The organism is Streptomyces sp. R33 (assembly GCF_041200175.1).
Classification (GTDB): Bacteria; Actinomycetota; Actinomycetes; order Streptomycetales; family Streptomycetaceae; genus Streptomyces; species Streptomyces katrae_B.
This window is the reverse complement of record NZ_CP165727.1, coordinates 5,742,368-5,961,079: the sequence shown is the minus strand read 5'-3', so window position 1 is coordinate 5,961,079 and position 218,712 is coordinate 5,742,368. Positions and strand designations below refer to the sequence as shown.

Sequence of the window (218,712 nt, the reverse complement as noted above, 5' to 3'; positions counted from 1 at the left end):
GCCAGGGCGGTCGAGGTCGTCAGGCCCACGATGCCGCCCTTGGCCGCCGCGTAGTTCGGCTGGCCGGCCGAGCCGCCGAGGAAGGCCTCGGAGGAGGTGTTGACGATCCGGCCGTAGACCGGTCCGCCCGCCGCCTTCGAGCGTTCGCGCCAGTGCACGGAGGCGAAGTGGGTGGTGTTGAAGTGGCCCTTGAGGTGGACGCGGATGACCGAGTCCCACTCCTCCTCCGACATGGAGAAGACCATCCGGTCGCGCAGGATGCCCGCGTTGTTGACCAGGACGTCGAGCTTCCCGAAGCTGCTGACCGCCAGCTCGACCAGCTCGCGCGCCTGCTCGAAGTCGGCCACGTCGCCGAGGTGCGCCACCGCCTGCCCGCCCGCGGCGCGGATCTCGGCGGCCACCTCCTCCGCCGGGGCGGCCGAGGCCTCTCCTGAGCCGTCCCGCCCGCTCTGGCCGAAGTCGTTGACGACCACGGCCGCCCCGAGCCGCGCGAGCTCGATCGCCTCGGCCCGGCCGAGCCCGCGGCCGGCGCCGGTGACGATCGCGGACAGTCCCTCAAGTGGGAGTGACATCTACCGGATTCCTCTCAGAGTTCGATGCAGGTGCGCAGGGCGACACCCGTACGCATCTGGTCGAGGGCGTCGTTGATCTCGGCGAGGTGCACCCGGTGGGTGATCAGGCCCGCCAGGTCCACCCGGCCGGCCCGCCACAGCGCGATGGTGCGCTCGTACGAGCGGAGCACGTCCCCGCCCCCGTACATCGACGGCAGGATCTTCTTCTCGTCGAAGAACAGCGAGAACATGTTGATCGAGTAGTTGTCGTCGAGCGCGCCCGCGCCGACCACGACGACGGAGCCGCCGCGCCGGGTCATCTCGTACGCGGTCTGCGTGGTCGCGGACTTGCCGACGACCTCGAAGACGTAGTCGAAGCCCTCGCCGCCCGTGATCCGGTTCTTGGCGTCGGCGAAGGCCTCCGGCGCGACCCCCTCGGTCGCACCGAAGCGCAGCGCCGCCTCGCGCCGCGAGGCCACCGGGTCCACGGCGATGATCTGCGCCGCGCCCTGCACCTTGGCGCCCTGGATGACGGAGATGCCGACGCCGCCGCAGCCGATGACGGCGACCGAGGACCCGGCCTCCACCTTGGCCGTGTTGATGGCCGCGCCGAGGCCGGTGGTCACGCCGCAGCCGATCAGCGCGGCGATGTCGTACGGCAGGTCGTCGGGGATCGGTACGGCGCACGCGGCGGGCACCACCATCTCCTCGGCGAAGGTGCCGGTGCCGGCGAAGCCGAAGATGTCCCCGCCGCCCGTGCGGCGGAAGTTGGGCGTGGCCACGTTCGCGAAGGACTCCAGGCACAGGTGCCCCTGGCCGCGCTTGCAGGCGGGGCAGTGCCCGCACGGCGGCAGCCAGCAGACGAGGACCCGGTCGCCGATGGCGTGGGTGGTGACCCCGTCGCCGACGTCGACGATCTCGCCCGAGCCCTCGTGGCCGGGTATGAAGGGGGCGGGCTGCGGCAGCACGCCGCTCATCGCGGAGAGGTCCGAGTGGCACAGGCCGGTGGCCTTGATGCGGACCTTGACCTTGCCGGGGCCGAAGCCCGCGGTCTCCATGTCGTCGACGACCTCGAGCTTGTCCTGGCCTATCTCGCTCTGCAGTGCTGCGCGCACGGTGCGGCTCCTTCGTGGTCGGGCGTCGGGCGTCGGGCGTTACGCGTGTTCGACGACGGTGTCGGCGAGGACCGGCGCGTCGTCCCGTTCGACGGCGGTCACCGAGACCCGGACCCGGCCCGGCTCCTCCCACATCCGGATCCGCAGGGTCTCGCCCGGGAAGACGATCCCGGCGAAGCGCGTGCGGTAGGCGCGGACCCGCGAGACGTCCCCGCCCAGCGCCGTGTCGACGACGGCCTTGAGGGTCATCCCGTACGAGCACAGGCCGTGCAGGATGGGCCGGTCGAAGCCGGCCAGCTTGGCGAACTCCGGGTCGGCGTGCAGGGGGTTCCAGTCGCCGGAGAGCCGGTACAGGAGCGCCTGCTCCTCGCGGATGTGCCGCTCCTCGACCCGGTCGGGCACCCGCTCGGGCATGTCGGACTTGACGGAGGGCCCGCGGTCGCCGCCGAACCCGCCCTCTCCCCGTACGAAGATCTGCGCGTCGCTCGTCCACAGCGGCCCGTCGGCGTCCGCGACTTCGGTGCGCAGCACGATCACGGCGGCCTTGCCCTTGTCGTAGAGGGCGGCGACCTTGGCGGAGGAGGTGGCGCTGCCCTTGACGGGGATGGGCCGGTGCAGCTCGATGGACTGGCCGCCGTGCAGGACGTTGGCGAGGTTGACCTCGATCCCGGGGGCGGCGAGGCCGCCCATCATCGCCATGCCGGCGCCGGCGACGGTCGCGAAGCTGGGGAGTACGTGGAGTCTGGACTCCAGCGTGTAGCGCAGCTCGTCCGGGTCGGTGGCAGGGATGCCTGCGCCGAGGCCGAGGTGGTAGAGCTGGATGTCCTTGTGGTCCCAGGTGAGGTTCCCCTGGCGGGGATCTGCGGCGAGGGCCCTGGCGGCATCGATCGGCATTGAGGATGCTGCTCCTTGTTTCGGTTCCCGTTTGCTTCTGCTTGGAAGACCTCGGTGCGGTCGTCCGCACCGTCGGCCGCACCGAGGTCGTTTGCGGGACCGGCCGTCTTCTAGAACGCGTTCTAGGTCGGACCGGTGAAGGAATGTATAACGCACGCCCCAGCAGTTGGGAAGACTCCTGACTCCACGTCAGGATGACGTTCGGCGGGGCGTGTTGCCGGGCACCCGGAGGTCGGGGCCCTAGGGTGGCGGGGTGGACGAGATGCCCCGGAATTTCCGTACGGCGAGGTCGTTGCGGGTCCTGCTGGCGGAGGGTCCGGGCACGTCGGCCGGCGCGCTGGCGGTCCTGCTCGAGCTGGAGCCGGACCTCGACGTGGTCGCCCGGGTCGCGCCCGGTGCGGACGTGGGCGCGGCGGCGCTGACGGCCTGTCCGGCCGTGGCGCTGGTGGACGCGGACCGGCCGGAGGTGCTCGCGGAGGTGGCGGCGGTGTGCCGCGAGGCCCCGGAGTGCCGGGTGCTGCTGCTGGCCGGGTCGGCCCGGCCGGGCCTGGTCGAAGGGGCGCTCGCCGCGGGAGCGACGGGGGTGGTGCTGCGGGACGACCCTGCCGGGGCGCTGGCCGACGCCGTCCGCCGCGCCGTGACGGGCGAGGCGGTCACGGACCCGACGCTGGAACCGTAGGGCGGCGGGCAGGACGGCCGTTCCCGGCCGCTGGGCGCTGGCCGCTGGCCGCTGGCCGCTACGAGCGGTCGCCGGCCCGCGCGTGCGCGAGGGCGGCGAGGAGGTCGCTCTCGCCCGGGGCGGTGAACAGCCGCTTCGGCAGCACCACCAGACACGTCCGGCGGCGCGAGCGGCCCACGAACACGTGCAGCCGGGGCGTCTCGTGGTACCAGCGCACCTCGTCCCACCCGATCCGCTGCGACTCCCCGCCGCGGAACACCTCGATGCCCGTACCGTCCACCACGGCCCGCTTCTGCTCGGCGGCCCGGCCGGAGCGGAAGCCCAGGGCGACCGCCAGCCGCGGCAGGACGAGCAGCACGACGAGGCCGTACGCCACCGCCATGCCGAGGGAGACGGGGTGCACGGTCAGGCCGTCCGGGGACGGCGACACGCTCGCCGCGCCCAGGAAGACCGTGCCGAGAGCGGCCACCGCCCGCCCCCTGCGCAGCAGGCCGGCGGCCCTGGCCGCCTCGGTGTACTCGTCCCGGGTCACCTTGCCGGTGACGCTGAAGGAGGTCTCGCGCATGTCGCTCACGGGGGCGGAGCCTATCCCCGTGCCCCCGGAGCCGCGGAACGGGTCAGCCCCGCCGCAGGAGCGTCACGACGGCCGCGCCGCCGAGGCCGATGTTGTGGGCCAGGCCGGTGCGGGCTCCCGGGACCTGCCGGGGGCCGGCTTCGGCACGGAGCTGCCAGACCAGTTCCGCCGCCTGCGCGAGCCCGGTGGCGCCCAGGGGGTGGCCCTTCGAGATCAGCCCGCCCGAGGGGTTCACCACCCACCGCCCGCCGTACGTCGTCGCGCCCGACTCCACCAGCTTCCCCGCGGCGCCCTCCTCGCACATGCCCAGCGCCTCGTACGTCAGCAGCTCGTTGATCGAGAAGCAGTCGTGCAGCTCGATCACGTCCACGTCCTCGATGCCGAGCCCGGAGGACGAGAAGACCGCCCGCCCGGCCGCCGCCGTCATCGGCTTGCCCACCACGTCGATGCACGAGCCGGAGGCGAACGACTCCTCCGTGTCCGTCGTCATCGCCTGCGCGACGATCTCCACCGCCTTGTCGTGCAGGCCGTGCCGGACGACGAACCGCTCCGAGACGACCACCGCGGCCGCCGCCCCGTCCGAGGTCGGCGAGCACTGCAGTTTCGTCAGCGGCTCGTGGATCGGCTTCGCGGCGAGGATCTCCTCGACCGTGTACACGTCCTGGAACTGCGCGTTCGGGTTGTTCGCCGAGTGCCGGTGGTTCTTCGCCCCCACCGCCGCCAGCTGCGCGGCCGTGGTCCCGTACCGCTCCATGTGCTCGCGCGCCGCGTTCCCGAAGATCTGCGCGGTCGGCGGCGACATCTCGAAGCCGTGCGCGGCGGCCATGATCCCGTAGTGCCGGGCCACCGGCGAGGTCTTGAAGTCGGAGCCCGCGTCTGCGCCGCCGCCCAGCGCCCCGCGCTTCATCTTCTCGAAGCCGAGCGCCAGCACGCAGTCGCTGATCCCGCCCTCCACGAACTGCCGCGCCATCATCAGCGCCGTCGAGCCCGTCGCGCAGTTGTTGTTCAGGTTGTAGACCGGGACCCCGCTCAGCCCCAGCTCGTAGGCGGCCCGCTGCCCGGCCGTGGAGGCCTGGAAGCAGTACCCCACCGGCACCTGCTCGACCTCCTCGTACGGGATCCCGGCGTCCGCCAGCGCCGCGGTCCCGGCCTCCTTCGCCATGTCCCAGTACTGCCAGTCCCTCGACTCCGGCTTCTCGAACTTCGTCATGCCGACGCCCACGATGTACGACTTCATCACTGCTGCCCTTCAGTCCCTGGGAAGGCCGAGGATGCGCTCGGCGACGACGTTGAGCTGGACCTGCGTGGTGCCCCCGGCGATGGTCAGGCAGCGGGACATGAGCATCCCGTGCACCGCCCGCTCCCCCGCCCCTTCCCGTACCGCGCCCGCCGGGCCCAGCAGTTCGAGCGCGAGCTCGGCGGTCCGCTGCTGGTGCGGGGTCTGGACGAGCTTGCGTACGGACGCACCCGCGCCCGGCTCCAGCCCCGACACCTGCTGGAGCGTGGTGCGCAGCCCGATGCAGGCCAGGGCGTGCGCCTCGGCGGTGAGCGCCCCGATCCGCGCCCGGTACGCGCCGTCGAGTTCCGCCGAGCGGGCGATCAGCGCCTCGAGCCCGGTTTCGAAGGTCATCTGGTCGGCCATGTGGACCCGCTCGTTGCCGAGCGTGTTGCGGGCGACCTTCCAGCCGTCGCCGGGGGCTCCGACGAGGGCGTCCGCGGGCAGCAGGACCTCGTCGAACCAGACCTCGTTGAAGAGGGCCTCGCCGGTGATCTCCTTGAGCGGGCGCACGTCGATCCCCGGGGTGTTCTTCATGTCGACCACGAAGTAGCCGAGCCCCTTGTGCTTGGGGGCGGCCGGGTCGGTCCGGGCCAGCAGGATCCCGAAGTCGGCGCTGTGCGCGGAACTCGTCCACACCTTCTGCCCGTTGACCTTCCAGGAGCCGTCCTGCGTCCGCTCCGCCCTGGTCCGCAGCGAGGCCAGGTCCGAGCCCGCCCCCGGTTCGGAGAACAGCTGGCACCAGGTGACGTCCCCGCGCAGGGTCGCCGGCAGGTACCGCTCCCGCTGCGCGTCGGTCCCGTAGGCGAGCAGTGACGGCACGACCCAGGTGGCGATGCCGAGGTCGGCGAGCCTGACCCCGGCCGCGCGCAGTTCCTGCTGGACGACGAGCTGCTCGACGGGCCCGGCGCCGAGCCCGTGGGGCGGCGGCAGGTACGGGGCCGCGTACCCGGTGGGAGCCAGGACCCGCCGGGCAGCCGCCGGGTCGAGCCCGCGCGCGTCCTCGATGGCGCTACGGGCCTTCGCGCGGTGGGTCTCCGCCTCCGCGGGCAGTTCCAGGCGCAGCTCGCGCCGGGCTCCGGCCGCCGCGAGGCGGACGGCCCGCAGGCGGTGCCCGTCGCCGGGCCCGAGGAGCTGGCGGGCGACGACGGCCCGGCGCAGGTACACGTGCGCGTCGTGCTCCCAGGTGAAGCCGATCCCGCCGAGGACCTGGATGCAGTCCTTGGCGCAGGAGTAGGCGGCGTCGAGCGCGGTCCCGGCGGCCAGCGCGGCCACGAGCGAGCGCACCGGGGCCGGCGCGTCCATCACCTGGGCGGCGTCCCAGGCCAGGGCGCGGGCCTGTTCGAGGCGCACCAGCATGTCGGCGCACAGGTGCTTGACGCCCTGGAACTGCCCGATGGGCCGGCCGAACTGCTCGCGCACCTTGGCGTACTCGGCGGCGGTGTGCAGCGCCCAGGCGGCGGTGCCGCAGGCGTCGGCGGCGAACAGGGCGCAGGCCAGGTCCCGGACCAGGGCCGCGTCCAGGTCGAGCAGGCGCCCGGGCGGCACGCTTGCGGCGCGGGCCCGCACCTCGGCGGTGGGCCGGGTCGGGTCGGCGCTGTCGTGCGTACGGACGTCCAGTGCGGCGGCGTCCACGGCGAACCAGCACGTGCCGTGCGCGGCCTCGGCGGCGAGCAGCACGAGGTCGGCCTCCCCGGCGCCGAGCACCGGGGGTGCGTCGCCGTCGAGCAGGTACCCGCCGCCCGGGGCGGCGACGGCGGTCAGGGTCCCCGGGCCGAGGGCGACCGCGCCGACCCGCCCGTCGAGGGGTTCGGCCCCGGCCCGGTCGAGCAGTACGGACGCCAGCGCGCTCGGCAGGAACGCCCCGGGCAGCGCCGCCCGGGCGGCCTCCTCGACGACGACGGCCAGGTCGAGCAGGGTGCCGCCCTCCAGGTGCGGCTCGAGCAGTCCCTGCGCGGCCATCGCGTCCCAGTAGGCGGGCCGCGCCCCGGTCTGCGGCGGGGTGTCGAGCAGTTTGCGCACCTCCTCGGGCGGCACGGCCCGCGCCACCCAGCCGCGTACGGCCCCGGCCAACTCCCGCTGTTCCCCAGTGATTCCGATGCCCATGCGCGGCAGGCTAGAACACGTTCCATTCTGACGGAAGGTCAGAACGAGAACGTGTTCTCCCTCGACGGAACCGTCCGGCTCAGCGCGGGACGGCCGCCAGCGCAGCCCGGGCGATCTCCTTCGCCTCGCTCTCGCAGGTCGCGGCGGGATGCTGCGGACCTCCGAGGGCCACCCGCACCAGGAGGTTGCCGTCACTCACGCCCAGCGCACAGGTCTGCGCGGTCCCCGGAGCCGCCCAGGAGGCCCCGTCCCCCACCCCGAGACCGGTCTCGGGCCGCCCGCTGCCCAGGTTGAACCGCGTGCGCTCCGTCCCGCTGCCCGCGACGCGGCCGCTGCGCTCCACGGACCAGCTGACGGACGCGTGCGGCTTCGGCTCCTCCTCGCCGCCGACCGCGTCGAAGGCCGCCCGCCAGCTACAGCCCACGTACGACTTCACGGGCGACTCGTTGTCGCCGGCCGGCCGCATCTCCTGCAGCGGCAGCGGCAGCTTCCCGGCCGCCTCCGAGCAGAGCGGCACGCTCAGGTACCGGTCGGCCTCGGCCGGCGGCGGCTCCTCCAGCGCGCGCAACCCGTACGTCACCCCGGCCCCCGCCGCCACGAGGACGCCCGCGGCCAGCAGCAGGTTCCGCGGGCGCGGGCGCAGCCGCCGGCCGCGCGGCGCGTGGGCCCGCTCCGGGCGGACCGCCGCCGCGGTCGCGGTCGCCGCGTCCGGGTCCACGTCCGGGCCCCCGAGCGCGCGAGCTGCGCCGTCCGGGTCCCGGAGCAGGGCGTCGACCTCCTCCTGCTGGGCGGCGGCCATCCGCTCGACCGCGGGCGGCCACTGCGCGGCGCCGGCCGCGCCGGTCAGGGCCAGGATCTCGGCCGGGGACGGCCGGGCCGCCGGGTCCTTGGCCAGGCACCGGGTGACGAGCTCGCGCAGACCCGGAGGGAGGCCGAGGAGGTCGGGTTCGGCGTGCACGACGTTGTACAGGGTCAGCACCACCGTCGCCGCCGCGAAGGGGCTGCGGCCCGTCGCGGCCAGCGCCAGGACGGACCCGAGGGAGAACACGTCGCTCGCCGGGGTCAGTTCACCGCCCTCGGCCTGCTCGGGCGACATGAACGCGGGCGAGCCGATCACCGTCCCGGCCTGGGTCAGCTCGGTGACCTCGCCGGGCCGGGCCACCCGCGCGATCCCGAAGTCGATCACCCGCACCCCGTCCCGGGCGAGCAGTACGTTGTCGGGCTTGAGGTCCCGGTGCACCAGCCCCGCCCGGTGGATCTCGGCGAGGGCCGTCGCCAGCCCGGCGGCGAGCCTCCGTACGGTCTCCTCGGGCAGCGCCCCGGCGCTCTCCACCGCGGCCCCCAGTGAGGGACCGGTCACGAACACCGAGGCCAGCCACGGCGCCTCCGCGTCGGCGTCGGCATCCAGGACCGCGGCCGTGAAGGCGCCGGACACCCTCCGCGAGGCGGCGACCTCCCGCCGGAATCGGACCCGGAAACCGTCGTCGTCGGCGAGCCGGGCGTGCACCTGCTTGACGGCGACGAGCCGCCCGTCCGGTGCCGCGCCGAGCAGCACGCGGCCCATGCCGCCCCGGCCGAGCTCGGCGAGCAGCCGGTACGGTCCCGCCGTGGCCGGATCGGACTCCTTGAGCGGTCTCATCACTTCCCCACCCGTTCCACGATCGAGGCGGCGAGCTCCCGCGTGACGGCCTCACATCTGCCGGCCGGGTAGCGGGGGCCCGTCACCGAGACGTGGAGCACCATGTTGACGTCCCGTACGTACAGACGGCAGTTCGGAAACCTGTCGTCCTTGGGCGGCGGCTGCCACAGACCCTCGTCGGCGAACCCGAGGCCGATGTCACGCCGGGTCTTGCCGGGCTCGTAGAAGATCTCGAGGCGCTTCTTCGCCCGCTCGGCCCCGGTGCCCGCACCCTTCTCGGTCGAGAAGAACGTCCACTCCGCTTCGATCTCGTCACCGGTCCGGTTGGTCCAGGTGCAGCGGGCATAGCCCGAGCCGGCCTCCTCGACCGGCCCGAACCCGTCCGGTTGGTCGAAACCGGACGGCACGCGCAACTCGCCCCGGACCTGTTCACAGGACGGGGGCCTCGCCGGGTACTTGTCCTTCTTCTGCGCCAGCCCTGCCGACCGGATGTCCGATATGAAGCCGCGGTACGTCTCCCCGAGGTACGACCGCCCCACGGTCAGCCCGGCCACGGCCACGACGCCCGCCAGGGCAACCGCCACGATCAGCGGCCGGGGCCAGCGGCGGCGCCACAAGGGGACCGCTTCGGGAGCCGTTCCGGGACCCGTTTCGGGACCCGTGGCCTGGCGCAGCAGCGCGCCCATCACGACCAGCTGGTCGTGGATCAGCGTGTTCACCGCCTCCGGCCACGGCCGCGCCGACGGCGTCAGCCCGCCGACTCTGCTCAGCAGCTCGCGCGGGGTCGGCCGGTCGGCCGGGTCCTTGGCCAGGCACCACGCGATGACCTCGCGCAGGCGGGGCGGCACCTCGCTCAGGTCCGGTTCGGCGTGCACGACCTCGTGCAGGATCCGCGGCACCGAGATCCCGGCGAACGGCGCCCTGCCCGTACAGGCCATGACGAGGGTCGCTCCGAGTGAGAACACGTCGCTGGCCGGGGTGAGTTCCTGCCCCAGGACCTGCTCCGGTGACATGTACGCGGGCGAGCCGATGAGCGCGCCCGCGTGCGTGATCCGGGTCTGGTCCCCCACCGCCCGCACGATGCCGAAGTCGATGACCCGTACGCCGTCCTCCGCGAGCAGCACGTTGGACGGCTTGAGGTCCCGGTGGATCAGCCCCGCCCGGTGTACGTCGGCCAGGGCGTGCGCGAGCCCGGCGGCCAGCCGGCGCACCGCCTCCTCGGGCAGCGGCCCGGCGGTCTCCACGGCCTGGCTCAGCGAGGGCCCCGGCACGAACTGCGAGGCCAGCCACGGCATCTCGGCATCGGGGTCGGCGTCGATCACGGCCGCGGTGTAGCCGCCGGCCACCCGCCGCGAGGCGTCCACCTCACGGCGGAACCGTGCCCGGAACCCCTCGTCCCCGGCCAGCTCGGCATGCACCTGCTTGACCGCGACGTACCGCCCGTCCGGCCCCACCCCCAGCACCACCCGGCCCATCCCGCCCTGGCCGAGCACGGCGACCGTCCGGAACGGCCCTATGTACTCCACTCCTAGAGGGCGCCGACGAACGCAGCGAAGGCGGCAGGACTCACGGTGAAGGCGGGGCCGTCGGGGTTCTTGGAGTCCCGGACGGCGATGTGGGCGGGCTGGGTGGCCACTTCGACGCACTCGCCGCCGGTGTCACCGCTGTAGGAGGCCTTGCGCCAGGCGGCGGTGCCGAGGGGGGCGCACTCGACGCAATCGCCGCCTGTGGTTCCACTGAAGGATGACTTACGCCATTGCATGCTCGTCTGGTCCAGGCCGTTCCCCATAACGTTCCTCCATTACGCGAGCGATCAGCGCGACCGAGCGCTCCGGCGAGAGTGCTTCGGCTTGCAGCCGAGCGTAGCCGACCGAACGTTCCTTGATCAGTGCTGGGTTGGCGGTCATGTGCCCCTGCGCATAGCCCTCCTCGTAGAACAAGTCCGGGTCGTCGTCAAAGCGGAGGACGTTGAACGACCCGAGCATTCCTGTGTGTTGTCCGGCCGAAAAGGGCAGCACTTGGACCTGCACCCACGGCCGTTCCAGGAAGGTCAACAGGTGGGCGAGTTGGTTTCGCATGACCGCATGCCCGCCGACCTCCTGATGCAACGCCGCCTCGGCAAGCACCACCCACAGGGCGGGCGGGTGCTCGCGTTCCAGGATGCGCTGCCTCTCCATGCGGGCTGCCAACAGCTCGTCGACCTGGTCAGGGCGGTCGACGCCGAGCAAGGCCCGCGCATAGGCCTCCGTCTGGAGCAGCCCATAGACCAGCTGCGACTGGTACGTGGAGATGTACGCCGCCTTCGCTTCCATCTCCGCGTACGCCTGGAACCAGGTCGGCAGCTGGCTCCGCAACACCAGCCCCACCAGCCGGGAGAACACCCCGCCCGTCTCGAGCGCCGCGTCCACGCGTTCCGAGAAATCCCGGGTCGGGACCTTCCTCGCCGTTTCGATCTGGCCGATCAGCGAGGCCGTGCAGAAGACTTTGTCCCCGAGCTGCCCTTGTTTCAGCCGGGCGGCTTCCCTCAGCCGCCGAAGCTCCGCCCCGTAGTAGTCCAGCGGGGACGCGCTGGGATCGAGATCGCGGATGTTGACCATGAGGCGGTCACCCCCAAGCACACGCCTTGCGGCGTTCGTTTCGGTCCGTAGCCGAGCGTAACCACACCACCGCACTCTGGTGACGTGAATCACGTAACTGAGCATTCAGCAACCGGACTTGGCGAGAGCTACCGCATGGGTTTCACCGTGAGTGAGCACTCGGCCCGGCACATGCGGCGCATCCTGCGGATCTACCTGGCCAGCTGGGGCCTGACCGGACTGACCCACACCGCCGAGCTGGCGCTGACCGAGCTCGTCTCCAATGTCGTCCGGCACGTCCCCGGCCGGGCCTGCTCGGTGCTCATCCTGTGCGGGCCCGACGGGCTGCGGGTCGAGGTGACGGACGACTGCCCGAGCCCGGTGCGCATGGCGCGCTGCGACGGCGGGGGGCTCGCCGACGGCGGGCGGGGGCTGCGTCTGGTCGAGGCCGTGACCGACCGCTGGGGTGCGGAGCCGACGGCCACCGGGAAAACGGTGTGGTTCGAATGCGACGGACCGCGTACCGAACCGGCACGGGCCGAATTCGGCCAAGTTCGAGAATCGCTCTAGCTCCCCCCAGTACCAAATGATCCAATCTGGGGCGTTAACGCCGACCCCATTTCACTCAGGAAGGAAATCCTCTGTGAATTGCGTGACGTACGTGGACCTGCACCGTCAGGTCTCGTTGGACATCGAGACGGAATTGGCGACCGCCCTCTTACGTCTCGCCCCGGACTCGGGTACGGGCGCCGCCAAGAGCGCGGTGAGCAGGCTCCTGCGGCATCAAAAACTGAAGCATCCCCTGTCGGTGCTCCCGATGATGGTGCACGCCATCGAGACGGGGGACCCCGGGCCGGCCGTCCCGCTGGCCGCGGTGCACGTCCTGTGGTGGACCTCGGCCTGCTACCTCGACGACCTGGCCGACGGGCACGGCACGGCCGCTTCCGACAGCCTGGGCCAGAACGAGGCGCTGCTGGCCTCGGTGCTCAGCGGGGCGGTGCTCCCGATCCAGATCATCCGGTCCCTCCCGGTGCCGGCGGCGGTCCAGGGGGCACTGACGGAGGAGATCGCGACCGGCTGGGTGGTGGGCACCGAGGGGCAGCTGAGGGACATCGGCGGAGATGCCGACCGTGCCACCCCGAACTCGGTGATCGAGGCCTACCGCGGGAAATCCGGCGGACCGTTCTCGATGATCACGGCGATGGCGGCGTTATTGTCGGGCGCGAGTGACGAAAGAGTGGAACTGTGGCGGGAGTTCGGCTACATATTCGGCATCTTGTGGCAGTTGTTCAACGATCAGGAAGACATCCTGTCGGGCCGCAATGAGGACCTCCTCAACGGGACGGTCACTTATCTGCTCACCTGCGTCCTCGACGACGCCGCCACGCCCCGGGCCCGCAAGGAAGTCCTCGCCCGGTGCGCCGCCGCACGGAATTCCGAGGAGGCGCGCGCCGAGCTGACCCGCCTCCTCCTGGCGCCGGCCGCACTCGACCGGTACACCGCCGACCTCGACGGGTTCCGCGCCGAGGCGCACGCGCTGCTCACTGCCCTCGGCGGCGACGAGCGGCACCTGCCGACGATGCGCCACCTGGTGGAGAGTGCGTCCGAGATGCTGCTGCGCCCGGCCCCCGCCACCCCGGTGGCAGCCTCCGTGTAGAGCCCATCGCCCTGGGGGACACCATCCGGCCCCGCCGGCGTTCGAGGCGCGGGGGCCCGGGGGCAGAGCCCCCGGCAGCGGCACCACCCCGGAGGGCCCCGGCATGGTGCGCTACCAGCCGGTAAGGCACCATGGGCCGCCCAGCCCACCCGAGGCACACCCCCACCCCACCCCGGAGGAACACATGGCCACCCCCAAGCCGGAGACCCTCGCCGCCTTCGAGGCCGCCAAGGGGTTCATGCCCGTACGCGAGGGCCTGGCCCTGTACGAGGCCGCCGCCGCAGCGGCGGCTCTGGGGCTGCCCCTCCTGGAGGTCGGCACGTACTGCGGCCGCTCCACCATCCTGCTGGCCGACGCCGCCCGCGAGGCCGGGGTGGCCGCCATCACGGTCGACCACCACCGCGGCAGCGAGGAGCAGCAGCCCGGCTGGGAGTACCACGACCCGACCGTGGTCGACCCGGAGGTCGGGCTGATGGACACCCTCCCGACCTTCCGCCGCACCCTCCACCGGGCAGGCCTCGAGGACCACGTCATCGCCGTCGTGGGCCGCTCCCCGCAGGTCGCCGCGGCCTGGGGCGGCAAGCTCGGCCTCGTCTTCATCGACGGCGGCCACACCGACGAGCACGCCACGGGCGACTACGAGGGCTGGGCCCCGCACGTCGCCGAGGGCGGCACGCTCGTCATCCACGACGTGTTCCCGGACCCGGCCGACGGCGGCCAGGCCCCGTACCGGATCTACCTGCGCGCCCTGGCCTCCGGCGCCTTCGAGGAGGTCTCGGTGACCGACTCCCTCCGCGTCCTGCGCCGCATCGCCCCGGGCATCTGAGGCCCGCCGGCACCCGGGGCCAGGTGGCCGATCCAGGTATATAACGGGATAACCGCACCACGCCCCCGGATGGCCCACGCTCCGCGCCGCCGGCCGGTGGCCGGTCTAGCATCGCGACGTGCCCTACGACGACAGTCCCCCATCCCCCGAGTCCGCCTCGTCGGTCAGCACGGAGCGGCGGTGGTTCGCACGCCGCTCCGGCCTCGCCGTCGGTGCCGCCGTGCTCGCCCCCACCGCCCTGGCGGGGTGGGTCCTCGTACAGGTGACGACCGGGGCGGGGGCGGACGACGCCCGCCCGCCCCGGATCGTGATGCCGGCCGCCTCCCCCACGGACGCCGCGGCCGCGACCCCGAGCTCCGCCCCCGCCGAGGGCCCCGCCAAGAGCCCGGCCGCAGCCCCCGCCAAGGGCCCGCTCGCCGGCAAGACCGTGGTCATCGACCCCGGCCACAACACCGGCAACTTCAAGCACACCTCAGAGATCGACAAGAAGGTCGACATCGGCACCAACCGCAAGGAGTGCGACACCACCGGCACCACCACCAACTCCGGCTACATGGAGGCGGAGTTCACCCTCGACGTGTCCCGCAGGCTGCGGACCGTCCTGGAGGCCAAGGGCCTGAAGGTGGTCCTCACCCACCAGGCCGACCGCCCCTTCGGCCCCTGCATCGACGAGCGCGCCCGCATCGGCAACGAGGCCGCCGCCGACGCCGTGGTCTCGGTCCACGCGGACGGGGTCTCCGAGGGCAACCGCGGTTACCACATCATCCTCCCGGCCAAGGTCAAGGGCGGTGCGGCGGACACCGCCAAGATCGTCGGCCCCTCGCGGGACCTCGGCGAGCGGATCGCCTCGAACTTCGCCCGGACCACCGGCTCCGCCCCCGCCAACTACCTCGGCAGCGGCACCGGTTTGGTCGTCCGCGACGACCTCGGCGGACTCAATCTCTCGACGCAGCCCAAGGTGTTCATCGAATGCGGCAACATGCGTGACGCCAAGGACGCGGCGCTGCTGACGAGTCCGGAGTGGCGGCAGAAGGCGGCCCAGGGCATCGCGGACGGCATCGTCGGCTTCTTGGGCGGGTAGTCCCACCGGGACAGCCTGCCGCCCCGATCCTCTCGGCCGCGGGGAACCTCCGTACCATGGTCCCGCCCGCCCCGCTCCTGCACGTGCGACCGCGGCACCACGAGACGACCGAGACCGAGAAGGACACCTAAGACGTGAACATCCGCTCCCTCACTCGAGGCGACGGCGTGGTGATCGGAGCAGCGGTGCTGCTGTTCATCGCCTCGTTCCTCGATTTCTACTCCGCGACCGGCCTCGACCTGCCGAGCGTGTGGGACACCGACGTCTACCGTCTGGCGCTCCCCACCATCTTCCTGCTCGGCTTCATCGCGGCCGGCCTGATCATCGCGGCCCGCTTCCAGCCGGAGACCCGGAAGCTCGCGGGCCTGCCCCTGGCCGCGTGGGGGACGGTACTCGCGGTCGCGGCCGCCTGGTCCTCCCTCTGGTCCCTGATCACCAGCCCGAGCGGCGCCGACCTCGGCGCGGGCTGCATCATCGCCTTCCTGGCCACCCTCGCGCTGGCCGGTGTGGCCGTCGCGGGCGCCAAGATCCCGGCGCTCGCCGGCCCGCTCGTGCCGGAGGCCAAGCCCGTCGCCCCCGCGCCGTACGGGGCGCAGCCCCAGCCCGGCACCGGGTACGGCTACCCGGGCGGCCAGCAGCCGCAGCCGTACGGCTCCACCCCGCAGCCGGTCCCGCCGTACGGCGGCACGCCGACCCCGGCTCCGGCGCCGCAGGACCAGGCGCCCGCCCCGGCGGGGGACTTCACCCCGTTCTGGTTCGCGGTCCCGGTGGCCCGCCCCCTCTTCCCCGAGGACGGCTCCCCCGCCCCGATCGCCGAACTCGCACCGGGCACCTGGTACCTGGCGGTGGACCAGCGCGGCCCCGCCACGCTGATCGCCCAGACCCAGGACGGCCGCCGCGGCGTCCTGAACGACACCTCGGGCATCCAGCGCGGCTGACCCCGCGCCGGCGGCCGGTGCAGCGCCCTTACGGCCCCCCGCCCTTCCGGGCGGGGGGCCGTTGCCCTACAGTCACCTGACGCATCGTCAGATATGGCTGTGGCGCGGCACGCACGGCGCCACCACGGCATCGCGGAGGGGACGCACATGCGCCTCGGACTCGCACTCGGCTACTGGGGCCGCGGCCCCGACCCGTCCCACCTCGACCTCGCCACCGAGGCCGAGAACCTCGGCTACGACTCGGTGTGGACCGCCGAGGCCTGGGGCTCGGACGCCTTCACCCCGCTCACCTGGATCGCCGCGCACACCTCGCGGATCCGCCTCGGCACCGCCATCGCGCAGATGGCCGCCCGCTCCCCCACCGCCACCGCCATGCACGCCCTGACCCTGGACCACCTCTCCGGCGGCCGGATGATGCTGGGCCTGGGCCTCTCCGGCCCCCAGGTGGTCGAGGGCTGGTACGGGCGCCCGTTCCCCTCGAGCCCGCTCACCGCGACCCGCGAGTACGTCGACGTCGTCCGCCAGGTGCTGCGCCGCGAGGCCCCCGTCGCCCTCGACGGCCGCTTCCACCAGCACCCGTACCGCGGGCAGGACGGCACCGGCATCGGCAAACCGCTGAAGCCCATCACCCACCCGCTGCGCGCGGACCTGCCGCTCCTGCTGGGCGCGGAGGGCCCGAAGAACATCGCCCAGACGACCCGGATCGCGGACGGCTGGCTGCCCCTGTACTGGTCGCCGACCCGCACCGACGTGTACCAGGCCTCGCTCGCCGACCTGCCCGAAGGGTTCATGATCGCCCCGATGGCCCGGGCCAAGGTCTGCGACGACGTCGCCGAGGGGCTGCTCCCGGTCAAGGCGATGCTCGGCTTCTACATCGGCGGGATGGGCCACGCGGCCCGCAACTTCCACGCCGACCTGATGGCGCGGATGGGCTACGAGGAGGAGGCCCGCCGCATCCAGGAACTGTTCCTCGCCGGGCGCCGGGAGGAGGCGGTCCTCGCCGTGCCGGACGCGTTCGCGGACGAGATCTCCCTGATCGGACCGCGCGAGCGGATCGCCGAACGCCTCGACCTGTGGCGCAAGGGGCCGGTCACCGACCTGCTCCTGACGGCCCCGGACCCGCACACCCTGCGCGTCCTGGCGGAACTCAACAACTAGGGGCTCCGATGTGACGATCGGAGATGACAGCGACTGGCCGGAAGTGGATGATGATCCATGCCGCTACGGGTTTCGCGTGCGCCCGACTGCCGCCGGGGGGAACTGGCCACACACAGGTCGCGAAGCGCCGCACCCGTGGCGAACCACCTCGTCATCTGCTCGAAGGAACCCTCCTGGTGCGTGCCACTCGCGCGACCGTCCTGCTGACCGCGGGTCTCGTCGCTGTTCTCGGGATGCCGGCCGCCGCCGCGGCCGACACCCCTTCCACGCTCTACGTGGACAACTCCTCCCTCCTCCGCTGTTCCGATAGCGGACCCGGTTCCGAGGGCACTCCGTTCTGCACGATCTCGGCGGCCACCAAGGTCGTGCAGCCCGGCCAGACCGTGCGGGTCCTCGCGTCCAAGCCGTACGACGAAGAGGTCACCGTCGACCGCTCCGGGGAGCCGGGCAAGCCGATCTCCATCGTCGCCGGACCGAACACCGGCAGCCTCGCCCGGGTCAAGGGCCTCAAGGTCCAAGGCGCCTCCCATGTGGTGGTGCGCGGGCTGAGTTCCCCCGGAGGGGTCCAGGTCAGCCGTTCCTCCGACGTCGAGCTGGACCGGATCACCAGCTCCTCGACGACCGACCCCGCCTCCGTCGTCATCGGATGGGACAGTGCCGACGTGCGCGTGAGCAGGAGCTACCTGCTTTCCCCCGTCCGGATCGAGGGCGGCTCCCGGGGCACCGTGCTGAGCCGCAATCAGATCCGCGGCGGCATCACGGCGGCGGTCGACGCGGTCTGGGGCCCGGGCACCATCGTCACGAACAACACCCTCTACCTCAGCTGTGATGCGGCCGTCTCCTTCCGCAGCGCTTCCACCGGTTCCGGGGCGTTCAACAACCTGATCCACACCAGCACCCCCAGGTCGTGCATCAACCCCGGTCCCCGCAGCGGCATCCTGGTGGGGAAGGACTCCGCGACCGGCACCCGCGTCGACTACAACCTGCTGGCCGGCTTTCCGGCGGACGGGGTGGTCCCCTACAAGTGGGCCGAGGTCGTCCACACCACCTCGGCGGCGTTCCAGGCCGCGACCGGCCAGGGCGCGCACGACATCCTGACCCCGACGGGCTCGGACGTCGGCCCGTGGGAGCGCTCCCCCACCGTCGACTCCGGCGACCCGACGGCGCCGGGCGTCCTGCCCACCGACTACAACGGGTACCCCACGACGGATGACCCGCGGGTGGCCAACACGGGCAAGGACGGCGGGTTCATCGACCGCGGCGCCCACGAGTCCCAGGACGAAGTACGCGGCGTCCAGCTGGAGATCGCCCAGGACTGGGCCCCGGTCGGCACCACCGTCCAGGTGAAGGCCGTGGCGGACAACAACTGGCCCGGAACGCTCACCTACCGCTACGACTTCGGTGACGGGACGGCTCCGGTCGTCACCAAGGCGGCCACCGCCGAGCACGTCTACCAGACTCCCTGCGCGTGCACAGTCCAGGTGAAGGCGATCACCGCCGCAGGGAAGGAGGCCTTCCGCCAGCAGTCGATCAAGGTGACCCCGACCTCGCCGCTGGCCACGGCCTTCACCGCGCAGCCGTACCTGCCGAGCGCGAGCGACCCGAACGCGCTCGTGACGCCGCTGTCCGTCGAGGTCGACCCGCAGAGCACCACCGCCCCGTGGCCGATCGCGCGGATGGACGTGGACTACGGCGACGGCGCGAAGGACACCGGCATCACGCCGGACCCGGTCCGGCACGCCTACAAGCAGCCCGGCACGTACAAGGTGACCGTGACCCTCACGGACATCAAGGGCGCCACCTCCACCGCCGAGCGGACGGTGCAGGTCGCCTACACCCCGGCCGGCTACGTCGCGGTCCTCCCGGCCCGCGTCCTGGACACCCGTACGACCGGCGCCCCCGTCCAGGGCGGTACCGCCACCCCGATCGACGTTCCCGTCCACTACTACAGCTCGGGCCCGCACCACACGGCCGGAGCGTCCGCCGTGGTCCTGAACGTGACCGTCACCGGTGCCACCGAGGACACCCACCTCAGCGTCTGGCCCTCGGGCCAGCCCCGCCCGGTCACCTCGAACGTCAACGTCAAGGCGGGCGGCACCTCCGCCAACACCGTCACCGTGCCCGTCGGCGCCGACGGCAAGATCTCCGCGCAGCTCAACTCCGGCAAGGCCGCGCTCATCGTGGACTACGTCGGCCACTACCAGCCGAACACCGGGCAGCGGTTCACCCCGATCGACCCGACCCGCGTCGTCGACACCCGCACCGCGGGCGGCGCCCTGGCCGGCGGACAGGCCCGTACGGTGAAGGTCGCGGGCGTGGGCGGGATCCCCGTCGACGCCACGGCCGTCGCCCTCAACCTCACCGGCACCGGCGCGACCGAGAACGCCCACGTCATCGCCTACATGGACCCGACCAGGCGCCCGGCCACCTCGAACCTCAACCTCGAACCCGGCAAGGACAAGTCCAACCAGGCCATCGTCCCCGTCGGCCCGAACGGCACCATCACCCTCTACACCAACACCGGCTCCACCCACCTGGTGCTGGACGCGGTCGGCTACTACGCCCAGGACGGCAAGGCCCTCTTCACCCCCGTCGTCCCGCAGCGCCTCGCCGACACCCGCAGCACCGGGAAGCTGGCCCCCGGCGCGGCGACCACCGTCGCCGGGATCCCGGCGAACGCGATCGGTGCGGCCCTGAACGTCACCGCCACCGACACCACCGGCCCCGGCTTCCTCACCGTGTACGGACACGGCAGCACGCGCCCCGAGGCCAGCAGCCTCAACACCCGTCCCGGTGAGACCGTGCCCAACCACGTCACCACCCCGGTGGCCGACGGCCGCGTCACCGTCTGGAACAGCTACGGCGGCGGCAACCACGTGATCACCGACCTGTTCGGCTACTTCACCCAGGGCTGACCTCGCCCGCAGCACGCCGGAGCCCCGGCCACCGCGCACACCGCGGTGACCGGGGCTCCGGCGTGTCAGGAGGACGGAGTGTCAGGGGGACGGAGTGTCGTCGTCCGGGGCGGCCTGCGGCACGGCTTCCAGGAGTTCGCGCAGGTCCAGCGGCATGACGGCGATCTCGATGCTCCCGGCGCGCTCGCCGGTCCCGTACGTGCAGGTCACGATCCGCGATCCGGGGTTGATGGACATGCCCTCCTTCACGGACGGCGCCCGCACCCCGGTGGCCCGGCCGGCGGGCAGCGGTACGGGCTCACCGCGCCGGGGCACCCAACGGGCCCCGCCGGGACCGGGGAACACCCGGCCCATCCGCCAGCGGCCCGCGCCGGCCGGGTGCCGGGCCATGCACGGGATCCCCTCCGGGCTCCCGGCGGCGACCCGCTGCCGGTGCCTGCGCCGGACGAGCCACCCGACGCCGGCGGCGGCCGCAAGGGCCAGGAACTCGATCATCCGCCCATTGAAGCAGGCGGGCAGGCAGGCGGGCGGGCGGCCCGGACGGGCAGAGCGGCGGGCCGGACGGGCGACGCTGCCCGTCCGTCCCGCCGCCGGGATCCGGAGGTCTATCCGCCGCTGAGCTGGGAGGCGCTCGGGACCTGGTCGGTCACCGGGGCGCCCGCGCTCTTGCCGGCGTCCTTGACGCCGTTGATGACGCCCTCGAAGGAGCTGATGTCCGCATCGCCCGCATCGCCCTTGCGCAGCTTGGAGCCCAGGCCCTTGAGGGATTCGATGCCGGCCGTCAGCGGGGCCAACGCCTTCGACAGCAGCGGGTCGCCCTTGGCGTTGTTCGCCGCAGCCTTCAGCCGGTTGTACGCGAAGGCGCCTGCGAGGCCCGCCTTGATGAGCGCGAACGTACGGCCCTTGGCGCCCTTCTTGAACTTGCCCGCGCGGTACGGCTTGATGATCCACTGGTACGTCGCCCCGGCCGCGAGCCCCGCGTTGGCGACGAAGCGCGTCTTGGCGAACTTCTGCTTCTCCGCAGTGGTGCTGGGCGTGGGCTCGGCGGCGAGCGCCTCGTCGGTGCCCTGCGCCGCAACCGCCTCTGCGGCGAGCACCTGCGCGGCGAGCGCCTCGTCGGCAACCGCCTGCTGCGCGGCCATGGACACGGGCACCGTCTCGCGCTGGCCCCTGCTGCCGCCGGCGCCGCTGCCGCTGCACGCGGTTCCTCCTGCGACCAGCGCCGTGGACACGAGCAGCGCCGTGACGGCGCGGCGGAGTCGGCAGGTCCTGGGCGGGGACACGCTGCGTATGGAGCCGCTGGTTATCGACACGCTGGGTTCGGACACGTTGGCCTCCGGGGAGTGAGGTGTCTCCCGCAGAGTCACCCGGGCCCCGGTGATCCGCCACTTGGGGGACCCGTTCGGGTTTGCTTCGCGCGGCCGGGGCAAGACGCGCAGCATGCGCACACACACCCGAGTACACGCCCGCGGAGGCGTTCAGGCCGGCCGGGTCGTCGCCGCGGTGGCGGACGTGCTGGCCTTCGTGATCGCCTTGTGGATCCTGCTGTATTTCCTCGACGCCAACCGGGGCAACGGCCTCGTGGAGTTCGTCCACGACGCCGCCAGCTGGCTGGCCGGCTGGTCCTACGACCTGTTCACCTTCGACCGGGAATGGGTCCAAGTGGTGGTGGGCTACGGCGTGGCGGCCGTGGCGTACCTCGTCATCGGCCACCTCATCGCGGGCCGGCTCTACCGCCAGTGACCGCGCGTTCCCGTACGGGCAGGCCCCCGTCCGCGGTGGCCTGCCCCCTTCTTGCCCGCAGCGCTCGGCGTCCAGCGCCCAGCGCGGCCTACCGGCAGCAGTCCGGCTCGAGTCCGGACGGCAGCTCCAGCCCCCCGAACACCGCCCCGGTGGCCTCGTCGCCGCCCAGCGCGGCCACGGCCAGCAGCAGCGACCCGGCCGTCCAGGTCGTCTGCTCGACCGGCCACACCGCCTTGTCCTCGAAGACGTAGCCCGTCCAGTACATGCCGTTGTCGGCGCGCAGGTGCGTGATGGAGCGCAGGATGTCCAGCGCCCGGTCCGACTCGCCCGTCGCCCACAGGGCCAGGGCGAGCTCGCAGGACTCCCCGCCCGTCACCCACGGGTTCGGCAGGACGCAGCGCACCCCGAGGTCCGGGACGACGAACTCGTCCCAGCGCTCCTCGATCCGCGCCTTGGCGTCGGCGCCGGTGAGGGCGCCGCCCAGCACCGGGTAGTACCAGTCCATCGAGTAGCGGGACTTGTCCAGGAACCGCTCCGGGTGCCGCCGGATCGCGTGCCCGAGGGCCCCGGCCGCCAGTTCCCAGTCGGGCTGCGGCTCCTCGCGGTGCTCGGCGATCGCCAGTGCGCACCGCAGCGCCTGGTGGATCGAGGAGGAGCCGGTGAGCAGCGCGTCCTTGACGGCCGTGCCGTCGGCCTCCCGCTTCCAGCCGATCTCGCCGCCCGGCTGCTGGAGCCCGAGCACGAACTCGGTCGCCGCGTAGACGACGGGCCACATGCGGTCCAGGAACGGGTCGTCGCCGGTGGCCAGGTAGTGGTGCCAGACCCCGACGGCTATGTACGCGACGAAGTTGCTCTCCAGGCTCGCGTCCTGCGGCTCGGCGGTGTCGACCCCGTCCGGCCGGTCGGCGTACGCCGCGTACCAGGAGCCGTCGGCGTTCTGGTGCCGGGCCAGCCAGTCGTAGGCCCGCTCCGCCGCCTCGTGCTCGCCCGCCGCGTCCAGCGCCATCGCGGCCTCGGTGTGGTCCCACGGGTCGAGGTGGTGTCCGCGGAACCACGGGATGGCCCCGTCGGAGCGCTGCGCGGCGAGGATGCCGGCCACCGTCGCGGCGGCCTCCTCGGCAGTCAGCACCCCGTCCAGGACGAGGCGTTCGGTGCGCCCGGGCGAGCTCACTTCGCCGCGCCGACGGGCAGGTGGGGCTTCGTCGCGTACGCCACGAAGCTCTTGCCGATGAGCGGGTTCAGCGCCTGCTCCGCGAGCCGTGTGGCCAGCGGCTTCTTCATGATGTCCCAGACCAGCAGCTTGTGGTACGCCTTCACCGGCAGCGCCTGGTCGTTGTCGACGCCGAACGCGCACTTGAGCCACCAGTACGGGGAGTGCAGCCCGTGGGCGTGGTGCGTGCCGTACGGCTTGAGGCCGGCGGCCTTCATCTTGCCGAGCAGCTCGTCGGCCTTGTAGATGCGGATGTGGCCGCCCTCGACCTCGTGGTACGCGTCGGAGAGCGCCCAGCAGATCTTCTCCGGGCCGTAGCGCGGCACGGTGATGGCGATGCGGCCGCCCGGCTTGAGGACGCGGACCATCTCGGCGAGCACGCCCTTGTCGTCGGGGATGTGCTCCATCACCTCGGAGATGATGACGACGTCGAAGGACTCGTCGGGGAAGGGCAGGGCCAGCGCGTCGCCCTCCATGGCGGTGGCGGTGGCGCCGGCCGGGGCCTCGCCGGCCTCCTTCATGGCGGCGAACCACTTGGCGACCTCGCGGATCTCCTCGCCGTTGCGGTCGACTGCGACCACCTGGGCGCCGCGCCGGTAGCACTCGAAGGCGTGCCGGCCGGCGCCGCAGCCCAGATCGAGCACACGGTCGCCTGCGGCGAGCGGGAACCGGGAGAAATCGACGGTCAGCACGGGGTCCTGCCTTCGCGGTCGCGGGGGTGATCGGGGGTGGTGTGGAAAAGGCGGAAGGTCACCGCGCGCGGCGGGCGCGGCCGGCTGCCTGCTCGATGGCGGCGCGGTAGTGCGCGGCGGTGCCCTCGGCGGCTCTGGCCCAGGTGAACCGGGCCAGCACCCGCTCGCGTCCGGCGGCGCCGAGGCGGGCCCGCAGCGGCGCATCGCCCAGCAGCCGGCCCAGCGCCGCGGCCAGCGCGCCCGCGTCGCCCGGCGGCACCGCGAGGCAGGTTTCGCCGTCGGGGCCCGCGACCTCGGGGATCGCGCCGCCGGTGGTGGCGACCAGCGGGGTGCCGGTGGCCATGGCTTCGGCGGCGGGCAGCGAGAAGCCCTCGTACAGCGACGGCACGCAGGCGACCTGTGCACTGCGCACCAGGTCGACGAGCTCGGCGTCGGTGATGCCCTTGACGAAGCGGACCGCGTCCTGGAGCCCGTACGAGTCGATCGCGCGGGCGACCGGACCCTGCTCGGCGCGCTTGCCGACGACGACGAGGTGGGCGTCGGGCTGTTCGGTGCGCAGCTTCGCGAGCGCCTCGACGAGGTGGACGAGGCCCTTGAGCGGGACGTCGGCGCTGGACGTGGTGACGATGCGCCCCGGCACCTCGGCGACGGACGCGTCGGGTGACCACAGGTCGGTGTCGGCGCCGATGTGGACGACGTGGATGCGCTCGTCGCGGACGCCCAGGTGCTCGGCGATCTCCTGCTTGGAGGATCCGGAGACGGTCAGCACGGAGGGCAGCCGGCGGGCGACGCGCCCCTGCATCCGCGTGAAGCCGTACCAGCGGCGGACGGAGAGCCGCTTCTTGCGGTCCTTGGCGGCATCGAGGTCGAGCTGCCGGTCCACGGTGATGGGGTGGTGGATGGTGGTGACCAGCGGCGCGCCGAGGCCGGCCAGCAGACCGTAGCCGAGCGTCTGGTTGTCGTGGATGACGTCGAACTCGCCCGCGCGGGCGGCGAGGTGGCGCCGGGCCCGCAGCGAGAAGGTCAGCGGCTCGGGGAATCCGCCGGTCCACATGGTGGCGACCTCGAGCGCGTCGATCCAGTCGCGGTACTCGTCGCGCTTCGGGGTGCGGAACGGGTCGGGGTGGCGGTACAGGTCGAGGCTCGGCAGCTCGGTGAGCGTGGCGCCGGTGTCGAGGACCGGGTACGGCTGCGCGCCGATGACCTCGACGGAGTGCCCCAGCCTCACGAGCTCCCGCGAGAGGTGCCGGACGTAGACGCCCTGGCCGCCGCAGAACGGGTTCCCCTTATAGGTGAGGAGTGCGATGCGCAACGGGCGGTCGCCGCCGGTGGCGGAACCCGCGAAAGGGCTCGTCACCATGGCCTCAGCGGTCACTCTCGGCCCCCTTCTCCCTGCACTTTCGCCGGAGCGTAACCGCTCGCATAATGTAGAACAAGTTTCAGACTTGATCCGTCGAAGACCATTGAATCTACCGGCCGGAAACCACACCGTAAGAGGCGGAGCAGGTGATTCGCGCCACGGCTTCGGCGCCTGAGATGCTGGCTGCCGATCACCTGCCGATCACGTGCAGAACGCGACGTGAACAGCCCGGAAATCAGCACCGCAACGACACGGAACGCCATGGAACGGGACAGATGACAGCGGATGCGAAAGCCGTCGCCACGACGGCGTCCCCTCCCCTGACGGAGCGCCAGGAGGCGCGCCGCCGCCGGATCCTGCACGCCAGCGCCCAGCTGGCCAGCCGGGGCGGTTTCGACGCCGTCCAGATGCGGGAGGTCGCGGAGGCGGCCGGGGTCGCGCTGGGCACCCTGTACCGGTACTTCCCTTCCAAGGTGCACCTGCTCGTCGCGACGATGCAGGACCAGCTCCAGCACATGCACACGACGCTCCGCAAACGCCCCCCGGCGGGCGAGGACCCGGCGGCCCGGGTCGCGGAGACGCTGATGCGGGCCTTCCGCGCGCTGCAGCGGGAGCCGCAGCTCGCCGATGCGATGGTCCGCGCCCTGACGTTCGCGGACCGGAGCGTCAGCCCCGAGGTGGACACGGTGTCCCGGCTGACCACGGCGATCATCCTGGACGCGATGGGCCTGGACGCCCCGCCGACGGCGGAGCAGCTCTCCGCGGTCCGGGTGATCGAGCACACCTGGCACTCGGCACTGATCACCTGGCTCTCGGGCCGCGCCTCGATCGCCCAGGTCAAGATCGACATCGAGACCGTCTGCCGCCTGATCGACATGACGGCCCCGCCGGCGGCCGGCGGGGCTGCCGGGACCTCCGGGACCTCCGGGACCGCCCGAAAGGCCTGATCCCGCCGTACGCATGCCTGCACGCACGCAGCGGCCCGGCGGCGGCCGGTCTCCGCCGCCTCCGGGGCCGCCGTCCGGCGCTCCCGCGGTCATTCCTCCGGGGGGAACACCGCCTCGCCGGTGGCTGCCAGGGTGATCATGATGGCCTCCACCGGGCAGCCCTCCGCCGCCGCCAGGACCGGCTCGTTCGCGTCCGTCTCCGGGTCCCGGGGATGCGACTGGCGCGCCGAGTCCAGGGCGAAGCCCTCCGGCGCGTGGTTCACGCACATCCCCGAGCCGATGCAGACGCCCCGGTCCACCTCCACCACCCAGCGGTCACCCATGGCGCTCACGCACCCGCCGCGTAGCCCGCCGGCAGGTGGATCATCTTGTGCTCCAGGTATTCGCTGAGCCCCTCGGGCCCGAACTCCCGCCCCACACCGCTGTTCTTGTAGCCGCCGAACGGCCCCAGCATGTCCAGGCTGAAGGTGTTCACGTTGAACGTGCCCGTCCGCACCTGCCGCGCGAAGTCGATGCCGTGCTCGACGTCCCCCGTCCAGACGCTGCCGCTCAGCCCGAACTCCGAATCGTTGGCGACCCGTACCGCTTCCGCCTCGTCCCCGTACGGGATCAGGCAGACGACCGGCCCGAAGATCTCCTCGCGGGCGATCCTCATCGAGTTGTCCACGTCCCCGAACAGCGTCGGCTCCACGTACCAGCCCTGCTCCAGCCCGGCAGGCCGGCCGCCGCCCGCGAGGACCTTCGCACCCTCCTCATGGCCGATCCGGATGTAGTCCAGCGACCGCTGCTGCTGCCGCCTGGCCACCAGCGGCCCGAGCTGCGTCGCCGGGTCCAGCGGGTCGCCGACCACCAGCGCGCCCGCCGCGGCCGCGAGGGCCTCGGCGACCTCCTCGTAGCGGCTGCGCGGCGCGAGCACCCGGGTCTGGGCCACGCAGGCCTGCCCGTTGTTCATCCAGGCCGCCGGGACGATCCCCGCGATGGTGGACTCCAGGTCGGCGTCCGGCAGGATCACGGCGGCGGACTTGCCGCCGAGTTCGAGCGTGACCCGGGTCAGGTTGCGGGCGGCGACCTCCATCACGCGCCGGCCGGCGGCGACCGAGCCGGTGAACGCCACCTTGTCGACACCGGGGTGGCCGACCAGGTACTCGCTGACCTCACGGTCGGCGGGCAGGATCGACAGCACACCCTCCGGCAGCCCGGCCTCCCGCGCGATGTCGGCGAGGATGTACGAGTCCAGCGGCGACTCGGGGGACGGCTTCAGGATCACCGTCGAGCCCGTCAGCAGCGCCGGCGCGAGTTTGGCGGCGGCCACGAACTGCGGCACGTTCCACGGTATGACGGCCGCCACCACGCCCACCGGCTCCCGGCGCACCAGGATCGGCCCGAGCACGCCCTGGCGGTGCTCCTCGTACGGGTAGGCGCGCGCGACCTGGATCGCGGCGTCGTAGACCATCATCGGGCCGAGCGCCTGCGCGAGGACGCTCCAGGAGTACGGGGAACCGTTCTGGGAGCTGATCGACCGGGCGATCTCCTCGTGCCGGACGGCGATCGCGTCCTTGATCCGGGTGACGACGGCGATCCGCTCGTCCAGGGACATCCGGGGCCAGGGGCCCTCGTCGAAGGCCCGGCGGGCGACGGCGACGGCACGGTCCACGTCCGCGCGGGAGGCGTGCGGGACGCTGCCGATGACCTGCTCCGTGTGGGGGGAGACGATCTCGATCGTGTCGGTGCCCAGCGGATCCGTCCACTCCCCGCCGATGAACAGGTGTCCGTGTTCCACGAGCTCGGTCATGGCTGCTGCCTCCTGCGGCTTGGCGTTCCCGAACTGATACCAGTTCTAGTTCTAGGAGTCCACGGCCAGGACGGAACGGCCCGGAAGATCCAACGAAGGGTTGCGACTAGTCAGAACGGGCCGCAGATGGTCGACTTGGGCTACTACTGCAACACGTTCTCGCGAGAGTGAGCCGGGCGGCGCAGACGCAGCCGGGCGCAGACAGGGAGCCCCCATGCCGCAGGACACGCCGCCGCAGGCCGCACCGCTGACCGGACCCGGGGCCACGCCCCCCGTCACCCCGCACGTCACCGACCACGGCGGCGGCGTCCACGGCATCAAGGTGCCCATCCCCGACAACCCGCTCGGCCACACCCTCGTCCACGTCCTCGACACCGACCGCGGCCCCGTCCTCGTCGACACCGGCTGGGACGACCCCGAGTCCTGGGACGCCCTCGTCGCCGGCCTCGGCGCCCTCGGCATCGCGATCGCCGCCGTCCACGGCGTGGTCATCACCCACCACCACCCCGACCACCACGGCCTGTCCGGCCGGGTCCGCGAGGCCTCCGGCGCCTGGATCGCCATGCACGCCGCCGACACCGAGGTCGTCGTACGGACCCGCTCCGCCGAGCCCGGCGTCTGGTTCGACTACATGAGCGAGAAGCTGGCCACCGCCGGAGCCCCCGAGGAGCACATCGCCCCCCTGCGGGCCGCCCGCGCGAGCGGCCGCCTGCGCACCCTGCCCGGGCTGCGGGCCGCCGTCCCCGACCGGGAGATCGTCCCCGGCGAACTGCTCCCCCTCGCCGGGCGGCGGCTGCGCGCCATCTGGACCCCGGGCCATACCCCCGGCCACGTCTGCCTGCACCTGGAGGAACAGCATCCGGCGAACCTCCCCGGCAACGGCCGCCTCTTCTCCGGGGACCACCTGCTGCCCGGGATCTCCCCGCACATCGGCCTCTACGAGGCCCCGGAGGACACCCGGGTCACCGACCCCCTCGGCGACTACCTCGACTCCCTCGAGCGGATCGGCCGACTCGGCCCCGCCGAGGTGCTCCCGGCCCACCAGCACGCCTTCACCGACGCCCCGGCCCGGGTCCGCGAACTGCTGCGCCACCACGAGGAGCGGCTGACCGGGCTGTGGGAACTGCTGGCCGAGCCGCTGACCCCGTGGGGGCTGGCGGAGCGCATGGAGTGGAACCGGCCCTGGGAGCAGATCCCGTACGGCTCCCGCAACATCGCCGTCTCGGAGGCGGAGGCCCATCTGCGGCGGCTGGTGAAGCAGGGCAGGGCCGAGGCGGTCCCGGGCAGCGACCCTGTCACGTACCGCGCCATGTGACGTCGGTCCCGCCGGTCCCGCCTGTCCCGCCTGTCCGCCGGTAAGGGGCGCTGCGCCCCGGCGCCACCTTCCGGACTGCTACGGGCCGGTAGAGTAAGCCCGTCGTCCACCCTTCCGTACGGGAAGAAGCCGGTGTGATTCCGGCGCTGACCCGCAACCGTGACCCGCCCAGGCCCCGCCGGGCGGGAAGCCGGACCGCCCGTACGCGAGGTGCGCGGCTCGAGCCGCCGGAGCCCCCGGCGGCCGGCACCGTCGAGGTAAACGGAGCCGGAGCCCGGTGCCTTGTGCGCGCCTGCCTCCTGCTCCCCAGCACGAGAGGCACCCGCCCCATGAACGTCCGCCGCAGCGCCGCCGCGCTCGCCGCCTCCGCCGTGCTCTGCGTGGGCGCCGCCCCCGCAGCCCTCGCCGCGCCCTCCCCCTCCGCCCCGCCGGCCCCGGTGATCCCGTCCGGGCTGTACGGCAAGAACGACCCGACGTACGACGGCGTGTGGCGGCAGTCCTTCGCGCTGCTGGCCCAGCAGACGGTCGGCGTCAAGCCGGCCAAGGAGGCCGTTGCCTGGCTCGTCGGCCAGCAGTGCGCGAACGGCGGCTTCGCCTCCTTCCGCGCGGACGCGGGCGCCGCCTGCGACGACAAGACGATGTTCGACACCAACGCCACCGCGATGGCCGTGCAGGCGCTGAAGGCGCTGGGCGGCCAGGACGCGGCGGTGAAGAAGGGCACGGACTGGCTGAAGTCCGTCCAGAACGAGGACGGCGGCTGGGCCTTCGTCCCCGGCACCCCGAGCGAGGGCAACTCCACCTCCCTCGTCATCAGCGCGCTGGCCGTGGCGGGCGAGACGCCGGCCGAGGTGAAGTCGAAGGCGGGCAAGTCCGCGTACGAGGGCCTGCTCGCCTTCCAGCTGGGCTGCACCACCGAGCCGGCCGCCGACCGGGGCGCCTTCGGGTACCAGCCGGCCGACGGCAAGCTCCCGGCCAACGCCGACGCCACCGCCGCCGCGGTCCTGGCCGGCCTCGGCCAGGGGTCGGTCGTGCCCCCTGCCCCGACGGACACCCCCGCAGCCGCACTGGCCTGCCCGGCCGGCGCCACCGACCCGGCAACCGCCGCCCAGGGCGCGGCCGGCTACCTGGCCGAGACGCTGAAGAAGGACGGCCACCTCACGGCCGTCACCCCCGGCGCCGACCAGCCGACCGCGGACACCGGCAACACCGCCGACGCGGTGATCGCCCTGGCCGCGGCCGGGCACACGCAGTCGGCTGCGGCCGCGCTGGAGTGGCTGAAGGCCAACTCGGCGGACTGGGCCAAGGGCAGCCCCGCGGCGCTGGGCACCCTGGTGCTGGCCGCGCACGCCACGGGCACGGACCCGAAGTCCTTCGGCGGCACGGACCTGGTGACGGCCCTGAACGCAACGGGCCCGGCCCCGCAGACCGGCGAGTCGCCGGCGCCGAAGCCCAAGGAAGAGTCGAAGTCCTCCGACCAGAACGTGTGGTGGATCGTGGGCGCGGGCCTGGCGGCCGGCATGGGCATCGGCGTCCTCCTCAGCGGCCGCCGGAAGAAGAACCAGCTCTGATGCGCCGCCGCAGCCTGACCGCCCCGCTCGCCCTCGCGTTCGGCATCCTCCTCACGCTCCTGGCGGCCTCCCCCGCGACGGCGGCGGGCTACCGCTACTGGTCGTTCTGGGAGGGCACGGGAGGCCAGTGGCAGTACGCCACGCAGGGCCCCTCGACGGCCCGCCCGGCGGACGGATCGGCCCTGGGCTTCCGCTTCGCGGTGAGTCAGGACGCGGCGGCCGAGGCGGCGAAACCGCGCGCGGCGGCCGATTTCGCGTCGGTCTGCGCAGCCACTGCGGCCGTGGAGGGCCGCAAGCGGATCGCCGTGGTCGTCGACTTCGGTGTCCCGGCGGACGCCCCCGCGGGCGACGCCCCGCCGCAGGACACCCCGCGCACCGCCTGCGCCCAGGTCGCCCCGGACGCCACGGCGGCCGAGGCCCTGGCGGAGGTCTCCAAGCCGCTCCGCTACAACAGCGCGGCGCTGCTGTGCGCGGTGTCGGGCTACCCGAAGCAGGGCTGCGGCGAACAGATCGCCGACGCAGCACCCGAGCCGACGCACGCAGCGCCCAAGGACGCAGGCCCGTCGACGGGCCTCCTGGCCGGTCTGGCGGCGGTGGCCGCCCTTGCGGCAGCCGCAGTCTGGCAATCCCGCCGCCGCAACCGATGACCCCCACCCCTGCGGAGCTCCCCCACCCGGCACAGCCGCGACCCACCCCGGCCGCCACCCCGCGCCGCGCGGGGGCCGGCGCCGGGGGTGCCCGCACGCGCGGTCCGCTCCGCTCGGGCGGTGCGGGGCGGACCCGCCGGCCCGCAGACGACGACCTGATCCCGGCCGGGCCCGGACCCGCCGGGGCGGGCGACGCCGGGTCGTGGCCGACGTACGAGAAGAGCCGGGTCCGCCGCTTGGCTGCGCCGCAGGCACGTCGGGGGAACGCCCTGCATGCGGGGGCGTGGTGGCTCTGGGCGCTCGGCCTCGCCACGGCCGCCTCCCGCACCACCAATCCCCTTCTCCTGGGCCTGATCGTCGGCGTGGCCGGCTACGTCGTGGCCGCGCGCCGGACCTCCGCCCCCTGGGCCCGTTCGTACACCGCCTTCCTCAAGCTCGGCCTCTTCGTCATAGGGCTCCGCCTCCTGTTCTCCGTGCTGCTCGGCTCCCCGATCCCCGGCGCGCACGTCCTGCTCACCCTCCCCGAGGTGCCGCTGCCCGCCTGGGCGGCCCAGGGCATCCGCATCGGCGGCCGCGTCACCGCCGAGCAGCTCGTCTTCGCCTTCTACGACGGCGCCAAGCTGGCCGCCCTCCTGGTCTGCGTCGGCGCCGCGAACGCCCTCGCCAACCCGGCCCGGCTGCTGAAATCCCTCCCGGCCGCCCTCTACGAGGCCGGCGTCGCCGTCGTCGTCGCCATGACCTTCGCGCCGAACATGGTCGCCGACGTCGCCCGTCTGCGGACCGCCCGCCGCCTGCGCGGCCGCCCCACCGGCGGCGTCAAGGCGGTCCTTCAGATCGGCCTGCCCGTCCTGGAGGGCGCCCTCGAACGCTCCGTCGCCGTCGCCGCCTCGATGGACGCCCGCGGCTACGGCCGTACCGCACAGGTCCCGCCCGCCGTCCGGCACACCACCAACGTCCTCACCCTCGGCGGCCTGCTCGGCATGTGCGCGGGCACGTACGGGCTGCTGGCCGCCCAGGGCGCCGGGTACGGGCTGCCGGTCCTGCTCATCGGTCTCGCCCTGGCCCTCGCGGGGCTGCGCCTCGGCGGCCGGCGCAGCATCCGGACCCGCTACCGGCCCGACCGCTGGGGGTGGCGCGCGTGGCTGGTCGCCGGGTCGGGCGCGGCCGTCGCGGCCGTCCTGATCCGCGCCGCGGCCGTCGACCCGGACGCCCTCCTCCCCGGCGTGGTCCCCTTGGTCACCCCCACGCTCCCGCTGTGGCCGGCAGCCGCGATCCTGATCGGCCTGCTCCCCGCCTTCGTGGCGCCCGTACCTCCGAAGGAGGCATCGCAGTGATCCGCTTCGAGCAGGTGTCGGTCACCTACGACGGCGCCGCGCAGCCCACCCTCCGCGATGCCGACCTGGTGATCCCGGAGGGCGAGCTCACGCTCCTGGTCGGCCCGTCGGGCGTCGGCAAGTCGACCCTCCTCGGTGCGGTCTCCGGCCTGGTCCCGCATTTCACCGGGGGCACGCTGCGGGGGCGCGTCACCGTTGCCGGCCGTGACACCCGCACCCACAAGCCGCGCGAGCTCGCCGACGTCGTGGGCACGGTCGGCCAGGACCCGCTCGCGCACTTCGTGACGGACGTGGTCGAGGACGAGCTCGCCTACGGCATGGAGTCCCTGGGCCTGGCCCCGGCCGTCATGCGCCGACGGGTCGAGGAGACCCTGGACCTGCTGGGCCTGAACGAGCTGCGCGACCGCCCCATCGCCACCCTCTCCGGCGGCCAGCAGCAGCGGGTCGCGATCGGCTCGGTCCTGACCCCGCACCCGAAGGTCCTGGTCCTGGACGAGCCCACGTCGGCGCTGGACCCGGCGGCCGCCGAGGAGGTCCTGGCGGTCCTCCAGCGCCTGGTCCACGACCTGGGCACGACGGTCCTGATGGCGGAGCACCGCCTGGAGCGGGTGGTCCAGTACGCGGACCGGGTCCTCCTCCTCCCGGCCCCGGGCGCGGCGCCGGTCCTGGGCAGCCCGTCCGAGATCATGGCCGTCTCCCCGGTCCACCCCCCGGTGGTGGCCCTGGGCCGCCTGGCGAACTGGGCCCCCCTCCCCCTCTCGATCCGCGACGCCCGCCGCCGGTCCCCCTCTCTCCTGTCCCGCCTGGCCCCGGCAACCTCCGCGACCGCCCAGGCCTCCGCCCCTCAATCCCCGCCGGGACCGGCTCACCCGTCCCCGGCCCCGACCCGCCCGGCGTCCCCCACCCCTCGGCCCGCCCCGGCCCAGCCGCCCTCCCCTCGGCCTCCCGTGTCCCAGCCGGGATCCCCGACCCCGCCGGGCACCCCGGCTCCGCTGCCCTCCGCGCCCCGCCCGGCATCGCCGACCCCCCACCCCTCCGCGCCCCAGCCGGGATCCCCGGTCCCGCCGGGCACCCCGGCTCCGCCGCGCCATCCAGCCCCGCCGGCGTTTGAGGCGCGGGGGTCCGGGGGCGGAGCCCCCGCCCCACGCCCCGGGCTCCTGGCGCGCCTGCTCCGCCGGAGCGAGCCCGCCCGCAGCCCCGCGACCGGGACCGGCCCCGCCACCGGAGCCGGCACAGGCACAGGCTCGCGAAGCGGCAGCGGCAGCGGCAGCGGCAGCGGCAGCGGCAGCGGCGCCACCCCGGCAGAGCCGGTGGCCAAGGCAACCGCCCTCTCCCTGCGCCGCGGCCGCGCCGAAGTGCTCCACGGCATCGACCTCTGCGTGGCCCCCGGCGAGACCATCGCCCTCATGGGCCGCAACGGCGCCGGCAAGTCCACCCTCCTCGCCACCCTCATCGGCACGCTCGCCCCCACCACCGGCACCGTGACCGTCGCCGGCCGCACCCCCCACCGCACCGCCCCGCAGGAGATGGTCCGCCGCGTCGGGCTCGTCCCGCAGGAACCCCGCGACCTCCTCTACGCCGACACCGTGGCCGCCGAGTGCTCCGCCGCCGACGCCGACGCCGGCGCGGCCCCCGGTACCTGCCGGGACCTCGTCTGCGACCTGCTCCCGGACGTCCCCGACGACACCCATCCCCGGGACCTCTCCGAGGGCCAGCGCCTGGCCCTCGCCCTGGCCCTCGTACTCACCGGCCGCCCCGCGCTGCTCCTGCTGGACGAGCCCACCCGCGGTCTGGACTACGCCGCCAAGGCCCGCCTGATCGAGATCCTCCGCGGCCTCGCCGCCGACGGGCACGCCATCGTCCTGGCCACCCACGACGTGGAGCTCGCCGCCGAGCTGGCCCACCGGGTGGTGATCGTGGCCGGCGGCGAGATCGTCGCGGACGGCCCGACCGCCGAGGTCGTCGTGTCGTCCCCGGCCTTCGCCCCCCAGGTGGCCAAGGTCCTGGCCCCGGGCCACTGGCTCACGGTGACCCAGGTCGCGAAAGCCCTGGCCGCAGCCGAGGCAGAGACAGCAGCCGAGGCAGAGACAACGGCAGCGAGAGAGGCACAGGCAGCGACAGAGGCACAGGCAGAGGCAGAGGCAGAGGCAGAGGCAGAGGTCACCCCATGACCCACCCCGCCCGCCCCCTCCGCATCGGCCCCCGCGCCGCCGCCGTCCTGCTCCTCGTCACCCTCATCGGCATCGCGGCCTTCGCCTGGCCCCTCCTCGCCGACCGCCAGTCCGGCCTCGCCCACTCCCAGGACGCCCCCTGGCTCTTCGCGGCGCTGCTCCCCCTCCTCGTCGCCGTAGTCGTCGCGACCATCGCCGACCAGGGCATGGACGCCAAGGCGGTGGCCATGCTCGGCGTGCTCGCCGCGGTCGGGGCCGCCCTGCGGCCGCTGGGCGCCGGCACGGCCGGCCTCGAGCCGATGTTCTTCCTGATGGTGCTCAGCGGCCGCGTCCTCGGCCCCGGCTTCGGCTTCGTCCTCGGCTCGGTCACGATGTTCGCCTCCGCCCTGCTCACGGGCGGGGTCGGGCCGTGGATGCCGTTCCAGATGCTGGCGATGGGCTGGTTCTCGCTGGGCGCCGGCCTGCTGCCCGGCGGCATGGGGGTCCCCCCTGCTCGAGCGAAGCCGAGAGCTTGGGGGAGGAGGCTCCGGGGCCGGGCGGAGCTGCTGATGCTGGCGGCGTACGGCTTCGTGGGCTCGTTCGCGTACGGCACGATCATGAACCTGCAGGGCTGGGTGCTCCTGCAGGGCATGGGCCAGGGCATCTCGTTCCACCCGGGGGATCCGGTCGCCGCCAACCTGACCCGCTTCCTCGCGTACTGCGCCGCGACCTCGCTCGGCTGGGACCTGGGCCGGGCCGCGCTGACCGTCGTACTGACCCTCGCGATCGGCGGCACGCTGCTGAAGGCGCTGCGGCGGGCGGTGCGGAAAGCGGCGTTCGAGGCACCCGTTTCCTTCGGTTCGGGTTGAAAGTGGCCCCGCGCACACCCCATTTCGTGTAGCGAATGGACACATAAGGTGACATTCGGGCCGTATCCCGGTGACTCACCCCATAGGACCCACGTCACATACGACCCGCAGTAGTAGACCCTGCAGGCTCCTCCCGCCACCCGGAAACCGGCCCCCCACCTGCACGAACACGGGCGAGAGCGCCCCACGGCCCGAGGCCCCCGGCTGCGAGGACGGCTAGTAATCGGGGTCGTTGCCAGAGCCTCCGGGACCTGGCTAACTGGTGTTGTCGCTACGGCGGCGGGGTCTTCGCCCCCCGCCCGACGAACCCCTCTCCTCCGCGTGAGTGGCTCACGCATGTCCTCGGCATGCCCGCGACCGCCCTTGTCCCCTTCGGAAGGTTCATCCGTGTCCAACGCTGTCATCCGTCGCATCGCCGCTTCCAAGAAGACCCTCGCCGGCTCCATCGTCGCCCTGGGCGTCGCCGGCTCCATGCTCGCCACGGTTCCCGCTCAGGCGGCCCCGACGAGCGCCAAGGCGATCGCGCACCAGATGATCAAGGACCCGGCCCAGTTCGCCGCCTTCGACAAGATCATTTCCCACGAGAGCGGCTGGGACCACACCGCCACGAACGCCTCCTCGGGCGCCTACGGCCTGGCCCAGGCCCTGCCGGGCTCGAAGATGGCCTCCGCGGGTGCGGACTGGAAGACCAACCCGGCCACCCAGATCAAGTGGGGCCTGGACTACATGAACTCCCGCTACGGCAGCCCGGTCGGCGCCTGGAACTTCTGGCAGGCCAACCACTGGTACTAAGCCACCAGTGAGCGCTCGGCCGCACGAGCAGTGCGAAGGCCCCGGTGGCCGGACCTCCCCAGGTCCGGCCACCGGGGCCTTCTGTTTCCCATCCCACAGGGTTCAGTGGACGCCGCGCCCGCTCACAGCCGCTGGATGATCGTCCCGGTCGCCAGCGCGCCGCCCGCGCACATGGTGATCAGCGCGAATTCCTTGTCGCGGCGCTCGAGCTCGTGCAGCGCGGTGGTGATCAGCCGGGCCCCGGTCGCGCCGACGGGGTGGCCGAGCGCGATGCCGCCGCCGTTGACGTTGACCTTCTCCAGGTCCTGTTCGAAGACCTGGGCCCAGCTGAGGACGACGGAGGCGAAGGCCTCGTTGATCTCGACCAGGTCGATGTCCCTGAGCGACATCCCCGCCTTGCCGAGCACGGCCCGCGTCGCGTCGATCGGCCCGTCGAGGTGGTAGTGCGGATCGGCGCCGACCAGGGTCTGGGCGACGATCCGGGCACGCGGCTTGAGCTTGAGCGCGCGGGCCATCTTCCGTGAGGCCCACATCACGGCGGCGGCCCCGTCGGATATCTGCGAGGAGTTCCCGGCGGTGTGCACGGCGGTCGGCATGACCGGCTTGAGCCGGGCCAGCGCCTCCATGCTGGTGTCGCGCAGCCCCTCGTCGCGGTCGACCAGCCGCCACATGCCCTGCCCGGCGCGCTGCTCCTCCTCCGTCGTCGGGACCTGGACGGCGAAGGTCTCCCGCTTGAACCGCTCCTCGGCCCATGCGGTGGCGGCCCGCTCCTGGGAGAGCAGCCCGAGCCGGTCGACGTCCTCGCGGCTCAGGCCCCGGTGGCGGGCGATGCGCTCGGCGGCCTCGAACTGGTTCGGGAGGTCGACGTTCCACTCGTCCGGGAAGGGCTTGCCGGGGCCGTGCTTGGAGCCGGAGCCCAGCGGCACGCGGCTCATCGCCTCGACGCCGCAGGCGATGCCGATGTCCATGACACCGCCGGAGATCATGTTGGCGACCATGTGGTTGGCCTGCTGGGAGCTGCCGCACTGGCAGTCCACGGTGGTCGCGGCGGTCTCGTACGGCAGGCCCATGGCGAGCCAGGCGTTGCGCGCCGGATTCATGGACTGCTCGCCGGCGTGGGTCACGGTTCCGCCGACGATCTGCTCGACGCAGTCGGGCTGGATTCCGGTCCGGGCGAGGAGTTCGCGGTACGTCTCGCCGAGCAGGTAGGCGGGGTGGAGGTTGGCGAGCGCGCCCCCGCGCTTGCCGATGGGGGTGCGTACGGCTTCGACGATGACGGGTTCCGCGGCCATGAGCTCGTCCTCTCCTGCACTGTGCCGACGCGGCGGGCCGTCCCGGCGCCCCGCCCGAACTAGTACGCGTTCTAGTTCTCCTCGCAGTCTTATGACCCGGAGGCCCGGCACGCAAGGGTCTTGCACGCGGCTTACACGGATTCCACACGCAGCAGTTGGCGCGAGGACCCTTGTCACTTCTGGAACTCGTTACTACCTTCAAGCCAACTTCTGATGGGCCGTCAGACTTTGGAGTCGCCCGATGCCCTGTCCCGCGCTGCCCGAAGGCTTCGACGCCACCGACCCCGACCTCCTCCAGGACCGGGTCCCCTTCCCCGAGTTCGCACAGCTGCGGCAGACGGCACCCGTGTGGTGGTGCCCCCAGCAGCGCGGCATCACCGGCTTCGACGACGAGGGCTACTGGGCCGTGACCCGGCACGCGGACGTCAAGTACGTATCCACGCACCCGGAGTTGTTCTCCTCCACCACCAATACGGCGATCATCCGCTTCAACGAGCACATCCAGCGCGAGCAGATAGATGCCCAGCGCCTGATCATGCTGAACATGGACCCGCCGGAACACACCCGCGTACGCCAGATCGTGCAGCGCGGTTTCACCCCGCGGGCCATCCGCGGCCTGGAGGAGGCCCTGCGCGACCGGGCCCGGAAGATCGTCGCGCAGGCGCTGGAGGCCTCGGCGGACGGCAGCTTCGACTTCGTCACGCAGGTCGCGTGCGAGCTCCCGCTGCAGGCGATCGCCGAACTGATCGGCGTACCGCAGGAGGACCGCCTGCGCATCTTCGACTGGTCGAACAAGATGATCGCGTACGACGACCCCGAGTACGCGATCACCGAGGAGGTCGGCTCCAACGCGGCGATGGAGCTCATCGGCTACGCCATGAACCTCTCCGCCGCCCGCAAGGAGTGCCCGGCCAAGGACATCGTCACGCAGCTGGTGGCGGCCGAGGGCCAGGGCAACCTCGGCTCCGACGAGTTCGGCTTCTTCGTACTGCTCCTGGCGGTCGCCGGCAACGAGACCACGCGCAACGCCATCAGCCACGGCATGCACGCCTTCCTGACCCACCCCGACCAGTGGGAGCTGTACAAGGCGACCCGGCCGGCGACGGCCGCCGAGGAGATCGTCCGCTGGGCCACCCCGGTGGTGTCCTTCCAGCGCACCGCCACCCAGGACACCGAACTGGGCGGCCAGAAGATCAAGGCGGGCGACCGGGTGGGGCTGTTCTACTCCTCCGCCAACCACGACCCCGAGGTCTTCACCGACCCCGACCGCTTCGACATCACCCGCGACCCGAACCCGCACCTCGGCTTCGGCGGCGGCGGCCCGCACTTCTGCCTCGGCAAGTCCCTGGCCATCATGGAGATCGACCTGATCTTCAACGCGCTCGCCGACACCCTGCCCGACCTGCGGCTGACCGGCGAGGAACCGCGCCGGCTGCGCGCCGCCTGGCTCAACGGCATCAAGGAGCTCCGGGTCAGCCACGGTTGAGCGCGTGTCCGTGGCCGTACCGGTTCCACGGCGGCAGGGGCCGCTCCTCCCACGCCCCGGCCCCTGCCGTCCGCTGGAATGCCGCCGGGGAGCACACGCCGGGGAACGCATGTCGCGGAACGCGCGCCGGGGGGCGCTCCCGGCGTGGGAATGGGGCGCATCGGGGGCGCACGTATGCCGGATTGTTGACTTCCGGACCATTGTCCTGAGACCGGCGGAGCGTCACACTGCGCGGATGAACCTTCACGCTGCCGATACAGACACCGCTCACCGGGTGGATGCCCGCTGGCAGCGGCTGCCCACGACGTGGCGGCTGATCCAGGAGCGCGGCGGGCCCGAGACGCTCTGCCGCGGTGTCATCGAGCTCATCGAGGCCGCCGCCGCGCAGCCACAGCTGCGCCGGCTGTACCCGTTCACCCGCCAGTGGACCCTGTGGTTCAGCTCCCGCACCCGCCACCCCTTCGAGGTGGAGGCACCCGCCGTCGAGCCCACGCCCGACGGCCGCTTCCGGGTGCGCAGCCCCAGCCTGAACACCGTCATCGCCGAGGCCGACAGCGCCGAGGCCGCCATCGCGCTCGTCGTGGAGGGGCTCTGCGCGGGTGGGGCGGCGGCCCGCTGATCGCCCCGGGTGGCGCAGGGGCCGCCTACGGCGGATCCTGACAGGACGCGGCGATCCACCGAAGGGGTGTCGGAGCGGGCACACGGCCTGCCCCGACACCCCTTCGCGTTGCGGATTCCGCCCGTCAGGCCCGGTCGCTCAGGCCCGGCTGCTCAGGCCCGGCCCGCTCAGGCCCGGCTGCGCGTGGCGGCGCCCACGCGCTCCGGCTCGCGCGGCCGCGGCACGCTCAGCCCGGCCGGCAAGGCGGCGCCGCGCGGCCCCGACAGTACGTACACGAGCCCGAACCCGGCGCCGATGACGACCGCGCCGCCGACCGCGTCGAGCACCCAGTGGTTGGCGGTGGCGACGATCGCGCACACCGTGATCACCGGGTGCAGCGCACCGAGCAGCTTCTGCCAGCCCTTCGGCGCGAGCGTGATGATCACGACCCCGCACCACAGCGACCAGCCGAAGTGCAGCGAGGGCATCGCCGCGTACTGGTTGGAGATCGCGGTCATCGCCCCGTACTGCGGATGGGCCAGGTCCTGCGGCCCGTGCACGGTGTCGATGAAGCCGAGCGCGGGCATCAGCCGCGGCGGCGCCAGCGGGTACAGCCAGAAGCCGACGAGCGCGAGGACGGTGGCCAGGCCCAGGGAGGCGCGGGCCCAGCGGTAGTCGCCCGGCCTGCGCCAGTACAGGACCGCCAGGATCGTCAGCGGCACCACGAAGTGGAACGACGTGTAGTAGAAGTTGAAGAACTTCTCCAGCCAGGGCAGGTTCACGACGGCATGGTTGACGGCGTGCTCGATGTCGATGCCCAGCGCCCGCTCGACGGCGTGGATCTGGCTCCCGTGCCCTTCGGCGACGCTGCGACTGCTCGGCGCCGCGGCCCGGATGTGCGAGTACAGCGAGTACCCCACCCGTATCAGCAGCAGCTCCAGCAACAGGTTGGGGCGCGACAGCACGCGCCGCCAGAACGGCAGCAGCGGAACCCGCGACCACCGGGCGGCGGCCGGCCGGCTGTACTCCGTCGCGACGGGCTCGCGCCAGTACGGCGAGGAGCGCGGCAGGAACGGCACCGCGCAGGCCGCCGCCAGCGCGGCGAGCAGCAGCACGTTGTCCCGTACGGGGGCCAGCGCGGCCAGGTTGGGCAGCAGCACGTCGGCGGGCAGCGTCATGGCGAGCACCACGGCCACCGGCCACACGGGCCGGTCCGCCGCCCGCTTGCCGACCTTGCCGGCCACCGCGAGCAGCACCCACAGCAGCTGGTGGCGCCAGCCGGTCGGCGCCACGGCCACGGCCACGCAGCCGGTGACGGCCACGGCGAGCAGCAGCTGCCCGTCGCGGGCGTAGCGGGCCGCGCGGCGCAGCCCGACCCAGACGATCCCGGCCGCGAGCACGGCGTACAGCAGGATCTCGAGGGGGCCGCTCAGGCCGAGCCGCAGCAGCGCGCCGTGCACGGACTGGTTGGCGAGGCTGCCCGGGGCTCCGCCGAGGCCGGTGCCGGCCAGGTGGTGGACCCAATACGTCCAGGAGTCGCGCGGCAGGGCCGCCCAGGACAGGGCGGTGGCCGCGGCGAACGTCACGGCGGCGGCCTTGGCGGTGGGGCGGCGGCCGGTGAGCCACAGCAGCGGCGCGAACAGCAGCAGGGCCGGCTGGAGCGCGGCGGCGAGCCCGACGAGGAACCCGGCCGGGCGCTCGCCGGGCACCCGGAACACGGCCAGCAGCACCAGCAGCACGGGCAGGACGGCGGTCTGGCCCGGCGAGGCCGCGGCGCGGACGGGCAGCGACACCATCATCAGGCCGACCAGCACGGGAGCGGCGAGCAGCGCGGTGCGCCGCGGCACCGGGTCGGGCAGGCCGCGCGCGGCGACCAGCCCGACGGCAGCGACGAACAGCAGCGTCACACAGGTCCAGGCCACCTCCAGGGAGGGCGCCGCAAGACCGAGGAACGGCCGCAGGACCAGCCCGGCGAAGGGACTCCCGGTGAACTGGCCGCCGTCGTAGAGCGAGCCGGGAAGACTGCCGGTGAGCTGGAACTCGCTGAGCCACTCGCCGGGTGGGACGCGCAGCACCGCGGCGGCCTGCCTGACGGCGAGGACGCCGGCCAGCGCCCACAGGAGGAACCGCGCCGCCCCCAGCCTGCCGCTACCGCCTATGACCCCGGCATGTCCGTTCGCACCACTGTGCTCCGCCGCGTTAGCCACGCCTCGCCGGCCTCCCGCCCTGTTGACCGCAACCTTGACTTCGCCTGGCTGCCGCGTTTCATGCACCGCTTCATTACCTGGGAGGACGATATCCCGCACGGGATCCCTAGGATGGCGGGCATGAGCATCGTGAAGATCAACGCACTGACCGTGCCCGCCGAGCAGCGGGAAGTCCTGGAGCAGCGCTTCGCCTCGCGGGCGGGTGCCGTGGAGGGTTCGGACGGGTTCGAGTGGTTCGAGCTGCTGCGTCCCGTGGAGGGGACGGACCAGTACCTGGTGTACACGCGGTGGCGGTCGGAGGAGGACTTCCAGGCGTGGATGGAGGGGCCCATGAAGGCGGCGCACCAGGGCGGTGGCGCGGGCGGGGGCGCGGGCGCGGGCTCCGGCGAGCGCCCGAAGCCGGCCGCCTCGGGCTCGACGGTGTGGTCGTTCGAGGTCGTGCAGCAGGCGGCGCCGAAGCCGCAGGGCTGAGGCGGGGCCGCTTCAGGGAGTCGCGGGACGAGGAGGCCGGGACGGTCGGCTGCTGTTTCCAGGACGGGCGGATCAGCCCCAGAAACGGTCCTCCTCGTCGATGTCCTGCGTGCACTCGTCGATGTCGGTGATCTTCCCGCCGACGATCGTGAAGAAGAGGCCTTGCTGGATCTCGATGCCGTGGTCCCCGCGGTCGCCGCGGGCCGTGTGGAAGGCCATCACGTGGCCCCGCCCATCGACCAGCACCGCGTGCAGATCGACCTGGAAGGTGCCCTTCGTCTCCTCGCCGATCCTCCGGTAGAGGTCGAGGACGGCCTCCCGGCCCTTGTGGTGCCCTGAGAGCGGGTTGCTGCCGGGCACGTGGTGGATGACGTCGGCCGTCATCAGCGTGCCCATCATCTCCATGTCGCCCTTGCCGAAGGCCTCGTAGCCGCGGCGGATCAGGGCAGCGTCAGGGTGCTCGGACATGGCGTTTCACGCCCTCCATCTGAGTGATATGCGCCTTTTCCTATCATCAGCCCGTACCTGTGGATATTCCACGCGACGAGCCGGGCACGGACTCCACAATGGCGCCATGAACATCAACAGCACGAGCAGCAGCTCCACCGCCGACGCTCCCCGCGAGGCGGGCAACCGGACCGCCGACAACCGGACCGCCGGCAACTGGACCGTCGTCGCCGAGCACTTCGCCACCGCCGACGCCACCGCGCTGCGCCGCGCGTACTACGCAGAGGTCGCCGGCCGGTACTGGAAACGCTCCGTCACCGAGGCCGAGATCGACGAGGGCCTGCGGGACGACCCGGACGACGGGCTCGTCCCGCCGACGGGCCAGTTCGTGGTCGGCCGGCTGGACGGAAGGCCCCTGGCCTGCGGCGGCGTACGGCTGCTCGACCCGGTGACCGCCGAGCTCACCAGGGTGTACGTGGACCCCCGCGCCCGCGGCACCGGCGGCGGGGCGGCGCTGCTCGGAGTCCTGGAGGACGAGGCCCGCGCGCTGGGCGCCGAGCGGGTCCGGCTCGACACCCGGTCGGACCTGGTGGAGGCGCGAGCGTTGTACGCGCGGCACGGGTACGCGGAGATACCGGCGTACAACGCGGGCCCGTACGCGGAGCACTGGTTCGAGAAGCCCCTGGTCTGAGCCCGGGCCGGCGCCCTGCCGCCTGCCTGCGCGTCGTCAGTGCCCGTCGGGGTCAGTGCGCGGCGTGGTCCCGGCGCGGCGCGGAGTCGTAGGGCTCCTCGGCGTCGGATCCGCAGAGCTCCGCGTTGATCTCCTTGACCAGCTTGACCAGGTCGGTCGGGCGGTCCGGGCCCCACCAGTCGCCGAGCAGCTCGGCGAGCGACTCCTCGCGGGCCTCGGCCAGCTTCTCGGCGGTCTCCCGCCCGCGCCCGGTCAGGACGAGCGGCAGTCCGTCCCGTACGGCGAGTCCGCGCTCCTCGACCTGGCGGGCCGCGTCCGTGATCACCTTCAGCGGCACGGTGGTCCGTTCCGCGAGCATCGCGGGCTCGGCCGACCCGTACTTCTTGATCCGCAGCAGTAGCCAGCTGGCCGCGGGCAGCAGGTCGAAGCCGGCCTTCTCGGTGATCTTCTCGTAGACGTGGCGTCGGCCCTCGCGCGTCCCGAGGACGGTCAGCGCGCGGGCGACCTCCTCGCGGGAGGAGCGGTGGACGGGGTTGGAGGCGAGGGTCTCGGTGACATCGGGCGCGGTCACCGAGCCGCGGAGCACGTCCTCCTTGAGGAACCAGGCGACGACGAAGGCGAGGAGGACGACGGGCACCGCGTAGAGGAAGACGTCGGTGATGGAAGAGGCGTACGCGTCGAGCACGCGGGGCCGCAGGTCGGCGGGCAGCCGTTGGATGGCCCGCGGATCGGCCTCCACCAGCGCGGCCGAACCGGGCGGCACAGGCAGCCCGGCGAAGGCGGTGGCGAGCTTGCCGTCGAGCCGGTTCGTGAACACCGTCCCGAAGATCGCGACACCGAAGGAGGCGCCGATGGAGCGGAAGAACGTGGCACCGGACGTGGCGACGCCGAGATCGGCGTAGCTGACGGCGTTCTGCACGACCAGCACCAGCACCTGCATGACCAGACCCAGCCCGGTACCGAAGACGAAGAAGCAGATGCTCATCTCCCAGGTGCCGCTGGTGCGCTGCAGCTGGTGCAGCAGGAGCAGCCCGATCGCCGTCACGGCCGTGCCCGCGATCGGGAAGACCTTCCACCGTCCGGTGCGGCTGACGATCTGGCCGGACGCGGTGGAGGAGATCAGCATGCCGAGCACCATCGGCAGCATGTGGACGCCGGACATCGTGGGCGAGACGCCCTGGACCACCTGGAGGAACGTCGGCAGGTAGACCATCGCCCCGAACATCGCGAACCCGACGACGAAGCTGATCACCGAGCACAGGGTGAACGTGCGGATCCTGAACAGCCCCAGCGGCAGGACGGGTTCGACGGCCCGCCGCTCGACGAGGAGGAAGGCGACGAGCAGCACGGCGCCGACGACGGCCAGGCCGATGATCCGGGCCGACCCCCAGCCCCAGGTGCCGCCGAGGGAGGCGATGAGCACGAGGCAGGTGGCCACGCAGGCGATGAGGAAGGTGCCGAGGTAGTCGATCGTGTGCTTCAGCCGCCGCACGGGGATGTGCAGGACCGCGGCGATGACGACCAGCGCGACGAGACCGATGGGGAGGTTGATGTAGAAGACCCAGCGCCAGGACAGGTTGTCGACGAACAGACCGCCCAGCAGCGGTCCGAGGACGCTGGTCGCGCCGAAGACGGCGCCGAAGAGGCCTTGGTACTTGCCGCGCTCACGGGGCGGGACGATGTCGCCGACGATCGCCATCGACAGCACGATCAGTCCGCCGCCGCCCAGGCCCTGCAGGGCGCGGAACCCGATGAGCTGCGGCATGTCCTGGGCGATCCCGCAGAGCGCCGATCCGATGAGGAAGAGCACGATGGCGCCCTGGAACAGCTTCTTGCGTCCGTACTGGTCGCCGAGCTTGCCCCACAGCGGCGTGGCGGCGGTGGCGGCCAGCATGTACGCGGTGACGACCCAGGACAGGTGCGCCATCCCGCCCAGCTCGCTGACGATCGTCGGCAGGGCCGTGGAGACGATGGTCTGGTCGAGGGCGGCGATGAGCAGGCCGAGCAGCAGGGCTCCGATGGAGACGAAGACCTCGCGGGAGGTGTGTTCGGCGGCAGGGCCGGAGTTCTGCGGGTGGGGAGCGGGGTCCGCGGCATCCGTGGTCACGTCCTGAGCCATCCGTTCCTCCTCGGGCCGGATCAACATGTCCATCCTGAGCGGTGTGGCCGGATATGGCCTCTCGGGCGGGTTGGGCAGGCCCCGGAGGGTCTGCATAATCGCAGGCAATGGCCAGGGAGGGATTCCAGTGAGCGCTGAGCGCTGTCCAGAATGCGGCGCCGTGGGCGTCGGCTGCGGGTGCGCGCCGGGGGCCGGTTTCGAGCCACTGCGCATCCGTCCGTACGTGACGCTTCCCGACCCCGGCCAGTCCGACGACCCGCCGCCCCCGCAGCCGGTGCGGGGCGTGGTGGCCGGCCCCGCAGGCGGGTACGCCCGTCCCGCCGAGGCGCCGCCGGGGGACGACACCCCGGCGTACGGCATACCCGTGGCCTGGCCGGACACGCCGCCACAGGCGCTGTGGCCGGCCGAGACGGTCCAGCTCCGGGCTGCCACCCCGGCGACGGGCACGAGGGGCGGGGGGAGGGGAGGGGGAGGGGGCCCCGAGAAGCGGACCGGTCCGTCCCGCCGACGGCGGCTCCCGACGGTCCTCGCCGGCGCGGGCACGGTGGTCGCCGTCGGCACCGCGGCCCTGGCGCTGGGGATGCTCCCGCGCTCCGGTGACAGCGACACCGTCCTGCTGGACGCCAAGCCGTCCGCGCCCGCCGTGAGCCTGGCTCCGGCCGGCCCGACACAGCCGGCCCCCACGAGCAGCCCGTCCCGCTCGGCCTCGGCTTCACCGTCGTCGAGCGCCTCCAGGTCGGCGTCCCCCTCCGCCTCGCCCACGGCCTCCCGCAGCTCGGCACGCCCGTCCCCGACACCGTCGGCGAGCGCGAGCAGCAGCAAGCCGAGCGTCCCGGCACCACCCCCGCAGGGACCGACGCTGCGGTACGGGGATTCGGGCCCTGAGGTGGAGAAGATGCAGCGGCTCCTGGCGGCACAGGGCTACTACCGCGGGAAGATCAACGGCAAGTTCGACAGCCGCACGGAGGACGCCGTCTCGGATTTCCAGTGGCAGAACTACATCGACGAGGACTGGGGCGTCTACGGTCCGCAGACCCGTCGGGCACTGGAGGGCACGGGCTGATTCCTCGCGGAGTGGCGCGGACCGCCCCAGGTTTTGTATCGTGTGGAAACAAAGTGGTTCCGCCCGCACTCCCTGACCGGTGGGCGGAGCCGCTTGTTCTCTTTCCCGCCCCGTCTGGAGCACCGCCGATGTCGGCCAGCACCACCACCGCACCCGTCGTCCTCACCGCCAAGGCCCTGCTCCTGGACATGGACGGCACCATCGTCAACTCCGACGCGGTGGTCGAGCGCTGCTGGCGCGACTGGGCGGTGTCCCACGGGCTGGATCCGCAGGAGGCCCTCAAGGTGGTCCACGGCCGCCAGGGCTACGCCACGATGGCCATCCTCCTGCCGGAGCGCCCCATGGAGCTCAATTACGCCGAGAACACCGTGATGCTCGCCCGCGAGACCGCCGACACCGACGGTGTGGTCCCGGTCGGCGGAGCCGCGGAGTTCATGGCGGCGATCGACGGCCTGCCGCACGCCCTGGTCACCTCCGCCGACGCGGCCCTGGCCACGGCCCGGATGACCGCCGCGGCCCTGCCGATGCCCGAGGTACGGGTCACTGCCGAGTCGGTCCAGGCCAGCAAGCCCCACCCCGAGGGCTTCCTCAAGGGCGCCGCCGAACTGGGCGTGGACCCCGCCGACTGCATCGTCTTCGAGGACTCCGGAGCAGGCATCGCCGCGGGCCGGGCTGCGGGCATGCGCGTGATCGGCATAGGCCCCCGCGCCGCAGCCCACGCCCCGACGGCCCACGTCCCCGACCTCACGTCGGTCCGCGTGACCACCACCCCGGACGGCTCGATCCACCTGACGCTGACGCCGGCGGCCTGAGCGGCTCGAGGCACCGACTCGGCGACGTTTCGGGGGGCGGTCCGCGTAGGCCGCGCTGAAGGCGGGCCGGGATCTCGAGGGCGGGGCTGCGCATTCGGCGTGGGGAGGGAGGGGCGGGGGCTTCGGGGCGGGGGCGTGCACTCCGCGCAGTACGGACCCTCGGGCCATCCCGGGTCGAGGTCTGCGCACCCGCATCGGAGAGGCTGGCCGGGAGTTCAGGGGCGGGGGCTGTGCTCCGGGCCCGGAAGGCCAGCCGGGAGCTCGGCGGCGGGACCCTGCACTCCGCTTGGGAGAGGTTGGCGGGAGCTCCGCGGCGAGGTCTCCACACTCCGCGCCGGAAACGCCAGACGGAACCTCCGGGGGCGGGGTTCGTGTACTTGGCGTCGGGAGAGTGTCCGGGGGCGTCCCGCCAGTCCACTGTCCTTCCGGTGCGGTCCGGGCCGTCAAGGGCGCTCCTTCGTCGCGTCGCTTCGCGATGTCGCTGCGCTCCACCATTGACCGCCCGGCCCACCCCGGAATGCCAAAGACTGTCGGGAAGCCCCCGAAGGAATGGCCGGGAGGTTCATGTCCAGGCCATGGCCCATCAGCGATGCCGAGCAGGAGCCCCCTGCCATCCGCACCCAGCCCACCAGGACCACCGAGCCAGGCCGGCGACCAGGCCGCGGGGAGAGCACGCCCCCTCAAGGGCCCATAAGTCACAGGTCCCGGGTCCGGGCAGGGTCAACCTGCACCAGACAGCGGCCCAGATGCCCATGTCGGCACGAGTGGGCCCGTGAACGCACCAAATCGCTACGCGCTCCTCTCAGCTTGGCGTCCGCCGGTGATCTGGGGCTGGTCGCAAGCCGCCCATGATCCCCACCTGCTACCGGCGGTCTCGCGGCGCTCAAAAACGAGCACCCAAGGCGAGGAGGCGGCAAGTCGGAGTCTGGTGCCGGTCTTCTCAACCTCACACTCCGGCAGGCGCCCATCCCCCTCCCATCCGGCCACCAAAACGGGATAAACAACCCGCAGCCGCACCGGCAGGGACGTCTCAAGCGATCATGGGCGGCGTATGTTCAGCCCCAGGCGGGGCCAGGACGCCAAGCCGGGCGGAGCGCGTAGCGATCTGGTGCGTCCATGGGCCCGGCTGCACCGGAGCGCCGTCTCATCGCCGTCTGGTGCGGCTTGACCCTGATCAGGTCCGGAAAGGGTGCCACTGGGCCCTCGAGGGGAGCGCGCCCTCCCCGTGGCCCCGGCGCCGGCGGGCTCGGTGCTCCTGGTGGGCTGGGTGCGGATGGACAGGGGCCGTCGGCCAGGATCTCCGATCGGGGCTGGTCGGAATCCGAACCCCCCGGCCATCCTTCGGGGGCGTCCCGGCAGTCTGTTGGCATTCCGGGGCGGGTCGGTCGGTCAAGGGTGGCCGAAGGCCATCGCGAAGCGACGCGACGAAGGAGCGCCCTTGAGGGACCGGCACGACACGGAAGGACAGTGGACTGCCGGGACGCCCCCGGACACACACCGACGCGGAGTGCACAGATCCCGCCCCCCGAAACCCCGGCAGACGTCACCGACACCGCTCGCACAGACCCCGCCCCGGCATCCCGGCAGACGTCACCCGCGCCGAGCACGCAAACCCCGCCGCACCGCCCGCCACCCAACCCCACCGCACCGCACCCCACCACCCCCTACTGCCCCACCCGCCCGTCGATCCGCTCCCGCAGGAAATCGGCATGGCCGTTGTGGCGGGCGTATTCCTCGATCATGTGGACCAGTACCTCGCGGAGCTCCATCGGCTGTCCGCCGTCGTCGCCCACGACGCCCAGGTCCGGGGCCCCGGCCACCAGCTGTTCCGCGAAGGCGACCTCGGCCCGCCACGTGGCCCACGCGTCCGACACGACCGCCGGGTCGGCCACCGCCTCCGTGAAGTCCGCCGCCGGGTCCTCCGCCGAGCGGTAGTGCCGTCGTACGTCCTCGCCCGCCATCACCTGGCGGAACCAGTACTGCTCCACGCCCGCCAGGTGCCGTACGAGCCCCAGCAGGGAGAGGTTCGACGGCTCCACCGAGCGGCGCGCCATCGCCTCGGCGTCGAGTCCGGCGCACTTCAGCTCCAGCGTCAGCCGCTGGTCGCGCAGGTAGCCGGCGAGGATGGCGCGTTCGCCTTGGAAGCCGCCATCGGTGCGGGTGTCCTCGTCGGGGTGGACGAACATGTTGGACCAGCCGAAGCGTCGCCCGGGACCGGGCTCGGGGACGGCGGTGGACGCGGAGTCAGCGCTGTCGGTCATGCCCGCGAGCGTGCCCCGTACGTCCGTCTCCCGCAACGGGGTATCCCGCGCCCCGCCCGCACCCCCGTCAGCCCGCGATGGCCTCGTACAGCGAGAACGCGGCCAGCGCCGCCATCACGCCCGCCGCGACCTTCGTGATCAGGCGCAGCGGCACGTACTTCATGAGGGTCTTCCCGCCCAGGATTCCGATGCCCGCGACCGCCCACAGGGCGAGGACGGCGCCGATGCCGACGGAGACGGGGTTGTCGTAGCGTGCGGCGAGGTTGGCGGTCATGATCTGGGTCAGGTCACCGAATTCGGCCACTAGGATCAGCATGAATCCGGCCCCGGAGACCTTCCAGAAGGACTGGTCGGCGGGTGCCTTGACCTCCTCGTCCCCGTCGCTCTTCTTCAGGAGCAGCATGGCCGCGCCGGCGAGGAAGAGGACTCCGACGACGGCTTGGACGAGCCGGTGCGGGAGGAGGGTGAGCACGCTGCCTGCGGCGATGGCGAGTGCGACGTGTACGGCGAAGGCGGCGGCAACCCCGGCGAAGACGTACGAGGCGCGGTAGCGGGTGCCGAGCATCAGGCCGGCGAGGGCCGTCTTGTCGGGGAGTTCGGCGAGGAAGACGACTCCGAAGGCGATCGCCGTGACGGTGATGCTGAAGGTGCTGCTGAACACGGGGGCGGAACCTCAATCGGTCGGGCAGGACGCCATCGATACCGAGAGACCTGGGGTGTTTCGGGGGTCGCTTCGGCTCGGCGGCGCCCTGACTGCGTCCACGCACCCGTGTGGACGGGTGCAGATGAACAGGTACAGGACACTGCGGCCGAAGGTCTCGCTGGCCGGCCGCTGCGTGCGGCCTGCCTCCGGGCGCCGGCTGGGGTGACCCAGCAGTATGTCGACGGTCCGGCGAAGAGCTACTCCCCTTCTGCTCCCAGCAGGATACGCGACGGCTGCTGCCGCCCGAAATAGGCCGTTGGTCCCGACCCGGGCTCCGAGCTGTTCGCCGCACCCGGTCCACTCGCGCCGCAGCGCACCCGGCTGCACCCGCGCCACCCTCTCCCCGGAGGCACAACTTCCGGTTAATTCCTTCGAGTTCCCCCCTTCCCGCACCTGACGTGCCCATGTCGCAAACCTGTAACCTTGCGCCCGCCGCCACGCAATCTGGCGCCGCCACCATGGCCGCGCCCCTCTCCGGGGCTGACCGGCCACACCCCCCACCCAGGGAGCCCCCTCATGGCCCTCAAGACACTCATATCGACTGTCTACGCGCGTCGAATTGGCGTGCTCGCGTCAGCAGCCACGCTCGCCGCCCTCACCTCCCTCGTGAACGCCCCCGTCGCCCAGGCCTCCCCGCCCACCCCCATCAGCGCGGCGGCCGCCCGCTCGTACCTCGCCACCGTCACCCCGAAGACCGAGGGTTCCCTCAGCGGCTACAGCCGCAGCCTCTTCCCGCACTGGAGCACCGTCTCCGGAACCTGCAACACCCGCGAGACGGTCCTCAAGCGCGACGGCGTCAACGTCGTCACCGACTCGGCCTGCGCCTCCGTGAGCGGCAGCTGGTATTCCGAGTACGACGGCGCCACCTGGACCGCCGCCGCCGACCTCGACATCGACCACGTCGTCCCGCTCGCCGAGGCCTGGCGCTCCGGGGCCAGCTCCTGGACCACCTCCCAGCGCCAGCAGTTCGCCAACGACCTCACCCGCCCGCAGCTCATCGCGGTCACCGACAACGTCAACCAGGCCAAGGGTGACCTCGACCCGGGCAAGTGGCTGCCGCCGCGGACCGCCTACCGCTGCACGTACGCGCGGATGTGGGTCCAGGTCAAGCAGTACTGGGCTCTGAGCATGGACTCCGGTGAGAAGACGGCCCTGGTGAACATCCTCAACGGCTGCTGACACCCGACCGGCTCGCAGAGCGGCCCGGAGGCCGAATCGAAGACCGGCCCGGAGGCCGAACCGGAGGCCGAACCGGAAGGCGAAACCCGAGGCCGGACCGCCCGTCGGCCATTCACCCGGCTTCTCCCCCGCCAGGGGGAGGCCACGCTCCCCCTCCCCGTCGTACCGTGATCGAAGGGGCTACGGAGGAGGGGGAGTTGCATGGCCGGATTGCGTCTGGGGCCGCTGCTTCGCTATGTCGACTGGGACACGGGCGGCTGCGCCACGATATGGGTCGAGGCCGACCGCCCGTGCACGGCCGAGGTGCGCTGCGCCGATGGAGCCGGCGGCAGCGTGCGTACCTTCCAGGTCGCCGGGCACCACTACGCCCTGGTGCCGGTGACCGGCCTGACCCCGGGGAGCACCACCGCGTACGAGGTGCTGCTCGACGGCGTGCAGGTCTGGCCGCCGGCGGGGACGGCCTTCCCGCCGAGCACGATCACGACGCCCGCGGTCACGGCGGCCGGGCGGCCGGTCCCGGGGCTGCGGGTGACGTTCGGGTCGTGCCGGCAGGCGGCGCCGCCGGCCGACCGGCACGGGCCGCACGGTCCGGATGCCTTGGACACCCTCGCGGCGCGGCTGGCCGCCGATCCGGATGAGGTGCGGCCGGATGTGTTGCTCCTGCTGGGTGACCAGGTGTACGCGGATCAGCTGTCCCGGGAGACGAGGCGGTGGATCGCGGCCCGGCGGGATCTGCGGGAGGCTCCCGGCGCTCAGGTCGCGGACTACGAGGAGTACACGCGGCTGTACTACGAGTCCTGGCTCGACCCGGAGATCCGCTGGTTGCTCTCCACCGTCTCCAGCCTGCAGATATTCGACGACCACGATGTCGTGGACGACTGGAACACGAGCGCGGCCTGGCTGGCGGAGATGCGGGCGACGCCGTGGTGGCAGGAGCGGGTGGTCAGCGGGCTGATGTCCTACTGGGTGTACCAGCACCTGGGGAATCTCTCGCCGGCCGAGCTCGCGGCCGACCCGCTGTACGAGGCCGTGCGCAAGTCCCCGGACGGTACGGATGCGCTGCGGGCCTTCGCCGCCGCGGCGGATGCCGATCCGGGCTCGGTGCGCTGGAGCTATCGGCGCGACTTCGGCCGGACGCGGCTGCTGATGGTGGATACGCGGGCGGCGCGGGTGCTGGCCGAAGGCGGGCGGGCGATGCTCGATCCGGCGGAGCAGCAGTGGCTCCGCGACAACGCCCTCGCCGGGCACGGAGGTTACGACCACCTCCTCATCGGTTCGTCGCTGCCGTGGCTGATGCCGCCGCTGATACACGATGCGGAGGCGTGGAATGCCGCGCTGTGCCGTGGTGAGCGGGGGCCGCGGTGGGCGCGGATCGGGGAGGATCTGCGGCGGCGCAGCGATCTGGAGCACTGGGCGGCGTTCCCGGCCTCGTTCGCGGCGCTCAGCGATCTGATCGAGGAAGTCGGGACGGGGCCGCGGGCGCCGGCGACGGTGTGCGTGCTGTCCGGGGATGTGCATCATGCGTACGTGGCCGAGCCCCGAATACCCAGTACGGCGCGGTTGTTCCAGTTGACGTGTTCGCCCGTGCACAACTCGATCCACACGGCGGTGAAGTGGGGCTTCCGGCTGGGCTGGTCGCGGACGGGGCGGTGGCTGGGTCGCGGGTTCTCGCGGCACGGGCGGACGGGTCGCCCGCCGCTGAGCTGGCGTCGTACGGGTGGACCGTGGTTCGGGAACCAGCTGATGACGCTGGCGCTGGCGGGCCGGTCGGCCCGACTGCGGCTGGACCAGGCGCACAAGGCGCGGAAGGGACAGCGGCGGGCCCGGCTGGTGACGGTGCTGGACCGCGAGCTGACGGCGGCTGACTGAGACGAACGGACGGGGCTGACACACTGTGGGCCCGGGAAACCCCCGGGCGTACGGCGCGCGAACGCCAGGCGTACGCTGTATGGCTGTCAGCCGCCCCTGCCGCTCCCCCGCGACGTCGCGGCGCTTCATGCCGAAGCACGTCAATCGGACTGGGGAGTCCCGCTTTGTTTGAGACTCTGGGGTCGCTGACCACGAGCCCATGGATCTACGCCGTGGTAGCGCTGTCCGTCGTGCTCGACGTCTTCCTGCCGGTGCTGCCGAGCGGGGTTCTGGTGATCACCGCTGCGGCGGCTGCGGCAGCCGCCGGGGCGGCCGGGCCGGTGCCGGTTCCGGCGCAGGTGCCGGACATCCTGGCGCTGCTGGTGATTGCCACGACCTCGTCGGTACTGGGTGACATGGCCGCGTTCCGGCTGGCCCGGCGCGGCGGGGCCCGGCTGGACCGCGTCATCGCCCGGTCCCGCCGCCTCACCCGGGCCCAGGAACGCCTGGGCACGGCCCTGGCCCGTGGCGGCGGCGCCCTCGTGGTGATCGCCCGCTTCGCCCCGGCCGGCCGCTCCGTGGTGTCCCTGGGCGCGGGCAAGACCCACCGCAAGGTCATGGAGTTCCTGCCCTGGTCGGTGCTGGCCGGCATGGCCTGGGCCGGGTACAGCGTGGCCCTGGGCTACTTCGGCACCCAGTGGCTCGGCGCGGCCTGGCTCGGCACCGCGGTCTCCGTGATCGCCCTGTTCGCCGCCGGGGCCTTGGCGGCCTTCGTGGTCCGCCGCCCCGTCCCGGCACCGGCGTAGCCCGCCGCCTCGCGCCCGGCGATTCCCCCGGGCGGAGCAACGGCTCACCCGTTCACCCGGCCCCGATCGCCGCCCCGGGCCCGGGCTCCTAGCGTCCACAGCACGGCGCGCAACCGAATCCGCGTCACATCCGTGGCCTGGCCGTGCCGTTTCGAGGAGCCCGAGGAGTTCTCTCCATGCCCGCCACGCCGCTCGCCCAGCTGCCGAACCGCCGCCTCCTGGCAAGGGTCGCGGCTGCGACCCTCGTCCTCGCCGCGTCTCCCCTCACGGTCGCCCACGCCGCCTCCCCCTACGCCACCGTCTCCCCCACCGCCGTCGCCCCAGGCGGCCGGGTCAGCCTGAACGTCACCGGCTGCGGGACCAAGACCGGCCTGGCCTCCTCCAGCGCCTTCGGCGACGTACGGCTGACCCCGGGCAACCTCGAGGCCACGAACCTCTTCGGCAACGCCACCGTCTTCAGCAACGCCAACGCCGGCGCGCACTCCGTCACCTTCGAGTGCGGTGGCGCCGGCGGCCAGCGCGTCACCATCTCCCTCCAGGTCACCAGCGGCGCGGCCCGAGGCGGGCTGGGCGGCAGCATCGGCGCGATGAGCCCCGGCCAGATCGCCCTGGGCGGAACGATGGCCGCAGGCGCACTGGGCACCGGCATCTGGGTCCTACGCCGCCGCTCCCGCATGTCGTAACGCCGGAACGCCCCACTGACCGCCGATCGCCGACCCGGATCCGCGGTGCCCGTCCATCGGCGGCGGTGGCAGTGCACGACGTCCGGCCCGGGACACGAGACGGGGCAGACCTAGGCGCCGGCGGTGACGGTGGCCGCCGCGCCTCTGACCTGCAAGCCGTCCAGCAGGTCCCGCGTCGCCTCGGCGATCGCGTCCACGGCGGCCTCGAAGACCTCCTGATTGTGCGCGGCGGGCGCCCGGAACCCGGACACCTTCCGTACGTACTGCAGCGCGGCGGCGCGGATCTCCTCCTCGGTGGCCTTCTCGGGGATGGCGGGCGGACGCAGGGTCTTAATGGAACGGCACATACCCCCACTATCCCGCTACGGGGGCAGCTCGGCCCCGGAAAGTTTCATGATCAAACCGGCTTGCAGCCGCGCCCGCAGCACGGGATCCGAAACCTCGTCCAGCAACTCGACGGCCTGCTGCATGGCGGCGGTGGCCCGACGGTCCTCGCGCAGGGAGGCGGTCTGATGGGCCATGTGCTTGAGCGCGATGTCGGCCCGCCGGTGAAACAGCTGCCCGATGAGCGCGACGACGACGCCGACCGAGCTCATGACCACGCCGAGGTACAGATCCCCGCTGCTCTCGGCCTTCCACACGGCCAGCGCCACCCCGAGCAGCAGTATGGCGGCGCCGGCCGCGGCGAACCGCTGGCTGGTGGCGAAGCTGCTGCGCGCCTGCGTCAGCCCGTACGCGTAATACTCCACGAGCACGGACGTGAACTCGGCGTCCCCGTGCCCCTCCCGCCCGGCCGGTATCCCCCCGACATCGGCGTACTTCGGATCCCCGACAACCGCCGCCGGCTCCGCAACCCCCGCCAACAACCGCGCCCGCTCGTCATCCCTCCGCCGCTCGAAGCTCCGGGTTTCCCTCCCCCACGCCACCAACACCACGGCGACCATCAGAACCGCCGCCCCACCGACTACGACCCACTCCCCCATCCCCGCCCCATCCCCCACCCAACAGCCCCCAAACCCCGTCGAGTTCGCCAGACGACGGCCGAAGCAGAACGGCGCTCCACGTCCACGTTGCCGTCAGCCCCTGCCGTCACCCGACGCTGCCGGACCCGTCATCGCAGCGGGGACCGCCGGGCGCCCCGTGGACCGCGAAGTGGTAAATGCCGTCCACATCAGGAGCGTTGGGATCGCCATCCAGGGAGCGGCCACCGTCGCGATCGCACGGCCAGGGCACGGCGCCGCGGCGACGGCGGTGAAAGCGGCGCAAGGCAGCAAGCACATCACCTCACGCCCCTGGCCATCGCGCATCGACAGCTCCTCGCACGCCAGCTCGCTGGATCTGGACGAGGAACGCAATAGCCCCCCGGCAACGATCGGCCGGGGTCCTCTCACTGCCGGAACGGGCGGCCCGTCGAGCCGCGGAATGTGTACCGCCCTTTCGCTCGAGTGGCCAAGGACGCCGGTTTGAGGGTGATTCGACTGCACGACGCGCGGCACGGGACCGCGACTTTGCTGACCGCCGCCGGCGTCCCGCCTCGAGTCTTGAAGGAGATCCCCGGGCACTCGCAGATCTCGGTCACCATGAACGTGTACGCGCACGTCGTCCAGGACCGGCAGCGCGAGGCGGTCGGGCACATGGACCGGCTGCTCAGCCGTCGGATGCCGGCCGAGTAGGCGACTGCCGTCAATTGGAACCGTCAAAGGCCCCCAACCGTGATCGGTTGGGGGCCTTTGTGCTGGTGGGCGTGGACGGTTTCGAACCGCCGACATCTGCTTTGTAAGAACCCGTAAACCCTGAGTGAGGCTCAGTGAGTCTCAATGAGGCCTCGTGAGCCTCGATTCGACACCCGCCACCGCCCAATTCCCGGTCTCCGTGAGTCTCGATGAGTCTCAGTGAGGGGGTGTTGTGGCGTCGTTGTGGCGTCGCGTGGCGTCGATGGCTCACGACACCGCCCGCAGCGTCCGGCCGCTGACCAGCGCGGCACGTACTTCCTCGACCAGTTCGGGCCCGGCGTGCTGGTACAGCCACGTCACGCGGCCGCCTCGCTCGTGCCCCATGATGACCTGAACGTCCTTCTCCGGGACGCCAGCATCCTTCAGGCGGGTGGCGAAGGTGTGCCGGAGGTCGTGGACGCGCGGCCAGTACTCGTTGCGGCCGGTCTCCGGGTTTTTGACGATGCGGGCGAGGCCAGCGGCCTTGATGGCGGGGAGCCAGTGGCGCCGGAAGTTCGGCCGCGTCAGCACCGAGTCCAGGTCGGCCGCAACTCCGTTCTTGTTTTTCCGCGTCCGTCCCGCCAGCGGCCCCCGGAAGATCAGCTCCTCGGGGTGCATGCCGTCCTCGATGGAGGACTCCGTCACGGCCGGCTGATGCTTCTCCATCATCGCCTTGACGGCCTCGACCGCGGCCGGGGTGAGCGGCACGGTCCGGAACCCAGCCTTGGACTTGGGCGCCATCTTGCGCCGGATGACGCCCTTGTCGTCGATGAGAACTTCCTTCACCTTCACCGTGCAACGTTGAAGGTCCACGTTGCAGGCCCGAAGGCCGGTGTACTCGCCCCACCGCATCCCGGTCTCTTGGGCGAACACCATGAGGGGATGGTAGTACGCCGTGAGGTGCTCGCGGATCAGATCGCACTGCGCGGCCGTGGGCGGGATCAGATCGTCGGGGTGCTTGGCCGGCGCCGGGGCTACCTCGATGTCCAGGCAGGGGTTGACGCTGATCCGCCGGTCCCGGAGCGCGGCAACCATCATGTGCCGGAGCAGCTCCAGCGCCTTCTTCTGGGTGGCGTGGCCCTTGACCTCGTTGGTGATCCAGTCCTGCACCTGCACCCACGTGATGCTGTTGAGCTTCCGCCGGCCCCACTTCGGCTGGACGTGGACCGTCCACGCGCTGAGCTTCCGGTTCGTCGTCGTGACGGACTTCTTCTTCACCGTGGGCCACCAGATCGCGTACCACTCGTCGATGGTGACCGCGCCCCGCTTCGGGTCCTGGTAGGTGCCCTCGCGGACCTGCGTGCGCACCTTGTCGAGGTGCGCCGCGGCTTCCTTCTGCGTCGGGAACAGGGGGCCGCACTGCTTGCCGTTCGGGTCGCGGTAGCGGGCCTGCCAGTTGCCCGTGCAGTCCCGGCGCGGGACCCGCTCCTTGTACTTGCCCGGGGGGAACTCCGCCAGGCACAACGCGCAGCCGCACGTCTTGCTGCGCATCTGCCTGGGGTTGGTCGCTGGCTTCTTAGGCGCCACGGCGCATCACCTGCTCCTTGCTGGTCCGCTGGACGGGTACGCGGGGCAGGAGTCGGATCACCGCCCCGCAGTGGCAGATTGCACCAGATGGCGGCTGCTCGACGGCCATTCGCTCCAGTACCAGCCGCAGGGCCCACAGGCGGCATGCCTCGGAGAGGTGGGCGGGGAGCGTGATGGTGTTGGTGTCGCCGTCGTAGTGGCGGTAGGTGTTAGTTGGTGCGCTGGTGAAGCGGATGCGGATGCACATGCGTGTGACCCCCCGTAGGCAGGCGGACGGGATGTCAGCCGCGGGGGAGGACGTGGCCGTGTGACCAAAAATCTACCGTGCGTTAGATGAATATGCGACCACTCTGCGTTCGAAACGTGCACGGATTTTCACATGGAGTGAAGGAGTCCATTCGTGTTGGACTCGTGGACGCACCAGAGGGTTGTACGTCGCGGCGTGACTTTCTCACTGCGAGTTGGAGGCCGCCCATGCGCGCATCTGGATCAGCGCCAACTTCTGCTGCTCCGGGGTGAGTTCGGCGAAGGTGTCGCGCAGCTCGGCCTCGACGTCGTCCGACAGGTTGCCGGGCGTCCGACGGCCGGCGGCGGCGAAGATCTCATCCCGGGTGAACCGGGGGTAGGCCTCGGCGAGCTTCTCAAGGAGCGCTCGGCGGGGGCCCTTGGCGCTGCCGCGCTTGCGGTGGACCCAGGCGTTCACGGTGGCTGGGGACGCGTCGATGGCGCGCGCGATTTCGGACTCGTTGACCCCGTAGGTGTCTTTGAGCCGCTGGATCAGCTGCGCGAGATCCTCGCTGGCGGTTTGCCCCTCGTACTCCACGGGGTAAGAGTGCCCGCTGATCTTCTACTTTTGCAAGTGAAAGTAGCAGCAATGGCCAGAATGAGTGCAGCGCGCGACCTCCCCGTCACGCACCGCGCATCTGGCATATGCCAGGGATAATAGAACACCCTTGCGATACCCGTACGGCAGCCCGCCAAACCTGAGTACCCCTCACGGAGACTCACCGAAACTCATTGACAGAGTTCAACTGACACAGTAGAAATGTGTCAACGGCGGCGCACACCGCGCCGCACCGCCCCACTACATACGAGGCGAACGATGACCAACCTGCTCCGCAAGGGCGCCGGCCAGCCAATCCGAGACGCGATGAAGCGCCGGGGGCTGACCGCCGAGACGCTCGCGGGGGCCACCAGGGCGGTCGACGCGACGGGGCGAGGCATCAGCCTCGCGACCGTCAACAAGGTGGCAGGCCGCGGCGAGACCGCCGTAGATGCCTGTCGACCGCGTACCGCGTGGCTCATCACCGTCGCGCTCGACGAGCGGATCCATTCGCTCTTCGACATGCCTGGAGTTTCAACAACCACAGTAGAAAGGTAGCGCCTCATGGCGACGCTCGCCGAGCGAACCGAGACCCTCCGACCGGTCGGCGTGGCCCCGCTGCTGACAACCGACCAGCTCATGGCCCTCTACGGGGTCTCGAACTGGACGGTGAACCAGTGGGTGCAGCGCGGGTGCCCTGTCGAGCCGACCGCGTTCCGCGGCCGCCGCTTCGACCTCGGCGCCGTCCGCGCCTGGATGGCCGGCCAGCAGCCGGCCGCCGCCTGACCCAAGCACAAAGGGGCCGCCCGGACGGCCATCCGGAACGACCCCGGCATTCCTCACCAACACGAGAAACGAGGAACACCATGCACCACCAGCCTACCGACCTTCCCCGCGGAGACCGCCATACGGTCCGCGTCGTCGGTATCACCATCCCGCAGGCCCGCCCGGGCACCGTCGAAGCGGTGCTTCTCGCAGCGGCCAGCGTCATCCAGGTCCGGGGTCTCCACCACGGGGACTACGTGGCCGACCCGTTCAACTGGAACACCGAGACCGGGTTCCCGGCGTGCCTGCGGCCGATGTCCGCGGTCGGTGCGATCCGGTACGCGGCAACGGGCAGCCCGCAGGCGACGTCGCAGCTCGCCGACACGGCGGTGCACTTCCTGGCCCTGTCGCTCGATGGCGGCCCGGTCTGGACGGACCCGTTCAGCCTGGAGCGGCATGTCGAGGACTGGTCGGACGGTCTGTCCGCGGCCGAGGTTGTGGCGGCGCTGGAGCTTACGGCGACGGCCCCGGAGCGTGCGGCATGAACGTGCACCGAGTGAACGCTGCGGCGGGGGTCATCCACGCCGCGATGGAGAAGGGCAAGATCCTGCCGGCCAACGCCGCGTACGCCCTGGAGGCGGCTGGGTTGCTCCAGTCCCCGGAGTCGGCCGCCGAGCTGGCCCAGCTGCGGGAGCAGGCGGCCAGCCTGCGGCAGGAGATCTACGACATCCGTCTGCGTCGAGATGACGCCCGCGCTGGACGCGAGGACGCGGAGCGCGAGGCAGACCGGCTGCGGAAGCGGGTCGCCGAACTGGAGGGCGCAACCGCCTTCGAGGTGCCCCGCCCCGGCAACGCCTTTCCTCTGCTCGTGCAGCGCAGCTACGGCCACACCGACCGCTGGTCCATCTGCGACCGGGAGGGACGGCGCTGGACCCGTCACGTGGGTTGGTGCCCGGAGTTCGGCGGAATCGCTGACGAGCACCTCCGCGACGACGCCCGTTTCACGCTCGCCGAGGCTCTGCCGCTCGCCCGGCGGCTGGCCGCCGAGGACCCGCACGACTCGCTGCTGCACCACACGTACCGGCTCGGCCACGACCTCCCGGAGATGCCCCGTGGCTGACCGCGAAATCACCCCGTACGGCTGCCGCCACTGCGGCGTCCCCCAGGGCGAGCACGGACGCCAGTACCTCCCCAAGGTCGGCGTACACGCCTGGGACGCGCCGACCGACCGCCAGATCCTCGCCCGCATGCAGATCCGCCGCCGCCTCGCCAGGGGGAACCAGTGAGCAACCTGCCCGTGGACGGCCCCCACCGGATCGGCGTCTACCCGCTGCCCGGCGGCGCCCGTATCGACATCAGCCACTACCTGACCAGCGTGATCCTGTCGCTGGCCGAGGCCGCGGCCGAGGACGGCGGCACCCTCCTCGAGGAACTCCGGGAGATCGCCGACGCGCACTCGGCTTCGACCGGCGCCGACTCGCACGCCGCGCACCAGCGGGACCAGCTCGTAACGGACCTTCTCGACGGCCTCGGCCACGAGGGTTCGATGACCGTGTACGGGCCCGGGGTGGAGCGTCTCGCAGATGCGCTACTGCGGGCCGTCCGGCCGCGGCTGGTGCCCGGGCAGCGGGGTGCCGCGTGAGCGCCGCCCGCCTTCAGGCGATCCGCGAGCTGTTCGTGCAGCAGCCGGGCCCGCTCCGTACCGGGCAGGTCTGGCAGTACTGCAAGGCCAACGGCCTGGCGCCGTGCCGTGCGACCGTCCGCCGGGACCTGGAGCAGCTCACCGCTCAGGGGTTGCTGCGGCCGGAGGGGCCGGAGAACGACCGCGTGTACTGGCTGCGCCGCTTCGGCGGTGGCCGATGACCGAGACCGTGCAGGCCGGGGCCCACGCCCCGGCCGCCGGCCGCCGGGTCACCCCGACCGGCCGACTCATCCTCTCCGCCGACGCCGACCGCGCCGACTGGCTCACCGCCCGCCGCTCCGGCATCGGCTCCAGCGACGTCCCTGCCATCCTCGGCCTGATCGACCTCAACCCGCCCATGAAGGTCTACCTCGACAAAACCGGCCACGACGTGGACAACGCAGGTGAGGCCGCCTACTGGGGCACCGTTAACGAGGAACCCGTCGCACGCCGCTGGGCCATGCAGAACCGCAGCAACGTCCGCCGGGTGGGGCTCGTCGCCCACGTCGACCACCCGCACTGGATGACCACCCTCGACCGGCGCGTCCTCAAGTGCCCACTCGCCGAGGACGAGCAGGACGTCTGCGCGCTGGAGGTCAAGACCCGCTCCGCGTTCAAGGCCGCCCAGTGGCACGCCGGCGCCCCAGACGACGTCCTCGCGCAGGTGCTGTGGCAGATCATCGTCTGCGGCTACCGGCACATGCACTACGCCGTCCTGATCGGCGGAAACGAGTACCACCAGGGCACGATCCGCGCGGACCAGTACACGGACGTCATGGCCGACATCACTACGGCCGTGGACCGGTTCTGGTTCGAGCACGTACAGCCTCAGGTGCCGCCGCCGGTGACCGGTGACGGCGAGGCCCTGACTCGGCTGTTCCGCCGCCTGCACCCGACCCGCTCCGGCGAGGTCGACATCGACCGCCACGACGACGCCCTCGACGCCCTCCTCGACTACGGCCGCCACCAGCGCGCCGAGGCCGCGGAGAAGCGGGCGAAGAACGCGGCGAAGGCCCGGATGATCGCCGCCCTCGGCTCGGCGCAGGCCGCGCTGATCGGCGGCGAACGCGCCTACTCCCTGGAGCCGTCCAACGCGGCCCCGAAGGTCGATTTGGAGCAGCTGGCCGAGCGCTGGCCCGACGCCTACGCGGCGTGCGTCGCCCCGAACCCGACCGAACGCATCGACATCGCACCGCAGTACAAGGGGGTCAACTGATGGGTCTGCGCGAGAACGCAGCCGCGGCCGCGCGCCGCACCGTGGCCGAGCAGGAGCAGGCTACCGACGTCCGCGAGGCGCCGAACCTGACCGAACCGGACCTCGGCGACCTCACCAAGGACGCCGCACCCACCACCAGCGCCATCACCGCGTGGTCGCGGGTCATGGGCGAGGTCCGGGCCATCGGGAAGAACGAACGCTTCGACGGCGGCCGGGCCGGAAAGTTCAACTTCCGCGGCATCGAGACCGCGCTGAACTCCTTCGGGCCGGCCTGCCGCAAGCACGGTGTCCTCGTAATTCAGCACCGGGTGGAGACCGAGTACCGGGACATCACCACCAGCGGCGGCAGCAAGATGCGCGAGTGCACCGCTCTGGTGACCTTTCGCATCTACGGGCCCGATGGGTCGTACTTCGACTCGCAGGCCGCCGGCGAGGCGTCCGACTCCGGCGGGCGGTCCACGCCGAAGGCCCAGTCGATCGCACTGCGCACGCTGCTGATCAACAACGGATTGGTCCCGACGGAGGACCGCGACGCGGACGCCGTGCACTTCGAGCGGGCGGAGAGCCCCGTCCGTCCCGCCGTCTCGTACCTGGACGAGATCTGCGACCCGCGCACCAGCGCCGGGCGCCTGCGGCAGATCCATCACGAGTTGAACACCACGCGGCAGCTCGGCGCGCTCGTCACCAACGAGGTCGGCGACGAGGAGCGGATCGGCGAGATGGTCGTGCGCATCGGCAAGGAGCGCGCCGCGGGGGGTGCTTCGTGAGCTGGCACCTGGGCCGCATGTGCGGCTTCGACCTGGAGACCACCGGCATCGACGTCGAGCAGGACCGCATCGTCACCGCCTGCGTCGTCCAGTGCGGCGGCGGCCAGCCCACCGACTCCGCGTCGTGGCTCGCCGACCCCGGCATCGACATTCCGCAGCAGGCCGCCGACGTCCACGGCATCACCACCGAACGGGCCCGCGCCGAGGGCAAGCCGGCCGCCGAGGTCGTCTCCGACGTCCTGGCGGCGCTCGGCCAGGTCATCGCCGCCGGGGTTCCGGTCGTCGCGATGAACGCCGCCTACGACCTGACCCTGTTGGACCGCGAGGCCCGCAGGTACGGGCTGCCGCCGCTCCCTGCTGGGCCGGTCATCGACCCGTACGTCCTCGACAGGCACATCGACCGCTACCGCAAGGGCGGCCGCAAGCTCGTCGACCTGTGCGCCCACTACGGGGTGCCGATCGGTGACGCGCACACCGCGGACGCCGACGCGATCGCCGCGTGCCGGGTCGCCTGGCGGATCGGCAGCACCCGGCCCGACATGGCCGCGCTGCCCCTGGCGACGCTCCACGGCCAACAGGCCGCGTGGGCCGCCGAGCAGGCCGCGTCGCTTCAGGAGTACTTCCGCCGCAAGGACCCGAACGCCGTGGTCCGCGGCGAGTGGCCGCTCATCCCCCACCAGCAGGACGGAGACCAGTGATGCCCATTTCCGGACGCCGCCACCGTGCACTCGTCGAAGACAACGGCCGGCTCCTCGCCGAAAACGCCGAGCTCCTGAAGCAACTGACCGCCGTCACCGCGGAACGGGACGCCCGCGACGACATCATCCTCGAACTGTCCTTCCGCCCGAAGGCCACCCAGGTCGAACCGCTGGGCTCCGGATGGGTCCCGGCGTCCTACGCCCGGGCCTCCGAGTCGGCCCGCGCGCTCCTCGCCGACCGGGTGGAACTGCTCCAGCAGGCCAACATGTCGCTGCCGGGGGTGGCCGCGTGAGCCTCACCGTGACCCCCGCGACCGGGATGCCTCAGCGGCTCCCGGCCGCGGGCACCACCCCCCGCAGCCTCGTCGTCGGCCTGGACCTGTCCCTCACCTCCACCGGCATCGCCGGAAACGGCTGGACCGCCAACGTCCGCACCAAGACCCGCGGTGACGCCCGCCTGCGGATCCTCCAGATCGCCATCGCCGACTACATCAAGCAGGCCGACCTCGTCGTGATGGAGGGCCCGTCCTACGGGCACGCCCACCTCGCCGGCCACGAGGACCTCGCCGGGCTGCGGGTCCTGGTCCGGCAGTACTGCTACCGGCACCACATCCCCTACGCGGTGATGCCGCCGTCGTCGCTGAAGGTCTACGCGACGGGCAACGGCCGGGCCTCGAAGGACGGTGTTCGGGCCGCGATCACCGACCGGTACGGCTACCTGACCGAAGGCGCCGCCCGCTACGACGAGGCCGACGCCTACGCCGCGATGGCCGCGGGCTACGACTGGCTCGGCCAGCCCCTCAAGTCCGTCCCCGAGTCCCACCGGCGCGCTCTGGACGGCTGCGCCTGGCCCGAGTTCCTCACCGGAGGTGCCCTGTGAAGCCGACCCTGTCCCTGCCCGAGTGGATGACGCAGGGGCTGTGCGCTCAGACCGACCCGGACCAGTTCTTCCCCGAGAAGGGCGGCTCCGCCGTCGAAGCCAAGAAGGTCTGCATGGCCTGCGAGGTCCGCGCCGACTGCTTGAGCTACGCCCTCTCCAACGACGAGCGGTTCGGCGTTTGGGGCGGCCTGTCCGAGCGTGAGCGCCGCCGCCTGCGGTCCGGTTCCCGCGAGCCGCGGACCCCGCACGAGCCGGCGGAGTGCGGCACCGAGGCGGCCTACCGGCGCCACCAGCGGCTCGGCGAGGAAATCGACGAGGACTGTGAGGAGGCCTACCGGGCCGCCTACATCGCCCGGAACGCCGCGCGGGCCGCTGCTCGGGCGGCGCAGCGAGCAGTCGCGGCATGACCGGCCGCCCGTGCGACGTCCCTGGCGCTGACCACGACGGCACAGCCCGCCTGTACCCCTGCGGGTGGCGCTGCACCGCCCACGCCCCGCAGGCCCGCACTACCCCCGCCGAGACCCCGCCCACCCCGGCCGCCGCCCCCACGCGGCGGGCAGCCCGGCCCGCCGAGGACCCGTACCGGATCACCAGCGCCCTCCTCATCGACTGCGGCACCGGCATCGAGATCAAGGACGGCGACCGCGCCGGCCAGATCTGGTGGAAGGCCAACCCGCGCGCCCGCTACGAGTGCGTCGCCTGCCAGTGGCGTTCCGAGATCGTCACCGGCCCGATCGCAGTCCAGACGTTCGTCTCCCACATCCGCGACACCCACCGGGCCACCTGCACGGGAGCCCCTACCGAAGGAGCACAAGCCGCATGAGCACCCCGATCCGCGTTGACGCCACCGTCAAGTTCGACACCAAGGTCCTCGCCGACCCGGCCGAAGCCCTCGAACCGTTCTCCTCCGAGATGTTCAAGCAGCGCCGCGGCCGCTGGATGGCAATCGTCGAGCTCGCCCACGTCGAGCGCACCGAGCCCGGCCCCGACGAGGACAAGGACCCCACGGTCAAGATCCGCGTCACCCAGATCGAGGTCGCCGCGGACGCCGTCACCGACGAGCACCTGCGCCACCTCCTCCGCGACTTCTACACCCGGCGCACCAGCGACGGCACCCTCGACGAGCACGCGGCCTGATGAGCCGGCCTGGCAGCGCGGGAGCCGACGACTCCCGGTGCCCGCGCTGCCGGGCCCCCATCCTCCGCCAACTCGTCGGCCGGATCGCCGCCCTGACCGTCACCGCGGACCTCACCCCGCTGACCCCGAGCCAGCAGGCCGAGCTACGCGAACCCAACCGGCTGATCTGGTGCCTCAGAGGCGGCGACCACACGACCCGCCGCCTCGCCTGGACCGGCCGCGACCACCCCGCCAACTGCCCCCACCCGCACGTCACCGAACACCGCTGCACCACCGAACCCGACACCCTGTTCTGAGGAGCACCGCCTGTGGAGAACGTCCGCCCCTTCCCGCACCAGGCGGACCACGGCCTCACCAGCAGCGTCCCCCGGGACGACGAGGCCGAGGCCCTCGTCATCAGCGCGATCATGTTCGATGCCGACGCCTACCGCGCCGCCGCCGAACGCCTCGACAGCAGCGACCTGTTCAAGCCCGGCCACCGACTCATCTGGGACACCGTCGCCGGCCTCGTCGCCCTCGGAACCCCGCCGCACCCCGTGTTGGTCAGGGCCGAGATCGAACGACAGGGCCGCCTCCGCGAGGTGGACGGCGGGCAGCTCATCACCTGGCTCAGCTCCGACCACCTGCACGCCACCCTCGTCCCGCACGTCGCCGACGAGGTGTACGAAGCCGCCCGCAAGCGCCGCTACGACGCCCACGCCAACGCGCTCAAGGCCGCCGTCATCGCCGGGGCCAGCGCCGAGGACCTTGAAAAGCTCGTCGACGTCTTCCACCAGGGCGAGCAGCTCCGCGAGTCCACCGGCCACGGGCCTGCCCACCTCACCAGTGCGCTCCTCGACTGGAACGACTTCTTCACCACCGATTTCGGGGCCGTGCAGCTGCTCCTCGGCAAGCTCATGGGCCCCGGCCAGCAGATCGCCCTGGTCGGCGACGGCAAGGCCGGCAAGTCCCTGTTCTGCCAGGAGTGGATGTGGCGCATGGCCACGGGCCAGCCGTTCCTCGACGACCCCGCGGCCGAGCCGGTACGCATCCTGTACCTCGACGCGGAGAACGGGCAGGAGCAGGTCCAGGAGCGGTTCCTGTCGTTCGGCGGCGGTATCGGCCGCATGGGCGAGCTGCGGTACGCGAGCTTCCCGCCCGTACGCCCCCTGGACACCCCCGGCGGCGGCGCCGACGTCCTCGCCCTGGTGAAGGCCACGAACGCCGAGTTGGTCGTCATCGACACCGTGTCCCGGTTCATCAGCGGACCCGAGAACGACGCCGACACCTGGCTGTCGCTGTACCGGCACACCCTCCTGCCGCTGAAGCGCGACCGCATCGGCTCCGTACGCCTCGACCACTTCGGGAAGGACAAGGAGCGCGGCGGCCGCGGCTCCTCCGCCAAGACCCAAGACGTAGACCACGTATGGGAGTTGTCCTCACAGGGCGGCGGCGCGCTGTCCCTGAAGCGGACCCACACCCGCACCGGAATCGGTCCGGACCAGTTCTCCCTCGTGCGCCAGGCACGCCGTGACGGCGACAACTGGGCGATCGGCGGGACCCGTCACATCGTCATGACCTGGGACCTGGAGCAGGAGTTCCCCGAGGGGTCCGTCGAGTGGCTGATTCAGCAGATCGACGCTCTCGGAGTGCCGGAGGACGCCGGCAATCCGCAGACCATCGCGGCACTCGGGAAGGCCCGGATCCCGGCCGCGAAGGACAAGATTGCGGCCGCCGTTCGGATTCGGAAAAACCGGGACAACTTGGGTTCCCGGAATACCTTCCCGGAGCCCCTTCCTGAGGGGGTTCCCGGGGAACGTTCCCCGGGAACTTCAAAGGGATCGCAAAAACCCCAGGTCAGGCATTCCCCGGGAACCTCGGGGGAACCCTCGGGAACGCCTAGTTCCCCCCCTTCCCCCCCTCTGAAAGAGGGGAAGGGGGAGGAAGGCCCCGGATCGGAAGATCCACAACTCCCCCTCTGCACCATCTGCGGACGCTCCCTCACCACCGACTGGGCCGCACGCGGATACAACACCCACCTCGGCTGCGACCCCCGCACCGGCAGCCACCCCGACGCCGCCTGAAAGGCACCCCATGCCCCTCGCCCTCGACCTCTACAGCTGCGCCGGCGGCGCCGCCCGCGGCTACCACAACGCCGGCTTCAACATCCACGGCGTCGACATCATCGACCGCTCCGCCCGCTACCCGTACCGCTTCGAGCAGGGCGACGCCCTCGACATCCTCGACCGACTCATCCAAACCGGAGAGATCGAGCAGTACACGCTCATCCACGCCTCCCCGCCCTGCCAGTCCAAGTGCGCACTCACCGTCGGCACCAACACCTCCCGCGGCTGGGGTCGAGAGCACGTCGACCTCGTCGCCCCCACCCGGGAACTGCTGGAGAAGTCCGGCCGCCCCTACGTCATCGAACAACCCGACGGACAAGCCGACGTCCGCAAAGACGTCACCCTGTGCGGCGAAATGTTCGGCCTCGGCGTGCTCCGCCACCGGAACTTCGAACTCGGCGGCTGGACAGCAGCCCAACCCAAGCACCTCAAGCACCGCGGCCGAGTACGCGGCTGGCGCCACGGCAAATACCACGACGGCCCATACGTCGCCGCCTACGGCAAAGGCGGCGGCAAAGCCACCGTCCCCGAGATGCAGCAGGCCATGGGCATCGACTGGACCGACAACCACGAAGAACTCACCGAAGCCATCCCGCCGGCCTACGCGGAATGGCTCGGCCGCGCCTTCCTCACCCAGCACAACGCCACGTGAAAGGCCCCCATGACCGACCACCACACCGGCAACCACATCGGCCGCTCCTGGGCCGGACACGAACTCGAAGACGCCTGCCCCTGCCCCAAGGCCCCATGTGGCCTCGTCGTTCAGGACGGCATCACAGAGAACTGCGACGAGCACCACTGGACCGCCGCCAAGACCACACGCCAGTCACACCCAGCCGACACCTGCCCGGCCGCGTGACGGCCGTCACTCGGTTCCCCGAAACCCGCGCACAAGGAGCCCTCATGAACGAGCCCACCACCCTGATCGACTTCCGGACCGCCCCGCCCAAGCTCACCGTCACCGCCACCGCCTGGCAGGCCTGGTGGGAGGACGTCGAGATGTGGGACGGCTTCGTGCAGTACGCCGACCTCGACACCGCCAAGCACTGCGCCGCCGTCGCCTACGTCGAGGAGGAGTACGGCTGGGGACCCGAGGACGACCCGAGGGAAGGCGAGCCGCGCGAACCCGCGCCGGACACGCAGCTCACCTGGGTGTTCGAGCACAACCGTTGGTTCTTGATCGACGGCGGCAGGGGCACCGGCGTCCAGCTGTACCAGAGCAACACCTACGCCGCCGCCCAGTCCTGACCCGCCCCAACCCCGCAGGAGAGCCCTGATGAGCCACTTCGAGTACCGCGACGAGGACGGCGGCCACTTCACCGCGAAGCCGCTGCCCGGCGTCCCGTACATCCTGCTAACGACCGACCCCGACGGCTGCGCCGTGTCACTGGACCGGCTCGAGGAGGTCATCGCAGGGCAGCGCGACATGGCCCGCCAGGCCGGCGGCGCGCCCCCCTTCCGCCGCCGCCTCACCGAGCTGGAGCACACCGCAGCCTGGCACGCCATCGAGAGCACCGCCGGGGAGGACGGCGCCGACCCCGGGACTGTCCTGGCTGCTGTTCTGCGGGCGCTCGGCATCGACCCGCCCGGACAGGTCGCCCGCGACTGCCCTTCCTGCGAGGTCGGCATCGAGCACGACGCGCACTGCCCGACCCCCGAGACGCACAACTGGGGCTGCGGCTGCCCCACGGACGAACGGACCGCCCCGCCGCTGACCGCCATCGCTGGCACGCACCCGCCGGCCGGTGACCGAGGCTGCCAGTGCGTAGGGGACCTCACCTGCAACCCGTGCCTGCGCGCGCCGGTCGCCAAAGGGGCCGGAGCATGAGCCAGCAGCCCGCACCCGCTGTGCCCGACTTCCTCGTCGGCTACCTCGCCCAGCAGGACGCCTACCGCTTCACCGCGGTCAACGAGATGCTCCGCGGCTGCACCGAGCGCGAGGTACTCCTCATGAAGGAGGCCGCCGTCATGGGCTGGGTCCAAGGCCGCATGCACGCGGACCAGAAGATCCCGGGCGACCGGCAGATCCTGTTCACCGTGGCTGACGCCTGCCGTGCCTACGCCGACCTCTACCCGACGATCACCGGCTGGACCCCGGCCGACGACGAGGAAGACGAGGAGTAGGCCGTGCTGACCCTGCTCCTCGCCGCTGGCACCCTCACCGTCATCGCCGCCGCCGCGGTCGTCATGAGCCTCGCTCTCCGCCACGGCGAGGAGCAGGACCGGCAGACCCGCCACAGCAGCCCGCACGCCGCGTACTGGGGTACCGAGCGCCCGTACCCCGCCCGGCCGCTCCGGGCCCGCCACGCAGCCCCCCGCACGCCCTCCCGGGCCCGCACCGACCGACACGGAGACCACCCATGACCGATCCCACCGCCTACGAGCGGCTCCAGCAGGCAGCAGACAAGGCCAACGAGGGAGCGCACCTCCTCGCCATGACTGTCCTCCGAGACGTCCACCGCGAGTGCGCTGCCCTCGAAGACGTCTGGGCCGACCAGCGGTGCGCTGGCGCCGAGCACGTGCGCATGGTGCTCGCCCGGATCCGCGCAAAGCTCGCCCCGGCGACGGGCTCCGGGCCGCCCGTCGAGGACCAGGCGGCCCGGCTCGTGCGCCACCTGTTCGGCGACCAGCCTGACAGGAGCCAGCCGTGAGCGAGCCCGTAGCCCCCATCGACTGGGCACGCCACTACGCCGCGAGGCGCGAGCAGCAGCCCGCCCGGAAGCTCCTCGACCAGATGAGCGACGCCGAACTCGCCCACCTGTACGGCGAACGCGACCTCGCCGTCAGCCTCCTCGCCAGGGTGAGGGAGACGAGCGCGCGCCTCATCAACGAAGCCAACGCCCGCGCCGAGCAGGCCGAGGCCGCCATCGAACGCGTCCAAGAGACCGCCGCGTGCTGGGAGCAGATGCCCAGCGACCGCCACGTCTACATCCACGAGGCCGCCCGTACTCTCCGTGCTGCTCTCACCGAGCCCAAGGAGCCCCGACCGTGAGCACCTTCACCAGCCGCACCGTCACCACCACCCGCCGCGAATGGATCGTGCCTACAGGCCCGCGAGGCGCGGCACTCGGCGACATGCAGGCCGCCGTGCTCGTCGCAACCCAGGACTACCGGCACTACCACCTCGTCGAGGACCACGTGCAGCTGCCGGACGACGCGCTGGTGTTCACCACCACCGACGAGGCGATCGTCATCAGCTACACCGTCGAGCAGCCCGCCTGACAACGCGCGAGGGGCGCGCCTCACGTCTCCCCAGACAGGCGCGCCCCACAGGTGCCCCCAGCCTAGCCCGCACCAGCCACGGGAGCACCCATGCACACCACCAGCACCCACCTCCGCGACATCGCCCTCCGCTGGACCGACCTCCGCGACGCACTCGGCACACCCACCCAACTCGCCGCATTCGGCCTCGGACTCCGCAGCTACCTCGCCGCCCTCGACCACCACGACGCCGAGCAGGCCGCCTACGACCGAGCCCACGCCGCCCACCGCCGCAGCCAGGAACGCAACCCTGCACAGATCGGCCAGCGGCCCGTACCCGTCAGCCTCCGCGTCTACGACACCATGCGCGCCATCGAAGCCGCCCTCGCCGCATGCGCCGACGCCGTGGCCGCCGCCGTACAGATCGAGCCCGTACCGTTCGCCGGCCGCGACTGGCCCGCCGACGACCGCGCCCGCCGCAACGCCCGGGCCCGCGCCGACCTCGCCGACCCGCGCCGCTGGCGGTTCCGCGGCACCACCCCCTCCGCCCCGCACACCGCGCTGTGGCTGCTCGCCCGCATCGAGCACCGGCCCGGACCGTTCCGGGCGCTGACCGAGCAGCACCGCCGGCACATCGGCGCCGTTGCCCGGGGCGCCGCCGAGCGCATCGAGTCCGTGCTCGACCTCGCGGACGGCAGCCGACGGCTTGGCGCAGAGCACACGTGCCAGTGTGGCGGGACGATCGAGGTGTACGGCGGGGCCGGCGCCACACCGTGCGCACGCTGCAAGGGCTGCGGGGCGTTGTGGACCGAGGCCGGAGTCATCGCCGCGTAGGCAGCACGGAGCCCCCGATCCGCCAGGGACCGGGGGCTCCGTCACGCGCGGCTACTCGGCGGCCGGGGGCTTCAAGTCGGTGCGCTCGCCCGGGCGCACCTTGCGGGCACGGAAGTACGGCAGGGCGAGCCGGTAGTCGACCGCCTTCGAGCTGCCGACGGGCACGACCGGCGGGAAGTCCGGATCGGTCGCCGCGATCTTCGACAGCCGCTGATGGCTCATGGTCGGGACGATCCCGTCCTCGACCAGCCGGCGCGCCAGCGCTCTGAACGACACCATGTCAGGCCCTCCTTCGGGCTCGGTCATGGGCACCATCTTCCCTGACCTTGTTGCCACGTGGCAACAAGGTCGCTACGTTGGTTCCAGCACAACAGAACGGCCCCGGTCGGTGTGTGAGAGCCCGACCGGGGCCAGCCATCCACCTGCACGAACAGGGGACAGCCATGACCAACCGTATCCGCCCGCTCGGCCGCCGCGACAGTGCCCGCGCCCTCCTCGCCCGCCGCGCCCGCCGCGCCCTCGGACTGCCCGGGACCCTCGACATTCACCCCGAGCACGGCGAGACCCCGCTCCGCATCAGCCTCTGGTCCGTCCGCGAGCTCCAGGACGCCTACACCCACGTCGGCGGCGGCGCGGTGACCGCCCAGCAGGTCGAGCGGGCGGTCGACAACATCTCGTACACCGCCATCGAGATCACCCTCACCACGCGGATCCCCGGACTCGGCACGGTGCAGGCGTTCACCGAGTGGACCCCGGCCAGCGAGGCCTACGCGCTCACCCTGCCCGTCATCCAGGCACTCGGCGCCCCGGCTGGTCTGCGATGAGCGCCCGCCCGAACCAGACCGATGCGCCCACCGAGACGTGCCGCCGGCTCCTCCTCGACATCGCCAAGTACCTCCGCGTGTCGCGCCCCGCCGACGTCATGATCGAGGCGTCCCGCCTCTACCTCGCCTCCAGCCACGCCAACCGCTGGTACGGCCAGGACACCGCGACTGGCGCCGCCCATACCCGGCAGGTCCTCCAGCACGCGCCCGTGCCGCGACCCGGCCAGACGCGCGGCGAGTACGCGCTCATCCTGATCGACATCGCGCAGGCTGGCCGATGACCAGCCCGGCCGAGGTGACCGCCCGGCGCATCCCCGTGTTCCAGATGAGCCAGGCTGGCTCATCCCACCGCGAGATTGCCCGCCAACTGGAGCTCTCCCGAGCCACCGTGGCTCGCATCCTCGCCACGCCCCCGACCCAGCGGGAACGCCTGGCGCTCAGGGTGGCTCAGGCTGAAACCGCAGTGGCTCAGGCCGTTGCCGCAGCTCAGGCCGTTGAGGCAGCCAGGCCGGCCTACACCATGGCCGACGACGAGACAGCCCGGCGCTGGGGCGACGCCCTCCGAGCCGCCGCGGCTCAGCTAGTGAGCCAGGCTGGCGCATTCGCCGACTACTACCCGGCCACACTGGCCGACCATGCGTCACGAGGAGCGTCGTGATCACTCCCACCCTCGGGGCCGTTCTCTTCGGCCTGATCTTCCTCGTCTGGGAGATCGCCGTCTGGTACCCCGGCATCAAGGCGCTCCAGTCACAGCCGCTTCCCCAGCTCGGCGAGCTCCTTCCCTTCCTCCTCTGCTGGGGCATCGGCGCTCTCACCGTCATGGTCGTAGGCGGCATCGTCGGCTTCCTTGGCGACTTCGCCCTCTGGGGTCTTGGTGCCTTCGGTGACGGGCTCCTCATCTACGGCGTTGGCGCCCAGAGCGGCACAGCCCCCGGCTCCACCAGCGCCCCGCTCACCGAGGGCGGCCTGTTCATGACCGTGCTCGTCCTCGCCGGTTTCATCGCCCGCCGCCGACGCGGCGCCACCGGGTCAAAGTGGCGCGGCTGGCTCTCCGGCATCGGTCTCGGCCTGACCGGGAGCATCGCCAGGTACGCGGCCGTCCCGCTCGCTTCCGCCGCGAACCTGACCGGGGTCTGGCTCACCGGGATGATCTCGTGACCCCCGCCGAGCAGCCCCCGGCCGAGGGCGGTAGCCGGGCCGCGGGCGGCTGCGTCCTCGCCGTCGCCCTCACCGGCGCCGGATGCGTGGCCTACGCCGTACCGGAGACCGCCTATTACGTCACCGGGCTCCTTACCGCGGCCGGCATACGCAAGGCCCGCACATGGGTTGCCGCACGCCGGAACGGCGAGCAGCCGGACGACAAGCCCGTCAACATCGTCGCCGTGCTCCAGGACCTCGCCGCGGGAGGGGAACACGTCCGCCTCACCCAGCTTCAGCAAGCGGCCGGGCTCCCCGATACCAAGGCCGTCCGCGCCCTGCTCGCCGCCGTCGGGATCCCGATCCGCACGGGGGTACGCGCGGGCGGCCGCAATGGGCCCGGGGTTCATCACGCCGATGTGCCGCCCCTTCCCGGAGCCAGGAGCGGCACCCCTTCTGAGGGTTGTTTGTGCAGCTCAACGGCCAACGCCAACGCCGACAACGGTCAGCCGGAAGGGGTCGGGGAGGGGTTGCGTGTAGAAGCCATCGGCCACGCCGGAGCCGTCGTCCGCGTCCCGTCCGAGCTCCGCACGTACACCGTCACCAAGACCCCGTAGGAGACCCGCCATGGGCGTGTTCAAGACCGCCATTTCGATCAGCGAGCTCCGGCAGCGCAACGAACAGACGCAGCAGCAGGCCGCGACGCAGAAGCAGCCAGAGCAGCCCAAGCCCGCGCCGAAGAAGGGATGATGGGCGGCATGACGACGCAGCAGGGCTCACACTTCTGGATCATGGTCATGATGATCCCTGGCGGCCGCGCTGGGTCGTACCAGGGCACGATCACCCCACGGCCCAGCGCAACACGGTTCGACATGTTCAACCAGGTTCGCGAGGAGATCAGGCAGCGCGCCCCGGAGACTGCCACTGGGGTCGTGGTCTCCTTCGACATCCAGCCCAACAAGCTGTGATTCAGCCACGCACGGGGGTGTTGTTCCAGCCATCCCGGGCGTAGCGTGAGCCATCGCTGATGGTGGGGCCACCCACTGAAGAGCCCCGCCCGTGCTCCGACACCGGCGGGGCTCTTCTGCACCCAGTTGCAAAACCGGCCACAGTGCCCCATCATGGGCCGCAGATCCGGCATGCCCGGACACCGAAGCCCCGCCAACGAGCGGGGCATTCGCATGTCACGGGTACGTCACTCCCCCCGCCACCGCGCCGCCCGGAGCCCACCATGGCCTGATGCACAGACACCACCTCGCCGCCGCGCTCGCCGCCGCCGCCCTGCTCACCCTCACCGGCTGCTCCAGCGACTCCAAGCCCGCCGCCGACAAGCCGGCCGACGCCCCCGCACCGGCCACCTCGCCCTCACCGCGCATCGACCCCGAACGCGCCGCCCTCGACAAGGCCGTGCGCGCCTACTCCGCGGCGTACTTCCAGCCCGACGGCAAGGCTGCATACGCGCTGCTCTCGAAGCGCTGCCAAACCAAGGCGGGCGACGAGGACGTGTTCGCCATCGTCGTCGACACCGCGGCCAAGGGGTACGGCAGGCAGGAACTCCAGACCCTCACTATCGACCAGCTCGCCGGCGACATGGCCCGAGTCAGCTACACCTACCTGGTGCCCAAGCTCAACCAGAGCCAGCAGCCCTGGACCCGCGAGGCCGGCGCCTGGCACTACGACGGCTGCTAACCCCACCAACCCCGCCGCCCGGCGGTCTCCCGCGGACGAGGGCCCGCGGTCGAGCCCCCGGGCGGCGGCATGTTCCCCCGGAGGTGACCCCATGGCCGCAGTCGGCGCCAACCAGAACACCGGCGGCCAGCTCACCCCCGAGGAACTCGACACCCTTCGGCGGTTGCACGGCGAGGGCCTCGGCCGCAACGAGATCGCGCGCCGCATGGACCGCGGGACTCGCACCATCAGCGTCTACGCCGCCCGCATGCACCTGTCGTTCGAGCGGTCCCAGACCGAAGAAGCCACGCGCGCCCGCAAAGCCGACCTGGAAGAGAAGAGGGTCATCCTCGCCGACGCCCTCACCGACGACGCGCTACGCCTCTCCGCGCAGGTCTGGGAGCCGACGAGGATCCACTCCTTCGGCGGCAAGGACCACACCTACAACTCCCGGGACATCGACGAACCGCTCGCCGCCGACAAGCGGGCCCTCATGGCCGCCGCCGCGACCGCCGCCGCACAGTCCGTCCGGCTGGTCCCGCCTGCCGAGGACTCCGGCGCAGCCGACGCCCGCTCGATGCTCGGCCGGCTGTTCAAGGGCCTCGCCGAAGTGGCCAAGGAGGCGGAGCCATACAGCGGCGAGGAGGCGGAAGGTGGAGATCCCGGATGACCTGCCGCTGTCCCGTAAGCAGCTCCTGTCCATCGTCCAGAGCACGGCCCGCATCAACTTGTGGGAGGGCTCGGTCCGCTCCGGGAAGACGATTGCCAGCCTGATCCGCTGGCTCTGCTACGTCGCAGACGCGCCGACCGGCGGTGAACTCGTCATGGTCGGCCGAACCCGCGACAGCCTGTACCGCAACATCATCGCCCCGCTCATGAACCCCGACCTGTTCGGCGAGCTGGCCCAGCAGGTCAAGTACACCAACGGCGCGGCCATCGCATACATTCTCGGCCGGGCCGTGCACGTCCTCGGCGCGAACGACGCCAAGGCCGAGCCGAAGATCCGCGGCATGACCTGCGCCGGCGGCTACGCCGACGAGCTGACCACCCTGCCGAAGCCCTTCTTCGACCAGCTCGTCGCCCGCTGCTCCGTCCCCGGCGCCCAGATCTTCGCCACCACCAACCCCGACAACCCGGGGCACTGGGTGAAGCGGGACTACCTCCGCCGCGCCGCCGAGACCCGGCTGCGGACGTGGCATTTCCGCCTTGATGACAACCCGTTCCTGGACCCGGCCTACGTCTCGGCCCTGAAGAGCACGTACACCGGCCTGTTCTACCGGCGGAACATCCTCGGCCACTGGGTCCAGGCCGAGGGCGCGATTTACGACAGCTTCGACGAGGCCCGCCACGTCGTCACCGACGTTCCGCACATCACCCGCTGGCTGTGCGACGCCATCGACTACGGCACCACCAACCCCTACTCCGACCTCCTGATCGGCCTCGGCACCGACAACCGCCTGTACGTGGTCTCCGAGTACCGGTGGGACTCCCGCGCCGAGCGCCGGAAGAAGACCGACGCGGAGTACAGCGCAGCCCGCCGGGCCTGGCTCCAGGGCGTACCGCACCCGCAGACCAACGTCCTCGGCGTCCGCCCCGAATGGACCGTCGTGGACCCCTCCGCCGCCTCGTACATCGAGCAGCTGCACCGCGACGGTGTCTCCGGCGTCACCCCGGCCGACAACGCTGTGCTGGACGGGATCCGCACGGTGGGCTCGCTGTTCGCTGGGGACCGGCTCCGGATCCACGCATCCGCGCGCGGCCTGATCGAGGAGATCCCGGGCTACTCCTGGGACGACGACAAGGCCGAGAAGGGCGAGGACGCCCCGATCAAGCTGGACGACCACTCCTGTGACGCGCTCCGCTACGGCGTCCGCACGACCGAGGCCCTGTGGCGGCCGCACATTCCGACCCTGCTGGAGGTGGCGTGATGGCTCTGCCCTCGGGTGGCCCGTGGCCGCCGGCCGAGCTCGACGCGGTACGCGACAAGACCGCAGTGTGGGACGCCTGGTACTGCGGCGACCCGGACGTCCTGTCCTCCATCTACGGCGGGCAGGTCGGCACCGACCCCGGCGGCACCGGGTTTTACGCCTCCGAACGGGGCGGGCTCCGCGGTCGCGTCGGTCGCGCGGTGTCCCGCTGGTTCTGGGGCTCGTCGACGCCTCCCGGCGAGCGCCGGTCCAAGCTGCACGTCCCGCTCGCCTCGGACATCGCCACCACCGGGTCAGCGCTGCTGTTCTCCGAGCCGCCCACCGTGAGCAGCGAGGACAAGGCCACGAACGACCGCCTCGACGACCTCGTCGACGACGGCCTGCACGGCACTCTCCTGGAGGCGGCCGAACTGGCCTGCGCGCTCGGCGGTGTGTACCTGCGGACCGTGTGGGACCGCACCCTGTACCCGGCGCCCTGGCTCGACGTGCACCCCGCCAGTCACGCCGTCCCCGAGTGGCAGTGGGGACGGCTGGCGGCGGTCACGTTCTGGCGGATCCTGGAGGCCGACGGCGACCACGTCGTCCGGCACCTGGAGCGGCATGAGCCCGGGTTCATCCTGCACGGCCTCTACCAGGGCACCCGCGACGAGCTCGGCGTACGCATCCCGCTGACCGACCAGCCGGCCACAGCCGGGCTGGCCGCCGTCCTGGGGCCGGACGGTGACGCGATCCCCACCGGGATCAAGCAGCTCACGGCCACCTACGTGCCGAACATGCGGCCCAACCGAATCTGGCGCGGCATCCCCGCCGCCGCTCACCTCGGCCGCCCGGACATCGCGGGCGCCGAGCCGCTGCTCGATGCGCTCGACGAGGTGTACTCGTCGTGGATGCGGGACGTCCACCTCGGCAAGGCCCGCATCATCGTGCCGAGGGCGTACCTGGAGTCGGCCGGCCCCGGCCAGGGCTCCACCTTCGACGCGGACCGCCAAATCTACTCCGACCTGAACCTGCTGCCCCGCTCCGGCGACTCCGCGATGATCACCCCGGTGCAGTTCGCGATCCGAGTGGCCGAGCACCGCGACACCGCGCAGGACCTGGTCGAGCAGATCCTCCGCACGGCCGGCTACAGCGCGCAGTCCTTCGGCGAGCAGGGCCAGACCGCGGTCACCGCGACCGAGGTCGTCGCCCGCGAGCGGCAGTCGTTCACGACCCGCAACCGGAAGATCGTGTACTGGCGGCCGGCGCTGGCCGAGGCCATCGAGACACTCCTGGCCATCGACAAGGCGGTGTTCGGCTCCACAGTGACCCCGCAGCGCCCCGAGATCGAGTTCGGAGACAGCGTCTCGGAGGACCCGCAGACCATCGCGACCACGGTGGAGCTGCTGCGCCGCGGCGAAGCGGCGTCCACCGAGACCCTGGTGCGCATGCAGCATCCGGACTGGGAGGACGCGCAGATCACCGCCGAGGCGGACAAGATCCTGGCGGAGTCCGGTCGGATGCTGTCCGACCCGGTGGCGACTGGCGCCGAAGGGCCAGGCGCGCCCGGATTTGGTGGTGGGGGGGCGGCCTGATGCCCGTCTCCCCCGCCATGGCCGAGGACCTCGCCGCAGCGATCACCATGCTGTACGAGGACGCCGAGCTGGCCCTGATCACCAAGCTCCGCGAAGCCCTCGCCGAGGGCATCGACAGCCCCCGCTGGGCCGAGATCAAGCTGAGGTCGATCGGGGACCTGCGGCAAGCTGTCGAGACGGTCGCGCGCGCACTTCAGCGTGACGCCAACGGGCGCGTCGCCGAGGCCCTCGCGACCGCCTACGGGCGGGGCCGACAGGCCGCGGTGGCCGAGCTCGGCGCGCTCGACATCGGCCGCGAACTCCATGCCCGCCGGGTCCTGCCCAATGCGCCGGCCGTGGACCGGCTGGCCGCGTCGTACGCCGACGACACCCGCCCGCTGTACCAGCGCATCACCCGCGCCGTCCTCGACGTCTTCCGGGGCGTCTCCTCCCGCGCCGCCGGAACGCAGCTGCTGACCGGCATCACCCGCCGCGAGGCCAGCCAGCGGGCCCTCGACGAGTTCGCACGCCGCGGAGTCACCGGGTTCGTCGACTCCGCCGGCCGACCCTGGGAGATGGCCGCCTACGCCGAGATGGCCGTCCGCTCCGTCACCGCGCGGGCCGCGATCGAGGGCCACATCGACGCCATGGCCGAAGTCGGCCAGGGGCTCGTCATCGTCTCGGATGCCCCGCTGGAGTGCCCGCTCTGCGCGCAGTGGGAGGGCGAAGTCCTGTCCCTGCAAGGCCCGCCCGGCCCCCGCACAGTGCGCACCGAGCACGCCGTCCAGCCGAGCGGACTGCGCGGCCTGCTCCGGCCCCCGGAGACCGTCGCCGTGCACATCGCGGGCAGCCTGCCGGAAGCGCGCGCGGCGGGCCTGTTCCACCCCAACTGCCGGCACTCCCTGTCCCTGTACCTGCCTGGCGTGACGACCCGGCCGCCGCACCACGCGACCCCGGGCACCAGCTACGCCGACACGCAGCGCCAGCGTGCCATCGAGCGGCACATCCGCCGCTGGAAGCGGGCGCAGGCCGCCGCGATAGACGACGTGGCCCGCCGCAAGGCCGCCGCGAAGGTCCGCGAGTGGCAGGCCGCCGCCCGGGCCCACGTCGCAGCGCACGAGCACATCGACCGCAAGTCGGCGCGCGAGCAGATCGGCCGCGCGCGCTGAACACCCCATGGCCCGCCCGGTGCGGGCCCCCACCGCCCCAGGAGGGCACCCCATGCGCATCCGCACCCTCGCCCGTACGCCCGCGCCCGGCTGGACGCACCCCTACGGCCGCACCCCTTTCTCCCCGGTCTTCTATGCCGACGGAGGGGACGGCGCCGGCTCCGGATCTGCCAGCGGCGGCGACGGCGGGACCGGTGACGGCGCCCCGGCCGGCGACGGAGGCGGAGGCACGCCGCCCGCCGGGGACCAGCCACGGATGTACGACGCCGCGTACGTCGACAACCTCCGCAAGGAGAACGCGTCCTGGCGGACCAAGCTCCGTGAGTCCGAGCAGGCCCAGGACGCCCGCTACACCGGCCTCCTCGACCAGCTGAAGGCCGCCGGTATCCAGCTCGGCGACAAGCCCGACGCGGACGCCCTCCAGGCCAGCTTGACCGCCGCGCAGACCGAGCGCCGCGACGCCCTCGTCCGCGCCGCCCTCTACGAGACCGCAGCCGAGCACGGCGCCAACCCCGCCGCGCTCCGCGACTCGATGTCCTTCCTCCAGTCCGTCAAGGACATCGACCCCACAGACTCCGCAGCCCTGGTGGCCGCGGCCAAGGCGGCCGTCGCCGCCAACCCGATCCTCTCCGCGACCCCGGCCGGACCGGCACGCGGTGGCGCTGACCTCTCCGGTGGAGGCGGCTCCGACCCTCGGCAGCTGACCGAGGACGACCTCTCCCGCATGACCGCCGAGCAGATCGTAGAAGCCCAGGACAAGGGGCTCCTGCGGAACCTGCTGGGCGGCTAACTCCCAAGGAGGGCCCCCGTGGCCATCGTTCGTTTCCGCCCGGAGATCTGGTCCGCCAGGCTCCTCGTGGCCCTGCGCAAGTCCCTGGTCTACGCAGGCCCCGGCATCGTGAACCGCGACTACGAAGGCGAGATCAGCGAGGCCGGAGATACGGTCCGCATCACCTCGATCTCCCGGCCGACGATCGGCACCTACGTGCCGAACTCGACCACCATCACCCCCGAAGAGCTGACCGACGCGCAGCGCACCCTGACCATCGACCAGGCGAAGTACTTCGCGTTCAAGGTCGATGACGTCGACGCCCGGCAGGCCCGCGGCAACGTCATGACCCAGGGCATGAGCGAGGCCGCCTACGCCCTCGCCGACGTCGTGGACCAGTACGTCGCCGGCCTTTACACGCAGGCACAGTCCGCGAACCAGCTCGGCACCGTCGCGGTCACGACCGCCAGCCCGACCTCGTTCTATGACAGCATCCTCGTACCGCTGAAGGTGAAGCTCGACGAGGCCAACGTGCCCGCCGCGGGCCGCTACTGCGTCATCCCGCCCTGGCTGCACGGCCGCGCGCTCCGCGACGACCGGTTCATCCGTGTCGACGCCTCCGGCACCAGCGAGGGCCTGCGCAACGGCATGGTCGGCCGCGCCGCTGGCTTCGACATCGTCGTCTCGAACAACGCCCCCAACCCCACCGGCGACGACTACGTCGTGCAGGCCGGCAACAGCACCGCGATCAGCTTCGCGGAGCAGATCAACAAGACCGAGGCCTACCGCCCGGAGAACAGTTTCTCCGACGCCATCAAGGGCCTGACCCTGTACGGCGCCAAGGTCGTCCGCCCCGACGCCATCGCCACCGCGCTGGCCTCGCAGACCTGATCGGAGAACTGACCATGGCACGCACCGCTGTCGCGTACAGCACCCTCGTCTCCAACTCCAACCTCTCCGACCCGGCCGGCACGGCCGTATCGTCGGGCGCCGGCAACGGCGGGCAGGTGTCCGCAGCCCGGCCGGAGCTGACCCTTCTGCGTCTGTCCAACGCGTCCGGCGGCTCCGGCACGGCCACCGTGCTCGCGGGCACGCAGCCGCTGGCCATCGCGTCCGGCCAGGGCAACCTGGCTGTGACCGTCGCCAACAGCGGCACGCAGTGGATCGGCCCGTTCGAGTCCGGCCGGTTCCTCCAGTCCGACGGGTCCCTGATCGTCGAGACGTCCGTCGCGATGACCATGACCGCGTTCCGAGTGCCGAGGAACACCTGACATGGCCGAGACGATCCACATTCTCGGGGAGGGCGGCGGGATCCACGCGATGGACCTGCCGCTCCCCGAGGGCATCGCGGAGCGGCTGGCCAAGGGCCACCTGCGCCGCGTCAACGAAGACGGCAGCCCGTACGAGGAGGGCGGCCCGGAAACGGTCGCCCCTCCGGTCGAGCAGCCGCCCCAGTCCGCAGCCAAGGCCCTGTGGGTGGGCTGGGCCATCGCGAACGGCGCCGATGCCGACGAGGCCGAGGCCATGACCAAGCAGGACCTGATCGACGCCTACGGAGGTGAGTCCTGATGGCTCTGACCAGCACGATCGGCGTCACAGTCGATGGGATCTACACCAAGACCGCCGACCTCTCGACCGCGGCGGACAACCTGTCCAAGCGGTACGGCGCGTATCTCGCGTCGGGGACCGGCGCCGGCAAGGCCGACCTCAGGTTCGCCGACACCCGTACGCTCGCCGCGTCCGCGACGGAGGATATCGACCTTGCGGGCAGCCTCGTGGACATCTACGGGGCGACGCTGACGTTCGCGAAGATCAAGGCGATCGTCATCTCGGCGGCCGCGGCGAACACCAACAACGTAGTGGTCGGGGCGGGTACGAACCCGTGGATCACGGCGCTCAACGCGACCGGGACCATCACGCTCCGCCCGGGCGCCGGCCTGGCGCTGTTCGCGGGCGCGGCGGACGCCACGACGTATGCGGTCACTGCGGGCACCGGCGACATCCTGAAGATCGCCAACAGCGCGGGCAGCACGTCGGTGACGTACGACATCGTGATCATCGGCTCCAGCGCGTAGGAGGTGGCCACGTGGCCCGCATCTACGCCACCGCCGACCAGTACGAGACGTACACCGGCGCCACCGCCCCGCCCGACATCGACTACCGGCTCGCCCGGGCCTCGCAGTTCCTCGACGCGCAGGTGTTCCGGCTGTGCGCGTACACCGTGTCCGACGCCGGGCTCCCCACCGACACGGTGGTTGCCGCGGCGTTCGCTGACGCGGTGTGCGCGCAGGCTCAATGGGGCATCGAGGTCGGCGACATCACCGGGGCGGCCGGCGTCGGATACGGCTCCGTACAGATCGGCTCGGTCACCCTGAGCCGGTCCGTGACCGCGGTGTCCGGCGACGACTCCCCGGCCCGGCAGATCGCCCCCGCAGTGTGGGACGCGCTCCGGGCCCCGGACCTCACCCCGGACCGCATCCAGATCGGGGCGGTGGCCTGGTGAGCACGATTCCGGGCTGGCTGCTCCGGCACACGGTCACCATCGAGGCGTACATCGGGGACTCCGCCTACAGCCCGCTGTACGCGGCCCCGGTCACCGCGCGGGCCTTCGTCGAGGAGAAGGTACGCACAGTCCGGAACCGGGACGGCGAGGAGGTCGTGTCCAGCACGACCGTCTACCTGCTCCCCACCCAGGACTGCCCTCCTGAAAGCAGGGTGACGACCCACACCGGCCGGACGGCATCCGTCATCACCTCCGCACTGCATGACGGCGGCGGGCTGCCGACCCCGGACCACCGGGAGGTGACCCTCACGTGAGCCAGTACGTACGGATGCGGTGGGAGGGCGGCCGCCTCGGCGCCACCACCCGCGGTCGCGCGGCAGCGGAGGAGGGCCTCCAAAAAGCTCTGGAGCACCTCCTCGCCGAGTCCCGCAAGCTGGTCCCGCTCGATGAGGGGACGCTCGAACGGTCCGGGAGGGTCGTCCGGGCCGGGATGAACGGCTTCGTGACCTACGACACGGTGTACGCCCGCCGGCAGCATGAAGAGCTGACCTGGAAGCACAAGCCGGGCCGGAGCGCGAAGTACCTGGAGATCCCCTACAACCGGGACAAGGACATCATGCTCGCGCTGATGGCGGTGTCCCTGCGGAGGTGGCTGCGTGGCTGACCTCCTTGACGGCCTCGCCCGGTATCTGGCCGGGCAGGGCCTCGGCGTGTACGACCCGACCGGAACCGCCGGCGACCTGTTCCTCGAGGCTCTGCCGTCCACCCCGGACGTCTGCGTCGTCCTGACGATTTACGACGACGGCGCCGAGGCCGACAGTCAGATCGGCTACGACGACGTCCCGGTGCAGGTGCGGGTCCGCGGCACCACTGACCCGCGGGTGTCGCGGCAGCGCTGCGAGGCGATCCGCTCCGAGCTGCACGGCCTCGGCGAGACCACCCTCCCCGACGGCACCTATCTGCTGCTCGCGCGCGCGAATGCCGCTGTCGCGAGCATCGGCACCGACGAGAACCGGCGCCACGAGCACGTCTGCAACCTGCGGATGCAGGTCCGCAGCGTGACCGCGCACCGCGTCTGACCCACCCCACCCTTTCAGCCCGCCGGCGCTGCCGAGCGGGCTCCTCGCCATGCCCGGAGGAGAACGCCATGGCAGTGCAGAAGTACAACGCGCGCGACGTGCGCTTCCAGATCGAGGACTACACCGCGCCCGGAACGTGGGTCGACATCGCGATCGGCGGCATCAATACCTTCACCAAGTCGGAGGAGGAGGAGACCACCGATACGACCACGTTCGGCAGCGCAGGCAACGCCGAGAGCTACAAGATGCAGATCGGCAAGACCTTGACGATCGAGGGGTTCCGGCTGCGGGACCCGGTCAGCTTCGCCCTCGACCCTGGTCAGACGATCGTCGAGGGGATGAACGAGCGCCTCGGCCCCGACTCGCTGACCGGGTTCCGGTACGCCCACGTCACCGACACCACGTGGGTGGTGTGGACGCAGGCCCGTGTTTCGCTCGGTGACCAGGGCGGCGGCAACAACGACGAGGTCAGCTGGTCGGCGACCTTCACCCGCTCCGGCGCGTCCACCACGGCGGTCAAGTCGTGACGGCTCCCCGCGCCGGCAAGGCGCAGTCCTGGGAGGACTTCAAGCGGACCGTTCGCGGCCGCCGCATGGAGACCATCGCCGGTGTCGAAGTGCCCGTCCCTACCGACCCCCCGCTCCTATTCGAGGAGATGGCCGCCAACCTCAGCGAGGAGTCGGAAGAGGCCGACTTCGCGGAGGTGGTCGACCTCCTGTTCGGGCAGGGCGTGTTCGCCCAGTGGAAGGCCAACGGTATGGGCGCCGTCGACCTGATGACTGCCCTTACCTGGGGTGTCGCGCAGTCCCACGGGCGGGACATGTCGTTCTCGGAGGCGTACGAGGTCGTCACCAGCGACGACCCGGGAAAAGCGCTGGCCCCGCCCGCGAACCGAGCCGCGCGGAGGCAGCGGTCCGCCGCTTCTGGTGGGCCGTCGAAGCCGACTTCGCGCGCGAGTACGGGCTCGGCCCGCAAGACCTCGCGCTGATCGGCCACCGCCGCTTCTGGAACCTCCTCGCTGGCCTGAGCGGCGAGGCCATCTTCCGGAAAGTGGCGGGCGACGAGCTCACCATCATCGACGACCCCGACGAGATCCGGGCCGCCCTCCACCGCTGACCACAAAGGGGGCACCCCGCCATGGCTATGACCATTGGTGAGCTCGTCGCGGTGATCCGCGCCGACGAATCGGACCTGACGCGCGGCTTGGCCAGGGCGCAGCTCCAGACCGAGGGGTTCGCGGTTGACGCGGGCGGCCGGCTGCGTGACCTGGCTGGTCGGTTCGTGACCGGGTCCGCGGTGATGAACCGGGCTCTGTCCTCGACGGCCGAGGCTGTCGAGGAGGTCGCCGAGGAGACGACCGAGACCGCGGCGGTTGTCGAGGTCGAGACCCGCACCATGGCGATGCGTTTCCGGGCGCTGGCCCGGGCCGCAGACGACATGAGCGACAGCCTCGGCGCGCGGCTCGGCCGGGCCGTGACCAACCTCCGCAGCCTGAACATCGACACCGACCGGCTCGGCTCGATGGCGGGCCGGATCGGCGGCGTCGCCATGGGGTTTGCGAAGGTCGGCGCCGCGATCGGCGCGGCGGTACCGCTGGCGGCCGGTCTGGCGGCCACGGTGGCGCAGATCGCCCCGGCGGCCGGTGTCGCAGCGACGGGCATCTTTGCGGTGGTCCTGGCCACGCAGGCTCTCAAGCTGGGCATGAAGGGTGTCGGCGACGCGATCGGCGCGGCGATGGACCCGTCCGACCCGGAGAAGTTCGCCGAGTCGATCAAGGGCCTCGCGCCCTCCGCGCAGGCCTTCGCGAAGGAAGTCCGGACGCTCCAGCCGCAGTTCAAGGCGATGCAGCAGGGCATCCAGCAGAACCTGTTCGCAGGCTTCGACGGAATCCTGAAGGAAATGGGCACTAGTACCCTGCCCGTCCTCAAGAACGGACTGCTCAACACGTCCGGCGCCCTGAATCTGATGGGCAAGAACATCGGCAACACGGCCATCGGGATGAGCAAGTCGGGGGTGCTCGGCCAGGCCATTTCTGGCGCGAACACTGGCTTGTACAACTTGGCGCGGATCCCGAGTCAGATCGTGCTCGGCCTCACGCAGGTAGGCGCGGCGGCGGCACCCGCGTTCGGTCGGCTCACCGCGGCAGCGGGCGCCGGCGCAGACAAGCTCTCGGAAAAGCTCTCAAAGGCCTTCGAGTCGGGTGGCATGGAGCGGGCGATCGATCACGCGATTGCGCTGATCAAGCAGCTCGGGAGCATCCTCGGCAACGTCGGCAGCATCATCAAGTCGGTGTTCGGTGCGGCGGAGGCGTCCGGCGGCGGGTTCCTGGGGACCCTCCAGAAGATCACGGGCTCCCTGGCAACCGCGTTCGCGCGGCCGGAGGTTCAGGCCGGGCTGCGAGCCATTTTTCAGACCATGTCCGTGCTGGCCAGCACCGTAGGCCCGCTGCTCGTCACCGCGCTACAGGCCGTCGCGCCCGTCTTCACCGCGCTCGGCACTCCTGTGCAACATCTGATCTCTGCCCTCGGCGCCGGGCTACAGCCGATCATCAAGGCCCTCGGCCCGGTGCTGACGCTCGCCGCGGTCGCGGTCGGCGCCTTGATCGACGCGGTGGCCCCACTGCTCCCGATCATCGGGAACCTGATCGCGCAGCTCCTTCCCGTGCTGTCACCGCTCCTGGTCCTGGTAGCGAGCGTCTTCCGACAGCTCGCCCCCCTGGTAGCCCAGGTGGCCGCTGCCCTGGCATCCGCCCTTACGCCGATCCTCGCAGCACTGCTGCCCGTGATTCAGCCGATCGTGGACGCGCTCGGCACGCTGGTACAGGCCGTGCTACCTGTCCTGATCGCGCTGACGGCCGCGGTCACGCCCATCTTCACGCAGCTGGCGGGTACGCTCGCGCAGCTGCTGGTGGCGCTGGCACCGGTTATCGCGCAGCTGATCCTGCTGGCCGCGGACGTCCTGGTCCGGCTCACGCCGATGCTGATCACCACGGCGCAGCTCGTAGGCAAGTTGGCCTCCGTCCTGGGCGGCGAACTCGCGCTCGTCGTGCAGAGCGTCGTCGTCCCCGCGCTGCGGGCGGTGGCCGCGCTCCTTGCTGGCGACTTCAGCGGGGCGTGGGCGGCCGCGAAGACGATGGTGGCCGGTGCGGTCGCGTACTTCGTGCGGCTGCTCGTCGAGCTGCCGGGGAAGGCTGGGGCTGCGCTTGCCGGTCTGGCGGGTGTCCTGTGGGGGCGGATCGTCGAGGCCGGAAATCAGATGATCTCCGGCGCGAAGGACCGGATCGGCGTGCTGATCGGGCACATCCGGTCCATCCGCGACATGGCCCGCGACGCGCTCGGCTCCCTCGGTTCGGTGCTGTGGTCGGCGGGCGCGAGCCTGATCGGGGGCCTGATCGACGGCGTCAAGTCGAAGATCAGCTCCCTGAAGTCCACCTTGGGCGGGATCACGTCCAGCCTGCCCGACTGGAAGGGCCCGGCACCGGTCGACGCACGGATCCTGCGGCCCTCCGGCCGCCTGATCATGCAGGGCCTCCAGCAGGGCATCACCGACGGCACCCGAGCCCTGCAACAGCAACTCGGCGGGCTCACCGGCTCGCTGCCGGGAATGGCACTCGGCTCGATGGGCGCGGGCGGCATGGGGTACGGCGCGGGACCCACGCGGGTCATCGTGCAGCTCGAAGGGCCGCACGAAATCAAGAGGCTGATCAGGGACATTGTGGCCGTCGATGGCGCCGGCAGCGTTCAGCGCGCATTCGGATAAGGGGGATACATGACGGTGCCCGATGCTCGGGTCGAGCTGAAGATCGGCGGGGTGTGGACCGACGCCACTAACGTCCTGTCCCAGAAGGACGCACTCCGCTACGCGTGGGGGCGGCGCGCGGAGGGGTCCCGCACGGACCCCGCCGCCGCGGCGATAGTCCTGCGGGACCCCGACGGCATCTACTCCGGCCGCAACCCCCGCAGCCCGTACTACGGGCAACTCGGCCGCAACACCCCCGTGCGGATCTCGCACGGGGGCGCGTCCGTTGCCCTCGTGATCCCTCCCGACGTGCAGGGCCGGGCCACCACGACCGACACGGCCGCCCTGGACATCACTGGCGACATCGACGTCCGCGCCGACCTCACCCCCTCCCAGTGGGGCGGTATCACCGAGCTTGGTGCGTGGGAGGTGATGGGCAAGTACGGCGGCATCAGCCAGGTTTCATGGGGGCTTTTCGTCCTCGATGACGGGCAGGTGTCGCTGCGCTGGTCCGCCGACGGCATCGCGGTCCTCTCCAGGTCCTCGACGCTGCCCGTCCCCTTCGCACCGGGCCAGCGCGGCGCCATCCGCGCCACCCTCGACGTGAACAACGGAGCAGCGGGCCACACGGTTGTCTTCTACACCTCGGACACTCTCTCGGGAACGTGGACGCAGCTCGGCGACCCGGTGGTCACCGCTGGCACCACGTCCATCTTCAACTCGACGGCATCGCTCGAGGTCGGCGATATCTCCGCCCTCGGCTTCGCCGACATCAGCCGCGAGATCCACGCCATCGAGGTCCGCAACGGCATCGCAGGCAGCGCGGTTGCCAACCCCAACTTTGCGGCGCAGGCCAGCGGGACCACCAGCTTCGCCGATGCCGCGGGCCGCACCTGGTCCCTGGCGGGCGGTGTCCAGATCACCAGCCGCCGCACCCGCGCGGTCCTTGAGGCCTCCTCATGGGTGCCTCGCTGGGGCGCGAGCGGCGTGGACGTGACCACCCCGGTCACAGCGGCCGGTGTGCTGCGTCGTCTCGGGCGGGGCGCCAAGCCTCTCGCGAGCGCGCTGCGCCGCCGGCTGCCGACGGGTGACCCGATCGCGTACTGGCCGCTGGAGGACGGGCGCGACGCCACGCAGGGCGCCAGCCCGATTGCTGGGTGCCCGCCGCTGCGGGTCGCCGGCTTCTCCTTCGGGCAGGACGCCTCTTGTCCCGGCTCGGCCGCCCTGCCGACCGTCAGTGCCGGTGCGACGATGCAGGCCCGCGTGCCGAGCGCCACCACCAGTTCCGGCTGGACGATCTCGATGGTGTACCAGCTGGACACGGCGCCGGCTGTGGTGGCTGCTGCCGGTTTCTTGGCGTTCACGGCGACGGGGACGGCCGCACACGGCATCGTGGTGGGCTTCACCAGCCCCAACGTGATCGTGGACTTCTACGATCCGCTGGGCAACCTGCTCACGAGCACCAGCTTCAGCAATGCGGGTCTGATCGGGCCGGACCGGTGGATTCGCATGGATTTCACCGCAGAATACATTGGCCCCCACACGAATTTCACGGCTGTTTTCGTGGCCACGGACGGCTCCCAGCAGGCCCTTTCAACGACGGCGCTGGCCGGTACGCCAGGCATCGTTGAGGACGTCGCGTCGGTGATCGGCGTCGGCTTGTCCGACATGGCGATCGGGCACCTGACCGTCTTCGATACCCCGGCTGTCAGCATCTGGGACGGCTCCGAGTCGGGCTACGACAGCGAGACCGCCGGGGCCCGGCTGGTCCGTCTCGGCGACGAGGAGGGCGTACCGGTCGCGGTCGCCGACTCTGTGGGTACCGATACGGCCATGGGTCCGCAGCGGCCCGCGACGCTCCTCGACCTCGTTGGCGCCTGCGAGGCCGCCGACGGGGGGATCCTGTACGAGGACCGTGAGCGAGCGGGGCTGGTGTACCGCACCCGCAGTACCCTCTGCAACCAGACTCCCCGGGTCACGATCCCGTACGCGCAGCTTGCGCCGCCTCTGGAGCCGACCGATGACGACAAGCTGATCCGCAACGACCGGACGGTGTCCAGGGACCGCGGGTCATCGGCACGGGCAGTCCTCACGACCGGTGCCCTGTCAACAGCCTTGCCGCCGGACGGTGTCGGGGTGTACGACGACTCGCAGACCCTCACCGTGCACTCAGACGACCAGCTTCCGGACATCGCGTCCTGGCTGCTGCACCTAGGCACGTGGGACGAGGCCAGGTATCCGAAAGTGCGGATCTACCTGCACAAGTACCCGGCTTTGATCCCTGCGGTGTGCTCGCTTCGGCCGGGCGACGTCATTCGGATTACGGGGCTGCCGGACTGGCTGCCGCCGGGGCCGTTGGACCTGATGGTTGAGGGCGCGGAGGAGGAGTGGAAAACCTTCGAGTGGACAATCGATCTGTCCTGCTCGCCAGCGGGCATGTGGTCGGTGGGCGTCCTCGATGACGCGACGCTGGGCCGTCTGGACACGGACGGGTCGCAGCTGGCGTCAGGGGTCACGTCGACGGCGACAAGCCTGTCGGTGACGACGACTGCGGGCCAGATCTGGACGACGGATTCCGCGGACCGGCCCTTCGATATTCGGGTCGGCGGCGAGGTCATGACCGTCACCAATGTCGTCGGCGCCTCGTCGCCGCAGACGTTCACGGTCACTCGCAGCGTCAACGGCATCGTCAAGGCTCACTCGTCGGGTGCGTCCGTCGCCCTGGCTACCCCGACCATCCTCGCCCTGTAAGGAGCCCCAGCACCATGGCCTACCCGACGTTCTATGCAGGGCAGCGGCTGACTGCGTCCCTGATGGCCTCCACGCTGCCGCTGACGGTCATCAAGGCGGCCGACGAGAGCATTACCAGCAGCACCACCATTCAGGACGACAACCACCTCACGCTGGCTGTCGCGGCGAATGCCACGTACCTGCTGGAGGGGACGCTTTTCTACGACGGTGCTTTCAACGCGGGCCATTTGAAGGCGACGTTTTCCCTCCCGGCAGGCGCCACGATCTTTTGGGCGATCAATGCCCCTGCGACTGGCGGTACGGCCGCGTACGCGTCCGACGCGAACACCACCGGGAACTTGGTGGCGGGTACGTACGGTACGGGCGGCGCGAAGACGACCGCGTCGATTCTCGGCACGGTCACGACGGCCGGCACCGCGGGGAATCTGCTGCTGCGGTGGGCGCAGAACGCCTCGAATGCCACGGCTACGACGATCTACGCGAAGTCGTGGCTGCGGCTCCTGCGAACCGCCTGACCTGCCCGCTTCCCTCGCCCCGCGCCTGCTGGCCGGGGCCTTTTTGATGCCCTGGAGGTGTCATGGCGTGGTACCCCGGAGCGATCCGGATGGAGCTCCAGCCCGAGTCGGACAATCAGCCCGCGATCATCCCGACGCAGCTCATCTACCACTCGATCGCGGCGCCGTGGACGCCGAAGAGAACGTACGAGTACTGGCGCGACAGCACCAACTTGGAGAGCCACTTCGGTCTCGGCTATGACGGCAGTCTCGCGCAGTTCATCGGCACGCAAACCCGGGCTGACGCCAACTACCGGGCGAACCTGCGGCCCGACGGCACCGGCGCGATCTCGCTGGAGTCCGCGTCGAACGACGACCACAGCGACCCGTGGACCGGCGAGCAGGTCGAAACGATGATCGAGCTCGGCGTGTGGGCGCACCGCACGCATGGCATCCCGCTGCGCGTCTGTCGGACCGCTGACGATCCGGGGTTCGGTTATCACGCGCTGCATGCCGCGTGGGCGGTCAGCGGGACCGCATGCCCGGGCGCGGCACGCATCCAGCAGTTCAAGAAAGTGATCTTCCCGGGCATCGTCGCCCGGGCCACCGGCCAGTCCCAGGAGGACGACATGCCCACCCCCGCAGACCTGTGGTCCTACCAGCTCGAAATCCCGGACGGCCGCAAGGTCTCCGCGGCCGACGTCCTGGCCTGGACCGACAACCGGCACAACGTGACCTTCAAGGAGCTGGGGGCGATCAAGGCCCAGCTCGCCGAGCTGACCGCCGCCGTGAAGGCCCTCGCCCCCGCGCCCGCGCCCGCGCCCGCCAAGACCACCACCAAGGAGGCCTGACATGGCCACACCGTTCGAACTCCCCAACGCGCAGACCGTCGTCAAGACCGTCGGCACGTACGGCCGTGACCTCGTCGAGCGCGTCCTGTCGACGTTCCTCCAGGCGTTCATTGCCGGTGTGGTGGTGACGCAGCCGCTGGACCTGGGCATGTGGCACGCCGCGTTGATGGGCGGTGTCGGCGCCGCGCTGGCCCTCGTGAAGGGCCTCGTGGCCCGCTGGCGGGACGTGACCAACTCGGCCTCCCTGGCCAAGGGCGTCTGATGACGGCCCCCGACCCTGGCGTCTACATCTCGCCCGCTCAGATGTATCAGGAGGTGAGGGGGCTGTCAGAGACCGTTTCCCGCATCGAGACCAAGCTCGACGGGATCCTCGACGACGCGAAAGACCTCCGGAAGGACTTCTCCGACCACGAGACCCGGATCCGGACGCTGGAGCGCTCCCGCTGGCCCCTGCCCACCATCGGCGTCCTCGCCGGCGTGGGCGGGGCCGTGACCGGGGCGCTCGCCCTGCTGGCCCGGTAGGAGGACCGCCATGCCCCGACGTACCGTCACCGGGCGCGTAGACGATCTGTTCACCGATGCTGCGGCCGCCGGCGTCACCGTCACGCTGTCCGCGATGCCCCGCCGCTGGACCGACGAGGCCGGGGACCGGGTGCTGACGGCCCCGGACCATCCGGTGACCGTGGTGGACGGCTCGTGGTCCGCTTCGCTCCTCCCTACGGATGAGCCTGGGATCGAACCGACGACGGGCCGCTACTACCGGCTGACGGAGTCGGTCAACGGGGTGCCGGTCCGGCGCCGCACCTTCGAGGTACCCACCGGTGACCTGTCCCCGGTCGACATCACGGACTTGGTCGTCGCGGATCCGGCGCTGCCGGGCTACGTCCGCGGCGCGACGGGGGCAACTGGCCCGGCCGGCCCCGCGGGAGCGACCGGCGCAACGGGCGCCACCGGTCCAGCCGGGGCGACGGGTCCAGCTGGAGATACCGGCGCGACCGGCGCCACGGGGCCGACAGGGGCCACGGGCGCAACCGGCCCGCAGGGCGCGATGGGCGCGTCCGGGACAGTCGTCACGGTGGCGCAGGCCCGGATCACGGATGGCGCGGTCGCTGACCTGACGTCGTCTACTCCGTGGATCATCGCCACGACGAGCGTGGGGACGCCGCTCCAGTGCTCCATCGCGGCGGCCGCCGGGGACCGCATCCGGGTCCACCTCAGCATGATGTACGTGGGCGGCCACTTCCTCGACCTGGCGCTCCTCACCGGGGCGGGCGCGATCTCCGAGTATGGGGCGTCCGGCACGGGCACACCGCTGGCCGAGGGCGCCCCGGAGTTCTACCCATCCGTGAGCTTCTCGAAGGCTGCGAGCGCGGGCATGTTCACGGTCGGCTCCGGCCACATCAGCGGCGGCATGGCTACGGTGGCGCTCGTCCACTCCGGGACCAGCTCGGGCAAGGTGTACGCGAACAGCGTCTACCCCTTCCGGATGCTGCTGGAGAACCTCGGCCCCGTCGGCGGGTCGGCGGCCGGTTCGTGGCTGCCGCGCCCGTCCGAACAGGGCCTGATCACGTGGACGGGCGACCCGAACGACGCGGGGCACGTGACCGCGCAGTCGTCCGCTGGTGTCGCGGGCCGGATCACACTGGTGAAGATCCCGATTCGCGAGCAGGTCACCATCTCGAACATCTGGCTCGGGCTGTCCGGGATCGACGCGGGCGCGAGTCTCTCGAACTGCTACCTCGGCCTGTACGACGCCGCCGGCAACCGGGTGGGTGTCACGGCGGACATCTCCTCGTCGCTGATGACCGGCGCGACCGCCAAGGCCCTACCGCTGGTGACTCCGGTCGTCGCGGCGCCCGGCCAGTACTTCATTGCGATGCTGCTCGGCGCCGCCTCGACATGGACGACGAACAGCCTCACGTTCAAGGCGACCGGGGCCGGGATCTCCGTGAACGCCAACCTGAGCGCCCCCAACCTGCGGTACAGCACGATCGGCACCGCTCAGACGTCGCTACCTGCGAGCCTCACCCTGGCCAGCCAGGGGACGAGCACCATCAACACGGGCTGGGGCTCGCAGTGGTACGCCCTGTCCTGACCCCGGCAGCACAACGCCCCCTCTCTGGCCTACGGGCCGGGGAGGGGGCGCTTTCGTGCGTCCGTGGCAGGCGTTCCTTGACCGCTACGCGCGTCACAGGCAACCATGACCAGTGGACCAGTCCACTAGTCATGGGGTTTTCGATGGCCTTGCCCAAGTACGACCAGATCGCAACCGACCTCCGAGGCCGCATCGTCCGCGGCGAACTCGAGCCCGGAGCCACGCTCCCATCCGAGCGCGAGCTCACCGAGCGCTGGGCCGTATCCCGTTCCACCGTGGTGAAGGCGCTCGATGTGCTGCGCCAGGAAGGCCTCGTGGAGACGCGTCAGGGCACCGGATCCACCGTCCGCGAGCGAGTCCAGCTCGCCCGGACCGCCGGCGAGCGCTACGCGACCGCGCTGGCCACCGGGCACATCTACACGGCCGGTGAGCACGCCGAGATCGTTGCCGCCGAGAGCGTCCCGGCCCCCGAGGACGTCGCCGCGGGGCTCGGCATCAGCGTGGGCGATCAGGTGGTGCGCCGCGACCGGGTGACGTACGAGGGTGAGCGGCCCGTCGCCATGTCGAGCAGCTGGTTCACGGCCGAGGTTGCGGAGCAGGCGCCGCGGCTGCTGGCGCGGGAGCGCGTACGGGAGGGGACGACTCGGTACGTCGAGATGCAGACCGGTCGGGCGCCTCACACGGGCCGGGACTGGTGGACGGCGCGTCTCGCCACGGACGCGGAGTTGGAGCAGTTGCGACTGGAGGGCCCGGCCGCCGTGTCCGAGGTGCGGCATGTCGCCTACGACGCTGACGGGCTGCCGTTGGCGTACGAGGTGGGCGTGAATCCGTCGGGCCGCTGGGCGCGCACCGAGGAGTACTCGATGGGTGCATGACTGGACGTCATCGAGGTTGGCCCCCGGCTGAGTTGGTCGGGGGCCTTTTCGTGCCCTCTACTTGACTTGACTGGTCCACCGGTGGACCATTCCAGTACGCCCCGTTGAGGGGGTGCCACCGTATGTCACCACGGTAGGGGAGCCTCGGCATGGAAGTTCGCGAGCACGGCCCTGGCCTGGGCTTCAACCACGTGCCTCACTGGCTGCTCCGCAAGCAGGTCCGTGACATCGCGTCCGGCTCCGAGGGCGTGCTGATGGCCGTGGTCTACGAGAACGTGGCGGTCACGCACTGGGTGCACCTGGCGTACATCCGCCTCCCCTCTGGCCGTGAGATCTCGACGGCCGTCGACAACATCGAGGCCGTCTGATGACCGGCGCAGGGATCCCGCGCCTGCCAGTCCCGCCGGACTCCTGCGCCGAGTGCGCCCGGCACGTGTCCGCCCGCTTCCAGGCCCAGGTGGACCGTGACCGGGCGCGCATTACCGCTCTGAACGTCCTGATCATGCGGCACCACCCCGAGCTGCGGGCCCGACGGTGAGCGCCCGTGCCCGTCAGGTCGTGTACTGGGTCATCCTCGCCGCGGCCGGCGTGATCCTCGTCGTGGGTGTCTCGTGCACCTGAAACGACCCGCTCGTGTGGGCCATTCGAGTGCACGCGCACCCCCGAACGGCCCTGGACCGCGTACCCTGCGCCCGAGATGACCACCGAATTCGCAGACGAGGCCCGCACCCGTGTTGCCCGCCTCCTACGCATGGCGGCCACCGCCGACGAACGCCTACGGGCCCGAATCGTCGAGTACGCCGCCAGTACGCCCGACCCGCCCCCGTACGGCCCGGACGGCATCCGCACCACGGGGTGCCCGCGGTGCGCCCAAACCATGTGGATGCAGCGTGACGTTTGGGTCTGCTCCTCCTGCGGCCACGTGAGGGATGACCGAGTGACCTGCCACCGCTGCGGTACGCCGATGTATCAGCTCGACGGCTACCCGGAGAAGTGGTGGTGTCGCTGCGGGGCCTGGCGCCTCGATAGCGAGTCGCTGGTGGACATCAAGGCCCGTGAGGTGGAGACCGATCGCGTCATGGCCATGCTCGACGCGGTGATCGAGGGGCGGGGCGCCGAGGATCAGCGCCACATCGACCGTCAGACAACCGAGCAGATGGAGGCCGACATGGGCCAGACGATTCAGACCAAGGGTTGTAACACCTGCGGCGGCACGATGTACCGCACCGTCGATGTCGATGAGAACCAGCAGCCGATCGGCATGGGCCCGTACGTGTGCAACAACTGCGGAGCCATGGAGGGCTAGCAGCCCGGCAGCCCCGGCCGGGTTCCTTCCGGTCGGGGCTATTCCCTGACCAGGTCCGCGAGGGGTACGCCGATCGCGTCGGCGATCAGGATGAGCGTGTCGAGGAGCGGTGAGGCCTGGCCCTGCTCGATGCGGACGTAGTTCGGCCGTTCCATGCCGACCCGTAACGCCACCGCTTCTTGCGTCAGGTTGCGTGCGAGGCGGGTGGCTCGGATCTGTTCGCCGATGCGCCGCCGGCGGGCAAGAACGTGATCGGGGGCGTCGGGGCGGGGCACCCGTCAACGCTGTCGTGATCATGAACCAATGTATGTATCGTGCACGACACATTGTGTGATCTTGAAGCGTTGGGGCATGTGCACTACGACCCCCGCGAGCTCGCCCCCGCGCCCCGCGCGACCCGGGCGAGCGAGGCGACCGGCCCGGTGTCCGTACATCCGCCGGGCCGGTCCGTCCTCGTGTCTGCTTTCGGTCAAGCCGACCCGCCCTGCCGCCGTATCGGGGCGGGGCGGTTTACCGTGTACGGAAGAACCCCCCGGCGTAACGCGCCGGGGGGTTCTCTGCCTAAGGGACGAGCCTCCCCGCCCGCACTCCTCAGGATGTCGAGCGGCGTACATCTGGCGCGCGGTGGGAGTCACGCCGGCCCCGCTCGTACTGCACTGTAACCCGATGATCTGCCAGTTGTGACCCCCCGAATGGGTGATGACATGGACCAGGTTCGGTGGCGATGTGGCGTCGATGTGGCGTCCGGCACGGCAACGGCCCCTCAGTCGAACGCGACTGAGGGGCCGTCTAGCAGGCCTGACCTGCTATTTCCTACTGGTGGGCGTGGACGGTTTCGAACCGCCGACATCTGCTTTGTAAGAGCAGCGCTCTACCCCTGAGCTACACACCCGTGGATGAGTGGACAGCCTACATGGCAGGCGCACCCCCCACGCAAACCCGCATCCGTGGGAGAGAATGGACCGGGGCATGGCGGAGGCGGTACGGGAGAGGGATTGTGACGACGGCATCCCGGCGGTGGTTCGGCGGGCGGGACGAGAGTCGGCGGGCGGATGCGCAGGCGGCGAAAGATGCCGCCGCGGCCGCGTTCTACGAGCTGGACACCGCGCAGCGGGATCTGCGGATCTCCATGGAGACCATCGCGGCGGCCGACGGGTCGCCCGCGGCGCGGCAGGCCGGGGAGGGGTTCGCCGCGCTCGGGCAGCGCATCGACCAGGTCAGCCACGTGTACATCGAGGCCGTCGATGCGCACGACCTCGACCGCGCCGACCTGGAGGGGTCCGTCGCCGCGCGGGCGCGGGAGCAGTTGACCCGGGCGCGGGACGAGCTCGTACGGGTCAAGGGCGAGCTCGACCGGTTCGCGCAGGGGCTGCAGCCGCTGCTGGACAAGGCCGAGACGCAGCTGGCGCGGGTGGCGCCCGCCCGGGAGCGGGCCCGGGCGGCGCTGCTCGCGGCGAGCACGGCGCTGGACGACGTACGCGGCAAGGGGATGCGGGCCGACGAGTTCGCGGCGCGGCTGGCCGCGCTCGGGCCGGAGCTGACCCTGCTGAACCAGGGCGCAGCGCAGCACGGGGTGCAGGAGACCGTGCAGCGCGCGGACCGGATCCTGCGTGACGCGGAGGCGATACGGGCCGAGGTGGCACGGCTCCCGGAGCGGGCGGCGGAGATCGACCGGCGGCTGGTGAGCCTGCGGACCCGGGCGCAGGCGCTGCGCAATCGGGCGGACCGGGTGGATCCGGTGCTCAGTGAGCTGCGCCGGCGGTTCAGCGCGGCGTGCTGGCAGGACCTGCAGCAGGTGCCGGACCAGGCCGTACGGGACGTCGCGCGGGCCGAGGAGCAGCTGAAGGAGGCCGCTCGGGCGCGGGAGGAGCAGCGCTGGGCGGACGTCGGGGCGCTGGTCGAGTCGGTCCGCGGTGCGCTGGATGCGACCGACGAGGCGGTGTCGGCCGCGCAGGACCGGCTGTCGCGGCTGGAGGCGGTGGCCCGGGACCCGCAGGCGGAGGTGCAGCGGACCCGGTTCGCGATCCGGGATGCGCAGCGGCTGGCGATGGAGGGCCGCAGTGTGCCCGATCCGCGGCATGCGCGGCCGCTGGACGAGGCGGTGGCCCGGATGGAGCGGGCGCTCACCGGGCTGGAGGAGCGGCATCCCGACTACTGGCATTTCCTTCAGGAGATGGAGCAGGTGCGGGGAGACGTGGGCCGGGTCGTCTCCGACATCCGCGGGCGGCGCGGGAGCGGCTGAGGCCGCGCTTGTCGCGGAGGGGGCATCGGCGGATGCTGGGAGGTGGCTGGAACAGAGCCCTAGGAGGGCGTGATGGCTGCCCATACCTCGCATTCCTCGCACACCTCTCGTGCGCCGGACACGGCCCGCGCGAGCGCACCCCGCGCGAGCGCATCCCCCGCGACCGGGCCGCATGCGACCGCGCCGCACGCGGCCTACGGGTGTCACGAGCCCCATGAGCATTACGCGCCGTACGTGGCCCATGCGCCGATCGAGCTCCCCGCACCGCACGTCCCCTACCTGGTGCGGCGCATCGCGCATCCCGTCAATGCCCGGCTGGACGAGCACCTGCCCTCCGACCACAAGCTGAGCAAGGTGTACCGGGTGGGCGCGGGCCTGACGGGTCTGCTGCTGGTCGCTTTCGGGATCCTCGGGCTCATCGACCAGATCGGGTTCTTCGACACCGGCGGCGACCGGGTGCTCGCGCTGAACACCAACGGCGCGCTGAGCGTCCTGTCGATCTGCATCGGGCTGCTGCTCTTCGTCGGGATGGTGATCGGCGGGAACTTCGCCTCGACCCTCAACATCGTGCTGGGGCTGGCCTTCATCGCCAGCGGGTTCGTGAACCTGGCCCTGCTGGACACCGGCCTGAACTTCCTGGCCTTCAAGATCCAGAACGTGCTGTTCAGCTTCGTCGTCGGCGTGATGCTGATGTGGTTCGGGATGTACGGGCGGGTGGGCAGCGCCCTCCCGCACGACAATCCGTACTGGCGCGCCCGCAATCCCCAGCAGGCCGCACGCGAGGACCGGGCCCGCGCCGCCGCCCTTCACGGGCTCTGAGGCTGTGGCGGGGCCGTCCCGCTCTGTAGCCTTGGGCCATGCCTCGTTACGAATTCCGCTGCCGGACCTGCGACGACACCTTTGAGGTCAGCCGCCCCATGGCCGAGTCGTCCGCTCCCGCCGACTGCCCGGCCGGGCACGCCGACACCGTCAAGCTGCTGTCCGCCGTCGCCGTGGGCGGGACCAGCAGCGCCCCCGCACCCGTCGGCGGCGGGGGCTGCTGCGGTGGCGGGGGCTGCTGCTGACCCGGCCGTTCCCCGCCGGCGTCAGCGTCAGCGTTCAGCGCTTGCGCGACAGGGTGATGCCGTCCGAGATCGCCAGCAGCACCGACTCCATGCGGGAGTCGGCCGCGACGTGGTCGTTGTAGGCGCGCACCCCGGCAGCCGAGCCCGTGGCGGACTCGTCCAGGACCGTGCCGTGGAACAGCGTGTTGTCCGTGACGATCAGCCCGCCCGGGCGCAGCCGCGGGACGAGCTCCTCCCAGTACGCGATCTGGCTCTCCTTGTCCGCGTCCACGTAGGCCATGTCGATGTGCGGCTCCTGCGGCATGGCGCGCAGGGTGTCCAGCGCCGGGGCGATCCGCAGGTCGATCCGGTCGGCGACGCCCGCCGCCTTCCAGGCCTCGCGGCCGTAGGCGGTCCACTCCTCCGAGACGTCGCAGGCGACGAGCGTGCCGTCCACAGGCAGGGCCTGCGCCATCGACAAGGTGGAGAAACCGGTGAAGGTGCCGATCTCGACGATGTGGCGGGCGCCCGTCAGCCGGACCAGGAAGGCCAGCAGCGGGCCCTGCTCCTCGGCCGACTGCATCCCGGCCACGTCCGGGAACTTCTCGTACGTCGTCGCCACCAGCCCCCGCTGGATCTCGTCCAGCGGGGGGTTGTGGTCGAGCATGTAGCGGTACAGCTCGTCAGTGATCTTGGTGCTGTTGCCCTTGGTCATGCGCCCAGTGTGCCGACTGCACCGCCCGGCCGGACACCCTCTACGGCGACCGCGCGGGCGAAAGCGCGCACGATTTCCTCGCCGGCCAGGACACCGGCCGCGGCCAGGGGCGTGACCGTCGGCGCGCTCCAGCCCGCGTCGGCCAGCTCGCCGTGGCCCGGGCGCCAGGCCGCGTCCGCCGCCAGCAGCAGGTCCGCGTCCAGCAGGGAGTCGCCGGCGGCGAGCGTCGTGGTCGCGCCGGTACGGCGGGCCACCTCGTGCATGGCCGCGCTCTTCGTCAGCGGGCGCGGCACGGCGTAGATCTTGCGGCCCTGGAGGGAGACCGTCCAGCCACGGCCGTCGGCCCATTCCGTGAGCGCCTTGACCCACTCGTCCGGGACCAGGGCGCGTTCGACGACCAGGTATGCGAACAGGTCCTCCGCGACCCGCGCCTTGCGCAGCCACGCCGGGTCCGCCGTGGCCAGCAGGTGCCCGTGGACCTCCTCCAGCGGCGCGCACTCCTCGGCCAGCCGTGCCGCCACCCGGCGCCGCCAGTCCCGGTCCGGGACGCCGTCGACGAGCAGCTGCCCGCCGTTGGCGCAGATCGCGTACGGCGCCGGGCGCCCGGGGAAGCGGATGCGCTGGTACTGCTTGCGCGTACGGGTCGTGGTCGGGACGAAGACGACCGCGGGATCGGCGCTCAGCTCGGCCAGTAGCGCCGCGGCCGTCTCCGTCATGAACGACAGGGGCTTGCTCTCGTGCACCTCGACGCACAGCAGCCGCGGGGCCGCCGGGTCGGGCATGGTCAGGCCGAGGGCGGCCGCCGAGTAGATGAGCGTGCGGTCGAGATCACTGGCTACCAGGACAGTCACTTGGAGGTCACGGCCTTTCCGTCGGCGCCCGTGGCGCCGCGCGTGAAGCGGGGGTGGATGAGTCCTACGCACGTGTAGGGGAGCCCGTCGACCTCTTCCACCGGCACGCCCCGCTGCTCGGCGAGCAGCCGTACGTGGTCCAGGTCGGCCCCGGCGCCGCGCTGCGCCAGGATCTTCCACGGCACGCGCCGCAGCAGCACCCGCGTCGTCTCGCCGACGCCGGGCTTGACCAGGTTCACGTCGTGGATGCCGTACTCCTCGCTGATCCGCTCGACCGCCGCCCAGCCCTCCCAGGTGGGTGTGCGGTCGGTGGCGAGGAGCTCCTTGACCTCGGCGTCGACGGCCTCGGCCACCTCGTCGAAGCGGGCGGCGACGGTGTCGATGAAGCCGGTGGAGACATCGGCTCCGGCGAGCTCGCGGTAGAACTTCGCGCCGTGGAAGTCGGCGGGCCCGACCAGGTCGGACCTGAGCACCGTACGCGAGATCAGTCCGGAGACGGTGGAATTGAGGCAGGCGGAGGGGATCAGGAAGTCTTCGCGGGTGCCGTACGTGCGCACGCAGGAGCCGGGGTCGGCGAGGACCACGATCTCCGGATCGAAGCCCGGGCCCCCCGCCTCCTGACTGGCCCGAAGGGCCGCGGCCAGCTCGCGGGTGATGGCGCCCTTGCCCGTCCAGCCGTCCACGAAGACCACGTCGGCGGGGTCGTGGTGGGTGGCCAGCCAGCGCAGCGCGTTGGGGTCGATGCCGCGGCCGCGCACGATGGAGACGGCGTAGTGCGGCAGGTCCAGGCCGTGCCGGGCCTGGGCCCAGCGGCGCATGAGGACGCCGACGGGGGTGCCGGCGCGGGCGAGCGAGACGAGGACCGGGGAGGGGGACCGCTCGGCGAGGACCGTCTCGGTGACCGTGCCGACGGCCCGGGCTATGCGCGCGGCGGACGCGGCCAGCGCGCTGCGGTACAGCTCCTGGTACTGGGGGGACGGCTGGTACTCGACGGGCAGCGACTCGGCGTAGTGCGCGCCGCCCGCCTGGATGGCCTCCTCGCGCTCCTCGGTGGGGGCCTCGAGCGCCACGTCGGAGAGGTCCTGGAGCAGCCAGCCGCAGTCCTGCGGGGCGTACGAGGAGAAGGCGGGGCCGCGCAGGGGCTCGGGCAGGACCGGCTCGGGCATGATCGGCTCCCGCCGCTCGGAGGAAACGCCGGAGGAGACGTCGGAGAAGACGTCGGAGGAGACGCCGGAGAAGACGTCGGGGGAAACGGAGGGGACGTACGAGGGGACCACCGCGAGCAGGACCCGCCCGGCGTGCGGGGCCAGGCAGGCGAGGAGCCCGTCGGGAGCGTCCAGCGCACCGGTGTCCCCGTGGCTGTCGACAACGGCAACGACGGTGTCGAACCCGGCGCCGGCGACGTTGTAGGCGTACCGGTCGCCGGGCCCGTCGGCCGGAGTGTCGTGCGCGGGGAAGACGAGCCGGGTGCGGATGGCGTAGCCGGGGTCGTCGACGGCGAGCACGGGCGAGCGGGTGGTGGTCGAGAACCGGACCTCGGCCGCGGCGCCCGACTCCTCCAGGGCCCGCGCGAGGCGCAGCGGCGCGTACATCAGCTCCTCGTTGCCGAGTACGAGGACCCTTCCGGGCTCGGCTCCGAGCGCATCGGCGAGCTGCCGGGCCAGCGCGGGCAGGGCCGCCTCGAGCCGGGTGCGGTGCTCGGGGGTGAACCCGTGCCGGCCGCCGTCGGGGACCCCGGCGGGCCACTCCAGCACGAGCCGCCCGGCGGGGGCCCCGGAAGCCGGAGCCGGGGCCGGAGCCGGGGCCACCGCCCCCGCGCCCTGCCGCTCGTACTCCTCGACCAGCGCCTGTCCCTTGGCCAGGACCCCCTCGGGCAGGTGCACCGTGCCGGAGGCCAGGGCGATCAGGTCCACCCGCGCGCCGAGCTCGGCGGCGAAGGCGGTGAGCCGGTCGCGGTCGGCCGGGGAGCGCATGTCGACGAGGGCGACGACCACGTAGTGCGCCCGGGGGTGGCGGGCGTGCAGGTCGCGGATGGTGTTCAGGACCGTGTTGCCGGTGGAGAACTCGTCGTCGACGAGGACCAGCGGCCCGGTGCCGGCCAGCAGCTTCGGGTCCTCCGGCAGCAGCAGGTGCGAGGTGGCGTGCGAGTGGGCCTCCTCGAACCCGCCGGCGGGCTCCACGCCCGGCACGGGGCGGCGGGTGGAGTGCAGGTAGGGGGCGCCGCCGAGGCCGTCGGCCACGCAGTGGCCCAGCCCGGTCGCGGTCTCGGCGTACCCGAGGACCACCGCGGAGGCGGCCTCGTCGCCCAGCAGGGCGCGGACCCGCTCGCCGAGCCCGTGTCCGGCGGCGTAGACGGCCTCCGGGGACTGCGGGACGTGCTTGCCCAGCAACTGCGAGACCAGCAGGTGGGCGCGCTTCGGGTTGCGCCGCAGCGCCAGTCCGAGCAGCTCGTCCAGCCGTGGCGATCCCGGCGCGCCGGCCTCCTCCAGGCGTACGCCCAGCCGGTCCGCGACCCAGGTTCCCGACCACACCGCGTCGATCGTCTTGCCTCTCTCCGTGTCCGAGGGGTTCAAGGGCGGGCTCACACCTGGAGCCCGGCCGTGAGCAGGTCGACGAAGCCGACCTCCTCCTTCGCCACACCGAAGACCTCGGCGCGCAGCATGGTGCGCTCGGCCCAGGCCCGGTGGGGCTTCACTTCGTTCATCTTGTTCGTGTAGGCGGAGCGCATGACTCCGCCGCCGCCGCGCTCGGGGCGCAGGATGTCCTGGGCGTCGCTGAACTCCTCGTGGGAGACCACCGACAGTGCGTGGACGGGCGTGACGTGGGCGGGGTGGATGCAGGTCTTGCCGAGGAGTCCGTTGGCCCGGTCGAGCTCGATCTCGCGCAGCAGCCCGTCGAGGTCGTGCTCGATGAGGGTGGTGCGCAGTTCCTCGGCGCCTTCCTGGAGGAAGGGGCTGCGGCGCAGCTGGGGCTTGAAGAGGCGCTGCTGGCTGCGGAAGTACTCCCAGACGGGTCCGGTCACGGTGAAACCGGTGCCGTCGGCGCGGCTGAGCACGTTCACCACGTCGGCGATCACTCCGGCGACGATCTGGACGTCGTAGGCGGTCATGTCCGGGGTGCGGCGCAGTCCGTAGACCGAGCAGAAGTCGGTGACGCCGAGGCGCAGGGCCAGGACGCGGTCGCGGTACCGGTTGACGGTGCGGGAGATGCCCGCGAGTGCTTCGACGCGGGTTTCGAGGTGGAGGAGGTCGGGGGTCTCCAGGACGGGCATCGCGTACAGCGGGTGCTGTCCGCTGTCGGCCTCGGCCTGGGCCACGGCGTCGAGGAAGGCGGTTCCGCGGTTCTCGGTGAACTTGGGGAGTACGAATCCGGCCAGTCTTCGTGCGGAGCCGCCGAGGCGGCGCACGAGGTCGGGTATCTGCTCGGGGGTGCGGACCCGGATGAAGAGGAGGGGGAGCTCCCCGCCCTCGGCGTCGAGGGCGGCGAACTGCCGGACGAGGTTGTCCTCGGCGCCCGCGACCTCGGCGTCGCTGATGGAATCCTCCAGGCAGAGGACCATGGAGACGACTCCGCGGCCGGCCTGCTTGTGGACGTCCCCGGCGAGGTGGGGGCGGGTGGCGGGGCTGTAGAGGGTGGCTCCGAGGGCGGCGGCGAGGATGCGGGCGGGCGAGGCGGCGGTGAACTCGGCCGGCTCTTGGTGGAAGAGGTCCTTACGGACGGTGGGCGATACGTGCCCAAAGTGACGCATGTGCTTCCCCCGTACTGCCTCGGCGGCCCAACTGGCATGGCCGGTAATAGTACGTACGAATATGAGTCAAGAGTTCCTCAAGCACATGAAGTTCAGGTAACCCTCTTGCACCATGCCCAGGACTTTCGTCCGGGACAAGGCCCTGCGGGGGGCCGCGTTGTTCCGCGCCGCCCCGGGAGGGCAGGATGACGGGCATGACGCACGCGATGCAGAAGGGCTCGAACATCCCGGTGACCGCCGTGGCGGTCCGGGCGGTGCTGCGCTGGACCGGCGGCCCGGAGGTGCCGGACGTCGATGCCTCGGCGCTGCTCGTGGGCCCGGACGGGCGGGTGCGCTCGGACGAGGACTTCGTGTTCTACAACCAGCCCCGGCACCCCTCGGGGTCCGTCTGGCGGCTCGGCAAGAAGCAGCTCGGCGACGGGATCACCGATGCCGTGCAGGCGGACCTGCGCGCGGTGCCGCCGGTCGTGGACCGGGTCCTGGTGGTGGCCTCGGCCGAGGACGTGCCGTTCGAGCGGGTCCGGGACCTGCGGATCCTGCTGTACGACGCCACGGCGACCGGTGGCTCCGAGCCGCTGGCCTACTTCGACGTACGGCCCGAGACCGGCGCCGAGACGGCTCTGATCTGCGGGGAGCTGTACCGACGGGGCGACGGGTGGAAGTTCCGCGCGCTGGGCGAGGGCTACTCGAACGGGCTCGTCGGGCTGGCGACCGACCACGGGATCTCCGTGGACGAGAACGCCGCCGAGGGCTCGTCCGGGTCCGCGCCCGCCGCCGGGCCGACCGCCGAGCAGACGGCCGCGATGCGCCCGCCGACCCCGCCGGCGCCACTGACGCAGGCCCCGCCGGCCGCGCAGCCGGCGTACGGGTACCCGCAGCCGGTGTCCCCGGCCCCGGTACCGGTGCCGGGCGGCGACCCGACCTTCCGGCTGCCGGTGCAGGGCCCGCAGTTCATCCGCCGCTGACGCCCGCCTGAGGGGCCCGCGCCGGGGGCCCCGGTCGGGGCCCCCGGTGGGGTCCCGTGGGGGTCCCGGGTCCAGGCCCGGGCCCCGGTCACGCCCCGCTCATGCCCCCGCTCAGGCCTTGGTGCTCTTGTAGCCCCGCCCCCACTGCAGGCCCCACCCGTACAGCCGGTCCAGCTCGGCCTGGAACCCGTACACGAACTTCACCTCGCGCCGCACGATCAGCTCGCCCTTGACGTGCTCCAGGGTGAGCACCGCGCAGGAGCGGGCCTGCGGTTGCCGCTCCTCCAGCGGGATCTCGATCCGCGGCCCGGTGATCGGGTACAGGGTGACCATGGCGTGCGTCCGGTCGAAGGCCGGGGTCTGGTCGTAGATGTAGACGAACACCAGCAGCCGCTTGATCTCGTCGGCGTGGTCGAGGTTGACGAAGACCGTCTCCCCGGAGGGCGCCCCGAACCGGTCGTCGCCGCTGAGCTTCACGTACGGCGGGCTGTTGATGTCGCCGTGGAGGTTGCCCAGGGGCTGTACGACGCCCCGGGTGCCGTCGGCCAGCTCGTAGAGGCAGCCGAGGTCCAGGTCGACGTTGACCATGCCCTGGGTGTGCGCCTGCACCATGTCGGGCTTGAACAGCTTGAACGGGTGGCGCAGGAGCCGGCCGCCCTCGCCTCCGCCGCGGCCGCCGATGTCCGAGCTGCGCATGCGCCAGGACAGGTTGACCCGGAGGTTGCCGTGGACCGCCCCCTGTTTGGTGAGCGACACCGTCGGATGCCGCTTCGTCAGCTCGATCGCCGCCGAGGCGCCGCCCGAGTCGAACTGCAGGGCCCGGCTGCCCCTGATCCCGTCGAAGAATCCCATTCCCCTACCCCCCTCTTGCTGTGCGGACAGCGCTTTGCGGACAGCGCGGCCTGTACGCGGAAGGGGCGGCCGGGAAGGTCCGCAGACCAGCCCGGCCGCCCCGCAGATGGAGCGTTCCGCATTACCGCCGTGATCATGCCTCGGCGGCGGAACCCTCCAGTTCCAACCGCTTGTTGCGGCGCACCGAGGACCAGAAGGACCAGGCGATGAGCAGCACGCCGACGAGTCCGGTGATGACCTCGTGGATCTCGTACTGGATGGTGACGAGCAGGATCACGGCGAGCGCGCCGATGGCGTAGTGCGCGCCGTGCTCCAGGTAGACGTAGTCGTCGAGGGTGCCCTGGCGGACCAGGTAGACCGTGAGCGACCGGACGTACATGGCACCGATGCCGAGGCCGAGGGCCATCAGCACGATGTCGTTGGTGATGGCGAAGGCGCCGATGACCCCGTCGAAGGAGAAGGAGGCGTCGAGGACTTCGAGGTAGAGGAACATGAAGAAGGCGGCCTTGCCGGCCATGGCGACGGCCGAGACGGGCTTGCCGCTCTTCTTGGCCGCCTCCTCCGCTTCGTGCTCGGCCTCTTCCTCTTCCTCGAGGCGGTTCTCGAAGTAGCCCGAGAGCCCGCCGACGATCATGTAGGTGATCAGACCGGCGATGCCGGAGACCAGGACGGTCTGCGCCTTGTCCACGTGGGCCCCGCCGTGCTGGTGGGCGTGGGCGGCAAAGGTCATGGACGTGATCAGCAGGGCGATCAGAGCGATGCACGCCGACAGCATGTCGATCTTGCCGAGCTTGGCGAGCGGGCGTTCGAGCCACGCGAGCCACTTGATGTCCCGGTCCTCGAAGATGAAGTCAAGGAAGATCATCAGCAGGAACATGCCGCCGAAGGCCGCGATCGCCGGGTGGGCGTCCGTGACCAGCTGCTGGTACATGTCCTTGTCGTTCAGCGCCAGGTCGACGGCCTCGATGGGGCCGATGCCTGCGGTGATCGCGACGATCACGACGGGGAAGACCAGGCGCATGCCGAACACGGCGATGAGCACGCCGACCGTGAGGAAGATCTTCTGCCAGAAGGCATTCATCTTCTTCAGGATTCCGGCGTTGACCACCGCATTGTCGAAGGACAGCGAGATCTCAAGGATGGACAGGATCGCGACGATCCCGAATCCGGTCCACCCCCCGTAGAACACCGCTGCGACCAGACCGAGCGCAGTGACTGCGAACGACCAGCCGAAGGTTTTGAGAACCACTGGCACCCCATCGTCTTGTACGGCTTTACGAAACGTTGACCCCGAAGTCTAGAGCGATGCCCCGGAGCCCCGACGCGTACCCCTGCCCCACTGCGCGGAACTTCCATTCGCCGCCGTACCGGTAGACCTCGCCGAAGATCATTGCGGTCTCGCTCGAGGCGTCCTCGGTGAGGTCGTAGCGGGCCAGTTCCTGGCCGTCCGATTCGTTCACCACGCGAATGAAGGCATTGCTGACCTGGCCGAAGCTCTGGCGGCGGGCCTCCGCCTCGTGGATCGAGACCGGAAAGACGATCTTGTCGACCTCGACCGGCACCTTCGTCAGGTCGATGATGATCGACTCGTCGTCGCCCTCACCCTCGCCGGTGAGGTTGTCCCCCGTGTGTTCGACGGAGCCCTCGGGGCTCTTCAGGTTGTTGTAGAAGACGAAGTACGCGTCCCCCAGGACCCGGCCGTCGCGGCACAGCAGCGCGCTGGCGTCGAGGTCGAAATCGGCCCCCGTGGTCGAGCGCGCGTCCCAACCGAGACCGACCAGGACCCGGGTGAGGTTCGGTGCGGCCTTGGAGAGGGAGACGTTGCCCCCCTTGGCGAGTGTGACGCCCATGTTGTGGTCCTCCCCGGACGACGTGGTGATCGCGGCGCGCCCGCATGGCGGGCCGGCGGTGAATCCCGGCCCGTGAGCCCGGCCGGTGGATCGTTGCAAAGCACGTCCGGCGCCGTACACACAGTGCACGGCGCCGGACGGGTGACTGCTGGCAGGCTCAGACGTTGACGCCGAAGTCCTGGGCGATGCCGCGCAGGCCGGAGGCGTAGCCCTGGCCGATGGCGCGGAACTTCCACTCCGCACCGTTGCGGTACAGCTCGCCGAAGACCATGGCGGTCTCGGTCGAGGCGTCCTCGGAGAGGTCGTAACGGGCGAGCTCCGAGTTGTCGGCCTGGTTCACCACGCGGATGTACGCGTTGCGGACCTGGCCGAAGCTCTGCTGGCGGCTCTCGGCCTCGTAGATCGAGACCGGGAAGACGATCTTGGCGACATCGGCCGGGACGCCGGCCAGGTTCACCTTGATGGCCTCGTCGTCGCCCTCGCCCTCACCGGTGGTGTTGTCACCGGTGTGCTCGACCGAGCCGTCCGGGCTCTTCAGGTTGTTGAAGAACACGAAGTTCGAGTCGTTGGCGACCTTGCCCTGGTCGTTGGTCAGGATCGCGCTGGCGTCGAGGTCGAAGTCGACGCCGGTGGTGGTGCGAGCGTCCCAGCCCAGACCGACGATGACCGCCGTCAGATTCGGCGCGGCCTTGGTCAGCGAGACGTTTCCGCCCTTGCTGAGGCTGACTCCCACGGGTCCTCCATTGGGTTCATGTGTGGGGCGGTGCCCCGTCGTGCGGTTTCTACCGGGATCAACGTTTCGATCCTAGTGACGGGTTCCCGCCTGCCGGCGTCTTTCCCGGTGAACAGTTCCCGGAACCCGCTGGAAGTGCACCAAGTGCCCGGGGGCCCCGTCGGGGCCCCGACGGGGCCCCGAGCCCGGCCCGAGGCCGGCTCAGAGGCTGTCGAGGGCCTTGATGTACTCGTTCAGGTCACGCGCGTCGGGCAGGCCGTTGACGACGGTCCAGCGCACGATGCCGTCCTTGTCGATGATGAAGGTGCCGCGGACCGCGCAGCCCTTCTCCTCGTCGAAGACGCCGTACGCGCGGGAGGTCTCGCCGTGCGGCCAGAAGTCCGACAGCAGCGGGTAGTCCAGGTTCTCCTGCTCGCCGAAGACCCGCAGGGTCGGCACGGAGTCGTTGGAGACCGCGAGGAGCTGGACGTCGTCGTTCTGGAACCGCGGCAGCTGGTCGCGCAGCTCGCACAGCTCGCCGGTGCAGACCCCCGTGAAGGCGAACGGGTAGAAGAGCAGCACCACGGCCTTCTCCCCCCGGAAGTCGGAGAGCCGCACGGTCGCGCCGTGGTTGTCCTTGAGCTCGAAGTCCGGGGCCTTGCTGCCGACCTCGATCGCCATCTCTCGCATCCCTTCGTTCCTGCATCCCTGCATTGGGCTGTTCGGGTGGGTCCAGCCTATGGGGATCAGGGGCCCGGAACGCACGCACCCCGCCGACCGGATGGGAATCCGGCCGACGGGGTGCGTGTCCGCTTGGCTGCGGGGCGCGGCTCAGCGCTTGGACTTGGCGGCCTTCGGCGTCACCAGCTTGGTGGAGGTCCACTCCTTGCCGACGGGCAGGCCCTTGGCAAGCGAGAGGCCGGCGGTCGTGGCGGCCTCGCTGATGTCGCTGGCCTCGACGAAGCCGTCACGGCCCGTCTTGGGGGTCAGCAGCAGGATCAGTGCGCCTTCCTCGACCAGCTCGGTCGCGTCGACCAGGGTGTCCGTCAGATCGCCGTCCTCGTCGCGGAACCACAGCAACACCGCGTCGGCGACGTCGTCGTAGTCCTCGTCGGCGAGCTCGCTGACGAGCTTCTCGACGGTGTCACGGAAATCCTGATCGACGTCCTCGTCGTAGCCGATCTCCTGGACCACCTGTTCGGACTGGAAACCCAGCCGGGCGGCCAGGCTCTCCGCGTGGTCCGCGGTCGCGCTCACGGGGTGCCTCCTGCTCATGTTCGGTGAATGTCTTCGGCGGCGCGCGTACGCGCAGCATTGGGCGTAGTCCACACGGGCGCGGCGGATCGCGCAAGTACCCGGCCGCCGAGACCGTCGAAACGGTGACGATTACGGCCGTCTCGCCGCAACTTTCAGCCTTCCCGCGCGCACGTCTGGTGATTCATCCCACACCATTCCAGGTCATTCGGCATCATCGGCGACTCCGGACGGCTTTCCTACCTGTTTGAGGGACGAACGGGCTTCCGAACCAGCTGATCATCTTGAGCGTAAGGTTGCGATTTGGCCGGACCGGCCGCCGACGGCGCCCCGAATCGCCGCGACTCCGGTGATTACCCAGCGGTACAGGTGACGATTCCGACCGAGAGTAAGACGATGGGAGGCGGCGAAACCCCATGGCACGACTCCCCTGACAGCGAAGGAACAGCGTGGCTTCCGCATCCGATCGCAATCCGATCATCATTGGCGGCCTGCCGAGCCAGGTCCCGGACTTCGATCCGGAGGAGACGCAGGAGTGGCTCGACTCCCTGGACGCCGCCGTCGACGAGCGGGGCCGTGAGCGCGCCCGCTACCTGATGCTGCGGCTGATCGAGCGGGCCCGCGAGAAGCGCGTGGCCGTACCCGAGATGCGCAGCTCGGACTACGTCAACACGATCGCCACCAAGGACGAGCCCTTCTTCCCCGGCAACGAGGAGATCGAGCGCAAGGTCCTGAACGCCACCCGGTGGAACGCGGCCGTCATGGTCTCGCGCGCCCAGCGTCCCGGGATCGGCGTCGGCGGCCACATCGCCACGTTCGCCTCCTCCGCCTCCCTCTACGACGTGGGCTTCAACCACTTCTTCCGGGGCAAGGACGAGGGCGACGGCGGCGACCAGATCTTCTTCCAGGGCCACGCCTCGCCCGGCATCTACGCGCGCGCCTACCTCCTGGACCGGCTCTCCGAGCAGCAGCTCGACGCGTTCCGGCAGGAGAAGTCGAAGGCCCCGTACGGCCTGTCCAGCTACCCGCACCCGCGGCTGATGCCGGACTTCTGGGAGTTCCCGACCGTCTCGATGGGCCTCGGCCCGCTCGGCGCGATCTACCAGGCCCGGATGAACCGGTACATGGAGGCGCGCGGGATCGCCGACACCTCGAAGTCACACGTTTGGGCGTACCTCGGCGACGGCGAGATGGACGAGCCGGAGTCGCTCGGCCAGCTGTCGATCGCTGCGCGCGAGGGCCTGGACAACCTGACCTTCGTCGTGAACTGCAACCTGCAGCGGCTCGACGGCCCGGTCCGCGGCAACGGCAAGATCATCCAGGAGCTGGAGTCGCAGTTCCGCGGTGCCGGCTGGAACGTCATCAAGCTGATCTGGGACCGCTCCTGGGACCCGCTGCTCGCGCAGGACCGCGACGGCATCCTCGTCAACAAGATGAACTCGACGCCGGACGGGCAGTTCCAGACGTACGCGACCGAGACCGGCGCGTACATCCGCGACCACTTCTTCGGCGACGACCAGCGGCTGCGGGCGATGGTCGAGAACATGAGCGACCAGCAGCTGCTGCACCTGGGCCGCGGCGGCCACGACCACAAGAAGATCTACGCGGCGTACGCGGCGGCCAAGGCCCACAAGGGCCAGCCGACGGTGATCCTGGCGCAGACGGTCAAGGGCTGGACGCTCGGCCCGAACTTCGAGGGCCGCAACGCGACGCACCAGATGAAGAAGCTGACGGTCGACGACCTCAAGCGCTTCCGCGACCGCCTGCACATCCCGATCACGGACGCACAGCTGGAGGACGGCGCGCCGCCGTACTACCACCCGGGACGCAATTCGCCGGAGATCCAGTACATGCACGACCGCCGCAGCTCGCTGGGCGGCTACGTGCCGACCCGTGTGGTGCGCGCGAAGCCGCTGCAGCTGCCGGACGACAAGGCGTACGCGGCGGCCAAGAAGGGCTCGGGCCAGCAGTCGATCGCCACGACCATGGCGTTCGTGCGCATCCTGAAGGACCTGATGCGGGACAAGGAGATCGGCAGGCGCTTCGTGCTGATCGCCCCGGACGAGTACCGCACGTTCGGCATGGACGCGTTCTTCCCGAGCGCCAAGATCTACAACCCGCTGGGCCAGCAGTACGAGGCGGTCGACCGCGACCTCCTGCTCGCGTACAAGGAGTCGCCGACCGGCCAGATGCTGCACGACGGCATCTCGGAGGCGGGCTGCACGGCCTCGCTGATCGCCGCGGGTTCGGCCTACGCGACGCACGGCGAGCCGCTGATCCCGGTCTACGTCTTCTACTCGATGTTCGGTTTCCAGCGCACGGGTGACCAGTTCTGGCAGATGGCCGATCAGCTGGCGCGCGGTTTCGTCCTGGGTGCGACCGCCGGCCGGACCACCCTGACGGGTGAGGGCCTGCAGCACGCCGACGGTCACTCCCAGCTGCTGGCGTCGACGAACCCGGGCTGTGTGGCGTACGACCCGGCGTACGGGTACGAGATCGCGCACATCGTCCAGGACGGCCTGCGCCGCATGTACGGGCCCGAGGCCGAGGACGTCTTCTACTACCTGACCGTCTACAACGAGCCGATCCAGCACCCGGCCGAGCCGGCCGGTGTCGACGTGGAGGGGATCCTCAAGGGCATCCACCGGGTGTCCACGGGCTCGGCGGGCTCCATCGGGGCGCAGATCATGGCCTCGGGCGTGGCGGTGCCGTGGGCGCTGGAGGCCCAGCGGATCCTGGCGGAGGAGTGGAACGTCCGGGCGGACGTCTGGTCGGCGACCTCCTGGAACGAGCTACGCCGCGACGCCGTGGAGGTGGAGGAGCACAACCTGCTCCACCCGGAGGAGGAGCAGCGCGTCCCGTACGTGACGCGGAAGCTGTCGGGTGCGGAGGGGCCGTTCGTGGCGGTCTCGGACTGGATGCGGTCCGTCCCGGACCAGATCTCGCGGTGGGTGCCCGGCGCGTACACCTCGCTGGGTGCGGACGGCTTCGGCTTCGCGGACACGCGGGGCGCGGCCCGGCGCTTCTTCCACATCGACGCGCAGTCGGTGGTGCTGGCGGTGCTGACCGAGCTGGCCAAGGAGGGCAAGATCGACCGTTCCGCGCTGAAGCAGGCCGTGGACCGGTACCGGCTGCTGGACGTCTCGGCGGCCGACCCGGGTGCGGCGGGCGGCGACGCGTAGCGCTGCGCGGATCGAACAGGTGACAGCGGCGGCGGGCCGGGGCGCGGGAGTGCGCCCCGGCCCGCCGCCGTTGCCCCGGTCACTGCGGCACTGCGCGGGTCCGTGCAGCCCGTGAGGCTTTACCCGTTCCTTACGATGCTCTGTATGAAGCAAACCTCCCGCCAGCTGCGGTGGGAGCGGCGGAGCCAGACCCCGCTGCTCGTGCTGGCCATCGCTTTCGCCGTCGCGTACGCCGTCCCGATCGTGGTCCCCGACGCGGACCAGCGGGTGCACCGGGCGTGCACGCTCACCGAGTGGGTGGTGTGGGGGGCGTTCGCCGCGGACTACCTGATGCGGCTGGGCCTGTCGACGGCGAAGAAGGCGTTCGTCCGGACCCACTGGCTGGACCTGGTCGCGGTGCTGCTGCCGATGCTCCAGCCGCTGCGGCTGCTGCGGCTGGTGTCCACGCTGCTGCTGGTGGGCCGGCGGGCCCGGATGGCCCCGCAGATCCGGCTGACCACGTACGTGGCGGGGGCGGTGGTCGGGCTGCTGATGTTCGGCTCGCTCGCCGTGCTGAGCGTGGAGCGGGACGCGCCCGACGGCAACATCAAGAACCTGGGCGATGCCGTGTGGTGGAGCTTCACCACCATGACGACCGTCGGGTACGGGGACCACTCCCCCACCACCGGGCTCGGCCGGGTGCTCGCGGTGGGGCTGATGCTGTCGGGGATCGCCCTGCTCGGTGTGGTCACCGCCAACATCGCGGCCTGGTTCATCTCCCGCTTCGAGCGCGACGACCGGGTGGAGCGGGCGCAGACCGCCGCGATCTCCGAACTGGCCGCGGAGGTACGGGCGCTGCGCGCCGAGATCGGCCGCCTCGGCGGAGCGGCCGCCCCGGGCGCGGGGACCATTCCGGGCACGGGGGCCGCTCCGGGCGGGGGGGCCGCTCCGGGCACGGGGGCCGACGTACCGGCCCATGTGCCCGAAGCGGCCCCGGCGGCGGGCGGCTAGCGTTCCCACACCTTGAAGGCCCGGACGAGGTAGAGCGATTGGGGCAGCTGGACCCCGTCGCCCGGGTAGGTCTGGAACTCGCCGGTCTCGGCGCACTCGGCCGACTGGTAGGTGGTCACCGGCCGTCCGGTGCGGTTGACCAGCGACTGGGCGCTGGTCCCGGCGGGCAGTGCCGTGCAGCTGTTGATGTCCATGGTGCTCAGCTCGTGGGCATGGCGGGTGCCCTTGAAGTCCGGCTTCGCCCACAGGCACAGCTGCCCTGTGGCGCAGGCGGGGGCCTTGCCCGGCGGCGGGCCGGCGGCGTGTGCGGTGCCTGCCGTGCTCGGGACGAACGCGGCGAGGGCCAGGAAGGCCGCGGCGAGGACGGTGGTGGACCGTGCGGGTGAACTCGTACGCATGACAGGTCAACTCCTTGTGGACCAGGGCTCCCCGGACCGGTTCCGGGGCGCCTCGGACCCCACGCTGACCTGCGAGGACGGCCGGGCGGAAGGGGCGGTGGGCGGGTCCACCCTGATAGGCGACGGCCCCGCCGCAGCCGTCCCGCGGGGCTCTCGTGCGCACCTGGTTGACGCCGGTGCGGTGAGCTGCGGCGTGCGGGAGGGCTCTGGCTGCTGCCGGTTGTCCCCGATCGGACTGCCGGCCGGGACGGCGGTGGGGGCCACGGCCCTCACCAACGGGTTAACGGGACAGTGGCCGCCGGGTCCGTCACGGGTAACCTGACCGCTCACTCGGCGTCGGATTCGCCATGCGCAGCATGCGGGAAGGACACCTCCGGTGATGACCGACGAGCGGCCGGTCCCGGCGCCCGGGCTGCGCGAACGCAAGAAGCGGCGCACCCGGGACGCGCTGCTGCGCGCCGCCCTCCTCCTCTTCGTCGCGCAGGGGTACGAGCGCACCACCGTCGACGAGATCACGGAGGTCGTGGAGGTCTCCCAGCGGACCTTCTTCCGGTACTTCGCCAACAAGGAGGAGGCGGCCTTCGCCGTCCAGGACCTGGTCGAGTCGCACTTCGTCGCCGCGCTGCGCTCCCGGCCGCCCGCCGAGGGCCCCCTCGAGGCGCTGCGGGGCGCCGTGCTCGGCGCCTGGGACACCCTCGACGAGGCGCTCTGCGGTGTGGTCCCGGTCGACCTCTACATGCGGACGTACCGGCTCATCGAGTCGACCCCGGCGCTGCTCGCCGTGCACCTGCGCCGCTCGACCGGGCTGGAGGAGCGCATCGCCCGGCTGATCGCCGAGCGCGAGGGTCTGGACGTGGACGCCGACCCGCGGCCCCGGCTGGCGGTCGCCGCGTTCTACGGAGTGATGAGGGTCACCGGCCGCCTGTGGGGGCGGGGAGAGGACGCCAGCGTGGCCTCGATCCGGCGGATGACCGAGGCCTGCCTTGACCAGATCGGCCCGGCGCTCGCCGCCGACTGGCGCTGAACCTCCGTAGGGGGTCCCACGGTCGGCCGTGAACCCGGTCACCCTGGGCGCCGTGCCCGGATCCGGTCTCCTACGCTGGTCCCAGTGAACCTGCCCGGCCTCGCCCACTCCACCGCCTTCGGCGCCGACCCGCGCCCCGCCGCCCTGCGCACCCTGCTCGCGCTCGCGGTGGTCTTCATCATGCTGGCGACCACCGGCTGGACCGCCGTGCACCGGCCCGACGCGGGGACCTCCCTGCGCGCCGCCGCCCTCGCCTCCTGGTCCACGGCCCGCATCGACGGCCGGCCGGTGCCGCCCGCCGACGCCCCCGTACGGACGGTCGCCCGGTTCTTCGCCGAGCTCGACGGCTCCCAGCGGGCCCGGCTCGCCGAGGGGTACCCCCTGGTCGTCGGCAACCTCGACGGGGCGCCCGCCGCGCTGCGCTACCGGGCCAACCTGCGCGGCCTGGAGCAGGCCGCGCGCGTGGACGAGGCCCGCAGCCGGGACGTCAGCCTGACCCCGGCCGACCGCGCCACGGCCGGCCGGCGCTCCCACCGCTTCGCCTCGCTGGCCGAGCCGGGCCGGCAGATCCTCGCCTTCGACCCCACCGGCGGCGGCCGCGTCGCAGAGGTGTTCGGCGACCTCGACCGGGCCGGCCGGATCTCGGTGGTCGTCCCCGGAGTGGACACCGACGTGCTCACCTTCGAGCGCACGCAGCGCCGTCTCACCGCGCCCGTCGGCATGGCGCAGTCGCTGTACGAGGCCCAGCGCGCGGCGGCTCCCGACAGCCGGACCGCGGTCATCGCCTGGGCCGGCTACACCGCGCCCACCGGGGTCGGCATGGACGCGGCGACCGGCCGGATGGCGGTGGACGGGGCCGTACGGCTGGAGTCGCTGGCCGCTGCGCTGCCCGGCGACGCGAGCGTGGCGCTGTTCTGCCACAGCTACGGCTCGGTGGTGTGCGGGGTCGCCGCGCGCGCCCTGCCGGAGCGGGTGACGGACGTGGTGGTGGCGGGCAGTCCCGGGATGCGCGCGGGCTCGGTGGCCGAACTGCACACGTCGGCGCGGGTGTGGGCGACGCGGGACGCCGGGGACTGGATCGCGGACGTACCGCACCTGGAGGTCGGCGGGGTCGGCCACGGGGCGGACCCGGTGTCGCCGGACTTCGGATCGCGGCTGCTGTCGTCGGCCGGGGCGAAGCTCCACACCGGCTATTTCGAGCCAGGTACCGGATCCCTGGACAACTTCGCCAAAATCGGAACCGGTGCGTTCGCTTCCGTTGTGTGCGCGACCGGCGACGATGCGTGCCGCCGCGGAATTTCCGGGACAGACGGGGACTGACACGTGTAGAGCCTCGGAAAACGGGCTCTGCATCGAGGGGGACGCACGGGGGTACGTCCCCTTACGATGTGCCGCATGGGTGACGTACTGGCCGGAAACCATGCCGTCTGGGAGTTCGACTCGGACTCGGTGCTCATCCGCTTCGCACGGGGGATAAGAACGCCGAGGACTCCGAGACTCCTTCATGCCCTCGGGGCGCGGCGGATCCCCTTCGAGGCGTTGTCGGGGGTGACCGTGAACACGACCGGGTCCGGGGGGAAACGGGACGCGGTGGTCCTGCACGCCGTGCCGCGGACGGGCGCGGATCCGCTGATGGAGGCCGCCGCGGGGCAGTTGCGGGCGGTCTGCGACCCGTACCGGCTGGTACTGCCGGCGGACCGGGCCGCGCAGGCGGCCGAGTTCGCGGACGCCGTACGGGCCCGGCTGGGGCCGGATGCGGCCGATCCGGCGGAACGTTTCCTTGTCCCGGTGCCGCAGCCGCCGCTGCAGCTGAAGGCGTACGACGCGCGGCTGGGCTTCGACGGCTCGGCCGTCACGTTCCACTGGTCGCGCACCGGCGCCACGAGCACCAAGTGGAAGGCGGGCGACCAGCGTTACCCGCTGTCCGCGCTGACCGGCGTCGAGTGGAGCTCGCCGGAGAAGCCGGGCGGCCACCTGCGGCTGGTCCTGCGGGACAGCACCGCGGACCCGAGGCCCGACCACGACCTGGCGGCCGCGGTGTTCGGCGTCGGGTACGGGGCGGTGCACGAGTCGCTGCCGTTCGCGGCGGCCGTCCTCGCCGCCCTGCGCGGCCGCACCCCGGTGGCCTCGGTCCCGGCGGCCCGCACGGACGAACGCCTGCACCACCTGGGCGAGCTGTACAGCGCGGGCCTGCTGACGGACGCGGAGTACGCGGCCCTGCGCGACCGCTTCGCCGCCGACGCCTGACCTCCGCCGGGCCACCGCGCCGGTTGCCCCGGCGCGGGGACCCGGCGCGGTCGACACCCCCTAGGCCTCGCGGGCCGCCGAGGTCGAGCTCATGTCCGGGTAGCGGTCGCCCGCGACCTGGGCGGCGATCGGCTCCAGCAGGGCCAGCTCCGCCTGCGTCAGGGTGATCCGGGTCGCCGCGGTGTTCTCCGCGAGGCGGCCCGGCTTGCGGGTGCCGGGGATCGGGACCACCGTCAGCCCGTGCACCTGCGCCTGCTGGTGCACCCAGGCCAGCGCGATCTGCGCCGGGGTCGCCCCGTGCGCCTGCGCGATCTGGCGCACCGGCTCCAGCAGCGCCGCATTGGCCTTGGCGTTGTCGCCGGTGAAGCGGGGCTGGGAGGCCCGGAAGTCGCCGGCCGACAGCTCCGCCGCGTCCGCGAACGCCCCGGTCAGGAAGCCGCGCCCGAGCGGCGAGTACGGCACGAAGGCCACGCCCAGCTCCGCCGCCGCACCCACCGCGCTGCGCTCCACGTCCCGGCTGAACAGCGACCACTCCGACTGGAGCGCCGCGATCGGGTGCACGGCGTACGCCTCGCGCAGCTCGGCGCCGGTGACCTCGCTGAGCCCCAGGTGGCGCACCTTCCCCTCCTGCACCAGCTCGGCCATCGCGCCCACCGACTCGGCGAACGGCACGGCCGGGTCGCGCCGGTGCATGTAGTAGAGGTCGATCACCTCGGTCCCCAGCCGCCGCAGGCTGTCCTCCACGGCCCGGCGGATGTACGCGCGGTCGTTGCGGATGCCGCGGTACTGCGGGTCGTCGGTGCGCTCGATGGCGAACTTGGTGGCGAGGGTGATCCCGTCCCGGTGCGCGGCCACGAACGGCGCGAGGAACTCCTCGTTGCGGCCGCGGCCGTAGACGTCCGCGGTGTCGAAGAGGGTGACCCCGGCGGCCAGGGCCGCGTCCAGGGTCTCGCGGGCCGCCGTCTCGTCGGTGTCCCCGTAGAACTCGCTCATGCCCATGCAGCCGAGGCCCTGGACACCGACCCGCGGGCCGCCCTTGCCGAGTTCGACCTGCTCGATGGTGTGGTTCTGCGTCATTGCTCGTTCGCCTTCCCCGCGGTCGTGACCGTGCCTGCGGCCGTGGAATACATGCCGATCTTGAAGTCCAGTACGGCGAGCGCGTCGGTCAGTTCCGTGATGCGCGTGCGCACCTCGCGCCGCGTCTGCTCCAGCAGTTCGCGGCGCCGGTCGACGGTGTGCTCGCCCTCGCGCACGAGTTCCGCGTAGCGGACCATGTCGGCCACCGACATCCCGGTGGCGCGCAGCTTGCCCACGAAGGCCAGCCAGTGGAGGTCCTTGTCGGTGAACCGGCGCTGTCCCGAGTGGGAGCGGTCCACGTGCGGCATCAGGCCGATCCGCTCGTACCAGCGCAGGGTGTGCTGGGTCAGACCGGTCCGGGCCTCTACCTCGCTGATCGTGTACCGCGTCTGCGTCAGGCTCATGGCGACCACGCTAAAACCTTGGAGTGCACTCCAAGCAAGTAGGCTCGGCCGCATGGAGAGCGTGGAAACCCTGCAGAGTCTGCGGATCATCGAGAACTGGCCGGTTCCGACCGCCGCGGCGGCCGTCGTACGCGCCGACGGGAGCCTGGCCGGCGCGCACGGGCCCGTCGACCACCGCTTCGCGCTGGCCTCGGTGACCAAGCCGCTCGCCGCGTACGCCGCACTCGTCGCGTACGAGGAGGGGGCGATCGAGCTGGACGAGCCGGCCGGGCCCGAGGGCTCGACGGTCCGTCACCTGCTCGCGCACACCAGCGGGCTGGCCTTCGACGAGCACCGCGCGATGGCCGCGCCCGGCACGCGCCGGCTGTACTCGAACGCCGGTTTCGAGGTGCTCGGCGACCACATCACCAAGGCCACCGGCATCCCCTTCGCGGAGTACGTGCACCAGGCGGTGTTCGAGCCGCTCGGCATGGCGTCGACGACGCTGGAGGGCTCGCCCGCCAAGGACGGCGTCTCGACCGTCTCCGACCTGGTCCGCTTCGCCGCTGAGCTCCAGGCGCCCCGGCTGCTCGACGTCCGTACGGTCGCCGAGGCCACCTCCGTGGTCCACCCGGGCCTCAAGGGCGTGCTCCCGGGGTACGGGATCCAGTCCCCCAACGACTGGGGGCTCGGCCTGGAGATCCGGGACGGCAAGGCCCCGCACTGGACGGGCGCCTCGTCCTCGCCGCGCACGTTCGGCCACTTCGGGCAGGCCGGCACCTTCCTGTGGGTGGACCCCGACGCGCGCGCCGCGTGTGTGGCGCTGGCCGACCGCGCGTTCGGCCCGTGGGCCGTGGAGGCCTGGCCCCCGTTCACCGACACGGTCCTCGCCGAGCTCGCCGGCCGGTAGGGCAAGACGCTACGGAAGCTCCCAGATCAGCAGCTCGCCCGGGGACCCGGCGACGATCTCCAGGCCCTCTTCGCCGGTGATCCGCGCCGCGTCCCCGGGCCCGAGCTCTTCCCCGTCCAGGCGCAGGTCCCCGCGGACCACGTGCAGGTAGACCCGCTCCGCCGCCGGCACGGTGACCCGCTCGCCCGCGCCGGGCCTGCGCACGTGCAGGACGGCGCCGGCCGCGGGGACCTCGTACGGGGTGTCGTCGCAGATCCCGCGGACGAGCGTGTACGAGGGCTCCCCGCCGGAGGCGAGGGGCGCGAGCCACATCTGCACGAAGCGCAGCGACACCGCGCCGTCGTTGCGCTCGATGTGCCGGGCGCCGGTTCCGGCGCGGAGGTGCTGCACGTCGCCGGGCCGGACCAGGGTGCTCTCGCCGGTGCTGCCCTTGTGCGTGAGCTCGCCCTGGACGACCCAGGTCACGATCTCGGTGTGGCTGTGCGGGTGCTCGTCGAAGCCGGCACCCGGGGCGAGGGTCTCCTCGTTGCAGGCCAGGACCGGGCCGAAGCGCACGTTGTCCGGATCGTAGAACCGGCCGAAGGAGAAGGCGTGCAAGGTGGTGATCCCGCTGTCCGGATCCCCGCCCCCGTACCGGTCGGCCCCGCGGCGTACGTCAATCATGGGGTCACGGTAGCCCCCCGGCGGAAGGCAGCCGTGGGACCGGACTCCGCGCCGCCGTCCCGATAAGGCAGTCTTGTCCCGTGCCCCAAGCCGAACGTGAGCATTCCCCCGCGCATCCCGCTCCCGCCCATCCGCACGCCGCGACGCTGCGCCGACTGGAGAAGTCCTCCGGCCGGCTCGCCGCCAACGCGATCGCCCGTATGGACGAGACCCTGCCGTGGTACCGGGCGATGCCCCCGGAGAACCGGTCCTGGATCGGCCTGGTCGCCCAGGCCGGCATCGCCGCGTTCACGGAGTGGTTCCGGCACCCGGAGACCCCGCAGGCGATCTCGACGGACGTCTTCGGGACGGCTCCGCGCGAGCTGACCCGGGCGATCACGCTGCGCCAGACCGTGGAGATGGTCCGTACGACGATCGAGGTCATGGAGGCGGCGATCGAGGAGGTCGCGGCCCCGGGCGACGAGTCGATCCTGCGCGAGGCGCTGCTGGTGTACGCCCGGGAGATCGCGTTCGCGACGGCCCAGGTGTACGCGCAGGCCGCCGAGGCGCGGGGGGCGTGGGACGCCCGCCTGGAGTCCCTCGTCGTGAACGCGGTGCTGTCCGGCGAGGCCGACGAGGGTGCGCTGTCGCGGGCTGCGGCGCTCGGCTGGAACTCCCCCGAGCACGTGTGCGTGGTGCTGGGCACCGCTCCGGAGGGCGACAGCGAGCTGACGGTCGAGGCGATCCGGCGCGCGGCCCGGCACCACAAGCTGCAGGTCCTCACCGGTGTGCTCGGTGACCGCCTGGTCGTGATCGCGGGCGGCAGCGACAACCCGATCCAGGTGGCGAAGTCGCTGATCGGGCCGTTCGCGGCGGGTCCGGTGGTGGCCGGTCCGGTGGTTCCGGACCTGCTGAACGCCACCAAGTCGGCGCAGGCCGCGGCGGCCGGGCTGAAGGCGTGCACGGCCTGGCAGGACGCCCCTCGGCCGGTGCTCGCGGACGATCTCCTGCCCGAGCGAGCGATCGCGTCGGATCCCTCCGCCCGGGAGCAGTTGGTGGAGGAGATCTACAGACCGCTGGAAGAGGCGGGGTCGGCGCTGCTGGAGACGCTGAGCGTGTATCTGGAACAGGCGAGCAGCCTGGAAGGGGCGGCACGGATGTTGTTCGTACACCCGAACACGGTGCGCTACCGGCTCCGACGTGTGACCGACGTCACCGGCTGGTCGCCGTCCGATGTCCGCTCCGCGTTCACGCTGCGGATCGCCTTGATCCTCGGGCGTCTGGCCGACGGCGATCAGCAGTCCTAGACTTTTGTCGGACATCAACAATTACCCCGACGGTTCTTCGTCCCTGTCCCCACGGGCGGGCGAGACCATCCACAAGAGAGAGTGTGAGGGTGCTCGTACTCGTCGCTCCCGGCCAAGGCGCACAGACGCCCGGCTTCCTGACTCCCTGGCTCGACCTTCCCGGCGCCGCTGACCGCGTCGCCGAGTGGTCCGACGCCATCGGGCTCGACCTTGCCCATTACGGCACGAAGGCCGACGCGGACGAGATCCGCGACACGGCGGTGGCCCAGCCCCTGCTGGTGGCCGCCGGTCTCCTGTCCGCTTCCGCGCTCGGCGCCCGTACGGCCTTCGGCGCCGTCGCGGGCCACAGCGTCGGCGAGATCACCGCCGCCGCGTACGCCGGTGTGCTGTCCGAGGTGGACGCGCTGTCGTTCGTACGGACCCGCGGTCTGGCCATGGCCGAGGCCGCAGCCGTCACCGAGACGGGCATGGCCGCGGTGCTCGGCGGCGACCAGGACGTGGTCGTCGCGCACCTGGAGAAGCTGGGGCTGACCCCGGCCAACATCAACGGTGCCGGCCAGATCGCGGCCGCGGGCACGGTGGAGCAGATCGAGGCCCTGGTGGCCGACAAGCCCGAGGGCTCCATGAAGGTCGTCGCCCTCAAGGTCGCGGGCGCCTTCCACACGCACCACATGGCTCCTGCGGTCGCCACGCTGGAGAAGGCCGCGCAGGCCCTCACCCCGGCCGACCCGGAGCTGACGTACGTCTCGAACAAGGACGGCCACGTCGTCACCACGGGCGCCGACGTCGTCGCCCGCCTGGTCGGTCAGGTCGCGAACCCGGTCCGCTGGGACCTGTGCATGGAGCGGTTCCGCGAGCTGGGCGTCACCGGGATCATCGAGCTCAGCCCGGGTGGCACTCTGACGGGTCTGGCCAAGCGCGCGCTCAAGGGCGTGCCGAACGTGGCCCTGAAGACGCCGGACGATCTCGAGAAGGCCGCGGCCCTCGTCGCCGAGCACGCGGCCTGAGAGAAGGAGCCCACACAGCATGTCGAAGATCAAGCCTGCCAAGGGCTCCCCGTACGCCCGCATCCTCGGCGTCGGTGGCTACCGCCCGACCCGCGTGGTCTCCAACGAGGTCATCCTCGAGACGATCGACTCGTCGGACGAGTGGATCCGCTCCCGCTCCGGCATCGCGACCCGGCACTGGGCCTCGCCCCAGGAGACGGTCGCCGCGATGTCGGTGGAGGCCTCCGGCAAGGCACTGGCCGATGCGGGCGTCTCGCCGGAGCAGATCGGTGCCGTGATCGTCTCGACGGTCTCGCACTTCAAGCAGACCCCGGCCGTGGCGACCGAGATCGCGCACCGGGTCGGAGCGGTCAAGCCCGCCGCGTTCGACATCTCCGCGGGCTGCGCCGGCTTCGGGTACGGACTGACGCTCGCCAAGGGCCTCGTGGTGGAAGGTTCCGCCCAGTACGTCCTCGTCATCGGCGTGGAGCGGCTGTCGGACCTGACCGACCTGGAGGACCGCGCGACGGCCTTCCTGTTCGGCGACGGCGCCGGCGCCGTGGTCGTCGGCCCCTCGGACGAGCCGGCCATAGGCCCCACGGTGTGGGGTTCGGAGGGCGACAAGTCCGAGACCATCAAGCAGACCGTGCCGTGGGACGAATACCTCGGCAAGGACGGCGGCGAGAAGTTCCCGGCCATCACGCAGGAGGGCCAGGCGGTCTTCCGCTGGGCCGTCTTCGAGATGGCCAAGGTGGCCCAGCAGGCGCTCGACGCGGCCGGGATCACCGCGGAGGACCTGGACGTCTTCATCCCGCACCAGGCAAACATGCGGATCATCGACTCGATGGTGAAGACTCTGAAGCTGCCGGAGCACGTCACGGTCGCCCGTGACGTGGAGACCACCGGCAACACGTCGGCCGCCTCGATCCCGCTCGCTATGGAGCGGCTCCTGGCGACCGGAGCGGCGAAGAGCGGCGACACCGCGCTCGTCATCGGCTTCGGGGCGGGACTCGTCTACGCCGCGACGGTCGTTACCCTCCCCTAGGGCCCGGGATCCACATCCCGACCCTGCTTCACCCCAGTTAGCTATAGAAGGAGCGCCACATGGCCGCCACGCAGGAAGAGATCATCGAGGGTCTCGCGGAGATCGTCAACGAGATCGCCGGCATCCCCGTCGAGGACGTCGAGTCCGAGAAGTCCTTCACCGACGACCTGGACGTCGACTCGCTCTCCATGGTCGAGGTCGTCGTCGCCGCCGAAGAGCGCTTCGACGTCAAGATCCCGGACGAGGACGTCAAGAACCTCAAGACGGTCGGCGACGCCGCGGACTACATCCTGAAGCACCAGGCCTGAGCCTGACGAGCGTTTGTCGCCACCCGGCGGTGGCGCCGTGACAATTCAGCACCCCCTGAGACGTGGAGAAAGAATTCCTGTGAGCCCGACCAATCGCACCGTGGTCGTCACCGGTATCGGCGCAACCACTCCGCTGGGTGGCGACAGCGCTTCGACCTGGGAAGGTCTGCTCGCCGGTCGTTCCGGCGTCAAGCCCCTCGAGGGCGAGCGCTTCGCCGAACTCCCGGTCCGTATCGCCGCCCCGGTCGCCGTGGACCCGAGCGAGGTCCTGCCGCGCCCGCTGGCCCGCAAGCTGGACCGGTCGGCCCAGTTCGCCGTCATCGCCGCCCGTGAGGCCTGGGCGGATGCCGGCTACACCGCCCCGGCGGGCGAGGACGCGGCCATCGCGCCCGAGCGCCTGGGCACCGTGATCGCCTCCGGTATCGGCGGCGTCACCACCCTGCTCGACCAGTACGACGTACTGAAGGAAAAGGGTGTGCGCCGGGTCTCCCCGCACACCGTCCCCATGCTCATGCCGAACGGCCCGTCGGCCAACGTCGGCCTGGAGGTCAACGCCCAGGCGGGCGTGCACACTCCGGTCAGCGCGTGCGCCTCGGGCGCCGAGGCCATCGGCTACGCCGTCGAGATGATCCGTACCGGCCGCGCCGACGTGGTCGTCGCGGGCGGCACCGAGGCGGCGATCCACCCGCTGCCGATCGCCGCGTTCGCCAACATGATGGCGATGTCCAAGAACAACGAGAACCCCCAGCAGGCCTCCCGCCCGTACGACAAGGCCCGCGACGGCTTCGTCCTCGGCGAGGGCGCGGGCGTCGTCGTCCTGGAGTCCGCCGAGCACGCCGCCGCGCGCGGCGCCCGGGTCTACTGCGAGGTGCTGGGCCAGGGCCTGTCCGCGGACAGCCACCACATCGCGCAGCCGGAGCCGACCGGCCGCGGTGTCGCGGCCGCGGTGCAGAACCTGCTCGACAACACGGGTCTCGACCCGGCCGAGCTGGTCCACGTCAACGCGCACGCCACGTCCACCCCGCAGGGTGACACGGCCGAGCTGAAGGCCCTGCGCAAGGTCCTGGGCGACGACCTCGACCACATCGCGATCTCCGCGACCAAGTCGATGACCGGTCACCTGCTGGGCGGCGCCGGCGGTATCGAGACCGTCGCGACCGTGCTCGCGCTGTACCACCGGATCGCCCCGGCGACCATCAACGTCGACGAGCTCGACGAGGGCATCGACGCGGACATCGTCGTGGGCGAGCCGCGCAAGCTGCCGGCCGACGGCCCGATCTCCGCGATCAACAACTCGTTCGGCTTCGGCGGCCACAACGTGACGCTCGCGTTCCGTACTGTTTAGACGGTTGCGGTGTTCGTCGTTTCGAACACCGCAACCGCCGCAGCGCCATGACGAAGGCCCACCCGGGATCCCGGGTGGGCCTTCGTCGTATCCGTCAGACACCCCCTAGACCACCTGGTGGAGCCAGCGGACCGGGGCGCCCTCGCCCGCGTAGCGGAAGGGCTCCAGCTCGTCGTCCCAGGGCTTGCCGAGCAGTTTGGCGATCTCCGCTTCCAGGTCGGTCTCGCCGCGCGCGGACCGGGCGAGGGCGGCGCGCAGCCGGTCCTCGGGGATCAGGATGTCGCCGTGCATGCCGGTGACGGCGTGGAAGATGCCGAGCTCCGGGGTGGAGCTGTAGCGCTCGCCCTCGGCGGTCGGGCAGGGTTCCGCGGTCACCTCGAAGCGCAGCAGGTGCCAGCCGCGCAGCGCGGAGGCGAGCTTCGACGCGGTGCCCGCTTCGGCCTGCCAGGAGAACTCGGCTCTCCAGGTGCCGGGGGAGGCGGGCTGCCTGATCCAGTCGAGGTTCACCCGCACCCCGAGCACGCCCGCAACAGCCCATTCCACGTGCGGGCAGAGCGCGCGCGGTGCGGAATGCACGTACAGAACTCCACGTGTCGTCACCGGGACCTCCAGTGTGGGACGAGGTCGGGAATAAACTCCAGAAAACGGACAGTTTGTGACGTGATGTAATGTAACGGAAATTATTTGACAATGCGCCACGGGACCTGCGGCCGAAACGCCACGGGAAAAAGCTACCGTGCGCCAGGGGTCATGGTGTGACGTACGGTCGGTCCGAGGCCGCCAAACCCAGAGCATTCACTCAGCAGGACGCCCCCGGAGGACGAGGGGCGACGAGAAGGGGACCACCCGATGTGCACCACCGCCCTGCGCCGCCGCGCGCGCCGGACTCTCGCGGGCGCGGGCACGGCGACGGTCCTCCTGGCCGCGGCGCTGACCGGGTGTCAGTCGGGCGGGTCGGCCACGGAGGGTGAGCGGGGAGCGCAGGCCGGTCCGCGCTGGAACACCGCGCCCGCATCGATCGCCGCCGTCGGCGACTCCATCACCAGGGGTTTCGACGCCTGTTCGGTGCTGGCTGACTGCCCGGAGGTCTCCTGGGCCACCGGCAACGACCCCGCCGTCCGCTCCCTCGCCGCCCGGCTGCTCGGGGAGGCCGAGGTGCCGGCGCGCAGCTGGAACTACGCGGTGACGGGCTCGCGGATGGCGGATCTGGCAGGTCAGCTGGCCTCGGCCGCGGAGCACAAGCCCGACCTGGTCACGGTGATGGTGGGCTCCAACGACGCCTGCCGCCCGACGGCTTCGTCGATGACGCCGGTGGCGGAGTTCCGGGCCGGTTTCGAGAAGGCCCTCGCCGGCCTGCGCGCGGCCTCCCCCGCCTCCCAGGTGTACGTCTCCAGCGTGCCGGACCTCCAGCGGCTGTGGGAGCAGGGCAAGGACGCCCCGATGGTGCGGCAGATCTGGAAGCTGGGGATCTGTCAGTCGATGCTCGCGGACCCGCTGTCGGTGGCCACCGGGGCGACGGCCCGGCGCGAGCAGGTGCGGGCGCGGGTGGTCGAGTACAACGAGGTGCTCCGCGAGGTCTGCAAGAAGGACGCCCTGTGCCGCTACGACGGCGGCGCGGTGTTCCAGTACCCCTTTGCCGCGGAGCAGTTGAGCCACTGGGACTGGTTCCACCCGGGCAAGGACGGCCAGGCGCGGCTCGCGGAGCTGGCGCACCGCCAGGTGACGGCGGCCGAGCCGCCGCGCTGACGGAACGACAGGGTCGGGGCCGGGGACCGGAGGCGGGTGTCAGGGCCCGCCTCCGGCCCGGTTCATGGGTGTTTTCCGGCCAACCCGGACCTTTAGATCTCCAGGGTCGCCGTCAGCCGCGTGTCGCCGTGCGCGTGGCTTGCGCGGACCTCGTACGCGCCGCCGATCCGCTGCCAGCCGCGGGTCTCCTCGTCCCAGATCTCGAAGGCCCGGGCGGGCAGGGCGATCTCGGCCTCGACGCTCTCCCCGGGGCCCGCCTCGACGCCCGCGAAGGCGGCCAGCCAGCTCGCCGGACGCTCCACGGCCCTGCTTGGCTCGCGGTCGGACGCCGTGTCGACGGGAGCGACGTAGAGCTGGACGACCTCACGGCCGGGCCGGGTGCCGGTGTTGGTGACGCGGACCCGGGCCGTACTGCCGGTGACCTCGAGGGACTCGTACGCCCAGTCGGTGTAGCCGAGGCCGTGCCCGAACGGGAAGGCGGGGGCGATGCCCTGGGCCTCGTACGCCCGGTAGCCGATGAAGAGCCCCTCGCGATACTCCAGCCGGCCGTCGGTCGGGACGACCTCGGTGACGGGCGCGTCGGCGAACCGCTCGGGCCAGGTGGTGGGCAGCCGCCCGCCCGGCTCCGCGTCCCCGAGGAGTACGTCGGCCAGCGCGGCCCCGCCCTCCTGGCCGGGGAACCAGGTCAGGAGCACGGCGGCCACCTCGTCCCGCCACGGCAGTTCCACCGGGGACCCGGCGTTGACGACGACCACGGTGTTCCGATTGGCGGCGGCGACGGCGCGCACGAGGTCGTCCTGGCGGCCCGGCAGGGCGAGGTCCCGCCGGTCGAAGCCCTCGGACTCCACGCGCTCGGTGGTGGCGACGACCACGACGGCGGTGTCGGCGGCGCGGGCGGCGGCCACGGCCTCGGCGATCAGCTCGTCGGCGTCGCGCCGCGGGCCGAGGTGGAGCAGCGAGAACATGATCGCCTTGAGCGGCAGCGTGGTCGTGTCGGGGACCTGGAAGGTCAGCGAGACCTCGACGGCCTCGCCCTCGGTGAGATCGACGCGGGCGCGCTCGCTGGGGGCGCCGAAGAAGGCCTCGAACGGGTCGGCCTCGTCGCCCATCGCCTGGACGCCCTCCCACCGGGTCTCGCCTCCGACGGCGAGGGTGAAGGCGCCGAGTCCGCGGGTGCCGAAGGTGTGCTCGCCGCTCTCGCGCGGCACGAACGTACCGGTGACCTCGATGCTGGCCATGGTCTCGTACGTGGCGCCCGCGGGCAGGTCCTCGCCGATCCACTGGACCTGGCCGGTCGGCAGGCTGCCCTCGCCGAGGACGGCGCCGGAGGCGTCGCGGCAGATCGCGCGGAGCTCGAAGCCCTGGTCGGCGGGGGCGGCTTCCTCGCTGGGGTCGGCGCCGACGGCGAAGGTCAGGGCCCCTTCCGGGAGGGCGGCGCTCAGCCCGTCGAGCGGCGAGACGATCCGCTCGGGGAAGACGGTGGCCGAACCGCCGCCGAGGACGCGGGCGTCGCGGGCGGCGGCCCCGATCAGGGCGACCGTGCGGCCGGGGGCGGCGTCCAGCGGCAGGGCACGCTTCGCGCCGGAGACGGTCTCGTTGCGGACGAGGACGAAGCCGCGGGCGGCTATCTCCCGGGCCAGCCCCTGGCCGTCGATGGCGGCCGGGGTCTCGGCGACGGCGGCGGGGGCGCCCGCCAGGATCCCGACGCGGGCGGCGAGGCGCAGTACGTTGCGCACGGCCTCGTCCACGGCGGACTCGGGGACCTCGCCGACCCGGACGGCCTCGGCGAGGGCCGGTCCGTAGACGGTCTGCGGGCCGGGCATGGCCACGTCGAGGCCGCCGAGGATGTCGCCGGTGGTGGAGCGGGCGGCCATCCAGTCAGAGACGTTGTACCCGTCGAAGCCCCATTCGCCGCGCAGGACTTCGTTCACGAGGTGGCGGTGCTCGGTCATCGTCGTGCCGTTGACCTGGTTGTACGCCGTCATGATGCCCCAGGGGTGGGCGTTCGCGACGATGGCCTCGAAGGGAGCCAGGTACAGCTCGCGCAGCGGGCGCGGGGCGATGACGCTGTCCACGGTGAACCGCTCGGTCTCGGCGTCGTTGCCGACGAAGTGCTTGACGGTGGTGCCGACGCCGCCGTCCTGGACGCCGTTCACGTAGCCGGTGCCGATGGCGCCGGTGAGGTACGGGTCCTCGGAGTAGCACTCGAAGTGCCGGCCGCCGAGCGGGGAGCGGTGGAGGTTGACGGTGGGGGCGAGGAGGACGTGGACGCCCTTGCGGCGGGCCTCCTGGGCGAGGAGGCGGCCGGCGCGGCGGGCGAGCGCGGGGTCCCAGGCGGCGGCGAGCGCGGTCGGGGAGGGCAGGGCGATCGAGGGGTCGTCGGCGGTCCAGCGCACGCCGCGGACGCCGATGGGGCCGTCGGACATGACGAGGGACTCGAGCCCGATCCCGGGGACGGCGGGCAGGGACCACATGTCCTGGCCGGCCAGGAGCCGGGCCTTGGTGTCGAGGTCGAGTTTGCCGAGCGCCGCCTCGACGGCGTCGTTGCGGACCTGATCGGCATCGGTCACGGCCGTGCCTCCTCGTTGAGTGCGTGCGGGTGCGTGCGTGCGGGTGCGTGCGTTGCGTGAGTGCGGGTGCATGCGGCGGGGTGCGGAGCGGGTGCCGCGGGGTGTCCCCCATCGTGGACCCGATACCGGTAGAGCGGTAGGGTTCGTAATGTGTTCGTGACATTCCGATAACGTACGCAGAACCCGTCGGCGAGGCGGTGCACGGCGTGAACGGAAGAGGTGCCGGGGCGATGGCCAGGGCGAGGAGCGAGGAGCGGCGCGGCGACATCGTGCGCGCGGCGGTCGAGGTGATCGCGGAGCGCGGCTACCGCGGTGCGTCACTGGGCGCGGTGGCGGAGCGCGTCGGCCTGACCCAGCAGGGGCTGCTGCACTACTTCCCGACCAAGGAGGCGCTGCTGGTCGCGGTGCTGGAGGAGCGCGACCGCTGGGACACCGGCGGCGGCTCGCGCGCCTCGGCCGGCGCCTGGCGCCTGGACCTGCTGGCCTCGCTGGTCGAGTACAACGCCATGCGCCCAGGGATCGTGCAGACCTTCTCGGCGCTGCTGGGCGAGAGCGTCACCGACGGGCATCCGGCGCGGGAGTTCTTCACCGAGCGCTACGCCCAGGTGCGCGCCGAGATGACGCAGGTGCTGCGCGCCGAGTTCGGCGACCGGCTCCCCTCGGGCCTCACCCCGGAGCAGGCGGCCCCGCTGCTGACCGCCGTCATGGACGGCCTCCAGTACCAGTGGCTGCTCGCGCCCGAAGCGGTGGACATGCCGGCCGCCTTCCGCTCGTTCCTGACCCTGCTGCGGGGGCCGGAAGCGGGCTGACCGCTACGAGCGGCCCAGGAGCGGGTCGCGTACGACGCAGGGCGGGCGCCGGGCCCAAGCGGGGACCAGGAGACCCGGTCGCGCAGGCGTCCCGTCCAGGGCCCCTGCTCCGAGCGCCGCTTGAGCGAGCAGGCTGTGGACGGCGGCCACCAGGGACACCAGGGCGACCGCGCCCACGCCCCAGGGCGGGCCGGCGGCCGCGAGCAGCCACTGCCCCGTCGCCCCCGGGCGGGCGGAGAGCGAGCAGCCACTGCCCCGGCGGCCGCCGGGCGGGCGGAGAGCGGGCGGCCGGGCTGGCATCCTGGACCCGTGAAGATCGCCGCAGCCCAGCTCACCTGCATCCCGGCCGACATACCCGCCAACACGGAGCGGAGCCTCGCCCTCGCCGCCGAGGCCCGGGAGCAGGGCGCCGAGCTCGTCGTCTTCCCCGAGTTCACGCTCACCGGCTACGAGCTGGCGGCCATGGCCGCCGATCCAGGCCTGTGGATGGCGGACGCCGACGACCCCCGCCTGGATCCGCTGCGCTCCGCCGGCATCGCCGTCGCCGTCAATGTCGCGCTGCGCACCGGCGGGCCGCTGCCCGCCATCGCGACCCTGGTCTACGGGGCGGACGGCCGGCACGTGACGACGTACGCCAAGCAGCACCTGTACGGGCACGAGCAGGACGGCTTCGCCGCCGGCGAGGGCCAGGGCCGCTTCGAGCTCGGCGGGATCCGCTTCTCCCTCGGCGTCTGCTACGACAACCACTTCGCGCAGCTCACCGGCAGCGCGGCGGCGGACGGCTGCCGGGTGCACCTGGCCAGCTCCCTGTACGGGACGGGCGACGGGATCCGGGAGCGGGCCACCGTGTACCCCGGGATCGCCGAGGAGCACGGCCTGTACGTCGTCCTCGGCAACCACGTCGGACCGGCGGGCCCGTGGACCGGCTGCGGCCGCGCCGCGGTCTGGGCCCCGGGCGGCGAGCTGCTGGCCGAGGCGGACGACCGTACGCCCTCGGTGGTGACGGCCGAGGTCGGCGCCTGACGACCCGCGCCCCCGGGGCCGACCGGGTCAGCCGATCGCCGGCACCTTCGAGTGCCGTCCGGAGCGCGTGCCGTCGTTCCGCTGCGCGGGATCCTGCGCCGGAGCCGGCTCGCGGTCCCGCACCAGTGCCGGCAGCACCAGGGCGAACGCCGCCGCCGTGTACACGCCGGTCCACAGCACCCAGCCGCCGGGCGGGACCCAGTGCGCCGAGAACGGCACCCAGGAACCGCTGGTGCCGACCGCGAAGCGCCGCAGCGTCCAGAAGAACGCCGCAGCGTTCGCCAGCGCGAGCCCGGCCGCGCCGAAGCCGACCAGCCTGCGCCACGGGAACCCCTGCTCGGGGGCCCGGCTCGCGCAGATCAGCACCGCCATCAGCGGCAGGCCGACGGCGAACGGCAGCAGGTAGCGGCCCTGCCAGACCATGCCGAGCTGCTCCGCCTGGGAGGCCTGGGCGACCACCGGCACCACCACGATCGCCACCAGCATGCCGATCAGCGCCACCGCCTCGCGCAGCCGGCCGTACGCCAGCCCCAGCGCGGTGAGCACCGCGATCACGCCGAGCCAGACCAGCCAGGTGAAGGCAGGTGCGGGGGTGTCCAGCCAGCCGAAGTAGCCGAGCATCTGGTGGACGTACGTCTCGGCGTTGCCGAAGGTCTGCCGGGCGGCTTCCTTGGCGGTGAGCGTCTTGGGCGTGTTGATCACCGAGTGATCGGGGTGCGCCCGGGCCCAGAGCAGCGCACCGGCCGTGGCCGCGCCGAGCAGCACCGTCCAGACCCACAGGGCCTTGCGGCGCAGCACCGAGCGCAGGACGCCGCGGTGCGCGAGCAGCAGGCCGAAGAAGACCGCGCCCGCGAACCAGATCAGCCCGAGCGGGCGGATGTTGATCAGCACGAGCCCGCCGACGCCGACCCGGGCCAGCCGCCGGTTCAGCAGCCGTGCGTCGGGTGACATCAGGATCGACAGCAGGGCGGTCCACACGAGGATGCCGGCGGCGATCTCCCCGCCGCTGGGGTTGACCATGCCGGCCATGTACAAGGTCATCGGCGTGGCCGCGGTGAACACGCCGAGCAGGGCCACCGAGCGCCGGCGCCGCCACTCTGCGGCGGTGACCACGGCGCCGGCCAGCAGCGCCGAGCAGAGCACGGCCGACATCAGCCGCATCAGGTACAGCCCGTGCGGCCCCTTGACCAGCAGGCTCGGCCAGCCGGTCGCCAGGTAGTAGGCCGGGTGGTAGCGGCCCGCCGCGGTGGTGACCTGGACGGTCTTCTCGGAGTGCCCGATCTCGGGGGCGCAGGAAGCGGACTTCTCCTCGTGCCAGGCGTAGCACTCGTGCTGCTTGGGGAGCTGCTTGTACCACTCCGGGAGCTGCACCCCGGTCTCGGCGAACTTGCCCTCGATGCCCGCCACCATGTGCGGGACCATCACCTCGGGGCCGCCGATCTGGCCCCGGGCGACGGCGGCCGCGCGGATGAAGTGGGCGTGCTCGTCGGGGGAACCGCCGAGCGGGGTGGCTGCCGACCAGGAGGCCGCGAGCGTGAAGAACAGCGCGAAGGCGATGGCCCAGAGCCGCTTGGGGGTCCGGGCCGACCAGTCGGCCAGGCGCGTCAGTGCGGAGATCATCGCTTCCTTCTGATCATCGGATGTAGCTCAGCCAGCTCTGGTCGCCGTCCTTGGAGCACTCGCCCTTGGGCGCGAACTTCGGGCACTTCCCGTCCTGCTGCCGGATGGTGTGCGACACCCAGGGCAGGATCCGGTAGGTGCCGTCCTGGGCCGGCATGTAGCGGTCGGACATCGAGGAGGAGACCGTGCCGAGGAGCAGGAGCAGGGCGCACAGGGTTCCGATCACGGCGCCCTCGCGGCCGGGCAGGCCCGGCGCGGCCTCGGACGCGGTGCGCCGCTCGGCCAGCTTCAGCGAGACCAGGTGCGCCACCAGCGCGCACAGGATCAGACCGCAGTAGAGCAGCTGGTTGTTGGTGCGCGTGTACAGCTGGACCGTCTGCGTCTCGTACATGTGCGAGGCGATGTACATGCGCATCACCCATGCGCTGATGAACATCGCGGCGATGGTGACGACGAGCGGCTTGCGCAGGCCCAGCCAGATGGCGGCGCCCAGGCACACGAACGTCACCAGGGCGAACAGCCCGACCCCGCCGAACTCCCCGGGCGGCGGCCAGTCGCCCACCTTGCCCGGCATGTCCGTGCGCCACATCAGGTAGTAGGCCGGGTCGGTGAAGTTGTCGAAGCGGAAGTTGTAGTCCTTGGTGGTCTGCCCTTCCTTCAGCATGACCATCAGGTAGCGCCCGGCCACCACGAGGAAGGCCGCGAGGGCTGCGCCCATGAAGGCCGCGCCCTTGAGCCGGCCGCTCTTCCACGGGAAGTACAGCAGTGCGGCGAACAGCACGCCGGCCGCACTCCACAGGAACCAGCCCGAGTACGTGAGGAACAGCACGCCCAGCACCGCCCCGAACCCGGCGCCCTTGAGCAGCAGCGGACGCCAGCCCTCGGTGCCGCTGCGGCGCAGCGCGACGACCATCGCCACCAGCACCGGGACCAGCAGGACGAGCACGGTCTGGCTGTACGGCTTGTACGAGTCGATCAGCGCGAACGCGGGCACGACGCCGAAGGCGAGCGCCCGGACCGGGCTCAGCAGCATCCGCCAGGCGAGGTAGACCAGCGGACCGAAGGCGGCCGCGCCGAGGATCTGGAGGTCCTTGAACGCGTACGCGGTATTGCCGCCGTGGAACCACTCGGCGTAGTAGCCGAGGGTGTAGAGCGGCATCGGCGGGTACACCGGCGAGCCCGAGGGCTGGCCGTTCGCGACGGCGTGGGCCCATTCGACGATCCGGCCGCTGTCGCCGTTGAGGCCGAACATCGGCCACGGCGTGCCCAGCAGCGCGACGACCGCGCCCGCCGCGACGAAACCGCTGGCCAGGCCTGCGATGGCCGCGGCGGCCAGCCGGGTGGCGAGGTCGAAATGGCGGCCGCCGCGCAGCCGCATCGCCAGCACCACGGCGGCGACGCACAGCAGCCCGATCAGCGCGAACCGCAGCTGGATCGCGGCCAGGCCGCTGACCTGCGCGATCCGGTTGAGCGGGTTGAGCTTGAAGCCGCGCGCCAGGAGCGGCAGGACCAGTGCCGCGGCGAACGCCACGGCGGCTTCCAGCAGCAGGAGCCCGCCGCGGGAGCGCAGTGCGCGCCGCGGGGCCGGGTCCGAGGATCCGGAGCTGCGGGGGGCGTGTGCGGCCGGTCCGCTCCCGGGGTCCGGGCGCACGGCCGCCGACCCCTCGGTACTGACTGTCACTGACGGTGTCCCTACTGCTGGTCGGTACTCGGCTCGGCGGCCGGTCGTCGTTCTCGGCAAGCCACTGCCCGGTTCCGGGCCCACGGGTCCGGAGCTCGGAAACTCAGGACGAGGGCGGCGGACTCAAGGACGGTGTGGGACAGCCTCGGCTCTTGCCGCCACGCATACTATCGGTCCGCCTGTGGCGGGCGGGGGTTCCGGGACGGCGGCCGGGGACGCCGGGGGCGGCCCGCGGCCTGGCGTGGGAAGGCGCAGGTCAGTCGAGGACCCCGAAGCCGGCGAGCACGAAGAGCAGCACCCAGCCGCCCAGCGAAAGCCAGCCGAGCACCAGGCCGATCGTCGCGGGCCCGGCGCCCTCGTCTCCGCGGGCGCGGATCTGCGCCTTGGCGATGTGGCCGGTGATCACGGCGCCCAGGCCGGCGGCGCCGAGCGTCGGCAGGCTGAGCACGCCCAGCGCGAGCGAGGTGATCGCCATCCCGTTGACCGGGCGGGGCGGCACGGGCATGGGCAGCGGCCCCGGCCCCGGCCCGTAGGCGGGCGGCAGGACCGGTACGGCAGCGCCGAACGGGGCCACCATCGGCCCGGCCGGCAGGTCCGCGACCAGCTGCGCGAGCTGCCCGTACGTCTGCGCCTTGTACGCCACGTCGAAGCGCTGCCCGTACTCCTCGCGGGAGAGCCGGCCCTCCGCGAAGGCGGCCTTGAGCACGTCCACCGTCCGGTCGCGGTCGGTGTGCGAGGCGCGCATCGCGGACTGCGGGGTGTGCGCGGGCTGCCACGGCTGCCCGTACGACTGCTGCTGCGGGCGGACCGGGTACGGCTGCCCCCACGGCTGTTCGGCCATCCGGCCACCTCCCAAGCCCCTGCGCGCAGGTGCGCGTCTCTCCAGGATGGAGGACGAACGGGCAGCGGCGATAGTTGCGGTGCCCGCGTGCCCGGCGGCCGTGACGAGGCCGGTGCCTGTGCCGCGGGCGTCGGGTGTGATGAGGTGGCGGGCATGACCGACTTCGAGACGATCACGGTTCCGGCCCGCCTGTGCGGATATCCCGGGGTGGCCTTCGGCGGCTATGTGGCCGGGGTGCTGGCCACGCGGGCGGCTGCGAAGACCGTACGGGTGGACTTCCGCCGGCCGGTGCCCACGGACACCCCGGTCCGGCTCGCCCCGACCGCCGAAGGCGGCGTCCGGCTGGTGGACGGCGAGCACCTGCTGGCGGCGGCGACCCCCGCCGAGCCGGCCGTCGAGGCCCCCGAGGCGCCGTCCTGGGAGCAGGCGCGGGCCGCGGCCGACGCGTACCGGGCGGCTCCCCCGGACGGGATGGTCGACTGCTTCGGCTGCGGTCTGCACCGCACGCCCGCCACGGGCCTGCGCCTGCACTGCGGCCGGGTGCCCGGCAGCGCCCTGGTGGCCGCCGCCTGGACCCCCGGTCCCGAACTCGGCGGCGCGGACGGACTGCTGCCGCCCGAGCTGGTGTGGGGCGCGCTGGACTGCCCGGGCAACGCGGCTGGCCGACTGCTCGACGACCGCCGGGCCGGTGCGGTCACCGCCGCCCTGACCGCGCGGCTGCTGCGGCCGGTGCCGGTCGGCGCGGGCCTCGTCTCGTACGCCTGGCTGCTCGGCACCGAGGGCCGCAAGTACCGCGTGGGCACGGCCCTGGCCACCGCCGAAGGCGATCTGTGCGCGATCGGCGAGGCCCTGTGGGTGGAACCCCGCGCCCAGGCCCAGCCCCAGGCCCAGCCCTAGCCCCAGCTCTGGACCCGGCCTTGACCTGGGCCTAGGCCGGCTGCCGAGCCGACCCCGGGAGAAGGTGCTTGGTTCCCCATGCCCCCAGGACTTCCAGGGCCGTGTTGAGCTCCTGGCCCAACGGGGTCAGCGAGTACTCCACGCGCGGCGGCACCTCTTCGTAGACCTCGCGGTGGACCATGCCGTCCGTCTCCAGCTCACGCAGCTGGGCCGCGAGCACCTTCTCCGAGATCCCCGGGACCAGCCGGCGCAGTTCCCCGAAGCGGCGCGGCCGCTGCTCCAGCTCCCACAGGAGCGACACCTTCCACTTGCCGTCGATCACGGACATCGCCGCGGCCACACCGCAGTGGTCCGCACCGGGCCTTCGCGTCACCGACATCGCGCACCCCTCCCCACCTGCTCGCTCACCTGGGAGTAACCACCCACTCCGAAGTGCGTACTTGAGCGCCTCTCGGCCTGCCACCAGGCTAAACGCCATGACCGACAACACCGTGACGAAGCGCCCGCTGACCCTGCTCGGCCTCGGCGACATGGGCACCGCACTCGCCCGCACCTGGCTCGCCGCCGGGCATCCCCTCACCGTATGGAACCGCACCGCCGCCAAGGCCGAGGCGCTCGCCGCCGAAGGCGCCGCCGTCGCCGCGAGCCCCGCCGAGGCGGTGGCGGCGAACGGCCTGGTCGTGCTCTGCCTGCTGGACGACGCCAGCGTCGGCTCGGTCCTGGACGGCATCGACCTGACCGGCAAGGACCTGGTCGACCTCACCACCGGTACGCCCGCCGAGGGCCGCAAGCGCGCCGCCTGGGCCGAGGCGCGCGGGGCCCGGTTCGTGGACGGCGGGATCATGGGCACCCCTGTGATGATCGGCGCCCCCGCATCCGGCGCGTACGTCTTCTACAGCGGCTCCCGGGCCCTGTTCGACACCCACCGCGCCGCCCTGGAGGTCCCGGCGGGCGCCCGCTTCGTCGGCGAGGACCCCGGCCACGCCGCGCTGCACGACGTGGCGCTGCTGAGCGGGATGTACGGGCTGTTCGCCGGCATCTCGCACGCCTTCGCGCTGATCGAGGGCGAGGACATCGCCCCGAAGGACCTGGCGCCCCTGCTGTCCGAGTGGCTCGGCGCGATGGGGTTCTTCGTGGCCGCCGCGGCCGACCGGCTGACCTCGGGGGACTTCACCACCGGCGTCGTGTCGAACCTGGCCATGCAGGTCGCGGCCAGCGGGACCCTGCTGCGCACCGCCGAGGAGCAGGGCGTCAGCGCGGAGCTGATCGGCCCGTACCTCGAGCTGATGCGGCGCCGCCTGGCCGAGGACCCGGCCGCCCACGCCGGCGAGGACACGGCCGGCGCGATCACCCTGCTGAAGCGGTAGCCCCGCGGGGCCCGTCGGCTACGAGTACGCGGGCGGCGGCGGTCCGAAGCCTCCGGCCGGTGCCTGGGCGTCCCCGGAGGTGCCCGCATCGGTGTCGGCCTTCGGGTCGGCCCCGGCCGCCCCGGCCTCCTCCTCCCCGGTCAGGTCCCGGACCATCAGCGTGGCCCCGGCCACCGCACCCGGCATCAGGAACACCGCCACCAGCGGCACCAGGAACGCCAGCACCAGCGGGACGCCGAAACCGAGCACCAGCATCCGGCGCCCCCGCAGCAGGACGAGCCGGTCGGTGAGTTCCACCCCGCGCCGCTGCAGCGCGACGGCGGTGAGCTCCTCGGCGAGGAAGAACCCGGACACGCAGAACCCGATCGCCGGGATCACGGTCTGCCCGATCACCGGGATGAAGCCGAGCGCGAAGAGCACGATCCCGTACAGCAGCACCCGGACCAGCACCCTCAGGCTGTCCCTGGCCGAGATCCACAGCTCTCGCCAGAGCGGGAGCCCGGACTCCGGGACGTCGCCGCCCTCGCTGCGGTCGACCTGCTCCGAGAGGGACTCGTAGAAGGGCTGGCCGATCAGCAGGGTCACGGCGGTGAAGGTGATGACCGCGACGAAGAGCCCGAGGCCGAAGACCAGGCCGGTGAGGAAGCCGCGGAACAGCCCCTGCCACGGCGAGGACCAGCCGTCGGCGAAGGGGGTGGCCCAGGCGGTCAGGTCGTCGGCGCCGTAGCCGAGCCCGACCAGCGCGCCGGCGTACAGCACCAGCGAGACCAGCCCCGGCAGCAGGCCGAAGCCCAGCCAGCGGCCGTGTCGCAGCACCCATCTCTGTCCGGCCAGCAGGTAGCCGAATCCCCCCGCAAGATCACGCATGGGTCCAGCTTAGAGCGGGGGCGGAAAACGGCGAAGGCCGCACCCCGGGATCGGGGTGCGGCCGTCGTGGAGCGCGAGCCGGATCAGACCGCGAGCTCGACCGTGATGTTGCCCCGGGTCGCCTTGGAGTACGGGCAGACCTGGTGGGCCTTCTCGATGAGGTCCTTGGCGGTGGCGGCGTCCACGTTCGGGATCGAGGCGGAGATCTTGACGATCAGGCCGAAGCCCTCGTCGTTCTTGCCGATGCCGACCTCGGCGGTGACGGTGGCGCCGGAGACGTCCGCGTTCTCGTTGCGGGCGACGACGCCGAGGGCGCCCTGGAAGCAGGCGCTGTAGCCGGCGGCGAACAGCTGCTCCGGGTTGGTGCCGGCGCCGCTGCCGCCCATCTCCTTCGGCGGGTTCACGACGACGTCGAGCTGGCCGTCGTTGGTCGCGACGCGGCCGTCACGGCCGTTCTCGGCGGTGGCCACGGCGGTGTACAGAACGTCGGTCTGCTGGATGGACATGTGAAGAGATCCTCCTGGTAATCGCCGTGACTCGCGCCCACGATCACGACGGTGTGCAGTGAGCCTAACCGGTGAAGGAAACGATCATCTTTCCGGTGTTGTCTCCGCGCAGCATGCCGAGGAAGGCCTCGGTCGCGTTCTCCACGCCCTCGACCACGGTCTCGTCGGCCACGAGCTCGCCGGAGCGCAGCCAGCCGGCGACGTCCTGGACGAACTGCGGCTGGAGCCCCGCGTGGTCGCTGACGAGGATGCCCTGCAGGCGCAGCCGCTTGCCGATGACCTGGACCAGATTGCGCGGGCCGGGGGTCGGCTCGGTGTCGTTGTACTGGGCGATCGCCCCGCACAGGGTGGCGCGGCCGTGCACGTTCAGGGAGGAGATGGCGGCCTCGAGGTGGTCCCCGCCGACGTTGTCGAAGTAGACGTCGATGCCCTCGGGGGCGGCCTCCTTCAGCTGCTCGCCGACGGGGCCGTTCTTGTAGTTGAACGCGGCGTCGAAGCCGTACTTCTCCGTGAGGAGCGTCACCTTCTCGTCCGAGCCGGCCGAGCCGATCACTCGAGCGGCGCCCTTGATCTTCGCGAACTGGCCGACGAGGCTGCCGACCGCACCCGCCGCACCGGAGACGAAGACGGAGTCGCCCTCCTTGAAGGAGGCCACCTCGAAGAGGCCGGCGTAGGCGGTCATGCCCGGCATGCCGAGCACGCCGAGGTAGGCGGAGAGCGGCGCGAGCGAGGCGTCGACCTTGGTGGCGTGCTTGGCGTCCAGGTCGGCGTACTCGCGCCAGCCCAGGCCGTGCAGCACGTGGTCGCCGACCTCGAAGCCCTCGGCGGCGGAGGCCACGATCTCGCCGACCGCGCCGCCGTCCATCGGCTTGTCCAGCTGGAAGGGCGGGACGTACGACTTCACGTCGTTCATGCGGCCGCGCATGTAGGGGTCCACGGACATGTGGAGGTTGCGCACCAGGATCCGGCCCGGGGCCGGGGCCGCGACCTCGACCTCGCGCAGGGCGAAGTCCTCGGCGACGGGCCAGCCCTGCGGGCGGCGGACGAGGTGCCACTCGCGGCTGACGGCGGGGATCTGAGACATGGGGCGCTCCCGAATCGAGGAATCGACGAATACTTCAGTAGGTGAAACAACCATGCGCCTGGATATTTCATGTTGTCAAGTAAATGGGTACTCTGGATCCATGCCCAGTCGTCGCGCAGATCCCCTGACCCTTGAGGTTGTCGAGCTCATCGGTACCGTCGTGGCCCGCTACCACGAGGAGTACGAGCACGCGGCAGCCAGTCACCAGCTCACCGGCGCCCAGGCCCGGGTGCTGAACCTGCTGTCCCTGGAGCCGATGCCGATGCGGCGGATCGCGCAGCAGCTGAAGTGCGAGCCCTCGAACATCACGGGCATCGTGGACCGGCTGGAGTCGCGCGGCCTGGTCGAGCGCAGGCCGGACCCGGCCGACCGCCGGGTCAAGCTGGCCGCCCCGACGGAGGAGGGCCTGCAGACCGCGGACCGGCTGCGCGAGTCGCTGGACTTCGCGCGCGAACCGCTGGCCGGGCTGTCCACGGCCGAGCGGGCGGTCCTGCGAGACCTGCTCAAGCGGATGCTGGGCTAGGCCGACTCCCTCGGATCCTGCCGGGTCAAGCCCGCGTCGTCCGGTCGCTCAGCAGAAGACCCAGAGGAAGCAGCCCTTGGTCGGCGACGGGCTCGGGCTCGGAGGGGGCGGCTGCGCCGTCCCGGATCCGGTCGGCGAGGGCTTCCCCGACTGACCGGGCTTTACGGACGGCCCCGGCCCGGTGGCATCCTTCGTCGGCCCCGTCTTGCCCGATGCGGAGGCCGACGCCGTCGGACCCGGCTGCGCGGACCCCTCGGCAGACGCCCCGGGTACGGCCGACTGCGTTCCGCCCGCGGTGGCCTTCGCGGCCCCCGAGGCCTTCACCGGCTTCAGCGCCGCAGGCGCGCCGGGAGTCCCTTTGCCGCTCGGCAGCGGAGCCGGGTCCTGCGGGCCGTTCCCGTCGGTGAGCACCACCTCGGCGGCCCGGTCGGTCTTCTGCCCCTCGGTGACGATCCGGGCGAGCGCGAACGTGCCCCCGATCGCGAGCACCAGGCCCAGCCCGACCGTCAGCATGGTCCGGCGGCGCCGGCGGTGCGTGGCGCGGCGCCGTGCACCGGCCCGGCCGTCATGCCCTCCGGACAGCACGACGATCGAGTCCGCGAACGGGTCGGCGGGCTCCTCACGCCGTGCGGAGCCGCCGTACGGGGCTGTGGGCACGGCTGGCCCACCGGCGGCGGGGGGCGGCAGGTACTCGACGGGGGTTCCGCACCCGGCGCACGCCAGGGCGCCGTTGAGGTGCCTCCGGCAGGCGTGGCAGTAGTCCATGACGTCCGCACGCTACGTGGTTCCACGCAACATCCGTATCGCGGGTTCGTGGAGGTCCTGTGTGGAATCGTGGCCTCCATGACTGCCTCAGCGCCCTCGGGACCCTTCGGTCCGGCTGCCTTCCAGCTGGTGCTGCTGCGCCGGATGGCGGACTTCCGGCCGGACCTCGCCGAGGAGGCGCGGCGGCGGCTGGGCGCCTCGCTCGCCGAGCAGCGGGAGGCGAACAAGCGCTGGCAGGCGATGGTCCGGTCCCCCCGCGCCCGCGGGGCGCTGGCCCGCTACCGCTCGGTGCTCGGCCCGCCGGAGTCCACGGCCGCCCGCACCATCGGCGACCTGGAGTGCGAGGCCCTGCTGTGGCCGGTGCCCCTCTGGCCGGACCTGCGCTTCGAGGTGCTGGCCGCGCCGGACGGGGCGGTGTGGAACGAGTGGCTGGTACGGGCCCCGGGCGCGCGGGGGCCCGTACTGGAGCGGCCCGAGGACCTGCGGCCCTGGTCGGCCACGGTGGACGAGGTGGCGCGGGCCTTCGCCCCGGTGCGCCCGATGGAGGGCACCGCGCCGACCCGCTGGCGCCTCGCGTTCACCGCGCAGGGCCGGCCGTGCGTGGCGGAGTTCACGTACGGCCTGCTCCAGCGCGTCGCGGTCGACGGGGTCGAGCTCTAGGAGCGGGTGCAGGAGGCGGGCCTAGGAGGCGCGTCTAGGAGGCGAGGAAGGAACGGACGCCCGCCGAGGTGGCGTCGTCCCCCAGCAGGTCGTTGTGCTGGAGGCAGCCGACCGGCGTGTTGGCCGCCCCGGCGAGCGGGACGCTGCCGTCCGGGTTGACGACCTCGTCGCAGTTCGACCAGAAGGTCGCGTACCTCACCGCGCCCGGGGTCTCGTCGCCCGCGTTCAGGTTCTTCACGACGTACGAACCGGGCGTCATGTCCCGGCACGCCTGGTCCCACAGGGCGCACGCCCACGCGGTGGAGGTGCCGTGGTTGGGTCCGGCCAGCGAGGCCCAGTGGTCGACGGTCGCGGCGCCGCCGCCGAACTTCACGTACCAGCGGCCGACGAGCGAGCCGAAGGAGTGCGCCACGATGTCGACCCGGGCGGCGCCGGTCTGCCGGCGGACCTGGTCGACGTACGCGCCGAGCCGCCCGGCCAGCACCTCGTTGACGGACTGGTGCGTGTCGTAACCCCAGGAGAAGAGCTCCGAGTCGGTGTACCCGGCGGCGCGCAGGTCCTCGCGCAGGCCGCCCCAGACGCCCGGGTCGGCGTTGTAGCCGTGGACGAAGACCACCGGATTGTGCGGCTGCACACGGGCGGCGGCCTGCGCCGGGAGGGGCGCGAGGAGGGCCGGGCAGAGCGTCAGGAGCGCCAACAGTCTCTGGCGGGGCGTCAGCATGGGGTCCCCTTTACCTTGTTACGCGCGAGTAGCGCGGACGGTGCGGGCATCGTGGTGCCTGTCGGTACAGAAATCCACCCCCGTGCAGCACCTCTCACCCCGTGCGCCACACCCGGCCGGAGCAGCCCAACGGGCGAATTGCCCCATTCGCCCGAGAAGATATGAAGTGCAACCGGCATTCGCCGGTCTTCTTGCGTCAGCGCTCTCGGGAGGATCTGCCGTGACCGTCAGTCTTGAGCAGTTGCGCCGCTGCCACGTCGCCGTCGACCTGGGAGCCGCCAGGACCCGCGTGTACGTCAAGGGCGCCGGCCTGGTCGTCGACGAGCCCAGCGTCGCCGCCGTGAACACCCGCACCGGTGCACTCATCGCGGTGGGGACCTTCGCCGAACGGATGACGGGCCGCACGCCCGACTACATCCGGGTCGTACGCCCCGTCTCCGGCGGCACCGTCGTCGACATCGAGATGGCCCAGCGGATGCTGCGCCACCTGCTCGGCGAGAAGCTGCGGCGCGCCCTGCGCCGCAAGCCCCGGCTCCGGGCCGCCGCCTGCACCCCGCACGATGCCGACCCGCTCGCCCAGCGGGCCGCCGTGGAGACGATGGTCGGGCTCGGGGCCCGGCGCGTCGAACTCGTAGACACCCTGATCGCGGCGGCCGTCGGCTGCGGCCTGCCCGTGGAGCAGCCGACCGCGACGATGATCATGGTGTGCGGGGCCGCCGCCACCCAGATCGCCGTCCTCTCCCTCGGCTCGATCGTCACCGCCCAGCGGATCCCGGTCGGCGGCGAGGCCATCGACCACGCCGTCGTCCAGCACCTGCGCCACGCGCACGAGCTGATGCTGCCCAGCCAGGCCGTCCGCCCGCTCCAGGTCGCCCTGCACGGCGCCGACATCACCGGCGGGGGCCCCACCTCCACCCTCATCCACGGCCGTGACGTGGCCACCGGACTGGCCCGCTCGGTCCACGTCGACACCGCCGCCGTACGGGACGCCATCCACACCCCGCTGACCGCCGTGCTCGACGGCATCGGCAAGGTGCTGCGGGACTGCCCGCCGGACCTGGTCGCCGACCTGACGGACCGGGGGATCATGATGGTGGGAGGCAGCGCCCTGCTGCCGGGCCTGGACCAGATGCTGCGCGATGCCACCGGAATGCCCGTCGCCATCGCGGAACGGCCGGACGTGTGCGCCGTGCTCGGTCTCGGCATGATGCTCGAAGGGAAGATCGCCCCGATGGTCCTCAACCCGCTGGCCGAATGACGGACGCAGCGCCAGAGCCGGCCGCTCCCGCAGGAGTACGGGCCACTTTGCCCGTACTCCTGGAGGCGGTGCTCGACGTCGGCTCCGAACTGGAGCTGCAGTCCACCCTCCAGCACATCGTGGACTCGGCGACCGGGCTGTGCACGGCGCGGTACGGAGCGCTCGGGGTCGTCGACCCCGAGCGCCTCCGGCTGACCGAGCTGTACACGGCCGGGCTGAGCGAGGCGGAGCGCGCCGCGATCCCCCGCCTGCCCGACGGGCGTTCGGGCCTGATCGGCGCGCTGATCACCGATCCGCGCCCGCTGATGCTGGAGGACCTGACGAAGGATCCGCGTTCGGCGGGGCTCCCGCCGGGCCATCCCCCCATGCGCACCTTCCTGGGCGTCCCCATCCGGGTCCACAACGAGGTCTTCGGCAACCTCTACCTCACCGAGAAGTCGGGCGGCGGCCCGTTCACCGAGGAGGACCTCGCCCTCGTACGCGTCCTGGCCTCGCAGGCGGGCATAGCGATCGGCAACGCCCGGCTGTTCGAGACGGCGCGCCGCCGGGAGCGCTGGATCGAGGGCGCCGCCGCCGTCACCACGACGCTGCTGGCGGGCCGGCCGGCCATGGACGCGCTGATGTGCGTGGCCGAACGGGCCCGCCTGCTCGCGGACGCGGCGGCCGGGGTGGTCCTCCAGCCGACCCCGGAGGGCGGCATGGAGATCGTGGCCGCCTCCACGCACGCGGACCCCGGGGACCTGGTCGGGACGGCGATCGCCCCCGGTTCGCCGGTCCTGGAACAGCTCCTGGGCGGCGAACCGGTCTTCATAGAGGACTCGTCCACCGATCCCCGGATGACCACACACGTCCGGGAACGTTTCGGCCCGAGCATGATGCTCCCCCTCCAGAGCGGCGGCCAGCTGATCGGCACCCTCGCCCTGCCGCGCGCCCGGGGCGGGCGCCCGTACGACGCCGTGGACCGGCTGCTGGCCTCGCAGTTCGCCTCCCAGGCCGCGCTGGCCCTCGTACTGGCGGACGCGCAGCACGACCGGGAGCAGCTGGCGGTCTACGAGGACCGCGACCGGATCGCGCGGGACCTGCACGATCTGGTGGTCCAGCGGCTGTTCGCGACGGAGATGATGCTGGAGAGCACGAAGAAGCGGTCGGCGGCCGCGCCGTCCGGGGACACGGTGGGCGACGAACTCGGCCGGGCGGTGGACGAGCTCGACTCCACCATCCAGGAGGTCCGCACCGCCATCTTCGCCCTCCAGCAGCCGCCGACGGACGCCCCGACGACGTTCCGGGGCCGGGTCCTGCGGGAGACGGGCGGGGCGGCGGTCCTGCTGGGCTTCCAGCCGTCGGTCCACTTCGCGGGCGCGGTGGACGCCCTGCTCCGGGAGCCGGTGGCCGGCGACCTCCTCTCCGCCCTGCGCGGCGCCCTGGCCGCGGCCCACCGCCGCTCGGAGGTCACGTCGATCGAGGTCACGGTGGACGCCACCCCGACCCGCGCCCGCCTGACGGTCACGGACGACGGCCGCACGGAGTCGGGCACGCGGGGGACGACGCTGAACTGGGAGTCGGCGCTCTAGGGGGTCGCGGACCTGTGGGTGCCCTTGAGGGCGATGCGGGTACTGGACTGCGCCACGCCGGCCTCCCGCTTGAGCCGGCGCAGCAGCGCGTCGAGCGCGGCGGGATCGGCGGCCCGGGCCCGTACGAGGTAGTCGTACTCCCCCGTCACGTGCACGACCTCGGTGATCCCGGGCAGCGTGACGACCCGCTCCTCGAACTCCTCGTTGGTGGTGTCCTGCCGCAGGCTCAGATCGATGAAGACCACGAGCCCGCCCCGGGTGTCGGCGGCCGGATCCACGATGACGGTGAACCCGCGGATCACCCCGTCCCGCCGCATCCGGCGTACCCGGTCGGCGGTGGCGTTGGCACTGAGCCCGACGCGGACGCCGAGGTCGCGGTACGAGATCCGCGCATCCTGCTGCAGGATGCCGAGGATTTCCCTGTCGAGGCGGTCCATACCGCGATTCTCGCAGTCCGGGCCGATATACGCCGCTGCGCGGATGCCCCCGCCCCTCACCCTCCCGTTCCATGAGCGAATTCCTCTCCCCCGCTTTGTCGGGCGCGGTCGCGGGCCTGGGCGTGGCGATGCCGATGGGCGCGATGAGCGTGCTGCTGCTCCAGGAGGCGATGCGGAACCCCCGCACGGCGATGGCCGCGGCGGCGGGCATCGCCACGGTCGACCTCGCCTACGCGGCCCTGGCCACCGCTCTGGGCCCCTGGGTGGCCTCCCACGTGACCCCGATCGAGGCCTGGATCCGCCTGACCTCGGCGGCCATCCTCCTGGCGATAGCCGCCCACGGCATCCACAACGCCACGGCCCCGCCGCTCACGGCACGGGTCCCGGGGCACGATCCCGGCCTCTCGAACCGGTCGCCGCTCCAGGCACCCGGTGCGGGGCGCAGCCCCGATCTTTCAGCCTCGCCGGCGTTTGAGGCGCGGGGGCTGGGGCGGAGCCCCGGTTTCGGGAAGGGGCAGGGCGGGGAACTGCCGCCCGCAGGGCCCGAACGCACCGACCCTCGGCCCGCACCGGACCCCTTGGCCGGGACCGGGGCCGGGGCCGCGGAAGGGCTCGAGCACGAAGCCGGGGCCGGGGCCGTCAGGGCGTTCGGACGGTTCGTCGGGCTCACCGCCGTCAATCCGACCACCGCCCTCTACTTCGCCGCCCTCACCACCGCCCAGGCCTCCGCCCTCACCAGCCCCACCACCGCCGCCGCCTTCCTCACCGGCGTCGCCGCCGCCTCGCTCCTCTGGCAGCAGGCCCTCGTCGCCCTCGGCGCCTTCGCCGGCCGCAAGATCTCCCCCGCCGCCCGCGCCTGGACCTTCCGGCTCGGCTACGGCCTCGTCGCTGCCTACGCCCTGAAGATCGCCCTCCCCCTCCCCCACCTGACGTGACCGGCCCCGCCGGAGGTGACCGCCCCACCCCGACGGGACCGGCCCCGCGCAACGAGACCGCCCGTCCCGACCGGGCCGCCCCGCCTGACGTGACCGGCCCCGCCGGAGGTGGAACCGACCCGCCCCGACGGGACCGGCCCCGCGCAACCGGGCCGCCCCGACCAACTCGGCCCGCCCCGCCCGATACCCACCCCCTAGGGTGATTCCGTGACGACGACCCGCCTCTCGGCCCGCGCAGCCATCGCCTCCGTGACCGACCCCGGCAGCTTCGCCGAACTTCCCGCCCCCCACCGCGACTCGGCCCCCGACGGCCCCCTCACCTGGGCCGGCTACGACGACTCCCGCGCCCGTGCCGCCGCGCGGACCGGCGAAGAGGAGTCCGTCGTCACCGGGACCGCCCTCATCGGCGGCCGCCAAGCCGCCGTGATCTCCTTCGAGTTCGGCTTCCTCGGCGGTTCCCTCGGCGAACGCACCGGAGACCGGCTCGAAGCCGCGTACGCCCACGCTCGCGAACACCGCCTCCCCCTCGTGTCCCTGATCGCCACCGGCGGCTCCCGCATGCAGGAGGGCATGCTCGCGCTGACCCAACTCCAGCGCGTGGCCCGCCAGTCCGTCCTGACGCGCGCCGCCGGGCTCCCGCAGATCGCCGTCCTGCGGGATCCCACCACCGGCGGCGGCTGGGCCACGCTCGGCGCCGGGGCGGACGTCGTGCTCGCGCTCCCGGGTGCGCAGGTCGGATTCGCGGGCTCCCGGGTCCGGCCGGCGGACGCGGACCCGGCGGCGTACACCGCCGAGGGCCAGTACGCCGCCGGGCACGTCGACGCCGTCGTCCCCGCAGCCGAGCTGCCCGCGACCCTCGCCGACTGGCTCCGCCTGTTGGCCTCGCCCCGCTCCGCCCAGCCGGTCGAACCCCCGGCGGCGCTGTCGGACGTACCGCCCCCGGCCGGGGGCTGGGACGCCGTACGGCAGGCCCGCCACCCGGACCGGCCGCGCGCCGAGGCGTACCTGGACGCCTACTTCGCCCTCCGCCTCCCCCTCTCCGGGGACCGGGCGGGCGGCACGGACCCCGGGATGCTGTGCGGATTCGGGCTGCGGGAGGGGCGGGCCGTCGCGTACGCCGCCCAGTGCGGCACGGCGACCCGCCCGGCGGGCTACCGTACGGCCGCGCGCGTGATCCGCCTCGCGGACCGCCTCGGCATCCCCGTACTCACCCTGGTGGACACCCCCGGCGCGGCCAACGACGCCGCGGCGGAACACGCGGGCGCCGGAGCCGCCATCGCGGACACCTTCGCGGCGGTCGCGGCGGCCGGGGTCCCGGTGACCACCCTCCTGATCGGCGAGGGGGGCTCGGGCGGCGCCCTCGCGCTGGCCGCGCCGGGGAACACCTGGGTCACCCCGGACAGCTACTTCTCGGTGATCGCCCCCGAACTGGCGGCGGCCATCCTCAAGCGCCCCCCGTCCGAGGCGCCGGCCACGGCGGACCAGCTCCGCATCCGCCCGCAGGACCTGGTCGACCTCGGCGTCGCACGCGGCGTGGTCGGGCCGGCCTGACCGGACTCCCCGCGTTGTCAGAGGCAGCGGCCAGGATGTCCGTCATGACGGACGGAATAACCTGGCTGGCCGCGCCCCGGTCGATCGCCTTCGGCGGCTACAGCGTGGTGATGGCCCACGGGCTCACCCCGAAGGAACTCGTCGGGCGCCTCACGGAGACCCTGCACGGGCCCGCGCACACCGCGGTACCGGTGGGCGACCTCACCGGGGCCGAACTCCTCGCTCTCCTGGTCGACTACGAGGACATCGGCCTGCGCTACGGCCGCAGCGGCGCATGGTCGTACGCGGTCGCGTACGGGGGCTGGATGGGCGAGTTCGGCGGCCTGCCGCCGCTCTCCCGCGGCGGCGTGGACATCTGCCACCTGGAGTTCGAGGAGGAGAACGGCAAGCCGGTCCCGCCGCAGTTCGCCTACGTCCGCGACGAGGTCGTGCTGAGCGCCTTCAACCTGCACCTGGACGGCTCCTGGGGCTACGACGGTGTCGTCGGCGAGCCCGGGGCGGCCGCCCGTGTGCAGGCTGGGCTGACCGCCGCGGGCCTCCCGGACGAGGCCGCGGACCGCAGGGACGTCCACCGCACCGCCCTGGGCGTCGTGGAGCGCCACTTCGGCCTCTCGCTGCCCCGGGACGAGATCGTGACGGGCACGCTCCCGGCCGTACTCCTGGAACCGGCGTAGCGCCCTGCCTGTTCACCCGCCCGGGCGCCCCTCACGCATCGCACCTCACGCATCAGGCATCACGCATCACGCCTGCGGCGACCTCGCGTCGTACCGGGCGAACCCGCGCCAGCGCAGGGCCAGCAGGAGCAGCACCAGCACGCACCCGAGCCCGCCGCCCGTGATCGCCACGGCCGGTGAGGTCAGGTCGGCGGCGGTCCCGGCGAGGAAGTCCCCGAGCCGGGGCCCGCCCGCGACGACCACGATGAACACGCCCTGCAGGCGCCCGCGCATCTCGTCCGGGGTCGCGGCCTGCATCATCGTGGAGCGGAACACCATGGAGATGGTGTCGGCGCAGCCCGCCGCGGCCAGGAAGAACAGCCCGAGCCACAGGTTCCGGGTGAGTCCGAACACCGCGATGGCCAGCCCCCAGGCAGCCACCGAGAGCAGGATCGCCAGCCCGTGCCGCCGGATCCGGCCCTGCCAGCCGGAGAACAGCCCGCCCAGCAGCGCCCCGACGGCCGGCGCGGCCACCAGCAGGCCGACGGTCTTGGCGTCGCCGCCGTACCAGAGCACGGCGATGGCGGGGAACAGCGCCTTCGGCTGCGCCAGCACCATGGCGGCCATGTCGGAGAAGAACGTCATCCGGATGTTCGGCCGCGTGCCGAGGAAGCGCAGTCCGTCCAGGACCGAGGCCCGTCCCCGCTTGCCGCCCTCCCGCTCGGGCAGCATCGCGGGCAGCCGCCACACTGCGTAGAGGGCGGCGCAGAACGTGACGGCGTCGATCAGGTACGCGGCCTGGTAGCCCCACCACCCGACAATGAGCCCGCCGAGCACCGGGCCGATCATCGTCCCGGAGGTCATCGTCACCGAGTTCAGCGCATTGGCGGCGGGCAGCTGCTCGGCCGGCAGCAGCCGCGGGATCATCGCGGACCGGGCGGGCCCGTTGAGGGCGCCGCAGACCGCCTGGAGCGCCACGACCGTGTACAGCAGCCAGACCCGGTGGTAGTCGAGCACCGCGGCTCCGGCCAGCGCGATCGACAGGGCCGAGAGGCCGAGGGAGCTGTAGAGGCCGAGCTTGCGCCGGTCCACGGTGTCGGCGATGGCGCCGCCGTAGAGCCCGAAGACGACGAGCGGGACGAGGGAGAAGAGTCCGACGAGCCCGACCGAGAAGCTGGACCGGGTGATGTCGTAGACCTGGAGCGAGATCGCGAGGGCGGTCATCGCCTGGCCCATCCAGGAGATGGTGCCGCCGACCCACAGCCGCCGGTAGTCCGCGGACGTGCGCAGCGGGGTCAGGTCCGCGAATATCCGCGTCGCGCGTCGGGTGGGGGTGGGTGTGGGGGTGCTCGTACCGGTCACAGCGGATGATAACCGGCGGCCGTTCGGCGACCCCAGGCATTAACGGGCCGGGAGCCTGTACACATCCGGCCCACGCGCACGCGCACCAGTCGCCCCATCCGGACCCGCGGCCTCAGACCGGGCCGGTCCTTGCCGGTAACTCGCCACTGTCACAGGACATTTGACTGAATCGGCGTGCGCTCCTCACCTCTTGTTCGGCTCATGATGAAAAGACTCGTATGTCCAGGGAGGCGTAGTGATCGAACCTGGCAACAGCACCACGAGCACCGGCAGCGCGGACAACGGCGTCCACGCGTCCCCTCTCACGGCCCCGCTGACCGTCGGTGTCGAGGAGGAGTTCCTCCTCGTCGACGCCCGCACCTTCCGGGTGGTCCCGGCCGCCCCGCTCGTCCTGGCCACCGCCGCGGGCCTGCCCCACGAAGTGCATCCCGAGGGAACCCGCTACCAGGTGGAGATCTCCACCCCGGTCGCCGACTCGGCGCCGATGCTGCGCGAGGAGCTCGCCATCCTGCGGCGCACCCTCGCCCGGGCGGCCCGCGCCCACGGCTGCCGGCTGCTGGCCGCGCCCTCGCCGGTGGTGGCCGTGGAAGGGCCGCTGCACCTGACCGACGACGAGCCGCGCCAGCGCGAGCAGCACCGCCGCTTCGGCGCGCTCACCGACACCCTCGTCAGCTGCGGCCGCCACATCCACATCGGCACCCTCGACGTGGACACGGCGGTGGCGGTCTCGAACCGGGTCAGACCATGGCTGCCCACGCTGATCGCGCTGGCCGCCAACTCGCCGTTCTGGGGCGGCCGTGACACCGGTCACGCCAGCTGGCGGGCGATGGCCTGGTCGGGCTGGCCCTCGGCGGGCCTGCCCCCGCACTTCACGTCCACGGCCGACTTCCGGCGCTCGGTGCAGACCCTGCTCGGCTCCGGGGCGGCCCTGGACACGAAGATGGTCTATTGGGACCTCCGCCCGTCCGGGCACTGGCCGACGCTCGAGATCCGGGCGCCCGACATGTCCCCGGACATCGACACGGCGATCCTCCAGGCCGAGCTGGTCCGCGCCCTGGTGGCGACCATCCTGCGGGACATCGCGGAGCAGCGCCCCGAACCGGCGCTGCGGGACGACGTACTGCGCCTCGCGCGCTGGCGGGCGGCGCACGACGGGCTGGAGGGCTTCGGCCTCGACCCGTTCACGGGGGCCGAACTCCCGGCGCCGGACCTGGCGGAGGCCCTGCTGGACCTGGTCGCCCCGGAACTGGCGGCGTCGGGCGAGCTCGACCACGCGGCCAAGACCCTGGCAGGCCTCTTGCGCGACGGCTCGGGCGCCCACCGCCAACGCGCGGCGTTCGCCCGCCGCCAGGACCTGAACGACGTACTGCGCCACTTGGCGGACGAAACGGAGAACTTCTAGCCCCGGAGACCCGGGGAGGGCCCCGGGATGACCCCGGACACCCCCGGATACGCCAAAGCCGCAGGCGAGAACGTTTCTTCGCCTGCGGCTCGCAGTGGGGCGGGTGGGACTCGAACCCACGGCCGACGGATTATGAGTCCGCTGCTCTAACCGGCTGAGCTACCGCCCCTTCACGGCGTGGCGCGTACATGTGTGCGCGCCGTCTGCCGCAGCATAGCCGCTCATACGATCTCCTGCCTCGGATGCCTCGCATGATCGGCTTCGCCTGCCGAGGGAGACCGTTCTGAGGGCTGCCCGGTTCCAGAACCAGGGCAAAAAGAAAGAGGACCCGCGTGAGGTCCTCTTCTTTCACGCTCCCCCGACTGGACTCGAACCAGTAACCTGCCGGTTAACAGCCGGCTGCTCTGCCAATTGAGCTACAGGGGACTGCGCTCCCCCGACTGGACTCGAACCAGTAACCTGCCGGTTAACAGCCGGCTGCTCTGCCAATTGAGCTACAGGGGATTGCTGCAGTGCTCCGAACAGCCCACCTCCGGCCTTGCCGGGGGGCGAGCGCCCGTTGCGAGTCATAGATTAGCGCAAGCAGGGGGGTGCTCCGCCAATCGGTATCGCCAGCAGGCCGGGCACCACACGACGAAGGGTGGCAGGCATGCGGTACAAGGTCACGTTCGTGGTCGGACTGGCCCTCGGGTACGTGCTCGGAACGCGTGCGGGGCGCGAGCGCTACGAGCAGATGAAGAAGTCGGCGCGCGAGATCGCGCAGAACCCGGCGGTGCGCAATGCCGCCGAGACCGCCGGTCACACGGGCCGCGAGTACGCCGGGAAGGCCTTCGCCGTCGTCGGCGACAAGGTCGGCAACGCGGTCCCGGCGTCCCTGGCCGGACGGGTACGGGGACTGCGCGACCGGGCCGGCGGCGGCTCCGAGGATGAATGGGGCACCAGCAACACCTGAACCGTGGGAACCGGCCGGGATCCGGCGCCTCCGGGCGGCGGATCCCGGCCCGGCGTGCGGCAGAATTCTCCGCATGGGGATAGTCGCCGGGCTGGACAGTTCTTCCGCCTTCACTCGCATCGTCGTCTGTGACACCGACACGGGTGCCGTGCTGCGCCAGGGGTACGCGCCCCATCCGCAGCCCGCGGGCGATCCCGAGAGCGTCCACCCCCACGAGACCGACCCCCAGGCCTGGCTGCTCTCCCTCGGCGAGGCCGCCGGCGGCGGGCTCCTCGAAGGCGTCCAGGCCATAGGCGTATCCGCGCAGCAGCACGGGCTGCTGCCCCTGGACCAGCAGGGCGCCCTCGTACGTCCGGCCCTGGTCGGCAACGACAAGCGCGGCCAGGTCGCCGCCGCCGACCTCATCGAGGCGCTCGGCGGCCGGCACGCCTGGGCCGAGGCCGTCGGATCCGTCCCGCAGTCCGCGCAGCCGGTGGCGAAGCTGGCCTGGCTGGCCCGCGCCGAGCCGGAGGCGGCCCGGCGGGTGGCCGTGCTGATGTCCGCGCACGACTGGCTGGTCTGGCAGCTGCTGGGCCGGCCCGCCCGGCGGACCACGGACCGGGGCGGCGCCTCGGGCACCGGGTACTGGTCGGCGGCCACCGGTTCGTACCGCCCCGACCTGGTCGAGCTGGCGCTCGGGCACATGGCGCTGCTGCCCGAGGTGCTCGGACCGGCCGATGCCGCCGGCATGACCCCGGAGGGGCTGCTGATCTCCGCAGGCACCGGGGAGACCATGGCCGCCGCGCTCGGGCTGGGCCTCGGGCCCGGCGACGCGGTGGTCTCGCTGGGCGCCTCCGGCTCGGTGATGGCCGTGCACCACGAGGCGCTGTCGGAGCCGGGCGGGCTGATCACCTCGCTGGCCGACGCCAGCGGCATGCACCTGCCGGTGGTGAACACCTCCAACGCCGTACGGGCCCTGCGCGGCACCGCCGAACTGCTGGGCACCGATCTCGAGGGGCTGTCCGCGCTCGCGCTGAAGTCGACGCCGGGCGCGCACGGCCTCGTACTGCTCCCGTACCTGGAGGGTGAGCGCACGCCCAACCTGCCGCACACCGCCGGGACGCTGTCCGGGCTGCGGCGGGACTCGATGAAGCCGGAACACCTGGCCCGGGCCGCGTTCGAGGGCATGCTGTGCGGGCTCGTCGACGCGCTCGACGTGCTGCGCCTGCGCGGGGTCGAGATCCGCCGGGTGTTCCTGCTGGGCGCGGCCGCCGAGCTGCCCGCCGTACAGGCCGCGGCTCCCGGGCTGTTCGGGACGCAGATCGTCGTACCGGCGCCGGCCGACTACGCGGCGCTCGGCGCGGCGCGCCAGGCGGCCTGGGCGCTCGGGGTGCAGCAGGGCACGCTGGCCCCGCACACCCCGCCGGTGTGGCCGGGCCCGGCGGCGCAGGTCTTCGAACCGGGCGAGGAGTACCCGGCCTGGCAGGCGGTGCGCCAGCAGTACATCGCGACGCGGGAGCAGATCCACCCCGGGGCGTTCCAGGGGTAGAGCCGCGCCGCTCCTCCCCTCGGGCGCGGGACCTACTGCCGTCGCAGTAGGCCCGGCGGCCGGTCTACTCCTTTTGACCGGCCTTTGCGAAAAGCGGTGGGGATCGGCGCCGGGGTGGCCGAAGATGGGGTGAACCCCACGATCTGCCGACCGGAGCCTGCGCGTGCTCATACGACTTCTGCGGACCCATTTGAGTCCGTACCGGAAACCCATCGCCCTCCTGGTCCTGCTGCAACTGCTGCAGACCAGCGCGATCCTCTACCTCCCCACTCTGAACGCGGACATCATCGACAACGGTGTCATCAGCGGGGACACCGGCTACATCCTGCGCTTCGGCGCCCTGATGCTCGGCGTCTCCCTCGTCCAGCTCGGGTGCAACATCGGCGCCGTCTACTTCGGCGCCCGTACCGCGGCCGCCGTCGGCCGCGACATCCGCGCGTCCGTCTTCGACCGGGTGCAGAGCTTCTCCGCGCGGGAGCTCGGCCAGTTCGGCGCGCCCTCGCTGATCACCCGTACGACGAACGACGTGCAGCAGATCCAGATGCTGGTGCTGATGACCTTCACGCTGATGGTCTCCGCGCCGATCATGTGCATCGGCGGCATCGCCATGGCGCTCTCGCTCGACGTGAAGCTGTCGGGCGTCCTGGTGGCCGTGGTCCCCGCCCTCGGCCTGTCGGTCGGCGCGATCGTCTTCAAGACGCGGCCGCTGTTCCGGAAGATGCAGGTCCGCCTGGACACCGTGAACCGGGTGCTGCGCGAGCAGATCACCGGCAACCGCGTCATCCGCGCGTTCGTGCGCGACGAGTACGAGAAGGACCGGTTCCGGGACGCCAACGCGGACCTGACCGGTGTCTCCCTCGCGGCCGGCAAGCTGCTCGCGCTCATGTTCCCGACCGTGATCGTCGTCGTGAACATCTCCAGCGTCGCCGTCATCTGGTTCGGCGCGATGCGCATCGACAGCGGCGGCATGGAGATCGGCCAGCTGACGGCCTTCCTCGCCTACCTGATGCAGATCGTCATGTCCGTGATGATGGCCACCTTCATGTTCATGATGGTGCCGCGCGCCGAGGTCTGCGCCGAGCGCGTCCAGGAGGTCCTGGACACCGAGTCCAGCGTGGTCCCGCCCACCGAGCCGATCCGCAAGCTCCTGCGCCGCGGCGTGCTGGAGCTGCGCGGCGCCGACTTCCGCTACCCGGGCGCCGAGGCGCCGGTGCTGCGCGGGGTGGACCTGGTGGCCCGCCCCGGCGAGACCACGGCGGTGATCGGCTCCACCGGCAGCGGCAAGTCCACGCTGCTGGGCCTGGTGCCCCGGCTGTTCGACGCGACCGGCGGCCACGTGCTGGTCGACGGGGAGGACGTACGCCGCATCGAGCCGGAGCTGCTGGCCAAGACTGTGGGCATGGTCCCGCAGAAGCCCTACCTCTTCTCCGGAACCGTCGCCTCCAACCTGCGGTACGGGCGTCCCGACGCCACCGACGAGGAGCTGTGGCGCGCGCTGGAAGTGGCGCAGGCCAAGGACTTCGTGTCCGCACTGGAGGGCGGTCTGGACGCGCCCGTCACCCAGGGCGGAACCAATGTCTCCGGAGGCCAGCGCCAGCGCCTGGCCATCGCCCGCACGCTGGTGCAGGGCCCGGAGATCTACCTCTTCGACGACTCCTTCTCGGCCCTGGACTACGCGACGGACGCGGCGCTGCGCGCGGCGCTCGCCCGCGAGACCGAGGACGCGACGGTGGTCATCGTCGCCCAGCGGGTCTCCACGATCCGCGACGCCGACCGGATCATCGTCCTGGACGAGGGCCAGGTCGTGGGCGAGGGGCGCCATCACGAGCTGATGGCCGACAACGAGACCTACCGGGAGATCGTGCTCTCCCAGCTGACGGAGGCGGAGGCCGCATGAGCGGGCCCGGAGGACGGATGATGATGGGGCCGGCCGAGCGGTCCCTGGATTTCAAGGGCTCGGGCAAACGGCTGCTGCGCCAGATCGCGTACGACAGGGCCAAGCTGTGGGGCATGGTCCTCGCCGTCGTCGGCAGCGTCACCTGCTCGGTCATCGGCCCGAAGATCCTCGGTGAGGCCACCGACCTGGTGTTCGCGGGTATCGTCGGCCGGCAGATGCCGGCCGGGATCACCAAGCAGCAGGCGCTGGACGGGCTGCGCGCCAAGGGCGAGGGCGGGATGGCGGACATGCTGTCCGGCACCGACTTCACCCCCGGCGAGGGCATCGACTTCGGTGCCGTCGGGGTCGTGGCGATCTGGGCGCTGGTGGTCTTCACCCTCGCCGGCCTGCTGATGCTGGTCGCGACGCGGCTGTCGAACCACATCATGAACGGCACCGTGTACCGGATGCGCGAGGAGCTGCAGGGGAAGCTGTCGCGGCTGCCGCTGTCGTACTTCGACCGGCAGAAGCGCGGTGAGGTGCTGAGCCGGGCCACCAACGACATCGACAACATCGGGCAGACGCTGCAGCAGACGATGGGTCAGCTGCTCAACTCGCTGCTGACGATCGTCGGTGTGCTGACGATGATGCTCTGGATCTCCCCGCTGCTGGCGCTGGTCGCCCTGCTGACGATTCCGGTCTCGGTCTTCGTCGCGGCGAAGATCGGCAAGAAGTCGCAGCCACAGTTCGTGGCGCAGTGGAAGTCCACGGGCGCGCTCAACGCGCACATCGAGGAGATGTACTCGGGCCACGCGCTGGTCAAGGTCTTCGGACGGCAGAAGGAGTCCGCGGCCGTCTTCGCCGAGCAGAACGAGGCGCTGTACCGGGCCTCGTTCAAGGCGCAGCTGGTCAGCGGGATCATGCAGCCGGTGATGGTCTTCATCTCGAACATCAACTACGTGCTGGTGGCGGTCGTCGGCGGTCTGCGGGTGGCCTCGGGCAGCCTGTCGATCGGTGACGTGCAGGCCTTCATCCAGTACTCGCGCCAGTTCTCGATGCCGCTGACGCAGGTCGCGTCGATGGCGAACCTGGTGCAGTCCGGTGTCGCCTCGGCGGAGCGCGTGTACGAGCTGCTGGACGCGCAGGAGCAGGAGCCGGACGCCGAGGTGCCGGAGCGGCCGGAGCAGCTGCGCGGCCAGGTCACGCTCGACAAGGTGGCCTTCCGGTACGAGCCGGACAAGCCGCTGATCGAGAACCTGTCGCTGAGCGTCGAGCCCGGCAACACGGTCGCGATCGTCGGCCCGACGGGCGCCGGCAAGACCACGCTGGTCAACCTGCTGATGCGGTTCTACGAGGTCACGGGCGGCGAGATCGCCCTCGACGGGGTGGACATCGCGAAGATGACCCGCGAGGAACTGCGCAGCGGGATCGGCATGGTGCTCCAGGACACGTGGCTGTTCGGCGGCACCATCGCGGAGAACATCGCGTACGGCGCGGCCCGCGAGGTCACGCGCGCCGAGATCGAGGAGGCGGCGCGGGCCGCCCACGCGGACCGGTTCGTCCGCACCCTGCCGGACGGCTACGACACCGTGCTGGACGACGAGGGCGCGGGCGTCAGCGCGGGCGAGAAGCAGCTGATCACCATTGCCCGGGCGTTCCTGTCGGACCCGGTGATCCTGGTGCTCGACGAGGCGACGAGCTCGGTGGACACCCGTACCGAGGTGCTGATCCAGAAGGCGATGGCCCGCCTCGCGCACGGTCGTACGTCCTTCGTGATCGCGCACCGGCTGTCCACGATCCGCGATGCGGACGTGATCCTGGTGATGGAGAACGGCTCGATCGTGGAGCAGGGCACGCACGAGGAGCTGCTGGCGGCGGACGGCGCGTACGCGCGGCTGTACGCGGCGCAGTTCGCGCAGGCGGTGGCCGAGGTCGACTAGCGTCGACGTGTCGGCTTGGTGTGGGGGTGCCCTCTCGGCAGAGGGCACCCCTTCTCCGTACTCAGTCCAGGTAGCCGCGGAGCTGGTCGGCGAAGGCGTGGTCGCGCAGCTTGTTGAGCGTCTTGGACTCGATCTGCCGGATCCGCTCGCGCGTCACGCCGAAGATCCGCCCGATCTCCTCCAGTGTGCGGGGCCGGCCGTCGGCCAGGCCGTAGCGCAGCTGGACGACCTTGCGTTCGCGCTCGCCGAGGGTCGACAGCACGGCTTCCAGGTGCTCGCGGAGCAGGAAGAACGCGGCGGACTCCATGGGCGAGGCCGCGTCCCCGTCCTCGATCAGGTCACCGAGGGCGACGTCGTCCTCCTCGCCGACCGGCGCGTGGAGCGAGACCGGCTCCTGGGCGAGGCGCAGCACCTCCAGGACCCGCTCGGGGGTCAGCTCGAGGTGGACGGCGACCTCTTCGGCGGTGGGCTCGTACCCGCGTTCCTGGAGCATGCGGCGCTGTACGCGCACGACGCGGTTGATCAGCTCCACGACGTGCACGGGTACGCGGATGGTGCGGGCCTGGTCGGCGAGGGCCCGCGACATGGCCTGCCGGATCCACCAGGTGGCGTAGGTGGAGAACTTGTACCCCCGGGCGTAGTCGAACTTCTCAACGGCCCGGATGAGCCCGAGGTTCCCCTCCTGCACGAGGTCGAGCATGGTGAGCCCGCGGCCCACGTAGCGCTTCGCGACGGAGACGACGAGCCTCAGGTTCGACTCGATGAGGCGCCTCTTGGCCATCCGCCCCATGACGACGAGCTTGTCGAGGTCGAGGGCGAGCCGCAGGTCGAGGTCGGGGGTGTTGCCCAGCTTCTCCTCGGCGAAGAGTCCGGCTTCGACGCGGCGCGCGAGCTCGACCTCCTCGGCGGCGGAAAGCAGCGGGATCCTGCCTATCTCGCGCAGGTACTGCCGGAACAGGTCGGCGGAAGGGCCGGCTCCGCCGCTGTCCGCGCGCCGGCGCTGCTCGGGCACCTGCTCGATCAGCTCCAGCGCCTCGGGCTCTTCGGGCTCCTCGTCCACGGCGTCGACCTCGGGCTCTTCACCCGCAATGGCCTCGGTGTCTTGGACGGGCGGGCTCACGTTGACGGTCAGGATCTGGGTCTGCACGGGGGCGACCTCCAGGGCTCCGAGGACGGGGGCACCGCACCTCAGTGTGGGGTACGACACATCACTGCCACGAGGGGCGTGCGAGCACTTTCTGAGTCCGGTGCGTGACCGGATGGTTACCCCCCGCCGGGAATCCCGATGCGGATCGGACGCATGTCCGAGAAGATCGATGCCATGTCCGAGTACGAAACCCACGTGACCGTGCGCTGCCCCGACCCGGCTGAGCTCGCGCGACTCGAAGCGTGGGCCGGGGGACGGGGGTTGAAGGTGACGCACATCCTGCTGGCCCGGGGCCGGATGGTGTCCCAGCCGATGCTGACCCTGCGGGACCGCGACGGCCACGAGGCCCTGGTGCCCCGGCTGCGGGCGGCGGGCTTCGACCCGGTGCGGGTCAAGGTGGAGACGGTCCCCTGGACCACGGACCGCCCGGGCCCCGGCGGCGGCTACTTCGAGCACCACCTGAAGCTGCTCCTGCCGGCGGACTTCGACCGGCCCGCCCTGGAGGCCCTGGTGACCCCGCACGGGGCGCACCTGTCCTGGAACGCCCGCCGGATCCTGGCCGGGGGCGCGCACGAGCGGTTCGTGACCCAGCGGTGGCGGGGCACGGCGGCGGGCGCGACGGCGGCGTGCGACGCGCTGGCCGCTGCGCTCGGCTCGACGGGGTACGAAATCCGCTCGGAGGAGCGGGAGTTCGTGCTGTACGACAGCAACCTGTCGGTGGACGACGGCTGGATCGGTGAAGGGGTGGCGACATGACCGCGACGAGCGTGCAGGACGCGGCCGGGGACGAGTGGAGGCGACGCCAGTACGACCTGCCGCGCACGTCCACGGCCGGCCTGGACACGGCGGCCCCCGAGGCCCGGGTCTTCGACCCGGCGCTCAAGCACTTCGCGGACGGCTACCGGATCACGGACTCGGCCGTGGACGGTGCGCTGCGCCCCGCCTGGCGGGCCGCCCGCCGGACCGCGCTCGACGTGGTGGCGCGGGGCGTCGCCCGGTCTGGCTGGGCGGACTCGCTGGTCCTGCGCGGCAGCATGCTCATGGCGGGCTGGTTCGGAGCGGCGGCCCGGGAGCCGCACGACCTGGACTTCGTGGTGGTCCCCCGGGACTGGGCGATCGAGGAACCGCGCACGGAGCAGATGCTGGCGGCCGTCGCGGAGGCGGCCGAGCGGGCCGCCTCCGAGCAGGGCGGGCTGGTGATCCCGGCCGGCGCGGCGGTCTCCGAGGACATCTGGACGTACGAGCGGGTTCCCGGGCGCCGCCTGGTCCTGCCCTGGTCCGCCCCGGGGCTGCCCGGGGGCCAGGTCCAGCTGGACTTCGTCTTCAACGAGCGACTCCCTGCGGAGGCGGAGCCGGCCGATGTCGCGGGCGTGCGCCTGCGGGCGGCGACGCCGGAGCTGTCGCTGGCCTGGAAGCTGGTCTGGCTGGCCACGGACATGTACCCGCAGGGCAAGGACCTCTACGACGCGGTCCTGCTCGCCGAACGCTGCACGGCCCCGTACGAGCTGATCCACACGGTCTTCCGGGAGTCGGGCGAGTACTTCCCGCCGAAGGCACCCTGGGACACCCCGCTGACGCTGGAGGCCTTCTCCGAGGTCAAGTGGGCCGACTGGGAGGCCTTCCGGGCGGACTACCCGGGGATCTCCGGCTCCGCCGCGTCCCACGCCGAGCGGCTGCTGGCCGCGCTGGCGCCGACGTTCGACCGGCGGAGCCGGCCGGCGGTCAGGCCGGCTCGACGCGGACCGCGCAGACCTTGAACTCCGGCATCCGGGACACCGGGTCGAGGGCAGGGTTGGTCAGGGAGTTGGCGCGGCCCTCGCCCGGCCAGTGGAACGGCATGAAGACCGTGTCCGCGCGGATGGTGTCCGTGATGCGGGCCGGGGCCACCGCGCGGCCGCGGCGGGAGACGACCGCGAGCGGGGCCCCCTCGACCGCGCCGATACGGGACGCCAGGCGCGGGTGGAGTTCCACGAAGGGCCCGGGGGCGGCCGCGTTGAGCTCGTCCACGCGGCGGGTCTGGGCGCCCGACTGGTACTGGGCGACCACGCGGCCGGTGGTGAGCAGGACGGGGTACTCGGCGTCGGGGATCTCGGCCGCATCGCGGTGGGAGACGGGGACGAAGCGGGCCCGGCCGTCGTCGGTGGCGAAGCGGTCCAGGAAGAGCCGCGGGGTGCCGGCGTGGGCATCGTCCGGGCAGGGCCAGAAGACGCCCTGTTCGGCCTCGATACGGGCGTAGGAGATGCCCGAGTAGTCCGCGGGGCCGCCGGCCGAGGCACGGCGGAGCTCCTCGAAGACCTCCTCGGGGGCGGTGGGGAAACCCTTCTCGATGCCGAGGCGGGCGGCCAGCCCGTGCAGGACCTCCAGGTCGGTGCGCACCCCCGGCGGCGGGGTCAGGGCGCGGCGGCGCAGCAGGACGCGGCCCTCCAGGTTGGTGGTGGTGCCGGTCTCCTCCGCCCACTGGGTGACGGGGAGGACCACGTCGGCGAGGGCCGCCGTCTCGGAGAGGACCACGTCCGCCACCGCCAGGAAGTCCAGGGAGCGGATGCGGTCCTCGATGTGGGCGGCGCGGGGGGCCGAGACCACCGGGTTGGAGCCCATGAGGAGGAGGGCCTTCACCTCCGTGCCGAGGGCGTCGAGGAGTTCGTACGCACTGCGGCCCGGGGCGGGCAGGCTGTCGGGGTCGACGCCCCAGACCTCGGCGACGTGCGCCCGCGCCGCGGGGTCGGTGAGCTTGCGGTAGCCGGGGAGCTGGTCGGCCTTCTGGCCGTGTTCGCGGCCGCCCTGGCCGTTGCCCTGGCCGGTGAGGCAGCCGTACCCGGAGAGCGGGCGGCCGGCGCGGCCGGTGGCCAGGCACAGGTTGATCCACGCGCCGACGGTGTCGGTGCCCTTGAACTGCTGCTCGGGTCCGCGGGCGGTCAGGACCATCGCGGAGGACGGCGCGCAGAACAGGGAGACCGCCTCGCGGAGTTTCGGGACGGGCACGCCGGTGATCCGCTCCACCAGCTCCGGCCAGTGCGCCATCGCCGCGGCCCGGGCCTCCTCCCAGCCGGTGGTCCGCTCGGCGATGAACTCCTCGTCGGTGCGGCCTTCGGCGACGACCAGGTGCAGCAGGCCCAGCGCGAGGGCGAGGTCCGTCCCGGGGCGGGGGGCGAGGTGCAGGTCGGCCTGTTCGGCGGTGCGGGTCCGGCGCGGGTCGATGACGATCAGCGTGCCGCCGTTCGCCTTGAGCTCGGTGAGGTAGCGCAGGGCGGGCGGCATGGTCTCGGCCAGGTTCGAGCCGACGAGGATGACGCAGCCGGTCCGCGGGATGTCCTCCAGGGGGAAGGGGAGTCCGCGGTCCAGTCCGAAGGCCCGCTGGTGGGCGGCTGCGGCCGAGGACATGCAGAAGCGGCCGTTGTAGTCGATCTGCGAGGTCCGCAGGGCGACCCGGGCGAACTTGCCGAGCGCGTAGGCCTTCTCGTTGGTCAGCCCGCCGCCGCCGAACACCCCCACTGCGTCGGGCCCGTGCGTACGGCCCGAGCGGGCGAGGCCCTCGGCGACGGTGTCGAGGGCCTCCTCCCAGGTGGCCGGCTCCAGCCGTCCGGCGTGGGTGCGGACGAGCGGCCCGGTCAGGCGCACCCGGGAGGAGAGCACGGCGGGGGCGGTGCGCCCCTTGCCGCACAGCGCACCCCGGTTCACGGGGAAATCCTCCCTCTCCTCCACCACGACGCTCGCGCCGCCCGGCTCAGGGCGGAGGTTCATCCCGCACTGCAGCGCGCAGTACGGGCAGTGCGTGGCGGTGGCGGAGTCCGGGGTGTGCATACGGCCCAGCCTGCGGCGGCGGTGTTACGCGGGCCGCCGCCTCCGGTTACACCTCCCGTACGGGCACCTCAGCGCGGACCGGCCGGCCCGGTGAGGCCCGCCGGACGCCCGTGCAGGCGGCCGGCACCCGGTCGAGGCCCACCGACGCCCGGCCGGAGCCGCCGACGCGCGGCCAGGGCCAGGGCAGGTGCTAGTGGCCGGGGCCGGTGCTACTGGCCGGTGAGGTTCCGGACGGTCAGTCCGGCGGTCCAGCCGCCGTCCACCGCGAGTTCGGCGCCCGTCATGTACGCGGCGGCGTCGGAGAGGAGGAAGGCGACCGCCGGGGCTATCTCCTCCGGGGCGCCGACGCGGCCCATCGGGGCGCCGGGGAAGTTGCCCTCGCCGGGCCGGATGCCGACCGGGGCGGTCATCGGGGTCAGCGTCATGCCCGGGTGTACCGAGTTGACCCGGATCCCCGCCTCGGCGAGCTCGACCGCGCCGATCTTCGACAGGCCGCGCACGCCCCACTTGGAGGCCCCGTACCCCGCGGTGAGCGCCAGGCCGGTGAGCCCTGCCGCGGACGAGATGTTGACGATGCAGCCGCCGCCGTTCGCCCGCAGCAGCGGTATCGCGGTCTTCATGCCGATGAAGGTGCCGACCAGGTTGATCTCGACGACCTGGCGGAAGTGTTCGACGCTCTCGTGCTCCAGGAGCTGCCCGGTGGGTATGCCGGCGTTGTTCACGAGCCCGTCCATCCGGCCGAACTCGGCCACGGCGTGGTCGAGGGCGGCCTGCCAGTCGGCCTCGCTCGTGACGTCGTGCCGCAGGAACCGCGCCGCGCCACCCAGCTTCTCGGCCGTCTGCGCGCCCTCCGCCTCCAGCACGTCGGTGATCAGCACGCTGCCGCCGCCTTCCACGACGGCCTGCGCCGCCGCCGCGCCCAGCCCCCGGGCTCCCCCGGTGATGACGACGGCCTTGCCGCTCAGATCCACAACAGCCACGGTTCCACACCCCTGACGGTGAGACGGACACACTCGCATATGACCATTCGGCATAGAGAGCCGACGGCGCGTCAGTTTGCCGGAGCACCCAGGGCCCGCGACACCCCCGGTTCCTTCGGCCCCATGAACCGCGGTTCCGGCTTGAACACCGCGTCGATCGCCGCCTTGCCCGCCGCGAAGACCTCGCGCGTGCCGCCGTAGTACCAGGTCGCATCGTGCTCGTCATCCACCCCGACCCCGTACGCCTCCACGCCCGCCGCATCGCACAGCGCGACGGCCCGGCGTATGTGGAAGCCCTGACTGATCAGCACGGCCCGCTTCACCCCGAAGATCTCCTTCGCCCGGACACAGGAGTCCCAGGTGTCGAAGCCGGCGTAGTCGCTGACGATGCGGTCGCCCGGCACCCCGTGGGCGGTCAGGTACGTGCGCATCGCGTCGGGCTCGTCGTACTCGGTGCGGCTGTTGTCCCCGGTGACGAGCACGACCTTGGCCTTGCCGGTCCGGTACAGCTCGGCCGCCGCATCGAGCCGTCTGGCCAGATACGGGGTCGGCCGCCCGTTCCACAGCCCCGCCCCGAACACCACCGCCACCTCGGCGGCCGGCGCATCGGCCGTGCTCCGCAGCCGGTCCGCGGCCGCCGCATGCGTCCATGCCGAGGGCAGCAGGAGCAGCACGCAGCCGGCGACCACCGTCTGAACGGCCCGCCGCCGCCCCGCCACCGTCCTCGTCCAGCCCGGAACCAGCTTCAGCTTCATGGTCGATCCCCCCGTTGCACCACACGTCGTTCGCACACATTGACGATCTACGCCCGGCCCCCAGTTCCCCCTCCCCCGCCTTTCACTCGGACGAATGAGCGGGTGAGCACCCGGAAAACACCCGTCACCCCCGCGCAACGCCCACGCAACCTGCGGCCCGCAGGATCGGTTCATGACGGAGCTGGTGCACCCTCCCGAGTCCCTGTCCCTCCCCTTTCCCCCCGCCACGGCCACTGAGCTGCTGACCCGGATCACCACCCAACTCGGCATGCAGCTCAGCGGACTGCGCCCATGGCACACCTCGGGGGGCCGGTCCGACGGAGTCCGCCCATGCAGCCCACCCTCGTCGCCGTCGCCCACGGCAGCCGCGACCCCCGCGCCCTCCCCACCGTCCTGGCCCTCCTCGACCGGATCCGCGAGCTCCGCCCCCGCCTCGACGTCCGGCTCGGACACGTCGAGCTGAACCGGCCGCTCCTCGGCGAGACCCTCGAGGACACCACCGGCGCGGCCGTGCTCGTCCCGCTGCTCCTCGGCCGCGGCCACCACGTCAAGCGGGACCTCCCCGCAGCGGCCGCCCGCGCCGCCCACCTCGACACCTGCGTCGCCGCCCCGCTCGGCCCGCATCCGCTGCTGGTCGAGGCCCTGTACGAGCGCCTCGCCGAGGCCGGCTGGTCCCCCGGCGCGAGTACGGCCGTCGTCCTCGCCGCCGCCGGCTCCCGCGACCCCGACTCGGCGGCCGACACCCGCCGCACCGCCGCCCTGCTCTCCGAGCGCCTCGGCGGCGCGCCCGTCGTACCGGCCTACGCCTCCGCCGCTGCGCCCGCCGTCCCCGACGCCGTCCGCGCCCTCGCCGCCCGCGGCCACCACCGGATCGCGGTGGCCTCGTACTTCACGGCCCCCGGCCGCTTCGCCGCGCAGAGCGCCGCCGCCACGCCGGGCCCGGCGGCCGCCCCGCTCGGCGACCACCCGGCCCTGGCCCGCCTCGTACTCCAGCGCTACGACGAGGCCCTGGTCCGGCAGCGGAGCTCCCTGGCCGCCATGGCCTCCCCGGCCGCCCTGAAACTGGCCACTGCATAAAGACCGCGTTGGCGCGGATTGCTCAGATTGGTCGCATTGTCGGTGCTTCCGGTTACCGTCTGAGCATGGAAGGCATGGAAGGCACCGCCAGCGCACCCGTCCGCCACCTCGACCCGAACGGCCCTTACGACGCGTCCGACACCGAGCGCTGGGCCGCCGAGCCCGACAAACGGCCCGGCCGCACCGCCTTCCAGCGCGACCGGGCCCGGGTCCTGCACTCCGCGGCGCTGCGCCGCCTCGCCGGGAAGACCCAGGTGGTCACCCCCGGCAGCCGCTCGTACGACTGGGACGCCAGCCCCCGCACCCGGCTGACGCACTCCCTGGAGTGCGCCCAGGTCGGCCGCGAGCTCGGCGCGGCCCTCGGCTGCGATCCCGACCTCGTCGAGGCCGCCTGCCTCTCGCACGACACGGGCCACCCGCCCTTCGGGCACAACGGTGAGGAGGCGCTGAACGAGTTCGCCAAGGACTGCGGCGGCTTCGAGGGCAACGCCCAGTCGCTGCGCCTGCTGACCCGCCTGGAGCCGAAGCGGTTCGTGTCCGGCCCGGCCGGCGGCGAGCCCGTCAGCGTCGGGCTCAACCTCACCCGGGCCTGCCTGGACGCCGCCACCAAGTACCCGTGGGCCCGCGGCGGCCACCCGACCGACCCCGACTCGGTCAAGTTCGGCGCGTACGAGGACGACCTGCCGGTCTTCGAGTGGCTGCGGCGCGGCGCGCCCGCGGACCGCAAGTGCTTCGAGGCCCAGGTGATGGACTGGTCGGACGACGTCGCGTACTCGGTCCACGACTTCGAGGACGGCCTGCACGCCGGGCACCTCGACCCCAACCTCCTCTTCGCCGAACCCGAGCGCACGGCCATCTGGCGGGTGGCGATCGGCCGGTACGTGCCGGCCGACACCGAGCCGGAGGAGCTGCGCGAGGCCCTCGACCGGCTGATGGAGCAGGAGTGGTGGCCGCACGGGTACGACGGATCGGCCGTCGCCCAGGCCCGTCTCAAGGACGCCACCAGCCAGCTGATCGGCCGGTTCTGCCTGGCCGCCGAGGGCGCCACCCGCGAGGCGTACGGCTCCGGCCGGCTGACCCGGTACGCGGCCGAGCTGGTCGTCCCGCGCGAGGCGCGCAACGAGTGCGCGGTCCTCAAGGCCGTCGCCGACCTGTACGTGATGCAGCGCGACGAGCAGGAGCGGCTGCGCGCCGACCAGCGCATCGTCCTGGCCGAACTCGCCGAGGCACTCAGCGCCCGCGCACCCGAGGGACTGGACCCGCAGTTCCGGGCGATCTTCGACGCCGCGCCCGACGACAAGGCCCGCAAACGCGCGGTCATCGACCAGATCGCGGCGCTCACGGACGCCTCTGCGCGCTCCCTGCACGCCCGGCTCACACGGCGCACGCGCCGGTCCGAAGGGTGAGCCGATCGGGCCATTCCCCCTTCACGCGACAGGCTCAGTGCGGGACGCTCGCATGTGGTCGCATGTGGCGGAGAGGTTATGAGGAGGCATCAGGTGGTCGACGCACACCGGACATTCGTCATCGTCGGCGCAGGGCTTGCCGGAGCTAAGGCGGCCGAGACGCTGAGGTCCGAGGGGTTCACGGGGCGGGTGATCCTGATCGGCGACGAGCGCGACCATCCCTACGAACGGCCCCCGCTGTCCAAGGGGTACCTCCAGGGCAAGGAGGAGCGCGACAGCGTCTTCGTCCACGAGCCGTCCTGGTACGCCCGGGCCGACGTCGAGCTGCACCTCGGCCAGCCCGCGGTCCACCTGGACCGGGAGGCCAGGAAGGTCGTCCTCGGCGACGGCACGGCGCTGCACTACGACAAGCTGCTGCTGGCCACCGGGGCCGAGCCTCGCCGCCTCGACATCCCGGGCACGGGCCTTGCCGGGGTGCACCACCTGCGCCGGCTCGCCCACGCCGAGCGGCTGAAGGGCGTACTGGCCACCCTCGGCCGGGACAACGGCCATCTGCTGATCGCGGGGGCCGGCTGGATCGGCCTGGAGGTCGCCGCCGCGGCCCGCGGGTACGGGGCCGAGGTCACCGTGATCGAGCCGCTGGCCACCCCGCTGCACGCGGTGCTCGGCCCGGAGATCGGCCGGCTGTTCGGCGACCTGCACGCGGAGCACGGGGTCCGCTTCCACTTCGGTTCGCGGCTCACCGAGATCGTCGGGCACGACGGCATGGTGCTCGCCGCCCGGACCGACGACGGGGAGGAGCACCCCGCGCACGCCGTGCTCGCGGCGATCGGGGCCGCCCCGCGGACCGCGCTCGCCGAGACCTCCGGGCTGGCCCTGGTCGACCGGCAGCACGGCGGCGGCATCGCCGTGGACGCCTCGCTGCGGACCAACGACCCGAACGTGTTCGCCGTCGGGGACGTGGCCGCCGCGCACCACCCGCTGCTCGGGACCCGGCTGCGGGTCGAGCACTGGGCGAACGCGCTCAACGGCGGCCCTGCCGCGGCGCGGGCGATGCTGGGGCAGGAGGTGTCGTACGACCGGGTGCCGTACTTCTTCTCCGACCAGTACGACGTGGGCCTGGAGTACTCGGGGTACGCCCCGGTGGGCGGCTACGACCAGGTGCTGATCCGCGGCGACGCGGCCAAGCGGGAGTTCATCGCGTTCTGGCTGTCGGAGGGGCGGGTGCTGGCCGGAATGAACGTGAATGTGTGGGATGTCACCGAGCACATCCAGGCCCTGATCCGGTCGAAGGCGCAGGTCAACCGCGAGGCGCTGGCGGACCCGTCGATTCCGCTTGACTCCCTGCTGGAGGGCCAGGGGGCCTGACGGGTTTGTCGGCGTCCGGCCGTAGACTTCACGGGTGGCAGGACGGATCAACGACGACGACGTGAAGGCGGTACGGGACGCGGTCCCGATCGACGCCGTGGTCTCCGACTACCTCCAACTGCGCAACGCGGGCGGCGGCAACCTCAAGGGCCTCTGCCCCTTCCACGACGAGAAGTCCCCGTCCTTCCAGGTCAGCCCCAGCAAGGGTCTCTACCACTGCTTCGGCTGCCAGGCGGGCGGGGACACCCTCGACTTCATCATGAAGATCGACCACCTGTCGTTCTCCGAAGCGGTCGAGCGCCTCGCCGGACAGGCCGGCATCACCCTGCGGTACGAGGAGGGCGGCTACACCGCCGGCACCAGCGGCCGCGGCGAGCGCATCCGGCTCGTCGAGGCGCACAAGGCGGCCGCCCAGTTCTACGTCGAGCAGCTGGGCAGCGCCGAGGCGGAGATCGGCCGCAGGTTCCTGGCGGAGCGCGGCTTCGACCAGGCCGCCGCCGAGCACTTCAGCGTCGGGTACAGCCCGGCCGGCTGGGACCACCTGACGCGCTTCCTGCGCGGCAAGGGCTTCAGCGACAAGGAGCTGATCACCTCCGGCCTGGCCCAGGACAGCCGCAGCGGCAAGCCCATCGACCGCTTCCGCGGCCGGCTGATGTGGCCGATCCGCGACATCAGCGGCGAGGTGGTCGGTTTCGGCGCGCGCAAGCTGCGCGACGACGACAACGGGCCGAAGTACCTGAACACGCCCGAGACGGCGATCTACAAGAAGTCCCAGGTGCTGTACGGCATCGACCTGGCGAAGAAGGAGATCGCGAAGACCTCGCGGGCCGTGGTGGTCGAGGGCTACACGGACGTGATGGCCTGCCACATGGCCGGGGTCACGACCGCGATCGCGACCTGCGGCACCGCCTTCGGCGGCGACCACATCAAGATCCTGCGCCGCCTGCTGATGGACAACGCGACGGCCGAGGTGATCTTCACCTTCGACGGCGACGCGGCCGGCCAGAAGGCCGCGCTGCGCGCCTTCGAGGACGACCAGAAGTTCGCCGCCGAAACCTCCATCACCATCGCCCCTGGCGGCATGGACCCGTGCGACCTGCGACTGGCGCAGGGGGACGCGGCCGTGGCCGGGCTGGTGGAGGCCCGGACCCCGCTGTTCGAGTTCGCGCTGCGGCACATCGTGGCCCGGCACAACCTGGAGAACCCGGCGGGCCGGGCGGCCGCGCTGGACGAGGCGGCACCGGTCGTCGCCAACATCAAGAACATCGCGATCCAGCACGAGTCGGCGGTCCAGCTGGCGGGGATGCTGGGCATCCGGGACGAGCAGTTCGTGGTCAAGCGGGTCGCACAGCTGGCGCGCTGGGCGCGGGAGCGGGGCAACCAGCCCGGCGGCCAGCAGCAGGGCCGCGGCCGGTCCTCGCACGCGTCGTACGAGGCGCCGCCGGCGCCCTCCGCCCCGGCGGCGGGCGGACCGGCGCTGAACCTGCGCAGCCCGGCGCACCGCACCGAGCGCGAGCTGCTCAAGCTGGCGCTGCAGCGGCCGGCCCTGGTCTCCCCGGCCTTCGACGCGTACGGGGTGGACGAGTTCACCGCCCCGCCGTACGCGGCGGTCCGCGAGGCCATCCAGGCGGCGGGCGGCGCCTCCCTGGGCACCGACGACTACTTGGCCCGGGTCCGCGACGCCGCGCCGAACGACACGGTCCGCGCGCTCGTCACCGAGCTGGCGGTCGAGGCCATCCACGCCAAGACGGTGGACGAGGTGTACGCGGGGGTCCAGCTGGTCCAGGTCCGGCTGCGCGCGGTCGACCGCCGGGTCCACGAGATCCAGGGCACCATGTCGCGCCTGGGCCCGCAGGCACCGCCGGAGCAACTGGCGGCGGTCCAGGAGGAGCTCTGGGTCCTCCAGCAGTACGGCCAGCGCCTGCGCAACCGCGGCGCCGAGGGGCTGTAACGCGCTGCCCCCTATCGCCGCCCGAACCAGTCGCCGCCCGGTATCTCGGTGCCGGACTCGCGCAGCCGGCGGGCCAGCAGCGGGGCCGCCAGGTAGACCCACGCGGGGGTCCGGGTGCCGTCCGGGCGGACCGCGTCCCGGCGGACCCGGTCGTAGACGTTCAGCGGCCGGTCGGGGCCGTGGTACTCCTCCAGCCGGTCCAGTTCGGCCAGGAGCCTCCCGTACGTGCCGGGCGCCGGGGTGACCAGCTCGCCGACGATCTCCGATCCCGGGTGCTGGACGGCGTACGGGTAGCCGGGACCGTCGTAGAGGAGCGCGTCCGGAAGCCGCGCGGGCTCCTCGGCGGCCGTCCGGCCCCGCAGGAACAGGGCGTGGTTGACCTCCCCGGGGCGCAGGGTCCCGTACACGAAGAAGGGGAGCTCGGCGGTCATCCGGCCGTCACCTCGCTCGCGACCCACGCCAGGTAGTCCGCGCCGCCCCGCACCACCGGGGTGGCGATGATCTCCGGTGTGTCGTACGGGTGATCGGCGGTCAGCCGGGCCTCCAGGGCCGGGTACGCGGCCGTGGTGGTCTTGAACAGCACCTGCCATTCCTGAGCGGTCTCCAGCGCGTCCTTCCAGTGGTAGACGGACGTCACCGGCCCGGAGATCTGCGCGCACGCGGCCAGCCGCGCCTGGACCGCGCCGCGTGCGAGCGCCGCGGCCGCCTCCGCCGAGTCGACCGTGGTCAGCACGGTGAGCACCCCGGGCACCGGATCCGGTGCCGGCTGTGCCGGTTGTGGCGGCGATGGCCGATCGACTGATGTCACAGGAGCCCTCCCTCTGTTCCGGCGGACAGCGCGCGGTCCGGGACTTTGGTCCCGATTCTGCCTGCGCCCTTCCACCGTACGCACCGCTGTTACACAACCTCCCGGTGGCCGTGACCACGGCCGTCTACCGTCGGTCCGTCCTCTCCCAGACCCCTTTGGCCCCCCATGAAGCGACCCACCCGACAGCTCACCGCCGTCCTCCTGAGCGCCTGTACCTGTGCACTCGCCGCCGGCGGCTGCGCCGCGCCCGGCGGGCTCGGTGCCGGTGAGCCCGCGCCGCCCGTGTCGGCCCAGCCGCAGCCCGAGTCGCTCTGGCCGCTGTGGACCGACCACACCACCCCCGCGGCGCCGGGCAAGCCGGTCGGCACCCGCGAGCCCCCGCCGCAGCCGCTGGAGAACGCGCCGGAGGTGGGGCCCGGCGGGCTGCCCTCGGTGGACGTGAAGGACGTCGTACGAGCCGACAAGCAGATGAAGCCGTTCGCTGCGAAGGGGTGGATCGACGCGCCCGGCAAGGTCGGGATCCGCCCGCCCCTCTACCGCGACCTCACGGGCGACGGGAAACCGGAGCTGATCGTCGCCGCCGACGCGCAGACGGGGCGTACCGCGCTGACCGTGTACACCGCGGAGGGCACCCGGATCGTCCCCGTCCTCTTCACCGTCGGCCGCCGGCCGGCCGCCGAGGCCATCGGCGGCGACCTGCTGTTGCGCACCGCCGCCGACGACGGCTCCGAGCAGGCCGTCCGCTACCACTGGGACGGCGAGCGGATGCGGGTCGTCAGTGACGAGCGGCGCTACAGCAAGTCCCCGGCGGACTGCGACAGCGGGCAGGGTCCCCGGCCGAAGCGCACCGACAGGTTCGGGGAGGTGTGTGAGTGAGGCCCGGCCTGATCCGCTGCCGCCAACTCCTGCGGGCCCTCGGCCTGCGCTGGAAGATCTCCGCCCTGCTCGCGGCCGGCTGCGCGCTCGTCGCGGTGACCATCGGCGTGCTGATCCACGAGGCGCGGGCCCGGCAGGTGGGCGATGCGGCGCGCGAGAGCGCCGTCGCGCAGCTGATCCGGGTCCGCCAGGTGTACGAGCTCACCGGGCGGCTGGACGACGACAAGGTCGGCGAGGCCGATGCGTGGATCGACTGCCCCGGGCTGCCGGGGCCGCTGCGCCGGGCGGCCCTCGCGGGGCAGCGCACCACCTACCTCGACCTGTCCGGGTCCGATCCGGCGGTGTGGGCCGCGCGCCCGGTCGGCGGCGACCAGGTGCTGTCCGTACGCCGGTCGTTGGCCGGTGAGCAAGCCGAACTGGCCGATCTGGACAAGCAGCTGGTGGCTTCCGGGGCCGGTGTCGTGACGCTCGCGGCGATCGGCGGGGCGCTGCTGGCGAGCCGGCTGAGCAAGGACCTGCGGACGGCGGCCGAGACGGCCCGCCGGATCAGCGAAGGCGAACTGGACGCGCGCATCGGGGCGTCGGGCGTGCCGGGAACCCGGAACGAGGTCGCCGAACTGTCCTCGGCGGTCGACACGATGGCGGCCAGCCTGCAGCAGCGGCTGGAGGCGGAGCAGCGGTTCACGGCCGATGTGGCGCACGAGTTGCGGACACCGCTGACGGGACTGCACACCGCGGCCGAGCTGCTGCCGGCGGGGCGGCCGACGGAGCTGGTCCGGGACCGGGTCGCGGCGCTGCGGACGCTGACGGAGGACCTGCTGGAGGTCGCGCGGCTGGACGCGCGCCGGGAGGAGGCACAGCTGGGGGTGCACGCGCTGGGTCCGCTGGTCGCGACGATCACGCGGCGGGCGGGGGTGGCGGCGGAGCTGGTCGGGGCGGACTGCCCGGCCCCGGTTCGTACGGACGTCCGCCGCCTGGAGCGGATCCTGACGAACCTGCTGGTCAACGCCCGCCGGCACGGCGGTGACCCGGTCACGGTGGAGGTCTGCGGGAACACGGTGACCGTACGGGACCGTGGTCCGGGCTTCCCGGCGAAGCTGCTGCGGGAGGGGCCGCAGCGGTTCCTGACGGGTGCGGCGGAGCGGGGCCAGGGGACGGGGCTGGGCCTGACCATCGCGTTCGGCCAGGCGCAGGTGATCGGGGCGCGGGTGACCCTGTCCAACCCGGCCCCGGCGGGCGCGGCGGCGACGGTGACGCTGCCTGCGGGCTGAGCCCGGCTCTGGCCCGCGCCGGGTCCGCTCCGGGTCCGGCCTCACCCGGACGGGGTGGGTCGCCTGGACGGCCGAAGTCAGGCGCCGTGACCTGCGGAAACGGCGGGCCGCCGGGCCGATCTGACGGAACTTCAGCAGGCGGGCCGCGGCCGGGCCGGGTTTCCTCGGGAACACGACCCCGCGTCTCCAGGAGTCCCCATGCGCCGACGCACCGCCCATGTGCTCACCGCCGCCACGCTGACCGCCGCCGCGTTCACCGGCCCGGTCGCCGGCGTGGTGGCCGCCGCGGAGCTCGGCACGGCGGGCTTCGCGCCCGGCGACTTCGCGAAGCTGGAGGTGTGGCCGAAATCCGCCGCCCCCGGGGCCAGCGTCACCGTGAACACCACCGCGTGCGGGCCGGGGAGTCATGCCGACGGCGATGCCACCACGGTCGGCGGCGGCCGCTTCAAGCTGGTGCCCGGCACCCACAAAGAGGTGGTCATCGGGCAGTTCCAGATCGCCCGCGCCACTCGCCCCGGCACCTACAACATCGGCGCGACCTGCGCCGACGGCAAGTTCGCCACCGGCGATCTGGTCGTCACCGAACGCGGCCCGCAGGGCCACGTCCGCACGGGGGTGGGTGGCGGGACGACCTCCACCGTCGACCCCACCAAGATCACGGCGGGAGCGGCCGTGCTGGCCGCGGCCGCCGTCGGCGGTACCTGGCTCCTGCGTCGCCGGGCGAGCGGCACGCGGAGCTGACGGGCGCCCACCGCGGCTGCGGCCGCGGTCCGACCGGTACCGTCCCCCGTCGCCCGCCCCGCGAGGTCCCCCCGTTCGCGGGGCCGGGCGACGGCCTGCCACACGGAACACGGACCCGGAACACAGCCAGGGGGCACCCATGGGCAGAGGCCAGGCCGGCCGCGGCGGGCTCGTCGCGCTCACCGCCTGCGTCGGCATCTGGCTCGTCGGCAGCGGATCCGGCCAGTCCGTCGGGCCCCCGCTGCCTTCCCCCGCAGAGGCGCTGAGCAACCGGGTGGGCTACCCCGGCAGCATCGCCCCGCTCCCCGGATCGCCGCCGGCCCGGATCCGGATCCCGTCCATCCGGGTCGACGCCCCGCTGACCGGACTCGGCCTGGGGCCGGACGGCAGCATCGAGGTGCCCCCGCCCGCCCGCCGCGACCTGGCGGGCTGGTACCGCGACGGCACCACCCCCGGCGCCGTCGGCACGGCCGTCGTCGTCGGGCACGTCGACCACGCCGCCGGCCCGGCGGTCTTCTACCACTTGGGCGCGCTGCACCGCGGGGCAGCGATCGAGGTGCCGCGCGCGGACGGACGTACGGCCGTGTTCACCGTCCATGCGGTCGAGGTCTACGAAGCCGAGCGCTTTCCGGACACCCGCGTGTACGGGCCCTCGCCGCGCGCCGAGCTCCGGGTGATCACCTGCGGCGGCGGCTTCTCGCCCCGTACCGGCTACCAGGGCAACGTGGTCGTCTTCGCCCACCTCACCGGCACGTACTAGCGGGGAGCGGGGAGCGGGGATCGGGGACCGGTCAGCCCCACTGCTCCAGACCGAGCTTGACCACCAGCGCGCCCACGACGGTCAGCAGCACACCGCGGACGAACCCGCTCCCCTTCTTCAGTGCCATCCGGGCCCCGATCATGCCGCCGGCCAGGTTGAACACCGCCATCAGCGCGGCCAGCTGCCACAGCACCATGCCCTGGTACGCGAACATCGCGAGCGCCCCGGCGTTCGTGCAGCAGTTGACGATCTTGGCGGTGGCGGAGGCCGTGACCAGGTCGAGGTGGAGCAGCGCCGTGAGGGCGAGCACGAGGAAGGTGCCGGTGCCGGGCCCGATGAGCCCGTCGTAGAAGCCGATGCCGAGGCCGGCGAGCCCGATGGCGAGCAGCACCCGCTGTCGGCTGACGGGCGCGGTCGAGGGGGCGGTGCCGAAGCCCGGCTTGAAGATCACGACGCCCGCGACGACCACGAGCACCCCCATGATCAGCGGGCGGAGGGCGTCCTTGCTGATCCCGCCGGCCAGCGCGGCACCACCCATGGAGCCGGCGAGCGCGGCCAGGCCGATCCGGACGGCGAGCTTCACGTCCACCGGGGCCTTGCGCACGTACGTCACCGCCGCGCCCGTGGTGCCGACGATGGCCACGGCCTTGTTCGTGCCGAGCACGGCGGCGGGGTGGGCGTTCGGCAGGCCGAGGAGCAGGGCGGGCAGGAGCAGCAGCCCGCCGCCGCCCACCACCGCGTCGATCCAGCCGGCCGCGGCGGCGGCCACGCACAGCACGATGATCATGGTCGTTGATATGTCAGGCACGCGCCCGACCCTATGAAGCCGATCGGTGCAGGACCCATCAATCCCCGGAAACTTGCGCAAAGGTTGAGCTTTCCCGGGCCGGCACCCGGTCCGGAGCCGCCGGGGCGGCCGGGTCCACCATCGCCGTCAGCACGGTCGCGGCCAGCACACTGACCAGCCCCAGCCCGGCCGCGAGCCGCCCCGGCGGGCGGTACGGAGGCCAGCGCGGCCCCTCGCCCACGCCACCGTCGCCGTGGCATCCCGCCCCTGACCCGCACCCCCGCCTCTCGCATGCGGATCACGCCAAGGGCGCCCCCGAACGCCGCTGAGCTGCTCGAACCGATCCTTAAGCCGCCCTTGAGGGACGTCTCACCGGCCCTTGACCCGGGCGCTGAGGTGCGCGTTCCCACCGGGTAACAGGGGCGATGCGGCGGGGAAACAGCGGCCGCGCACGCTCGTGCCATGACATCGGAGCAGCAGCGTGTGGTGGTGATCGGCGGCGGCCTCGCGGGCCTGCGGCTCGCTGCGCGGCTGGGCGCGGGTGCAGGTGCGGATGCCGGTGCCGGTGGTGCCGCTGCGGGGCCGGATGTGACGGTCCTCGGCGAGGAGTCGCACGTCCCGTACAACCGGGTCCTGCTGGCGGACGTGCTGGCGGGCCGGTACGCACCGGAGGTGACCGCCCTCCCGGCCCCCGGGCCGGTGCTGCGGCGCGGTGTCCGGGCGGTCCGCATCGACCGCGCCGACCGGACGGTCCACTGCGACGACGGCAGCACGGAGCGGTACGACACGCTGGTCCTGGCCACGGGCTCCAACGCGGTCCTCCCGCCGCTGCGCGGGCTGTTCGAACCGGAGGGGCGGGAACTGCCAGACGGGGTGCACGCGTTCCGCACCATGGACGACTGCCTGGCCCTGTCGGCTGCCGTGGCCGTACGGGAGGGCGTGCGCGCGGTGGTGATCGGCGGCGGCCTCCTCGGCGTCTCCGCGGCCCGCGCCCTGGCCGAACGCGGAGCCCGGGTGGTCCTGGCCCAGCAGGGCGAACGGCTGATGGAACGCCAGCTCGACGCGGACGCCTCGGCGCTGCTGCACACCCACCTGACCGCCCTCGGCATCGAGATCCACACGGAATGCCGGGTCCGCGGCCTGACGACGACGCAGGACACCGGCCGACGGCAGGTCACCGGGGTCGAGTTCGCCGACGGGTACCGGCTCGACGCCGATGTCGTCGTGCTCGCCTGCGGTGTGCGGCCCCGGACCGGGCTCGCGCTCGCCGCCGGGCTCGAGGTGCGCACCGGGATCGTCGTGGACGACGGGCTCCGCACCAGCGACCGGCGCATCCACGCCATCGGCGACTGCGCCGAGCACGACGGCCGGGTGTACGGCCTCGCGGGGCCCGCGCTGGAGCAGGCCGACGCCCTCGCCGCGCGCCTCACCGGCACCACCGGCACCGCCCTCGCCGCCCCCGCATACACCGGAACCCGCGCCCTCACCCGCCTCACCCTCACCACCGCCGCAGGCACCGGCACCGGCTCGGGCCCCCTCGACCTCGCCGCCTTCGGCGAGACCACGCCGCTCCCCGGCGACGACGTGGTCCGCCTCGCCGACGCCACCCGCCGGACCTACCGGAAGGTCGTCGTCCGCGGCGACCGCCTCGTCGGCGGCGTCCTCCTCGGCGAACTCTCCAGCGTGGGCGCCCTCGCCCGCAGCTGGGAGGACGAGGAGGACCTGACCGACCTGTTCCACCTGCTCACCGACGACGGAGGCTCCTGATCATGGCCGCAGCCACGCCCACGCCCACTCCCGCCATCGTGCTCATCGGCCACGGCATGGTCGGCCAGCGCTACCTCGAGGCACTCGCCGAGCGCGGGGCCACCGCCACGCACCGGATCACCGTGCTCTGCGAGGAGCCCCGGCCCGCCTACGACCGCGTGCACCTCACCTCGTACTTCTCCGGAACCACCCCCGAGGACCTCTCCCTCACCCCCGCCGGGTTCATGGAGCAGCACGGGATCGAGCTGCACCTCGGCGACCCCGCCGAGTCCGTCGACCGCGAGGCCCGTACGGTCACCTCCCGCTCGGGGCTGGTGTTCCCGTACGACGTGCTCGTCCTGGCGACCGGCAGCTACCCCTTCGTGCCTCCCGTCCCGGGCAAGGACGCCCCCGGCTGCTTCGTCTACCGCACCATCGAGGACCTGTTCGCGATCGAGGAATACGCGAAGACCCGCACCAGCGGAGCCGTCGTCGGCGGCGGCCTCCTCGGGCTCGAGGCGGCCGGCGCCCTCCAGGGCCTCGGTCTCAGCACCCGCATCGTGGAGTTCGCCCCGCGCCTGATGCCCGTCCAGATCGACGACGGCGGCGGCGCGGCCCTGCTGCGCACCATCGAGTCGATGGGCCTGACGGTCCACACCGGCGTCGGCACCCAGGAGGTCGTCACGGGCGAGGACGGCCACGTCAGCGGAATGCGGCTCTCCGACGGCTCCACCGTCGACACCGACCTCGTCGTGTTCTCCGCCGGGGTCCGCCCCCGCGACCAGCTCGCCCGCGACGCGGGCCTGACCGTCGGCGAGCGCGGCGGCATCGGCGTCGACGCCCGCTGCCGCACCTCCGACCCGCGCGTCTACGCGATCGGCGAGTGCGCACTGGCCACCGACGGCCGCGTCTACGGACTGGTCGCCCCCGGCTACGAGATGGCCGAGACCGCCGCCGAGGACCTGCTGGGCCGCGAGAAGGAGTTCACCGGAGCCGACCTCTCCACCAAGCTCAAGCTGCTCGGCGTGGACGTGGCCTCCTTCGGCGACGCCCACGGCGCCACCCAGGGCAGCCTCGACGTCGTCTACTCCGACTCCCGCTCCGGCGTCTACAAGAAGCTGGTCGTCTCCCCCGACGGAGTGCTGCTCGGCGGGGTCCTGGTCGGCGACGCCGACTCGTACGGCCTGCTGCGCCCGCTCACGGGCAGCGTCCCGCCCGTCAGCCCCGACCAGCTGGTCCTGCCCGCCGGGCTCGGCGCGCCCGTCGCGCTCGGCCCGTCGGCGCTCCCCGACTCCGCGGTGATCTGTTCCTGCCACAACGTCACCAAGAAGGCGATCACCGCCTGCGCGACGCTCCCCGAGGTCAAGCAGTGCACGAAGGCGGGCACCGGCTGCGGCAGCTGCCTCAAGGTGATCGGCCAGCTGCTGCCCGCGCCCGCCGACAAAGGGCTGTGCGACTGCTTCCCCTTCACCCGCGCCGAGCTCTACGAGATCGTCCGTACCCGTCGGCTGACCTCGTACGAGCAGCTCCTCGACGGCCACGGCCGGGAGGCGGCCCGCGGCGGCGACGGCTGCGAGGTCTGCAAGCCGACCGTCGGCTCGATCATCGCCTCGCTCGCCCCCACCCTCGGCGCGAGCGGCTACGTCCTCGACGGGGAGCAGGCCGCCCTCCAGGACACCAACGACCACTTCCTCGCGAACCTCCAGCGCAACGGCTCGTACTCGGTCGTCCCGCGCATCCCCGGCGGCGAGATCACCCCCGACAAGCTCATCGTGATCGGCGAGGTCGCCCGCGACTTCGGGCTCTACACGAAGATCACCGGCGGCCAGCGCATCGACCTCTTCGGCGCCAGCGTCGACCAGCTCCCGCGGATCTGGGCCCGCCTCGTCGAGGCCGGGTTCGAGTCCGGCCACGCGTACGGGAAGGCGCTGCGCACGGTGAAGTCCTGCGTCGGCCAGACCTGGTGCCGGTACGGGGTCCAGGACAGCGTGCGGATGGCCATCGACCTGGAGCTGCGCTACCGGGGCCTGCGCGCCCCGCACAAGCTCAAGTCGGCGGTGTCCGGCTGCGCGCGCGAGTGCGCGGAGGCGCAGAGCAAGGACTTCGGGGTCATCGCGACGGCGAATGGCTGGAACTTGTACGTCGGCGGGAACGGCGGGGCCACCCCGCGCCACGCGGACCTGCTGGCCCAGGACCTGTCCGACGCCGAACTGGTCCGGCTCATCGACCGGTTCCTGATGTTCTACATCCGCACGGCGGACCGGCTGGAGCGCACCTCGACCTGGCTGGACCGGCTGGAGGGCGGCCTGGACCACCTGCGGGACGTGGTCGTCCACGACTCGCTCGGGCTGTGCGCGGAGCTGGAGTCGCTGATGGCCGACCACGTGTCGCACTACCGCGACGAGTGGGCGCAGACGCTCCAGGATCCGGAGCGGCTGCGCCGGTTCGTGTCCTTCGTCAACGCGCCGGGCGCCCCCGACCCGACCGTGAAGTTCGTCCCCGAACGCGACCAGGTCAAGCCCGACCTGACCATTCTCGACATCCGGCCGCTGGAGGCCGTGGGAGGCACCCGATGACCGTGGAACTGCACGTGGCCGAAGGCTGGCTGACGGTGTGCGAGCTGTCCGACCTGACCCCCGGGCGGGGGGTGGCGGTCCTGCTGCCCGACGGGAGCCAGGCCGCGGTGTTCATCGGCCGCTCGGGCGGCATGTACGCCATCGACAACCGGGATCCGTTCACCGGGGCGGCCGTGCTCTCGCGGGGGCTGGTCGGCTGCATCGACGGCAAGCCGTTCGTGGCCTCGCCGCTGCTCAAGCAGCGCTTCGACCTCGCCACGGGGCGCTGCCTGGACGACGAGGGGGCGGCGGTCCGGACCTACCCGGTGCGGACCGCCGTGACCTCCGCGGCGGTGGCGTAGCGGGGGAGGGTGGCCGGGGGGCCGTCAGCCCTGGACGGCAGCCGGGTCCATCCAGACGTACTCCCAGACGTGGCCCTCCAGGTCCTCGAAGGCGCGGCCGTACATGAAGCCGAGGTCCTGGGCCGGGCGGGGTTCGGTGCCGCCCGCGGCGAGGGCGGCGTCGACCACCTCGTCGACCTTCTCCCGGCTGTCCGCGCTCAGGGCGAGCATGACCTCGGTGGTCTTGGTGGCGTCCGCCACCTCCTTGGTGGCGAAGTCCTTGAACCGGGCCTCGGTCATCAGCATCGCGAAGATGGTGTCGCTGATGACGAGGCAGCCGGTCGACTCGTCGCTGAACTGGGGGTTGAAGGAGTAGCCGAGCTTGCCCCAGAACGCCTTGGCGGCATCGATGTCCTTGACCGGCAGGTTGACGAAGATCATGGTGGGCATCTCGGTTCCTCTTCTTCTCTCGCGTGGTGTGCTTTCGAGAGATGGACCGGGGGCGGCGGGAAAACTCATCGCTCCTGCGAAAACTTTTCCGAAGATCTCAGCGCAGCCGCCGACCGAGGGCCGTCCGCGCAGGTCAGGCCGTGGAGCGGAGCTCCAGCGCGGCCAGCGGTACGAACCCGCAGGCGTCCTGTCTGCGCAGCAGCGCGGGATCCGGCCCGGCCAGCCGCCGGTGCAGGGCCAGCGCGATCCGCTCGCCCGTGGCCTTCGCCCGCTCGGCGTTCGGCCCCCGGTGCAGGCCGTCGACGGCCGCGTGCCACAGCTGCACCCAGCGCCCGAAGTCCTCGGCGGTCAGCGCCCGCGCCGCGTGCAGGGCGGCGTGCGGGGCGAACGCGTCGCGCCCGTAGTCGGCCGTGCGGAACAGGGCCCTCTCCCAGAAGTCGGTGATCCGGGACAGGTGGACCTCGAGGTCCGTCCCGGCGATCTCGGTGAAGAACGGCCCGATGCGCCGGTCGGCGAAGGCGGCGGTGTAGAAGCGGCGCAGCACGACCGCGAGGTCGGCGCGGCCGCATATGTCGTTGTCCGCGGCGAACTGGTTCATTGCTTCACCATCCTCGCCGAAGCGGCGTCCCTCCAGGGCGGAAAGTCCCGCGGTTCGTCACATCGTGCGGATCGGAACGTCGTGCGGATCACACGCGAACCGGTCGCCCCCGCGTCACGCCGCGTTGAGGCTGCGGCAATGCGGCGCTCCTAGGGTCCTGTGCGCGTGCGACTCCGCGCCCGACCGGATGCGGAGCCCCTCCTCCCACAGGAGTGACCGTGGAACGTCGTACCTTCCTGCGCGGCGCCGTGATCGGCTCCTCGGCCGCCGCGTTCGGCGGCACGCTGACGCACGGGGCCGCCTTTGCGGCGCCCGCCCAGCCCGGCACCGGGCCCTACGGGGCCCTCGGTGCGGCCGACGCGAACGGGATCCGGCTGCCGGCCGGCTTCAGCAGCCGGGTGATCGCCCGGTCCGGCCAGAACGTCGGCCCCACGAGCTACACGTGGCACAGCGCCCCCGACGGCGGTGCCTGTTTCGCGGACGGCACCGGCTGGATCTACGTCTCCAACTCCGAGATCAACCCGTCCGGCGGCGCGAGCGCGGTGAAGTTCAATGCCTCCGGGGCGGTCACCGGCGCCTACCGGATCCTCTCCGGCACCCGCCAGAACTGCGCGGGCGGCAAGACCCCGTGGAACACCTGGCTGTCCTGCGAAGAGGTGAGCCTGGGCTACGTCTACGAGACCGACCCGTACGGCGTGAACCCGGCCGTGCAGCGTCCGGCGCTGGGCCGCTTCAAGCACGAGGCGGCGGCCGCCGACCCGGTGCGCCAGGCGGTCTACCTGACCGAGGACGAGACCAACGGCTGCTTCTACCGCTTCCTGCCCACGACCTGGGGCAGCCTGTCCTCCGGAACGCTCCAGGTGCTGGTGGCCGGCTCCGCCACCTCCGGCTCGTTCACCTGGGCGAACGTGCCCGACCCGGACGGCTCGCCGACCACGACCCGCACCCAGGTCTCCGGGGCCAAGCACTTCAACGGCGGCGAGGGCTGCCACTACGCCGGCGACACGGTGTGGTTCACCACCAAGGGCGACAACCGTGTCTGGCAGGTCAACCTGGCGAGCGGCACGTACGAACTGGCCTACGACGACTCGCTCGTGCCCGGCGGCGCGGCCCCGCTGACGGGCGTGGACAACGTCACCGGGTCCTCGTACGGGGACCTGTACGTGGCCGAGGACGGCGGCGACATGGAGATCTGCGTCATCACCCCGGACGACGTGGTCGCCCCGTTCCTGCGCATCACGGGCCAGTCCTCCTCGGAGATCACCGGCCCGGCCTTCTCGCCCGACGGCACCCGGCTGTACTTCTCGAGCCAGCGCGGTACGACGGGCAGCTCCTCCGGCGGCATCACGTACGAGGTGACCGGGCCCTTCCGGGTCTGACGACGGCGGTCCCCGGGACCCCGGACCGCGGTCCGCGGAACGCGGTCCGGGGCCGGGGCCGGGGGGCCGGGGCCGGGGCGGGCTACGAGGCCACCGCGCCGCCCTTGAGGAGCGCGGCCCCCAGCGGGGTCACCGTGTGCAGGACGGCGTTGCCCCGGCGCAGGGTGGTGACCAGGCCCGCCTCGCGCATCACGCAGGCGTGCTGGCTCGCGGAGGCCAGCGAGACGCCGGCCCGGCGGGCCAGCTCGCTGGTGGTGGCACCGTCGCCGATGGCCCGCAGCACCACCGAGCGGGTGTGCCCAACGAGCTTGCCCAGCGTGCGCTGGCGCTGCTCCTCCAGGGGCCGAATCGATTCGCCTCCGGTCGGCGCCGACGCCAGCTGCGCGGCGGCCGGGTAGACCAGCACCGGGGGCAGCTCCGGGTCGTGCAGGGTCACCGCGGTCTTCCGGCAGAAGAACGACGGCTGGAGCAGCAGCCCGCGCCCCCGCAGCCGTACGTCGCGGTCCACGGGGTAGTCGCACTCCAGCACCGGAGCCCGCCAGCGCAGCATCGGCGGCAGGGAGGCCAGCAGCTCGTCGGCGCCGCCGTCGAGCAGGGCCCGGCCGCGTGCGGCCCGCTCGGCCTCGATCTGGGCCTGGATGTGCGTCCAGTACGGCTCCACGGCCGCCCGGTGGTAGCCGCGCAGCTCACCCAGCAGCCTCGGCAGGTGCTTGGTGCCGCCGTCCATAAAGTCCCGCAGCCGCCGCGGGACCGGCGCGTCGGCGCCTGCGCTCACGGCCGAGGGCATGCCGAACGCGGCTCCCACGCCCGTGCCCGCACCCAGCAGCGCCAGCTCGCGCCGCATCCGCTCGGGGCGGATCCCGCGCAGGGCGTCGAGTCCCACGTCCCACCCGTACTGCCCCTCCACAGGGGTCAGGAAATCGGGAAAATACCCGCGACTCGGTATGAGCGCACCAAGCAAACGTGTTTCACTATTCAACCTGCTCCGGGTTTCGGTACGCCATTCACCGAAGAGCCGGGCATCGCGCCGGTCTCTTAAGCGGTGAAAACTCAGAATCGTTTCCCACAACGCATCGGGACGCCCTGCCATCCGTACGCGTGCCAGGTCCACTCCAGTGAAATGGATACGCAGCACCGAACCCCCACCTGTGCAACCGCAATCCCCCCGCCCCATGAGTATGCACGCCGTCACACGACGTCACCACGCCCTTTCGGCCACAGTTGAAACCCCTTTCGGCGGGGGCGTGACAACCGAAATCCTGTACTCCGCCGGGCACACTCCGGTGCGACCGAAACGCTCCGTGAAGGCCGTGGGGGGCTTTGCGGGGCCTGGCGGTCGGTCGCACCGGGAAGCGCCGACGTGCCCGGCAGATTGACAGCAGGCGGTGGACGGGTGGGGATCCGTCCACCGCCTGCTGGCGTAAAGATTTGTTGAACAACAAAAATGGGCGCGTCCGCCCTCGGGGGTCAGGGAACCCGGGGGCGGACGCGCAGTCAGCAGGCCCTGTCAGGGCCGTGGAGGGGTCAGCGGCTGTCGCTGCCCTTCGCCTCGGCGGCCGCACGGCCGGCCTCCAGGCGCGCCACCGGAATCCGGAACGGCGAGCAGGAGACGTAGTCGAGACCCACCTCGTGGAAGAAGTGGACGGACTCCGGGTCGCCGCCGTGCTCGCCGCAGACGCCGAGCTTGAGGTCGGGGCGGGTGGCCCGGCCGGCCTGGACCGCACTGCGGACCAGCGCGCCGACGCCGTCCTTGTCGATGGTCTCGAACGGCGAGACCCCGAAGATGCCCTTCTCCAGGTACGCGGTGAAGAAGCTGGCCTCGACGTCGTCGCGGGAGAAGCCCCACACCGTCTGGGTCAGGTCGTTCGTGCCGAAGGAGAAGAACTGCGCGGCCTCGGCGATCTGCCCGGCCGTGAGGGCGGCGCGGGGCAGCTCGATCATCGTGCCGATGGTCAGCTTGAGGCTGGTGCCGGTCGCGGCCTCGACCTCGGCGATGACCGCGTCGGCCTCCTCGCGGACGATCTCCAGCTCCTGGACGGTGCCGACGAGCGGGACCATGATCTCGGCGCGCGGGTCGCCCTTGGCGTTCTTGCGCTCGGCCGCGGCCTCGGCGATCGCCCGGACCTGCATGGCGAACAGACCGGGGATGACCAGGCCGAGGCGGACACCGCGCAGACCCAGCATCGGGTTCTGCTCGTGCAGCTTGTGCACGGCCTGCAGCAGGCGCAGGTCGTTCTCGTTGGCGTCCTTGCGGGCCTCGGCGAGGGCGACGCGCACCGACAGCTCGGTGATGTCGGGCAGGAACTCGTGCAGCGGCGGGTCGAGGAGGCGGACGGTGACGGGCAGGCCGTCCATCGCCTCGAACAGCTCGACGAAGTCCTTCTTCTGCAGCGGCAGGAGGGCACTCAGTGCCTCCTCGCGCTCCTTGTCGGTGTCCGCGAGGATCAGGTGCTCGACCAGCTCGCGGCGCTCGCCGAGGAACATGTGCTCGGTGCGGCACAGGCCGATGCCCTGGGCTCCGAAGCGGCGGGCGCGCAGGGCGTCCTCGGCGTTGTCGGCGTTGGCGCGCACCCGCAGCCGGCGGACGCGGTCCGCGTACGCCATGATCCGGTGCACGGCGGCGACCAGCTCGTCGGCGTCGTCGGCGCCGGCGTGCATGCGGCCCTCGAAGTACTCGACGACCGGGGACGGTACGACGGGTACCTCACCGAGGTAGACCTTGCCGGTGGAGCCGTCGATGGAGACGACGTCGCCCTCCTCGATCACCGTTCCGCCGACCGTCATCCGGCGGCGCTTGGTGTCGACCTCGAGGTCCTCGGCGCCGCAGACGCAGGTCTTGCCCATGCCGCGGGCCACGACGGCGGCGTGCGAGGTCTTGCCGCCGCGGGAGGTCAGGATGCCCTCGGCGGCGATCATGCCGTCCAGGTCGTCCGGGTTGGTCTCGCGGCGGATCAGGATGACCTTCTCGCCGGAGCGGGACCACTTGACGGCCGTGTACGAGTCGAAGACGGCCTTGCCGACCGCCGCACCCGGGGAGGCGGCGATACCGCGGCCGAGCAGGGTGGTGCTCGCGCCCTCGTCGAAGCGCGGGAACATCAGCTGCGCGAGCTGGGCGCCGTTGACGCGCTGGAGCGCCTCGGCCTCGTCGATCAGGCCCTGGTCGACGAGCTGGGTGGCGATGCGGAAGGCGGCGCCGGCGGTGCGCTTGCCCACGCGGGTCTGGAGCATCCACAGCTGGCCGCGCTCGATGGTGAACTCGATGTCGCAGAGATCCTTGTAGTGGGTCTCCAGCGTCGTCATGATCGTCATGAGCTGGTCGTACGACGCCTTGTCGATCGACTCCAGGTCCGCCAGCGGGACGGTGTTGCGGATGCCCGCGACCACGTCCTCGCCCTGGGCGTTCTGCAGGTAGTCGCCGTACACGCCGGCGTGGCCGCTGGCGGGGTCACGGGTGAACGCGACGCCGGTGCCGGAGTCGGGGCCGAGGTTGCCGAAGACCATGGAGCAGATGTTGACCGCGGTGCCCAGGTCGCTCGGGATGCGCTCCTGGCGGCGGTAGAGCTTGGCGCGGTCGGTGTTCCACGAGTTGAAGACCGCCTCGACGGCGAGGTCCAGCTGCTCGCGGGCGTCCTGCGGGAACTCGCGGCCGGCCTGCTTGGCGACGATCTTCTTGAAGCGGGTGACCAGCTTCTTCAGGTCGGCGGCGTCGAGGTCGGTGTCGACGGTGACCTTCTTGGCGGCCTTGGCCTCGTCGAGGGCTTCCTCGAAGAGCTCGCCCTCGACGCCGAGGACGGTCTTGCCGAACATCTGGATCAGGCGGCGGTACGAGTCCCACGCGAAGCGCTCGTTGCCGGCCTGGGAGGCGAGGCCGGCGACGGACTCGTCCGAGAGGCCGATGTTGAGGACCGTGTCCATCATGCCGGGCATGGAGAACTTGGCACCGGAGCGCACGGAGACCAGCAGCGGGTCGTCCGACTGGCCGAGCTTCTTGCCCATCTTCGCCTCGAGGGCGGCCAGGTGGGCGCTGACCTCGTCGCGCAGCGCGGCCGGGGCCTCACCGCTGGCGAGGTAGACCTTGCAGGCCTCGGTGGTGATGGTGAAGCCGGGAGGGACCGGCAGACCCAGGTTGGTCATCTCGGCGAGGTTGGCCCCCTTGCCGCCGAGAAGGTCCTTGAGGTCGCGGTTTCCCTCGGTGAAGTCGTAGACGAACTTCTGATCTTTGTTTTCCGACACGGGTCTCGACTCCTCGAGGACTCGGTGGCTGCCCTGACGGCCAGGAACATACCCAGATCGAAGGCTTCTGGGTACGTCCACTTGGTCGTCATGCGGCTGTAACCACTCGTGCGCCAGCAGATCGAAAGTAACTGATCAGTAGCCGAAACCTACGAAGAGCGTTCACCTCCCGAAGGATCAAGGGCCTCCCGAGGCTTGTTTCCGCTCCGATGAGCGATCATCGATACATTTGCGTTCAAGTCTTGAACGAACAAAGGGTGGCACCCAGTGCCACCCTTTGGAAGTCTTACCCGTGATTTTCGCGCTCATGTGAGCGCAACCCCACCCATGCGTGGCGTATGTCACGCCGCCGGCGGCATAATTTGTCAGCTGTTTCTCAGCCTCCGGACGTGTCCAGTTCGGCGTCCTCGCTCACCCCGGCACAGTCGTACGGATCCTTCAGCCAGCCATCCGGCAGGACAACCCGGTTGTTTCCGGACGTCCGGCCGCGCGGGCCGTCCGCGCTGTCGGGCCACGGCTGGTCCAGGTCGAGCTCGCTCAGATGAGCGTCCAGCTCGGCCAGCGAAGAGGTGACCGCCAGCTTCTTCCGCATCTCGGAACCCACCGAGAAGCCCTTGAGGTACCAAGCCACGTGCTTACGGAAGTCGATCACCCCGCGCGCCTCGTCGCCGATCCACTCCCCCAGCAGCTCGGCGTGCCGGTGCATGGTGGCCGCGACCTCGCGCAGCGTGGGCTTGTGGAAGTCTTCGGGCCGCCCCTCGAAGGCCGCGACCAGGTCGTTGAACAGCCACGGACGCCCCAGGCAGCCGCGCCCGACGACCACGCCGTCGCAGCCGGTCTCGCGGACCATGCGCAGCGCGTCCTCGGCGCACCAGATGTCGCCGTTGCCGAGCACGGGGATCTCCGGCACGTGCTCCTTGAGCCGCGCGATGGCGTCCCAGTCGGCGGTGCCGCCGTAGTGCTGGGCGGTGGTGCGCCCGTGCAGGGCGATGGCGGTGACGCCCTCCTCGACGGCGATCCGGCCAGCGTCCAGGTAGGTGAGGTGGTCGTCGTTGATGCCCTTGCGCATCTTCATGGTGACCGGCAGGTCGCCGGCGCCCGCGACGGCCTCGCGCAGGATCGCGCGCAGCAGGTTCCGCTTGTACGGCAGGGCCGACCCGCCGCCCTTGCGGGTCACCTTGGGGACCGGGCAGCCGAAGTTCAGGTCGATGTGGTCGGCGCGGTCCTCTTCGACGATCATGCGGACCGCCTTGCCGACCGTCGCCGGGTCGACTCCGTACAGCTGGATCGAGCGGGGCTTCTCGGTCTCGTCGAAGTGGATCAGCTGCATGGTCTTCTCGTTGCGCTCGACCAGGGCGCGGGTCGTGATCATCTCGCTCACGAACAGCCCCTTGCCGCCGCTGAACTCGCGGCAGAGGGTACGGAACGGGGCATTGGTGATGCCGGCCATGGGGGCGAGCACCACGGGGGGCTGCACGGTGTGCGGGCCGATCGCGAGCGGCGGAGGGAGCGTGGTCATCCCCCCATTGTCGCCCAGGCGAACCGCAACACGCATTTCTTTAGTTAGACGTACTATCGTAAGCATGACGGAGTCGAGCCGCCGCCGGAGGATGCTGATCCTGGCGATCTGCTGCATGAGCCTGCTCATCGTCAGCCTCGACGTGACCGTCCTCAACGTCGCCCTGCCCTCGATGCGCCGTGAGCTGGACGCCTCCGTCTCCGGCATGCAGTGGACGATCGACGCGTACACGCTGGTCCTGGCCTCGCTGCTGATGCTGGCTGGCTCCACGGCGGACCGGATCGGGCGCCGCAGGGTCTTCGCCGCGGGCCTCGTCCTCTTCACGGCGGGTTCACTGCTCTGCTCGCTGGCGCCGACCCTGGAGTGGCTGATCGCCTTCCGGATGGTCCAGGCCGTGGGCGGCTCGATGCTCAACCCGGTCGCCATGTCGATCATCACCAACACCTTCACGGATCCGCGCGAGCGGGCCCGCGCCATCGGCGTCTGGGGCGCGGTGGTCGGCATCTCCATGGCCGTGGGCCCGCTGATCGGCGGGCTGCTCGTCGAATCGGTCGGCTGGCGCTCCATCTTCTGGATCAACCTCCCGGTCGGGCTGGTGGCCTTCGCGCTGACCCTGCGCTTCGTCCCGGAGTCGCGGGCCGCACACCCGCGCCGCCCGGACCCGGTGGGCCAGCTGCTGGTCATGGCCCTGCTGGGGTCCGTGACGTACGGGATCATCGAGGCGCCGAGCGCCGGCTGGAGCTCGCCGGTCATCCTCGGCTGCACGGCCCTGGCCGTGGCCTCGCTGGCGGGGCTGCTCTTCTACGAGCCGCGGCGGGCGGAGCCGCTGATCGACCCGCGGTTCTTCCGGAGCGCTCCGTTCAGTGGCGCGACGGTGATAGCGATCAGCGCCTTTGCCGCGCTGTCCGGGTTCCTGTTCCTGAACACCCTGTACCTGCAGGACGTACGGGGGCTCAGCGCGCTCGACGCCGGGCTCTACATGCTGCCGATGGCCCTGCTGACGTTCCTCTGCGCCCCGCTGTCGGGCCGTCTGGTCGGCAATCGGGGGCCGCGGCCCTCGCTGCTGATCGCGGGGACGGCGATGGCGGCGAGCGGGGTGCTGTTCGCCGCCTTCTCGGCGCAGACCTCGACGCCGCTGCTGTTCACGGCGTACGTGCTGTTCGGGCTGGGCTTCGGCATGGTGAACGCACCCATCACCAACACCGCGGTCTCCGGGATGCCCCGGTCCCAGGCGGGGGTCGCGGCCGCGGTGGCCTCCACCAGCCGGCAGACCGGTGGCACGCTGGGCGTGGCCGTGATCGGCGCGGTCCTGGCGGCCGGGACGGCGGGCGGCGCCGATTTCGTCGAGGCGACCCGGCCGGCCTGGTGGATCATCACGGGCTGCGGGCTGCTCGCCCTCGTCGTGGGCGCCGCGACCAGTGGCCGGTGGGCCATGGGGACGGCGACACGGACCGCCCGGAGGCTGGAGCGGACGGCCACGGTGTCCTCGCAGTCGGCCGAAGCTCCGCCGCGCGGCTGACGCCGGACACCCCCTCGGCGCCTATTCGCCGCAGTTGAAGTCCTCGGGGTTCGAGTCGATCCGGGCCAGCAGGCTGCGCAGCGCGTCCTGGTCCTGCTGCGAGAGCGCGGCGAACAGGGAGCGTTCGACCTCGTCGAGCGCCGCGTTCGTCTTGGCGAGGGCGGCCGATCCGGCCTCGGTGATGGCCACGTTGTGGCGGCGGCGGTCGGCCGGATCCCGGCGGCGCAGGGCGAGACCCTCGCCCTCCAGGTCGTTGAGGATGCCGACCAGCACGCTCGGGTCCACCTCGAGCCCCTCGGCGAGTGCCCGCTGGCCGATGGGGCCGTCCTCGAGGCGCATCAGCGTCATCGCGTGCCGCGGGGTGAGTCCGGCCGCGCTGAGCGCCTTCTTCATGCGGGTCTCGGTGATCGAGCCGTGCCAGGCCAGCAGCAGGCCCAGCCGCTGCGGGGGGTGCGGAGACTCCTGAGCTGCCGTCATATCAGACATCGTAACAACCGAGGAATGGTTGCGGAGGATCGATCGTTGATGGTACTCAATGATTTAACATCCTCGATCGTTGGAGCTCATCATGTTCATTGCGTACGCCGTCGTCGCCGGTCTGCTCGCACTCGTCCTGGCCGCGTCCGCCACGTTCACGTTCCAGCGGACCGAGGCGATCGTCGCGAGCGCGCGGAAGGTCCAGGTCCCGGACAGCTGGCTGCCCCTGCTGGCCATCGCGAAGGCGGCCGGCGCGGCAGGCCTGGTCGCGGGCCTGTGGGTGACTCCGCTGGGCGTGGCCGCCGCCGTCGGCGTGACCCTCTACTTCATCGGCGCGGTCATCAGCCACCTGCGCGTGAAGGACTTCGAACTGGCCCCGGCGGCCACCCTCGCCCTGGTCGCGGCGGCGGCGCTCGCCCTGCGGGTGGCGGCATAGCCACCCTGACGGGTGACAGATATTGAAATCTGTCACCCGTCATGCCATGGTTGTTCCATGACCAAGAACGAGAACACCCGCACCCTCGGCTCCACCGGCCCCTCCGTCTTCCCGCTGGGGCTGGGCTGCATGGGCATGTCCGCCCTGTACGGGGAGGCCGACCGCACCGAGTCGATCGCGACCATCCACGCCTACCTGGACGCCGTCCCCGACGGCACGAGTGCGCTGCTCGACACCGGCGACTTCTACGGCATGGGGCACAACGAGATGCTCATCGGCGAGGCCCTGCGCACCGCGCCCGCCGCGGCCCGTGAGCAGGCCCTGGTCAGCGTGAAGTTCGGTGCCCTGCGCACCGTCGAGGGCGGATTCACCGGCTACGACGGCCGCCCCGAGGCCGTCAGGAACTTCCTGGCCTACTCGCTCCAGCGCCTCGGCCGGGACCACATCGACGTCTACCGGATCGCCCGTGTCGACCCGGCCGTCCCGATCGAGGAGACCGTCGGCGCCATCGCCGAGGCCGTCGAAGCCGGGCACGTGCGGCACATCGGCCTCTCCGAGGTCGGCGCGGACACGCTGCGCAGAGCCGCGGCCGTGGCCCCGATCGCGGACCTCCAGATCGAGTACTCGCTCATCTCCCGCGGCATCGAGGAGGAGATCCTGCCGACCGCCCGCGAGCTGGGCATCGGCGTCACGGCGTACGGGGTGCTGAGCCGAGGTCTGATCAGCGGGCACTTCAGCCGCGACCGGGAGCTGGCGCCGGGCGACTTCCGCGGAATGAGCCCCCGCTTCCAGGGCGAGAACCTGCAGCACAACCTCGACCTGGTCGACGCCCTGCGCAAGGTCGCGGCGGACAAGGGGGTCAGCGTCGCCCAGACCGCCATCGCCTGGGTGCTCTCGCGCGGCGAGGACATCGTGCCGCTGGTGGGCGCCCGCCGCCGGGACCGGCTGTCCGAGGCACTGGGTGCCATGGACGTGGAGCTGACTTCTGCGGACCTGGCGGCCATCGAGGAGGCGGTCCCGGCGGGAGCCGCGGCCGGCGAGCGGTACCCGGCAGCGCAAATGGCCCACCTCGACAGCGAGCACTGAGCGGGCGGTACGGTCGTACTCATGCCCCCCGCTGCTGCCGAGCCCCTGACACCCGAGCGCATCCTCGAGACCACCGAGGAGGTGCTGCGCCGCTACGGGCCCACCAAGGCGACCGTGGTGGACGTGGCCCGCGCCCTGGGCGTCAGCCACGGCAGCGTGTACCGGCACTTCCCGTCGAAGGCGGCCCTGCGCGAGGCCGTCACGGACCGCTGGCTCGCCAAGAGCGTCGTCCGCCTGGAGGAGATCGCCTCGGCCACCGGCCCGGCTGCGCCCTCCAAGCTGGAGGCCTGGCTGGAGGCGCTCTTCGAGGCCAAGCGGCACAAGGCGGGTGACGACCCGGAGCTGTTCGCCACGTACACGGTGCTGCTCTCCGAGAGCAGCGGCGTGGTGGACCACCATCTGAGCCAGCTGATCGACCAGTTGGGCCGGATCATCTCCGAGGGCGTCGAGGCCGGCTCGCTCAGTGCGCCCGATGTGCCGGCCGCCGCCCGGGCGGTGTTCGACGCCACCGGCCGTTTCCACGATCCGCAGTACGCGGCCGAGTGGCTCTCGCCCACGATCATCACGGAGTTCGAGGCGGTCACCGCCCTCGTCATCCGGGGCCTGCGCGCCTGACCGCGTCGGCAACGCGCGCAACGCGATGTCCGGAACCGGTCAGTCCGGACAGCTTGATGATCATTTTGGGCGCGTCCGACTTGTCTGTCCCCCGTCAAACTCCATACGGTCCCCCTACCGCACTTCATCAGGCACGTTCCAGGGGGAACCTTGTCCGCTCAACCCACTCAGGCTGCCCAGCCCGCACCTCCTGCCCGCTCCGGCGGCGCGGCGGCGATCGGCTTGATCCTTACCATCGCACTCAACGTGGTCGCACCGATCGTCACCTACAACACCCTCGTCGACGACCACGGCTGGAGCGAGGCCTCGGCTCTGCTGGCCAGCGGCGCCTGGCCGGTACTCGACAGCGCCATCATGGTGGCCTGGCGGCGCAAGCTGGACGAGTTCGCCATCGTCACCCTGGTGTTCCTGGTGATCACCGCCGTGGTCTCCCTCGTGGGTGCCCAGTCCACGCAGGCCCTGCTGGTCAAGGACTCCGCCGTGACGGGCCTGTTCGGGCTCCTGTGCCTCGGCACCCTGCTCGCGCCGCGGCCGCTGATGTTCTACTTCGGCCGGAAGTTCGGCACGGACGGCACCCCGGCGGGCGTGGCGTACTACAACGGCCTGTGGCGGTTCGAGGGTTTCCGCAACGCCCAGCGCCGCATGACCCTGGTGTGGGGCGTTGCCTACCTCATCGAGGCGGCGGTCCGGATCGTCCTGTCGTACGTCCTGGACACCTCCACCATGGTGACCCTCAGCCCGTTCATGATCTACGGGACGCTCGGCGGCCTGGCCCTCTGGACGATCAGCTTCGTCAAGCGCACCAAGGCCGAGGGTGAGAAGCGGGCCGCCGCGGCGGCCGCCGCGGCCGGGCAGGCCGAAGGCCTCACAGCCTGACCGCCCTGGCGGCTGCGTACGAAAAAGACCGGTGGCCCGGTGCGCGATCCGCGCACCGGGCCACCGGTCTTTCAGGCGGCGGGAACTAGCAGCCGAGCAGGCGGCTGCCGAGGTAGCTCTGGATCTGGTCCAGGGAGACGCGCTCCTGCTTCATGGTGTCGCGCTCGCGCACGGTCACCGCGTTGTCGTCCAGGGTGTCGAAGTCGACGGTGACGCAGAACGGCGTACCGATCTCGTCCTGGCGGCGGTAGCGGCGACCGATGGCGCCCGCGTCGTCGAACTCGATGTTCCAGAACTTGCGCAGGTCGGCAGCGAGGCCCTTGGCCTTCGGCGACAGCTGCGGGTTGCGGGACAGCGGCAGGACGGCGACCTTGATCGGGGCCAGACGCGGGTCGAGGCGCATCACGGTGCGCTTCTCCATGACGCCCTTGGCGTTGGGGGCCTCGTCCTCGTTGTACGCGTCGAGCATGAAGGCGAGCATGGCGCGGTTGACACCGGCCGCCGGCTCGATGACGTACGGGGTGTACTTCTCCTTGGACTCCTGGTCGAAGTACGTGAGGTCCTGGCCCGAGGCGGCGGAGTGGGCCTTGAGGTCGAAGTCGGTGCGGTTGGCGATGCCTTCGAGCTCGGAGAACTCGTTGCCACCGAAGTTGAAGCGGTACTCGATGTCGGCGGTGCGCTTCGAGTAGTGGGACAGCTTCTCCTTCGGGTGGTCGTACCAGCGGATGTTCTCCTCGCGGATGCCGAGGTCGCGGTACCAGTTCCACCGCTCGGCCATCCAGTACTCCTGCCACTGCTCGTCCTCGCCCGGCTTGACGAAGAACTCCATCTCCATCTGCTCGAACTCGCGCGTGCGGAAGATGAAGTTGCCGGGCGTGATCTCGTTGCGGAAGGACTTGCCCATCTGCGCGATGCCGAACGGGGGCTTCTTGCGCGAGGTGGTCTGCACCTGGGCGAAGTTGGTGAAGATGCCCTGGGCGGTCTCGGGGCGCAGGTACGCCTTCGAGCCGGTGTCCTGGGTCGGGCCGAGGTGGGTCTCCAGCATGCCGGAGAACTGCTTCGGCTCGGTGAACTGGCCCTTCACACCGCAGTTGGGGCAGTTGATGTCGGCGAGACCGTTGGCGGGCAGACGGCCGTGCTTGGCCTCGTACGCCTCTTCCAGGTGGTCCGCGCGGTGACGCTTGTGGCAGGAGGTGCACTCGGTCAGCGGGTCCGAGAAGGTCGCGACGTGGCCGGAGGCCACCCAGACCTCGGGGGCCAGGATCACGGACGAGTCGATACCGACGATGTCCTCACGCCCGGTGACCATCGCCTTCCACCACTGGCGCTTGATGTTCTCCTTGAGCTCGACACCGAGCGGGCCGTAGTCCCAGGCAGCCCTGGAGCCGCCGTAGATCTCACTGCACGGGAAAACGAAGCCACGGCGCTTGCTCAGGCTGACGATGGTTTCGATCTTGTCGGCGGCCACGGTGCTCTCTTCATTACGAGGACGAACGGCGAAGACTCAAGGTTACCGGCGCCCGCACCCCCCCTTTCAAATCGGGACCCCTTCCACGGCCCCTCCCCCGTGGGCCCCACCAGGGTTTTTGACAACCGTTTCCATTTTTGATGAAAATGGATGTCATGAACGTACGACGCCTCATACCCGCAGCCGCCCTCGCCGGAGCCGTCGCGCTGGGCGCCACGGCCCTCACCGCCTGCTCTGGAGCCTCGGCCGCCGGCGTCGGCAAGGGCGGCAAGCTCGACGTCATGTCGTCGTTTTACCCGATGCAGTTCCTGGCCGAACAGATCGGCAAGGACCACGTCAAGGCCGCCACCCTGACCAAGCCGGGCGTCGAACCGCACGACCTGGAGATCACCCCGAAGCAGACCGGGCAGCTCGGCGAGTCCGACGTGGTCCTCTACCTCAAGGGCCTGCAGCCCGCCGTCGACAAGGCCGTCGCCCAGTCCGGCGTGAAGCACGTGGTCGACGCCGCCACCCTCACGAAGCTCGAGGTCCACGGCTCCTCCGGCCACGACCACGCCCACGAGGGCGAGGAGGGCCACTCCGAGGGCGAGGCCGAGGGCCACGACCACGGCCACGGCGAGGCCGGCGAGGACCCCCACATCTGGCTCGACCCGGTGAAGTACGCCGAGGTCGCCAAGGGCGTCGGCGCGGCGCTCGAGAAGGCCGACCCCGACCACGCGGCCGACTACCGCAAGAACACCGACGAGCTGGTCGGCAAGCTGACCGCGCTCGATGCGGAGTTCAAGGACGGCCTGAAGAACACCGCCTCCAAGACCTTCATCACCACGCACTCCGCCTTCGGCTACCTCGCCGAGCGCTACGGCCTCGACCAGGAGGGCATCTCCGGCGTCGACCCCGAGTCCGAGCCGAGCCCGGCCCGGATGAAGGAACTCCAGGCCGTTGCACAGAAGGACAATGTCTCGACCGTGTTCTTCGAGACGCTGGCCAGCGACAAGACGGCTAGGACGCTCGCCGCCGACACCGGCCTGAAGACCGATGTCCTCGACCCGCTCGAGGGAATCACCGACAAGTCCCAGGGCGCTGACTACTTCGAGGTCATGCGGTCCAACCTGAAGAACCTGCAGAAGGCGCTCGGTAGCAAGTAATGGCAGTAACGGAGGCGCGTGCCATGGAGTCCCAGCCCGCCGAGGCAGCGGACCAGCCCGTCATATCCCTGCGCGGGGCCACCGCCTCGCTCGGCTCGCGCCCCGTGTTGCGCGGGGTCGACCTCACCGTCCGGCGCGGCGAGGTCGTCGCCCTGCTCGGCGCCAACGGCTCCGGCAAGTCCACGGCCGTGCGCGCCGTCGTCGGCCAGGTCCCGCTGTCCGACGGCGAGCTCGCGCTGTTCGGCACCGACTTCAAGCGCTTCCGCGCCTGGTCGCGCATCGGATACGTCCCGCAGCGCACCACCGCCGCCAGCGGCGTCCCGGCCACCGTCCGCGAGGTCGTCTCCTCCGGCCGGCTCGCCCGCTCCCGCTTCGGCATCCTCCGCAAAGCCGACAAGGCGGCCGTCGAGCGGGCCCTGACCCTCGTCGACATGAGCCAGTACGCCGACGCCTCCGTCAATGCCCTCTCCGGCGGCCAGCACCAGCGCGTGCTCATCGCGCGGGCGCTCGCCGGGGAACCCGAACTGCTGATCATGGACGAGCCGATGGCCGGCGTGGACCTCGCCAACCAGGAGGTCCTCGCGAACGCCCTGCGCGAGCAGGTCGCCGCCGGCTCGACCGTCCTGCTCGTCCTGCACGAGCTGGGCCCGCTGGAGCCGCTGATCGACCGCGCCGTCGTCCTGCGCGACGGCTGCGTCGTCCACGACGGCGCGCCCCCGGAGGCCGTGGGCCAGCACGCCCTGCCCGGCCACGACCACGTACACCCCCACGCGGCGCACGACGCCGAGCCGCTCCGGACGGGACTGCTGAGCTGATGGACCTCCTGACCTACGCCTTCATGCAGCGGGCCCTGCTCGCGGCCGTCCTCGTCGGCGTCACCGCCCCCGCGATCGGCACGTACCTCGTGCAGCGCCGCCAGGCCGTCATGGGCGACGGCATCGGGCACGTGGCCATGACCGGTGTCGCGCTCGGCTTCCTGTTCAACGCGAGCCCGGTGTGGATGGCGACCCTGGTCGCGGTCATCGGCGCGGTCGGCATGGAGCTCATCCGCTCCCGCGGCAGGACGAGCGGCGACATCGCGCTCGCCATGCTGTTCTACGGCGGCCTGGCCGGCGGCGTGATGATCATCAACCTGGCTCCGGGCGGCTCGACGGCCAATCTGACCAGCTACCTCTTCGGCTCGATCACCACGGTCTCCGCCGAGGACGTCACCGCGGTCGTGATCCTCGCGGCGCTGGTGATCGCCGTCACCCTCGGCCTGCGCCGCCAGCTGTTCGCGGTCTGCCAGGACGAGGAGTTCGCCCGGGTCACCGGCCTGCCGGTGCGCTTCCTGAACCTGCTGATCGCGGTCACCGCCGCCGTCACGGTGACCGTGGCCATGCGGATCGTCGGCCTGCTGCTGGTCAGCGCCATGATGGTGATCCCGGTCGCGGCGGCGCAGCGCGTCACCCGCGGGTTCACCGCGACCCTGTCGGTGGCGATGGTGATCGGCGTGCTGGTCTCGCTCTCCGGCACGACCCTGACGTACTACATCGACGCCCCCTCCGGCGGCACCATCGTGCTGCTCGCCATCGGCGTCTTCATGGTGATGACCGCCCTGTCCACGCCGCTGGCCCGCCGCCGGGCGAATGCGGCCCGCGCCGCCGAAGAGGTCTGCACGCGCGATGATGTGAAGGTCTAGGGAAGTCGGCCGCCTGGCACAATGGGCCGAGGCCGATACGAGGAGGAACCGGTGGCGACTGCGCCTGGCGAGATGAATACCGCGCCAGTACGAGGACGATCCACCCGGCAGCGGGCAGCCGTGGCGGCGGCGCTGGACGAGGTGGACGAGTTCCGCAGCGCCCAGGAGCTGCACGACATGCTCAAGCACCGCGGTGACTCCGTGGGCCTGACGACCGTGTACCGCACCCTCCAGTCGCTCGCCGACGCCGGCGAGGTCGACGTGCTGCGCACCAGCGACGGCGAGTCCGTCTACCGGCGCTGTTCCACCGGGGACCACCACCATCACCTGGTCTGCCGCAAGTGCGGCAAGGCGGTCGAGGTGGAGGGCCCGGCGGTGGAGAAGTGGGCGGAGTCGATCGCGGCGGAGCACGGCTTCGTGAACGTCGCCCACACGGTGGAGATCTTCGGCACCTGCGCCGACTGCGCGGCCGCGGCCGCCTCCTAGTCTTCTGAGTCTTGAGTTCTGTTCAGATGTGTAGGCTTGGCCTATGGCGCGGATGGGGCGGCCGAAGGCCGAGTTGACGCTGTCGGACGAGGAACGGGCCGCACTGGAGGGGTGGGTGCGGCGTCGTTCCACGCCGCAGGCGTGGGCTTTGAGGTGCCGGATCATCCTGGCCTGCGCCGAGGGCGTCTCGAACAAGGATGTGGCCGTCCGTCTCGGATCGACGCCTCATGCGGTCGGCCGTTGGCGGGCCCGTTTCGTGCAGTACCGGATCGCGGGCCTGGGAGACATGCCGCGTTCCGGCGGCCCCAGGTCGGTGACGGATGAGCAGGTGGCCGCAGTGGTCACCAGGACGTTGGAGTCCACGCCGAAGAACGCAACGCACTGGTCGACGCGGTCGATGGCGAAGGAAATGGGCCTGTCCCAGTCCTCGGTCTCACGGATCTGGCGGGCGTTCGGCCTGCAGCCGCACCGGTCGGAGACGTTCAAGCTGTCGACCGATCCCTACTTCGTCGACAAGGTCCACGATGTCGTCGGCCTCTACCTGGACCCTCCCGAGCGGGCGCTGGTGTTCTGCGTGGATGAGAAATCGCAGATCCAGGCCCTGGACCGGTCCCAGCCAGTGCTGCCGATGATGCCAGGAGTCCCGGAGCGGTCAACGCACGACTACGTCCGCGCCGGCACGACCACCCTGTTCGCCGCACTCAACGTGGCCACCGGCAAGGTGATCGGCTCCCTGCACCGCCGGCATCGCGCCGAGGAGTTCAAGAAGTTCCTGGTCAAGCTCGACAAGGAAGTGCCTGCCGGTCTGGACGTCCACCTGATCTGCGACAACTACGCCACCCACAAGACGCCGGACATCAAGAAGTGGCTGCTCGGCCACCCCCGGTTCCACCTGCACTTCACGCCGACCGGGTCGTCCTGGCTGAGCCTGGTGGAGCGATGGTTCGCCGAACTCACCAACAAGCAGATACGGCGAGGCGTCCACAAGTCCGTCCAGGCCCTCGAGAAGGACATCCGTGACTGGATCGCCGCTTGGAACACCGACCCCAAGCCCTACGTCTGGACCAAGACCGCAGACGAAATCCTCGAACGCCTCGCCAGCTATCTGAACAGAATTCCCGACTCAGAAGACTAGAGCCGCCTCAGGTTCGCGTCCAGGATCGCCCGCAGCCGGTCGATGTCCGCCGGGCTCCGGGCCCCGCGCTTCGGCAGCACGGTCATGGCCACGGCCCGCTTGTCCTCGCTGAGCATGACGAACAGCTCGTCCGTCTCCGCGTACGTGGGCTGCGCCGACCAGCCGATGCGGGTGTCGCAGGCGGTCGCCGTCAACCGGACCCCGGTGCCGTCGACGACGGCCCGGGTCTCTCCCGTCTTCTCCAGCAGTCCGCGCAGGGCCCGGGCCTGCAGACGCGGGCCGAGGGGGCCGATGACCCACAGGAGCACGCCGCCGACGAGGAAGGCCACGGCCCGGCCGACATCGGGTTCGTTGCCCGCGAGCAGCGCGGCGCCGCCGATCAGGGACAGCGTCCCGATGAAGCTGAACAGCCATTTCTTGCGGCGCGCCGCCCCCGTGCGGGCGGCCCGCGCCCGGAGCGCGCCGGCGAAGTCGGCCACGGTGTTCTGGTAGACGAGCTCGACCGCCGGGCCGTCCGCGCCGGCTGCGCCGCCCTGCCGCCCGTCCGGTTGTTCAACAATGTCCATGACATCGGACCCTATCGTCCGCCCGGGCGCCGAGCCGGTCGCACGTACCGGCTCGGCCCGCCGGGTCAGGCCTTGGGGCCCGGCTCCGCCTGGTTCGGGACGGCGCCGCCGAAGCGGCGGTCGCGCTGGGCGTACTCCAGGCAGGCCGCCCACAGGTTGCGGCGGTCGAAGTCCGGCCACAGCACGTCCTGGAAGACCATCTCGGCGTACGCGCTCTGCCAGATCAGGTAGTTGGACGTGCGCTGCTCGCCGCTCGGCCGCAGGAACAGGTCGACGTCCGGCATGTCCGGGTAGTACATGTACTTCGCGAAGGTCTTCTCGTTGACCTTCGACGGGTCCAGCTTGCCCGCGGCCACGTCCCGCGCGATCGCCTGCGCCGCGTCCGCGATCTCCGCGCGGCCGCCGTAGTTCACGCAGAAGTACAGGGTCATCGCGTCGTTGTCGACGGTCTGCTCCTGGGCGACCTGGAGCTCCTGGACGACCGACTTCCACATCTTCGGCATGCGGCCGACCCAGCGGATCCGGATGCCCAGCTCGTTCATCTCGTCGCGGCGGCGCCGGATGACGTCGCGGTTGAAGTTCATCAGGAAGCGGACCTCGTCGGGCGAGCGCTTCCAGTTCTCCGTCGAGAAGGCGTACAGGGAGAGGTTCTTGACGCCCATCTCCAGGCAGCCCTTGAGCACGTCGAGCACGACGCCCTCGCCGACCTTGTGGCCCTCGGTGCGCGGCAGGCCGCGCTCCTTGGCCCAGCGGCCGTTGCCGTCCATGACCACGGCGACGTGGTTCGGGACGAGCTCGCCGGGGATCTTCGGCGGGCGCTCACCGGACGGGTGCGGCTCGGGAACCTTGTACTCCCGGCGAGAGCGTCCCAGAATCCCGCGTCGTGCCATGTGCCCAGCTCCTATTTCTCGACGTATCGCAGGGAGCGTAGCCCGCGCTCCAGATGCCAGTGCAAATAGGCGGAGACGAGCCCACTGCCCTCCCGCACGTACCGCGCCTCGCAGGCGTCCGCATGCCCCCAGTCGCCCGTCAGCAGCGCGCTGAGCAGGGCGATGGCCTCAGACGAGGGTACGACGCTGCCGCCGACCCGGCAGTCCCCGCAGACGACCCCGCCCGCGGCGACGGAGAAGTGCCGGTTGGGGCCGTGGATCCCGCACTTCGCGCAGTCCGTGAAGCTGGGCGCGTAGCCGTTGACGGCGAGCGAGCGCAGCAGGAACGCGTCGAGGATGAGGTTCGGCTCGTGCTCCCCGCGCGAGAGCGTGCGCAGGGCGCCGATCAGCAGCAGGTACTGCTGCACGGCGGGCTCGCCCTCGTTCTCGGTGAACCGCTCGGCGGTCTCCAGCATCGCGGTGCCGGCGGTGTAGCGGGCGTAGTCGGTGACGATGCCGTTGCCGTACGGGGCGATGATCTCGGTCTGGGTGCACAGGGGGAGGCTGCGGCCGATCAGCTCGCTGCCCCGGGCGAAGAACTGCACGTCGGCGTGGGAGAAAGGTTCCAGCCCCGCGCCGAACTTGGACTTCGTCCGCCGTACTCCGCGGGCGACGGCCCGCACCCGTCCGTGGCCGCGGGTCAGCAGCGTGATGATGCGGTCCGCCTCACCCAGCTTCTGGGTGCGCAGCACGATGCCATCGTCGCGGAACAGACTCATGCGCCCATTGTCGCCTGTGCGGGGACGGCGACGGCCCTCCGCCCGGACACGGGTCCGGACGGAGGGCCGTCACCCCTTGGGAGGGTCAGGAGGCGGACGGGGCCTGCTCGTCCGCGTCCGGCTTCGGTCCACCGGCGGCGACGGCGGTCACGGCGGCGCCGACCGTGGCCTCGGCCACCGTCTCGGCCTCGTCCGCCGCCTTCGCCTCGGCCTCGTCCGCCGCCTTCGCCGCGGGGGCCTCGGGCGCCTCGGACGCCTCGTCCGCTGCGCCCGCCGCGGCGTCGGCCGGGCCCACCGCCTGGGCGGGCACCGCCGCCACGGCGCTGTGCGCATCGTCCTTGCCCAGCCCGTTGAAGATCAGGTTGAGCACGATCGCGGCCGTGGCGCCAAGCGTCACACCGCTGTTGAGGAGCGAGGAGAGGTCCGCGTCCATGTGGTCCTTGAACAGCACCGGGACGGTGGCCGGGAGCAGCGCGAAGGCCAGGGAGACACCCACGATCAGCGCGTTCTTCTCCTCCTTGAGGTCGACCTTGGCCAGGGTCTGGATGCCCGCCAGGGCCACCATCGCGAACATCACGGTCGCCGCGCCGCCGAGCACTCCGTGCGGGACCGCGGCCACGATCGCGGCGGCCTTCGGGATCAGCCCGAGCACGATCATGAAGACGCCCGCGGCGACCACGACGAACCGGCTCTTGACCTTGGTCATGCGGACCAGGCCGACGTTCTCGGCGAACGCCACGTACGGGAAGGAGTTGAGGACGCCGCCGAGGGCGGTCGCGGCGCCGTCGGCGCGCAGCGCGCGGGCCACGGTCTCGCTGTCGATCTCCTTGCCGACGATGTCGCCGACGGCGTACGTGTCACCGGTGGTCTCGACCATGGTGATCAGCATGACGATGAGCATCAGCAGGATCGGGAACCAGGCGAACTTCGGTGCTCCGTAGTGGAACGGGGTGGTGATGCCGATCCAGTCCGAGTTGCCCACGTCGCCGAACTTGGCGTCGCCCAGCAGGAAGGCGACGGCGGTGCCGCCGACCAGGCCGAGCAGGATGGAGATGCTGGAGAGGAAGGGCTTGCCGAGCTTCATCAGGACGAGGATGAAGAGCATCGTGCCGCCGGCGTACGCGAAGTGCTTGGGATCGCCGAAGTCGGGGCTGCCGAGGCCGCCCGCGGCGTCGTTGAGGCCCACGGGGATCAGCACGATACCGAGGACGGTGATCACCGTGCCGGTGACGACCGGCGGGAAGAGCCTCATGATCGTACGGAAGGCCTTGGGCGGCAGCCAGGCGAAGGCGAAGGTGGCGATGCCGGCCGTGATGACCGCGCCGTAGATGACGAGCAGGCCCGCCGTCCCGCCGCCGGCTCCGAGCCCGATGGCGATCATCGGGGACACCGCGGTGAAGGTGACGCCCTGGATCAGGGGCAGTCGCGCACCGATCCGGCCGACGCCCCACGCCTGGAGGATCGAGGCGATACCGCAGGTGAACAGGTCTGCGTTGATCAGGTAGACCAGCTGCTCGGTGGTCAGGCCGAGGGCACCGCCCACGATGATCGGGACGATCACCGCACCGGCGTAGAACGCGAGTACGTGCTGGAAGCCGTACAGCGCGAGCTTGGGGAGGGGGAGCACCTCGTCGACCGGGTGCGTGCTGTGCTCTCCGTTGCCGGAGAGCCGGGCGGCGACACGTGCCATCTCTGCCTTGCCCTTCAAGAGGTAGGTGATCGAGAGGAATCTGGTTATCCCTGGCCGAAGTGGGTCGCTATCCCGTTGGTTCGCCAGGGTTGTCAGTGCGTTCACGTGAATCGAAGCCCCGCTGTGTTACTGGCGGCGTCTCGTCGTGTGACCGGAATTGAACGCCTGTGGGGGTGCTCACAGATATCGTGGACTTCTACAAAGTGTTGACGTCTGGGGATGCCAGATCTGTAGGTATCTCCAGTGGCGGATGTCCCCGCAAGGGCGTATCGGCCCGCGGAGGCGGAGCCCATATGTGCAGGTCAAGGCCCCGTCCGGGTGTCCAATGGGTGGACTGCCGAGGCCGGAACGCACGAATCCCCCCTTCGCGCAGAGTGCGAAGGGGGGCGGATTCGGTCACAGGAGGCCGGATCGTTACCTCGGCGAAGGCGTACCGAGCCCTTTCCGATGCCGTACCGAGGCCGTTTCGGTCAGGGTCACGGCGCCCGGACCGCCGACAGCAGCCGGGTCACCTCGTCGGAGGCCATCCGCAGCGCGGCGCCCACCGTGGCGAGCACCTCGCGCTCGGCCGGGGTGTACGGACCGTCCGCGAGGGCGATCCGGGCGCCCTGCAGCAGGATCGATTCCCGCCCGGGCGCGGCCAGGTGCGGAGCCAGCGGCTCCAGCGCCTCGTGGAGCTCTATCGCCAGCGCGGCCCCGCAGCATTCGGGGCCGTCGTACAGCCCGAGCCGGCCCTCGTCGGTGGCGAGCGCCTCCACCAGGGACTCGAGCTGCTCCTCCGTGCAGTCCTGGAAGCCCGCCGCCCGTACGGCCGACACGGCGGCCTCCAGGGCGCCGCGCGAGGCGGTTCCGCCCGCCGCGAGGACGGCCAGCGTCACGGTGTGCACGGCGTCGCGCAGCAGCGCCGAGAAGCGGGTGGTGGTCAGGTGGTCGAGGACCTCGGTCTCGAAGCGCTCCCGGCAGCCCTGGCACTCGACGACGGGCCCGGCCGCTCCGCGCGGCAGCAGCGGGACACCGAGGACGGTGAACCGGCGGCGCCCGGTCCGCCTGCGGTAGTTGCGGTCGCCACCGCAGTCGGGGCAGAAGAACTCCCCGTCGCCCACGGTGCTCCAGGTGGTACGGATGCCCCAGACCGTCAGCTTCCGGCCGTCCCCACCCCGAACTGGCAGCACGTCGCACCTCCGTCACTCCCCCGTGGCCCTGCGGGCACGGGCGGGAACCCCAGGCAGCTTCGCCGGGTTGGCGTGATGTTAGCCACATCGGTGAGGATGCGTCAGTCGTGTGACAAGACAACATGCCCTGCCGACCGCACTTGGCCGGTCTGCATCCCTGCCGCCGTGCCCGCGCACGTCGCGTTTTCCCTACGCTCGCCCGCGTGAACACCAAATCCTGTCTGGTCACGGGCGCGGCGAGCGGGATCGGCCGGGCCACCGCCCGGCTGCTGGCCCGCTCCGGCGCCCTCGTGACCGCGGCTGACATCAATGGCCCCGGCGTCGAGGAACTGCGTACGGAACTCGCCGAAGAGGGGTACGACATCACGATCGTGGCCGGTGACGTCGCCGACCCGGAGGCCAACCGCGCGATGGTCGGGGCCGCGCTCGGGGCGTACGGACGGCTCGACGTCGCCGTGGCGAACGCCGGAGTGCTCCCTCTTTCGGATGTACGGGAGACCGGCCCGGACGACTGGGACCGGGTCATGGCGATCGACGGCCGGGGGATGTTCCTGACCTGCAAGTACGCCATCGAGGCGATGCTGGCGCAGCCGGACCCGGGCGGGGCGCTGGTCTGCGTGTCCTCGGTGTCGGGGGTGGCGGGACAGGCCCGGCAGGCGGCGTACGGGCCGGCGAAGTTCGTGGCGTCGGGGCTGACCAAGCACCTGGCGGTGGAGTGGGCGGCGCACGGGATCCGGGTCAACGCGGTGGCCCCCGGCACCATCCGTACGGAGCGGGTGCTGGCCCTGAAGGACGAGCCGGGCGGCCCGGAGTACCTGGCGGAGGTCTCCGCGGCCCATCCGATGGGCCGGCTCGGCGAGCCGGAGGAGGTGGCCCGGGTCATCGCCTTCCTGGCCTCCGACGCGGCCTCGTTCGTGACGGGCGCGATCCTGCCGGTGGACGGCGGCTACCTGGCCCGCTGAGTCCGGGAACGGCGGAACCCCGCCCTTCACAGCGAAGGACGGGGTTCTCGTACGAGCGGTCAGCGGCCCGCGCGGTTGACGGCGGAGATGACCGCCTTCAGGGAGGCGCGGGTGGTGTTGGCGTCGATGCCGATGCCCCACAGGACGCGGCCGTCGATCGCGCACTCGATGTACGAGGCGGCCACGGCGGAGGCGCCCTCGCTCATCGTGTGCTCGGTGTAGTCCAGCAGGCGGGCGTCGACGCCGATGCCGGCCAGCGCGTCGAAGAACGCCGAGATCGGACCGTTGCCGGTGCCGTTCAGGACCGCCTCCACGCCGTCCACGACCGCCTCGACGGTCAGCGTGTCCGTACCGTCCTTGTCGGTGGCCGTCGAGCCCGAGCGCAGCTGGATGCGGCCCCACGGGTTCTCGGGGTTGGGCAGGTACTCGTCGGCGAAGACGTCCCAGATCGCCTTGGGCGTGACCTCGCCGCCCTCGGCGTCGGTCTTGGCCTGGATGATCCGGGAGAACTCGATCTGCATGCGGCGCGGCAGGTCCAGCTTGTGGTCGTTCTTCAGGACGTACGCGATGCCGCCCTTGCCGGACTGCGAGTTGACGCGGATGACCGCCTCGTAGGAGCGGCCGACGTCCTTCGGGTCGATCGGCAGGTACGGGACCGCCCACTCGATGTCGTCGACGGTCTTGCCCTGGGCGGCCGCGTCGGCCTCCATGGCGTCGAAGCCCTTCTTGATGGCGTCCTGGTGGGAGCCGGAGAAGGCGGTGTAGACCAGGTCGCCCGCGTAGGGGTGGCGCGGGTGGACCTCCATCTGGTTGCAGTACTCGCTGGTGCGACGGATCTCGTCGATCTGCGAGAAGTCGATCTGCGGGTCGATGCCCTGGGAGAACAGGTTCATGCCCAGCGTGATCAGGTCGACGTTGCCGGTGCGCTCGCCCTGCCCGAACAGGCAGCCCTCGATGCGGTCGGCGCCGGCCATCAGGGCCAGCTCGGCGGCGGCGACGGCGGTGCCGCGGTCGTTGTGCGGGTGCACGGAGATGCAGATGTGCGCGCGGCGGGTCAGGTTGCGGGCCATCCACTCGAAGCGGTCCGCGTGCGTGGACGGCGTCGAACGCTCCACGGTGGCGGGCAGGTTCAGGATGATCTCGCGGCCCTCGGACGGCTGCCACACGTCGCAGACGGCCTCGCAGACCTCCAGGGCGAAGTCCAGCTCGGTGTCCGTGAAGATCTCCGGGCTGTACTGGTAGCCGAAGGTGGTCTCCGGGCCCAGCAGCTTCTCGGCGTACTCCATGACCAGGCGGGTGCCGTCGACGGCGATCTGCTTGATCTGCTCCTTGGAGCCGCGGAAGACGACCCGGCGGAAGGTCGGGGCGGTCGCGTTGTACAGGTGCACGGTGGCGCGCTTGGCGCCGATCAGCGATTCGACGGTCCGCTCGATCAGGTCCTCGCGGGCCTGGGTCAGGACGGAGATGGTGACGTCGTCCGGGATCGCGCCCTCTTCGATGATGGAGCGTACGAAGGCGAAGTCCGTCTCGCCGGAGGACGGGAAGCCGACCTCGATCTCCTTGTAGCCCATGCGCACCAGCAGGTCGAACATCTCGCGCTTGCGGGCGGGGGTCATCGGGTCGATCAGCGACTGGTTGCCGTCGCGCAGGTCGGTGGAGAGCCAGCGGGGGGCCTTGGTGACGCGGGCGTCCGGCCAGGTGCGGTCCTGGATGTCCACCTGCTCGTACCGGCCGTACTTGTGGATCGGCATCCCGGAGGTCTTCTGGGTGTGGGTCGCGTTCGTGATGGGCGTGGGGCGACCGACAAAAGGCTGCTGGCTCATGGCGTTGGGCTCCTCGCGTGTCCGCGTGTAGTTCGCTGGGACGGCCGACGGCGGTCGTAAGAACCGCAACACCAAACTCCGCGGGGAGGGGGTCGGCCTACGACTACAGGCCCTCGCCGCGGCAGCTAAGGAGAAGCAGCCCGAAACGCATGATGGGCCGAGCCTAACCGAGCCGCCCCGTAACGCGAGGACTTGTTTCAGTATGCAAGACCTCGGTGTCCGATATATACCGAATGTGAGGTCGGTCTCGTTCCTCCGCTACAGGTCCGGTCGAACCGTCAACGCGGCGCGACGGCTTTCAGACAACTGAATGAATCATGGTTGCAGGTAGTGACACCGCCATGACCCACTGCCACATTGCCGGGATGGATGCCTCCCACGCTCACCGCCACCCCGTCTTCTGCACGGTGGTCCCGCCCCACCTGCTCGACAAGATCGCCCGGTCCGAGAACACCCGGCGCGCCGACGCCGCCCAGCGCACCCTTGAGCAGGACTCCTTCCTGCGCACCCGGCGCCGGGTCACCACCGTCCGCGGGATCGCCCCTGCGTCGGCGGCGCCCGTCTCCGACGAACCCCGCCGGACGGTCTACGACGCCCAGCACCGGACCCGGCTGCCCGGGAAGAAGGTGCGCGGCGAGGGCGAGGCTGCGTCCAAGGACGCCACCGTCAACCGCGCCTACGCGGGGCTCGGCGCCACGTACGAGCTGTTCCTGAAGGGTTTCGGCCGGCACTCGATCGACGATTCCGGGCTGGCGCTGGATGCGAGCGTCCACTACGGCGAGGACTACAACAACGCCTTCTGGGACGGGCAGCAGATGGTCTTCGGCGACGGGGACGGGGACCTCTTCCTCGACTTCACCGTGTCGGTGGACGTCATCGGCCACGAGCTCGCCCACGGGGTCACCCAGTACACGGCGAACCTGGAGTACCACGGGCAGTCGGGCGCGCTGAACGAGTCGATGTCCGACGTCTTCGGGTCGCTGATCAAGCAGTACTCGCTCGACCAGACGGCCGAGGACGCGGACTGGCTGATCGGCGCCGGGCTGCTGGGCCCGAACGTCAGCGGGGTCGCACTGCGCTCGATGAAGGCGCCGGGCACGGCGTACGACGACGACGAGCTCGGCAAGGACCCGCAGCCGGCGACGATGGACGACTACGTGGACACCGTGCGGGACAACGGCGGGGTGCACATCAACTCCGGTATCCCGAACCACGCGTTCTACCTCGTGGCCACCGAACTCGGCGGCAAGGCGTGGGAGCGCGCCGGGCGGATCTGGTACGACACGCTCACGGGCGGCGAGCTGGCCTCGGACGCGGACTTCAAGGACTTCGCCCGGCTGTCGGTGGCCGCCGCGGTGGCCCGGTACGGGGACGGCGGCGCGGAGCACCAGGCGCTGCAGAAGGCGTGGTCGGCGGTCGGGCTGGGGTAGCCCGCCCATCCGCGGTAGAAAGGCGGGCATGCGGATTCTGGTGGTGCGGACGGGCGGCTTCGCGGGCATCGAGCGCCGCGCCGAGGTGGACACCTCGGGTCGGCCCGACGAGGACGAGTGGCAGGCCCTGGCCCAGCTGGCGCTGCGGCCCGTCCCGGCCGCGCCGGGGTCGGACCGGGTGCGGGACGGGTTCTCGTACCGGATCACCGTCGACGGACGGACGGTCTCCTGCCAGGAGCCGAACCTGTCGGAGGCGCAGCGGACGCTGATCTCGCGGCTGCTGAAGGAAGGCGCCTGAGCCGGGCGCCTTCACCTTCGGACGGGTGGCCGGATCTTCGGACGGGTGCCGGATCCAGCCCTTCGCGGTCACGGACGCCCCGCCCGGTTGCCGGATCGGCAACAAGGTTTGCCCGGCGGGCGGGGCGGGCGCAGCATCGGTCGCATCGGCACCCGTACCGGAAGAGGAAGCCATGACCGAGCACGCGCACGCACACACGCACTCCCCCCACTCCCCCGCATCCGGGGCGTCGGCGGGCGAGGAGTTCTGGGACGGCCGCTACGGCGAGAGCGACCGCATCTGGAGCGGCGAGGCCAACGCCATGCTGGTGCACGAGGTGTCCGGCCTCGCCCCCGGGCGGGCCCTGGACCTCGGCTGCGGGGAGGGCGCCGACGCCGTCTGGCTGGCCCGCCGGGGATGGACCGTCACCGGGACCGACATCTCCGGGGTCGCCCTCGGCCGGGCCGCCGAGCACGCCGCGGACGCCGGGGTCGCGGACCGCGCGACCTGGGCGCGGCACGATCTGACCGAGTCCTTCCCGGAGGGGGAGTTCGACCTCGTGTCGGCCTGCTTCCTGCACAACTACGGGGACTTCCCCCGCGACCGCGTCCTGCGCAGCGCCGCCGCGGCCGTGGCCCCCGGCGGCACGCTGCTGGTCGTCGGGCACGCGGGCTGGGCGCCCTGGCAGCAGGACCGCGAGGAGGCCCACTTCCCGACGCCGCAGGAGGTCGTCGCCCAGCTGGAGCCGGTCACGGCGGGCTGGGAGGTCCTGCGGGCCGAGGAGACCGAACGGATCCAGAACCAGCCCGACGGCACGCCCGGGACCCGCACGGACAACGTGGTGCGGATGCGCCGGCCGGCGTAGCGGCTCGTATCGGCCCGGCCCCCTGCCGGGGTGCCGGGCCGATACGCCGCACGGGGTTCGGCGCGTGAAGAAGGAACGCGTGGAGAAGGAAGAAGAAGGAATCAGAAGCCGAGCTTGCGCAGCTGCTTGGGGTCGCGCTGCCAGTCCTTCGCGACCTTCACGTGCAGGTCGAGGAAGACCGGGGTGCCGAGCAGCGCCTCGATGTGCTTGCGCGACTTCATCCCGACCTCCTTCAGCCGGGAGCCCTTCGGGCCGATGATGATGCCCTTCTGGCTGGGCCGCTCGATGTAGACGTTCGCGTGGATGTCCAGCAGCGGCCGGTCCGCCGGGCGGTTCTCCCGCGGGATCATCTCCTCGACGACCACGGCGATGGAGTGCGGGAGCTCGTCCCGTACGCCCTCCAGCGCGGCCTCGCGGATCAGCTCCGCCACCATCACCATCTCGGGCTCGTCGGTGAGGTCGCCCTCGGGGTACAGCGGGGGGCTCTCGGGCAGCAGCGGCGCGATCAGGTCGGCCAGGAGCTGGACCTGGGTGTCGCCGACCGCCGAGACGGGGACGATCTCGGCCCACTCGATGCCGAGCTCCGCGCCGAGCTGGTGGATCGCGAGGAGCTGCTCGGCCAGGGCCTTGGAGTCGACGAGGTCGGTCTTCGTCACGATGGCGATCTTGGGGGTCTTCTTGATCCCCGCGAGCTCCTTCGCGATGAACTTGTCGCCGGGGCCGAGCTTCTGGTCGGCCGGCAGGCAGAAGCCGATGACGTCGACCTCGGCCCAGGTGGTCCGTACGACGTCGTTCAGCCGCTCGCCGAGGAGCGTGCGCGGCTTGTGCAGACCGGGCGTGTCGACCAGTACGAGCTGGGCGTCGGGGCGGTGCACGATGCCGCGGACGGTGTGGCGGGTGGTCTGCGGCCGGTTGGAGGTGATCGCGACCTTGGTGCCCACGAGTGCGTTGGTCAGGGTCGACTTCCCCGCGTTGGGGCGGCCGACGAAGCAGGCGAAGCCCGCACGGTGCGGGCTGGTGGACTCGGGGGAACGATCGCTCATACGGGCCATTCTCCCCGATGCGGGTCCCACCGCCGACCAGGCTGCCGCGACGAGGGCCAGGGCGCCCGCGAGCAGGGCCGCCAGCGGGGGCCGGGCGGAGTAGGCCGCGGCGGCCCGGGCGACGGCTCCCCCGGCCTCGGCGCGCACCGTGACCTCGGCCCATTCGACGGCGGGCGGGTGTTCCCACCTGGTGCTCAGCCGGACTTCCTGGCCGGGCAGCAGCTCGGCGGGCAGCCCGGTGAGCTCGCGGCCGAGGAGGCGCCGGCCGAGGGCCCCGGAGGCGGAGAGGGTGGCGCGGGGGCGCAGGGTGACGTTGCCGAGGTTGCGGAGCGTGTACGAGACCCCGGTCCCGGAGGCCCGCAGGTCCTCGACGGCCAGCGCGGGGGCGGTGGGGCCGGCCACCCGCAGGTACAGCCGGGCGGCGACGGCCTGTTGGACGCCGATGCCCCGGGCGGGGGCGGCGGCGCCGTCCGCGTTCTCCTCGAGGGCGACGATGGCGCCGGGGTGGTCGCCCGGTTTCGCCCGGTCGGGGACGGTGAGGGTGAAGCCGACGCTCACCGCTGCGCGGGCCGGTACGGTGACCCGCTCCTGCGCGAGCCGTGCCCAGGCGGCGGTGGCGCGGCGCGGCTCGTCGGGGCCGCGGAGCGCGAAGCCGCCGTCGCGGGCGGTGTTGTACGCGTCGGCGGCGTAGAGCCGGAAGGTGCGGGGACGGTCGGTGCGGTTGGTGACGGTGACGGCGTCGGTAAGGGCCTGGCCGGGGGCGGCGGCCAGGTAGAAGTACGGCCGCCGGGTCACTGCATTGGCGGCGGGCGTGACGGCCCACTGCCCGTTGTCGGCGGCCCCTGCCGTCCCGCCGGGCAGCAGCAGCAACAGGACGACGCCGAGCACCGGGACCCACGATCGCCCCCGCGGGAACGGGAACCGGGGCGGGACCCGTGGGGCGGGTCTCACGAGAGGGTGAGGGTCAGGACCGCCGTGTACGCGCCCGGCGGGGTGTACGGGGGGACCGTGAGGGTGACCGTCGCGTCGATCGTGAACGTCCCGCCCACCGGCTCCGCATCGGGCGCCGAGGCCAGCACCGCCCCCTCCGGCCCCACCGTCCCCGCACTGCCCGCCACGCACCGGCCCGGGCTGCCCGCCACGGCCGTGCAGGACGGGGTCCAGCTCAGCGAGGCCCCCGGGATCCGGACCCCGCCCGGGCCGGTGAAGTCCGTGACCTTGCCGATCAGCGACCACCCCGCCGGTCCGCCCCGCGCGTCCTTGACCGTGACCGTGCCGATCCGGCCGGGGGCCGCGCCGCCCTCCCCGTACGGGACCGCCCCCAGCGTGATCGACGCGCCCGCCTGGCTCATCGTCAGCGCGCCCGGCTCCACCACCGCCGTCACCTGCTGCGTGTGCTGCGTGCCGACGGGCGCGGCCGCGATCACCGTGTACGCCGCCGGTCCCGAGCCCTCCTGCGCCGACCACGCCGTCCCCTCGTACGCCACCACCGCCGTCGTCGCCCTGTCCGTGACCGGCAGCTCCGCCCGGACCTCGCCCCGCGCGTCCGCCGTGGCCGCCACCCGGTCCGCGGTCTCGGCGGCGCCCGCCCGGCCGGTCACCGTCACGGCCGCGCCCGGGGCGAAGCCGACGCCCGTGACCTTGACCCTGGCGCCCGGCTTCCCGTACGCCGCGCCCAGCGCGACCGACCGCAGGTTGGCCCGGCTGGGGGTTCCCCCGGCGGTAGCCGGGGGAGGGCTCGCGGTGATCCGTTCGGACACCGGCGCCCCGGTGACGGCGCAGGCGGTGTCCAGGTCCAGCAGGTGGCTGGTGTGCAGCGTGTAGCCGCCCGGGGCCAGGGTGATCCCGCCCGGCGCGGTCACGGTGAACGTGCCGGTCATGGTGACGGGGGGCAGCCCCGCACCCGCCTGGACGGGATCGTTCCGCTTCGCCCCCACAACGGTGACCTCACCGCCCTGCGCACCCCCCAGCAGGATCCGCCCGGTCGGGGTCAGCACATCGGCCGGCAGTTCGGCCCCGAGCGGGTTCACGGCGGGGGTCCGGGCCACCTGGTACGTCACGGTGACCGTGTCGCCGACCTTCGGCGCCGGGTCGTCGACGGTGATCCGGGCGGTGGTCGGCCCGTCGGCGGGCGGGAGCCCGGCCTCCTGCGGCGGCAGGCAGTGCGTCGGGAACTCCACCTGTCCGGACGGCGCCTCCCCTTCCGCCGCGGCGGGCGGGCCCAGCGCGCCCGCGGTCGTCGCCGCGAGCACGGCCATGCCGACGGCCACCGACCATCTCCTGCTGCCCGCCCGTGTTCGCACGGCCCGCCCCCTGGGTTCCCTCGCGCCGACAGGGGGCCATTCACGAGCGGGCGGCGGGAGAAGTCAATGCACGGACCCGGCATCAACTGATGGCCCATCAGGAGATGGCAGACTCCCCAACAGACCCCCGGCAGGCTCCCCCTGTCCACCCGTCGCGCGGAACGTGCGCCGGTACGCCGTCGGGCTCACCCCCAGCGCCGCCTGCACGTGCTTGCGCAGCGACTGCGCCGTCCCGAACCCCGCCTCCCGCGCCACCTGTTCCATCGGCAGGTCGGTCCGCTCCAGCAGCCGCCGGGCCCGCTCCACCCGCTGGCCGACGATCCACTCGCCGGGGCTGACCCCGGACTCCTCCCGGAACCGGCGCGTGAACGTCCGGACCGACATGGCCTCCTGCCGGGCCAGGTCGACCAGCCGCACCGGCTCGTGCAGCCGGTCCAGCACCCATGCGCGGGCCGCCGCCGTACTGGCCAGCTGCGGCTGCGGCACCGGGCGGTCGATGAACTGGGCCTGCCCGCCGTCCCGGTGCGGCGGTACGACGGTCCGCCGCGCCACGTCGTTGGCGACGGCCGCGCCGTGGTCGCGGCGCACGATGTGCAGGCACAGGTCGATGCCTGCGGCGACCCCGGCCGAGGTCAGCACGTCCCCGTCGTCGGTGTACAGCACGTCGGCGTCCACGCGTACGGCCGGGAAGAGCCGCTGGAAGTGCTCGGCGTGGGCCCAGTGCGTGGTGGCCGGGCGGCCGTCAAGGAAGCCGGCGGCGGCCAGCACGTATCCGCCCGTGCAGATGGAGACGAGCCGCGCCCCGGGCCGGATGTGCGCGAGCGCCGCGGCGAGCTCGTCGCTCAGCCGGCCGTCCTCGTACACGGGGCCCAGCTCGTACGAGGCGGGCACCACCACGGTGTCGGCCGTGGCCAGCAGCTCCGGGCCGTGCTCGACCTGGACCGCGAAATCGGCGTCGGTGCGCACCGGCCCGGGGGCGAGGGCGCAGGTGAGGATCTCGTACAGCGGCTCTCCGGCGGGTTCCTTGGCGCGGCCGAAGATCCGGTGCGGGATGCCGAGCTCGAAGGGCAGCAGCCCGGTGAGCGCGAGGACGACGACACGGTGAGGGGCCATGGCCCAATCGTATCGAAGGGTGTCAGTCAGGCCACTGTCGTAGGGGGCCCTCCGGGCCGGAAGCTTTCTGCGTGACGCAGACAGCCCCCAACCCCGCCCCCGCCCCCACCTCCGCCGCTCCGGCCCCGACCACCCCCGGGCGCATCCACCGCGCCTGGTTCGTCGCGGCCGTCACCTTCGTGACGATCATCGGGGCCGCCGCCTTCGCCTCCCTGCCCGGACTGCTCATCGAGCCGCTGCACGAGGAGTTCGACTGGTCGCGCGGCACGGTCGGCTTCGCCGTCTCGGTGAACCTCGCGCTGTACGGGCTCACCGCACCCTTCGCCGCCGCGCTGATGGACCGTTTCGGCATCCGCAAGGTGGTGGCCCTGGCCCTGCTGGTCATATCCGGCGGCACGGTGGCCACCTTGTGGATGACGGCGTCCTGGCAGCTGGTGCTGTTCTGGGGCGTGCTGGTGGGCCTGGGCAGCGGCTCCATGGCCCTGGCCTTCGCGGCCACGGTGACCAACCGCTGGTTCACCGCCCGGCGCGGGCTCGTCACCGGCATCCTGACCGCGGCCGGGGCCTCCGGTCAGCTGATCTTCCTGCCGCTGCTGTCCTGGCTGGTGGTGCACCACGGCTGGCGTCCGGCGGCCGTGACGGTGGCGCTCGCGGCGCTGGTGGTCGTCCCGTTCGTCTGGCTGCTGCTGCGCGACCACCCGGCCGACGTGGGGCTCGCGCCGTACGGGGGCACCTACGCCGAGAAGCCCGCACCGGCCCCGGGAGCGGCGCGCCGGGCGGTGACGGTGCTGTTCGAGGCGGCCCGGACCGGCCCCTTCTGGCTGCTGGCCGGCACCTTCGCGATCTGCGGGGCCTCGACCAACGGGCTGGTCAAGACCCACTTCGTGCCGGCGGCGCACGACCACGGAATGCCGGTGACGGCGGCCGCGGGACTGCTCGCGGTGATCGGCGTGTTCGACGTGGTCGGCACCATCGCCTCCGGCTGGTTCACCGACCGCTTCGAGGCGCGCCGCCTGCTGGCGGTGTACTACGCGCTGCGCGGTGTCTCGCTGATGTTCCTGCCGATGCTGCTGGCGCCGTCCGTGCATCCGCCGATGCTCTTCTTCATCATCTTCTACGGGCTGGACTGGGTCGCGACCGTCCCGCCGACCATCGCGCTCTGCCGCGAGCACTACGGCGAGGACAGCGCGATCGTCTTCGGCTGGGTCCTGGCCTCGCACCAGGTGGGCGCGGCGGTGGTGGCCTTCCTGGGCGGCCTGGCCCGCGACGCCTTCGGCTCGTACGACCTGGTCTGGTACGCGTCGGGCGCGCTCTGCGCGATGGCCGCGCTGATGGCGATGGTGATCCGCCGCCGCCCTGCCACACCCGCTGCCGCGGCGTAGACAGGGTCGGCGCGGGCCCGCCCGGCAGACCGGAAGCCCGGGCCGGCCCGGGCGAGCCGCCGGGTCCTGCCTCAGGGCCCGGCCACAGGCCCCCGTCTCGTCAGGCGCCTGCCGGCGTCGAGGACTTCAGGGTGCCGTCCGGGGCGGCCAGGAGGACCGGGGTGTCCGGGCCGCCGAGGTCGCGGACCGCCGCGCGGTCGGCGTCGGCCACCGCCTGCGCCGAGCTGACCACGGCCGCGGCCTCCAGGGACTCGGCCCCGCTCGCCACCGCCATCGCGACCGCCGTCTGCAGCGCGCTCAGCTTCAGGGAGTCGAGCTCCACCGTCCCGGCGACGTACGTACGGCCCGTCTCGTCCCGCACCGCCGCGCCCTCGGGCACCCCGTTGCGGGCCCGGGCGCTGCGCGCCAGCGTGATGATCTTGCTGTCCTCGGGGTTGATCCCGGTGGTGTCGGTCATGGGCGAAAGCATATGGAGCACCTCGGCAGGGCCGCACAACGGCCCTGCCGAGACGCTCTCCCCTCCGCCCCCGCGTCCCCCCGGGATCTCGTGCCGCGCGGGACCAAACCTAAGCGCTCAATAAGGAAATCCTG

General features: G+C 72.0%; 230 protein-coding genes, 4 tRNA genes, 3 pseudogenes and 1 riboswitch (1 of these 238 running past the window's edge). Of the genes and pseudogenes, 150 read left to right on the top strand and 87 right to left on the bottom strand.

The window, feature by feature from the left end; translation table 11 throughout:
- The 3 genes in view from AB5J51_RS27470 to AB5J51_RS27460 are tightly spaced (at most 39 nt apart) and all read right to left on the bottom strand, a layout consistent with a single transcriptional unit that may run on beyond the window.
- A protein-coding gene (locus tag AB5J51_RS27470; protein ID WP_136226757.1) for a 3-oxoacyl-ACP reductase crosses the window boundary here: on the bottom strand, positions 1-572 show its 5' portion. Its footprint begins 370 nt before the window's first position; 572 of the gene's 942 nt are visible here — the first part of the coding sequence; it begins with the start codon at positions 570-572; its stop codon lies off the left edge, out of view.
- Between the two features lie 14 nt (positions 573-586).
- Complete coding sequence (locus tag AB5J51_RS27465; RefSeq protein ID WP_369778909.1) at positions 587-1,666, bottom strand: Zn-dependent alcohol dehydrogenase; 1,080 nt, start codon at positions 1,664-1,666, stop codon at positions 587-589.
- A gap of 39 nt (positions 1,667-1,705) precedes the next feature.
- A complete protein-coding gene (locus tag AB5J51_RS27460) occupies positions 1,706-2,560 on the bottom strand; it encodes a MaoC/PaaZ C-terminal domain-containing protein (RefSeq protein WP_369778908.1) in 855 nt (284 codons plus the stop codon).
- Positions 2,561-2,822: 262 nt separating this feature from the next.
- On the opposite strand from AB5J51_RS27460, the gene AB5J51_RS27455 reads away from it, so the two are divergent.
- Positions 2,823-3,239 carry a DNA-binding response regulator gene (locus AB5J51_RS27455; protein ID WP_369780325.1) on the top strand — a complete coding sequence of 139 codons (417 nt, stop codon included), beginning with the start codon at positions 2,823-2,825 and terminating at the stop codon, positions 3,237-3,239.
- A gap of 58 nt (positions 3,240-3,297) precedes the next feature.
- Here AB5J51_RS27455 and AB5J51_RS27450 read toward each other — a convergent pair whose 3' ends face one another.
- The 7 genes from AB5J51_RS27450 to AB5J51_RS27420 all read right to left on the bottom strand — a co-directional run bounded on the left by AB5J51_RS27450 (position 3,298) and on the right by AB5J51_RS27420 (position 11,431).
- On the bottom strand, positions 3,298-3,813 hold the full coding sequence (locus tag AB5J51_RS27450) for a YcxB family protein (RefSeq protein ID WP_136226756.1): 516 nt from the start codon (positions 3,811-3,813) through the stop codon (positions 3,298-3,300).
- Positions 3,814-3,856: 43 nt separating this feature from the next.
- The gene (locus AB5J51_RS27445) at positions 3,857-5,050 is read right to left on the bottom strand and encodes a lipid-transfer protein (protein ID WP_369778907.1); all 1,194 of its coding nucleotides are present in this window, start codon (positions 5,048-5,050) and stop codon (positions 3,857-3,859) included.
- A gap of 12 nt (positions 5,051-5,062) precedes the next feature.
- Positions 5,063-7,195, bottom strand: coding sequence for an acyl-CoA dehydrogenase (locus tag AB5J51_RS27440; protein WP_369778906.1), 2,133 nt, complete (start codon positions 7,193-7,195; stop codon positions 5,063-5,065).
- Between the two features lie 79 nt (positions 7,196-7,274).
- A complete protein-coding gene (locus AB5J51_RS27435) occupies positions 7,275-8,834 on the bottom strand; it encodes a serine/threonine-protein kinase (RefSeq protein ID WP_369778905.1) in 1,560 nt (519 codons plus the stop codon).
- Positions 8,834-10,360: a serine/threonine-protein kinase gene (locus AB5J51_RS27430; RefSeq protein WP_369778904.1), complete on the bottom strand. Its 1,527-nt coding sequence runs from the start codon at positions 10,358-10,360 to the stop codon at positions 8,834-8,836. Before AB5J51_RS27430 ends, AB5J51_RS27435 begins: the two co-directional genes overlap by 1 nt.
- Before the next feature lie 2 nt (positions 10,361-10,362).
- Entirely contained in the window at positions 10,363-10,623 is a 261-nt protein-coding gene (locus AB5J51_RS27425) for a DUF397 domain-containing protein (protein WP_369778903.1), read from the bottom strand.
- Positions 10,583-11,431, bottom strand: coding sequence for a Scr1 family TA system antitoxin-like transcriptional regulator (locus AB5J51_RS27420; RefSeq protein WP_369778902.1), 849 nt, complete (start codon positions 11,429-11,431; stop codon positions 10,583-10,585). Before AB5J51_RS27420 ends, AB5J51_RS27425 begins: the two co-directional genes overlap by 41 nt.
- A 135-nt stretch (positions 11,432-11,566) precedes the next feature.
- On the opposite strand from AB5J51_RS27420, the gene AB5J51_RS27415 reads away from it, so the two are divergent.
- From AB5J51_RS27415 to AB5J51_RS27385, 7 genes are all read left to right on the top strand, one after another.
- Positions 11,567-11,980, top strand: a complete 414-nt coding sequence (locus AB5J51_RS27415; RefSeq protein ID WP_369778901.1) for an ATP-binding protein — start codon at positions 11,567-11,569, stop codon at positions 11,978-11,980.
- A 73-nt stretch (positions 11,981-12,053) separates the two neighbouring features.
- On the top strand, positions 12,054-13,067 hold the full coding sequence (locus AB5J51_RS27410) for a polyprenyl synthetase family protein (protein ID WP_240805588.1): 1,014 nt from the start codon (positions 12,054-12,056) through the stop codon (positions 13,065-13,067).
- A 184-nt stretch (positions 13,068-13,251) separates the two neighbouring features.
- On the top strand, positions 13,252-13,893 hold the full coding sequence (locus AB5J51_RS27405) for a class I SAM-dependent methyltransferase (protein ID WP_053785017.1): 642 nt from the start codon (positions 13,252-13,254) through the stop codon (positions 13,891-13,893).
- Between the two features lie 118 nt (positions 13,894-14,011).
- Positions 14,012-14,974 (top strand): N-acetylmuramoyl-L-alanine amidase, encoded by a 963-nt coding sequence (locus tag AB5J51_RS27400; protein ID WP_053785016.1) that lies wholly within the window; start codon positions 14,012-14,014, stop codon positions 14,972-14,974.
- 134 nt (positions 14,975-15,108) lie between these two features.
- On the top strand, positions 15,109-15,912 hold the full coding sequence (locus AB5J51_RS27395; protein WP_053785015.1) for a DUF5336 domain-containing protein: 804 nt from the start codon (positions 15,109-15,111) through the stop codon (positions 15,910-15,912).
- A 147-nt stretch (positions 15,913-16,059) separates the two neighbouring features.
- On the top strand, positions 16,060-17,070 hold the full coding sequence (locus AB5J51_RS27390; protein ID WP_369778900.1) for an LLM class F420-dependent oxidoreductase: 1,011 nt from the start codon (positions 16,060-16,062) through the stop codon (positions 17,068-17,070).
- A 176-nt stretch (positions 17,071-17,246) separates the two neighbouring features.
- Entirely contained in the window at positions 17,247-19,985 is a 2,739-nt protein-coding gene (locus AB5J51_RS27385; RefSeq protein ID WP_369778899.1) for a PKD domain-containing protein, read from the top strand.
- An 81-nt stretch (positions 19,986-20,066) separates the two neighbouring features.
- On the opposite strand, the gene AB5J51_RS27380 is transcribed toward AB5J51_RS27385, so the two are convergent.
- Together AB5J51_RS27380 and AB5J51_RS27375 are read right to left on the bottom strand one after the other, a co-directional pair.
- Positions 20,067-20,480 carry a hypothetical protein gene (locus AB5J51_RS27380; protein ID WP_369778898.1) on the bottom strand — a complete coding sequence of 138 codons (414 nt, stop codon included), beginning with the start codon at positions 20,478-20,480 and terminating at the stop codon, positions 20,067-20,069.
- Positions 20,481-20,590: 110 nt separating this feature from the next.
- Positions 20,591-21,127 carry a hypothetical protein gene (locus AB5J51_RS27375; protein ID WP_369780324.1) on the bottom strand — a complete coding sequence of 179 codons (537 nt, stop codon included), beginning with the start codon at positions 21,125-21,127 and terminating at the stop codon, positions 20,591-20,593.
- A 298-nt stretch (positions 21,128-21,425) separates the two neighbouring features.
- Between AB5J51_RS27375 and AB5J51_RS27370 the strand changes: the two genes are divergently transcribed.
- The gene (locus AB5J51_RS27370; RefSeq protein WP_136226746.1) at positions 21,426-21,728 is read left to right on the top strand and encodes a hypothetical protein; all 303 of its coding nucleotides are present in this window, start codon (positions 21,426-21,428) and stop codon (positions 21,726-21,728) included.
- Between the two features lie 88 nt (positions 21,729-21,816).
- Here AB5J51_RS27370 and AB5J51_RS27365 read toward each other — a convergent pair whose 3' ends face one another.
- The 3 genes from AB5J51_RS27365 to AB5J51_RS27355 are packed head-to-tail and all read right to left on the bottom strand — an operon-like array spanning position 21,817 to position 25,005.
- On the bottom strand, positions 21,817-22,899 hold the full coding sequence (locus tag AB5J51_RS27365; protein ID WP_136226745.1) for a prenyltransferase: 1,083 nt from the start codon (positions 22,897-22,899) through the stop codon (positions 21,817-21,819).
- On the bottom strand, positions 22,896-23,630 hold the full coding sequence (locus tag AB5J51_RS27360) for a class I SAM-dependent methyltransferase (RefSeq protein ID WP_030291475.1): 735 nt from the start codon (positions 23,628-23,630) through the stop codon (positions 22,896-22,898). The genes AB5J51_RS27365 and AB5J51_RS27360 overlap by 4 nt, the downstream gene beginning before the upstream one ends.
- A 58-nt stretch (positions 23,631-23,688) precedes the next feature.
- Positions 23,689-25,005, bottom strand: a complete 1,317-nt coding sequence (locus AB5J51_RS27355; protein ID WP_133898163.1) for a glycosyltransferase family 4 protein — start codon at positions 25,003-25,005, stop codon at positions 23,689-23,691.
- A gap of 260 nt (positions 25,006-25,265) precedes the next feature.
- On the opposite strand from AB5J51_RS27355, the gene AB5J51_RS27350 reads away from it, so the two are divergent.
- Positions 25,266-25,937, top strand: coding sequence for a TetR family transcriptional regulator (locus AB5J51_RS27350; protein WP_053785008.1), 672 nt, complete (start codon positions 25,266-25,268; stop codon positions 25,935-25,937).
- A gap of 89 nt (positions 25,938-26,026) precedes the next feature.
- On the opposite strand, the gene AB5J51_RS27345 is transcribed toward AB5J51_RS27350, so the two are convergent.
- Together AB5J51_RS27345 and AB5J51_RS27340 are read right to left on the bottom strand one after the other, a co-directional pair.
- Positions 26,027-26,260, bottom strand: a complete 234-nt coding sequence (locus tag AB5J51_RS27345) for a ferredoxin (RefSeq protein ID WP_053785199.1) — start codon at positions 26,258-26,260, stop codon at positions 26,027-26,029.
- A 5-nt stretch (positions 26,261-26,265) separates the two neighbouring features.
- Positions 26,266-27,729: an aldehyde dehydrogenase gene (locus AB5J51_RS27340; protein WP_369778897.1), complete on the bottom strand. Its 1,464-nt coding sequence runs from the start codon at positions 27,727-27,729 to the stop codon at positions 26,266-26,268.
- A 214-nt stretch (positions 27,730-27,943) separates the two neighbouring features.
- Between AB5J51_RS27340 and AB5J51_RS27335 the strand changes: the two genes are divergently transcribed.
- The 7 genes from AB5J51_RS27335 to AB5J51_RS27305 all read left to right on the top strand — a co-directional run bounded on the left by AB5J51_RS27335 (position 27,944) and on the right by AB5J51_RS27305 (position 36,404).
- Positions 27,944-29,044 (top strand): MBL fold metallo-hydrolase, encoded by a 1,101-nt coding sequence (locus AB5J51_RS27335; RefSeq protein ID WP_369778896.1) that lies wholly within the window; start codon positions 27,944-27,946, stop codon positions 29,042-29,044.
- A gap of 128 nt (positions 29,045-29,172) precedes the next feature.
- A riboswitch (cobalamin riboswitch) is annotated at positions 29,173-29,239 on the top strand.
- Positions 29,240-29,373: 134 nt separating this feature from the next.
- A complete protein-coding gene (locus AB5J51_RS27330) occupies positions 29,374-30,612 on the top strand; it encodes a prenyltransferase/squalene oxidase repeat-containing protein (protein ID WP_369778895.1) in 1,239 nt (412 codons plus the stop codon).
- On the top strand, positions 30,612-31,259 hold the full coding sequence (locus tag AB5J51_RS27325; RefSeq protein WP_133898160.1) for an SCO2322 family protein: 648 nt from the start codon (positions 30,612-30,614) through the stop codon (positions 31,257-31,259). The genes AB5J51_RS27330 and AB5J51_RS27325 overlap by 1 nt, the downstream gene beginning before the upstream one ends.
- 158 nt (positions 31,260-31,417) lie before the next feature.
- Positions 31,418-32,593: an energy-coupling factor transporter transmembrane protein EcfT gene (locus AB5J51_RS27320; protein ID WP_369780323.1), complete on the top strand. Its 1,176-nt coding sequence runs from the start codon at positions 31,418-31,420 to the stop codon at positions 32,591-32,593.
- Positions 32,590-34,764: an ABC transporter ATP-binding protein gene (locus AB5J51_RS27315; protein WP_369778894.1), complete on the top strand. Its 2,175-nt coding sequence runs from the start codon at positions 32,590-32,592 to the stop codon at positions 34,762-34,764. Before AB5J51_RS27320 ends, AB5J51_RS27315 begins: the two co-directional genes overlap by 4 nt.
- Positions 34,761-35,612 carry an ECF transporter S component gene (locus AB5J51_RS27310; protein WP_369778893.1) on the top strand — a complete coding sequence of 284 codons (852 nt, stop codon included), beginning with the start codon at positions 34,761-34,763 and terminating at the stop codon, positions 35,610-35,612. Before AB5J51_RS27315 ends, AB5J51_RS27310 begins: the two co-directional genes overlap by 4 nt.
- 336 nt (positions 35,613-35,948) lie before the next feature.
- Positions 35,949-36,404: a transglycosylase SLT domain-containing protein gene (locus AB5J51_RS27305; RefSeq protein ID WP_369778892.1), complete on the top strand. Its 456-nt coding sequence runs from the start codon at positions 35,949-35,951 to the stop codon at positions 36,402-36,404.
- A gap of 122 nt (positions 36,405-36,526) precedes the next feature.
- Here the strand turns inward: AB5J51_RS27305 and AB5J51_RS27300 are convergent, their stop codons facing one another.
- A complete protein-coding gene (locus tag AB5J51_RS27300) occupies positions 36,527-37,696 on the bottom strand; it encodes a steroid 3-ketoacyl-CoA thiolase (RefSeq protein WP_053785244.1) in 1,170 nt (389 codons plus the stop codon).
- Between the two features lie 241 nt (positions 37,697-37,937).
- Between AB5J51_RS27300 and AB5J51_RS27295 the strand changes: the two genes are divergently transcribed.
- Both AB5J51_RS27295 and AB5J51_RS27290 read left to right on the top strand, forming a co-directional pair.
- Positions 37,938-39,182, top strand: coding sequence for a cytochrome P450 (locus AB5J51_RS27295; protein ID WP_053785245.1), 1,245 nt, complete (start codon positions 37,938-37,940; stop codon positions 39,180-39,182).
- A gap of 235 nt (positions 39,183-39,417) precedes the next feature.
- Positions 39,418-39,801 (top strand): DUF6193 family natural product biosynthesis protein, encoded by a 384-nt coding sequence (locus tag AB5J51_RS27290; RefSeq protein WP_136226739.1) that lies wholly within the window; start codon positions 39,418-39,420, stop codon positions 39,799-39,801.
- A gap of 167 nt (positions 39,802-39,968) precedes the next feature.
- On the opposite strand, the gene AB5J51_RS27285 is transcribed toward AB5J51_RS27290, so the two are convergent.
- Complete coding sequence (locus AB5J51_RS27285; RefSeq protein ID WP_369778891.1) at positions 39,969-41,987, bottom strand: bifunctional glycosyltransferase 87/phosphatase PAP2 family protein; 2,019 nt, start codon at positions 41,985-41,987, stop codon at positions 39,969-39,971.
- Between the two features lie 120 nt (positions 41,988-42,107).
- On the opposite strand from AB5J51_RS27285, the gene AB5J51_RS27280 reads away from it, so the two are divergent.
- Entirely contained in the window at positions 42,108-42,458 is a 351-nt protein-coding gene (locus AB5J51_RS27280) for an antibiotic biosynthesis monooxygenase (protein WP_133898155.1), read from the top strand.
- A 72-nt stretch (positions 42,459-42,530) separates the two neighbouring features.
- Here the strand turns inward: AB5J51_RS27280 and AB5J51_RS27275 are convergent, their stop codons facing one another.
- Positions 42,531-42,926, bottom strand: a complete 396-nt coding sequence (locus AB5J51_RS27275) for a nuclear transport factor 2 family protein (protein WP_053785247.1) — start codon at positions 42,924-42,926, stop codon at positions 42,531-42,533.
- 106 nt (positions 42,927-43,032) lie between these two features.
- Between AB5J51_RS27275 and AB5J51_RS27270 the strand changes: the two genes are divergently transcribed.
- Entirely contained in the window at positions 43,033-43,596 is a 564-nt protein-coding gene (locus AB5J51_RS27270) for a GNAT family N-acetyltransferase (RefSeq protein ID WP_369778890.1), read from the top strand.
- Positions 43,597-43,648: 52 nt separating this feature from the next.
- Here AB5J51_RS27270 and AB5J51_RS27265 read toward each other — a convergent pair whose 3' ends face one another.
- Positions 43,649-45,715, bottom strand: a complete 2,067-nt coding sequence (locus AB5J51_RS27265; protein WP_369778889.1) for a DHA2 family efflux MFS transporter permease subunit — start codon at positions 45,713-45,715, stop codon at positions 43,649-43,651.
- Positions 45,716-45,938: 223 nt separating this feature from the next.
- Here AB5J51_RS27265 and AB5J51_RS27260 point away from each other — a divergent pair, with 223 nt between their 5' ends.
- Positions 45,939-46,778 (top strand): peptidoglycan-binding protein, encoded by an 840-nt coding sequence (locus AB5J51_RS27260; RefSeq protein WP_369778888.1) that lies wholly within the window; start codon positions 45,939-45,941, stop codon positions 46,776-46,778.
- 128 nt (positions 46,779-46,906) lie between these two features.
- Entirely contained in the window at positions 46,907-47,590 is a 684-nt protein-coding gene (locus AB5J51_RS27255) for an HAD-IA family hydrolase (RefSeq protein ID WP_369778887.1), read from the top strand.
- 1,664 nt (positions 47,591-49,254) lie between these two features.
- On the opposite strand, the gene AB5J51_RS27250 is transcribed toward AB5J51_RS27255, so the two are convergent.
- Positions 49,255-49,776: a DinB family protein gene (locus AB5J51_RS27250; protein WP_369780322.1), complete on the bottom strand. Its 522-nt coding sequence runs from the start codon at positions 49,774-49,776 to the stop codon at positions 49,255-49,257.
- 142 nt (positions 49,777-49,918) lie between these two features.
- Entirely contained in the window at positions 49,919-50,512 is a 594-nt protein-coding gene (locus AB5J51_RS27245) for a TMEM165/GDT1 family protein (protein ID WP_133898149.1), read from the bottom strand.
- A 558-nt stretch (positions 50,513-51,070) separates the two neighbouring features.
- Here AB5J51_RS27245 and AB5J51_RS27240 point away from each other — a divergent pair.
- The 4 genes from AB5J51_RS27240 (at position 51,071) to AB5J51_RS27225 (ending at position 55,070) form a co-directional block, all read left to right on the top strand.
- Complete coding sequence (locus tag AB5J51_RS27240) at positions 51,071-51,733, top strand: HNH endonuclease family protein (RefSeq protein ID WP_053785254.1); 663 nt, start codon at positions 51,071-51,073, stop codon at positions 51,731-51,733.
- Between the two features lie 201 nt (positions 51,734-51,934).
- Positions 51,935-53,602: an alkaline phosphatase D family protein gene (locus AB5J51_RS27235; protein WP_369778886.1), complete on the top strand. Its 1,668-nt coding sequence runs from the start codon at positions 51,935-51,937 to the stop codon at positions 53,600-53,602.
- A gap of 164 nt (positions 53,603-53,766) precedes the next feature.
- Entirely contained in the window at positions 53,767-54,387 is a 621-nt protein-coding gene (locus AB5J51_RS27230) for a DedA family protein (protein WP_078987163.1), read from the top strand.
- Positions 54,388-54,563: 176 nt separating this feature from the next.
- On the top strand, positions 54,564-55,070 hold the full coding sequence (locus AB5J51_RS27225; protein WP_369778885.1) for a hypothetical protein: 507 nt from the start codon (positions 54,564-54,566) through the stop codon (positions 55,068-55,070).
- Between the two features lie 110 nt (positions 55,071-55,180).
- Here AB5J51_RS27225 and AB5J51_RS27220 read toward each other — a convergent pair whose 3' ends face one another.
- Together AB5J51_RS27220 and AB5J51_RS27215 are read right to left on the bottom strand one after the other, a co-directional pair.
- Entirely contained in the window at positions 55,181-55,417 is a 237-nt protein-coding gene (locus AB5J51_RS27220) for a DUF2277 domain-containing protein (protein ID WP_133898147.1), read from the bottom strand.
- A gap of 15 nt (positions 55,418-55,432) precedes the next feature.
- Positions 55,433-56,014: a hypothetical protein gene (locus AB5J51_RS27215; RefSeq protein WP_369778884.1), complete on the bottom strand. Its 582-nt coding sequence runs from the start codon at positions 56,012-56,014 to the stop codon at positions 55,433-55,435.
- 450 nt (positions 56,015-56,464) lie between these two features.
- Here AB5J51_RS27215 and AB5J51_RS27210 point away from each other — a divergent pair.
- Positions 56,465-56,743 (top strand): annotated as a pseudogene (locus AB5J51_RS27210) (tyrosine-type recombinase/integrase); the annotation flags it as partial.
- Between the two features lie 267 nt (positions 56,744-57,010).
- Here AB5J51_RS27210 and AB5J51_RS27205 read toward each other — a convergent pair.
- From AB5J51_RS27205 to AB5J51_RS27195, 3 genes are all read right to left on the bottom strand, one after another.
- Positions 57,011-58,273 carry a tyrosine-type recombinase/integrase gene (locus tag AB5J51_RS27205; protein ID WP_369778883.1) on the bottom strand — a complete coding sequence of 421 codons (1,263 nt, stop codon included), beginning with the start codon at positions 58,271-58,273 and terminating at the stop codon, positions 57,011-57,013.
- A gap of 25 nt (positions 58,274-58,298) precedes the next feature.
- The gene (locus AB5J51_RS27200; RefSeq protein ID WP_369778882.1) at positions 58,299-58,556 is read right to left on the bottom strand and encodes a hypothetical protein; all 258 of its coding nucleotides are present in this window, start codon (positions 58,554-58,556) and stop codon (positions 58,299-58,301) included.
- Positions 58,557-58,760: 204 nt separating this feature from the next.
- Complete coding sequence (locus AB5J51_RS27195) at positions 58,761-59,132, bottom strand: XRE family transcriptional regulator (protein WP_369778881.1); 372 nt, start codon at positions 59,130-59,132, stop codon at positions 58,761-58,763.
- 279 nt (positions 59,133-59,411) lie between these two features.
- On the opposite strand from AB5J51_RS27195, the gene AB5J51_RS27190 reads away from it, so the two are divergent.
- The 27 genes and pseudogenes from AB5J51_RS27190 to AB5J51_RS27060 all read left to right on the top strand — a co-directional run bounded on the left by AB5J51_RS27190 (position 59,412) and on the right by AB5J51_RS27060 (position 72,416).
- Positions 59,412-59,690 (top strand): XRE family transcriptional regulator, encoded by a 279-nt coding sequence (locus AB5J51_RS27190; protein ID WP_369778880.1) that lies wholly within the window; start codon positions 59,412-59,414, stop codon positions 59,688-59,690.
- A gap of 6 nt (positions 59,691-59,696) precedes the next feature.
- Positions 59,697-59,918 (top strand): hypothetical protein, encoded by a 222-nt coding sequence (locus tag AB5J51_RS27185; RefSeq protein ID WP_369778879.1) that lies wholly within the window; start codon positions 59,697-59,699, stop codon positions 59,916-59,918.
- An 80-nt stretch (positions 59,919-59,998) separates the two neighbouring features.
- Positions 59,999-60,442, top strand: a complete 444-nt coding sequence (locus AB5J51_RS27180; RefSeq protein ID WP_369778878.1) for a hypothetical protein — start codon at positions 59,999-60,001, stop codon at positions 60,440-60,442.
- Positions 60,439-61,017: a hypothetical protein gene (locus tag AB5J51_RS27175; protein ID WP_369778877.1), complete on the top strand. Its 579-nt coding sequence runs from the start codon at positions 60,439-60,441 to the stop codon at positions 61,015-61,017. Before AB5J51_RS27180 ends, AB5J51_RS27175 begins: the two co-directional genes overlap by 4 nt.
- The gene (locus tag AB5J51_RS27170) at positions 61,010-61,183 is read left to right on the top strand and encodes a hypothetical protein (RefSeq protein WP_369778876.1); all 174 of its coding nucleotides are present in this window, start codon (positions 61,010-61,012) and stop codon (positions 61,181-61,183) included. Before AB5J51_RS27175 ends, AB5J51_RS27170 begins: the two co-directional genes overlap by 8 nt.
- Positions 61,180-61,539 carry a hypothetical protein gene (locus AB5J51_RS27165; protein ID WP_369778875.1) on the top strand — a complete coding sequence of 120 codons (360 nt, stop codon included), beginning with the start codon at positions 61,180-61,182 and terminating at the stop codon, positions 61,537-61,539. The genes AB5J51_RS27170 and AB5J51_RS27165 overlap by 4 nt, the downstream gene beginning before the upstream one ends.
- Positions 61,536-61,760 carry a DeoR family transcriptional regulator gene (locus AB5J51_RS27160; RefSeq protein WP_369778874.1) on the top strand — a complete coding sequence of 75 codons (225 nt, stop codon included), beginning with the start codon at positions 61,536-61,538 and terminating at the stop codon, positions 61,758-61,760. Before AB5J51_RS27165 ends, AB5J51_RS27160 begins: the two co-directional genes overlap by 4 nt.
- On the top strand, positions 61,757-62,794 hold the full coding sequence (locus AB5J51_RS27155) for a YqaJ viral recombinase family protein (protein ID WP_369778873.1): 1,038 nt from the start codon (positions 61,757-61,759) through the stop codon (positions 62,792-62,794). The genes AB5J51_RS27160 and AB5J51_RS27155 overlap by 4 nt, the downstream gene beginning before the upstream one ends.
- Positions 62,794-63,561, top strand: coding sequence for an ERF family protein (locus AB5J51_RS27150; protein WP_369778872.1), 768 nt, complete (start codon positions 62,794-62,796; stop codon positions 63,559-63,561). Before AB5J51_RS27155 ends, AB5J51_RS27150 begins: the two co-directional genes overlap by 1 nt.
- Entirely contained in the window at positions 63,558-64,259 is a 702-nt protein-coding gene (locus AB5J51_RS27145) for a 3'-5' exonuclease (RefSeq protein ID WP_369778871.1), read from the top strand. The genes AB5J51_RS27150 and AB5J51_RS27145 overlap by 4 nt, the downstream gene beginning before the upstream one ends.
- Positions 64,259-64,552: a hypothetical protein gene (locus AB5J51_RS27140; protein WP_369778870.1), complete on the top strand. Its 294-nt coding sequence runs from the start codon at positions 64,259-64,261 to the stop codon at positions 64,550-64,552. Before AB5J51_RS27145 ends, AB5J51_RS27140 begins: the two co-directional genes overlap by 1 nt.
- Entirely contained in the window at positions 64,549-65,139 is a 591-nt protein-coding gene (locus AB5J51_RS27135; RefSeq protein ID WP_369778869.1) for a hypothetical protein, read from the top strand. The genes AB5J51_RS27140 and AB5J51_RS27135 overlap by 4 nt, the downstream gene beginning before the upstream one ends.
- Positions 65,140-65,165: 26 nt before the next feature.
- Positions 65,166-65,366: pseudogene (locus AB5J51_RS27130) on the top strand (WhiB family transcriptional regulator); the annotation flags it as partial.
- A 176-nt stretch (positions 65,367-65,542) separates the two neighbouring features.
- A complete protein-coding gene (locus tag AB5J51_RS27125) occupies positions 65,543-65,962 on the top strand; it encodes a hypothetical protein (RefSeq protein WP_369778868.1) in 420 nt (139 codons plus the stop codon).
- Positions 65,959-66,276, top strand: coding sequence for a hypothetical protein (locus AB5J51_RS27120; protein WP_369778867.1), 318 nt, complete (start codon positions 65,959-65,961; stop codon positions 66,274-66,276). Before AB5J51_RS27125 ends, AB5J51_RS27120 begins: the two co-directional genes overlap by 4 nt.
- Positions 66,276-66,572 carry a hypothetical protein gene (locus tag AB5J51_RS27115; protein ID WP_369778866.1) on the top strand — a complete coding sequence of 99 codons (297 nt, stop codon included), beginning with the start codon at positions 66,276-66,278 and terminating at the stop codon, positions 66,570-66,572. The genes AB5J51_RS27120 and AB5J51_RS27115 overlap by 1 nt, the downstream gene beginning before the upstream one ends.
- 12 nt (positions 66,573-66,584) lie before the next feature.
- Positions 66,585-68,339: an AAA family ATPase gene (locus tag AB5J51_RS27110; protein ID WP_369778865.1), complete on the top strand. Its 1,755-nt coding sequence runs from the start codon at positions 66,585-66,587 to the stop codon at positions 68,337-68,339.
- 10 nt (positions 68,340-68,349) lie between these two features.
- Positions 68,350-69,033, top strand: coding sequence for a DNA methylase (locus AB5J51_RS27105; protein WP_369778864.1), 684 nt, complete (start codon positions 68,350-68,352; stop codon positions 69,031-69,033).
- Between the two features lie 9 nt (positions 69,034-69,042).
- Positions 69,043-69,240, top strand: coding sequence for a hypothetical protein (locus AB5J51_RS27100; protein ID WP_369778863.1), 198 nt, complete (start codon positions 69,043-69,045; stop codon positions 69,238-69,240).
- A gap of 44 nt (positions 69,241-69,284) precedes the next feature.
- Positions 69,285-69,629, top strand: a complete 345-nt coding sequence (locus AB5J51_RS27095; RefSeq protein ID WP_369778862.1) for a hypothetical protein — start codon at positions 69,285-69,287, stop codon at positions 69,627-69,629.
- A 28-nt stretch (positions 69,630-69,657) separates the two neighbouring features.
- A complete protein-coding gene (locus AB5J51_RS27090) occupies positions 69,658-70,209 on the top strand; it encodes a hypothetical protein (RefSeq protein ID WP_369778861.1) in 552 nt (183 codons plus the stop codon).
- Positions 70,206-70,505: a hypothetical protein gene (locus tag AB5J51_RS27085; protein WP_369778860.1), complete on the top strand. Its 300-nt coding sequence runs from the start codon at positions 70,206-70,208 to the stop codon at positions 70,503-70,505. Before AB5J51_RS27090 ends, AB5J51_RS27085 begins: the two co-directional genes overlap by 4 nt.
- Positions 70,506-70,508: 3 nt before the next feature.
- Entirely contained in the window at positions 70,509-70,745 is a 237-nt protein-coding gene (locus AB5J51_RS27080; protein ID WP_369778859.1) for a hypothetical protein, read from the top strand.
- Complete coding sequence (locus AB5J51_RS27075) at positions 70,742-71,032, top strand: hypothetical protein (RefSeq protein WP_369778858.1); 291 nt, start codon at positions 70,742-70,744, stop codon at positions 71,030-71,032. The genes AB5J51_RS27080 and AB5J51_RS27075 overlap by 4 nt, the downstream gene beginning before the upstream one ends.
- Entirely contained in the window at positions 71,029-71,373 is a 345-nt protein-coding gene (locus AB5J51_RS27070) for a hypothetical protein (protein ID WP_369778857.1), read from the top strand. Before AB5J51_RS27075 ends, AB5J51_RS27070 begins: the two co-directional genes overlap by 4 nt.
- Complete coding sequence (locus AB5J51_RS27065) at positions 71,370-71,603, top strand: hypothetical protein (protein ID WP_369778856.1); 234 nt, start codon at positions 71,370-71,372, stop codon at positions 71,601-71,603. Before AB5J51_RS27070 ends, AB5J51_RS27065 begins: the two co-directional genes overlap by 4 nt.
- A 90-nt stretch (positions 71,604-71,693) precedes the next feature.
- On the top strand, positions 71,694-72,416 hold the full coding sequence (locus AB5J51_RS27060; protein WP_369778855.1) for a hypothetical protein: 723 nt from the start codon (positions 71,694-71,696) through the stop codon (positions 72,414-72,416).
- Between the two features lie 51 nt (positions 72,417-72,467).
- Here AB5J51_RS27060 and AB5J51_RS27055 read toward each other — a convergent pair whose 3' ends face one another.
- Positions 72,468-72,695 carry a hypothetical protein gene (locus tag AB5J51_RS27055; RefSeq protein ID WP_369778854.1) on the bottom strand — a complete coding sequence of 76 codons (228 nt, stop codon included), beginning with the start codon at positions 72,693-72,695 and terminating at the stop codon, positions 72,468-72,470.
- Positions 72,696-72,859: 164 nt separating this feature from the next.
- Here AB5J51_RS27055 and AB5J51_RS27050 point away from each other — a divergent pair, with 164 nt between their 5' ends.
- The 34 genes from AB5J51_RS27050 (at position 72,860) to AB5J51_RS26885 (ending at position 97,153) form a co-directional block, all read left to right on the top strand.
- Positions 72,860-73,240 carry a hypothetical protein gene (locus AB5J51_RS27050; protein WP_369778853.1) on the top strand — a complete coding sequence of 127 codons (381 nt, stop codon included), beginning with the start codon at positions 72,860-72,862 and terminating at the stop codon, positions 73,238-73,240.
- Positions 73,237-73,521, top strand: a complete 285-nt coding sequence (locus AB5J51_RS27045) for a hypothetical protein (RefSeq protein ID WP_369778852.1) — start codon at positions 73,237-73,239, stop codon at positions 73,519-73,521. Before AB5J51_RS27050 ends, AB5J51_RS27045 begins: the two co-directional genes overlap by 4 nt.
- Positions 73,518-73,898 carry a helix-turn-helix domain-containing protein gene (locus AB5J51_RS27040; RefSeq protein WP_369778851.1) on the top strand — a complete coding sequence of 127 codons (381 nt, stop codon included), beginning with the start codon at positions 73,518-73,520 and terminating at the stop codon, positions 73,896-73,898. The genes AB5J51_RS27045 and AB5J51_RS27040 overlap by 4 nt, the downstream gene beginning before the upstream one ends.
- Positions 73,895-74,398 carry a hypothetical protein gene (locus AB5J51_RS27035; RefSeq protein ID WP_369778850.1) on the top strand — a complete coding sequence of 168 codons (504 nt, stop codon included), beginning with the start codon at positions 73,895-73,897 and terminating at the stop codon, positions 74,396-74,398. The genes AB5J51_RS27040 and AB5J51_RS27035 overlap by 4 nt, the downstream gene beginning before the upstream one ends.
- Complete coding sequence (locus tag AB5J51_RS27030; protein WP_369778849.1) at positions 74,395-74,994, top strand: hypothetical protein; 600 nt, start codon at positions 74,395-74,397, stop codon at positions 74,992-74,994. The genes AB5J51_RS27035 and AB5J51_RS27030 overlap by 4 nt, the downstream gene beginning before the upstream one ends.
- A gap of 10 nt (positions 74,995-75,004) precedes the next feature.
- Positions 75,005-75,127 carry a hypothetical protein gene (locus AB5J51_RS27025; protein WP_369778848.1) on the top strand — a complete coding sequence of 41 codons (123 nt, stop codon included), beginning with the start codon at positions 75,005-75,007 and terminating at the stop codon, positions 75,125-75,127.
- Positions 75,128-75,135: 8 nt separating this feature from the next.
- Entirely contained in the window at positions 75,136-75,345 is a 210-nt protein-coding gene (locus AB5J51_RS27020) for a hypothetical protein (protein WP_369778847.1), read from the top strand.
- 271 nt (positions 75,346-75,616) lie between these two features.
- A complete protein-coding gene (locus AB5J51_RS27015; RefSeq protein WP_369778846.1) occupies positions 75,617-76,066 on the top strand; it encodes a hypothetical protein in 450 nt (149 codons plus the stop codon).
- Between the two features lie 91 nt (positions 76,067-76,157).
- Positions 76,158-76,715 carry a hypothetical protein gene (locus AB5J51_RS27010; RefSeq protein ID WP_369778845.1) on the top strand — a complete coding sequence of 186 codons (558 nt, stop codon included), beginning with the start codon at positions 76,158-76,160 and terminating at the stop codon, positions 76,713-76,715.
- On the top strand, positions 76,705-77,973 hold the full coding sequence (locus AB5J51_RS27005) for a PBSX family phage terminase large subunit (RefSeq protein ID WP_369780321.1): 1,269 nt from the start codon (positions 76,705-76,707) through the stop codon (positions 77,971-77,973). Before AB5J51_RS27010 ends, AB5J51_RS27005 begins: the two co-directional genes overlap by 11 nt.
- Positions 77,973-79,544 (top strand): phage portal protein, encoded by a 1,572-nt coding sequence (locus AB5J51_RS27000; RefSeq protein ID WP_369778844.1) that lies wholly within the window; start codon positions 77,973-77,975, stop codon positions 79,542-79,544. Before AB5J51_RS27005 ends, AB5J51_RS27000 begins: the two co-directional genes overlap by 1 nt.
- On the top strand, positions 79,544-80,692 hold the full coding sequence (locus AB5J51_RS26995; RefSeq protein WP_369778843.1) for a phage minor capsid protein: 1,149 nt from the start codon (positions 79,544-79,546) through the stop codon (positions 80,690-80,692). The genes AB5J51_RS27000 and AB5J51_RS26995 overlap by 1 nt, the downstream gene beginning before the upstream one ends.
- Positions 80,693-80,744: 52 nt before the next feature.
- Positions 80,745-81,482 (top strand): hypothetical protein, encoded by a 738-nt coding sequence (locus AB5J51_RS26990; RefSeq protein WP_369778842.1) that lies wholly within the window; start codon positions 80,745-80,747, stop codon positions 81,480-81,482.
- An 18-nt stretch (positions 81,483-81,500) separates the two neighbouring features.
- Positions 81,501-82,352, top strand: a complete 852-nt coding sequence (locus AB5J51_RS26985; protein ID WP_369778841.1) for a P22 coat protein - protein 5 domain protein — start codon at positions 81,501-81,503, stop codon at positions 82,350-82,352.
- A 14-nt stretch (positions 82,353-82,366) separates the two neighbouring features.
- A complete protein-coding gene (locus tag AB5J51_RS26980; protein WP_369778840.1) occupies positions 82,367-82,732 on the top strand; it encodes a hypothetical protein in 366 nt (121 codons plus the stop codon).
- Between the two features lies 1 nt (position 82,733).
- Positions 82,734-83,030 (top strand): hypothetical protein, encoded by a 297-nt coding sequence (locus AB5J51_RS26975; protein ID WP_369778839.1) that lies wholly within the window; start codon positions 82,734-82,736, stop codon positions 83,028-83,030.
- The gene (locus tag AB5J51_RS26970) at positions 83,030-83,536 is read left to right on the top strand and encodes a hypothetical protein (protein ID WP_369778838.1); all 507 of its coding nucleotides are present in this window, start codon (positions 83,030-83,032) and stop codon (positions 83,534-83,536) included. Before AB5J51_RS26975 ends, AB5J51_RS26970 begins: the two co-directional genes overlap by 1 nt.
- A gap of 11 nt (positions 83,537-83,547) precedes the next feature.
- Positions 83,548-83,964, top strand: coding sequence for a hypothetical protein (locus AB5J51_RS26965; protein WP_369778837.1), 417 nt, complete (start codon positions 83,548-83,550; stop codon positions 83,962-83,964).
- The gene (locus AB5J51_RS26960; RefSeq protein ID WP_369778836.1) at positions 83,961-84,278 is read left to right on the top strand and encodes a hypothetical protein; all 318 of its coding nucleotides are present in this window, start codon (positions 83,961-83,963) and stop codon (positions 84,276-84,278) included. Before AB5J51_RS26965 ends, AB5J51_RS26960 begins: the two co-directional genes overlap by 4 nt.
- On the top strand, positions 84,275-84,628 hold the full coding sequence (locus tag AB5J51_RS26955) for a hypothetical protein (protein ID WP_369778835.1): 354 nt from the start codon (positions 84,275-84,277) through the stop codon (positions 84,626-84,628). The genes AB5J51_RS26960 and AB5J51_RS26955 overlap by 4 nt, the downstream gene beginning before the upstream one ends.
- Positions 84,621-85,043: a minor capsid protein gene (locus tag AB5J51_RS26950; protein WP_369778834.1), complete on the top strand. Its 423-nt coding sequence runs from the start codon at positions 84,621-84,623 to the stop codon at positions 85,041-85,043. Before AB5J51_RS26955 ends, AB5J51_RS26950 begins: the two co-directional genes overlap by 8 nt.
- A gap of 68 nt (positions 85,044-85,111) precedes the next feature.
- Positions 85,112-85,570: a phage tail tube protein gene (locus tag AB5J51_RS26945; RefSeq protein ID WP_369778833.1), complete on the top strand. Its 459-nt coding sequence runs from the start codon at positions 85,112-85,114 to the stop codon at positions 85,568-85,570.
- Entirely contained in the window at positions 85,567-86,031 is a 465-nt protein-coding gene (locus AB5J51_RS26940) for a hypothetical protein (RefSeq protein WP_369778832.1), read from the top strand. The genes AB5J51_RS26945 and AB5J51_RS26940 overlap by 4 nt, the downstream gene beginning before the upstream one ends.
- Positions 86,032-86,180: 149 nt before the next feature.
- A complete protein-coding gene (locus AB5J51_RS26935) occupies positions 86,181-88,802 on the top strand; it encodes a hypothetical protein (protein ID WP_369778831.1) in 2,622 nt (873 codons plus the stop codon).
- 51 nt (positions 88,803-88,853) lie between these two features.
- Positions 88,854-91,532 carry a hypothetical protein gene (locus AB5J51_RS26930; protein WP_369778830.1) on the top strand — a complete coding sequence of 893 codons (2,679 nt, stop codon included), beginning with the start codon at positions 88,854-88,856 and terminating at the stop codon, positions 91,530-91,532.
- A gap of 14 nt (positions 91,533-91,546) precedes the next feature.
- A complete protein-coding gene (locus AB5J51_RS26925) occupies positions 91,547-92,047 on the top strand; it encodes a hypothetical protein (RefSeq protein ID WP_369778829.1) in 501 nt (166 codons plus the stop codon).
- A gap of 62 nt (positions 92,048-92,109) precedes the next feature.
- A complete protein-coding gene (locus tag AB5J51_RS26920) occupies positions 92,110-92,877 on the top strand; it encodes an N-acetylmuramoyl-L-alanine amidase (RefSeq protein WP_369778828.1) in 768 nt (255 codons plus the stop codon).
- Between the two features lies 1 nt (position 92,878).
- Positions 92,879-93,139, top strand: a complete 261-nt coding sequence (locus AB5J51_RS26915; RefSeq protein WP_369778827.1) for a hypothetical protein — start codon at positions 92,879-92,881, stop codon at positions 93,137-93,139.
- A 53-nt stretch (positions 93,140-93,192) separates the two neighbouring features.
- Complete coding sequence (locus AB5J51_RS26910; RefSeq protein ID WP_369778826.1) at positions 93,193-93,399, top strand: hypothetical protein; 207 nt, start codon at positions 93,193-93,195, stop codon at positions 93,397-93,399.
- A gap of 10 nt (positions 93,400-93,409) precedes the next feature.
- Positions 93,410-94,972, top strand: a complete 1,563-nt coding sequence (locus AB5J51_RS26905) for a hypothetical protein (RefSeq protein WP_369778825.1) — start codon at positions 93,410-93,412, stop codon at positions 94,970-94,972.
- Positions 94,973-95,115: 143 nt separating this feature from the next.
- The gene (locus tag AB5J51_RS26900) at positions 95,116-95,847 is read left to right on the top strand and encodes a GntR family transcriptional regulator (protein ID WP_369778824.1); all 732 of its coding nucleotides are present in this window, start codon (positions 95,116-95,118) and stop codon (positions 95,845-95,847) included.
- 149 nt (positions 95,848-95,996) lie between these two features.
- Complete coding sequence (locus AB5J51_RS26895) at positions 95,997-96,215, top strand: hypothetical protein (protein WP_369778823.1); 219 nt, start codon at positions 95,997-95,999, stop codon at positions 96,213-96,215.
- Positions 96,215-96,385, top strand: a complete 171-nt coding sequence (locus AB5J51_RS26890) for a hypothetical protein (RefSeq protein ID WP_369778822.1) — start codon at positions 96,215-96,217, stop codon at positions 96,383-96,385. Before AB5J51_RS26895 ends, AB5J51_RS26890 begins: the two co-directional genes overlap by 1 nt.
- Before the next feature lie 159 nt (positions 96,386-96,544).
- Positions 96,545-97,153, top strand: coding sequence for a hypothetical protein (locus AB5J51_RS26885; RefSeq protein ID WP_369778821.1), 609 nt, complete (start codon positions 96,545-96,547; stop codon positions 97,151-97,153).
- A gap of 38 nt (positions 97,154-97,191) precedes the next feature.
- On the opposite strand, the gene AB5J51_RS26880 is transcribed toward AB5J51_RS26885, so the two are convergent.
- Positions 97,192-97,428 carry a helix-turn-helix domain-containing protein gene (locus AB5J51_RS26880; protein ID WP_369778820.1) on the bottom strand — a complete coding sequence of 79 codons (237 nt, stop codon included), beginning with the start codon at positions 97,426-97,428 and terminating at the stop codon, positions 97,192-97,194.
- Between the two features lie 542 nt (positions 97,429-97,970).
- A tRNA-Val gene (locus AB5J51_RS26875) sits at positions 97,971-98,045 on the bottom strand.
- 105 nt (positions 98,046-98,150) lie between these two features.
- Between AB5J51_RS26875 and AB5J51_RS26870 the strand changes: the two genes are divergently transcribed.
- From AB5J51_RS26870 to AB5J51_RS26860, 3 genes are all read left to right on the top strand, one after another.
- Positions 98,151-99,395: a hypothetical protein gene (locus AB5J51_RS26870; protein WP_369778819.1), complete on the top strand. Its 1,245-nt coding sequence runs from the start codon at positions 98,151-98,153 to the stop codon at positions 99,393-99,395.
- 279 nt (positions 99,396-99,674) lie between these two features.
- Positions 99,675-100,214 (top strand): DUF4383 domain-containing protein, encoded by a 540-nt coding sequence (locus tag AB5J51_RS26865; protein WP_053785369.1) that lies wholly within the window; start codon positions 99,675-99,677, stop codon positions 100,212-100,214.
- Positions 100,215-100,252: 38 nt separating this feature from the next.
- Positions 100,253-100,459, top strand: a complete 207-nt coding sequence (locus tag AB5J51_RS26860; RefSeq protein WP_369778818.1) for a zinc ribbon domain-containing protein — start codon at positions 100,253-100,255, stop codon at positions 100,457-100,459.
- Between the two features lie 34 nt (positions 100,460-100,493).
- Here AB5J51_RS26860 and AB5J51_RS26855 read toward each other — a convergent pair whose 3' ends face one another.
- The 4 genes from AB5J51_RS26855 to AB5J51_RS26840 are packed head-to-tail and all read right to left on the bottom strand — an operon-like array spanning position 100,494 to position 105,752.
- Positions 100,494-101,153 carry an O-methyltransferase gene (locus tag AB5J51_RS26855; protein ID WP_369778817.1) on the bottom strand — a complete coding sequence of 220 codons (660 nt, stop codon included), beginning with the start codon at positions 101,151-101,153 and terminating at the stop codon, positions 100,494-100,496.
- Positions 101,150-102,004 carry an HAD family hydrolase gene (locus tag AB5J51_RS26850; protein ID WP_136226960.1) on the bottom strand — a complete coding sequence of 285 codons (855 nt, stop codon included), beginning with the start codon at positions 102,002-102,004 and terminating at the stop codon, positions 101,150-101,152. Before AB5J51_RS26850 ends, AB5J51_RS26855 begins: the two co-directional genes overlap by 4 nt.
- Complete coding sequence (locus AB5J51_RS26845) at positions 102,001-104,577, bottom strand: phosphoribosyltransferase (protein ID WP_369778816.1); 2,577 nt, start codon at positions 104,575-104,577, stop codon at positions 102,001-102,003. Before AB5J51_RS26845 ends, AB5J51_RS26850 begins: the two co-directional genes overlap by 4 nt.
- Positions 104,578-104,585: 8 nt before the next feature.
- Positions 104,586-105,752, bottom strand: coding sequence for an HpcH/HpaI aldolase/citrate lyase family protein (locus AB5J51_RS26840; RefSeq protein ID WP_053785281.1), 1,167 nt, complete (start codon positions 105,750-105,752; stop codon positions 104,586-104,588).
- A 194-nt stretch (positions 105,753-105,946) separates the two neighbouring features.
- Between AB5J51_RS26840 and AB5J51_RS26835 the strand changes: the two genes are divergently transcribed.
- Complete coding sequence (locus AB5J51_RS26835) at positions 105,947-106,717, top strand: TerD family protein (protein WP_053785282.1); 771 nt, start codon at positions 105,947-105,949, stop codon at positions 106,715-106,717.
- Between the two features lie 111 nt (positions 106,718-106,828).
- Here AB5J51_RS26835 and AB5J51_RS26830 read toward each other — a convergent pair whose 3' ends face one another.
- The 6 genes from AB5J51_RS26830 to AB5J51_RS26805 all read right to left on the bottom strand — a co-directional run bounded on the left by AB5J51_RS26830 (position 106,829) and on the right by AB5J51_RS26805 (position 111,388).
- On the bottom strand, positions 106,829-107,569 hold the full coding sequence (locus AB5J51_RS26830; RefSeq protein ID WP_030291436.1) for a Tellurium resistance: 741 nt from the start codon (positions 107,567-107,569) through the stop codon (positions 106,829-106,831).
- 133 nt (positions 107,570-107,702) lie between these two features.
- Positions 107,703-108,818 (bottom strand): DUF475 domain-containing protein, encoded by a 1,116-nt coding sequence (locus AB5J51_RS26825; RefSeq protein ID WP_136226961.1) that lies wholly within the window; start codon positions 108,816-108,818, stop codon positions 107,703-107,705.
- Positions 108,819-108,843: 25 nt separating this feature from the next.
- Positions 108,844-109,419 carry a TerD family protein gene (locus tag AB5J51_RS26820; protein WP_053688414.1) on the bottom strand — a complete coding sequence of 192 codons (576 nt, stop codon included), beginning with the start codon at positions 109,417-109,419 and terminating at the stop codon, positions 108,844-108,846.
- Between the two features lie 157 nt (positions 109,420-109,576).
- Positions 109,577-110,152: a TerD family protein gene (locus tag AB5J51_RS26815; protein ID WP_030160471.1), complete on the bottom strand. Its 576-nt coding sequence runs from the start codon at positions 110,150-110,152 to the stop codon at positions 109,577-109,579.
- Between the two features lie 201 nt (positions 110,153-110,353).
- Entirely contained in the window at positions 110,354-110,812 is a 459-nt protein-coding gene (locus tag AB5J51_RS26810; protein WP_030291433.1) for a peroxiredoxin, read from the bottom strand.
- A 150-nt stretch (positions 110,813-110,962) separates the two neighbouring features.
- Positions 110,963-111,388: a DUF3052 domain-containing protein gene (locus AB5J51_RS26805; protein ID WP_030291432.1), complete on the bottom strand. Its 426-nt coding sequence runs from the start codon at positions 111,386-111,388 to the stop codon at positions 110,963-110,965.
- 446 nt (positions 111,389-111,834) lie between these two features.
- Here AB5J51_RS26805 and aceE point away from each other — a divergent pair, with 446 nt between their 5' ends.
- A complete protein-coding gene (gene aceE / locus AB5J51_RS26800; protein ID WP_053785284.1) occupies positions 111,835-114,567 on the top strand; it encodes a pyruvate dehydrogenase (acetyl-transferring), homodimeric type in 2,733 nt (910 codons plus the stop codon).
- A gap of 144 nt (positions 114,568-114,711) precedes the next feature.
- Positions 114,712-115,557: a potassium channel family protein gene (locus AB5J51_RS26795; RefSeq protein WP_369778815.1), complete on the top strand. Its 846-nt coding sequence runs from the start codon at positions 114,712-114,714 to the stop codon at positions 115,555-115,557.
- On the opposite strand, the gene AB5J51_RS26790 is transcribed toward AB5J51_RS26795, so the two are convergent.
- A complete protein-coding gene (locus AB5J51_RS26790; RefSeq protein ID WP_053785285.1) occupies positions 115,554-115,955 on the bottom strand; it encodes a peptidase inhibitor family I36 protein in 402 nt (133 codons plus the stop codon). The two genes, AB5J51_RS26795 and AB5J51_RS26790, sit on opposite strands and share 4 nt — an antisense overlap.
- A gap of 379 nt (positions 115,956-116,334) precedes the next feature.
- On the opposite strand from AB5J51_RS26790, the gene AB5J51_RS26785 reads away from it, so the two are divergent.
- From AB5J51_RS26785 to AB5J51_RS26775, 3 genes are all read left to right on the top strand, one after another.
- Positions 116,335-116,979, top strand: a complete 645-nt coding sequence (locus AB5J51_RS26785; protein WP_053785286.1) for a TetR family transcriptional regulator — start codon at positions 116,335-116,337, stop codon at positions 116,977-116,979.
- 168 nt (positions 116,980-117,147) lie between these two features.
- On the top strand, positions 117,148-118,299 hold the full coding sequence (locus AB5J51_RS26780) for an alpha/beta hydrolase (RefSeq protein ID WP_053785371.1): 1,152 nt from the start codon (positions 117,148-117,150) through the stop codon (positions 118,297-118,299).
- A gap of 66 nt (positions 118,300-118,365) precedes the next feature.
- Positions 118,366-119,226, top strand: coding sequence for a DUF4429 domain-containing protein (locus AB5J51_RS26775; RefSeq protein WP_053785287.1), 861 nt, complete (start codon positions 118,366-118,368; stop codon positions 119,224-119,226).
- A gap of 60 nt (positions 119,227-119,286) precedes the next feature.
- On the opposite strand, the gene AB5J51_RS26770 is transcribed toward AB5J51_RS26775, so the two are convergent.
- Together AB5J51_RS26770 and AB5J51_RS26765 are read right to left on the bottom strand one after the other, a co-directional pair.
- Positions 119,287-120,303, bottom strand: coding sequence for an aldo/keto reductase (locus tag AB5J51_RS26770; protein WP_133898142.1), 1,017 nt, complete (start codon positions 120,301-120,303; stop codon positions 119,287-119,289).
- Entirely contained in the window at positions 120,300-120,707 is a 408-nt protein-coding gene (locus AB5J51_RS26765; RefSeq protein ID WP_234381927.1) for a MerR family transcriptional regulator, read from the bottom strand. Before AB5J51_RS26765 ends, AB5J51_RS26770 begins: the two co-directional genes overlap by 4 nt.
- A 70-nt stretch (positions 120,708-120,777) precedes the next feature.
- Between AB5J51_RS26765 and AB5J51_RS26760 the strand changes: the two genes are divergently transcribed.
- Positions 120,778-121,596: a serine hydrolase domain-containing protein gene (locus AB5J51_RS26760; RefSeq protein WP_369780320.1), complete on the top strand. Its 819-nt coding sequence runs from the start codon at positions 120,778-120,780 to the stop codon at positions 121,594-121,596.
- 9 nt (positions 121,597-121,605) lie between these two features.
- Here AB5J51_RS26760 and AB5J51_RS26755 read toward each other — a convergent pair whose 3' ends face one another.
- Positions 121,606-122,259, bottom strand: coding sequence for a pirin family protein (locus AB5J51_RS26755; RefSeq protein WP_369778814.1), 654 nt, complete (start codon positions 122,257-122,259; stop codon positions 121,606-121,608).
- Between the two features lie 80 nt (positions 122,260-122,339).
- On the opposite strand from AB5J51_RS26755, the gene AB5J51_RS26750 reads away from it, so the two are divergent.
- From AB5J51_RS26750 to fabF, 5 genes are all read left to right on the top strand, one after another.
- Positions 122,340-123,545: a CdaR family transcriptional regulator gene (locus AB5J51_RS26750; RefSeq protein ID WP_030291420.1), complete on the top strand. Its 1,206-nt coding sequence runs from the start codon at positions 122,340-122,342 to the stop codon at positions 123,543-123,545.
- An 89-nt stretch (positions 123,546-123,634) separates the two neighbouring features.
- Positions 123,635-124,552, top strand: a complete 918-nt coding sequence (locus AB5J51_RS26745) for an ACP S-malonyltransferase (RefSeq protein ID WP_053785291.1) — start codon at positions 123,635-123,637, stop codon at positions 124,550-124,552.
- Positions 124,553-124,571: 19 nt separating this feature from the next.
- Positions 124,572-125,576 (top strand): ketoacyl-ACP synthase III, encoded by a 1,005-nt coding sequence (locus tag AB5J51_RS26740; protein ID WP_053785292.1) that lies wholly within the window; start codon positions 124,572-124,574, stop codon positions 125,574-125,576.
- A 59-nt stretch (positions 125,577-125,635) separates the two neighbouring features.
- The gene (locus tag AB5J51_RS26735) at positions 125,636-125,884 is read left to right on the top strand and encodes an acyl carrier protein (protein ID WP_030291417.1); all 249 of its coding nucleotides are present in this window, start codon (positions 125,636-125,638) and stop codon (positions 125,882-125,884) included.
- A 79-nt stretch (positions 125,885-125,963) separates the two neighbouring features.
- Positions 125,964-127,229, top strand: a complete 1,266-nt coding sequence (gene fabF, locus AB5J51_RS26730; protein ID WP_053785293.1) for a beta-ketoacyl-ACP synthase II — start codon at positions 125,964-125,966, stop codon at positions 127,227-127,229.
- 105 nt (positions 127,230-127,334) lie between these two features.
- Here fabF and AB5J51_RS26725 read toward each other — a convergent pair whose 3' ends face one another.
- Complete coding sequence (locus tag AB5J51_RS26725) at positions 127,335-127,829, bottom strand: DUF3145 domain-containing protein (RefSeq protein ID WP_030160508.1); 495 nt, start codon at positions 127,827-127,829, stop codon at positions 127,335-127,337.
- A gap of 249 nt (positions 127,830-128,078) precedes the next feature.
- On the opposite strand from AB5J51_RS26725, the gene AB5J51_RS26720 reads away from it, so the two are divergent.
- Positions 128,079-128,975 carry an SGNH/GDSL hydrolase family protein gene (locus AB5J51_RS26720; RefSeq protein ID WP_053785294.1) on the top strand — a complete coding sequence of 299 codons (897 nt, stop codon included), beginning with the start codon at positions 128,079-128,081 and terminating at the stop codon, positions 128,973-128,975.
- Between the two features lie 92 nt (positions 128,976-129,067).
- On the opposite strand, the gene AB5J51_RS26715 is transcribed toward AB5J51_RS26720, so the two are convergent.
- Complete coding sequence (locus AB5J51_RS26715; protein WP_369778813.1) at positions 129,068-131,617, bottom strand: beta-glucosidase; 2,550 nt, start codon at positions 131,615-131,617, stop codon at positions 129,068-129,070.
- A 158-nt stretch (positions 131,618-131,775) separates the two neighbouring features.
- Here AB5J51_RS26715 and AB5J51_RS26710 point away from each other — a divergent pair, with 158 nt between their 5' ends.
- Complete coding sequence (locus AB5J51_RS26710) at positions 131,776-132,354, top strand: TetR/AcrR family transcriptional regulator (RefSeq protein WP_053785296.1); 579 nt, start codon at positions 131,776-131,778, stop codon at positions 132,352-132,354.
- Between the two features lie 3 nt (positions 132,355-132,357).
- Here AB5J51_RS26710 and AB5J51_RS26705 read toward each other — a convergent pair whose 3' ends face one another.
- Positions 132,358-132,654, bottom strand: coding sequence for a hypothetical protein (locus AB5J51_RS26705; protein WP_369778812.1), 297 nt, complete (start codon positions 132,652-132,654; stop codon positions 132,358-132,360).
- Positions 132,655-132,663: 9 nt separating this feature from the next.
- Here AB5J51_RS26705 and AB5J51_RS26700 point away from each other — a divergent pair, with 9 nt between their 5' ends.
- Entirely contained in the window at positions 132,664-133,377 is a 714-nt protein-coding gene (locus tag AB5J51_RS26700; RefSeq protein WP_369778811.1) for a carbon-nitrogen hydrolase family protein, read from the top strand.
- Positions 133,378-133,404: 27 nt separating this feature from the next.
- Here AB5J51_RS26700 and AB5J51_RS26695 read toward each other — a convergent pair whose 3' ends face one another.
- The 3 genes from AB5J51_RS26695 to AB5J51_RS26685 all read right to left on the bottom strand — a co-directional run bounded on the left by AB5J51_RS26695 (position 133,405) and on the right by AB5J51_RS26685 (position 137,519).
- Complete coding sequence (locus tag AB5J51_RS26695) at positions 133,405-134,997, bottom strand: DUF2142 domain-containing protein (protein ID WP_369778810.1); 1,593 nt, start codon at positions 134,995-134,997, stop codon at positions 133,405-133,407.
- 13 nt (positions 134,998-135,010) lie between these two features.
- Positions 135,011-136,678 (bottom strand): hypothetical protein, encoded by a 1,668-nt coding sequence (locus AB5J51_RS26690; protein WP_136226969.1) that lies wholly within the window; start codon positions 136,676-136,678, stop codon positions 135,011-135,013.
- 256 nt (positions 136,679-136,934) lie between these two features.
- Entirely contained in the window at positions 136,935-137,519 is a 585-nt protein-coding gene (locus AB5J51_RS26685) for a DUF1707 and DUF4190 domain-containing protein (protein WP_369778809.1), read from the bottom strand.
- A 153-nt stretch (positions 137,520-137,672) separates the two neighbouring features.
- Between AB5J51_RS26685 and AB5J51_RS26680 the strand changes: the two genes are divergently transcribed.
- Positions 137,673-138,416 carry a hotdog fold domain-containing protein gene (locus AB5J51_RS26680; RefSeq protein ID WP_053785300.1) on the top strand — a complete coding sequence of 248 codons (744 nt, stop codon included), beginning with the start codon at positions 137,673-137,675 and terminating at the stop codon, positions 138,414-138,416.
- A 31-nt stretch (positions 138,417-138,447) separates the two neighbouring features.
- On the opposite strand, the gene AB5J51_RS26675 is transcribed toward AB5J51_RS26680, so the two are convergent.
- Positions 138,448-138,795 carry a helix-turn-helix domain-containing protein gene (locus AB5J51_RS26675; protein WP_053785301.1) on the bottom strand — a complete coding sequence of 116 codons (348 nt, stop codon included), beginning with the start codon at positions 138,793-138,795 and terminating at the stop codon, positions 138,448-138,450.
- A gap of 97 nt (positions 138,796-138,892) precedes the next feature.
- Between AB5J51_RS26675 and AB5J51_RS26670 the strand changes: the two genes are divergently transcribed.
- A complete protein-coding gene (locus AB5J51_RS26670; protein WP_053785302.1) occupies positions 138,893-139,783 on the top strand; it encodes an NAD(P)-dependent oxidoreductase in 891 nt (296 codons plus the stop codon).
- Between the two features lie 18 nt (positions 139,784-139,801).
- On the opposite strand, the gene AB5J51_RS26665 is transcribed toward AB5J51_RS26670, so the two are convergent.
- The 3 genes from AB5J51_RS26665 to AB5J51_RS26655 all read right to left on the bottom strand — a co-directional run bounded on the left by AB5J51_RS26665 (position 139,802) and on the right by AB5J51_RS26655 (position 142,240).
- Positions 139,802-140,650 carry an EI24 domain-containing protein gene (locus tag AB5J51_RS26665; RefSeq protein ID WP_053785303.1) on the bottom strand — a complete coding sequence of 283 codons (849 nt, stop codon included), beginning with the start codon at positions 140,648-140,650 and terminating at the stop codon, positions 139,802-139,804.
- 83 nt (positions 140,651-140,733) lie between these two features.
- On the bottom strand, positions 140,734-141,156 hold the full coding sequence (locus AB5J51_RS26660; protein ID WP_053785304.1) for an organic hydroperoxide resistance protein: 423 nt from the start codon (positions 141,154-141,156) through the stop codon (positions 140,734-140,736).
- 64 nt (positions 141,157-141,220) lie between these two features.
- Positions 141,221-142,240 carry an NADP-dependent oxidoreductase gene (locus tag AB5J51_RS26655; RefSeq protein WP_133898130.1) on the bottom strand — a complete coding sequence of 340 codons (1,020 nt, stop codon included), beginning with the start codon at positions 142,238-142,240 and terminating at the stop codon, positions 141,221-141,223.
- 100 nt (positions 142,241-142,340) lie between these two features.
- Between AB5J51_RS26655 and AB5J51_RS26650 the strand changes: the two genes are divergently transcribed.
- A complete protein-coding gene (locus AB5J51_RS26650; protein ID WP_053785306.1) occupies positions 142,341-142,763 on the top strand; it encodes a MarR family winged helix-turn-helix transcriptional regulator in 423 nt (140 codons plus the stop codon).
- Positions 142,764-142,811: 48 nt separating this feature from the next.
- On the opposite strand, the gene AB5J51_RS26645 is transcribed toward AB5J51_RS26650, so the two are convergent.
- On the bottom strand, positions 142,812-143,420 hold the full coding sequence (locus AB5J51_RS26645; RefSeq protein WP_369778808.1) for a hypothetical protein: 609 nt from the start codon (positions 143,418-143,420) through the stop codon (positions 142,812-142,814).
- A 186-nt stretch (positions 143,421-143,606) separates the two neighbouring features.
- On the opposite strand from AB5J51_RS26645, the gene AB5J51_RS26640 reads away from it, so the two are divergent.
- Positions 143,607-144,188 (top strand): hypothetical protein, encoded by a 582-nt coding sequence (locus AB5J51_RS26640; protein ID WP_053785308.1) that lies wholly within the window; start codon positions 143,607-143,609, stop codon positions 144,186-144,188.
- Positions 144,189-144,222: 34 nt separating this feature from the next.
- On the opposite strand, the gene AB5J51_RS26635 is transcribed toward AB5J51_RS26640, so the two are convergent.
- Positions 144,223-144,909 (bottom strand): esterase/lipase family protein, encoded by a 687-nt coding sequence (locus AB5J51_RS26635; protein WP_369778807.1) that lies wholly within the window; start codon positions 144,907-144,909, stop codon positions 144,223-144,225.
- 220 nt (positions 144,910-145,129) lie between these two features.
- Between AB5J51_RS26635 and AB5J51_RS26630 the strand changes: the two genes are divergently transcribed.
- Together AB5J51_RS26630 and AB5J51_RS26625 are read left to right on the top strand one after the other, a co-directional pair.
- The gene (locus tag AB5J51_RS26630) at positions 145,130-146,167 is read left to right on the top strand and encodes a rod shape-determining protein (RefSeq protein WP_030291391.1); all 1,038 of its coding nucleotides are present in this window, start codon (positions 145,130-145,132) and stop codon (positions 146,165-146,167) included.
- Positions 146,164-147,738 (top strand): GAF domain-containing protein, encoded by a 1,575-nt coding sequence (locus AB5J51_RS26625; RefSeq protein ID WP_136226975.1) that lies wholly within the window; start codon positions 146,164-146,166, stop codon positions 147,736-147,738. Before AB5J51_RS26630 ends, AB5J51_RS26625 begins: the two co-directional genes overlap by 4 nt.
- Here the strand turns inward: AB5J51_RS26625 and AB5J51_RS26620 are convergent.
- Positions 147,735-148,175, bottom strand: coding sequence for an Lrp/AsnC family transcriptional regulator (locus tag AB5J51_RS26620; RefSeq protein WP_053785311.1), 441 nt, complete (start codon positions 148,173-148,175; stop codon positions 147,735-147,737). The genes AB5J51_RS26625 and AB5J51_RS26620 overlap by 4 nt on opposite strands.
- A 71-nt stretch (positions 148,176-148,246) precedes the next feature.
- Here AB5J51_RS26620 and AB5J51_RS26615 point away from each other — a divergent pair, with 71 nt between their 5' ends.
- The 3 genes from AB5J51_RS26615 to AB5J51_RS26605 all read left to right on the top strand — a co-directional run bounded on the left by AB5J51_RS26615 (position 148,247) and on the right by AB5J51_RS26605 (position 151,335).
- The gene (locus tag AB5J51_RS26615) at positions 148,247-149,110 is read left to right on the top strand and encodes a LysE family transporter (protein WP_369778806.1); all 864 of its coding nucleotides are present in this window, start codon (positions 148,247-148,249) and stop codon (positions 149,108-149,110) included.
- Positions 149,111-149,317: 207 nt separating this feature from the next.
- Positions 149,318-150,661 carry a carboxyl transferase domain-containing protein gene (locus AB5J51_RS26610; RefSeq protein ID WP_369778805.1) on the top strand — a complete coding sequence of 448 codons (1,344 nt, stop codon included), beginning with the start codon at positions 149,318-149,320 and terminating at the stop codon, positions 150,659-150,661.
- Between the two features lie 44 nt (positions 150,662-150,705).
- Positions 150,706-151,335, top strand: coding sequence for a hypothetical protein (locus AB5J51_RS26605; protein WP_369778804.1), 630 nt, complete (start codon positions 150,706-150,708; stop codon positions 151,333-151,335).
- 66 nt (positions 151,336-151,401) lie between these two features.
- Here AB5J51_RS26605 and AB5J51_RS26600 read toward each other — a convergent pair whose 3' ends face one another.
- Positions 151,402-152,676 carry an MFS transporter gene (locus tag AB5J51_RS26600; RefSeq protein ID WP_133898123.1) on the bottom strand — a complete coding sequence of 425 codons (1,275 nt, stop codon included), beginning with the start codon at positions 152,674-152,676 and terminating at the stop codon, positions 151,402-151,404.
- A 235-nt stretch (positions 152,677-152,911) separates the two neighbouring features.
- On the opposite strand from AB5J51_RS26600, the gene AB5J51_RS26595 reads away from it, so the two are divergent.
- On the top strand, positions 152,912-154,078 hold the full coding sequence (locus tag AB5J51_RS26595; RefSeq protein WP_369778803.1) for a glutamate--cysteine ligase: 1,167 nt from the start codon (positions 152,912-152,914) through the stop codon (positions 154,076-154,078).
- A 95-nt stretch (positions 154,079-154,173) separates the two neighbouring features.
- Here AB5J51_RS26595 and AB5J51_RS26590 read toward each other — a convergent pair.
- The 3 genes from AB5J51_RS26590 to AB5J51_RS26580 all read right to left on the bottom strand — a co-directional run bounded on the left by AB5J51_RS26590 (position 154,174) and on the right by AB5J51_RS26580 (position 154,582).
- Positions 154,174-154,247: transfer RNA gene (locus AB5J51_RS26590), tRNA-Ile, on the bottom strand.
- 184 nt (positions 154,248-154,431) lie between these two features.
- Positions 154,432-154,504 (bottom strand) — tRNA-Asn (locus AB5J51_RS26585).
- Between the two features lie 5 nt (positions 154,505-154,509).
- A tRNA-Asn gene (locus AB5J51_RS26580) sits at positions 154,510-154,582 on the bottom strand.
- Positions 154,583-154,727: 145 nt separating this feature from the next.
- Here AB5J51_RS26580 and AB5J51_RS26575 point away from each other — a divergent pair.
- The 4 genes from AB5J51_RS26575 (at position 154,728) to AB5J51_RS26560 (ending at position 160,374) form a co-directional block, all read left to right on the top strand.
- The gene (locus AB5J51_RS26575; RefSeq protein ID WP_369778802.1) at positions 154,728-155,030 is read left to right on the top strand and encodes a YtxH domain-containing protein; all 303 of its coding nucleotides are present in this window, start codon (positions 154,728-154,730) and stop codon (positions 155,028-155,030) included.
- A gap of 73 nt (positions 155,031-155,103) precedes the next feature.
- The gene (locus AB5J51_RS26570) at positions 155,104-156,558 is read left to right on the top strand and encodes an FGGY family carbohydrate kinase (RefSeq protein ID WP_053785323.1); all 1,455 of its coding nucleotides are present in this window, start codon (positions 155,104-155,106) and stop codon (positions 156,556-156,558) included.
- A 163-nt stretch (positions 156,559-156,721) separates the two neighbouring features.
- On the top strand, positions 156,722-158,455 hold the full coding sequence (locus tag AB5J51_RS26565; RefSeq protein WP_053785324.1) for an ABC transporter ATP-binding protein: 1,734 nt from the start codon (positions 156,722-156,724) through the stop codon (positions 158,453-158,455).
- Positions 158,452-160,374, top strand: a complete 1,923-nt coding sequence (locus tag AB5J51_RS26560; protein ID WP_053785325.1) for an ABC transporter ATP-binding protein — start codon at positions 158,452-158,454, stop codon at positions 160,372-160,374. Before AB5J51_RS26565 ends, AB5J51_RS26560 begins: the two co-directional genes overlap by 4 nt.
- A 61-nt stretch (positions 160,375-160,435) precedes the next feature.
- Here AB5J51_RS26560 and AB5J51_RS26555 read toward each other — a convergent pair whose 3' ends face one another.
- A complete protein-coding gene (locus AB5J51_RS26555; RefSeq protein ID WP_369778801.1) occupies positions 160,436-161,581 on the bottom strand; it encodes an RNA polymerase sigma factor in 1,146 nt (381 codons plus the stop codon).
- Between the two features lie 93 nt (positions 161,582-161,674).
- Between AB5J51_RS26555 and AB5J51_RS26550 the strand changes: the two genes are divergently transcribed.
- Together AB5J51_RS26550 and AB5J51_RS26545 are read left to right on the top strand one after the other, a co-directional pair.
- Positions 161,675-162,277, top strand: coding sequence for a hypothetical protein (locus tag AB5J51_RS26550; protein ID WP_369778800.1), 603 nt, complete (start codon positions 161,675-161,677; stop codon positions 162,275-162,277).
- Entirely contained in the window at positions 162,274-163,278 is a 1,005-nt protein-coding gene (locus AB5J51_RS26545; RefSeq protein WP_053785327.1) for a nucleotidyl transferase AbiEii/AbiGii toxin family protein, read from the top strand. The genes AB5J51_RS26550 and AB5J51_RS26545 overlap by 4 nt, the downstream gene beginning before the upstream one ends.
- Here AB5J51_RS26545 and AB5J51_RS26540 read toward each other — a convergent pair.
- The 3 genes from AB5J51_RS26540 to AB5J51_RS26530 form a co-directional block, all read right to left on the bottom strand.
- Positions 163,244-165,322, bottom strand: coding sequence for a molybdopterin oxidoreductase family protein (locus AB5J51_RS26540; protein WP_369778799.1), 2,079 nt, complete (start codon positions 165,320-165,322; stop codon positions 163,244-163,246). The two genes, AB5J51_RS26545 and AB5J51_RS26540, sit on opposite strands and share 35 nt — an antisense overlap.
- Positions 165,323-165,531: 209 nt before the next feature.
- Positions 165,532-166,341, bottom strand: coding sequence for a glucose 1-dehydrogenase (locus AB5J51_RS26535; RefSeq protein ID WP_369778798.1), 810 nt, complete (start codon positions 166,339-166,341; stop codon positions 165,532-165,534).
- A gap of 32 nt (positions 166,342-166,373) precedes the next feature.
- On the bottom strand, positions 166,374-167,057 hold the full coding sequence (locus AB5J51_RS26530; RefSeq protein WP_053785330.1) for a vancomycin high temperature exclusion protein: 684 nt from the start codon (positions 167,055-167,057) through the stop codon (positions 166,374-166,376).
- A 330-nt stretch (positions 167,058-167,387) separates the two neighbouring features.
- Between AB5J51_RS26530 and AB5J51_RS26525 the strand changes: the two genes are divergently transcribed.
- The 4 genes from AB5J51_RS26525 to dnaG all read left to right on the top strand — a co-directional run bounded on the left by AB5J51_RS26525 (position 167,388) and on the right by dnaG (position 172,859).
- Entirely contained in the window at positions 167,388-168,134 is a 747-nt protein-coding gene (locus tag AB5J51_RS26525) for a sirohydrochlorin chelatase (protein ID WP_369778797.1), read from the top strand.
- 65 nt (positions 168,135-168,199) lie between these two features.
- Positions 168,200-169,540: a deoxyguanosinetriphosphate triphosphohydrolase gene (locus AB5J51_RS26520; RefSeq protein ID WP_369778796.1), complete on the top strand. Its 1,341-nt coding sequence runs from the start codon at positions 168,200-168,202 to the stop codon at positions 169,538-169,540.
- Between the two features lie 93 nt (positions 169,541-169,633).
- Positions 169,634-170,908, top strand: a complete 1,275-nt coding sequence (locus AB5J51_RS26515; protein ID WP_030291370.1) for an NAD(P)/FAD-dependent oxidoreductase — start codon at positions 169,634-169,636, stop codon at positions 170,906-170,908.
- 34 nt (positions 170,909-170,942) lie between these two features.
- Positions 170,943-172,859 (top strand): DNA primase, encoded by a 1,917-nt coding sequence (dnaG, locus tag AB5J51_RS26510; RefSeq protein ID WP_053785333.1) that lies wholly within the window; start codon positions 170,943-170,945, stop codon positions 172,857-172,859.
- Positions 172,860-172,870: 11 nt separating this feature from the next.
- Here the strand turns inward: dnaG and AB5J51_RS26505 are convergent, their stop codons facing one another.
- The gene (locus AB5J51_RS26505; RefSeq protein WP_053785334.1) at positions 172,871-173,290 is read right to left on the bottom strand and encodes a gamma-glutamylcyclotransferase family protein; all 420 of its coding nucleotides are present in this window, start codon (positions 173,288-173,290) and stop codon (positions 172,871-172,873) included.
- A complete protein-coding gene (cutA, locus tag AB5J51_RS26500; RefSeq protein WP_369778795.1) occupies positions 173,287-173,592 on the bottom strand; it encodes a divalent-cation tolerance protein CutA in 306 nt (101 codons plus the stop codon). The genes AB5J51_RS26505 and cutA overlap by 4 nt, the downstream gene beginning before the upstream one ends.
- Before the next feature lie 240 nt (positions 173,593-173,832).
- On the opposite strand from cutA, the gene AB5J51_RS26495 reads away from it, so the two are divergent.
- From AB5J51_RS26495 to AB5J51_RS26480, 4 genes are all read left to right on the top strand, one after another.
- Complete coding sequence (locus AB5J51_RS26495; protein ID WP_369778794.1) at positions 173,833-174,543, top strand: hypothetical protein; 711 nt, start codon at positions 173,833-173,835, stop codon at positions 174,541-174,543.
- Complete coding sequence (locus tag AB5J51_RS26490) at positions 174,540-175,814, top strand: ATP-binding protein (protein ID WP_369778793.1); 1,275 nt, start codon at positions 174,540-174,542, stop codon at positions 175,812-175,814. The genes AB5J51_RS26495 and AB5J51_RS26490 overlap by 4 nt, the downstream gene beginning before the upstream one ends.
- Before the next feature lie 198 nt (positions 175,815-176,012).
- Positions 176,013-176,555 carry a hypothetical protein gene (locus tag AB5J51_RS26485; protein WP_369778792.1) on the top strand — a complete coding sequence of 181 codons (543 nt, stop codon included), beginning with the start codon at positions 176,013-176,015 and terminating at the stop codon, positions 176,553-176,555.
- A gap of 139 nt (positions 176,556-176,694) precedes the next feature.
- A complete protein-coding gene (locus AB5J51_RS26480) occupies positions 176,695-177,315 on the top strand; it encodes a class F sortase (RefSeq protein WP_053785337.1) in 621 nt (206 codons plus the stop codon).
- Positions 177,316-177,346: 31 nt separating this feature from the next.
- Here the strand turns inward: AB5J51_RS26480 and AB5J51_RS26475 are convergent, their stop codons facing one another.
- A complete protein-coding gene (locus AB5J51_RS26475) occupies positions 177,347-178,123 on the bottom strand; it encodes a TSUP family transporter (RefSeq protein WP_133898110.1) in 777 nt (258 codons plus the stop codon).
- 441 nt (positions 178,124-178,564) lie between these two features.
- On the opposite strand from AB5J51_RS26475, the gene AB5J51_RS26470 reads away from it, so the two are divergent.
- From AB5J51_RS26470 to nirD, 3 genes are read left to right on the top strand one after another with little or no spacing between them, the layout of a single operon-like run.
- Positions 178,565-179,869, top strand: coding sequence for an NAD(P)/FAD-dependent oxidoreductase (locus tag AB5J51_RS26470; RefSeq protein ID WP_369778791.1), 1,305 nt, complete (start codon positions 178,565-178,567; stop codon positions 179,867-179,869).
- A gap of 2 nt (positions 179,870-179,871) precedes the next feature.
- Positions 179,872-182,424 carry a nitrite reductase large subunit NirB gene (gene nirB / locus AB5J51_RS26465; protein WP_369778790.1) on the top strand — a complete coding sequence of 851 codons (2,553 nt, stop codon included), beginning with the start codon at positions 179,872-179,874 and terminating at the stop codon, positions 182,422-182,424.
- Complete coding sequence (gene nirD, locus AB5J51_RS26460; protein WP_053785340.1) at positions 182,421-182,765, top strand: nitrite reductase small subunit NirD; 345 nt, start codon at positions 182,421-182,423, stop codon at positions 182,763-182,765. Before nirB ends, nirD begins: the two co-directional genes overlap by 4 nt.
- Positions 182,766-182,789: 24 nt before the next feature.
- On the opposite strand, the gene AB5J51_RS26455 is transcribed toward nirD, so the two are convergent.
- A complete protein-coding gene (locus tag AB5J51_RS26455; RefSeq protein WP_053785341.1) occupies positions 182,790-183,194 on the bottom strand; it encodes a VOC family protein in 405 nt (134 codons plus the stop codon).
- 133 nt (positions 183,195-183,327) lie between these two features.
- On the bottom strand, positions 183,328-183,792 hold the full coding sequence (locus AB5J51_RS26450) for a group III truncated hemoglobin (RefSeq protein ID WP_053785342.1): 465 nt from the start codon (positions 183,790-183,792) through the stop codon (positions 183,328-183,330).
- A gap of 218 nt (positions 183,793-184,010) precedes the next feature.
- Here AB5J51_RS26450 and AB5J51_RS26445 point away from each other — a divergent pair, with 218 nt between their 5' ends.
- The gene (locus AB5J51_RS26445) at positions 184,011-185,171 is read left to right on the top strand and encodes an alkaline phosphatase PhoX (RefSeq protein WP_369778789.1); all 1,161 of its coding nucleotides are present in this window, start codon (positions 184,011-184,013) and stop codon (positions 185,169-185,171) included.
- Positions 185,172-185,253: 82 nt separating this feature from the next.
- On the opposite strand, the gene AB5J51_RS26440 is transcribed toward AB5J51_RS26445, so the two are convergent.
- The 3 genes from AB5J51_RS26440 to dusB form a co-directional block, all read right to left on the bottom strand.
- The gene (locus AB5J51_RS26440) at positions 185,254-186,306 is read right to left on the bottom strand and encodes a helix-turn-helix domain-containing protein (RefSeq protein WP_063785113.1); all 1,053 of its coding nucleotides are present in this window, start codon (positions 186,304-186,306) and stop codon (positions 185,254-185,256) included.
- Between the two features lie 389 nt (positions 186,307-186,695).
- On the bottom strand, positions 186,696-189,404 hold the full coding sequence (gene ppdK / locus AB5J51_RS26435; RefSeq protein WP_053785344.1) for a pyruvate, phosphate dikinase: 2,709 nt from the start codon (positions 189,402-189,404) through the stop codon (positions 186,696-186,698).
- 376 nt (positions 189,405-189,780) lie between these two features.
- Positions 189,781-190,923, bottom strand: a complete 1,143-nt coding sequence (gene dusB / locus AB5J51_RS26430) for a tRNA dihydrouridine synthase DusB (protein WP_030297116.1) — start codon at positions 190,921-190,923, stop codon at positions 189,781-189,783.
- 64 nt (positions 190,924-190,987) lie between these two features.
- Between dusB and AB5J51_RS26425 the strand changes: the two genes are divergently transcribed.
- Positions 190,988-192,442, top strand: a complete 1,455-nt coding sequence (locus AB5J51_RS26425; protein WP_369778788.1) for an MFS transporter — start codon at positions 190,988-190,990, stop codon at positions 192,440-192,442.
- Between the two features lie 21 nt (positions 192,443-192,463).
- On the opposite strand, the gene AB5J51_RS26420 is transcribed toward AB5J51_RS26425, so the two are convergent.
- On the bottom strand, positions 192,464-192,919 hold the full coding sequence (locus AB5J51_RS26420; protein WP_240805367.1) for a MarR family winged helix-turn-helix transcriptional regulator: 456 nt from the start codon (positions 192,917-192,919) through the stop codon (positions 192,464-192,466).
- 91 nt (positions 192,920-193,010) lie between these two features.
- On the opposite strand from AB5J51_RS26420, the gene AB5J51_RS26415 reads away from it, so the two are divergent.
- The 4 genes from AB5J51_RS26415 to AB5J51_RS26400 all read left to right on the top strand — a co-directional run bounded on the left by AB5J51_RS26415 (position 193,011) and on the right by AB5J51_RS26400 (position 195,932).
- Positions 193,011-193,355, top strand: a complete 345-nt coding sequence (locus AB5J51_RS26415) for a DoxX family protein (protein ID WP_053785378.1) — start codon at positions 193,011-193,013, stop codon at positions 193,353-193,355.
- A 57-nt stretch (positions 193,356-193,412) separates the two neighbouring features.
- Positions 193,413-194,441, top strand: a complete 1,029-nt coding sequence (locus AB5J51_RS26410) for an aldo/keto reductase (protein WP_136224835.1) — start codon at positions 193,413-193,415, stop codon at positions 194,439-194,441.
- Between the two features lie 21 nt (positions 194,442-194,462).
- On the top strand, positions 194,463-195,056 hold the full coding sequence (locus tag AB5J51_RS26405; RefSeq protein ID WP_053785348.1) for a TetR family transcriptional regulator: 594 nt from the start codon (positions 194,463-194,465) through the stop codon (positions 195,054-195,056).
- A gap of 246 nt (positions 195,057-195,302) precedes the next feature.
- The gene (locus tag AB5J51_RS26400) at positions 195,303-195,932 is read left to right on the top strand and encodes a VC0807 family protein (protein ID WP_234381939.1); all 630 of its coding nucleotides are present in this window, start codon (positions 195,303-195,305) and stop codon (positions 195,930-195,932) included.
- Between the two features lie 85 nt (positions 195,933-196,017).
- On the opposite strand, the gene AB5J51_RS26395 is transcribed toward AB5J51_RS26400, so the two are convergent.
- A complete protein-coding gene (locus AB5J51_RS26395) occupies positions 196,018-197,400 on the bottom strand; it encodes a glycine--tRNA ligase (protein WP_053785350.1) in 1,383 nt (460 codons plus the stop codon).
- Positions 197,401-197,555: 155 nt separating this feature from the next.
- On the opposite strand from AB5J51_RS26395, the gene AB5J51_RS26390 reads away from it, so the two are divergent.
- The 5 genes from AB5J51_RS26390 to AB5J51_RS26370 are packed head-to-tail and all read left to right on the top strand — an operon-like array spanning position 197,556 to position 201,847.
- Complete coding sequence (locus tag AB5J51_RS26390) at positions 197,556-198,545, top strand: metal ABC transporter substrate-binding protein (protein ID WP_136224838.1); 990 nt, start codon at positions 197,556-197,558, stop codon at positions 198,543-198,545.
- 23 nt (positions 198,546-198,568) lie between these two features.
- Positions 198,569-199,360 carry a metal ABC transporter ATP-binding protein gene (locus AB5J51_RS26385; RefSeq protein WP_369778787.1) on the top strand — a complete coding sequence of 264 codons (792 nt, stop codon included), beginning with the start codon at positions 198,569-198,571 and terminating at the stop codon, positions 199,358-199,360.
- Positions 199,360-200,226 (top strand): metal ABC transporter permease, encoded by an 867-nt coding sequence (locus AB5J51_RS26380; RefSeq protein WP_053785353.1) that lies wholly within the window; start codon positions 199,360-199,362, stop codon positions 200,224-200,226. The genes AB5J51_RS26385 and AB5J51_RS26380 overlap by 1 nt, the downstream gene beginning before the upstream one ends.
- A 51-nt stretch (positions 200,227-200,277) precedes the next feature.
- Entirely contained in the window at positions 200,278-200,712 is a 435-nt protein-coding gene (locus AB5J51_RS26375; RefSeq protein ID WP_078987174.1) for a Fur family transcriptional regulator, read from the top strand.
- Between the two features lie 52 nt (positions 200,713-200,764).
- Entirely contained in the window at positions 200,765-201,847 is a 1,083-nt protein-coding gene (locus AB5J51_RS26370) for an IS630 family transposase (RefSeq protein ID WP_369780319.1), read from the top strand.
- Here the strand turns inward: AB5J51_RS26370 and AB5J51_RS26365 are convergent.
- The 5 genes from AB5J51_RS26365 to AB5J51_RS26345 all read right to left on the bottom strand — a co-directional run bounded on the left by AB5J51_RS26365 (position 201,844) and on the right by AB5J51_RS26345 (position 206,923).
- Positions 201,844-202,413, bottom strand: a complete 570-nt coding sequence (locus tag AB5J51_RS26365; protein ID WP_136224840.1) for a YcxB family protein — start codon at positions 202,411-202,413, stop codon at positions 201,844-201,846. The two genes, AB5J51_RS26370 and AB5J51_RS26365, sit on opposite strands and share 4 nt — an antisense overlap.
- A 65-nt stretch (positions 202,414-202,478) precedes the next feature.
- Positions 202,479-203,303: an isoprenyl transferase gene (locus tag AB5J51_RS26360; protein ID WP_053785356.1), complete on the bottom strand. Its 825-nt coding sequence runs from the start codon at positions 203,301-203,303 to the stop codon at positions 202,479-202,481.
- 11 nt (positions 203,304-203,314) lie between these two features.
- A complete protein-coding gene (gene recO / locus AB5J51_RS26355; protein WP_053785357.1) occupies positions 203,315-204,061 on the bottom strand; it encodes a DNA repair protein RecO in 747 nt (248 codons plus the stop codon).
- Between the two features lie 85 nt (positions 204,062-204,146).
- Positions 204,147-205,751 carry a nucleobase:cation symporter-2 family protein gene (locus AB5J51_RS26350; protein ID WP_369778786.1) on the bottom strand — a complete coding sequence of 535 codons (1,605 nt, stop codon included), beginning with the start codon at positions 205,749-205,751 and terminating at the stop codon, positions 204,147-204,149.
- A 476-nt stretch (positions 205,752-206,227) separates the two neighbouring features.
- Positions 206,228-206,923 carry a TerB family tellurite resistance protein gene (locus AB5J51_RS26345; protein ID WP_053785359.1) on the bottom strand — a complete coding sequence of 232 codons (696 nt, stop codon included), beginning with the start codon at positions 206,921-206,923 and terminating at the stop codon, positions 206,228-206,230.
- A 203-nt stretch (positions 206,924-207,126) separates the two neighbouring features.
- Here AB5J51_RS26345 and AB5J51_RS26340 point away from each other — a divergent pair, with 203 nt between their 5' ends.
- Positions 207,127-207,885 carry an SDR family NAD(P)-dependent oxidoreductase gene (locus AB5J51_RS26340; protein WP_240805369.1) on the top strand — a complete coding sequence of 253 codons (759 nt, stop codon included), beginning with the start codon at positions 207,127-207,129 and terminating at the stop codon, positions 207,883-207,885.
- Positions 207,886-207,944: 59 nt separating this feature from the next.
- Here the strand turns inward: AB5J51_RS26340 and leuA are convergent, their stop codons facing one another.
- Positions 207,945-209,708, bottom strand: coding sequence for a 2-isopropylmalate synthase (leuA, locus tag AB5J51_RS26335; protein WP_369778785.1), 1,764 nt, complete (start codon positions 209,706-209,708; stop codon positions 207,945-207,947).
- Positions 209,709-210,073: 365 nt separating this feature from the next.
- Here leuA and AB5J51_RS26330 point away from each other — a divergent pair, with 365 nt between their 5' ends.
- The 3 genes from AB5J51_RS26330 to AB5J51_RS26320 all read left to right on the top strand — a co-directional run bounded on the left by AB5J51_RS26330 (position 210,074) and on the right by AB5J51_RS26320 (position 212,280).
- A complete protein-coding gene (locus AB5J51_RS26330) occupies positions 210,074-211,138 on the top strand; it encodes a M4 family metallopeptidase (protein ID WP_053785380.1) in 1,065 nt (354 codons plus the stop codon).
- A 28-nt stretch (positions 211,139-211,166) separates the two neighbouring features.
- Positions 211,167-211,436, top strand: coding sequence for a protealysin inhibitor emfourin (locus tag AB5J51_RS26325; protein ID WP_053785361.1), 270 nt, complete (start codon positions 211,167-211,169; stop codon positions 211,434-211,436).
- Positions 211,437-211,608: 172 nt separating this feature from the next.
- Positions 211,609-212,280 carry a bifunctional 2-polyprenyl-6-hydroxyphenol methylase/3-demethylubiquinol 3-O-methyltransferase UbiG gene (locus AB5J51_RS26320; RefSeq protein WP_053785362.1) on the top strand — a complete coding sequence of 224 codons (672 nt, stop codon included), beginning with the start codon at positions 211,609-211,611 and terminating at the stop codon, positions 212,278-212,280.
- Between the two features lie 101 nt (positions 212,281-212,381).
- On the opposite strand, the gene era is transcribed toward AB5J51_RS26320, so the two are convergent.
- The 4 genes and pseudogenes from era to AB5J51_RS26300 all read right to left on the bottom strand — a co-directional run bounded on the left by era (position 212,382) and on the right by AB5J51_RS26300 (position 216,739).
- Positions 212,382-213,332: a GTPase Era gene (era, locus tag AB5J51_RS26315; RefSeq protein WP_037635384.1), complete on the bottom strand. Its 951-nt coding sequence runs from the start codon at positions 213,330-213,332 to the stop codon at positions 212,382-212,384.
- Positions 213,333-213,827: 495 nt separating this feature from the next.
- A pseudogene (locus AB5J51_RS26310) lies at positions 213,828-214,211 on the bottom strand (WxL protein peptidoglycan domain-containing protein); the annotation flags it as partial.
- Positions 214,212-214,270: 59 nt separating this feature from the next.
- Positions 214,271-215,581 carry a beta-xylosidase gene (locus AB5J51_RS26305; RefSeq protein ID WP_369780318.1) on the bottom strand — a complete coding sequence of 437 codons (1,311 nt, stop codon included), beginning with the start codon at positions 215,579-215,581 and terminating at the stop codon, positions 214,271-214,273.
- Positions 215,582-215,689: 108 nt separating this feature from the next.
- Complete coding sequence (locus AB5J51_RS26300; protein ID WP_369778784.1) at positions 215,690-216,739, bottom strand: GlxA family transcriptional regulator; 1,050 nt, start codon at positions 216,737-216,739, stop codon at positions 215,690-215,692.
- A gap of 71 nt (positions 216,740-216,810) precedes the next feature.
- On the opposite strand from AB5J51_RS26300, the gene AB5J51_RS26295 reads away from it, so the two are divergent.
- Positions 216,811-218,121, top strand: coding sequence for an MFS transporter (locus AB5J51_RS26295; RefSeq protein WP_369778783.1), 1,311 nt, complete (start codon positions 216,811-216,813; stop codon positions 218,119-218,121).
- Positions 218,122-218,221: 100 nt separating this feature from the next.
- Here the strand turns inward: AB5J51_RS26295 and AB5J51_RS26290 are convergent, their stop codons facing one another.
- The gene (locus tag AB5J51_RS26290) at positions 218,222-218,578 is read right to left on the bottom strand and encodes a hypothetical protein (RefSeq protein ID WP_053786784.1); all 357 of its coding nucleotides are present in this window, start codon (positions 218,576-218,578) and stop codon (positions 218,222-218,224) included.
- Positions 218,579-218,712 lie beyond the last annotated feature (134 nt).

What these genes read in the sequence shown, in the direction of transcription:
- AB5J51_RS27460 (WP_369778908.1), bottom strand. Translation starts at nt 2,560, where the DNA reads ATGCCGATCGATGCCGCCAGGGCCCTCGCCGCAGATCCCCGCCAGGGG.
- AB5J51_RS27455 (WP_369780325.1), top strand. Translation starts at nt 2,823, where the DNA reads ATGCCCCGGAATTTCCGTACGGCGAGGTCGTTGCGGGTCCTGCTGGCG.
- AB5J51_RS27445 (WP_369778907.1), bottom strand. Translation starts at nt 5,050, where the DNA reads ATGAAGTCGTACATCGTGGGCGTCGGCATGACGAAGTTCGAGAAGCCG.
- AB5J51_RS27440 (WP_369778906.1), bottom strand. Translation starts at nt 7,195, where the DNA reads ATGGGCATCGGAATCACTGGGGAACAGCGGGAGTTGGCCGGGGCCGTA.
- AB5J51_RS27435 (WP_369778905.1), bottom strand. Translation starts at nt 8,834, where the DNA reads ATGAGACCGCTCAAGGAGTCCGATCCGGCCACGGCGGGACCGTACCGG.
- AB5J51_RS27425 (WP_369778903.1), bottom strand. Translation starts at nt 10,623, where the DNA reads ATGGGGAACGGCCTGGACCAGACGAGCATGCAATGGCGTAAGTCATCC.
- AB5J51_RS27420 (WP_369778902.1), bottom strand. Translation starts at nt 11,431, where the DNA reads ATGGTCAACATCCGCGATCTCGATCCCAGCGCGTCCCCGCTGGACTAC.
- AB5J51_RS27415 (WP_369778901.1), top strand. Translation starts at nt 11,567, where the DNA reads ATGGGTTTCACCGTGAGTGAGCACTCGGCCCGGCACATGCGGCGCATC.
- AB5J51_RS27405 (WP_053785017.1), top strand. Translation starts at nt 13,252, where the DNA reads ATGGCCACCCCCAAGCCGGAGACCCTCGCCGCCTTCGAGGCCGCCAAG.
- AB5J51_RS27390 (WP_369778900.1), top strand. Translation starts at nt 16,060, where the DNA reads ATGCGCCTCGGACTCGCACTCGGCTACTGGGGCCGCGGCCCCGACCCG.
- AB5J51_RS27380 (WP_369778898.1), bottom strand. Translation starts at nt 20,480, where the DNA reads ATGATCGAGTTCCTGGCCCTTGCGGCCGCCGCCGGCGTCGGGTGGCTC.
- AB5J51_RS27375 (WP_369780324.1), bottom strand. Translation starts at nt 21,127, where the DNA reads ATGGCCGCGCAGCAGGCGGTTGCCGACGAGGCGCTCGCCGCGCAGGTG.
- AB5J51_RS27370 (WP_136226746.1), top strand. Translation starts at nt 21,426, where the DNA reads ATGCGCACACACACCCGAGTACACGCCCGCGGAGGCGTTCAGGCCGGC.
- AB5J51_RS27350 (WP_053785008.1), top strand. Translation starts at nt 25,266, where the DNA reads ATGACAGCGGATGCGAAAGCCGTCGCCACGACGGCGTCCCCTCCCCTG.
- AB5J51_RS27345 (WP_053785199.1), bottom strand. Translation starts at nt 26,260, where the DNA reads ATGGGTGACCGCTGGGTGGTGGAGGTGGACCGGGGCGTCTGCATCGGC.
- AB5J51_RS27340 (WP_369778897.1), bottom strand. Translation starts at nt 27,729, where the DNA reads ATGACCGAGCTCGTGGAACACGGACACCTGTTCATCGGCGGGGAGTGG.
- AB5J51_RS27335 (WP_369778896.1), top strand. Translation starts at nt 27,944, where the DNA reads ATGCCGCAGGACACGCCGCCGCAGGCCGCACCGCTGACCGGACCCGGG.
- AB5J51_RS27330 (WP_369778895.1), top strand. Translation starts at nt 29,374, where the DNA reads ATGAACGTCCGCCGCAGCGCCGCCGCGCTCGCCGCCTCCGCCGTGCTC.
- AB5J51_RS27325 (WP_133898160.1), top strand. Translation starts at nt 30,612, where the DNA reads ATGCGCCGCCGCAGCCTGACCGCCCCGCTCGCCCTCGCGTTCGGCATC.
- AB5J51_RS27310 (WP_369778893.1), top strand. Translation starts at nt 34,761, where the DNA reads ATGACCCACCCCGCCCGCCCCCTCCGCATCGGCCCCCGCGCCGCCGCC.
- AB5J51_RS27305 (WP_369778892.1), top strand. Translation starts at nt 35,949, where the DNA reads ATGTCCTCGGCATGCCCGCGACCGCCCTTGTCCCCTTCGGAAGGTTCA.
- AB5J51_RS27300 (WP_053785244.1), bottom strand. Translation starts at nt 37,696, where the DNA reads ATGGCCGCGGAACCCGTCATCGTCGAAGCCGTACGCACCCCCATCGGC.
- AB5J51_RS27295 (WP_053785245.1), top strand. Translation starts at nt 37,938, where the DNA reads ATGCCCTGTCCCGCGCTGCCCGAAGGCTTCGACGCCACCGACCCCGAC.
- AB5J51_RS27290 (WP_136226739.1), top strand. Translation starts at nt 39,418, where the DNA reads ATGAACCTTCACGCTGCCGATACAGACACCGCTCACCGGGTGGATGCC.
- AB5J51_RS27280 (WP_133898155.1), top strand. Translation starts at nt 42,108, where the DNA reads ATGAGCATCGTGAAGATCAACGCACTGACCGTGCCCGCCGAGCAGCGG.
- AB5J51_RS27275 (WP_053785247.1), bottom strand. Translation starts at nt 42,926, where the DNA reads ATGTCCGAGCACCCTGACGCTGCCCTGATCCGCCGCGGCTACGAGGCC.
- AB5J51_RS27270 (WP_369778890.1), top strand. Translation starts at nt 43,033, where the DNA reads ATGAACATCAACAGCACGAGCAGCAGCTCCACCGCCGACGCTCCCCGC.
- AB5J51_RS27265 (WP_369778889.1), bottom strand. Translation starts at nt 45,715, where the DNA reads ATGGCTCAGGACGTGACCACGGATGCCGCGGACCCCGCTCCCCACCCG.
- AB5J51_RS27255 (WP_369778887.1), top strand. Translation starts at nt 46,907, where the DNA reads ATGTCGGCCAGCACCACCACCGCACCCGTCGTCCTCACCGCCAAGGCC.
- AB5J51_RS27250 (WP_369780322.1), bottom strand. Translation starts at nt 49,776, where the DNA reads ATGTTCGTCCACCCCGACGAGGACACCCGCACCGATGGCGGCTTCCAA.
- AB5J51_RS27240 (WP_053785254.1), top strand. Translation starts at nt 51,071, where the DNA reads ATGGCCCTCAAGACACTCATATCGACTGTCTACGCGCGTCGAATTGGC.
- AB5J51_RS27235 (WP_369778886.1), top strand. Translation starts at nt 51,935, where the DNA reads ATGGCCGGATTGCGTCTGGGGCCGCTGCTTCGCTATGTCGACTGGGAC.
- AB5J51_RS27225 (WP_369778885.1), top strand. Translation starts at nt 54,564, where the DNA reads ATGCCCGCCACGCCGCTCGCCCAGCTGCCGAACCGCCGCCTCCTGGCA.
- AB5J51_RS27220 (WP_133898147.1), bottom strand. Translation starts at nt 55,417, where the DNA reads ATGTGCCGTTCCATTAAGACCCTGCGTCCGCCCGCCATCCCCGAGAAG.
- AB5J51_RS27215 (WP_369778884.1), bottom strand. Translation starts at nt 56,014, where the DNA reads ATGGTCGCCGTGGTGTTGGTGGCGTGGGGGAGGGAAACCCGGAGCTTC.
- AB5J51_RS27205 (WP_369778883.1), bottom strand. Translation starts at nt 58,273, where the DNA reads ATGCGCAGCAAGACGTGCGGCTGCGCGTTGTGCCTGGCGGAGTTCCCC.
- AB5J51_RS27200 (WP_369778882.1), bottom strand. Translation starts at nt 58,556, where the DNA reads ATGTGCATCCGCATCCGCTTCACCAGCGCACCAACTAACACCTACCGC.
- AB5J51_RS27190 (WP_369778880.1), top strand. Translation starts at nt 59,412, where the DNA reads ATGACCAACCTGCTCCGCAAGGGCGCCGGCCAGCCAATCCGAGACGCG.
- AB5J51_RS27185 (WP_369778879.1), top strand. Translation starts at nt 59,697, where the DNA reads ATGGCGACGCTCGCCGAGCGAACCGAGACCCTCCGACCGGTCGGCGTG.
- AB5J51_RS27180 (WP_369778878.1), top strand. Translation starts at nt 59,999, where the DNA reads ATGCACCACCAGCCTACCGACCTTCCCCGCGGAGACCGCCATACGGTC.
- AB5J51_RS27175 (WP_369778877.1), top strand. Translation starts at nt 60,439, where the DNA reads ATGAACGTGCACCGAGTGAACGCTGCGGCGGGGGTCATCCACGCCGCG.
- AB5J51_RS27155 (WP_369778873.1), top strand. Translation starts at nt 61,757, where the DNA reads ATGACCGAGACCGTGCAGGCCGGGGCCCACGCCCCGGCCGCCGGCCGC.
- AB5J51_RS27150 (WP_369778872.1), top strand. Translation starts at nt 62,794, where the DNA reads ATGGGTCTGCGCGAGAACGCAGCCGCGGCCGCGCGCCGCACCGTGGCC.
- AB5J51_RS27140 (WP_369778870.1), top strand. Translation starts at nt 64,259, where the DNA reads ATGCCCATTTCCGGACGCCGCCACCGTGCACTCGTCGAAGACAACGGC.
- AB5J51_RS27125 (WP_369778868.1), top strand. Translation starts at nt 65,543, where the DNA reads ATGACCGGCCGCCCGTGCGACGTCCCTGGCGCTGACCACGACGGCACA.
- AB5J51_RS27120 (WP_369778867.1), top strand. Translation starts at nt 65,959, where the DNA reads ATGAGCACCCCGATCCGCGTTGACGCCACCGTCAAGTTCGACACCAAG.
- AB5J51_RS27115 (WP_369778866.1), top strand. Translation starts at nt 66,276, where the DNA reads ATGAGCCGGCCTGGCAGCGCGGGAGCCGACGACTCCCGGTGCCCGCGC.
- AB5J51_RS27105 (WP_369778864.1), top strand. Translation starts at nt 68,350, where the DNA reads ATGCCCCTCGCCCTCGACCTCTACAGCTGCGCCGGCGGCGCCGCCCGC.
- AB5J51_RS27100 (WP_369778863.1), top strand. Translation starts at nt 69,043, where the DNA reads ATGACCGACCACCACACCGGCAACCACATCGGCCGCTCCTGGGCCGGA.
- AB5J51_RS27095 (WP_369778862.1), top strand. Translation starts at nt 69,285, where the DNA reads ATGAACGAGCCCACCACCCTGATCGACTTCCGGACCGCCCCGCCCAAG.
- AB5J51_RS27090 (WP_369778861.1), top strand. Translation starts at nt 69,658, where the DNA reads ATGAGCCACTTCGAGTACCGCGACGAGGACGGCGGCCACTTCACCGCG.
- AB5J51_RS27085 (WP_369778860.1), top strand. Translation starts at nt 70,206, where the DNA reads ATGAGCCAGCAGCCCGCACCCGCTGTGCCCGACTTCCTCGTCGGCTAC.
- AB5J51_RS27075 (WP_369778858.1), top strand. Translation starts at nt 70,742, where the DNA reads ATGACCGATCCCACCGCCTACGAGCGGCTCCAGCAGGCAGCAGACAAG.
- AB5J51_RS27060 (WP_369778855.1), top strand. Translation starts at nt 71,694, where the DNA reads ATGCACACCACCAGCACCCACCTCCGCGACATCGCCCTCCGCTGGACC.
- AB5J51_RS27055 (WP_369778854.1), bottom strand. Translation starts at nt 72,695, where the DNA reads ATGGTGTCGTTCAGAGCGCTGGCGCGCCGGCTGGTCGAGGACGGGATC.
- AB5J51_RS27050 (WP_369778853.1), top strand. Translation starts at nt 72,860, where the DNA reads ATGACCAACCGTATCCGCCCGCTCGGCCGCCGCGACAGTGCCCGCGCC.
- AB5J51_RS27045 (WP_369778852.1), top strand. Translation starts at nt 73,237, where the DNA reads ATGAGCGCCCGCCCGAACCAGACCGATGCGCCCACCGAGACGTGCCGC.
- AB5J51_RS27040 (WP_369778851.1), top strand. Translation starts at nt 73,518, where the DNA reads ATGACCAGCCCGGCCGAGGTGACCGCCCGGCGCATCCCCGTGTTCCAG.
- AB5J51_RS27025 (WP_369778848.1), top strand. Translation starts at nt 75,005, where the DNA reads ATGGGCGTGTTCAAGACCGCCATTTCGATCAGCGAGCTCCGGCAGCGC.
- AB5J51_RS27020 (WP_369778847.1), top strand. Translation starts at nt 75,136, where the DNA reads ATGACGACGCAGCAGGGCTCACACTTCTGGATCATGGTCATGATGATC.
- AB5J51_RS27015 (WP_369778846.1), top strand. Translation starts at nt 75,617, where the DNA reads ATGCACAGACACCACCTCGCCGCCGCGCTCGCCGCCGCCGCCCTGCTC.
- AB5J51_RS27010 (WP_369778845.1), top strand. Translation starts at nt 76,158, where the DNA reads ATGGCCGCAGTCGGCGCCAACCAGAACACCGGCGGCCAGCTCACCCCC.
- AB5J51_RS27000 (WP_369778844.1), top strand. Translation starts at nt 77,973, where the DNA reads ATGGCTCTGCCCTCGGGTGGCCCGTGGCCGCCGGCCGAGCTCGACGCG.
- AB5J51_RS26995 (WP_369778843.1), top strand. Translation starts at nt 79,544, where the DNA reads ATGCCCGTCTCCCCCGCCATGGCCGAGGACCTCGCCGCAGCGATCACC.
- AB5J51_RS26990 (WP_369778842.1), top strand. Translation starts at nt 80,745, where the DNA reads ATGCGCATCCGCACCCTCGCCCGTACGCCCGCGCCCGGCTGGACGCAC.
- AB5J51_RS26980 (WP_369778840.1), top strand. Translation starts at nt 82,367, where the DNA reads ATGGCACGCACCGCTGTCGCGTACAGCACCCTCGTCTCCAACTCCAAC.
- AB5J51_RS26975 (WP_369778839.1), top strand. Translation starts at nt 82,734, where the DNA reads ATGGCCGAGACGATCCACATTCTCGGGGAGGGCGGCGGGATCCACGCG.
- AB5J51_RS26970 (WP_369778838.1), top strand. Translation starts at nt 83,030, where the DNA reads ATGGCTCTGACCAGCACGATCGGCGTCACAGTCGATGGGATCTACACC.
- AB5J51_RS26945 (WP_369778833.1), top strand. Translation starts at nt 85,112, where the DNA reads ATGGCAGTGCAGAAGTACAACGCGCGCGACGTGCGCTTCCAGATCGAG.
- AB5J51_RS26935 (WP_369778831.1), top strand. Translation starts at nt 86,181, where the DNA reads ATGGCTATGACCATTGGTGAGCTCGTCGCGGTGATCCGCGCCGACGAA.
- AB5J51_RS26925 (WP_369778829.1), top strand. Translation starts at nt 91,547, where the DNA reads ATGGCCTACCCGACGTTCTATGCAGGGCAGCGGCTGACTGCGTCCCTG.
- AB5J51_RS26920 (WP_369778828.1), top strand. Translation starts at nt 92,110, where the DNA reads ATGGCGTGGTACCCCGGAGCGATCCGGATGGAGCTCCAGCCCGAGTCG.
- AB5J51_RS26915 (WP_369778827.1), top strand. Translation starts at nt 92,879, where the DNA reads ATGGCCACACCGTTCGAACTCCCCAACGCGCAGACCGTCGTCAAGACC.
- AB5J51_RS26905 (WP_369778825.1), top strand. Translation starts at nt 93,410, where the DNA reads ATGCCCCGACGTACCGTCACCGGGCGCGTAGACGATCTGTTCACCGAT.
- AB5J51_RS26900 (WP_369778824.1), top strand. Translation starts at nt 95,116, where the DNA reads ATGGCCTTGCCCAAGTACGACCAGATCGCAACCGACCTCCGAGGCCGC.
- AB5J51_RS26895 (WP_369778823.1), top strand. Translation starts at nt 95,997, where the DNA reads ATGGAAGTTCGCGAGCACGGCCCTGGCCTGGGCTTCAACCACGTGCCT.
- AB5J51_RS26890 (WP_369778822.1), top strand. Translation starts at nt 96,215, where the DNA reads ATGACCGGCGCAGGGATCCCGCGCCTGCCAGTCCCGCCGGACTCCTGC.
- AB5J51_RS26885 (WP_369778821.1), top strand. Translation starts at nt 96,545, where the DNA reads ATGACCACCGAATTCGCAGACGAGGCCCGCACCCGTGTTGCCCGCCTC.
- AB5J51_RS26860 (WP_369778818.1), top strand. Translation starts at nt 100,253, where the DNA reads ATGCCTCGTTACGAATTCCGCTGCCGGACCTGCGACGACACCTTTGAG.
- AB5J51_RS26855 (WP_369778817.1), bottom strand. Translation starts at nt 101,153, where the DNA reads ATGACCAAGGGCAACAGCACCAAGATCACTGACGAGCTGTACCGCTAC.
- AB5J51_RS26840 (WP_053785281.1), bottom strand. Translation starts at nt 105,752, where the DNA reads ATGCGTCACTTTGGGCACGTATCGCCCACCGTCCGTAAGGACCTCTTC.
- AB5J51_RS26835 (WP_053785282.1), top strand. Translation starts at nt 105,947, where the DNA reads ATGACGCACGCGATGCAGAAGGGCTCGAACATCCCGGTGACCGCCGTG.
- AB5J51_RS26830 (WP_030291436.1), bottom strand. Translation starts at nt 107,569, where the DNA reads ATGGGATTCTTCGACGGGATCAGGGGCAGCCGGGCCCTGCAGTTCGAC.
- AB5J51_RS26820 (WP_053688414.1), bottom strand. Translation starts at nt 109,419, where the DNA reads ATGGGCGTCACACTCGCCAAGGGGGGCAACGTCTCCCTCTCCAAGGCC.
- AB5J51_RS26810 (WP_030291433.1), bottom strand. Translation starts at nt 110,812, where the DNA reads ATGGCGATCGAGGTCGGCAGCAAGGCCCCGGACTTCGAGCTCAAGGAC.
- AB5J51_RS26795 (WP_369778815.1), top strand. Translation starts at nt 114,712, where the DNA reads ATGAAGCAAACCTCCCGCCAGCTGCGGTGGGAGCGGCGGAGCCAGACC.
- AB5J51_RS26790 (WP_053785285.1), bottom strand. Translation starts at nt 115,955, where the DNA reads ATGCGTACGAGTTCACCCGCACGGTCCACCACCGTCCTCGCCGCGGCC.
- AB5J51_RS26785 (WP_053785286.1), top strand. Translation starts at nt 116,335, where the DNA reads ATGACCGACGAGCGGCCGGTCCCGGCGCCCGGGCTGCGCGAACGCAAG.
- AB5J51_RS26775 (WP_053785287.1), top strand. Translation starts at nt 118,366, where the DNA reads ATGTGCCGCATGGGTGACGTACTGGCCGGAAACCATGCCGTCTGGGAG.
- AB5J51_RS26770 (WP_133898142.1), bottom strand. Translation starts at nt 120,303, where the DNA reads ATGACGCAGAACCACACCATCGAGCAGGTCGAACTCGGCAAGGGCGGC.
- AB5J51_RS26765 (WP_234381927.1), bottom strand. Translation starts at nt 120,707, where the DNA reads ATGAGCCTGACGCAGACGCGGTACACGATCAGCGAGGTAGAGGCCCGG.
- AB5J51_RS26755 (WP_369778814.1), bottom strand. Translation starts at nt 122,259, where the DNA reads ATGATTGACGTACGCCGCGGGGCCGACCGGTACGGGGGCGGGGATCCG.
- AB5J51_RS26740 (WP_053785292.1), top strand. Translation starts at nt 124,572, where the DNA reads ATGTCGAAGATCAAGCCTGCCAAGGGCTCCCCGTACGCCCGCATCCTC.
- AB5J51_RS26735 (WP_030291417.1), top strand. Translation starts at nt 125,636, where the DNA reads ATGGCCGCCACGCAGGAAGAGATCATCGAGGGTCTCGCGGAGATCGTC.
- AB5J51_RS26720 (WP_053785294.1), top strand. Translation starts at nt 128,079, where the DNA reads ATGTGCACCACCGCCCTGCGCCGCCGCGCGCGCCGGACTCTCGCGGGC.
- AB5J51_RS26715 (WP_369778813.1), bottom strand. Translation starts at nt 131,617, where the DNA reads ATGCACCCGCACTCACGCAACGCACGCACCCGCACGCACGCACCCGCA.
- AB5J51_RS26710 (WP_053785296.1), top strand. Translation starts at nt 131,776, where the DNA reads ATGGCCAGGGCGAGGAGCGAGGAGCGGCGCGGCGACATCGTGCGCGCG.
- AB5J51_RS26705 (WP_369778812.1), bottom strand. Translation starts at nt 132,654, where the DNA reads ATGCCAGCCCGGCCGCCCGCTCTCCGCCCGCCCGGCGGCCGCCGGGGC.
- AB5J51_RS26695 (WP_369778810.1), bottom strand. Translation starts at nt 134,997, where the DNA reads ATGATCTCCGCACTGACGCGCCTGGCCGACTGGTCGGCCCGGACCCCC.
- AB5J51_RS26685 (WP_369778809.1), bottom strand. Translation starts at nt 137,519, where the DNA reads ATGGCCGAACAGCCGTGGGGGCAGCCGTACCCGGTCCGCCCGCAGCAG.
- AB5J51_RS26680 (WP_053785300.1), top strand. Translation starts at nt 137,673, where the DNA reads ATGACCGACTTCGAGACGATCACGGTTCCGGCCCGCCTGTGCGGATAT.
- AB5J51_RS26675 (WP_053785301.1), bottom strand. Translation starts at nt 138,795, where the DNA reads ATGTCGGTGACGCGAAGGCCCGGTGCGGACCACTGCGGTGTGGCCGCG.
- AB5J51_RS26670 (WP_053785302.1), top strand. Translation starts at nt 138,893, where the DNA reads ATGACCGACAACACCGTGACGAAGCGCCCGCTGACCCTGCTCGGCCTC.
- AB5J51_RS26665 (WP_053785303.1), bottom strand. Translation starts at nt 140,650, where the DNA reads ATGCGTGATCTTGCGGGGGGATTCGGCTACCTGCTGGCCGGACAGAGA.
- AB5J51_RS26660 (WP_053785304.1), bottom strand. Translation starts at nt 141,156, where the DNA reads ATGTCCATCCAGCAGACCGACGTTCTGTACACCGCCGTGGCCACCGCC.
- AB5J51_RS26655 (WP_133898130.1), bottom strand. Translation starts at nt 142,240, where the DNA reads ATGTCTCAGATCCCCGCCGTCAGCCGCGAGTGGCACCTCGTCCGCCGC.
- AB5J51_RS26650 (WP_053785306.1), top strand. Translation starts at nt 142,341, where the DNA reads ATGCCCAGTCGTCGCGCAGATCCCCTGACCCTTGAGGTTGTCGAGCTC.
- AB5J51_RS26640 (WP_053785308.1), top strand. Translation starts at nt 143,607, where the DNA reads ATGACTGCCTCAGCGCCCTCGGGACCCTTCGGTCCGGCTGCCTTCCAG.
- AB5J51_RS26635 (WP_369778807.1), bottom strand. Translation starts at nt 144,909, where the DNA reads ATGCTGACGCCCCGCCAGAGACTGTTGGCGCTCCTGACGCTCTGCCCG.
- AB5J51_RS26625 (WP_136226975.1), top strand. Translation starts at nt 146,164, where the DNA reads ATGACGGACGCAGCGCCAGAGCCGGCCGCTCCCGCAGGAGTACGGGCC.
- AB5J51_RS26620 (WP_053785311.1), bottom strand. Translation starts at nt 148,175, where the DNA reads ATGGACCGCCTCGACAGGGAAATCCTCGGCATCCTGCAGCAGGATGCG.
- AB5J51_RS26615 (WP_369778806.1), top strand. Translation starts at nt 148,247, where the DNA reads ATGAGCGAATTCCTCTCCCCCGCTTTGTCGGGCGCGGTCGCGGGCCTG.
- AB5J51_RS26605 (WP_369778804.1), top strand. Translation starts at nt 150,706, where the DNA reads ATGACGGACGGAATAACCTGGCTGGCCGCGCCCCGGTCGATCGCCTTC.
- AB5J51_RS26575 (WP_369778802.1), top strand. Translation starts at nt 154,728, where the DNA reads ATGCGGTACAAGGTCACGTTCGTGGTCGGACTGGCCCTCGGGTACGTG.
- AB5J51_RS26570 (WP_053785323.1), top strand. Translation starts at nt 155,104, where the DNA reads ATGGGGATAGTCGCCGGGCTGGACAGTTCTTCCGCCTTCACTCGCATC.
- AB5J51_RS26560 (WP_053785325.1), top strand. Translation starts at nt 158,452, where the DNA reads ATGAGCGGGCCCGGAGGACGGATGATGATGGGGCCGGCCGAGCGGTCC.
- AB5J51_RS26550 (WP_369778800.1), top strand. Translation starts at nt 161,675, where the DNA reads ATGTCCGAGAAGATCGATGCCATGTCCGAGTACGAAACCCACGTGACC.
- AB5J51_RS26545 (WP_053785327.1), top strand. Translation starts at nt 162,274, where the DNA reads ATGACCGCGACGAGCGTGCAGGACGCGGCCGGGGACGAGTGGAGGCGA.
- AB5J51_RS26540 (WP_369778799.1), bottom strand. Translation starts at nt 165,322, where the DNA reads ATGCACACCCCGGACTCCGCCACCGCCACGCACTGCCCGTACTGCGCG.
- AB5J51_RS26535 (WP_369778798.1), bottom strand. Translation starts at nt 166,341, where the DNA reads ATGCGAGTGTGTCCGTCTCACCGTCAGGGGTGTGGAACCGTGGCTGTT.
- AB5J51_RS26530 (WP_053785330.1), bottom strand. Translation starts at nt 167,057, where the DNA reads ATGAAGCTGAAGCTGGTTCCGGGCTGGACGAGGACGGTGGCGGGGCGG.
- AB5J51_RS26525 (WP_369778797.1), top strand. Translation starts at nt 167,388, where the DNA reads ATGCAGCCCACCCTCGTCGCCGTCGCCCACGGCAGCCGCGACCCCCGC.
- AB5J51_RS26520 (WP_369778796.1), top strand. Translation starts at nt 168,200, where the DNA reads ATGGAAGGCATGGAAGGCACCGCCAGCGCACCCGTCCGCCACCTCGAC.
- AB5J51_RS26505 (WP_053785334.1), bottom strand. Translation starts at nt 173,290, where the DNA reads ATGACCGCCGAGCTCCCCTTCTTCGTGTACGGGACCCTGCGCCCCGGG.
- AB5J51_RS26495 (WP_369778794.1), top strand. Translation starts at nt 173,833, where the DNA reads ATGAAGCGACCCACCCGACAGCTCACCGCCGTCCTCCTGAGCGCCTGT.
- AB5J51_RS26485 (WP_369778792.1), top strand. Translation starts at nt 176,013, where the DNA reads ATGCGCCGACGCACCGCCCATGTGCTCACCGCCGCCACGCTGACCGCC.
- AB5J51_RS26480 (WP_053785337.1), top strand. Translation starts at nt 176,695, where the DNA reads ATGGGCAGAGGCCAGGCCGGCCGCGGCGGGCTCGTCGCGCTCACCGCC.
- AB5J51_RS26470 (WP_369778791.1), top strand. Translation starts at nt 178,565, where the DNA reads ATGACATCGGAGCAGCAGCGTGTGGTGGTGATCGGCGGCGGCCTCGCG.
- nirB (WP_369778790.1), top strand. Translation starts at nt 179,872, where the DNA reads ATGGCCGCAGCCACGCCCACGCCCACTCCCGCCATCGTGCTCATCGGC.
- nirD (WP_053785340.1), top strand. Translation starts at nt 182,421, where the DNA reads ATGACCGTGGAACTGCACGTGGCCGAAGGCTGGCTGACGGTGTGCGAG.
- AB5J51_RS26455 (WP_053785341.1), bottom strand. Translation starts at nt 183,194, where the DNA reads ATGCCCACCATGATCTTCGTCAACCTGCCGGTCAAGGACATCGATGCC.
- AB5J51_RS26450 (WP_053785342.1), bottom strand. Translation starts at nt 183,792, where the DNA reads ATGAACCAGTTCGCCGCGGACAACGACATATGCGGCCGCGCCGACCTC.
- dusB (WP_030297116.1), bottom strand. Translation starts at nt 190,923, where the DNA reads ATGACCACGCTCCCTCCGCCGCTCGCGATCGGCCCGCACACCGTGCAG.
- AB5J51_RS26425 (WP_369778788.1), top strand. Translation starts at nt 190,988, where the DNA reads ATGACGGAGTCGAGCCGCCGCCGGAGGATGCTGATCCTGGCGATCTGC.
- AB5J51_RS26420 (WP_240805367.1), bottom strand. Translation starts at nt 192,919, where the DNA reads ATGACGGCAGCTCAGGAGTCTCCGCACCCCCCGCAGCGGCTGGGCCTG.
- AB5J51_RS26415 (WP_053785378.1), top strand. Translation starts at nt 193,011, where the DNA reads ATGTTCATTGCGTACGCCGTCGTCGCCGGTCTGCTCGCACTCGTCCTG.
- AB5J51_RS26410 (WP_136224835.1), top strand. Translation starts at nt 193,413, where the DNA reads ATGACCAAGAACGAGAACACCCGCACCCTCGGCTCCACCGGCCCCTCC.
- AB5J51_RS26405 (WP_053785348.1), top strand. Translation starts at nt 194,463, where the DNA reads ATGCCCCCCGCTGCTGCCGAGCCCCTGACACCCGAGCGCATCCTCGAG.
- AB5J51_RS26390 (WP_136224838.1), top strand. Translation starts at nt 197,556, where the DNA reads ATGAACGTACGACGCCTCATACCCGCAGCCGCCCTCGCCGGAGCCGTC.
- AB5J51_RS26385 (WP_369778787.1), top strand. Translation starts at nt 198,569, where the DNA reads ATGGAGTCCCAGCCCGCCGAGGCAGCGGACCAGCCCGTCATATCCCTG.
- AB5J51_RS26380 (WP_053785353.1), top strand. Translation starts at nt 199,360, where the DNA reads ATGGACCTCCTGACCTACGCCTTCATGCAGCGGGCCCTGCTCGCGGCC.
- AB5J51_RS26370 (WP_369780319.1), top strand. Translation starts at nt 200,765, where the DNA reads ATGGGGCGGCCGAAGGCCGAGTTGACGCTGTCGGACGAGGAACGGGCC.
- AB5J51_RS26365 (WP_136224840.1), bottom strand. Translation starts at nt 202,413, where the DNA reads ATGGACATTGTTGAACAACCGGACGGGCGGCAGGGCGGCGCAGCCGGC.
- AB5J51_RS26360 (WP_053785356.1), bottom strand. Translation starts at nt 203,303, where the DNA reads ATGGCACGACGCGGGATTCTGGGACGCTCTCGCCGGGAGTACAAGGTT.
- recO (WP_053785357.1), bottom strand. Translation starts at nt 204,061, where the DNA reads ATGAGTCTGTTCCGCGACGATGGCATCGTGCTGCGCACCCAGAAGCTG.
- AB5J51_RS26350 (WP_369778786.1), bottom strand. Translation starts at nt 205,751, where the DNA reads ATGGCACGTGTCGCCGCCCGGCTCTCCGGCAACGGAGAGCACAGCACG.
- leuA (WP_369778785.1), bottom strand. Translation starts at nt 209,708, where the DNA reads ATGAGCCAGCAGCCTTTTGTCGGTCGCCCCACGCCCATCACGAACGCG.
- AB5J51_RS26330 (WP_053785380.1), top strand. Translation starts at nt 210,074, where the DNA reads ATGGATGCCTCCCACGCTCACCGCCACCCCGTCTTCTGCACGGTGGTC.
- AB5J51_RS26325 (WP_053785361.1), top strand. Translation starts at nt 211,167, where the DNA reads ATGCGGATTCTGGTGGTGCGGACGGGCGGCTTCGCGGGCATCGAGCGC.
- AB5J51_RS26320 (WP_053785362.1), top strand. Translation starts at nt 211,609, where the DNA reads ATGACCGAGCACGCGCACGCACACACGCACTCCCCCCACTCCCCCGCA.
- era (WP_037635384.1), bottom strand. Translation starts at nt 213,332, where the DNA reads ATGGCCCGTATGAGCGATCGTTCCCCCGAGTCCACCAGCCCGCACCGT.
- AB5J51_RS26305 (WP_369780318.1), bottom strand. Translation starts at nt 215,581, where the DNA reads ATGGCCGTGCTCGCGGCGACGACCGCGGGCGCGCTGGGCCCGCCCGCC.
- AB5J51_RS26300 (WP_369778784.1), bottom strand. Translation starts at nt 216,739, where the DNA reads ATGGCCCCTCACCGTGTCGTCGTCCTCGCGCTCACCGGGCTGCTGCCC.
- AB5J51_RS26290 (WP_053786784.1), bottom strand. Translation starts at nt 218,578, where the DNA reads ATGACCGACACCACCGGGATCAACCCCGAGGACAGCAAGATCATCACG.